The sequence below is a fragment of the Fredinandcohnia onubensis genome (assembly GCF_002734215.1).
Lineage (GTDB): Bacteria > Bacillota > Bacilli > Bacillales > Bacillaceae_L > Ferdinandcohnia > Ferdinandcohnia onubensis.
Genome location: NZ_NSEB01000002.1, coordinates 115,343 through 298,416, shown reverse-complemented (window position 1 = coordinate 298,416; position 183,074 = coordinate 115,343). Strand labels below are relative to the sequence as shown.

At 40.4% G+C, this 183,074-nt stretch carries 167 protein-coding genes, 1 pseudogene and 3 riboswitches (1 of these 171 cut by a window edge); of the genes and pseudogenes, 34 read left to right on the top strand and 134 right to left on the bottom strand.

The window, feature by feature from the left end; translation table 11 throughout:
* Positions 1 to 78 precede the first annotated feature (78 nt).
* The gene (locus CKK03_RS01870) at positions 79 to 510 is read right to left on the bottom strand and encodes a DMP19 family protein (RefSeq protein WP_099360927.1); all 432 of its coding nucleotides are present in this window, start codon (positions 508 to 510) and stop codon (positions 79 to 81) included.
* Positions 511 to 689: 179 nt separating this feature from the next.
* Positions 690 to 1,607: a stage II sporulation protein SpoIIQ gene (gene spoIIQ, locus CKK03_RS01865; protein ID WP_099360926.1), complete on the bottom strand. Its 918-nt coding sequence runs from the start codon at positions 1,605 to 1,607 to the stop codon at positions 690 to 692.
* A gap of 770 nt (positions 1,608 to 2,377) precedes the next feature.
* On the opposite strand from spoIIQ, the gene CKK03_RS01855 reads away from it, so the two are divergent.
* A complete protein-coding gene (locus CKK03_RS01855; protein ID WP_099360924.1) occupies positions 2,378 to 2,824 on the top strand; it encodes a VanZ family protein in 447 nt (148 codons plus the stop codon).
* Positions 2,825 to 2,835: 11 nt separating this feature from the next.
* On the opposite strand, the gene spoIID is transcribed toward CKK03_RS01855, so the two are convergent.
* From spoIID to spoIIR, 39 genes are all read right to left on the bottom strand, one after another.
* Positions 2,836 to 3,855 (bottom strand): stage II sporulation protein D, encoded by a 1,020-nt coding sequence (spoIID, locus tag CKK03_RS01850; protein WP_099360923.1) that lies wholly within the window; start codon positions 3,853 to 3,855, stop codon positions 2,836 to 2,838.
* Between the two features lie 419 nt (positions 3,856 to 4,274).
* Positions 4,275 to 5,573 (bottom strand): UDP-N-acetylglucosamine 1-carboxyvinyltransferase, encoded by a 1,299-nt coding sequence (gene murA / locus CKK03_RS01845; RefSeq protein ID WP_099354563.1) that lies wholly within the window; start codon positions 5,571 to 5,573, stop codon positions 4,275 to 4,277.
* 829 nt (positions 5,574 to 6,402) lie between these two features.
* Entirely contained in the window at positions 6,403 to 6,639 is a 237-nt protein-coding gene (locus tag CKK03_RS01840) for a DUF1146 family protein (protein ID WP_099354564.1), read from the bottom strand.
* A gap of 328 nt (positions 6,640 to 6,967) precedes the next feature.
* Positions 6,968 to 8,479 (bottom strand): NADH-quinone oxidoreductase subunit NuoN, encoded by a 1,512-nt coding sequence (gene nuoN, locus CKK03_RS01830; protein ID WP_099360921.1) that lies wholly within the window; start codon positions 8,477 to 8,479, stop codon positions 6,968 to 6,970.
* 4 nt (positions 8,480 to 8,483) lie between these two features.
* Complete coding sequence (locus CKK03_RS01825) at positions 8,484 to 9,995, bottom strand: NADH-quinone oxidoreductase subunit M (RefSeq protein WP_099360920.1); 1,512 nt, start codon at positions 9,993 to 9,995, stop codon at positions 8,484 to 8,486.
* Positions 9,992 to 11,860, bottom strand: coding sequence for an NADH-quinone oxidoreductase subunit L (gene nuoL, locus CKK03_RS01820; RefSeq protein ID WP_099360919.1), 1,869 nt, complete (start codon positions 11,858 to 11,860; stop codon positions 9,992 to 9,994). The genes CKK03_RS01825 and nuoL overlap by 4 nt, the downstream gene beginning before the upstream one ends.
* Before the next feature lie 118 nt (positions 11,861 to 11,978).
* The gene (gene nuoK, locus CKK03_RS01815) at positions 11,979 to 12,293 is read right to left on the bottom strand and encodes an NADH-quinone oxidoreductase subunit NuoK (RefSeq protein WP_099354568.1); all 315 of its coding nucleotides are present in this window, start codon (positions 12,291 to 12,293) and stop codon (positions 11,979 to 11,981) included.
* Positions 12,290 to 12,805 (bottom strand): NADH-quinone oxidoreductase subunit J, encoded by a 516-nt coding sequence (locus CKK03_RS01810; protein ID WP_099360918.1) that lies wholly within the window; start codon positions 12,803 to 12,805, stop codon positions 12,290 to 12,292. The genes nuoK and CKK03_RS01810 overlap by 4 nt, the downstream gene beginning before the upstream one ends.
* Positions 12,802 to 13,221: an NADH-quinone oxidoreductase subunit NuoI gene (nuoI, locus tag CKK03_RS01805; RefSeq protein WP_010677182.1), complete on the bottom strand. Its 420-nt coding sequence runs from the start codon at positions 13,219 to 13,221 to the stop codon at positions 12,802 to 12,804. Before nuoI ends, CKK03_RS01810 begins: the two co-directional genes overlap by 4 nt.
* Positions 13,222 to 13,266: 45 nt before the next feature.
* Positions 13,267 to 14,268 carry an NADH-quinone oxidoreductase subunit NuoH gene (gene nuoH / locus CKK03_RS01800; RefSeq protein ID WP_099360917.1) on the bottom strand — a complete coding sequence of 334 codons (1,002 nt, stop codon included), beginning with the start codon at positions 14,266 to 14,268 and terminating at the stop codon, positions 13,267 to 13,269.
* Positions 14,268 to 15,368: an NADH-quinone oxidoreductase subunit D gene (locus CKK03_RS01795; protein ID WP_099360916.1), complete on the bottom strand. Its 1,101-nt coding sequence runs from the start codon at positions 15,366 to 15,368 to the stop codon at positions 14,268 to 14,270. Before CKK03_RS01795 ends, nuoH begins: the two co-directional genes overlap by 1 nt.
* Positions 15,369 to 15,371: 3 nt before the next feature.
* Positions 15,372 to 16,871 (bottom strand): NADH-quinone oxidoreductase subunit C, encoded by a 1,500-nt coding sequence (locus CKK03_RS01790; RefSeq protein WP_099360915.1) that lies wholly within the window; start codon positions 16,869 to 16,871, stop codon positions 15,372 to 15,374.
* Position 16,872: 1 nt separating this feature from the next.
* On the bottom strand, positions 16,873 to 17,385 hold the full coding sequence (locus CKK03_RS01785; protein ID WP_099354573.1) for a NuoB/complex I 20 kDa subunit family protein: 513 nt from the start codon (positions 17,383 to 17,385) through the stop codon (positions 16,873 to 16,875).
* Entirely contained in the window at positions 17,376 to 17,753 is a 378-nt protein-coding gene (locus CKK03_RS01780; RefSeq protein ID WP_099360914.1) for an NADH-quinone oxidoreductase subunit A, read from the bottom strand. The genes CKK03_RS01785 and CKK03_RS01780 overlap by 10 nt, the downstream gene beginning before the upstream one ends.
* Positions 17,754 to 18,426: 673 nt before the next feature.
* On the bottom strand, positions 18,427 to 19,731 hold the full coding sequence (locus CKK03_RS01775; protein WP_180271117.1) for a DUF4179 domain-containing protein: 1,305 nt from the start codon (positions 19,729 to 19,731) through the stop codon (positions 18,427 to 18,429).
* Positions 19,707 to 20,246 carry an RNA polymerase sigma factor gene (locus tag CKK03_RS01770; protein ID WP_099360912.1) on the bottom strand — a complete coding sequence of 180 codons (540 nt, stop codon included), beginning with the start codon at positions 20,244 to 20,246 and terminating at the stop codon, positions 19,707 to 19,709. Before CKK03_RS01770 ends, CKK03_RS01775 begins: the two co-directional genes overlap by 25 nt.
* Positions 20,247 to 20,567: 321 nt before the next feature.
* Complete coding sequence (locus tag CKK03_RS01765) at positions 20,568 to 20,972, bottom strand: F0F1 ATP synthase subunit epsilon (protein ID WP_099360911.1); 405 nt, start codon at positions 20,970 to 20,972, stop codon at positions 20,568 to 20,570.
* Positions 20,973 to 20,997: 25 nt separating this feature from the next.
* Entirely contained in the window at positions 20,998 to 22,419 is a 1,422-nt protein-coding gene (gene atpD, locus CKK03_RS01760; protein ID WP_099360910.1) for a F0F1 ATP synthase subunit beta, read from the bottom strand.
* A gap of 93 nt (positions 22,420 to 22,512) precedes the next feature.
* Positions 22,513 to 23,370: a F0F1 ATP synthase subunit gamma gene (locus CKK03_RS01755; protein WP_099360909.1), complete on the bottom strand. Its 858-nt coding sequence runs from the start codon at positions 23,368 to 23,370 to the stop codon at positions 22,513 to 22,515.
* Positions 23,371 to 23,637: 267 nt separating this feature from the next.
* Positions 23,638 to 25,149, bottom strand: a complete 1,512-nt coding sequence (atpA, locus tag CKK03_RS01750) for a F0F1 ATP synthase subunit alpha (protein ID WP_099354578.1) — start codon at positions 25,147 to 25,149, stop codon at positions 23,638 to 23,640.
* An 18-nt stretch (positions 25,150 to 25,167) separates the two neighbouring features.
* Entirely contained in the window at positions 25,168 to 25,704 is a 537-nt protein-coding gene (locus CKK03_RS01745; protein WP_099360908.1) for a F0F1 ATP synthase subunit delta, read from the bottom strand.
* Positions 25,701 to 26,225 (bottom strand): F0F1 ATP synthase subunit B, encoded by a 525-nt coding sequence (atpF, locus tag CKK03_RS01740; protein WP_099360907.1) that lies wholly within the window; start codon positions 26,223 to 26,225, stop codon positions 25,701 to 25,703. The genes CKK03_RS01745 and atpF overlap by 4 nt, the downstream gene beginning before the upstream one ends.
* A 196-nt stretch (positions 26,226 to 26,421) precedes the next feature.
* Positions 26,422 to 26,637 carry a F0F1 ATP synthase subunit C gene (gene atpE, locus CKK03_RS01735; RefSeq protein ID WP_099360906.1) on the bottom strand — a complete coding sequence of 72 codons (216 nt, stop codon included), beginning with the start codon at positions 26,635 to 26,637 and terminating at the stop codon, positions 26,422 to 26,424.
* Positions 26,638 to 26,721: 84 nt separating this feature from the next.
* The gene (gene atpB, locus CKK03_RS01730) at positions 26,722 to 27,456 is read right to left on the bottom strand and encodes a F0F1 ATP synthase subunit A (protein WP_099360905.1); all 735 of its coding nucleotides are present in this window, start codon (positions 27,454 to 27,456) and stop codon (positions 26,722 to 26,724) included.
* 57 nt (positions 27,457 to 27,513) lie between these two features.
* Entirely contained in the window at positions 27,514 to 27,882 is a 369-nt protein-coding gene (locus tag CKK03_RS01725) for an ATP synthase subunit I (RefSeq protein WP_099360904.1), read from the bottom strand.
* A gap of 6 nt (positions 27,883 to 27,888) precedes the next feature.
* Complete coding sequence (locus tag CKK03_RS01720; protein WP_099360903.1) at positions 27,889 to 28,110, bottom strand: AtpZ/AtpI family protein; 222 nt, start codon at positions 28,108 to 28,110, stop codon at positions 27,889 to 27,891.
* Between the two features lie 422 nt (positions 28,111 to 28,532).
* Positions 28,533 to 30,764, bottom strand: coding sequence for a S8 family serine peptidase (locus tag CKK03_RS01715; RefSeq protein ID WP_245863952.1), 2,232 nt, complete (start codon positions 30,762 to 30,764; stop codon positions 28,533 to 28,535).
* Positions 30,765 to 31,006: 242 nt separating this feature from the next.
* On the bottom strand, positions 31,007 to 31,636 hold the full coding sequence (upp, locus tag CKK03_RS01710; RefSeq protein WP_099354585.1) for a uracil phosphoribosyltransferase: 630 nt from the start codon (positions 31,634 to 31,636) through the stop codon (positions 31,007 to 31,009).
* 575 nt (positions 31,637 to 32,211) lie between these two features.
* Positions 32,212 to 33,453, bottom strand: a complete 1,242-nt coding sequence (gene glyA, locus CKK03_RS01705; protein ID WP_099360902.1) for a serine hydroxymethyltransferase — start codon at positions 33,451 to 33,453, stop codon at positions 32,212 to 32,214.
* A 686-nt stretch (positions 33,454 to 34,139) separates the two neighbouring features.
* Positions 34,140 to 35,153, bottom strand: a complete 1,014-nt coding sequence (locus CKK03_RS01700) for an anti-sigma factor (RefSeq protein ID WP_180271116.1) — start codon at positions 35,151 to 35,153, stop codon at positions 34,140 to 34,142.
* Positions 35,154 to 35,226: 73 nt separating this feature from the next.
* Positions 35,227 to 35,751: a sigma-70 family RNA polymerase sigma factor gene (locus tag CKK03_RS01695; protein ID WP_099360900.1), complete on the bottom strand. Its 525-nt coding sequence runs from the start codon at positions 35,749 to 35,751 to the stop codon at positions 35,227 to 35,229.
* A gap of 140 nt (positions 35,752 to 35,891) precedes the next feature.
* Entirely contained in the window at positions 35,892 to 36,464 is a 573-nt protein-coding gene (locus CKK03_RS01690; protein ID WP_099360899.1) for a TIGR01440 family protein, read from the bottom strand.
* Between the two features lie 90 nt (positions 36,465 to 36,554).
* On the bottom strand, positions 36,555 to 37,007 hold the full coding sequence (gene rpiB / locus CKK03_RS01685; RefSeq protein WP_099360898.1) for a ribose 5-phosphate isomerase B: 453 nt from the start codon (positions 37,005 to 37,007) through the stop codon (positions 36,555 to 36,557).
* A 122-nt stretch (positions 37,008 to 37,129) separates the two neighbouring features.
* Entirely contained in the window at positions 37,130 to 38,416 is a 1,287-nt protein-coding gene (locus tag CKK03_RS01680; protein ID WP_099360897.1) for a methyl-accepting chemotaxis protein, read from the bottom strand.
* Between the two features lie 27 nt (positions 38,417 to 38,443).
* Positions 38,444 to 38,875, bottom strand: coding sequence for a low molecular weight protein arginine phosphatase (locus CKK03_RS01675; RefSeq protein ID WP_099360896.1), 432 nt, complete (start codon positions 38,873 to 38,875; stop codon positions 38,444 to 38,446).
* A 210-nt stretch (positions 38,876 to 39,085) separates the two neighbouring features.
* Positions 39,086 to 39,652, bottom strand: coding sequence for a manganese efflux pump MntP (locus tag CKK03_RS01670; RefSeq protein ID WP_099360895.1), 567 nt, complete (start codon positions 39,650 to 39,652; stop codon positions 39,086 to 39,088).
* A 74-nt stretch (positions 39,653 to 39,726) separates the two neighbouring features.
* Complete coding sequence (locus tag CKK03_RS01665; RefSeq protein ID WP_099360894.1) at positions 39,727 to 40,770, bottom strand: L-threonylcarbamoyladenylate synthase; 1,044 nt, start codon at positions 40,768 to 40,770, stop codon at positions 39,727 to 39,729.
* 351 nt (positions 40,771 to 41,121) lie between these two features.
* A complete protein-coding gene (locus CKK03_RS01660) occupies positions 41,122 to 41,568 on the bottom strand; it encodes a GNAT family N-acetyltransferase (protein WP_099360893.1) in 447 nt (148 codons plus the stop codon).
* Positions 41,569 to 41,645: 77 nt separating this feature from the next.
* Complete coding sequence (spoIIR, locus tag CKK03_RS01655; RefSeq protein WP_099360892.1) at positions 41,646 to 42,329, bottom strand: stage II sporulation protein R; 684 nt, start codon at positions 42,327 to 42,329, stop codon at positions 41,646 to 41,648.
* A 394-nt stretch (positions 42,330 to 42,723) separates the two neighbouring features.
* Between spoIIR and CKK03_RS01650 the strand changes: the two genes are divergently transcribed.
* On the top strand, positions 42,724 to 42,927 hold the full coding sequence (locus CKK03_RS01650; protein WP_099360891.1) for a helix-turn-helix transcriptional regulator: 204 nt from the start codon (positions 42,724 to 42,726) through the stop codon (positions 42,925 to 42,927).
* Positions 42,928 to 42,929: 2 nt separating this feature from the next.
* Positions 42,930 to 43,403 (top strand): hypothetical protein, encoded by a 474-nt coding sequence (locus CKK03_RS01645; RefSeq protein WP_099360890.1) that lies wholly within the window; start codon positions 42,930 to 42,932, stop codon positions 43,401 to 43,403.
* Positions 43,404 to 43,503: 100 nt separating this feature from the next.
* Here the strand turns inward: CKK03_RS01645 and prmC are convergent, their stop codons facing one another.
* Both prmC and prfA read right to left on the bottom strand, forming a co-directional pair.
* Positions 43,504 to 44,373, bottom strand: coding sequence for a peptide chain release factor N(5)-glutamine methyltransferase (prmC, locus tag CKK03_RS01640; RefSeq protein ID WP_099360889.1), 870 nt, complete (start codon positions 44,371 to 44,373; stop codon positions 43,504 to 43,506).
* Entirely contained in the window at positions 44,373 to 45,449 is a 1,077-nt protein-coding gene (gene prfA, locus CKK03_RS01635; protein WP_099360888.1) for a peptide chain release factor 1, read from the bottom strand. Before prfA ends, prmC begins: the two co-directional genes overlap by 1 nt.
* Positions 45,450 to 45,841: 392 nt before the next feature.
* Between prfA and CKK03_RS01630 the strand changes: the two genes are divergently transcribed.
* Entirely contained in the window at positions 45,842 to 46,357 is a 516-nt protein-coding gene (locus tag CKK03_RS01630; protein ID WP_180271114.1) for a MerR family transcriptional regulator, read from the top strand.
* A 67-nt stretch (positions 46,358 to 46,424) separates the two neighbouring features.
* Here CKK03_RS01630 and CKK03_RS01625 read toward each other — a convergent pair whose 3' ends face one another.
* The 7 genes from CKK03_RS01625 to CKK03_RS01595 all read right to left on the bottom strand — a co-directional run bounded on the left by CKK03_RS01625 (position 46,425) and on the right by CKK03_RS01595 (position 54,143).
* Positions 46,425 to 47,045 (bottom strand): thymidine kinase, encoded by a 621-nt coding sequence (locus CKK03_RS01625; protein ID WP_099354604.1) that lies wholly within the window; start codon positions 47,043 to 47,045, stop codon positions 46,425 to 46,427.
* A gap of 173 nt (positions 47,046 to 47,218) precedes the next feature.
* Positions 47,219 to 47,419 carry a 50S ribosomal protein L31 gene (rpmE, locus tag CKK03_RS01620; protein WP_099354605.1) on the bottom strand — a complete coding sequence of 67 codons (201 nt, stop codon included), beginning with the start codon at positions 47,417 to 47,419 and terminating at the stop codon, positions 47,219 to 47,221.
* Positions 47,420 to 47,624: 205 nt separating this feature from the next.
* Positions 47,625 to 48,917 carry a transcription termination factor Rho gene (rho, locus tag CKK03_RS01615; protein WP_099354606.1) on the bottom strand — a complete coding sequence of 431 codons (1,293 nt, stop codon included), beginning with the start codon at positions 48,915 to 48,917 and terminating at the stop codon, positions 47,625 to 47,627.
* 449 nt (positions 48,918 to 49,366) lie between these two features.
* Positions 49,367 to 50,329: a class II fructose-bisphosphatase gene (gene glpX / locus CKK03_RS01610; RefSeq protein ID WP_099354607.1), complete on the bottom strand. Its 963-nt coding sequence runs from the start codon at positions 50,327 to 50,329 to the stop codon at positions 49,367 to 49,369.
* A 143-nt stretch (positions 50,330 to 50,472) separates the two neighbouring features.
* A complete protein-coding gene (gene murA, locus CKK03_RS01605; protein WP_099360886.1) occupies positions 50,473 to 51,759 on the bottom strand; it encodes a UDP-N-acetylglucosamine 1-carboxyvinyltransferase in 1,287 nt (428 codons plus the stop codon).
* Positions 51,760 to 52,569: 810 nt separating this feature from the next.
* Positions 52,570 to 53,433 (bottom strand): class II fructose-bisphosphate aldolase, encoded by an 864-nt coding sequence (locus CKK03_RS01600; protein WP_099360885.1) that lies wholly within the window; start codon positions 53,431 to 53,433, stop codon positions 52,570 to 52,572.
* Positions 53,434 to 53,771: 338 nt separating this feature from the next.
* Positions 53,772 to 54,143 carry a response regulator gene (locus CKK03_RS01595; protein WP_010677224.1) on the bottom strand — a complete coding sequence of 124 codons (372 nt, stop codon included), beginning with the start codon at positions 54,141 to 54,143 and terminating at the stop codon, positions 53,772 to 53,774.
* Positions 54,144 to 54,427: 284 nt separating this feature from the next.
* On the opposite strand from CKK03_RS01595, the gene CKK03_RS01590 reads away from it, so the two are divergent.
* On the top strand, positions 54,428 to 54,961 hold the full coding sequence (locus tag CKK03_RS01590) for a DUF2529 domain-containing protein (RefSeq protein ID WP_099360884.1): 534 nt from the start codon (positions 54,428 to 54,430) through the stop codon (positions 54,959 to 54,961).
* 504 nt (positions 54,962 to 55,465) lie between these two features.
* Here the strand turns inward: CKK03_RS01590 and pyrG are convergent.
* The 9 genes from pyrG to CKK03_RS01545 all read right to left on the bottom strand — a co-directional run bounded on the left by pyrG (position 55,466) and on the right by CKK03_RS01545 (position 68,959).
* Positions 55,466 to 57,073 carry a CTP synthase gene (pyrG, locus tag CKK03_RS01585; RefSeq protein WP_099360883.1) on the bottom strand — a complete coding sequence of 536 codons (1,608 nt, stop codon included), beginning with the start codon at positions 57,071 to 57,073 and terminating at the stop codon, positions 55,466 to 55,468.
* 277 nt (positions 57,074 to 57,350) lie between these two features.
* A complete protein-coding gene (gene rpoE / locus CKK03_RS01580) occupies positions 57,351 to 57,926 on the bottom strand; it encodes a DNA-directed RNA polymerase subunit delta (protein WP_099360882.1) in 576 nt (191 codons plus the stop codon).
* A gap of 191 nt (positions 57,927 to 58,117) precedes the next feature.
* Complete coding sequence (icmF, locus tag CKK03_RS01575; RefSeq protein ID WP_099360881.1) at positions 58,118 to 61,378, bottom strand: fused isobutyryl-CoA mutase/GTPase IcmF; 3,261 nt, start codon at positions 61,376 to 61,378, stop codon at positions 58,118 to 58,120.
* Between the two features lie 20 nt (positions 61,379 to 61,398).
* Positions 61,399 to 62,022 carry a TetR/AcrR family transcriptional regulator gene (locus CKK03_RS01570; protein ID WP_099360880.1) on the bottom strand — a complete coding sequence of 208 codons (624 nt, stop codon included), beginning with the start codon at positions 62,020 to 62,022 and terminating at the stop codon, positions 61,399 to 61,401.
* Between the two features lie 79 nt (positions 62,023 to 62,101).
* Positions 62,102 to 63,241 (bottom strand): acyl-CoA dehydrogenase, encoded by a 1,140-nt coding sequence (locus tag CKK03_RS01565; RefSeq protein WP_099360879.1) that lies wholly within the window; start codon positions 63,239 to 63,241, stop codon positions 62,102 to 62,104.
* A gap of 88 nt (positions 63,242 to 63,329) precedes the next feature.
* Positions 63,330 to 64,463, bottom strand: a complete 1,134-nt coding sequence (locus CKK03_RS01560; RefSeq protein WP_099360878.1) for an acyl-CoA dehydrogenase — start codon at positions 64,461 to 64,463, stop codon at positions 63,330 to 63,332.
* 70 nt (positions 64,464 to 64,533) lie between these two features.
* Positions 64,534 to 65,388, bottom strand: coding sequence for a 3-hydroxybutyryl-CoA dehydrogenase (locus CKK03_RS01555; protein WP_099360877.1), 855 nt, complete (start codon positions 65,386 to 65,388; stop codon positions 64,534 to 64,536).
* Positions 65,389 to 65,446: 58 nt separating this feature from the next.
* Positions 65,447 to 66,628: an acetyl-CoA C-acetyltransferase gene (locus CKK03_RS01550; RefSeq protein WP_099360876.1), complete on the bottom strand. Its 1,182-nt coding sequence runs from the start codon at positions 66,626 to 66,628 to the stop codon at positions 65,447 to 65,449.
* Between the two features lie 210 nt (positions 66,629 to 66,838).
* Positions 66,839 to 68,959 (bottom strand): (Fe-S)-binding protein, encoded by a 2,121-nt coding sequence (locus CKK03_RS01545; RefSeq protein ID WP_099360875.1) that lies wholly within the window; start codon positions 68,957 to 68,959, stop codon positions 66,839 to 66,841.
* A 186-nt stretch (positions 68,960 to 69,145) separates the two neighbouring features.
* On the opposite strand from CKK03_RS01545, the gene cls reads away from it, so the two are divergent.
* Entirely contained in the window at positions 69,146 to 70,348 is a 1,203-nt protein-coding gene (gene cls, locus CKK03_RS01540) for a cardiolipin synthase (protein ID WP_099360874.1), read from the top strand.
* A gap of 234 nt (positions 70,349 to 70,582) precedes the next feature.
* On the opposite strand, the gene CKK03_RS01535 is transcribed toward cls, so the two are convergent.
* From CKK03_RS01535 to speE, 6 genes are all read right to left on the bottom strand, one after another.
* The gene (locus CKK03_RS01535) at positions 70,583 to 70,762 is read right to left on the bottom strand and encodes a XapX domain-containing protein (protein ID WP_099360873.1); all 180 of its coding nucleotides are present in this window, start codon (positions 70,760 to 70,762) and stop codon (positions 70,583 to 70,585) included.
* Positions 70,763 to 70,842: 80 nt separating this feature from the next.
* A complete protein-coding gene (gene argS / locus CKK03_RS01530) occupies positions 70,843 to 72,513 on the bottom strand; it encodes an arginine--tRNA ligase (RefSeq protein ID WP_099360872.1) in 1,671 nt (556 codons plus the stop codon).
* The gene (locus CKK03_RS01525; RefSeq protein WP_099360871.1) at positions 72,514 to 72,945 is read right to left on the bottom strand and encodes a YwiB family protein; all 432 of its coding nucleotides are present in this window, start codon (positions 72,943 to 72,945) and stop codon (positions 72,514 to 72,516) included.
* A gap of 117 nt (positions 72,946 to 73,062) precedes the next feature.
* Complete coding sequence (locus tag CKK03_RS01520) at positions 73,063 to 73,440, bottom strand: cytochrome-c oxidase (protein WP_099360870.1); 378 nt, start codon at positions 73,438 to 73,440, stop codon at positions 73,063 to 73,065.
* 161 nt (positions 73,441 to 73,601) lie between these two features.
* Positions 73,602 to 74,480: an agmatinase gene (gene speB / locus CKK03_RS01515; RefSeq protein WP_099360869.1), complete on the bottom strand. Its 879-nt coding sequence runs from the start codon at positions 74,478 to 74,480 to the stop codon at positions 73,602 to 73,604.
* Between the two features lie 201 nt (positions 74,481 to 74,681).
* Positions 74,682 to 75,506 carry a spermidine synthase gene (speE, locus tag CKK03_RS01510; protein WP_099360868.1) on the bottom strand — a complete coding sequence of 275 codons (825 nt, stop codon included), beginning with the start codon at positions 75,504 to 75,506 and terminating at the stop codon, positions 74,682 to 74,684.
* Between the two features lie 243 nt (positions 75,507 to 75,749).
* Between speE and CKK03_RS01505 the strand changes: the two genes are divergently transcribed.
* Positions 75,750 to 77,819, top strand: coding sequence for a transglycosylase domain-containing protein (locus tag CKK03_RS01505; protein ID WP_099360867.1), 2,070 nt, complete (start codon positions 75,750 to 75,752; stop codon positions 77,817 to 77,819).
* 195 nt (positions 77,820 to 78,014) lie between these two features.
* On the opposite strand, the gene CKK03_RS01495 is transcribed toward CKK03_RS01505, so the two are convergent.
* Both CKK03_RS01495 and CKK03_RS01490 read right to left on the bottom strand, forming a co-directional pair.
* Complete coding sequence (locus CKK03_RS01495) at positions 78,015 to 78,524, bottom strand: YwhD family protein (RefSeq protein WP_099360865.1); 510 nt, start codon at positions 78,522 to 78,524, stop codon at positions 78,015 to 78,017.
* Positions 78,525 to 78,585: 61 nt separating this feature from the next.
* Positions 78,586 to 79,266 (bottom strand): site-2 protease family protein, encoded by a 681-nt coding sequence (locus CKK03_RS01490; protein ID WP_099360864.1) that lies wholly within the window; start codon positions 79,264 to 79,266, stop codon positions 78,586 to 78,588.
* 87 nt (positions 79,267 to 79,353) lie between these two features.
* On the opposite strand from CKK03_RS01490, the gene thmT reads away from it, so the two are divergent.
* Positions 79,354 to 79,542 carry a 2-hydroxymuconate tautomerase gene (gene thmT, locus CKK03_RS01485; protein ID WP_099360863.1) on the top strand — a complete coding sequence of 63 codons (189 nt, stop codon included), beginning with the start codon at positions 79,354 to 79,356 and terminating at the stop codon, positions 79,540 to 79,542.
* A gap of 58 nt (positions 79,543 to 79,600) precedes the next feature.
* Here the strand turns inward: thmT and CKK03_RS01480 are convergent, their stop codons facing one another.
* A complete protein-coding gene (locus tag CKK03_RS01480) occupies positions 79,601 to 80,161 on the bottom strand; it encodes a DUF4256 domain-containing protein (protein WP_099360862.1) in 561 nt (186 codons plus the stop codon).
* 252 nt (positions 80,162 to 80,413) lie between these two features.
* On the opposite strand from CKK03_RS01480, the gene CKK03_RS01475 reads away from it, so the two are divergent.
* Entirely contained in the window at positions 80,414 to 81,715 is a 1,302-nt protein-coding gene (locus tag CKK03_RS01475; protein ID WP_099360861.1) for an NCS2 family permease, read from the top strand.
* 40 nt (positions 81,716 to 81,755) lie between these two features.
* Here CKK03_RS01475 and CKK03_RS01470 read toward each other — a convergent pair whose 3' ends face one another.
* From CKK03_RS01470 to CKK03_RS01460, 3 genes are all read right to left on the bottom strand, one after another.
* On the bottom strand, positions 81,756 to 82,262 hold the full coding sequence (locus CKK03_RS01470) for a YwgA family protein (protein WP_099360860.1): 507 nt from the start codon (positions 82,260 to 82,262) through the stop codon (positions 81,756 to 81,758).
* Between the two features lie 44 nt (positions 82,263 to 82,306).
* A complete protein-coding gene (locus CKK03_RS01465) occupies positions 82,307 to 83,605 on the bottom strand; it encodes an HD domain-containing protein (protein WP_099360859.1) in 1,299 nt (432 codons plus the stop codon).
* A gap of 209 nt (positions 83,606 to 83,814) precedes the next feature.
* Positions 83,815 to 84,042: a YuzB family protein gene (locus tag CKK03_RS01460; protein WP_099354657.1), complete on the bottom strand. Its 228-nt coding sequence runs from the start codon at positions 84,040 to 84,042 to the stop codon at positions 83,815 to 83,817.
* Between the two features lie 298 nt (positions 84,043 to 84,340).
* Between CKK03_RS01460 and CKK03_RS01455 the strand changes: the two genes are divergently transcribed.
* On the top strand, positions 84,341 to 85,033 hold the full coding sequence (locus CKK03_RS01455) for an RsfA family transcriptional regulator (protein ID WP_099360858.1): 693 nt from the start codon (positions 84,341 to 84,343) through the stop codon (positions 85,031 to 85,033).
* Here CKK03_RS01455 and CKK03_RS01450 read toward each other — a convergent pair.
* The 8 genes from CKK03_RS01450 to CKK03_RS01415 form a co-directional block, all read right to left on the bottom strand.
* Entirely contained in the window at positions 84,956 to 86,644 is a 1,689-nt protein-coding gene (locus CKK03_RS01450) for an ABC transporter permease subunit (protein ID WP_099360857.1), read from the bottom strand. The genes CKK03_RS01455 and CKK03_RS01450 overlap by 78 nt on opposite strands.
* 15 nt (positions 86,645 to 86,659) lie before the next feature.
* Positions 86,660 to 87,679 (bottom strand): ABC transporter permease subunit, encoded by a 1,020-nt coding sequence (locus CKK03_RS01445; RefSeq protein ID WP_099360856.1) that lies wholly within the window; start codon positions 87,677 to 87,679, stop codon positions 86,660 to 86,662.
* A 289-nt stretch (positions 87,680 to 87,968) separates the two neighbouring features.
* On the bottom strand, positions 87,969 to 88,352 hold the full coding sequence (locus CKK03_RS01440) for a VOC family protein (RefSeq protein ID WP_099360855.1): 384 nt from the start codon (positions 88,350 to 88,352) through the stop codon (positions 87,969 to 87,971).
* Positions 88,342 to 89,364 carry an ABC transporter permease gene (locus CKK03_RS01435; protein WP_180271113.1) on the bottom strand — a complete coding sequence of 341 codons (1,023 nt, stop codon included), beginning with the start codon at positions 89,362 to 89,364 and terminating at the stop codon, positions 88,342 to 88,344. Before CKK03_RS01435 ends, CKK03_RS01440 begins: the two co-directional genes overlap by 11 nt.
* Positions 89,333 to 90,865, bottom strand: coding sequence for a sugar ABC transporter ATP-binding protein (locus CKK03_RS01430; protein WP_099360853.1), 1,533 nt, complete (start codon positions 90,863 to 90,865; stop codon positions 89,333 to 89,335). The genes CKK03_RS01435 and CKK03_RS01430 overlap by 32 nt, the downstream gene beginning before the upstream one ends.
* A 43-nt stretch (positions 90,866 to 90,908) precedes the next feature.
* The gene (locus tag CKK03_RS01425) at positions 90,909 to 91,985 is read right to left on the bottom strand and encodes a sugar ABC transporter substrate-binding protein (protein ID WP_099360852.1); all 1,077 of its coding nucleotides are present in this window, start codon (positions 91,983 to 91,985) and stop codon (positions 90,909 to 90,911) included.
* Positions 91,986 to 92,144: 159 nt separating this feature from the next.
* Positions 92,145 to 92,300, bottom strand: a riboswitch (SAM riboswitch).
* A 210-nt stretch (positions 92,301 to 92,510) separates the two neighbouring features.
* Complete coding sequence (gene lipL, locus CKK03_RS01420; protein WP_099360851.1) at positions 92,511 to 93,338, bottom strand: octanoyl-[GcvH]:protein N-octanoyltransferase; 828 nt, start codon at positions 93,336 to 93,338, stop codon at positions 92,511 to 92,513.
* A gap of 300 nt (positions 93,339 to 93,638) precedes the next feature.
* Positions 93,639 to 94,178 (bottom strand): CarD family transcriptional regulator, encoded by a 540-nt coding sequence (locus tag CKK03_RS01415; RefSeq protein ID WP_099360850.1) that lies wholly within the window; start codon positions 94,176 to 94,178, stop codon positions 93,639 to 93,641.
* A 181-nt stretch (positions 94,179 to 94,359) separates the two neighbouring features.
* Here CKK03_RS01415 and CKK03_RS01410 point away from each other — a divergent pair, with 181 nt between their 5' ends.
* A complete protein-coding gene (locus CKK03_RS01410) occupies positions 94,360 to 94,788 on the top strand; it encodes a MarR family winged helix-turn-helix transcriptional regulator (protein WP_099360849.1) in 429 nt (142 codons plus the stop codon).
* A 180-nt stretch (positions 94,789 to 94,968) separates the two neighbouring features.
* Here the strand turns inward: CKK03_RS01410 and pta are convergent, their stop codons facing one another.
* A complete protein-coding gene (pta, locus tag CKK03_RS01405) occupies positions 94,969 to 95,940 on the bottom strand; it encodes a phosphate acetyltransferase (RefSeq protein ID WP_099360848.1) in 972 nt (323 codons plus the stop codon).
* A gap of 296 nt (positions 95,941 to 96,236) precedes the next feature.
* On the opposite strand from pta, the gene hemQ reads away from it, so the two are divergent.
* The 3 genes from hemQ to gerQ all read left to right on the top strand — a co-directional run bounded on the left by hemQ (position 96,237) and on the right by gerQ (position 98,303).
* A complete protein-coding gene (gene hemQ, locus CKK03_RS01400; RefSeq protein WP_099360847.1) occupies positions 96,237 to 96,989 on the top strand; it encodes a hydrogen peroxide-dependent heme synthase in 753 nt (250 codons plus the stop codon).
* A gap of 346 nt (positions 96,990 to 97,335) precedes the next feature.
* Positions 97,336 to 97,758, top strand: coding sequence for a cell wall hydrolase (locus CKK03_RS01395; RefSeq protein ID WP_099360846.1), 423 nt, complete (start codon positions 97,336 to 97,338; stop codon positions 97,756 to 97,758).
* A 77-nt stretch (positions 97,759 to 97,835) separates the two neighbouring features.
* The gene (gene gerQ, locus CKK03_RS01390) at positions 97,836 to 98,303 is read left to right on the top strand and encodes a spore coat protein GerQ (protein WP_099360936.1); all 468 of its coding nucleotides are present in this window, start codon (positions 97,836 to 97,838) and stop codon (positions 98,301 to 98,303) included.
* A gap of 59 nt (positions 98,304 to 98,362) precedes the next feature.
* Here the strand turns inward: gerQ and CKK03_RS01385 are convergent, their stop codons facing one another.
* On the bottom strand, positions 98,363 to 98,734 hold the full coding sequence (locus tag CKK03_RS01385; RefSeq protein WP_099354649.1) for a DUF423 domain-containing protein: 372 nt from the start codon (positions 98,732 to 98,734) through the stop codon (positions 98,363 to 98,365).
* Positions 98,735 to 98,830: 96 nt separating this feature from the next.
* On the opposite strand from CKK03_RS01385, the gene pxpB reads away from it, so the two are divergent.
* Genes pxpB through CKK03_RS01370 form a run of 3 tightly spaced genes read left to right on the top strand, consistent with a single transcriptional unit; the run spans position 98,831 to position 101,229 of the window.
* Positions 98,831 to 99,553, top strand: a complete 723-nt coding sequence (pxpB, locus tag CKK03_RS01380; RefSeq protein ID WP_099360845.1) for a 5-oxoprolinase subunit PxpB — start codon at positions 98,831 to 98,833, stop codon at positions 99,551 to 99,553.
* The gene (locus CKK03_RS01375; protein WP_099360844.1) at positions 99,540 to 100,298 is read left to right on the top strand and encodes a 5-oxoprolinase subunit PxpA; all 759 of its coding nucleotides are present in this window, start codon (positions 99,540 to 99,542) and stop codon (positions 100,296 to 100,298) included. The genes pxpB and CKK03_RS01375 overlap by 14 nt, the downstream gene beginning before the upstream one ends.
* Positions 100,267 to 101,229: a 5-oxoprolinase subunit C family protein gene (locus CKK03_RS01370; protein WP_245863944.1), complete on the top strand. Its 963-nt coding sequence runs from the start codon at positions 100,267 to 100,269 to the stop codon at positions 101,227 to 101,229. The genes CKK03_RS01375 and CKK03_RS01370 overlap by 32 nt, the downstream gene beginning before the upstream one ends.
* A gap of 165 nt (positions 101,230 to 101,394) precedes the next feature.
* Here CKK03_RS01370 and CKK03_RS01365 read toward each other — a convergent pair whose 3' ends face one another.
* Complete coding sequence (locus CKK03_RS01365; protein ID WP_099360842.1) at positions 101,395 to 101,685, bottom strand: YwdI family protein; 291 nt, start codon at positions 101,683 to 101,685, stop codon at positions 101,395 to 101,397.
* A 418-nt stretch (positions 101,686 to 102,103) separates the two neighbouring features.
* The gene (gene hbs / locus CKK03_RS01355; protein WP_010677267.1) at positions 102,104 to 102,382 is read right to left on the bottom strand and encodes a non-specific DNA-binding protein Hbs; all 279 of its coding nucleotides are present in this window, start codon (positions 102,380 to 102,382) and stop codon (positions 102,104 to 102,106) included.
* 258 nt (positions 102,383 to 102,640) lie between these two features.
* Here hbs and CKK03_RS01350 point away from each other — a divergent pair, with 258 nt between their 5' ends.
* Together CKK03_RS01350 and CKK03_RS23540 are read left to right on the top strand one after the other, a co-directional pair.
* The gene (locus CKK03_RS01350) at positions 102,641 to 102,919 is read left to right on the top strand and encodes an alpha/beta-type small acid-soluble spore protein (RefSeq protein WP_099360840.1); all 279 of its coding nucleotides are present in this window, start codon (positions 102,641 to 102,643) and stop codon (positions 102,917 to 102,919) included.
* Between the two features lie 12 nt (positions 102,920 to 102,931).
* On the top strand, positions 102,932 to 103,075 hold the full coding sequence (locus tag CKK03_RS23540; protein ID WP_180271112.1) for a hypothetical protein: 144 nt from the start codon (positions 102,932 to 102,934) through the stop codon (positions 103,073 to 103,075).
* A gap of 43 nt (positions 103,076 to 103,118) precedes the next feature.
* Here CKK03_RS23540 and CKK03_RS01345 read toward each other — a convergent pair whose 3' ends face one another.
* The 6 genes from CKK03_RS01345 to CKK03_RS01320 all read right to left on the bottom strand — a co-directional run bounded on the left by CKK03_RS01345 (position 103,119) and on the right by CKK03_RS01320 (position 110,741).
* Positions 103,119 to 104,780 carry a glycoside hydrolase family 13 protein gene (locus tag CKK03_RS01345; RefSeq protein ID WP_099360839.1) on the bottom strand — a complete coding sequence of 554 codons (1,662 nt, stop codon included), beginning with the start codon at positions 104,778 to 104,780 and terminating at the stop codon, positions 103,119 to 103,121.
* Positions 104,781 to 104,828: 48 nt separating this feature from the next.
* Entirely contained in the window at positions 104,829 to 106,514 is a 1,686-nt protein-coding gene (locus CKK03_RS01340; RefSeq protein ID WP_099360838.1) for a glycoside hydrolase family 13 protein, read from the bottom strand.
* A gap of 18 nt (positions 106,515 to 106,532) precedes the next feature.
* The gene (locus CKK03_RS01335; protein ID WP_099360837.1) at positions 106,533 to 107,552 is read right to left on the bottom strand and encodes a LacI family DNA-binding transcriptional regulator; all 1,020 of its coding nucleotides are present in this window, start codon (positions 107,550 to 107,552) and stop codon (positions 106,533 to 106,535) included.
* A 59-nt stretch (positions 107,553 to 107,611) separates the two neighbouring features.
* Complete coding sequence (locus tag CKK03_RS01330; RefSeq protein ID WP_099360836.1) at positions 107,612 to 108,433, bottom strand: carbohydrate ABC transporter permease; 822 nt, start codon at positions 108,431 to 108,433, stop codon at positions 107,612 to 107,614.
* On the bottom strand, positions 108,433 to 109,293 hold the full coding sequence (locus CKK03_RS01325) for a carbohydrate ABC transporter permease (protein WP_099360835.1): 861 nt from the start codon (positions 109,291 to 109,293) through the stop codon (positions 108,433 to 108,435). Before CKK03_RS01325 ends, CKK03_RS01330 begins: the two co-directional genes overlap by 1 nt.
* A 140-nt stretch (positions 109,294 to 109,433) precedes the next feature.
* The gene (locus CKK03_RS01320; protein WP_099360834.1) at positions 109,434 to 110,741 is read right to left on the bottom strand and encodes an ABC transporter substrate-binding protein; all 1,308 of its coding nucleotides are present in this window, start codon (positions 110,739 to 110,741) and stop codon (positions 109,434 to 109,436) included.
* A 429-nt stretch (positions 110,742 to 111,170) separates the two neighbouring features.
* Between CKK03_RS01320 and CKK03_RS01315 the strand changes: the two genes are divergently transcribed.
* From CKK03_RS01315 to CKK03_RS01305, 4 genes are all read left to right on the top strand, one after another.
* A complete protein-coding gene (locus CKK03_RS01315) occupies positions 111,171 to 111,743 on the top strand; it encodes a TetR/AcrR family transcriptional regulator (protein ID WP_099360833.1) in 573 nt (190 codons plus the stop codon).
* A gap of 94 nt (positions 111,744 to 111,837) precedes the next feature.
* Entirely contained in the window at positions 111,838 to 114,066 is a 2,229-nt protein-coding gene (locus tag CKK03_RS01310) for a YhgE/Pip domain-containing protein (RefSeq protein WP_099360832.1), read from the top strand.
* 128 nt (positions 114,067 to 114,194) lie between these two features.
* A complete protein-coding gene (locus tag CKK03_RS23535; protein WP_180271111.1) occupies positions 114,195 to 114,341 on the top strand; it encodes a hypothetical protein in 147 nt (48 codons plus the stop codon).
* Positions 114,342 to 114,472: 131 nt separating this feature from the next.
* Positions 114,473 to 114,667, top strand: a complete 195-nt coding sequence (locus CKK03_RS01305; RefSeq protein ID WP_099360831.1) for a hypothetical protein — start codon at positions 114,473 to 114,475, stop codon at positions 114,665 to 114,667.
* Positions 114,668 to 114,718: 51 nt separating this feature from the next.
* On the opposite strand, the gene CKK03_RS01300 is transcribed toward CKK03_RS01305, so the two are convergent.
* From CKK03_RS01300 to CKK03_RS01225, 16 genes are all read right to left on the bottom strand, one after another.
* Positions 114,719 to 115,678, bottom strand: coding sequence for an L-threonine 3-dehydrogenase (locus CKK03_RS01300; RefSeq protein ID WP_099360830.1), 960 nt, complete (start codon positions 115,676 to 115,678; stop codon positions 114,719 to 114,721).
* Between the two features lie 35 nt (positions 115,679 to 115,713).
* The gene (locus CKK03_RS01295) at positions 115,714 to 116,901 is read right to left on the bottom strand and encodes a glycine C-acetyltransferase (protein WP_099351499.1); all 1,188 of its coding nucleotides are present in this window, start codon (positions 116,899 to 116,901) and stop codon (positions 115,714 to 115,716) included.
* 818 nt (positions 116,902 to 117,719) lie between these two features.
* Entirely contained in the window at positions 117,720 to 118,556 is an 837-nt protein-coding gene (locus CKK03_RS01290; RefSeq protein WP_099360829.1) for a MurR/RpiR family transcriptional regulator, read from the bottom strand.
* A 61-nt stretch (positions 118,557 to 118,617) separates the two neighbouring features.
* Complete coding sequence (locus tag CKK03_RS01285; protein ID WP_099360828.1) at positions 118,618 to 119,565, bottom strand: GNAT family N-acetyltransferase; 948 nt, start codon at positions 119,563 to 119,565, stop codon at positions 118,618 to 118,620.
* 17 nt (positions 119,566 to 119,582) lie between these two features.
* Entirely contained in the window at positions 119,583 to 120,734 is a 1,152-nt protein-coding gene (locus CKK03_RS01280) for an exo-beta-N-acetylmuramidase NamZ family protein (RefSeq protein WP_099360827.1), read from the bottom strand.
* Between the two features lie 49 nt (positions 120,735 to 120,783).
* On the bottom strand, positions 120,784 to 121,752 hold the full coding sequence (locus tag CKK03_RS01275) for a carbohydrate ABC transporter permease (RefSeq protein ID WP_099360826.1): 969 nt from the start codon (positions 121,750 to 121,752) through the stop codon (positions 120,784 to 120,786).
* 12 nt (positions 121,753 to 121,764) lie between these two features.
* Complete coding sequence (locus CKK03_RS01270; protein ID WP_099351494.1) at positions 121,765 to 122,685, bottom strand: carbohydrate ABC transporter permease; 921 nt, start codon at positions 122,683 to 122,685, stop codon at positions 121,765 to 121,767.
* Between the two features lie 69 nt (positions 122,686 to 122,754).
* The gene (locus CKK03_RS01265) at positions 122,755 to 124,092 is read right to left on the bottom strand and encodes an ABC transporter substrate-binding protein (protein WP_099360825.1); all 1,338 of its coding nucleotides are present in this window, start codon (positions 124,090 to 124,092) and stop codon (positions 122,755 to 122,757) included.
* A 102-nt stretch (positions 124,093 to 124,194) separates the two neighbouring features.
* Entirely contained in the window at positions 124,195 to 125,358 is a 1,164-nt protein-coding gene (locus CKK03_RS01260; RefSeq protein ID WP_099360824.1) for an anhydro-N-acetylmuramic acid kinase, read from the bottom strand.
* Positions 125,355 to 126,950 carry a beta-N-acetylhexosaminidase gene (gene nagZ / locus CKK03_RS01255; RefSeq protein ID WP_099360823.1) on the bottom strand — a complete coding sequence of 532 codons (1,596 nt, stop codon included), beginning with the start codon at positions 126,948 to 126,950 and terminating at the stop codon, positions 125,355 to 125,357. Before nagZ ends, CKK03_RS01260 begins: the two co-directional genes overlap by 4 nt.
* Positions 126,951 to 126,967: 17 nt before the next feature.
* Positions 126,968 to 127,684, bottom strand: coding sequence for a PIG-L deacetylase family protein (locus CKK03_RS01250; RefSeq protein ID WP_099360822.1), 717 nt, complete (start codon positions 127,682 to 127,684; stop codon positions 126,968 to 126,970).
* Between the two features lie 4 nt (positions 127,685 to 127,688).
* Positions 127,689 to 128,744, bottom strand: a complete 1,056-nt coding sequence (locus CKK03_RS01245) for a serine hydrolase domain-containing protein (protein WP_099360821.1) — start codon at positions 128,742 to 128,744, stop codon at positions 127,689 to 127,691.
* A gap of 6 nt (positions 128,745 to 128,750) precedes the next feature.
* Positions 128,751 to 129,674 (bottom strand): N-acetylmuramic acid 6-phosphate etherase, encoded by a 924-nt coding sequence (gene murQ / locus CKK03_RS01240; protein WP_099360820.1) that lies wholly within the window; start codon positions 129,672 to 129,674, stop codon positions 128,751 to 128,753.
* 44 nt (positions 129,675 to 129,718) lie between these two features.
* The gene (locus CKK03_RS01235; protein ID WP_099360819.1) at positions 129,719 to 130,666 is read right to left on the bottom strand and encodes a GNAT family N-acetyltransferase; all 948 of its coding nucleotides are present in this window, start codon (positions 130,664 to 130,666) and stop codon (positions 129,719 to 129,721) included.
* Between the two features lie 99 nt (positions 130,667 to 130,765).
* Complete coding sequence (locus tag CKK03_RS01230; RefSeq protein WP_099360818.1) at positions 130,766 to 131,740, bottom strand: N-acetylglucosamine kinase; 975 nt, start codon at positions 131,738 to 131,740, stop codon at positions 130,766 to 130,768.
* A 143-nt stretch (positions 131,741 to 131,883) separates the two neighbouring features.
* Positions 131,884 to 133,656 (bottom strand): SpoIID/LytB domain-containing protein, encoded by a 1,773-nt coding sequence (locus CKK03_RS01225; RefSeq protein WP_099360817.1) that lies wholly within the window; start codon positions 133,654 to 133,656, stop codon positions 131,884 to 131,886.
* Positions 133,657 to 133,903: 247 nt separating this feature from the next.
* On the opposite strand from CKK03_RS01225, the gene CKK03_RS01220 reads away from it, so the two are divergent.
* A complete protein-coding gene (locus tag CKK03_RS01220) occupies positions 133,904 to 135,277 on the top strand; it encodes a dipeptidase (protein ID WP_099360816.1) in 1,374 nt (457 codons plus the stop codon).
* Positions 135,278 to 135,421: 144 nt separating this feature from the next.
* Here CKK03_RS01220 and CKK03_RS01215 read toward each other — a convergent pair whose 3' ends face one another.
* The 4 genes from CKK03_RS01215 to CKK03_RS01200 form a co-directional block, all read right to left on the bottom strand.
* Entirely contained in the window at positions 135,422 to 136,372 is a 951-nt protein-coding gene (locus CKK03_RS01215) for a carbohydrate kinase family protein (protein WP_099360815.1), read from the bottom strand.
* Positions 136,373 to 136,611: 239 nt separating this feature from the next.
* Entirely contained in the window at positions 136,612 to 138,051 is a 1,440-nt protein-coding gene (locus tag CKK03_RS01210; protein ID WP_099360814.1) for a glycoside hydrolase family 32 protein, read from the bottom strand.
* A gap of 31 nt (positions 138,052 to 138,082) precedes the next feature.
* Positions 138,083 to 139,480, bottom strand: a complete 1,398-nt coding sequence (locus tag CKK03_RS01205; RefSeq protein WP_099360813.1) for a sucrose-specific PTS transporter subunit IIBC — start codon at positions 139,478 to 139,480, stop codon at positions 138,083 to 138,085.
* Positions 139,481 to 139,616: 136 nt separating this feature from the next.
* Entirely contained in the window at positions 139,617 to 140,603 is a 987-nt protein-coding gene (locus CKK03_RS01200; protein ID WP_099360812.1) for a LacI family DNA-binding transcriptional regulator, read from the bottom strand.
* 140 nt (positions 140,604 to 140,743) lie between these two features.
* On the opposite strand from CKK03_RS01200, the gene CKK03_RS01195 reads away from it, so the two are divergent.
* Positions 140,744 to 141,580: a GNAT family N-acetyltransferase gene (locus CKK03_RS01195; protein WP_099360811.1), complete on the top strand. Its 837-nt coding sequence runs from the start codon at positions 140,744 to 140,746 to the stop codon at positions 141,578 to 141,580.
* 5 nt (positions 141,581 to 141,585) lie between these two features.
* Here the strand turns inward: CKK03_RS01195 and CKK03_RS01190 are convergent, their stop codons facing one another.
* From CKK03_RS01190 to CKK03_RS01175, 4 genes are all read right to left on the bottom strand, one after another.
* Positions 141,586 to 142,089, bottom strand: coding sequence for a GNAT family N-acetyltransferase (locus CKK03_RS01190; protein ID WP_180271110.1), 504 nt, complete (start codon positions 142,087 to 142,089; stop codon positions 141,586 to 141,588).
* Between the two features lie 17 nt (positions 142,090 to 142,106).
* Positions 142,107 to 142,928 (bottom strand): tryptophan 2,3-dioxygenase, encoded by an 822-nt coding sequence (kynA, locus tag CKK03_RS01185; protein WP_099360809.1) that lies wholly within the window; start codon positions 142,926 to 142,928, stop codon positions 142,107 to 142,109.
* Between the two features lie 195 nt (positions 142,929 to 143,123).
* On the bottom strand, positions 143,124 to 143,555 hold the full coding sequence (locus tag CKK03_RS01180; RefSeq protein WP_099360808.1) for a threonine/serine exporter family protein: 432 nt from the start codon (positions 143,553 to 143,555) through the stop codon (positions 143,124 to 143,126).
* A 17-nt stretch (positions 143,556 to 143,572) separates the two neighbouring features.
* On the bottom strand, positions 143,573 to 144,316 hold the full coding sequence (locus CKK03_RS01175) for a threonine/serine exporter family protein (RefSeq protein ID WP_099360807.1): 744 nt from the start codon (positions 144,314 to 144,316) through the stop codon (positions 143,573 to 143,575).
* Between the two features lie 346 nt (positions 144,317 to 144,662).
* On the opposite strand from CKK03_RS01175, the gene CKK03_RS01170 reads away from it, so the two are divergent.
* Positions 144,663 to 146,327, top strand: coding sequence for a glutamine--tRNA ligase/YqeY domain fusion protein (locus CKK03_RS01170; RefSeq protein ID WP_245863949.1), 1,665 nt, complete (start codon positions 144,663 to 144,665; stop codon positions 146,325 to 146,327).
* A 35-nt stretch (positions 146,328 to 146,362) separates the two neighbouring features.
* Here the strand turns inward: CKK03_RS01170 and CKK03_RS01165 are convergent, their stop codons facing one another.
* Together CKK03_RS01165 and CKK03_RS01160 are read right to left on the bottom strand one after the other, a co-directional pair.
* Positions 146,363 to 147,940, bottom strand: coding sequence for a SpoIID/LytB domain-containing protein (locus tag CKK03_RS01165; RefSeq protein ID WP_180271109.1), 1,578 nt, complete (start codon positions 147,938 to 147,940; stop codon positions 146,363 to 146,365).
* A gap of 256 nt (positions 147,941 to 148,196) precedes the next feature.
* On the bottom strand, positions 148,197 to 149,915 hold the full coding sequence (locus CKK03_RS01160; RefSeq protein ID WP_099360804.1) for an ABC transporter ATP-binding protein: 1,719 nt from the start codon (positions 149,913 to 149,915) through the stop codon (positions 148,197 to 148,199).
* 240 nt (positions 149,916 to 150,155) lie between these two features.
* Here CKK03_RS01160 and CKK03_RS01155 point away from each other — a divergent pair, with 240 nt between their 5' ends.
* On the top strand, positions 150,156 to 152,240 hold the full coding sequence (locus tag CKK03_RS01155; RefSeq protein WP_099360803.1) for a metallophosphoesterase family protein: 2,085 nt from the start codon (positions 150,156 to 150,158) through the stop codon (positions 152,238 to 152,240).
* Between the two features lie 37 nt (positions 152,241 to 152,277).
* Here the strand turns inward: CKK03_RS01155 and CKK03_RS01150 are convergent, their stop codons facing one another.
* Genes CKK03_RS01150 through CKK03_RS01140 form a run of 3 tightly spaced genes read right to left on the bottom strand, consistent with a single transcriptional unit; the run spans position 152,278 to position 155,819 of the window.
* On the bottom strand, positions 152,278 to 154,140 hold the full coding sequence (locus CKK03_RS01150) for a PTS fructose transporter subunit IIABC (protein ID WP_099360802.1): 1,863 nt from the start codon (positions 154,138 to 154,140) through the stop codon (positions 152,278 to 152,280).
* A 15-nt stretch (positions 154,141 to 154,155) separates the two neighbouring features.
* Positions 154,156 to 155,067 carry a 1-phosphofructokinase gene (gene pfkB, locus CKK03_RS01145; RefSeq protein WP_099360801.1) on the bottom strand — a complete coding sequence of 304 codons (912 nt, stop codon included), beginning with the start codon at positions 155,065 to 155,067 and terminating at the stop codon, positions 154,156 to 154,158.
* Positions 155,064 to 155,819, bottom strand: coding sequence for a DeoR/GlpR family DNA-binding transcription regulator (locus tag CKK03_RS01140; protein ID WP_099360800.1), 756 nt, complete (start codon positions 155,817 to 155,819; stop codon positions 155,064 to 155,066). The genes pfkB and CKK03_RS01140 overlap by 4 nt, the downstream gene beginning before the upstream one ends.
* A gap of 152 nt (positions 155,820 to 155,971) precedes the next feature.
* Positions 155,972 to 156,070: riboswitch (guanidine-I (ykkC/yxkD leader) on the top strand.
* 63 nt (positions 156,071 to 156,133) lie between these two features.
* Here CKK03_RS01140 and CKK03_RS01135 point away from each other — a divergent pair.
* Both CKK03_RS01135 and CKK03_RS01130 read left to right on the top strand, forming a co-directional pair.
* Positions 156,134 to 156,475, top strand: a complete 342-nt coding sequence (locus CKK03_RS01135; protein ID WP_099360799.1) for a DMT family transporter — start codon at positions 156,134 to 156,136, stop codon at positions 156,473 to 156,475.
* Complete coding sequence (locus CKK03_RS01130; RefSeq protein WP_099360798.1) at positions 156,475 to 156,789, top strand: DMT family transporter; 315 nt, start codon at positions 156,475 to 156,477, stop codon at positions 156,787 to 156,789. Before CKK03_RS01135 ends, CKK03_RS01130 begins: the two co-directional genes overlap by 1 nt.
* A 74-nt stretch (positions 156,790 to 156,863) precedes the next feature.
* Here CKK03_RS01130 and gltC read toward each other — a convergent pair whose 3' ends face one another.
* Positions 156,864 to 157,769: a glutamate biosynthesis transcriptional regulator GltC gene (gene gltC, locus CKK03_RS01125; RefSeq protein WP_099360797.1), complete on the bottom strand. Its 906-nt coding sequence runs from the start codon at positions 157,767 to 157,769 to the stop codon at positions 156,864 to 156,866.
* Between the two features lie 176 nt (positions 157,770 to 157,945).
* Between gltC and gdhA the strand changes: the two genes are divergently transcribed.
* Positions 157,946 to 159,325 carry an NADP-specific glutamate dehydrogenase gene (gene gdhA, locus CKK03_RS01120; protein WP_099360935.1) on the top strand — a complete coding sequence of 460 codons (1,380 nt, stop codon included), beginning with the start codon at positions 157,946 to 157,948 and terminating at the stop codon, positions 159,323 to 159,325.
* A 241-nt stretch (positions 159,326 to 159,566) separates the two neighbouring features.
* On the opposite strand, the gene odhB is transcribed toward gdhA, so the two are convergent.
* A complete protein-coding gene (odhB, locus tag CKK03_RS01115) occupies positions 159,567 to 160,817 on the bottom strand; it encodes a 2-oxoglutarate dehydrogenase complex dihydrolipoyllysine-residue succinyltransferase (protein WP_099360796.1) in 1,251 nt (416 codons plus the stop codon).
* Positions 160,814 to 163,654, bottom strand: coding sequence for a 2-oxoglutarate dehydrogenase E1 component (locus CKK03_RS01110; RefSeq protein WP_099360795.1), 2,841 nt, complete (start codon positions 163,652 to 163,654; stop codon positions 160,814 to 160,816). Before CKK03_RS01110 ends, odhB begins: the two co-directional genes overlap by 4 nt.
* Positions 163,655 to 164,130: 476 nt before the next feature.
* On the opposite strand from CKK03_RS01110, the gene CKK03_RS01105 reads away from it, so the two are divergent.
* Positions 164,131 to 164,823 (top strand): Crp/Fnr family transcriptional regulator, encoded by a 693-nt coding sequence (locus CKK03_RS01105; protein WP_099360794.1) that lies wholly within the window; start codon positions 164,131 to 164,133, stop codon positions 164,821 to 164,823.
* A 107-nt stretch (positions 164,824 to 164,930) separates the two neighbouring features.
* Here the strand turns inward: CKK03_RS01105 and CKK03_RS01100 are convergent, their stop codons facing one another.
* From CKK03_RS01100 to CKK03_RS01050, 11 genes are all read right to left on the bottom strand, one after another.
* Positions 164,931 to 166,268: a murein hydrolase activator EnvC family protein gene (locus CKK03_RS01100; RefSeq protein WP_099360793.1), complete on the bottom strand. Its 1,338-nt coding sequence runs from the start codon at positions 166,266 to 166,268 to the stop codon at positions 164,931 to 164,933.
* A 332-nt stretch (positions 166,269 to 166,600) separates the two neighbouring features.
* Positions 166,601 to 167,308, bottom strand: coding sequence for a cysteate racemase (cuyB, locus tag CKK03_RS01095; protein ID WP_099360792.1), 708 nt, complete (start codon positions 167,306 to 167,308; stop codon positions 166,601 to 166,603).
* 20 nt (positions 167,309 to 167,328) lie between these two features.
* The gene (locus CKK03_RS01090; protein WP_180271107.1) at positions 167,329 to 168,114 is read right to left on the bottom strand and encodes a C39 family peptidase; all 786 of its coding nucleotides are present in this window, start codon (positions 168,112 to 168,114) and stop codon (positions 167,329 to 167,331) included.
* 77 nt (positions 168,115 to 168,191) lie between these two features.
* Positions 168,192 to 170,039 carry an asparagine synthase (glutamine-hydrolyzing) gene (gene asnB, locus CKK03_RS01085; RefSeq protein ID WP_099360790.1) on the bottom strand — a complete coding sequence of 616 codons (1,848 nt, stop codon included), beginning with the start codon at positions 170,037 to 170,039 and terminating at the stop codon, positions 168,192 to 168,194.
* A 55-nt stretch (positions 170,040 to 170,094) separates the two neighbouring features.
* Positions 170,095 to 171,675 carry a Mur ligase family protein gene (locus CKK03_RS01080; protein WP_099360789.1) on the bottom strand — a complete coding sequence of 527 codons (1,581 nt, stop codon included), beginning with the start codon at positions 171,673 to 171,675 and terminating at the stop codon, positions 170,095 to 170,097.
* Between the two features lie 16 nt (positions 171,676 to 171,691).
* Positions 171,692 to 172,867, bottom strand: coding sequence for a carboxylate--amine ligase (locus tag CKK03_RS01075; RefSeq protein WP_099360788.1), 1,176 nt, complete (start codon positions 172,865 to 172,867; stop codon positions 171,692 to 171,694).
* A gap of 307 nt (positions 172,868 to 173,174) precedes the next feature.
* The gene (locus tag CKK03_RS01070; protein ID WP_099360787.1) at positions 173,175 to 173,930 is read right to left on the bottom strand and encodes an NRDE family protein; all 756 of its coding nucleotides are present in this window, start codon (positions 173,928 to 173,930) and stop codon (positions 173,175 to 173,177) included.
* Between the two features lie 978 nt (positions 173,931 to 174,908).
* Positions 174,909 to 176,618, bottom strand: coding sequence for an acetate--CoA ligase (gene acsA, locus CKK03_RS01065; RefSeq protein ID WP_099360786.1), 1,710 nt, complete (start codon positions 176,616 to 176,618; stop codon positions 174,909 to 174,911).
* Between the two features lie 18 nt (positions 176,619 to 176,636).
* A complete protein-coding gene (locus tag CKK03_RS01060; protein ID WP_099360785.1) occupies positions 176,637 to 177,350 on the bottom strand; it encodes an ABC transporter ATP-binding protein in 714 nt (237 codons plus the stop codon).
* Positions 177,351 to 177,370: 20 nt separating this feature from the next.
* Positions 177,371 to 178,201: an ABC transporter permease gene (locus CKK03_RS01055; protein WP_099360784.1), complete on the bottom strand. Its 831-nt coding sequence runs from the start codon at positions 178,199 to 178,201 to the stop codon at positions 177,371 to 177,373.
* A gap of 51 nt (positions 178,202 to 178,252) precedes the next feature.
* Positions 178,253 to 179,248: an aliphatic sulfonate ABC transporter substrate-binding protein gene (locus CKK03_RS01050; RefSeq protein WP_099360783.1), complete on the bottom strand. Its 996-nt coding sequence runs from the start codon at positions 179,246 to 179,248 to the stop codon at positions 178,253 to 178,255.
* A 115-nt stretch (positions 179,249 to 179,363) separates the two neighbouring features.
* A riboswitch (SAM riboswitch) is annotated at positions 179,364 to 179,473 on the bottom strand.
* 339 nt (positions 179,474 to 179,812) lie between these two features.
* On the opposite strand from CKK03_RS01050, the gene CKK03_RS01045 reads away from it, so the two are divergent.
* Entirely contained in the window at positions 179,813 to 180,316 is a 504-nt protein-coding gene (locus CKK03_RS01045) for a DoxX family membrane protein (protein WP_099360782.1), read from the top strand.
* A 48-nt stretch (positions 180,317 to 180,364) separates the two neighbouring features.
* Here CKK03_RS01045 and CKK03_RS23530 read toward each other — a convergent pair whose 3' ends face one another.
* Positions 180,365 to 180,523, bottom strand: coding sequence for a hypothetical protein (locus tag CKK03_RS23530; protein ID WP_180271102.1), 159 nt, complete (start codon positions 180,521 to 180,523; stop codon positions 180,365 to 180,367).
* Between the two features lie 108 nt (positions 180,524 to 180,631).
* Here CKK03_RS23530 and CKK03_RS01040 point away from each other — a divergent pair, with 108 nt between their 5' ends.
* Positions 180,632 to 181,549 (top strand): aldo/keto reductase, encoded by a 918-nt coding sequence (locus CKK03_RS01040; RefSeq protein WP_099360781.1) that lies wholly within the window; start codon positions 180,632 to 180,634, stop codon positions 181,547 to 181,549.
* A gap of 42 nt (positions 181,550 to 181,591) precedes the next feature.
* On the opposite strand, the pseudogene ftsZ reads toward CKK03_RS01040, so the two are convergent.
* Positions 181,592 to 182,545: pseudogene (gene ftsZ / locus CKK03_RS01035) on the bottom strand (cell division protein FtsZ); the annotation flags it as partial.
* Positions 182,546 to 182,740: 195 nt separating this feature from the next.
* Here ftsZ and CKK03_RS01030 point away from each other — a divergent pair.
* Positions 182,741 to 183,074 carry the start of a LysM peptidoglycan-binding domain-containing protein gene (locus CKK03_RS01030; RefSeq protein ID WP_099360780.1) on the top strand. Its footprint extends 659 nt past the window's final position, so the window shows 334 of its 993 coding nt (coding positions 1-334); it begins with the start codon at positions 182,741 to 182,743; its stop codon lies beyond the right edge, outside the window.

The following is a 183,074-nucleotide window of genomic DNA, read 5'->3' as shown; positions in this document are numbered from 1 at the left end:
TAAAATTGGGGGCACAGTTCACTGTCCCTCCGTCCCATAAAAAAGCAACCATTTCTATCATGGTCGCTGTTTGGTTATTTATTCTAATATGTCGGTATGGATGCTCACAAAATAAGATTCTAGTAGCTGTTGAAGCTTATCTTCCAGACTATAATAATCTCCGTCGGCTTTTTCGATTACCTGATAAAATGGGACCTCGTCGATTTCTCCATTTTCCAAGGCAACAAAGTTTTTCCACATTTCTTCGCCGTACTTTTGTAAAATGACGGCATAGTCCTGTGCACTAATTTTTTCGAGAATTTGGGTAAGTTCTTTTATGTATGTCGTTATGCCCACTTTTGAAATATACTCATTCCACCAATTGAGCAAAGCCTCGTGCCCACCACTTTCAAGTTCTGAGTAGTACTGAAAAACAAGAAACGCCTCGTTTAGCGTTTGATCTTCTGATGGAAAATCAATACTACAAATCTTGTGGATGACTTCATTCCAGATATCTTCTGAATTTTTCATTTCACTGCCCTCTATCTTTTTACCTGATTATACCATGGGACACGGGGACAGGTCCCTCGTCCCACCATATTTTTACAGCACACGGAACCTTCCACAAAAAAACCGACTACCCTATTGGGTAATCGGTTGGATTATTAGCTAAAGTTGCCACCACAGGCTAGACTACTATTTCTCCTGGCTTATGCTTTTGCCATTCCGATTGAAGCATCAGTTGAGTGTGCATTTTCCTCTTCTTTTGAGTTTGCATCGTCCTCATCTTTTGATCCTTCATCGTCAGCAGGCGTGCCTTCTTCATCTGCAGGCTTTTTACTATCTTCTGGTTTCTCTTCTTCTTTTGGTTGCTTATCTTCTGCAGGCTGCTTGTCTTCTTCCTTCGTAGCAGCTTCTTTGTCTTCTGTCCCTTGCTCACTTTCTTCAAGTGCAGTTAGGGATTGTCCAAAGAACTCAATTGGATTAACAGCAACACCGTTGTTACGGATTTCAAAGTGAACGTGAATTGCGGCTTCTTCGTCATACTGATTTTCGCCAGCCATTCCAAGGACTTCACCTTGTTCTACTACGTCACCTTTTGCTACTTTTAAGTCTGCAAGAGATTGATACATTGTTACAACACCGTCAGAATGCTCGACTTCGACAACATTTCCGTGTAATGGATCTTTTTCTGCACGTGTTACAGTTCCAGCTAATGATGCAACAACTTCAAATGTCTCACCATTTTTCGCGACGATATCAATTCCTTTGTTAGGGGAATAAATATTGTTATAGACTACAAGAGCTGCTTCTTGCTTTTCTGCTGAAGCTTCTGCATCGTAGAATTCCCTAAAGACTTGGATTGCATCTTCGTCAATGACAGGCATCTTAAAGTTTTCTGCACCTTGGTTTACCGGTAGACTTGGCTCTTCACCTGTAGCAGTTCCTGGTTGATTCTCACCATTCTTTACATCATCTGCTACATCGTTATTGCCTGTGAACCATAAAACCGCGGTTAAAATAAGTGCTGCACTTACTAGATAGATTGCTGGAAACACCCAACGCTTTCTAAATAAACGTTGTAAACTTGATTTTTGAGAAGTACGTTTCTTTTCTTCCTCTCTCATGTTTATCACCTCAGCAACCATTCTGAACACATTCGCGGAATTATATACATTTTCAAAAAATTTTTTTCGATTATTTTTCGACAAAGCCTAAAATATTATTCATAGAATCGAAATTTTTTTCGAAAAGGGGTCCAGTTGGACGTTGTTTTTTTAAGTTTAGTGTGATTTGTTAGGTTCGGGAGTTGGTGGAGACCTTTTGATTGAGGGGCGGGGTTGGGGGATGTACTTTATATAACTTTGATGAAGGACTTTACACGAGACTCGCATGTTCGTTCGGGACTTCATAACGTCGATGAAGGACTTTATAGGAGGCTTGCTTGCTCGTTCGAGACTTCATAACGCCGATGAAGGACTTTACACGAGACTCGCCTGCTCGTTCGGGTCTTCATAACCTCGATGAAGAGGATTTGGAGCGCCACCCTCCTTACGTTTTCCTCTTCATAAACACAATGAAGGGGATCCGTGCGACACCTTCCTTCCGTTTTCCTCTTCATAAACACGATGAAGGGGATTCGACCGCCAACTTCCTTCCGTTTTCCCTTTCATAAACACAATGAAGGGGATTCGTGCTCAACCATCCTTCCGTTTTCCTCTTCATAAACACGATGAAGAGGATTTCGATGATAGCCCCGTTGCGTTTTCCCTTTCATAACCCTAATAAAAGAACATTGTCAGCATACCATCCCAAGAAAGTACAAAAACTCATCCCCCCTCACACCCCCAATGAATGCTATACTATGTAGGTACATTTTCTATAAGGAGAATCTTTCATGAAAGCTTTATTACGACTACTTCTGTTAATAGCACCCTTTTTATATATGATCTTAATTTTTATTTTGTCGAGTCTTCCGTCGGATGCGATTGTAAACACTCCGTTTTCGTGGGACCGGGCGTTTAAAGAATCGCTGCACCTCATCGAATTTGGAATTCTGTACGGGCTGTGGGTATTGTTTTTCCTTGTGCAAGGAAAGTTCAGCCCCAAAACCAATCTCCTTTCTGCAGTAATCGCCATCGCCTATGGTTTTTCCGACGAGCTGCACCAGTACTTTGTCCCATACCGATCTGCGACTGTAATCGATCTTGTTAAAGACACAATTGGCGTGCTTGCGCTTTATACGATTGTAAAAGTTAGTTATTTTGGAGAAAAACTGCCGGGGATTAAAAAGCTCCTCAACTGGGTGGAAGGCTTAAACAGCAAAAATGCAGAGGGCAAGTAGCCCCTCTGCATTTATTTTTTCACTGTTAATTTATTTACAAAGTTCTCTGTGGACGAGATTTCTACGCCTTGATAGTAATGTGTCACAATGTCCTTGTAGCTTTTACCTTCCTTCGCCATTCCGTCGGCGCCATATTGACTCATGCCAACCCCGTGTCCGTAGCCCTTCGTTTGAATGACGATGTGGCTGCCTTTACGCTCCCAACTAAAATCACTAGATCGAAGCCCTAATGCATCACGCACTTGCACCCCTGTAAATGTCTTGCCCCCAACTTCAACAGATGCTACACGATTTGATTTCGTTCTGGAAGTAATCTTGCCAACATCGTTACCATTGCCAAGCTTAATCCCTAACTTATTCTCAAATTCGGATACAGGCATGTTTACTTGAGAATGAAATTTTTCTGTATTAACATCCCATGGGCTCTCAACACTTTTTAGGTATGGTACTGCGTTTTTCCAAACGTTCTCCGAGTCTTCTGTATAGCCATTACTTGTCGAGTAAAATACGGCATCAATTGGTTCACCATTAAAGGTTATAATTTGCCCTTGTGTTTTCTTGACGGCTTGCCTGATTTTTTCGATTTTCCAATCATAGTCGCCTTTCCATTGGGCTTTTAGTTCCTCGTTGTTTTTATAAACCTGATGACTGACCGTATCTGAAACATCAGCACCATTTGGCACCTTTAATTTTTGTTCACTCAGCATTTGTCTAACCACATATGTTCTTGCTGCTAGTGCTTGTGCTTTTAATGCCTCTAACTCAAAATCTGCAGGCATTTCCATTGCGAGCACTCCTACCACATATTCCTCCAGTGGAACATTTTCGATTCTTTGAGCACTTACGCGGTGAACGGCAACCTCCACTGTTGGCCCTGAAGCGATTTGAGGCGGTTCCGGATTTGATTGTCGCTCTTCAGCTAGCTTTCCCGCACCTTTATCAGAGAACGGAATGACAAGCATTGATGGAATCAATAAAATTAAGACAAAAAGGACAGAAACTAGTACAATGATTGGTTTAATCTGTTTCATGAATGCAAGCCTCCACTTTGAAATTAATGCACGAACGTAAACATGCACCTATATATCAATATCTATGGTAGTGGACAAGCTTTTATGACATTTAATAGCAGAAAAATATTTGTATTCTATTATCTACCACTCATAGTACAATTTTCCTAGTATTACCATTATAAAATAAAAGGGGAAACGAGTAAGATGAGTAAAAACTTGATAAGTAGTATATGTCTTGCACTCGCTTTGTTAATTACCGTTTATAATTTTTTCATCACAGAAAATCCAAACTCTCGCGCGACAGGCGTTATATTCCTACTTCTTATCATTGCAAATATCATTCCTATTATAAAAAAAGATTAATAATATGAATAAAAATAAAAAAGCTAGAGATATTACCTTGTATGGGTAATGTCCCTAGCTTTTTACGTGGTTAGTTAAAAGTTTACTTTTGCTTCTTCCACTAGGCTATCTGTTGCTTCATTTATACGTTCGATATCAGCACCTATTGCCGCAAGCTTTTGGTGGAAGTCCACATAACCACGGTCTAAGTGCTTAAGTTCTGTAACACGTGTGTATCCATCTGCAACCAATCCGGAAAGAATAAGTGCAGCAGCAGCACGTAAATCAGTTGCAGCTACTTCAGCTCCTTGAAGCTGGGATTCTCCGTTGATGATAACAGAACGGCCTTCAATTTTGATGTCACCGTTCATGCGTCGGAATTCCTCGACATGCATAAAGCGATTTTCAAATACAGTTTCCGTGATCATACTAGTGCCTTTTGCACGAAGTAATAATGCCATCATTTGTGATTGCATATCTGTTGGGAAACCAGGATGTGGCATGGTTTTAATATCCACAGCCTTTAATTGATCTGGACCAATGACACGTAAACCATCTTGTTCTTCAATGATGGTAACGCCCATTTCTTCCATTTTTGCAATTAATGAGCTTAGGTGTTCTGGTACTGCACCTTGAACAAGAACATTACCGCCTGTGATTGCAGCTGCCACCATGAATGTGCCTGCTTCAATACGATCAGGGATAATATTGTGAGTTGCCCCATGCAATTCTTTTACACCTTCAATACGAATTGTGCCAGTACCTGCGCCTCTAACGTTTGCTCCCATTGCATTAAGGAAGTTGGCTAGATCCACAATTTCCGGTTCTTTCGCACAGTTTTCAATAGTCGTCATGCCGTCTGCTAATGTAGCAGCCATCATGATGTTTTCAGTAGCTCCAACGCTTGGGAAATCCATATATACTTTTGCACCACGAAGTCTACCATTGACCTCGGCATCGATATATCCATTTCCAACTTTCACAACTGCACCCATTGCTTCGAATCCTTTTAGATGCTGGTCAATCGGTCTTGAGCCAATTGCACAGCCGCCAGGAAGAGCAACTCTCGCATGGCCATTGCGTGCAAGCAATGATCCCATGACTAGTACAGATGCGCGCATTTTTCGAACATATTCAAAAGGTGCTTCCGTTTTTAGCTCTCTTGATGCATCAACAACGATTTGATTGTTTGCAAACGTAACATCTGCATTTAAATAGCGTAATACCTCATTAATCGTATACACATCTGAGAGCGTGGGTACTTCATTTATTACACTTTTTCCATTACTTGCTAATAAGGATGCAGCGATAACTGGCAAAACGGCGTTCTTTGCGCCTTCTACTTTGACTGTGCCGTTTAGCTTACGACCGCCGCGGACGATGATTTTTTCCAAGGTATTCCCCTCCGCGTCCCATTTTCTATATATTCATATTCATTCATGACAATTGGTGTTCCATCTCGAATGCGTTAAAAGAACCCAATCTTATTACATTCATACCTTTTTTTGTGAGAAAGTACATTCACACTGCTGTAGTATATGCAAACCACCGGGCAAGTGTCTCTATTTTGATGTGATTGTACCCAATCACGCTTGTTTTTAAATAATAGGCTAGCTCGTTGCTAAACGGGCATATCCTCATTGTTTTGAAAGGTTCATTTTTTACACAAAACCAAGTTACATCATATCACTTAAGCATTCACTGGCACAAGTGAAAATTGTGGTATTTTCGCAATAATTGTCGAAAAAATTCAGGTCATTTGTAGGAATGTTTTTACATGAAAATTTTACATAACTCACATAGTACATGTTATACGTAAGGAACTTTGTTTTTTTGAGGGTTTGTCTTCTTTTTTAGACAGTTTTACTTATGCGGATAACTATCTTGAAAAAGTAAGTATATTTGATGACATTTCAAGAAGGGACTAACTTGCGGGCCACCACGTGGGGCGATTCTTCCGTGAAAATCATCAACCTATTGTTCCTTCGTATTCTATTTCCAGCAAAAACCAATGTATTTTTCTATGCCATTGGTATACTAAGGAATGTTTTAAAAAAAGGCATTATTACTCGTGCTCTTATTTAATTTCCTCTCCTTACTTACATTTTTTCCAGATGTATCACTGAAATACGTGGAAAGTAGTGGAGAGAACAGATGAAAACGAGCATTTTTTACCTTAAACTTCTTGCATATATTATTCATTCAAAAAGGATATAGTAACAGTTAATTTAAGATTGTTGGTAATTGTTGTGACCAAAGAAGATAATCTAAGAAAAAGTTGCTGACGGTAGATCCAATCGCAATTGTCACAAGAACGAGAAGAACGCGCACCTGAAATATATGATTCGGCTTCACCAAATGCTCATACCGAATGCTTTGCAGCGCCCACCAGGTGACTGCAATAAAAATTAAATGTGAAATAATACTTATAAGTGCTTGATACCCAAATCCAGCTAACATAAACCCACTCCTTTCTATATAAGAAGGAAATATGTATGAAACACACACCACTACATTTTAGCATTTTCTATGACAGAAGTCCTCAAAAACAAGCCTACAAAAAGCTACAATAAGAACCATAGGGACGGTTCTACTGGTCACAGGTAAAAAACGCACAAGCAGGGAAGATTTTAAAATTTTCCATTATATGGAGAACCACAAGAACCGTCCCCTTGGTCCCAGTCCCACACTCCAAAACAAAAGAAGAGGCATCCCCATACCTCTTCTTCTCATACACCCCTATTTGTTTGAAAAGGGAATGGCAACACTTCATGCTGCCACCCAAATTTTAACCTATAAAATCCGCAAAGCTTTCGAATTGCTGGATGAATTCGAAGGCGACACCCGGGAAGATTCCAAAGCCAATTGTTCCAACGACTGCAACAATCACGACAATCAACACACCTGTAGGTAATTTAATTTTCGCATCGTTTGCAGCAGGTCTAAAGAACATCTGCGTTAAAATTCCGAAGTAATAGAAATAGGATACAACGGTTGTTGCAATCATAATCGATGCCAGCACATAATGGGATGGACTCGTTACAAAAGCTCCAATGAAAATCTCTAGTTTTCCGATAAAGCCTGCTGTTCCCGGGATACCCGCTAATGAAAGGATAAACACGCCAAGCGCAACGGCTAACACGGGTGAGCGCTTATATAAACCAGCAAATTGACTAATATCCTCTGAGTCAGATTTCTGCGTGATCACCTGAAGAATCGCGAAGAATCCAAGACTCATGAAAAGATAAGCAACTAAATAGAACCAAATCGCATCCATCATAAAATAAGAGAAAGCGACAAATGCTACTAATAGATATCCTGCGTGGGCAATACTTGAGTAAGCCATCATCCGCTTTATATTTCGTTGTCTAAGTGCTATCGTATTACCAATAATCATCGTTGCACCTGCGATTATAGCTAATAGGTCTTGTAGGTGGAACAATAAATATTCTGCTTCAGCGTTTCCAGATGGTGCTTGGACGAACCCTGTCACGACAATTCTTAATAGAATAACAAAGCCTGCTGTCTTTGAAATAACACTTAAAAATGCCGTAACAGGAGTTGGTGCTCCTTGATATACATCAGGTGCCCACATATGGAATGGAGCAGCCGCGATTTTAAAGGAAAGTCCAACTACGATCATAAACAAAGCAAGTGCAACAAGATAAATATGCTGCGGGTCCTGAAGGTTTCCGAACGCTCCGAAAATCTCTCTTAAATTCGAGGTGCCAGTGAGTCCATAGACATAGCTGACACCGAATAAAAAGATGGCTGTAGAAACCGTTCCGTTTATTACATATTTCATTGCGGACTCATTTGATAGTCGATTGCGCTTTCGAAGTCCAGCTAATATATATGAAGAAATCGAGAGCAATTCTAACCCGACAAATAATGTAATCAAGTCAGCACTAGATGTCATAACCATCGTACCTAAGAGTGCGGCTAAAAGTAGGTAGTAAAACTCACCACGATACTCAACCATCCCCTCTTCAGGTTCATAGCTCATTGCCAGCAAGAGAACAAGTCCTGTTCCCACTAATAAAATCAATTTAAAAGCAATCGCAAACGAATCCAGTCTAAATGTATCGTACAAAATCGATGTGACATCATTTCCGATTAAGGAAACCGTAAACCCGATTGCAACAAGGATTCCTACAATTCCAATCCAACCGAGTGGCCGTCGGTCCTTGTCTTTTCCCATAAATAAATCCAGTAACGATAGAAGGGTTGCAACACCGAGGATAATAAATTCAGGTGCCATAACTCCCCAATCAAAGCTTAGTAAAGTTTCTGTATCCATCGGCTCACCCTCCTAACCCTAGCATGATCGTTTCAAGTGCAACCTGAAGTGGCTGTGTAAGCACGTTAGGATAAACACCAATCAATACGATAAACGCAAGTAACACCAATACCGGTACCATTTCAATTGGACGTAAATCAACTGCTCCCTCATAGGATTGAATGGTCTTACCATATGTCACATTTAACACAGCACGGAGTAAATACACAGCAGTCATAATGATGCCTATTGCCCCCACCGCAGCGAGAACTGGCATTTCCTTAAACAGCCCAAGGAACGCCATGAATTCACTAACGAATCCGGACATCCCTGGTAAACCAAGTGAAGCCATTGCTGCTGCTAATAAGAATCCAGCCGTTAGTGGCATTACTTTTGCAAGCCCACCAAGCTTATCAATATACGATGTTCCTGCACGCTCGTACATGACCCCAATTAAGAAGAACAATAATGCAGAAATCAAGCCATGTGACACGACTTGGAATACGGCTCCTTGCACTCCTGCTTCATTCATCGCACCAAGCCCTATCAACACAATTCCCATATGCGAAATACTTGAGTACGCTAGAACCATTTTGAAGTCTTTTTGGACGAATGCTAAAAATGCTCCATACAGCAGATTGATTACTCCAAGCACCGCAACAATCGGTGCCAATGTGCTGAACTCAGCTGGGAAGAAGCCCATTCCGAAGCGGATGATCCCGTATGCTCCAATTTTTAAAAGGATTCCTGAGTGAATCATGACAATGGATGGCGGTGCTTGTACGTGAACACGAAGCATCCATGTATGAAGTGGAAAAATCGGTAATTTAATCCCAAATCCGATAATGATCGCAATCAATAAGCCAAGTTTTAAGTCCTCAGAAAATGTACCCGGAATCGGCAAGCTATCAGCCGGGCTAGCAAAAATCGCCGTCAGTGCTGAAATATTCGTCGTTCCAGCCTTTGCGAAAATGATCATAATTACAATCAGCAAGATCGCGGAACCTAATCCGTTATAGATTAAAAAGCTAAATGCCGCTTTTTCTTTTTCAAAATATCCCCACTTCCCAATGAGGAAAAAAGTAGAGATTAACGTCATTTCAAAAAAGACGAAGAACAATAGTAGGTTCCCTGCTGTAAATACGCCAAGCATTCCAAGTTCAAGTAAAAGGAAGAGCATGAAATAGCCTTTCCATTCCTTTTTAATATGAACGGATGCAATTGCAGCGAGTGTTGAGATCACGGTTGTTAAAAGAACGAGTACTAAGGATAGACCGTTTAGGCCCATCTCATAATTGACTTCCCACGGATTCCCTTTTGGTAGAAAGCCAAACCAATAGACTGATTCCTTAAGCGTTGAAAGGTCTCCGCCACCTGTATAAAACCCGTACACATAAAGAGCCAATACGAGTGAAGGAATGGTAGCTAAAACACCAACTAATTTAATCGTTTTTTCCTCAGTTTTTGGTACAAAAGCAAGTAGTGCAATACCTAAAATCGGGAAGAATACTAAAAGCGAAAGAATAAATGAGCTCATCTTAAGTACCCCCCTGTCAGTGCCACAACCAGTAGTAAAATCGCTAATCCAACAAAGGCAACGGAAGTGTACATTTGAACTTGCCCATTTTGAAGCTTAGCTCCAAGCTTTCCGATTCCTTGTGTTGCCATTGCCACGCCTTTTACAATGCCACCTACTAAAAATTCATCGATATAACGAAGGAATAAACTAAATACCTTTGTCGCGTACACAACGGTCATGTTGTAAAATTCATCAATAAAATATTTGTTATAGACGATGCTATACATAATTGGTGCGCGAGAGCTGAAAAAGTCTCTTGAAATGGACTTCCGTTGATACATTGCATAGGCAAGCAGTAGTCCTAATAGGGATGCAAATGTTGCAACAGCCATAATCCAGCCTGGCCCTTCGTGATGACCTGGTCCATATAGGTTTGTACCTTCAGTTAACCAATCCCCTAAAAAGGTCCCAAACCAAGGTGTGTTCACATATCCAGCTACAACCGCTAAAACACCGAGAACAATCATCGGAATCGTCATCACATTTGGTGATTCTTTGACATTCGTTTGTTTTCCTCTTGGCTTACCAGTGAACACCATGAAGAACAAGCGGAACATATAAAATGCAGTAAAGAATGCCGCTATCACTGCTAACCAGAACAGAACGTAATTCCCTTGTGCCCAGGTCGCAATTAAGATTTCATCCTTACTGAAAAATCCTGAGAAAAGTGGAACACCACTAATGGCTAAGGTTCCAACTAAGAATAACGGACCTGTAATGCGAAGTTTTTTCCACAAACCGCCCATTTCATCAATGTTCTGTGTATGAACAGCATGGATGACGCTACCCGCTGCCAAGAACAACAACGCTTTAAAGAAAGCATGTGTCATTAAATGGAAAACACCTGCAACATACCCAGCAGATCCTAATGCAAGCATCATATAGCCGAGCTGACTCACCGTAGAGTATGCCAGGACACGTTTTATATCCTTTTGTGCTAAACCTATTGATGCTGCAAAAATGGCGGTAATTCCTCCGATAATTGCAACTGTCATCAACGCGGCATCACTAGCAGCAAATAAAGGATAAGTCGTTGCCACTAAATAAACCCCTGCCGCAACCATTGTAGCTGCGTGAATTAAAGCTGATACAGGTGTCGGACCTTCCATCGCATCCGGTAACCATGTGTGAAGTGGGAATTGACCGGATTTACCAACAGCACCCACAAAAATTAAAATCGCAGTTAAGGTGATCATGGTTGGTGAAATATCTCCAGCACCAACAGCGCTAAAAATTTCATCATATTCAAAGCTGTTAACTTGCCAGAATAATAGAATCATCCCAATTAATAAGCCAACATCCCCGATACGCGTCATAATAAACGCTTTTTTTGCTGCAGCTTTTGCTTCTTCCTTATAGAAATAGAAACCAATTAATAGGAATGAACCAAGTCCAACAAGTTCCCAGAAAATATACGTTTGAAGAAGGTTTGGAGAAATGACCAAGCCTAACATCGCAAAGGTAAATAACCCAAGGTACGCATAAAAGACAGGAAAGCGCTCATCACCATGCATATACCCTTTTGAATACATATGTACTAAAAAACTGACAAGCGATACTACCACTAACATAAGTGCATTTAATTGATTGACTTCAAACCCCGCTGTTAAGTGAACATCCCCAATTGATAACCACGTGCTCTCATATTTGTATGTTGGGTTCCCAAGTCTCGAAATGAGAACCAACACCGAGTAGACGAATGAAATAAATGTTAGCAGAATGCCAAGATACGCACTCGACTCCTTCAATCGTTTACCGAATATAAGAAGGAACAAAAAAGAGATAAGCGGGAAAAGCGGTATGATCCATGCATTTTCCATCATCGTATCACAATCCCCTTCTTTGGCTTGCGGCTAAGGTGAGCAGAACATTTGGTTCCACAACCTTTACCGGTACTTTATCGCATACGACTTAGCGTTTTGTTCTCCACCAAAGGCTAAATTAATGCTTCATCGTATTCATTTCATCAATATTAACTGTGCGTTTATTTCGGTACAATGCCATCAGAATAGCTAGACCAACAGCAAATTCAGCTGCCGCAATGGCGATCGTAAACAGTGAGAAAATTTGCCCCGTAATTCCAGGGACCATTCCGTATTTACTAAAAGCCACGAAATTGATATTTACTGCATTTAGCATCAATTCAACTGAAATTAACACAATAACTGTATTTCTTTTTGTGAATGCCCCGTAAAGACCAATACAAAATAAAATTAATGCGAGGATAAGGTAGGCTGCTAATGGAACAGAACTCATTCCTCATTCGCCTCCTCTTCATTGTCTTTTTTCGCTAAAATGATTGCCCCTACTAACGCCACAAGTAAAACAACTGATGTTAATTCAAATGGAATCACGTATTTTGCATAAAGCTCCATTCCAATCTTCTCTGTATTGTTCACATGTAGGTCTGTTGCTTGCCCCCCAAAATCCAAATCGTAAATGCCAAGGTAAACAGCAATACCAAATGCAAGGATTCCAAAAATAACAAGAAAGGTTCGACCACGACTTACTTTTGGTTCATTTGTGTCATTATGTTTCGTCAGCATAATACCGAAGAGCATTAAAATCGTAATGGCCCCTGAGTAAATTAAGACTTGCACAGCTGCAACGAATTCCGCGTGAAGCATCACATACAAACCTGCGATACTAATGAAGGTGAATACAAGTGCGATTACCATGTGGATGACCTTTTGGAGGTTCAGCATTAATATACCGCCGCCAATCGCACTAATTGCTAGGACTATGAATGCTAAAAATTCTCCAGTCACGCTTTATTCTCCTTTCGCACGTTCGTATCATTTTCATCTAACCACTCAAGGTTTTTAAATAAGTCATCACGACTGTATTCCGCTAGTTCGAAGTTGTTTGTCATAACGATTGCTTCCGTCGGGCAAACCTCTGTACAAAGGTCACATAGAATACAAATTTCAAAGTTAATATCATAGGTATCAATAATCTTCCCTTTTTTAGTCGGGTCAGGGTGTTTTTTCCCGGTTAGCTGGATACAATCGGTTGGACAAATGTTGGCACATTGATTACATACGATACATTTTTCCGGATAAAATTTTTGAATACCACGAAAGCGATCTGGTAGTGGTAGTGGTTCATTCGGATAATCATATGTGACTTTTTTATAGGTTAATTGATTAAGGGTATATTTCATCCCTTTCAGCAAGCCAAACATAGTTTGTCACCCCTTTATAAGGTAGTTTCGATTCACGAATCCTTTTTAGAAAAATAATTCCTTAATTAAAGCTGATAAGAAAATGTTTGCTAATGCGATTGGAAGGAGTACTTTCCAACCGAATTCCATCAGTCTGTCCGCACGTAAACGTGGGAAGGTGGAACGGAACCAGATTAAGACAAAGATTACCAAGCTAAACTTTAAGGAGAACCATACGGCACCTGGAATAAAGTCTAAGAATAATACTGGTTTCCAGCCTCCTAAGAAAAGAACTGTCGTTAAGGCTGCCATCGCAAACATATACACATATTCGGCAAGCATAAAGAAGGCCCATCTAAATCCTGAATACTCAACATGGAAACCAGCAACAATCTCTGATTCTGCTTCGGGTAAGTCAAATGGCACACGGTTTAGCTCGGCAACAGACGCGATAAAAAACACAATAAAGGCAATCGGCTGTGCAAAAATAAACCAAACCTTATCCTGAGCTTCCACAATATCAGAAAGATTCAAGCTTCCAGATAATAAGATAACCCCAATCACTGACATCACCAGTGGAATTTCATAGGAAATCATCTGTGCCGCTGCACGCATTCCTCCCATGAGGGCATATTTGTTATTCGATGCCCAACCACCGGCGACAATTCCAATCGTTGTAAGTCCAGATACGGCGATGTAATAGAGCAAACCCACTCCAATATCAGCAAATCTATAACTATCCGTAAACGGAAGTGCTGCTACAACCATGAAGGCTGGAGCAAACGCAAGCACTGGTGCAAGAATAAACAAGGGACGGTCCGCAACTTTCGGAATCACGTCTTCTTTTAAAAGAAGCTTTAATACGTCAGCCACTGTTTGTAAAAGTCCCCAGCGTCCCCCTACTTGATTCGGACCCTGACGAGCTTGCATAAACCCCATCACCTTACGCTCAGCAAGGATTCCATAAGTAACGAATCCTAGGATGACTAATAATAAGACGGTAGCAAGTAAAAAGAAAATACCAAAATTCAGCCAACTCGGAGGTGAATTCAGTAGGTTTTCTATCATTAGCCGTCAACCTCCCCGAGGACAATGTCTATTGCACCTAAAATGGTGATCAGGTTTGCCATATTCTCACCCTTTAAAAGCTTCGGGAGGATTTGGAGATTGTAGAATGACGGACGTCTGAATTTCAATCGATACGGTTCTTTTTTACCATCACTCGAAATATAGCAGCCAATTTCTCCACGTGGTGATTCTATTCGTACGTATGCTTCACCTTTTGGTGCTTTAATGATTTTCGGAACCTTTGCCATAATCGGACCTTCTTCAGGAAATTGTTCCACAGCCTGTTCTACTATTTTAAGAGATTCCTCAATCTCTTCCATACGGCAGTGATAACGTGCCCATGCATCTCCACCGTCTCTCGTTGGTACGTCAAAATCAAAACGGTCATAGATTGAATATGGCTCATCTTTTCTAAGATCCCATTTGACACCTGTACAACGAAGATTCGTACCACTTAGAGAGTAATTTAATGCATCTTCCCTCGTGTACTTTCCAACTCCAATGACACGGTCCCGGAAAATTTCATTTCCTGTTACGAGCTGGTGATACCCCGGAAGTTGTGACCTCATATATGGAACAAATTCCTTAACCTTTTCAATCCAACCTTCAGGCGCATCCCATTTAACCCCACCTACACGCATGTAGTTAAACGTCAGCCTTGCCCCGGAAAGTTCATTTAATAGATTAATAATCATTTCTCTTTCTCTAAACGCATAAAGGAACGGTGTTGTTGCCCCGATATCAAGTAAATACGTACCCCACCATACAAGGTGACTTGCAATTCTTCCCAATTCCATAGCGAGGATGCGTAAATACTCAGCCCGCTCAGGAACCTCAATGTCCATCATTGTTTCAACCGCATGACAAAGTACATAGTTATTCGTCATCGCTGACAAATAGTCCATTCTGTCTGTGTACGGAATGATTTGTGTGTATTGCAAGTCCTCTGCAAGTTTTTCTGTTCCACGGTGTAGGTATCCAATTACGGGTGTAGCTTCTGTGATGATTTCTCCGTCAATTTTAACAACAAGACGGAATACGCCGTGCGTACTTGGATGCTGCGGCCCTACATTTAGGAGCATTTCTTCTGTACGAATCATATGCTACACCTCCACGTCAAACGGTTCATAGTCTTTTCTAAGCGGATGTCCCACCCAGTCGTCTGGCATTAGGATTCGAGTTAAATTTGGATGTCCTTCAAATTTAATCCCGAGCAAATCAAATGCTTCCCGCTCTGGCCAATTTGCGCCTTCCCATAACGGCTGTAGGGATGCAGTCGTTGGCTCATCACGGTCAAGTTTCACTTTTAAAGCAACAGGTTGACGGTTTTTATAAGAGAATAAATGAACATATATTTCCATATGTGTTTGGAAGTCTGTACCATGGAGTTCCGATAGATAATCGAATCCAAGCTGTTCATTGAACTTTAAAAACTGTGCAACCTTATAATATGTATCCGGTTTTGCAACAAGTGTTGGCACATCTTTTGATAGTGTATTAATATATGAATCTTCTAAAACGTCCCCACCTATGTGATCCGTGATTACTTTCACGTACTTATCCAAATACTTTTGGTTAGGAGATGGTGCCGCCTCTTCTACTTCTCCTTCAGGCGCTCCCCCTGCTGCAGCTTTCGCTTTTGCTGCTGCCGCAGCCTTTGCCTTGGCTGCTGCGATTGCTTTCGCTTTTTCCTTCGCAAGATCGTCGCCACCACCGCCAGCTGCCGCTTTAGCTTTCGCTGCTGCCGCCGCTTTTGCCTTGGCTGCTGCTACAGCTTTCGCCTTCGCTTTTGCTAGCTCATCATCTGTTGATCCTTCGCCCGCTTTTTCAGCCGCTTTCTGCTTCGCTAGTGCTGCAGCCTTCGCTTTCGCTGCCGCAACTGCCTTTGCCTTAGCCTTTGCTAAGTCGTCATCACCCGCTGCTCCACCAGCCGCTTTTTGCTTCGCTAATGCCGCGGCCTTCGCCTTTGCTGCCGCTGCTGCTTTCGCTTTCGCCGTTGCCTTGTCATCTGCATCTGGCGTGTCCGCTTGTGCGGCTTCTGCTGCTTTTTGCTTCGCTAATGCTGCGGCCTTCGCCTTCGCTGCCGCCGCTGCTTTTGCTTTCGCCGTTGCCTTGTCATCTGCATCTGGCGTGTCCGCTTGTGCGGCTTCTGCTGCTTTTTGCTTCGCTAGTGCTGCGGCCTTCGCCTTCGCTGCCGCTGCTGCTTTCGCTTTTGCCGTTGCCTTGTCATCCGCTTCCGACGTGTCCGCTGATGCGGCTTCCGCTGCTTTTTGCTTCGCTAGTGCTGCGGCCTTCGCCTTCGCTGCCGCTGCTGCTTTTGCTTTCGCAAGGTCCATATCTACCTCTTCAGATGATTCTGAATCTTCATTAGAAACTGTTGCCTCTTCAGCTTGTTGTTTGGCCTTTTGCTTCGCTAACGCCGCGGCCTTCGCCTTTGCCGCCGCAGCAGCTTTTGCCTTCGCAATATCTATATTTTCTTCCTTGGATTCCTCTTTATTTTTCGCTTCAGCTGCCTGTTTTTCGGCTAGTCGCTTTTTTGCAGCTTCCTTCGCCTTCTCTGCAGCCTCTCGCTTAAGTTGTTCCAGGTCTTTTTCTTCGCTCACGCTAAATCACCTTCTTCCCCGTTTTAGCCTCATAGCGAATCTTCTCTTTTAATTTATTAATCCCGTAAATAAGTGCAGCCGGATTCGGTGGACAACCTGGGATGTACACATCAACAGGGACAATCTGGTCTACCCCTTTCACAACCGCATACGACTTCACATAAGGACCCCCCGCCGTTGCACAAGACCCCATTGCAATGACCCATTTTGGTTCTGGCATCTGGTCATACAATCTCTTTAAAACCGGTGCCATCTTCTTAGTCACTGTACCCGATACAATCATGCAATCGGACTGACGTGGAGACGTACGGAAAAAGGAACCAAAACGATCTAAATCATAGTGGGAAGAACCTGTCCCCATCATTTCAATTGCACAACAAGCTAGACCAAATGTAAGTGGCCACAACGAATTACTTCGCGCCCAACCTTTCACCTGCTCTAGCGTCGTCATAAATACACTTCTCTTTAATTCTTCCATCTCTAAATCTGAAATTCCATCCATTTTTAAATCCATTTTAACACGCCCTTCTTCCAAGCATATACTAAGCCGATAACGAGCATAACGACGAAAATCAACATCTCAACTAATGCGAAAATCCCGAGTTTTTCGTAGGCAACTGCCCATGGATATAAAAATACAGTCTCAACATCAAAAATAACAAACAATAACGCAAAAATATAATAGCGTACATTAAACTGTACACGAGAATCATGGAATGGCTCAATCCCACTCTCATATGTAGTAGCCTTCTCCTCACTCGGTGCATGTGGCCGCAGCAACTTCCCCAAAAACAACGCCACAATCGGGAGTAGAATCCCCAACAACAAGAAGACAACCACAATCAAGTAATTATTCAAATACTGATTCAACAGATCCTCCATGTAGTCCCCTCCGATATCCCCCAATATTTTATTGCCAAAATATTATAAATGTAACCGAATACATTATAGCACTTTTCCCAGCCTAGTGTCGACCAAACCTGGCACTTATTCTACGAAATTACCATTTAAGACAAATAAAGTAAAAGTACGCAGAAAAGGCTTGCATTTCCAAGCTATTTTTCTTTATTTTACGATTTCAGCAAGCCCTGAAATGATGAAACTTTTTGTTCATCAAAACTGTAATTTCTATTTTCATAGAACAATAGTACGGATCTACATTTTTTATAATGTGATTATATTTTTTCATACCCTCAACCAAGCAATCCATTTACTCCGAGGGTATGATTACATGGTTTTCGTACCCTCACTCAAACAACTACTCGTTCATGAGGGTAAGAATAACCCCTTTTCATACCATCACACAAGCATTTTCACCCACATGAGGGTACGAATACATATTATCCATATCCTCACTACATACATTTATTCCATTTGACGGTAAGATTAACACTCCAACTCCATTCAATCCCCCCAAAAACCCTATTGTCCATAAATTTTAAGTATCGTCCTATACTAATAGGGTATTGTCCAAAGACTAAAATTATCAGCCATAAATCAAAATTATTGTCCAAAAACGAAAAAAGGACTACTTAAAAGTAGCCCTAACCCACATTTATTCTCCAAACTCAATCGTCACCTCTAGCTCCTCCAAATAATTCGGTACTTCTTGTTTATAGGTAACCACCTTGATATTCTCTACAGATAGATTAGCTTCACACTCTATCACATATTGATTTGTTGTGCCTTCCACTCTTATTGGAGCATTCTCTGAAAAATAGGCTGTTCCGTTTTGGTCCTCAAGCCATATACTATTCGCCTGTAAATAAGCGTTATCTCCAGTTGTCTCTACCGTAAGCTTCACTATACCATTTTCACTGTTTATATCTAATACCGTGGTTTCTCCAATTCCACCTTGAGGTAGTGTCAGCATTTCTCCTTCCCACTTCACTCTAACTTCTTCCGCTTTTTTCTCACTAGTATTTATTAAATATGGTTTAAGTGTTAAAGACTTTGGAGTATTCTCTAGAGGTTCAAAATAATGATTCAAAGTCTCCATAAATGTCCCCTTTGACAGACTTCCACTTCCACCCCCACTTAAAGGCTGAAGTACTCGCCCTTGGTCATCAACAACTTGGTAATCAATCCATTCATACTTTTTATTATTGTAAGTTTTCTCGTCCATAATCTGACGCATTGATATTTCTGTGCTCGTTGGGAAAAATGTAACCTTATCAACCTGAATCGTTAAATCCTTCGATTCCACCAACTCATTGACTAAAAGCGCTCGATTATTTCCTTGTTTTTTGATTGGAAAACTCACATCCAACGACTTCTCTATATTAGACTGAATTCCTAAAGTAAAATTCTCAGGAAGCTCCTCTTGAATTTTTATACTTATTACCCCAGCGTAATCTCCATTTTCTAATACTTCACCGCGTTCTCCCATACCATAACTAACACCCTTCCCATCAATCATAAAATGCAAATCAGACAAAAAGTCAGTTTGATATGTGTTCTTTCCTTGTGTATAAGATTCTATCAGATACCCAATGTGAATCTGGGATCCATCGTAAAGACTCTCCGTAAAAGTAATCAGCTGCCCATTGATTTCCACCTGTTGTCCCAATAAAGTCGTTAACCCTTCTTCTTCCCCCTTCTTTGTTCCAACATCCCCAACCATCTTAAAAATAGATCCGATTACTGGTACAGACCTCATTGTCTCAGCTAAAGTTGGTGACATAAAAGAGACCCCGAATAAAAGGAAGCCCAACAAAAACACTGCCGCAACTGTATAATAAAAGCGTGGGAATCGCTTCTTTTTCGGGAGTGAATGGAGTGTTTTGTTCATACGCTGCTCCACACTTTTAGGAATTTGTGGGTTTACTTTCTGGCTTAATTGTTTTTCCCATTTTTCCATAATGAACCCTCCTCTTTTCCATCCCATAACTCACGCATTTTTTCACGTGCACGACGTAATCTTGTCTTTATTGTATTTTCCGGTACCCCATAGATTTGTGACAACTCCAATATCGACATACCCTCAATATGAAAGAGCTTCAACAATTGTGATTGATCTTCTGAAAGTTTACAGAGCATCTGTTCAACTTCAAATTCCTCATATCCAGATTCCATTATTTGTGGTTCTAGCCATTCCTCCATATTTACGACATTCTTTTTCTGCCTTAACAGCTGGTAGCATTCATTCAAAACAATTCGGCATAGCCAGCTTTTAAAAAATGCAGGTTCTCTCAATGTATCGATTTTTTGATATGCCTTTATGATCGCTTCCTGCATCGCATCTGCACAATCTTCATCATTCATTAAAATTGTCTTCGCAACACGATACATCAAAAGCTTATGTCCCATAATCAATTTCTCAAAGGAAGACTTGCTCCCACGCCTTGCCTTTTTCACCTCTTTTGAGATATCCAAAGTATGCTCTCCTTTCCGAATCAACCTAATCCTTAGATACAAGAAAAAGGCAAAAGGTTTCAACAAACATAAAAAAATCTCCTATGTAATGCCCAAGTTCGTTTTAATAACTACATCCAGCTCCTGATTTTTAAACTAAGTAAAACATATGTTTTTTTCACATCTATTGATTTTCTCCAGGAACCAGAAATATTCCTTTCTTCGGTGTAAATTCGATTCTATCAACGATTGCTATATTCCGCGCGGTATCACTTGAATTGACCACCCACAACGAGAAAAACCCCCAGAAGCCAAAGGCATCTGGGGGTTCCCTATACTAAATTAGTATTTGTTTTGTGTTACGTTTAATCGATTGATGGCACGTTTTAAAGCGAGCTCAGCTCGTTTAAAATCTACATTATCTTGTTTCGCCTGCAAGCGTTGTTCAGCGCGCTTTTTTGCTTCGCTAGCACGCTCAACGTCAATCGCTTCAGCTGTTTCGGCAGCTTGAGCAAGGATTGTTACTTGGTCAGGACGAACCTCGAGAAAGCCTCCACTTACAGCCACAAGTTCAGTGTTGCCTTCCTTCTTAAGTCTAACTGCCCCTACTTGGAGAGGAGCAACCATAGGAATATGTCCTGGTAGGATACCAAGCTCACCGCTTTGAGCTTTGGCACTTACCATTTCCACATCAGCTTCATAAACTGGGCCATCAGGAGTCACGACATTGACTTTTACTGTCTTCATTTTATACCCTCCTAGGTCCCGTTAATTAGGCTTCAACACCCATGCGCTTTCCAGCTTCTACTGCTTCTTCAATTCGACCAACTAGACGGAACGCATCTTCTGGAAGATAATCGTATTTCCCTTCTAGGATTTCCTTGAATCCACGAACAGTTTCTTTAACTGGTACGTATGAACCTGGTTGTCCAGTGAACTGCTCCGCAACGTGGAAGTTTTGAGATAAGAAGAATTGGACACGACGTGCACGGTGCACGATTAACTTATCCTCATCACCTAACTCATCCATACCTAGGATTGCGATGATATCTTGTAGTTCACGGTAACGTTGTAATGTTTGTTGTACTTGACGTGCAACATTGTAGTGCTCTTCGCCAACAACCTCAGGAGATAAGGCACGAGAAGTAGATGCTAATGGATCCACCGCTGGGTAAATACCCATCTCAGAAAGCTTACGCTCAAGGTTTGTTGTTGCATCTAAGTGAGCAAACGTTGTAGCTGGAGCCGGGTCAGTATAGTCATCGGCAGGAACGTAAATCGCTTGGATTGACGTTACAGATCCAACGTTTGTTGATGTAATACGTTCTTGTAATTTACCCATCTCAGTTGCTAGAGTTGGTTGGTAACCAACGGCAGATGGCATACGACCAAGTAGGGCTGATACTTCAGAACCTGCTTGAGTGAAACGGAAAATGTTATCAATAAAGAATAACACGTCTTGGCCTTGCTCATCACGGAAGTATTCCGCCATTGTAAGACCTGTTAAGGCTACACGCATACGTGCACCTGGTGGTTCGTTCATTTGTCCGAATACCATCGCTGTTTTTGTGATAACTCCAGAGTCTTTCATTTCGTAGTATAAGTCGTTTCCTTCACGAGTACGCTCACCTACACCAGCGAATACGGAAATACCACCGTGTTCTTGTGCGATGTTGTTGATAAGCTCTTGGATAAGAACTGTTTTACCAACTCCGGCACCACCGAATAGACCGATTTTTCCACCTTTAATATATGGAGCAAGAAGGTCTACTACCTTAATACCAGTTTCAAGAATCTCAACCTCAGTTGAAAGTTGTTCAAATGTTGGTGCTTCTCTATGAATTGCATCACGACGTGCATCAGCAGGTACTGGTGCATCAAGGTCAATGCTTTCACCTAGAACGTTAAATACACGTCCTAGTGTTACATCACCTACTGGTACTGAAATCGGTTTACCAGTATCAGTAACCTCTAATCCACGAACTACACCGTCAGTAGATGACATCGCAACTGTACGTACAGTATCATCACCTAGGTGAAGCGCAACTTCTAATGTTAATTCGATGTTAACTTCATTTTCGTCACGCGCACTATGTTTAATAGTAAGGGCGTTATATATCTCAGGAAGATGGCCGCTGTCAAACTGTACGTCTACAACAGGACCCATAACTTGGGTAACGCGTCCTTTTGTCATCGTTTTCCCTCCTAACTTACTTTTCGAGGTCATTCAAATTTTTATCGCTCATTTTGAATGCCATACTAAATCTATCTAATGTTGTAAATGTTCCTATTCGAGTGCTGCTGCTCCACCGACAATTTCCGTAATTTCTTGCGTAATTGCCGCTTGACGTGCACGGTTGTATGAAAGAGTAAGTGAATCGATAAGCTCTTTTGCATTGTCTGTCGCATTTTTCATCGCAGTCATACGAGCTGAGTGTTCACTTGCTTTTCCATCTAAAAGTGCTCCGTAGATGAGACTTTCAGCATACTGAGGTAGCAATACCTCTAAGATATCTTCTTGTGAAGGTTCAAATTCATAAGAAGTTTTTTTGTTGTTTGCAGCTAAATCCGTTAATGGAAGTAGCTTTTTCTCCGTTACATCGTGTTGAATCGCACTTACAAAGTGGTTATACCACATGTAAAGCTCATCATACGTACCATCCGCAAACATGTTCACAGTCGCATTAGCAATATCTTTAATTTCAGCAAAAGATGGCTGATCAGATAAACCAGCGATTTCTAAGCTAACCGAAATGCCTCTTTTTACAAAGAAGTCTCGGCCAACACGACCGATAGCGATTACTGTGAACTCGTCTGTGCTTTTATGACGTTTTTGCATCGCTTGGTATGCACCACGAATCACGTTACTGTTATATGCGCCAGCTAATCCACGGTCGGACGTAATGACGATATAAGCAGTCTTTTTAATGGGTCTGTGAGTTAGCATTGGATGACTCGCATCCGAGCTGCCTACTGCGATATTCGCAACGACCTCTTGAATTTTTTCCATATAAGGAACAAACGATTTTGCATTTGCTTCAGCACGGCTAAACTTAGATGCTGAAACCATCTGCATCGCTTTAGTAATTTGACTTGTTTTCTTTGTTGAAGTGATTCTTGTTTTTATATCACGTAAGGATGCCAAAGGTTCTCACCACCTTTTCCTCGATTATTCGTAAACGCTTTGGAACCGAGTCTTCCTAGCTTTATTCAGATAAGCGACGCACGCATTGCGCGTCGCTTAAGCATTGTCTTTATATGTCCAGCTTCAGCTCCCAGCGACTAGCGATACTTCCCTCACCCTCCGTACGATAAGCTCAACATCGAATCGCTTTGCTCTTCGTGTTTCCTTTATCTCCTACAGGCTCAGTCCAGTACGTACGTCGCTAAACGGTCGCTTCCGCAATTCGTTTTATTCAGAAACTGCAAATGTCTTTTTGAAATCATTGATTGCAGAAGTAAATACTTCATCATCTGGAAGCTTACCAGTTGACTTAATGTGATCAAAGATTTCTGCTTTACGGTTATGCTCTAACCATACGAAGTATTCTGCTTCGAAACGAGAGATATCTTCTACTGGAATATCATCTAAGAATCCACGAGTTAATGCATATAGAATCGCAACTTGCTTTTCTACTGCTTGTGGCTTGTTTAGACCTTGTTTTAATACTTCTACTGTACGAGCACCACGGTTAAGTTTCGCTTGAGTTGCTTTATCAAGATCTGAACCGAACTGAGCGAATGCTTCAAGTTCACGGTAAGAAGCAAGGTCAAGACGTAATGTACCTGATACCTTCTTCATCGCATTAATTTGCGCAGACCCACCAACACGTGACACGGATAAACCTGCGTTAACGGCAGGACGTACACCTGAGAAGAATAAGTCAGATTGTAAGAAAATTTGTCCGTCAGTAATCGAGATAACGTTTGTTGGAATGTACGCAGATACGTCACCAGCTTGTGTTTCAATGAACGGTAAAGCTGTGATAGATCCGCCACCTTTTTCGTCAGAAAGCTTTGCAGCACGTTCTAATAGACGAGAGTGTAGGTAGAATACATCCCCTGGATATGCTTCACGACCTGGAGGACGACGTAGTAATAGTGAAAGTTCACGGTATGCAGAAGCTTGTTTTGTTAAGTCATCATAAATAACTAAAACGTGCTTGCCATTGTACATGAACTCTTCGCCCATTGTTACACCCGCATATGGAGCTAAGAATAACATTGGAGCTGGTTGAGATGCAGAAGCAGTTACAACGATTGTGTAATCTAATGCACCGTTTTTACGTAAAGTTTCAACAACACCACGTACTGTTGATTCTTTTTGACCAATTGCAACGTAAATACAGATCATATTTTCGTTCTTTTGGTTAAGGATTGTGTCGATTGCAACAGATGTTTTACCTGTTTGACGGTCACCGATGATTAACTCACGCTGACCACGACCGATCGGAATTAATGCGTCAATCGCTTTAATACCAGTTTGTAATGGTTCATGAACAGATTTACGGTCCATGATACCAGGAGCTGGACTTTCGATTGGACGAGTTTTAGTAGTTTCGATTGGACCAAGACCATCAACTGGTTGTCCTAGAGAGTTTACAACACGGCCGATCAATGCTTCACCAACTGGAACCTCCATGATACGTCCTGTACGACGTACTTCGTCACCTTCACGGATGTCTGTGAAAGGACCGAGGATGATAATACCAACGTTGTTTTCTTCAAGGTTTTGTGCCATACCCATGACACCGTTTGAAAATTCAACGAGTTCTCCAGCCATGACATTGTCGAGGCCATGAGCACGTGCGATACCGTCACCGACACTGATAACTGTACCAACTTCGCTCACTTGTATTTCAGACTGATAGTTTTCAATTTGCTTTTTTATCAGCGCACTAATTTCTTCAGCTTTGATGCTCATGAATTTCACCCCTATCTTTTAGCGGATAAGTTCACGCTCTAAGCGTTCTAACTTACCTTTTACACTTCCATCAAATATACGATTTCCGATTCGAAGCTTCACGCCACCAATCAGACTAGGATCTACAATATTTTGAATACGTAATGATGTCTTTCCAACTTTACTAGCAAATACGCTTGAGATTCCTGATTCCTCTGAGTCTGTTAAAGGACGTACAGAGTATACTGTTGCATCAGCAACACCGCGTTTGTCATTCGCTAATGTGATAAATTCATCCGCAACGTCTGCGATGATATCCTCACGATGACGGTCTATAAGTAAATGTAGAGTGTTTAATGTCATCTGAGAAAAACCTTGAAAGGATTGCGTTACAATCGCTTTTTTCTTATCGACTGAAAGTTTTGGATTTCTTAACACAGTTTGGAATTCATCACTGTTTGAAAACACTTGTTTAACCGTGCGAATTTCTTCTTCGTACTGGTCAAGTGCATTTTGTTCACTTGCTAATTGAAAAAGAGCTACTGCATATCGCTTTGCTACGATTCCTCTGCTCATCGCCCTTCTCCTACCTCTTGAATATATTCGTTAATTAACTTCTCTTGATCTTCAAGGCTAAGTTCCTTTTCGATAACCTTAGAAGCAACTAACACTGAAAGTGACGCAACCTGTTCGCGTAAAGCTGTAACAGCTTGTTCTTTTTCTTGAACGATTTCCTGTTTTGCAGCTTCCTTTAAACGGTTTGCTTCCTCACGAGCAGCTTGGATAATTCCATCTTTCTGCTCTTCACCTAATTTACGTGCATTTTCGATTAGCTCAGCAGCCTCAGTACGTGATTTCTTAAGTAACTCACGTTGTTCTTCTGCTAATTTTTTCGCTTCTTGGTGATTTTGTTCTGCAGTATCAATTTCATTCGCGATATGTTGTTCACGTTGTTTCATCATATTCATGATTGGACCGAACGCAAATTTACGAAGTAACGCTAATAAAATGATGAATACAACCAATTGGAAGATGATATCACCAAGGTTGACTGGTATTCCGCCAGCGGCAGCGCCTAAGACAAAAAGATCTAACACCTATATTCCCTCCTTTTGCGAGTTCCAGGTCGAATGGAAGTCCTTATTTTCATCAAACGTGCGCCAATACGCACAATTATTTAAAAAAAGTTTGGTTTATACAAAGGAATGGCGAAGGTTCTCTTGGAATGATCTTCGCCATTTTGTTAATGTTGCCTTCACTTTTATAAAGGATGGCTCCGAGAAATGTTACTAATTAGTTAGCACCGAATACCATAAACGCGATAACAACCGCGATGATAGGAATCGCCTCAACTAACGCAACCCCGATGAACATAGTAGTTTGAAGTTTCGTTTGTGCTTCTGGTTGACGAGCAATCCCCTCAACTGTACGAGATACGATAAGACCGTTACCGATACCAGCACCTAGTGCCGCTAAACCAATTGCAATTGCTGCTGCTAATAAACCCATTGAAATAGTCCTCCTTTAATTGTATAAAAAAATAATAGTAGTTTATTTTTGTTGTCCAAAAAGTCTCATTTTGGACAAGTCTTCCTAGTGATCTGTACTCACTTTGTGAGAAATATAAACCATAGTTAACATTGTAAAGATGTATGCCTGAATGGCACCAACAAAGATACTGAATCCTTGCCATGCAATCATCGGAATAAAGGCTCCGATTGTACCTAAGATACCACCAAAGATACTTTCGCCATAACCACTTACTGCCATACCTGCAATTAATCCAAGTAGGATTTCACCGGCATAGATGTTACCAAATAGACGCAGTCCGAGAGTTAATGTGTTTGCGAATTCTTCGATGATTTTTAGTGGGAACATAAATGACATAGGTTTAAAGAAATCCTTACCGTATTCTCTAGCACCTTTCATCTTAATTCCATAGTAATGCGATAGACCAACAACCATAACAGCTAATGTTAATGTAATCGTTGGATCTGCAGTTGGAGACTTCCACCATAACTCATGGCCAAAAATGACCGCAAATGGTAACCCTAGAAAGTTTGATACAAGGATATACATGAGTAAAGTAATCCCTAATATTTGGAAGCGTCCGCCAGTTTGCCAGTCCATCGAACTTTTAATAATTCCTCGAACAAAGTCCATAACCCATTCCATAAAGTTCTGAGCACCAGTTGGCTTCATTGCAAGGGTACGAGTTCCAAGAACCGCAATAATGAATACAATCACACTCGCAATTGTGATCATTAGCATGTTAGATTTACTAAACCAAAGTCCAAACAATTCAAACGTAGGAGCTTCGTGACCCAACAGTATTCACCTCTCTTCCCATATTGTCCAGCACAAAGCTTTGCCTCGCGCTTTAGTCTATTTATGAAGTTTTTGAAAAAAGAAATCTATCATAATGACAAAATAAGCTGTCATTAATCCAATAATCATACTACCTAAATGAAACTCTTGTGGATACTCCATTACGACCAATACTGCCAAACCAGCAATTGCCATACGAGACATTGTTCCAAGCGAACGTACCGCTCGTCCCTCTTCATAAGCTTTTGTAAATTGCTTATTTTTCCGAGCTAACGAAAAGAGGAAATATAAGCTTCCTACTGTCCCTAGTATTAGCCCTAAGAAGACGGCTTTGTATGCAGTAAATCCCCAACCTAGTACATAGATTGCAAGTAAGTAGAATATGTATTTACGATACCTCGTAAATGCTGTGGTTAAATCCTGCATATCAAGTTAATCTCCTGAGAAAAAATGATTGACTAGTCGAAGTGTTGCATATACTCCTGCTGCTAGTCCTAATAGAAGGCCAATAATTAAAAAAAGTGGTTCGGTGTCAAGCATTCGATCAATCCATCTACCGAGGAAAATGCCTACTAGAATTGATCCTACTAATTGAGATAGAATACCAGACATGAGCGCATAGGCTCGTAAAGGGTGCTTGTCATTTTTACGCATCAGCATTCCTCACTTCAGCGTTCGAGGTAGGTTTTTTACATGTCAGAAAATACTTAATTTTTCAAGAGTTTAAACGATGTAAACCTTCTCATTAATACCCTTTGTAAGCATACAATAGGCACCCATTAATGTCAATTGTTTGCAGGGAAAAAGTTCAGCTTCTCACAAGCGTTTTTGGGGGTTCCATTTTTGCTTACAAAAAGCGATTTAACAGCGATTTTATAAGTCCTATTATGGTAGTGTAAATCCTAATATTCAAACATCGTTCACAAATTGTTCATAAATAGGCAGCCACTAAATCAAATAAGCCCTAGCTTATTTGCGCCCGATTTTTTTCGAGTTCGCTCGAAAAATATCCTTTGAAAAATCGTGGCATCCGCCGGAGGCTTTAAAATAGATTCAGCAAAAGTGCTGAATCTATTTTAATGGCCGCCTATCATAGTATCCTCAAACGAAATCTCTGTTTCAAGTATATCCTCTTTGCCTGCTTTTTTTACATAAATGACAGTCTTGAATATCCCTCTTAAATTTCGTTCTTTTCGATTTACTTTTCTCTCTACTAATCCTCTCGCAACATTTCGGTCCCAGTCTAAAAATGTGACGAACCTCAAAGTATCTGGATCATAGAGAACAATTCCATACTCTTCCGCTCCACCCGGTAAGTATAATTCATACCGGAATAAATCCTCCTTGTCGTCCTTTCCAAATTGAAAACCCATAATTCGAGGATAATCAGGTTCTTCAATCACGTACATATATGGAATATGGTAACGGTTCTTTTCTTCTTTTAAATATAGATTCCCGTGATGTAACCCGGAGCCAATTATACTAGGTGTAATATCCAATCCAATTGTAATCACCTTTTTCTGTTTTGGTTTTACCGAAAAAGGCAATGGCAGATCCCATTGGACGCCTTTCATATTATCAGGGATTTCAAATGAGTATCTCTTTTCTTCATCGGATTGGTTATCTACCGTTACTCTTATTCTTTTCTTCGTTCTCCTATCCTGGTGGTGAAGCATTCCAGCGGAAAATGACCCTGGATAGATTAAAGTTTCCGAGTGAATCGCTTCATGGAGTTGAATTCGACCTGCCCCTTGTTCATATGGCTTGTACAAGTTCCCCTCTTCGTTATCTAAAAGTCGTGCCGTATTCATTAGAGCTGCTTTTATTTGTTCTGGTGTCCAATCAGGATGCGCCTGTTTTAAGATGGCACTAGCCCCCGCTACATGGGGTGCAGCCATACTTGTACCTTGCATTTCCTGATAGCCATTTGGAATAGTACTGTCTATAGCAACACCTGGCGCAACGACGTCAGGCTTAATTGCCCAAGTATGTGTAACCGGTCCACGCGAACTAAATTCAGCAATCGTGTCCTTTATTTGTTGGTATGAGGTACTTACTACATTGTTTTTCGTTTTGATTTGTTTTTTAAGCCATTCTCCGTCTGCTTTTGAAAGGGAAGCAACCGGTATCGGAAGTTCCTTATCAAGGGTTCCTGAAAAATTCCCATCTGTATTGTTGTAGATGAGAACAGCAACTGCGCCAGCTTCATACGCACGCACTGCTTTTTGGGTAAAGGTAATCTCTCCTCGCTCCATTAATACAATTTTATTTTTTACTTTTGGAAATTTAGTTTCTGTCCCGATTCCGGCTTTTGCAATTTGATATTTCTTTTGTAGTTTCCAGGGAATTGACCCTTGGAGAGGCTGAAGCTGAATTTTTCGATCAGCAAATCCCACTGTTAGATAAGGCAAGGTCATCGGCGGTGTAGATGCACCTACAGAAATTGCCTTTGAAGAAGTTCCTGGAGACCCAACCGTCCAAACCATCGGCCCCGAATTCCCGTTAGAAGTGACAGCGACTATCCCCTCTTCCGTTGCTTTATCTAAAGCGAGGCTAGTCGGCCAGTCTGGCCCATTGATGGTGTTTCCGAGAGACAGGTTGATGATGTCCACTTTATCTTCAATTGCTTTATCAATAGCGGCAATGACCTGCTCAGACGTCCCCATTCCACCAGGTCCAAGTGCGCGGTAGCCAATAATATCAGCCTCAGGCGCAACGCCTTTTATTTTGCCATTTGCAGCAATTATTCCTGCAACATGTGTTCCATGTGAGGTATTTCGACCTGTTATTCCTTTCGTTTCCATCGGGTCATCGTCACCGTCAACAAGGTCGTAGCCACCCTTGTAATTCATTCTTAGGTCCGGGTGTGTGTAATCAACACCTGTATCAATCACTCCGACTTTTACACCCTTACCGGTTAAACGATGATCGGTTTTATCAAAATGACTGCGAATCTCTTTGCCGCCAATAAAAGGAACACTCTCCTCAACAGACACCTGGTATGTAGCAACAGGGGAACTGTGTTGAATGCCTGCTTCGGCCTTTAATTTCTGTATATCACTTCTCTTTCCCGTCACAGAAAAGCCTGGGAATACATGTTTGTAAATGTGGTTAATGTTAATGGAGGAATAGTTTCTTTTTATTTTTTCTACTACTAACTCGAATTGGTTATCATCTGTGATGATTATTTCATGCACCATTTCATCCATATCCAACTCAGGCAATGGAGGCCTATCCGGAAAACGGTGGGCATGGGCTGGTACTGATGAAAATAGGAGGATCAAACACATGCAGATTGCCAGTAACATTCTCACAAAAAAACCACCTCTTTGAGATAGCTTTTCTCAAAAGGTGGTCAAATATGTGGATGTTGTCTAGTTGCAGCGCCTAGAAACTCAAGAAACTTCAACTCCTCTGAGCAGAGGCAAAAAGCGCCTCTGAGTCAGAGTCTCCGACGACAGGACGTGCTAGTGCCGACAAGGCATAAGGCCGTGGCGCTTTTAGTCGGCCAGTTTTTTCGTTTCTGGGCAAGGCGCCTCCACTTTTCTAATTATTTCGTACCGAATAAACGGTCTCCGGCATCTCCAAGGCCTGGAACAATGTAGCCATGGTCGTTTAATTGCTCATCAAGTGCTGCGATGAAAATATCGATATCAGGATGAGCTTCTTTAATTGCTTCTACACCCTCTGGCGCTGCAATTAAGCACATAAATTTTATATTAGTAGCACCGCGCTTCTTTAATGCGTTGATTGCTTCAACTGCTGATCCACCTGTTGCAAGCATTGGGTCAACCACGATGAATTCACGCTCTTCAATGTCAGAAGGCATTTTAAAATAATACTCAACTGGCTGCAATGTTTCAGGGTCACGATAGAGTCCGATATGCCCTACTTTTGCTGCTGGGATTAAACGTAGAATTCCATCCACCATACCTAAACCAGCACGAAGAATTGGCACAATCCCAATCTTTTTCCCAGATAAAACCATTGATTTCGCTTTGCGTACAGGAGTTTCAACTTCAACTTCCTCAAGCGGCATATCACGTGTAATTTCAAATGCCATTAAGCTTGCGACTTCGTCTACCAATTCACGAAATTCCTTTGTACCTGTGTTCTTATCACGTATGTATGTAAGCTTATGTTGAATTAGTGGGTGATCAAAAACGTACACTTTCCCCATCGTTCATCTCTCCTTTTTTTGAGTATCGCTGTTCTTAGAATGACCATCAGCAGAAAAATTAACACCACGAACTATATTTTTCACACTTCAATAAATTCTACAGAAAAAATAAAACATGTTCAAGACGAAATTTAAAAATACACAGAATGGATACGTTTTAGGGAATCTGAAAAATAGAGTGTGAGTTGAGGTTGCGCTTAGATTTTGGTCCAAGTTCTTTTGTTTTGGGGTGATCGGAGATATGGCTACGAATTTTTGCTATATCGGCCACAATTTCTTATATATCGGACAAACTTTTAAATATATCGGACATTCATTTGATTTTATCGGACATAGTTGCTGATATTTCGGACATTCAGCTAAATATATCGGACATAAGCAGATGGAGTGGAAAATCGCAGAATAGAATTGTACCCCAAGCCCATGGATTTTCGCCCTAACTCTGAAGAATTGTTCCCTTTCTTCGACTAATTGTACCCTAACCTCCGAGAATTGTGCCCTATCTCCAAACAATTGTGCCCTACACCAAAAAAGGCAGGACGCCCAAACACACGGGAGTCCTGCCTTCAATTATTTTAATACTCTTTATAAAGGACAAACTTGCTAGTTAATTCTTCTACACGCGCGCTCGCTTCTGCTAACTTCGCTTCGTCTTCTGAATTTTTCAATGCAAATGCGATGATCGATGCAATTTCATCCATATCCTCTAATCCAAAGCCTCTGCTTGTAACAGCAGCTGTTCCGATACGGATACCACTTGTTACAAATGGACTTTCTGGATCGAATGGAATCGTATTTTTGTTAACTGTAATGCCGATATCATCAAGAACCTTTTCAGCCACTTTACCAGTTAAACCTAATGAACGAACATCAAGTAGTAGTAAGTGATTGTCAGTTCCACCTGATACGAGGTCTAAGCCTTCTTTTTGTAAAGAAGCCGCTAGTCTCGCAGCATTGTCAACGATATTTTTTGTATACTGTTTGAATTCATCTGTTAATGCTTCTCCGAATGCAACTGCTTTAGCAGCAATAACGTGCATTAATGGACCACCTTGGATCCCAGGGAAGATGGACTTATCGATTTTCTTCGCGAATTCTTCTTTACAAAGAATCATACCACCACGTGGACCACGTAATGTCTTGTGAGTAGTAGTTGTTACGAAATCTGCATATGGAACAGGGTTCTCGTGAAGACCTGTTGCCACAAGACCTGCGATGTGAGCCATGTCTACCATTAAGTATGCGCCCACTTCGTCCGCGATTTCTCTAAACTTTTTAAAGTCAATTGCACGTGGATATGCACTTGCACCTGCAACGATAAGCTTTGGCTTATTTTCTACTGCTTTAGCACGTACATCGTCGTAATTGATTTGATGTGTTTCGGGATCTACTCCGTACTCCACGAAATTGTATTGAATTCCACTGAAGTTTACCGGACTACCATGTGTTAAATGTCCACCATGGGAAAGATTCATCCCTAGTACAGTGTCACCTTGCTCTAGGATTGTAAAGTATACAGCCATATTTGCTTGAGCCCCAGAGTGCGGCTGCACGTTTACATGCTCTGCGCCAAAGATTTCCTTCGCACGGTCTCTAGCAATGTTCTCTGCTACATCCACATGCTCACAGCCACCATAGTAGCGACGGCCAGGATAGCCTTCTGCATATTTGTTTGTTAATACGGAACCTTGGGCCTCCATGACTGCTTCACTTACAAAGTTTTCAGATGCAATCAGCTCAATTTTAGTACGTTGTCGTTTTAGTTCATCTTGTATTGCCTGAAATACTTGTTGATCTTGCTCCGATAAATGTTTCATTTGGAATCCTCCTTTTAATCTATTATGAATTATTCCGCTAATTTGAAAAATACTTTTCCATTGTAACACTTTTATTCGGCAGTAGGAAGATTAACTTTTAGATTCATTTTTCGTTGAAATCGCTTTAAAACAGGGTTGAAGGCTGCTAATATGCGATTACCATTACCTTTTCTGGTAATTAAAAAAATTTAATGTTTTTTCTAAAACACGAACGTTTTCCTATTATTTGTAAAGTATCGTTCACTTATTTGTTTTTTTGAAATAGGTTGTAATAATGGGGAGGGAATGTTGGTTTTATGTGAGATGGGATAAACAGAGAAATATGAGGAATGAAAAATACATACTTAATTCACTTTAAGTTGCTTTTTAAATCATTCCAATAAATGAATTCTCCTTCCTGTATTTCTTTCTCAGCCTTTTCGACCTTTTTCTTTTCCTCTTCAGTGAGGGGGGAATCATCATATTCAACACCTAAGCCATCAGCGAAATTTATCTTTTTGTCGATAACTTTTTGAAGGAGATCATAGACTGGTTCGTTATCATTTTCATCAATTAAATCGATAAGCCTATGAAGATCTTCTTTTTTTTACTTTTCTAATCGCCATTACTTTCACTCCTTTATCTTAATACCTTAATTTTACATTGAAATTAAAATAGAGACAAGGCTCCCCCTGTCTCTACCTTCTTCACTCCGACGCCCAGTTCCAATATTCGAATTTGCCAACCTGGATATTTCTGAAGTCTTGCTCTTCTTTTAACTTTAAAAGTTCCTTCACTGGACCCGTAACAACCGCACCATATACTAAAAACTCGTTTTCTTGCAAATATTCGTAGCGTTCCTCTAGGTACCGTAAGCCAAGCACATTTTGACGATAGGTTTTGCTTTCATCATCAATAAGTTTCTTCATGTTCTTAAGCATCACCTTCTGATTTTCTTCAATGGCCTTACTTGTTAAAAGCCATTCAGCCCAGCCATTATAATCTTCATCCATATCGACGGCCCTTGATAAACCAAGTGTATCAACTGACAAATGCTCACCTCCACCTGTCCGTCCCCAAGACGGCTCGAAGTCTTTCAATTCCCCTGCATATAAAGGCATCCAATAAACGTCCACATCATATTTTTCTAGCTTCTTTAACAACTCTTTAGGATTATAAAATTGAGACGTTGAAAATGCTAGATTTGCCACTGTGCCCTCGTGAACCATCTCGAGCTTCTGCCACTCTTGTTGATCTGCCCTATTCGTTACACCAGCCAACTTCTTTCCTGTACGTGGGTCCTCAGGCAAAATAAAGCCGAATTGCTTATTATCTGAGCTTTGAAAATAAGTCGTCTCTTTTGTTGAAAATAGATTGAGCAAGCGCTTCGTTACATTCCATTCACCAACGACCTGTTCTTCCTTTCCTATTGTCTGTGAAATAGGAATGGTCATTCTTTGACTTAAAAAGGGCGTAATTTTGGCATTGATCGGCCTACCGTACTCACCATGTATGCCCGGTTGCGTCCAGTCAATTGCTAGATTCAAATGAAATGAATTCTTATCATCAAGCTTTGTAAAACTGTAACCAATCGAAAGTAAAGCCATATAGATGCCATACAAAAATAGGAGAATGAGCACAACACGTATGATTCTCATCGTCAGCGTAAATCGATACTTCCACAAAACCCGCTTTTCCTTATCCTTCGTCCACTCTGTCATCTTCATCACTCCTTTTATAGAACCATAGTAGAACCATAGGGACGGTTCTCCTGGATCAACTTTTAACTCGAAATTATTCAAAACGTCTATCTATATTGCCTCTCCCCGCTAATATTTGAAGCCTTTTTCGTGCGCGATGAAGTGTCACTTTTACCTGCGATTCAGTCAATTCCATCGCTTCCTGAATTTCTTCATAAGAGAATTCTGCAATTTCCCGGAAATAAATAATCGTACGGTAGTTTTCCGGAAGCAGTTCGAGTAAATCCGCTAACTCCCCGATATTCTCTCTCGTAACGACTTCTTCCTCGGGGATCCCATATGGACTCATCATATCCCCTTTATCGTAGAAAGGGACCCATTTCCACCGCTGTCGCTTTCGCCATTCATCCAGGTATGTGTTACGAGCAACCTTAAACAGCCATGGTTTGACATCCTCATATTTGTAAAAGGACAAGGATACCGTTGCCCGGAAAAATGTTTCCTGAACAAGCTCCTCAGCTAAAGTAGAGGATCCTGACATTCGTAACAGATAATAAAAAAGGGGTTCCGCATAACGACGATAGATATCATCTAATTTCTCATTCCGTTCCTTACTCATCGCCGCCCCCCTTTCTCACTTTCCTCCATCATACCTCACTTACAAAACGATCAAACCCCCAAATAGTTACACATGTAATTATAAATATTTTACTAAAATGAAAAGAACCACAGGAACCGTCCCCGTGGTCCCTGTGGTCATTAACATTTCTTATTTTCCTTTTTATCCGGATAAACCGCCCGTTCGCCACCAATGAGTTTTGGTCTTGCCTTGGCCATTGTGACATGTGCTCCACCTAGCTCTTTAACCGAACTTCGAATCGGAACTGCAACATGTTTTAGGTGCATGCCAATGAAGGTGTCACCAATATCAATACCTGCTTCGGCTTTAATAAATTCAACAACTACAGGATCATTAAAATGCCCAAAAGCATAGGTGGCCATTGCACCACCCGCTGTTCGAACCGGAACAACCGTTACTTGTTCGTAATTTTTATGTACGGCTGTTTCCCGTTCCACAACCAGTGCACGGTTTAAATGCTCACAGCACTGAAACGCGAGCTCAACACCGACATTTTCACGAAGCTTAGTCAGTTCGCTAAAAACCATTTCCGCCACTTCTTCTGATCCTGCTGTTCCGATTCGTTCACCAATGACCTCACTCGTACTGCAGCCTATAACAAGGAGCTCTCCTTTTTTCAACGAAGCTGTTTCCGCAAACTCCGAAAGAAGCGTCTGAAGCTGCCCTCTCCACACCTCTAGATCCGCAACCATCTCTCATTCCCTCCTTTGGGACAGGTCCCTCGTCCCACAATTAAATATACGCCTGATACATCAAGTCCTCAGGCGCTGTCATTTCATATGTTATTCCCCAGATGGGTTGTTTTCATATTCGGTGATTTTATTGATTCTGTTTTCATGACGCCCACCTAAGAATTCTGTAGTAAGCCATGTTTTTGCAATTTCAACCGCTAGCCCAGGGCCAATGACACGTTCACCCATCGCTAAGATATTGCTGTTGTTATGCTCACGAGTAGCCTTTGCACTAAATACATCATGACAAAGTGCACAACGGATTCCTTGTACCTTATTCGCAGCAATACTCATTCCAATCCCTGTTCCGCAAATTAAAATACCGCGGTCATATTCCCCGTTCGCTACTTTTTTCGCTACAGGTAGGGCATAATCCGGATAATCAACGGATGTTGAACACTCACACCCGAAATCATCATACTCAATTTCAAGTTCATCCAATATTTTTTTAATTTCTTCACGTAATACTAAACCGCCATGGTCTGAAGCAATTGCAACTTTCATTGTAAATCCCCCTATAATGAATTGAGACTTGGCTGGATATTTCGCCAAAAGACATTCCTTTTCCTCTTATTATACCTAAAAAAGAACTCCCGAACCAAAATAGGAGTTCCATTATTAAAAATTTACATTGTAAACCGTTGAATTGTCTGCTTTAACTGACCTGCTTGCGTAGCAAGCTCCTGCGCCAACGCATCCACTTCACAAATCACACTTGTCTGATGCTGTGTTGCCGCACTTACTTCCTGAGCACCAGCTGAAGTTTCTTCTGCAATCGCTGCAACCTCTTGAGACTGCAGGGATGTCGCTTGAATCCGATCCATTTGTTTTTCAACCAAGGTAACAATTTGTTTTACTGCATCTGCCACCTCATGAACGGACGTTGTCATTTCAGCAATAGCCTCATTTGTGATGGTTCCCTTTTTCGCTTCCTCATTTGCAACCGCGACCTGTTCAGAAATTTGAACAACTACATTTCGAACCTCTTGCTGGATATTTTGAATAAGCTCCGTAATCCCTTGAACAGCCTTAGAGCTTTCGTCCGCAAGCTTTCTTACTTCTTCAGCAACAACCGCAAAGCCTTTTCCATGCTCACCAGCACGAGCCGCTTCAATTGAGGCATTCAACGCAAGTAAATTCGTTTGGCGGGCAATATCGCCAACAAGAGAAATAATATGTTCCACTTCCTTCGCATTCGTCTCAAGACGATTTACGGCTTGAAGTGATATTTGATTGTTATTAACAAGCTTATTAATGCCCGAAATTAACGAATGAACAACCTCTTTGCTATCATTCAATGTATCGACCATTTCAACAGACAAGTTTTGTGAAGTTTTCGCATTTTCTTGGACCTCTTCAGCAATTTGAATCACATCCTCGACAGATTCAGCTGTTTCTTGAATCGATACAGCCGAGCTGTCCGCCCCTTTGGAAATCTCAGAAATCGTCCGATTAATATTTTCCGCCTGTTCGGAGGCAAGACTAGATGCTTTCGTAATTTCAATTACCTTTTCATTCGTATTTTCAAAGTTTCCTTCAATGTTTTGAACCATTTCACGTAGATTGTGAAGCATTTTGTTAAAAGCGAGACTCAAGCTTCGAATCTCGTCATCTGATTTCGAAACGGGTACATCCTCACGAATATCACCATTTGCCGCATGAATCGCTACCTGCTCAAGTTTTTGGAGTGGCTTCGTAATAAAGGATGCCGCAAAATAAGCGAGAATCCCAGACCAGACAATCCCTAATACCAACGTGCCAATAATAAAAATTTGTTGATTGATCAACTCATCTACGAAAGGATACACAAAATAAATGAATAACGCAGATGTTGAGTAAGTCACAATCGCTAAAATAGTCGTTAATAAAACTAATTTCAGCTTTATACCAAATTTATAGCGCCTCTTTTTCAACCGATTCTCCCCCTGAATCTAGCTATGCTATTTAAGTTTTGAAAGTACTTCATCAATTAATGGTTCAAGCTCTGCATAGGTTTCTCTATAAATCTCTACCGGTCCTCCAAATGGATCCGAAACATCTCCACTACCATTTGTAAATTCCTTTAACGTATGTACCTTGCCCCGAGCTTGCGGAAAGCTTTGAAGAATTGCTTGCTTATGGTGGTTGGTCATCGTTAACACACAAGTGGCCCAATCAATATGCTCTTGTGTTAAAAAGGAAGAAGAGTGCTGACACTCCATCCCATTTTCCTTCAAGACTTGCGTCGTATTTGCCGAAGCAGGGCTGCCATCACCAGCAAATATCCCCGCTGATTTCACTTCGATTTCTTCACCCGCTTTATTTCGTAAAATCGCCTCAGCCATCGGACTTCGACATGTATTTCCTGTACAAACAAATAAAACACGAATCATTTCATCACCCTTTTCTACCTGTCTTTATGCTACTAACGACCTGCATAAAAAGACAAAATTCGATATAGTCCTATTATAAATGAGATGAACCCAAAACACATAGTCAATATATGAAAAAAAGAGCACGAGTTTTTCCACTCATACTCTTTCACAAGGCACACAGGTTTCTCATCCCACATCTGGGTCACAGGGACAGGTCCCTCGTCCCACTTATAATGGAAATAGCAATTTCACTCCGAAGACTAGGAGGATACAACCACCTAGTACCTCACTATATGTACCGAGCCAATGTTGAACCTTTCGACCTAGCAAAAGACCAACCCATGACAGCACCATGCTAACTACACCAAACATCAGAATAACCATAATCGTCTTCGCTCCATAAATCCCTAATGAAAGCCCAACAGAAAAACTATCGAGGCTCACACTTAAGGCAAAAATAAACAAACCAAAGCCAACAGGTGTAATCATCCGATTGTCACCGTCATCGTCCTTGAAGGAAGAAATGATCATTTGCAATCCTAAAAATAAGAGCAATCCTGCACCTACATAGGTTGCAATTGCCCCAAATGTATCTGATAAAAAATGGCCGATCATCATTCCAGCCAAAGGCATCCACATATGAAACAGACCGATGGTTATCCCGATTGTTAAGATCTGCTTAAGTCTCAACCGGATTAATCCCATTCCAAGTCCTACGGAAAATGCGTCCATTCCTAAAGCAAATGCCATAATAAATAAGGTTATAATTTCACCGAGAAATGCTGTTATATCCATCTTCTACCTCCTTGGACGTGCCTATTTCAACATATGCATGTACAAAACGAAATAGAAGAAGGTTTTTCCCATTTTTATTCAGTTATCAATTTATGTCCCGCCGCTTTGGTCAACCGGTTCATGATGGCTTGCCCAATGCCTTCACTTGGAAAACTCTCACTAAAAATAACATCGACATTACTTTCATCAAAGAGGCGAAGGACATCATAAAGCCTGTTTGCCACCGTTTCTAAATCTTCACGCGATCCACAAGCAATAATCTTATCTGCACTGTAATTCTTTTCACGTTCCGTTGTTGTCAGAACGCCAACCTTTAATCCTTCAGCTTGCTTTTCTTTTACAAGGGACTGAATAAATTCCATTGAACCATTTACGATTGTAAGTGGTGCCGTTGGTGCATAATGTTTATATTTCATTCCCGGTGATTTTGGCGCTTCATCTTCTTTTAAAATCGCCTGGTCAACTTCGACCACACCACATACTTCCTCAAGCTGCTCTTTCGTTACACCGCCTGGACGTAATATGATAGGCACCTCACCTGAACAATCCAAAACCGTTGACTCAAGACCAACACCTGTTGCTCCGCCGTCAAGAACGCCAGCGATTTTTCCTGTCAGATCATCCGCTACATGCTTAGCAAGTGTCGGGCTTGGTTTTCCCGAAAGATTCGCACTTGGCGCAGCAAGCGGAAGCCCTGTTGCCGCTATTAATGCCAATGCAACTGGATGGCTTGGCATTCGAACTGCCACCGTTTCTAGACCTGCAGTTACTTTACTTGCAACAGCATTTTCCTTCTTTTTTAAAACGAGTGTTAACGGACCCGGCCAGAATTCTTCAATCAAACGCTCCGCCTGCCCCGAAATATCCTGAGCGATTATATGAAGCTGTTCCATTGTGGAGATGTGGACAATCAGTGGATTATCACTCGGGCGCCCCTTTGCTGCGTAAATTTTTGCAACCGCCTCGTCAGATAAAGCATTCGCTCCAAGGCCGTAGACCGTTTCAGTAGGGAATGCAACCACTTCATTTTCCTGTAAAAGCTCTGCAGCCTCTTTTATTTGTGGATAAGATTCTAAATTTTGTTCATGTTTATCCACAACCCATTGTTTTGTTTCCATGTAACGCAACTCCTATATAAAATTCCTTTAGTTATGTAGTTTATTTATTATTATAGTATAAAAAAGTATAGGTATATAATGGGCATAAAACAAGTGTTATCCACATTTTGTGGATAATTTAACCGAAAATGTGGATAGTTTTGTGGATATACCCAACTTTTCCATAAATCACATCGACAGGAAAAAATGTATCCACAGCCCATATTTTTCATCACGTTCCATAGACTATCATATTTTTTACCTTTTTTACAACAAAACTTATCCACAATATCCACAAATTAGGTGTATAAACACAAATAAAACCCCCACCTGCGAACATTCTATTCACAAACAAGGGTTTGAAAACTATTTTTATTTTTCAATTTGCGAAACCATGAACATCGGATCGGCTTTTTCAAGCAGTTGTGAGATATGATCGGACCCTTTGATATGTTCAGGAAGCTCACTCGTTTCAACTTGCACAAAACCAAGCATGGCGAAAAATTGAATTGATGCTTGCTTATTTGTCGCTAAATACAAACCGCGTATTTCCTTATGCTTTGCTAGTGAAATTGCACTCTTAAACAGGGTTAATAAATTTGTTTGGTCCACACCCGGCGAGATTACGAGCGACCGAAGTAAGCCATCCTTTTCAATTCTCTCAATTCCTAAGGTCGCGATGATTTTTTGCTCAGCGTCCTCCAGTAATATAAAATGGTCAATTATCGATTCAATACCATCCGCACTTACTTCAGCTTGTCCTAAAAATTCTCTTACTTTTCCAATATCCTGTTCTGTAGCCGTTCTAATTTGTTTCATAGTCTCCACCCCATCTTTCGTTATCTAGTAACTACTCTATGAGGGCTTCTAAACAAATAGAACTGATTGCTAGACTTTTAGCTAAAAAGTGATGTGAAAAATTCAACCAAGAAGAATTTAACCTCTACTTCTTCTCCTTCACTTTCCTGTTCCTTTGCATTTTCTTTCTTGTCTTTTTTGCCTTGCTTGTCATCCTTCTCAACTTCTTGCTCTTCTTGCTCCATCGCTACATCTGTTCCCTCTTCATCCGACGCTTCAATTGCATCACCAGTTGAAAAGTCTAGGAAACATAATGGCGGGAATAACACGCACCACCAGTTTGCTCCTTCAGCCTCACCAATCGAAATCAGAATTGCTTCATACTCACCCGCTGGGTATAAGAATTGACCATAAAGCTTTGTTGGAAATTGAACATTGCGTCCGTAATCGACTGAATAACTTTGATTGCTCTTTTCCTCTTCTAATACTCTAGCAACGATTTTCTCGATTTCTGGTAGTCTCTCTTGAATCAATTCTCTTGCTGCTTCAATGGATGTTAACTCCGCTACCCATACCGTGATTTCTGCATTCACTGCATCGCGCACCTTGCGCTTTAAAGCTTGATCCTCTTCGGAATCACTGTTTGCTAAGATTCGAAGTCGAATCGCCTCATCTGGAATCACCTGATACGCTTCCGCACTTGTTTCTTTTATCAATAAATGGCTATTCGCCCCAATTAACATTAAAAATATAAATGAAATAATCGCAATTTGTTTACTCACTCTCTAGCACCATCCCTTCACAAACCATTCTCGCCAAAAAAATAGAATCCTAAACTACCAAATTTGAAAAATCTATTAAACTATTTTTTCGTTTGCATGATTTGGATTGGCCGAGCCATTAAAGCCCGCTGTGTGTCTGAATACTAGGCAAATTCGGACTGGTCGAGCTGAAATAGCGAACTGTAAGTCTGATTACGTAGCTGATTCTGACAGTACTTTTAGGATTCGCAAGCAGCGAGTCCAAATACATACCTGATTCCGACAGTACGAAAAGGATTTGGACCGAGCGACTAGGAAAAGTTTTTAATCATTTTTAAAAATAAATGTAAAGTTAACTTTACAAAATGTATAGTTTACCATACAATATAAGCAGAACATTTGGAGGATATTGCCAATGGAAATTAAAAATCGTGTGAAGGAGCTCCGTGCAAAGCACAGTCTTACACAGGGTGCTCTTGCTGAAAAAGTGAACGTGACGCGGCAAACCATTGTGGCATTGGAAAAAGGAAGCTATGTACCCTCACTATTGCTCGCAATGAATATTGCACGAACGTTTGATTTGCCAATCGAAAAAATTTTTTATTTGGAGGATGAGTAAAGATGAGTATTGTTCGTAATGTTGTGTTCTCGATTGTTTCACTGGCACTATTTGGATGGGGATTATCATCACTGTACTTTACTCAAATTGATTTTGCCGATATCGTAAAAAACAACACTGAACCACCTTGGTCTATTGAAATTAACATGATACCCATTTTTGCCACCATTTTAATTGGGACTATTTTTGCGGCTCTCACCTTACCAAAATTAAAACGCAAGCGAAAGTCATGGAAACGTGTATTTTTGTTGCCGACCGAATTTGAAGAAGGAGACGAACGCGAAAAGGAACTCACCGGAAAAGCATGTCGCTCTTCTTATATCAGTATGTGGTACGCATTCCCAATCATCAGCGCCCTATTTTTACTCTACCCATTCATCTCAGACATTGTACCCTACTATCCGATTATCTTATTTTTGCTGTATCCATTGATACAGATCATCGCTTATTTTATTTCTTGGAAGAAGAACTACTAGACTAGCCATTGGATTAGGTCGGAACGCGCAATTATTGAAGCATATCACGCAATCCAGACTATACCACAGAAAATAGGCTTGGCACCTTCGCCAAGCCTTTTTAAAACCCTATTTCAGCAAAAACCATTCGGTCTTTTCCATTTATATCGTTAACCACTTCTACTGTCGCTGCTGGAAAAGTATCACGTAGCATTTGCGCAACGTCTTCGCCTTGACCAACACCTACTTCAAAGGCCACTACCCCTCTTTCTTTTAAAACGAGAGGTATCTCCTTCATAAATCGGCGATAGAAATCCAAGCCATCATGGCCACCCACTAAAGCCCGGAGAGGTTCATGATCCTTCACAACCGTTGACAACGTCGCGATATCATCTTCTGGAATATACGGTGGATTGGATACAACCACATCAACCTTTTGTCCTTCTTCTATTAAAGGTCCTAATAAGTCACCTTCAACAAACCTTACCTTCGCGCCTAACCGATCTGCATTTTCCTGCGCCACATCAATAGAAGCCTTCGCAATATCCACGGTCATTACATCTAATCGATTGTTTTCAAGAGCAAGCGTAATCGATATTGCTCCACTCCCGGTGCCAACATCCACGACCTTAATCACGTCTGTTGCAGGATATAACCGTCCAATCCTTGCAAGTAACCCTTGAACCAATTCTTCCGTCTCAGGTCTCGGAATTAAGACTTCCTCATTCACTAAAAATTTACGCCCGTAAAACTCCTCATAGCCCATGATGTGTTGGACCGGAACTCCACTCACGACTTTCTCGATAGCCGCTACAAACTTCTCCTTCACCTCTGGAGAAAGCACTTCTCTAACTTCTGCAAGGAGTTGAGCCCGACTTAACTCTAGATAATGACATAACAGCATTTCCCCGATATTCTCTTCCCGACCATGTTCCCGTAAAAAAGAAGAAGCCCATTTGAGGGCTTCGAATATTTTATGAAATTCTGCCATTATTCGGCTTGCTCCATTTTTCTTGCTTGGTCTTCCATGATGAGAGCATCAATGACTTCATCAAGTTTCCCTGTTAGGATTTGATCAAGCTTTTGAATCGTTAACCCGATACGGTGGTCAGTTACACGGTTTTGTGGGAAATTGTACGTACGGATACGCTCTGAACGGTCACCTGTACCTACGGCTTGTTTACGGTTTTGGTCATATTCCGCTTGTACTTCCCGTTGGAATTTATCATAAACACGGGCACGCAATACTTTCATTGCTTTTTCCTTGTTTTTGATTTGCGATTTCTCATCCTGACAGGAAACTACAGTTCCAGTTGGCAAATGCGTTAAACGAACTGCTGACATTGTGGTGTTAACACTTTGTCCTCCAGGTCCACTGGATGCAAACGTATCGACGCGAATATCCTTTTCATGAATTTCGACTTCAACCTCTTCTGCTTCAGGTAATACCGCAACAGTTGCAGTTGATGTATGGATACGTCCACCAGACTCCGTTTCAGGTACACGTTGCACACGGTGTGCCCCATTTTCAAATTTCAATTTCGAATAAGCACCTTTTCCGGAAATCATAAAAATAATCTCTTTATATCCGCCAACACCAGTTGAGTTTGTATCCATAACTTCAGTCTTCCAGCCTTGGTGCTCAGCAAAGCGGCTGTACATGCGGTATAGGTCACCAGCAAATAGCGCAGCCTCGTCTCCACCTGCAGCACCACGGATTTCCATGATAACGTTTTTGTCATCGTTTGGATCCTTCGGCAATAGTAACACGTGCAGGCGCTCTTCAAGGTCTTCCATCTGGTCCTCGAGCTCGTTGATTTCTTCCTTCACCATTTCACGCATCTCTGCATCAAGCTTCTCTTCAAGCATTGCTTTCGCATCGGTTAACTGTTCCTTAACCTCTTTGTACTCTCTATACTTTTCTACCGTTTCTTGTATATCAGATTGTTCTTTTGAATATTCACGTAGTTTGTTTGTATCACTAACGATATCTGGATCACTTAATAATTCATTTAGTTTTTCATATCGAGCTTCAACAGCCGCTAAACGATCGAACACGTTCTTCACCTCAAAATTTAGTCCATAACAGTATAATTATAGTATAGGGTACCCACATCGTCAAAGCAAATTACAAACGAAAAGCGCAGGCGCCTTGCTCAGCCCTGACAAGCATAAGAAAAGCTGGCGAGAAGGATGCCTTTTATCCTTCTTGACTGATTGGCTTATGACCTCGAGGGGCTAGGCGCTGGAGCTAGACACTAACCTTATATTCATTCTCTCCCAAATTTCGCTGTCGAATTACAGATATTATGTTGGATTGGTTCTTTCTTTGGCGAAAAGGTTCTAGTTTTGTCTAGACGGAAGGATTTTATCGATAAAAGGAGAATCGTAGTAGTAGATAAAGAATCGGAAAAAAGTCATTCAAGATAAAAAAGGGATAATAGGGGGATTGGTTGGGTGTGAATACTGCGCAGTTCGCAAAAAAATTGGGGGTATCAACAAAAACGGTTCGCAAGTGGATCAAAATCTTTCATCTTCAGTGTTCCAAAAACGAATATGGACACTATGTATTTGAGGAAACAGATTTTCCCTTATTCGAAGGAATACGGAATCAAGTGAAATCCGGAGTCCCTTCTGATAAAATCGAATTATCGACACCAGCGCCTAGGAAGGGGACCGCACGGAAAATGGTTCAAGCATCAGATAAAACACTCTCAGAAAAGCTAAACGCCATCATGGATCGGATTAAAGAAAACGAAAGACAAATTCAAGAAAAAGCGAGTGACGTTGTTTCCTATCAGCTTCTTCAACATCGCAAGGAAATTGATGAACTACAGAAGAGGATGCAAAAGATGGAGGACTATATCGAACAGCTTGAAAGAGAAAAGGAAGAGCTACAAAAACATACCGCCATTACACTCGAAAAAGTAGAAGGTTCAAGAAAACGTAAAAGAGTCCTCGGATTCCTCTTTTAAGATCAGGACAATCAAACCTGGTCTTTTTTTATGCCCGAAAAGAAAAAGCACCCCCATCAGGAGCGCCTTATAATTTCAATGTATCCTTTTGAACAGCAGCTTGTAATAATGGTTTTCCTGGTACTTCATGATGGTGACGGCAACGAGGCTCATATGACTCCGAAGCACCTACTAAAATAATTGGATCATCATAGGATGCAGGTTGTCCATTAATTAAGCGTTGTGTTCTGCTTGATGGTGAACCACAAACTGAACAGACCGCCTGTAATTTAGTAACAAGCTCAGCTAGCGAGAGTAGCTCAGGCACTTTTCCAAACGGTTCTCCTCGGAAATCTTGATCCAAGCCAGCAACAATTACACGATGACCACGATTTGCTAGTGTTTGAACCACTTCTACAATCTCATCATCAAAAAATTGAACTTCATCAATTGCAACTACATCTGTATCCGCAGAGACCTCTTTTAAAAGATCAGCTGAGGTTGCAACTGGTTTTGCTATAAACGATGAACCATTATGTGACACAACGGAATTTTCACTATATCGATTATCTATTTGAGGCTTAAACACCTGAACGGATTGTCTTGCGAATTCAGTACGACGTACACGTCGAATCAGTTCTTCGGATTTTCCTGAAAACATGCTTCCACAAATTACTTCAAGCCAGCCACTTTGCTTCATAATATACATGAAACGAAAGTCTCCTTTCCTCGGGTTGTTTCTACCGAGCCAACTAATTGACTATGGGTTTGAGGATTTTTTTTAAGAGGTAAGTATCTATAATTGCGAGAAAAAATAGGTTTAGTAGCAAAAAAAACAGGCAAGAAGAAAAAACTTGCCTGTTTTTGGCTTTCAAACCGATATTATTTAATACCGTATTTTTTGTTGAATTTATCTACACGTCCACCTGCATCAGCGAACTTCTGACGGCCTGTATAGAATGGGTGACACTCTGAGCATACCTCAACGCGGATCCCTTCTTTTACAGAACCAGTTTCAAATTCGTTTCCACAAGCACATTTCACCATAACTTTTTTGTAGTTTGGATGAATTCCTGATTTCATTCGTCTCATCTCCTTCCGCCCTGAATCATTGATCGAAACAGAGTTACGTTTTAGCTATCATTTTAAATACCTAAAACGCACATGTTGAAATTATAACAAGTGAAGCACTGAATTGCAACTTAATCCTGCTGTTAAAAATCGCTAATTTGCAATATTTTTTCCAACACAAATTTGAAGCAGTCACAAGCTTCAGTGTGTATTTACCTTACGAATCAGAACGATTGCCGCTTCTTCTAGCAGCTGCCGCTTTCTTTTCTGCCTCAAGCATTTCAAAGAACTCTGCATTTGTTTTAGTTTGCTTAAGTCGACGTAAAAATTTCTCAGCAAAATCTGGAGAATCTGACATTGCTTTTCGAATTGCCCAAATTTTATCCAGCTTGTCTTTTTCGATAAGTAGTTCTTCTTTTCTTGTACCAGAACGACGAATATCGATCGCAGGGAAAATACGTCTTTCTGCGAGTGAACGATCAAGGTGAAGCTCCATGTTACCAGTACCTTTGAATTCCTCATAGATTACGTCATCCATACGTGAGCCTGTGTCAACAAGTGCAGTCGCTAAGATGGTTAAGCTTCCGCCCTCTTCAATATTTCTCGCTGCCCCAAAGAAACGCTTTGGACGGTGGAATGCAGCAGGGTCAATACCCCCTGATAATGTACGTCCACTTGGTGGGATGACAAGGTTATATGCTCTTGCTAGACGAGTAATACTATCCATTAAGATAATGACATCGCGTTTGTGCTCAACAAGACGCATAGCCCTTTCTAATACAAGTTCAGCAACCTTAATATGGTTTTCAGGAACCTCATCAAAAGTAGAACTTACAACATCCCCTGCTACTGAGCGTTCGATGTCTGTAACTTCTTCCGGGCGCTCGTCGATTAATAATACGATCAGCTCAGCCTCTGGATGGTTCGTTGTAATGCTGTTTGCAATTTCCTTAATCAGCATCGTTTTACCAGCCTTTGGAGGCGCCACAATTAATCCACGTTGTCCGAAACCAACCGGTGCTAAAATGTCCATAATTCGAGTTGAAATATGATTTGGCTTGGTTTCTAAGATAACTTGACGATCAGGATATAAAGGTGTTAGACCTGGGAAGTGAACACGTTCCTTTGCTGATTCTGGATCATCGCCGTTAACAGCCTCCACGTGAAGTAGTCCATAATAACGTTCATTTTCCTTTGGAGGACGCACTTTACCTGATACCTTATCCCCGTTTCTTAAGTCAAAACGACGGATTTGGGATGCAGAAATATAGATATCCTCAGACGATGGAGAATAGTTGATTGGACGAAGGAATCCGAATCCTTCTGATTGGATAATTTCTAGAACACCTTCCATAAATAAAAGGCCGTCCTGCTCTGCCCGTGCTTTTAAGATTGCAAAAATCAATTCTTTCTTCGTTAACTTGCTATAATAAGAAACCTTAAATTCACGTGCTAATTCGTATAATTCTTTTAGCTTCATGTTTTCTAGGCTTGAAATTGTAATACTCATTCGTACACCACTCTTTTTCTAGTTTAAAATTATTTCTACTTACTCGTAAATGCTCTCCAATTGATTTGGTTATGACGCCCGCCAAAGCGCATTTGATGATTGGTTCATTCGTCCATTATATAAAAGCGTTTTCGCACTTTTCTCTTACGCAACAAGAGATAGATGAAACATTTTATATGTAACGGTATGGATGAAATGATAAAGAAGCATTATGAGGATTGCATAGAAGTTTTACCGCGGTACTCATTTTTGTTTAGGAAATTGGAATCCCTATACATGAATTAATTGAAGTTTAAATAGTCTTCTTTATTTTACCCTATTCTTGTATTTTTAATCAATACCATTATTTTAATAGAGTTACGAAGTTTCGGTGTCAAAAAGCTGTTTAGCTAATACACGTACGGGTAAAAGTAAACAAGAGAAGCGAGTACTAAAGACTCGCCTCTACTTTATTTCATTACTAGATTGGGCTTTTTCTTTAAGCTGTGTCTACCATCTATGAATCTAACAGTTCCTGATTTCGCACGCATAACAAGTGAATGAGTGGTTCCGATTGATCCCTTAAACTGCACTCCACGTAATAGCTCACCATCTGTGACACCTGTTGCTGCAAAAATCGCGTCATCTCCACTAACTAAATCTTCCATTTTAAGAATTTTTGAAACATCCAGTCCCATTTTGATGCAACGAGCAATCTCTTCATCGTTTTGAGGTAGAAGCTTACCTTGAATTTCGCCACCTAGACATTTCAATGCAACTGCTGAAAGAACACCTTCCGGGGCACCGCCTGAACCGAACAAAATGTCTACACCCGTATGGTCAAACGCTGTATTAATGGCACCCGCAACGTCACCATCATCGATTAACTTGATTCGAGCCCCTGCTTCACGAAGCTGTGAAATGATGTGCTCATGTCTTGGACGGTTTAAAACCGTTGCTACGACATCTTCAATGTCCTTATTTTTCGCTCTTGCCACTGCTTTAAGGTTATCGATTATCGGTGCGTTAATATCGATTAATCCAACCGCTTCAGGGCCGACTGCGATTTTTTCCATATACATATCTGGGGCATGAAGTAAGTTGCCATGGTCTGCAACTGCTAGAACAGAAAGTGCGTTCCATCCTCCTGAAGCTACGATATTGGTTCCTTCAACTGGATCCACTGCTACGTCAACTCTTGGACCATAGCCGTTTCCAAGCTTTTCGCCAATATATAGCATTGGAGCCTCGTCCATTTCTCCTTCTCCAATGACAACTTGTCCCTTCATTGGAATCGTGTCAAACACATCTCGCATCGCAGAAGTTGCTGCTCCATCTGCTTCATCCTTTTTACCGCGTCCCATCCAACGAGCTGATGCTAATGCCGCTGCCTCTGTTACACGTACAAGCTCCATCGATAAGCTTCTTTCCACACTCTCTTCCCCCTAGCTAATAATTTGATTCTATTTTTTCACATAACCTTTACATAACAAAAACGTCTTCTCTCTACTTTTCTTTATAAGGATACATGAAAACTCCCACTTTTTGTAGTGGGAGTTTGAATTTTCTATTCAAATTACGAATTTTGGAGTTGTTCAATTTCTTCTTCTGTTAGGCTTTCTCTCCAAATAGTAGCGCCTAAGCCTGTTAGTTTTTCTTCTAAATGACTATAGCCACGGTCGATATGCTCAAGGCCAGTAATTTCAGTTACACCTTCCGCCATTAAACCAGCAACAACAAGTGCAGCCCCTGCACGTAAATCACTTGCTTTGACTTTTGCACCTTGAAGCTGTACAGGTCCGGTGACGATCGCTGAACGGCCTTCAACTTTAATTTGGGCATTCATACGACGAAGCTCATCGATATGCTTAAATCTCGCACCATAAATCGTATCTGTTACAACGCCTGTTCCACTTGCTTTTGTTAGCAAGGACGTAAAAGGTTGCTGTAGGTCAGTTGGAAAACCTGGATACACAAGTGTCTTGATATCAACAGACTTTATGTCCTTATTACCGGCAATCCAAATTTGGTCGTCACTTGTTTCAACAGTTACACCCATCTCACGGAATTTTGCAATCAGTGATTCCAAGTGAAGTGGAATGACATTATCAATTAATACACCTTCACCCATTGCGGCACCGATAATCATATATGTACCAGCTTCAATGCGGTCAGGAATAATGGTATGGCGGCAGCCTTGTAGAGAATCTACGCCATCAATACGGATGACATCTGTTCCGGCTCCCTTAATTTTTGCCCCCATGCTTGTTAATAATGTTGCAACATCAATAATTTCAGGTTCTTTTGCCGCATTTTCAATGACTGTACGACCTTTAGCACGCACTGCAGCTAACATGATATTAATAGTTGCACCGACACTCACAACATCAAGGTAAATGCGGGCACCTCTTAACTCATCAGCACGAAGGTAGATTGCACCTTGTTCATTGGTCACCTTAGCCCCAAGTGCTTCGAAGCCTTTAATATGCTGGTCAATTGGTCGTGGACCTAGGTGACATCCACCTGGTAGGCCGATAACTGCCTTTTTAAAACGACCAAGCATGGCTCCCATTAAATAATAGGAGGCACGAAGCTTTTTGACTTTACCATTTGGTAGTGGCATTGAAACAATATTTGTCGGGTCAACATAAATTTCTTCTTTACTTATCGATACGTGACCACCGATTTCTTCAAGCAAATCACCTAAAATTTGCACGTCCGAAATATCTGGTAGTCCCTCAATTGTTACTGGCGTTTCTGCTAGGATTGTTGCTGGAATGAGGGCTACTGCACTATTCTTTGCCCCACTGATTTTTACAGATCCTTTTAGTGGATAACCGCCTGCTATTTTTAGTTTTTCCATATGTGGCTCCCTTCTAGCGAAGATAACGGTTTTGTAAGGGAATCCTCGAATTGCCACGGATACAACCTGTCCGGAATATTTTCCGGAAGAAAACTAGCTTTAGGCCGTTCTTTTCCCTTGTTTACGTTACACAATCATAACGACACTTCACTCGAATTGGTATATTTTAACATAGATTGAATACAGAACTATACGAGTATTAACTCTTAGTTTACATGAAAATCGGAAAATCATGTATCATTTTATCCTTTTTCATTAAAACAAGCAAATTCACCTATAGAAGATAAAATCAATAGGTCTAAGTTCGTACTACAAAAGCAGCGTTCTTTCTTATTTCATATTGAGAATCATTTAACGTGGCATTTAGTGTGTTTGAAGTGATTCTTGTTGAAGGTCTAAGTTCTATACGTTATAGCGTTCGTCTAAGTTTCAATTTTTATGGGTAAGTTACACAAATCAGCTCCTTCCACTTTTTTAAAAAAGCTTTCAGTGTCTAGCTACAGTCGCCATCGGTTCGAGGTCATAAGCCAATCGCTTCTGAAGGTAAAATGCACCTTCTGTCAGCGCTTTTCTTATGCTTGTCACCTAAAGCCGTGCGCCTTGCGCTTTTCTTATTGTAATTACCCCTAGACTCCCATCTAAATCGGCAAGGTTTTTCCAAAAAACGCCTTGCGCATTTCTTATTATAACGCAAGAAAACCGCTATCTCCAAATCATGTTGTCAATAACAGGAAATAAGCGGCTTTTTTTTGGGTTGGAGACCTTTCTCCAATCTATTTAATTAGACGTTTTTTACATCCAAAAGGTTACTTACGCGTTAGCTTTTTCAGAGGAACCAAATTCACGCATTTTGCCTTTTACAGTTTCACGAATTGCATCACGAGCAGGTCCTAAGTATTTACGTGGATCGTACTCTTCTGTTTTAGCAGCTAATGTTTCACGAACTGCTTTCGCTGAAGCAATTTGGTTTTCTGTGTTCACGTTGATTTTAGCTGTTCCAAGAGAAATTGATTTTTGAATATCTTTTGTTGGAATACCTGTTCCACCGTGAAGTACAAGCGGCAAACCAGTTTTGTTACCAATTTCTTCCATCTCTTTGAAACCAAGGTTTGGTTCACCTTTGTAAGGACCGTGAACAGAACCTAATGCTGGAGCTAAGCAATCGATACCAGTGCGGTTAACAAGCTCAACACACTCATTAACATCCGCATAGATAACACCTTCAGCTATTACGTCATCTTCTTGTCCACCAACAGTACCAAGCTCAGCTTCTACAGAAACCCCGTGGAAATGTGCAAGCTCAACTACTTTAGAAGTAATCTCAATGTTCTCTTCAAATGGATGATGAGAAGCATCAATCATAACAGATGTGAATCCAGCATGAATTGCTTTCGCACAATTCTCGAATGAAGAACCATGATCAAGATGAATGGCAACCGGAACTGTGATATTGGATTCTTCCATAATCGCTTTAACCATTGCAACTACAACTTTGAATCCACCCATATATCGGCCAGCACCTTCAGAAACACCTAGAATAACTGGTGAATTTTCTTCCTGAGCAGCTTGTAAAATAGCTTGTGTAAATTCAAGGTTATTAATGTTAAATTGACCTACTGCATACCCTTCTGCTTTTGCTTTTTCAAGCATTTCTTTCATTGAAACCAAAGGCATGTGAATTTCCTCCTTTTGTACCGTTTTATTGTGTAAATTAAGGCATTATCCCTATACACGATAGAACCACGGCAAAGTCTCACCGGGTTATTGTATATCTATTCCATAGAATTCGTATCACCTAATAGAATGACCGAAATAAAATCATAATATGTAAGCTCAAGTTAGAAATCAACAGACAAAAAGCACACAAAAATGCCCTTTGTGTTAAGGAATAGCAACAATACAGTACTAAGCATATCACAAGATTTTGATTTCGCAATACAGGAATGTTACGCATTATTTTTGTAAAGCGTTTCCAATTTGTTCATACCGCTAATTTGTATTTTTTATGTTTTTTATTCGGATTTTAATGGGATATTTGCTCTTACTGCTTCACGAAGCTCGTCAATGTCAAACGGCTTTGCAAAATGGGTAATTGCTCCCAAATCCTTCGCTTCCTGGATCATATCGAGTTCACCATAAGCTGTCATAATGATTACCCGAATATCCTGGTTTATTTTTTTCAGTCTTTTTAAAATTTCAATCCCATCCATACCAGGGATTTTCATATCTAGTAAGACCAAATCTGGAGAGTGCTTTTGAACGATATCGATTGCTTGTACCCCATTAGCTGCTTGGAATGTCTTATAACCTTCTTTTTGAAAAACTTCGTTTAATAGAATCCGTATTCCGTATTGATCATCCACAATTAAGATTTTTTCTGACATACTTGAAAAACCCCCCTTAAATAGATAAAAATAGTTGGATAAATTACTTTGTCTTCCACGATCGTTTTAGTTACGTTCGTTTTTTCGAATATTATTATATCGTTATTCATTTTTAATTCTATCATACATTCTAAATTTCCTGCTTTTTACTTGAAAAACTTTTACTTCCAAGACCGAAACAATTAATTCAACATATTTCGACATCATTTCTTATTTTTTTTGTATAACGTTATTATGATAATATATGGAAATAAGTATATCGACAAGAAGGGAATTTTACATTTATGTTGAAAATTTTTACTACACAGCTTCAAGGTCAGTTTAAGAGAATTATGGAGCATGAAGAAATGAATATGGAGGATGGGGCTAGAATTCTTGCTCAGTCTGTCATTAGTGATGGTACAGTATTCGTACATGGTTTTGGCGAAATGGTAGCAGTTGCTACCGAGGCTTTGGCTGGGGCTGAACCATTAAAGTCTGCAAAGCCTTTATTTACTGATGGAAAAATGAACGAGATTGAGGATGTTGACTCCGTTCTATTAATCACAAGATTTTCTACCGATGAAGAAGCCATTAAGCTTGCTGAAGTACTGCGCGGCAATGGAATCCAAACCGTAGCGATTTCGGCAATTGTAAAAATAGAAGCTGAACGCACTCTTGAGAAAAGCGTCGATATTCATATCGACAGCAAGCTCCAAAAGCCACTTATCCCCGATGATGATGGGACCCGTTTTGGCTTCCCAAGCGTGATGACTGCTCTATATGCCTATTACGGTCTAAAATTTACAATCAAAGAAATGGTCGAGGAATTTGAATAGGGATAAAATGAGTTGAATTTTGGTGAAGGACAAAACCAGGGATTAGTTTATGAAGAGGAAATGCTCGCGGTTTCTCCTTTTCATAGGCATGATTAAGAGGATTCAGATTCAAGTTCTTATGCTATTTCCTCTTCATAAGCCCGATGAAGAGGATTCAGACTCAAATTCTTATGCTATTTCCTCTTCATAAGCACAATGAAGAGGATTCAGACTCAAATTCTTATGTTATTTCCTCTTCATAAGCACAATGAAGAGGATTCAGATTCAAATTCTTATGCTATTTCCTCTTCATAAGCATGATGAAGTACATAACCATACTTTTTCTCGAGAGTTATGTTCTTCATAAGCCTGATGAAGTTTCCTTTTGTTCAAGCGTTATGTTCTTCATAAGCCCGATGAAGTACATAACCAACCATTATTTGAACAAAAACGTCCTCCACCATCCATTTTTCACCACATTACCTCATAATAAAAAGCGAGTGAATTCACACTCGCTTTTTTTATTTACATTTTTTCAGATTGAGTTAGTGATGCTTTAATAAATTCTCTGAACAATGGCTGTGGGCGGTTTGGTCTTGATTTAAATTCTGGGTGGAATTGAGAAGCTACAAACCAAGGGTGGTCTTTCAGCTCAATGATTTCCACAAGACGTCCGTCTGGGCTTGTCCCTGAGAAGACAAAGCCTGCTGCTTCCATTGCTTGACGATAATGGTTATTGAATTCATAACGGTGGCGGTGGCGCTCATATACCACTTCATCATTGTATGCTTCATACGCCTTTGTACCTTCCTCAATTTTACATGGGAAGATGCCAAGACGAAGCGTACCACCTAAGTCCTCAACATCCTTTTGCTCTGGTAAAAGGTCAATAATTGGATGAGGAGTATCCGGATTAAGTTCCGCAGAATGTGCTCCTTCTAAACCTAGTACATTTCGCGCAAACTCTACAGATGCTAGCTGCATGCCAAGACAAATGCCGAGTAATGGTGTCTTTGTCTCTCTCGCATATTTTAAAGCTACAATTTTCCCTTCCACTCCGCGGTCACCGAAACCGCCTGGAACTAGAATTCCATCTGAGCCAGCAAGTAATTCTGCAACATTTTCATCTGTTACTTCTTCAGAGTTCACCCAGTTGATATTGATATCAGCGTCAAATGCATAGCCAGCATGCTTTAATGCTTCTGCAACAGAAAGATACGCATCCTGAAGCTCCACATATTTTCCGACTAACGCAATATTTGTTGTTTTTGTAAGGTGTGTTACTTTCTCAACAAGCTTGATCCAATCTGTCATGTCTGCTTCTTTGCAATCGAGTTGAAGATGCTCGCACGCAATTTGGTCAATGCCTTGCTCCTGAAGGGATAACGGAATTGAATATAATGTTTCCGCGTCACGACTCTCAATAACAGCTTTTGGATCAATGTCACAGAATAGCGCAATTTTCTCTTTCATATCTTCAGAAATTGGCATTTCTGTACGTACAACAATGATATTTGGCTGAATTCCAAGGCTACGAAGTTCTTTAACACTGTGCTGGGTTGGCTTTGTCTTCATTTCTCCAGCAGCTTTAATGTAAGGAACAAGCGTACAATGTACATACATTACATTGCGGGCGCCAACATCACTTTTAATTTGACGAACAGCTTCTAAGAAAGGTAATGACTCGATGTCTCCAACCGTACCACCGATTTCAGTGATCACGACGTCAGCATTTGTTTCACGTCCAGAACGGAAAACTCTTTCCTTGATTTCGTTTGTGATGTGTGGAATAACCTGAACCGTTGCCCCTAAATAATCACCGCGACGCTCTTTCTTTAGTACAGTTGAATAGATTTTACCTGTAGTTACGTTGCTGTATTTGTTTAGGTTAATGTCGATAAAACGTTCATAGTGGCCTAAGTCAAGGTCTGTTTCAGCGCCGTCATCGGTAACGAAAACTTCACCATGCTGATACGGACTCATTGTTCCTGGGTCCACATTTATGTATGGATCGAATTTTTGAATCGTTACATTCATTCCTCGGTTTTTCAATAAACGGCCTAAAGATGCGGCAACTATCCCTTTTCCTAGGGATGATACAACCCCACCTGTTACGAAAATATATTTAGTCATCTTTCTCTTTTCCCCCAATCATGTAATTAGTTAAAGTTTGCTCAAAAAATCAAAATGTATAAAGAAATTATTCTTGGTGCGGGGGTAAATTGTTTAACTCACCGAACCTTGCACTCCTATAAAATAAAAAAGCTCCACTTACAATATGTAAGGGAGCGAAACTTTAATATGGTTTCGTAGATACTCTTTTTTTAGAGCCCAAAAAGTATTCTACCGAGATAAGATTAAAAAGTCAATATGAGTTTGAGTTTAATTTAACTTGATAAATACTTGAGGATTAGTCTTCTTCCTCTTCTTCAAACTCTTCATCTTCTTCTTCCTCGTCTAACTCATATTCTTCATCATCGATAAGCTCTTCATCTTCTTCTTCATCTTCGAAGTCCTCTTCGTCGTCGATGTCATCAAAGTCCTCGTCATCTTCTTCTTCGTCATCCTCGACGTCATCCACATCTTCGTCTTCTTCATCAAAGTCTTCATCAAAATCAAGATCATCTTCATCAAGATCGTCGAAGCCAATGAGATCGTCGTCCTCATCCTTCTTCTTGCTCTTTTTCTTCTTCTTCGGCTTTTCAGTATGAGTAACCTCTTCATCGATTTGCTCGTATGGATACCAAGTACGAAGTCCCCAACGATTATCACCTAATGTAATAAAACGACCATCGATATTGAGATCTGTATAAAATTGAGAAATTCTTGTACGAACCTCTTCTTCTGAAAGCTCTAAAGTTTTTGTTACTTCGTCAACTAGCTCGTTAAATGTAATCGCATCTTTTCTCCCTAGGAAAATCTCATACGCTACCTCAAGCATTGACATTTCTTTTATTTGCTCTGGTGAGTATTGATCGAGACTCATCAAGGCACTCCCTTTCTATGTATGTAACTGGAATTCTGGTAAAAACATGTTGTCAGGATTCTTCTTATAAAAAATAAAAAAGAGTTCTGTAAAATACATATCATTCATTATAAACAAAATCAACCACTTTATGCCAGACATATCATAAATTAAGGCTGAACTATGCAAAAATAGTCAGCCTCGATCTTTTTCTACATATTTCTTCGGTATTGTCCGCCTACTTCATAGAGCGCCTGCGTGATTTGGCCAAGACTTGCGACCTGAACCGTTTCCATCAATTCTTCAAAAATGTTTCCATTGTTCACAGCAACCTGTTTTAGCTTTTTTAATGCTTCTTCTACTTTATCCTTATTTCGTTCCTGGAATTCTTTTAAATTTTTAATTTGAAGTTCTTTTTCTTCTTTCGTTGCACGTGCGAGCTCGATATTGTTTAAATCCTCCTCTGATGGCGGATTAGGATTTAAGTACGTATTTACGCCAATGATCGGAAGCTCTCCCGTATGTTTTTTCATCTCATAATACATGGACTCATCTTGGATTTTTCCGCGCTGATACTGTGTTTCCATCGCGCCAAGAACACCACCACGGTCATTTAGACGGTCGAATTCCTGAAGCACTGCTTCTTCCACTAAATCAGTGAGTTCCTCAACAATAAAAGAACCTTGAATCGGATTTTCATTCTTCGTTAAACCATGTTCTTTCGTAATAATCATCTGAATTGCCATCGCACGGCGAACCGATTCCTCTGTTGGTGTTGTAATGGCCTCATCGTATGCATTCGTATGAAGCGAGTTACAATTATCTTGAAGAGCCATTAGTGCCTGCAGGGTCGTACGAATGTCATTAAAATCAATTTCCTGTGCATGGAGGGAACGTCCAGATGTTTGTACATGGTACTTTAATTTTTGACTGCGCTCATTTGCTCCATATTTTTCTCTCATGACCGTTGCCCAAATGCGGCGTGCCACCCGACCAATTACCGTATATTCTGGGTCTAGCCCATTACTAAAGAAGAAGGATAGATTTGGTGCAAAATCATCAATATTCATTCCACGGCTGAGGTAATATTCCACATACGTGAACCCGTTTGATAAGGTAAAAGCGAGTTGAGAAATCGGATTAGCACCCGCTTCTGCAATATGATAACCAGAAATGGATACCGAATAATAATTTCTTACTTTATGATCAATGAAATATTTTTGGATATCTCCCATCATACGTAACGCAAATTCCGTTGAGAAAATACACGTATTTTGACCTTGATCTTCTTTTAAAATATCTGCCTGGACGGTTCCACGAACTGTCTGTAATGTTTTCGCTCGTACCTCTTGGAATTCCTCCACCGTTAAGATGCGGCCAAGCTCTTGTTCACGCTTTTCAACCTGTTGGTGAATCGCAGTATTCATGAACATCGCAAGGATGATTGGTGCTGGTCCATTGATTGTCATTGAAACCGAAGTAGACGGTGCACAAAGGTCAAACCCCTTATAGAGCTTTTTCATATCATCAAGGGTACATACGCTGACGCCACTTTCCCCAACTTTTCCATAAATATCAGGGCGATAGGCAGGGTCTTCACCATATAAGGTTACAGAGTCAAATGCTGTACTTAAGCGTTTTGCATCATCATCCTTCGATAAATAATGAAAACGGCGATTCGTTCGATCTGGAGTCCCTTCTCCGGCAAACTGACGCTTCGGATCTTCCCCTTCACGTTTGAATGGAAACACACCTGCTGTATAAGGGAATGCACCTGGAACATTCTCTTTATAGACCCAGCGGAGAATTTCCCCAAAATCTTTAAAGCCTGGGAGTGAAATCTTCGGAATCGATAGACCCGACAGACTTTTTGTTTTTAAAATCGTCACGATTTCCTTGTCACGAATTTTCGTAATAAATTTTTCACCCTTGTATGTTTCCTTGAGAGATTCCCAGTTTGCTAGGATTTTCTTCGACTCATCCGAAAGCTTCGCTTCATATTGGGATTGAAGTGTTTCAAGAGCTTTGAGGACATCCTCATTGCCAATCTCCTTTACGCTCTCAATCGTACCGCTAATTTGGAATAGCTTTCTTGCGATTTCTACCTGTTCGGCTGCTTTTTTATGATAGTTTCGAACCGTATCTGAAATCTCACGCAGATAATAACGGCGGTCATTCGGGATAATGACATTTTGTTTTTGGACATCTGCTGTCTTTTCAAAAGATGTTTCCCAGTCTGTCGCCATTTTTTCATTGATTTTATCCACTAAATTCGCAAAAAGGGCGTTCGTTCCTGGATCATTAAACTGACTTGCAATCGTACCGAATACCGGCATGTCTTCATAGTCTTTTTCAAATAAAAGGTGGCTACGCTGATACTGCTTTTGTACTTGACGCTTCGCATCTTCTGAACCTTTGCGTTCGAATTTGTTAATTACAATTAGGTCAGCATAGTCAATCATGTCGATTTTTTCAAGCTGTGAAGGCGCACCAAATTCACTTGTCATGACATACATGGAGATGTCACAGACCTCTGTAATTTCAGCATCCCCTTGCCCAATCCCGCTTGTTTCAACAATGATTAAGTCAAAGCCTGCTGCTTTAACGACTGCAATTGCATCTTTAATTGCCAGCGATAATTCTGATTTCGACCCTCTTGTAGCAAGGCTTCGCATATACACCCTTGGAGAGAAAATTGCATTCATGCGAATTCGGTCCCCAAGTAAAGCACCACCGGTTTTTTGTTTTGTAGGATCAACAGATAAAATCGCAACTTTCTTATCGTCGAATTCATTGATAAAGCGGCGAATCAGTTCGTCCGTGAGGGAGCTTTTTCCTGCTCCACCTGTACCTGTAATCCCCACAACTGGAACCGTTTTTTCAAGGTCTTTTATTTTTTGAATGATTGTTTCAGTCGCTGCAGCCGTTTCATCGTTGGTTCCAATTTGATTTTCCGCAATCGTGATGAGCTTAGCGACCGTATTGTAGTCCCCACTTTGAAGGAGCTCAAGCTCATCGGTTAGCTCCGTGCTTGTTGGGTAATCGCACTCTTGTAGCATCTTGTTGATCATTCCTTGTAGACCCAGATTGCGACCATCATCTGGAGAAAAAATCCCAGCAATTCCGTATTCATGAAGCTCCTTGATTTCACGAGGGATGATGACTCCACCACCACCGCCATAGATGCGAATATGGGAAGCTCCCCGCTCTTTCAAAAGATCAAACATATATTTAAAATATTCCACATGGCCACCCTGATACGAGGAAATCGCGATACCTTGCGCATCCTCTTGGATGGCCGCATTCACTACTTCCTCTACAGAACGGTTATGCCCAAGATGGATGACCTCTGCCCCACTCGCCTGTAGGATGCGACGCATGATATTAATCGAGGCATCATGCCCATCAAATAAGCTTGAAGCCGTCACAAACCGAACATGATGCTTTGGACGATATACCTCTACCGTACTCATTTCCATTCCCCCAGTCTCACCTATTTTGAAACGATTCCTCTTAACAAAAGCTCTGTTTGCATTTCAATATATTCCTCAAGTGTGAAAAGCCTGCGCATCGCCCAGCGGCGAAAACCCCACATCTGGCCTTGAACAAAAATATTATGAGCCACAAGTTCAACCTGTTTTTTCGGCAATTGAAGCTCCCCATTGGCAATACAATCTTCAATTGCTTTTTCAAACATACCCACCATTTCTACTTCTTTGTTCAATACATATGGAAGAGCATCTTTTGAAAGAGATTTCGCCTCCTGATAAAGGACAAGAACCTCATCCTGCATCTCATCCATCACAAGAAAGTAATTGCGAATCGCAAGCTTTAGACTCTCAATACTACCTTCCTTTGTGTTGATTGCTTCCTCCATTCGCTCTTTAACCTGATCGTAAATACTGTCCACGACCAAATAAAGAACATCCTCTTTCTTACGGATATACTCATAAAGTGTGCCAATGCTAAAACCAGCAGCTTTTGCAATCTCTCGCGTTGTTGAGCGATGAAACCCTTTTTCCTTAAAAAGCGTCACCGCGCCCTTAATCATCTGATCCCGTCGTTTCTTAACCAACCTCTCATCCTTCACCGAAGCCGGAACATCATTCCTCCGCATTTCTTTTCACCTCCAACTGGGACAGCTGTCCATCGTCCCACCGTTTTTCCAGGGACAAGGGACCTGTCCCCTTATCCCACTATTTTGTTAACATTCTAGATATGACGAGGCGTTGAATTTCTTGTGTGCCTTCATAGATTTGGGTTATTTTTGCGTCACGCATATAGCGCTCGACTGGATAGTCCTTTGTATAGCCGTAACCACCAAAGACTTGAACGGCTTCTGTTGTTACTTTCATCGCAGTATCACCAGCAAAAAGTTTTGACATGGCAGATTCTTTTCCATATGGAAGTCCTTCAGATTCTAGCCACGCAGCTTGATAGGTTAAGAGACGAGATGCCTCGACACTTGTTGCCATATCCGCAAGCTTGAAGCCTACTCCCTGTTGAGCGGCAATCGGTTTACCGAACTGGACACGTTCTTTCGCATATTCGGTAGCTGCATCAAGAGCTCCCTGAGCAATACCAACCGCCTGGGCCGCAATTCCGTTACGTCCTCCATCAAGCGTCATCATAGCAATCTTAAAGCCTTCACCCTCTTCGCCAAGTAAGTTTTCCTTAGGGACACGGCACTCTTCAAACATAATTTCAGTAGTAGGTGATGAACGAATGCCCATCTTCTGTTCCTTTTTCCCTACAGAGAAACCTTGGAAGTCGCTTTCAATAATAAACGCACTTGTACCTTTATGTTTTGAAGTTGGGTCGGTTAACGCAAACACCACATAAATATCAGCAATTCCACCGTTTGTGATGAAGATTTTAGACCCGTTTAACACATAATGGTCGCCTTCTACTCTAGCAGTTGTTCTCATTCCACCTGCATCTGAGCCAGACCCAGGCTCTGTTAATCCATAAGCACCAATTTTTTCTCCCTGTGCCATTGGACGTAAGTATTTTTGTTTCTGTTCTTCACTACCAAACTTGTAAATCGGCCAACCTGCAAGAGATGTATGAGCGGAAAGAGTTACACCTGTTGATGCACATACTCTTGAAAGCTCTTCAACTGCGATACAATATGCTAAATAGTCACTGCCGATACCACCATACTCCTCTGGCCATGGAATCCCGGTTAAGCCAAGCTCTGCCATTTTGTCGAAAATTTCACGATCAAAGCGTTCTTCTTCATCACGCTCCGCCGCTGTCGGTGCAACCTCATTCTTTGCAAAATCACGAACCATCTTACGAATCATTTCATGCTCTTCAGACAACTTAAAATACATCTCCATTACCTCCATTGGGACAGAGGGACAGGTCCCTCGTCCTACCATTTTTTTCCTAGGACAAGGGACCTGTCCCCTTGACCCACTTTTATAGATGTTTGCTGATGACGATTTTTTGAATTTCGCTGGTGCCTTCGTATATTTCAGTTATTTTGGCATCACGGAAGTATCGTTCTACCGGATAATCTTTTGTATAGCCATAGCCCCCGTAAACCTGAATGGCTTCGGTTGTGACCTCCACTGCTGTTCTTGAGGCAAATAGCTTTGCCATCGAGGATTCTTTACCACACGGTAAGCCCTGGTCGCGTAGAAAGGCAGCCCGATAGACTAGTAGTCTTGCAGCCTCAACATTTGTCGCCATATCTGCAAGCTTAAAGCCAACTCCCTGCAAGGAGGCGATCGGTTTGCCGAATTGGTAACGATTCTTCGCATACTCCACTGCATGCTCAAGTGCTGCCTCCGCAATCCCAAGCGCTTGAGCAGCAATGCCGATTCGACCCATACTTAGATTCGCCATCGCGACTTTAAAGCCCTCACCTTCAACGCCTAAAATATTCTCAACTGGCACCTTCACATCCTCTAGCGTGATTTGAAGCGTACGTGAACCGAGAAGTCCCATTTTATGCTCATCTTTTCCGAACACAAAGCCCGGTGTATCTTTTTCAACAATAAAAGCTGTAATGCCCTTGCTTCCCGTTTCGTTCGGGTTTGTGCGGGCAAACACAATATATACATCCGCTTCGCCACCATTTGTGACAAACACCTTTGAACCATTTAACACATAATGGTCATCCTTTTTAACAGCTCTTGTTTTTAAACTTGCTGCATCTGAGCCAGCGCTCGGTTCAGTGAGACAAAAAGCCCCCAGATACTGTCCGCTTGCAAGTTTTGGAATATACTTTTGCTTTTGCTCTTCCGTTCCGAAATATAAGATGGGATGCGTACCAACTGAGGTATGAACGGATAAAATAACCCCGATGGTCGCGCTCACCTTAGAGAGCTCGTTGATCGCAATAATATAGGACGTAAAATCCATCCCGGCTCCACCATATTTTTCAGGGGTTGTAATTCCCATTAACCCAAGGGACCCCATTTTCGAAAGAACTTCTCGTGGAAATTCTCCCTTTTCCATACGCTCCACAAACGGTGCGATTTCCTCTTTTGCAAAATCACGTACCATTTTTCGCATCATTTCTTGTTCTTCTGTAAAATGAAAATTCATGCTGTTTCCCTCCAATGTGGGATCTTGATGAGTTGGGCTATGTTTAAGAGTTGTCACTTAGTGCTCACCCCTATCCTTCGTACGTGTAGAAACCTCGACCAGATTTTTTCCCTAACCAACCAGCTTTTACATATTTACGAAGCAATGGACATGGTCTGTATTTGTCGTCCCCAAAGCCTTCATGTAGGGTCTCCATAATGTAAAGACATGTATCAAGCCCGATAAAATCAGCGAGAGTTAGTGGCCCCATCGGATGATTCATGCCAAGCTTCATCACTTCGTCAATTGCTTCTTTTGTAGCAACACCTTCATAGAGAGTGTAAATGGCTTCATTTATCATCGGCATTAAAATACGATTTGACACAAATCCTGGGAAGTCATTGACTTCGACCGGTACTTTATTCAACGTTTTAGTCATATCTTCAATCACTTGATAGACTTCATCAGTTGTGGCTAAGCCACGAATAATTTCAACTAATTTCATGACTGGAACTGGATTCATAAAATGCATGCCAATTACCTTTTCCGGGCGCTTCGTGGCCGCGGCAATTTCTGTAATTGGAAGAGAGGAAGTATTTGTTGCTAAAATAGCATTCTGAGGTGCAATTTCATCTAGTTGTGAGAAAAGTTTTGTCTTGATGTCCATATTTTCAACCGCCGCCTCAATCACAAGGTCGACATCACTTGCATTTTGCAAATCAAGAGAGGGAGTAAGTCTTCCCAAGGTCGCTTTCTTCTCTTCTTCACTCATGCGACCTTTATCAACTTGGCGTGTAAGGTTTTTCGTAATCGTCCCAAACCCCCGATCCAAGTATTCTTGTTTTAAATCATGGAGTTTCACATCATAGCCTGCCATCGCACAAACCTGTGCAATCCCAGATCCCATCTGTCCTGCACCTATGACCATCACCTTTTGAACCTTCATCAAACATACCTCCTATCGGTGGTGAAACAAGTGTCACCACCTGTCTATTTTTTGAGATTTAGTTTACTTCGACCATAATTGCATCGCCTTGGCCGCCACCACTACAGATCGCTGCAATACCGATGCCACCACCACGGCGTTTTAGTTCATGAATAAGGGTAATAATAATTCTTGCCCCACTAGCCCCGATTGGGTGACCAAGTGCTACTGCCCCACCATTGACATTGACTTTCTCAGGGTCAAGATTAGCAATTTTGCCACTTGTTAAAGCAACTGCCGCAAAGGCTTCGTTAATTTCAAACAAATCGATTTCATCGACTGATTTGCCCGCTTTCTTTAACAATTCATTGATGACCAAGCCCGGAGTTTTCGGGAAATCCTTTGCTTCAACGGAAATTGCTGCATGGGCTAGTATCGTTGCAAGAGGCTCTTTTCCTTCTTGCTGTGCTCGCTCCTCACTCATAAGAACAAGTGCAGCTGCTCCATCATTCACCCCAGGCGCATTCCCAGCCGTAATCGTGCCATCTGCGCTAAACACGGACTTCAGCTTTGCCAGTTTTTCAATGGTTGTGTCTGCTCGTGGAGCTTCGTCTTGATCAATTACTGTGGTTGCACCTTTACGGCCTTTTACCTCTACTGCAACGATTTCCTCTGCAAACTTGCCAGATTCAATTGCCGCAATCGCACGTTGGTGACTGCGGAGAGCCCACTCGTCTTGTTCTTCACGGGAAATATTATACTCTAACGCTACCTCATTGCCATAGGTCCCCATATGAACACCCTGGAAGCTACAGGTTAAGCCATCATGAACCATTAAGTCTTTTAGGTTTGCATCTCCCATTCGTAGTCCAAAGCGTGCTTTAGGTAAAAAATAAGGCGCATTGCTCATCGATTCCATACCACCAGCTACAATTACCTCTTCGTCACCTGCTCGAATAATTTGATCAGCAAGTGTGACACTGCGAAGTCCTGATGCGCACACTTTATTGATGGTTTCTGTTTTTACTTCCCACGGAATTCCTGCGTTTCTTGCAGCCTGTCGGGATGGAATTTGCCCTTGGCCACCCTGTAGAACATTTCCAAAGATCACTTCATCAATTTTTTCACCATCAATGCCTGCCCGTTTTAATGCTTCCTTGATGGCGATTCCACCAAGTTCAGACGCTGTTAATGAACTAAGACTTCCCCCTAATTTCCCAAACGGAGTACGAACACCACTGACAATCACTGTTTTCACCATGCTCCAACCTCCTTGTTTTTGGCCTCGAATAAAACAACCTCCGAAACCGCTTACATTTTTTCGACTGAACGCTCGCTCAACCTTGTCTGAAAGAAGGAGGCGTACCAATGTACACCTCTCTTTATCTGTTAATCTATTACGAATAAATAAAATGTTTCCTATATTGCTATTTTACAACATTACAGATGGAAGATAAATCATATATTACCATTAAGATGCAATTTCTTTCTGATCACCAACAACGGATCTTTCAAGGATTTCAGCGATATCATATGTGCCGATTTGCTCCTCCACTTCCTTCGCCTTTGTACCATCGCTTAGCATTGTTAAGCAGTACGGGCAACCAGAACCAATCGTGGTAGGACTTACCGCAATCGCTTGCTCTGTTCTTGCTACGTTAATACGAGTTCCTATATCCTCTTCCATCCACATGAGACCACCGCCAGCTCCACAGCACATTCCCTTTTCACGGTTACGTTCCATTTCAACCAGCTGAACACCTGGAATTTGTTTTAAAATTTCGCGAGGTGGGTCATATACATCATTGTATCGGCCTAAATAACAGGAATCATGCCATGTAATCACTTCATTTACAGCATGCTTTGGAACCAATCGTCCCTCTTTTACAAGGTCATACAATAGCTCAGTATGGTGCACAACCTCGACATCTTCAAGCCCCATATCTGGATACTCATTTTTGAAGATATTGTAGGCATGTGGGTCGATTGTGACAATCTTCTTCACTTCTGCCTTTTCAAATTCAGCAATATTGTTTGTCGCAAGCTCTTGGAATAGGAATTCATTTCCGAGACGACGAGGTGTGTCTCCAGAGTTTTTCTCTTTGTTTCCTAATATCGCAAACTTCACGCCAGCCTCATTCATAAGCTTCGCAAAAGAAAGAGCTATTTTTTGGCTTCGGTTATCGAATGCACCCATCGAGCCAACCCAGAATAAATATTCGAACTCTTCACCGGCTTTTTTCATTTCTTTTACAGTTGGTACATGAACATCTTCACGAACTTCACGCCAGTTTTCTTTTTCCTTACGATTGAGTCCCCATGGATTTCCTTGACGCTCAATATTCGTCATCGCACGTTGAGCATCCGCATCCATTTTACCTTCTGTAAGAACAAGATAACGGCGTAAATCAATAATTTTATCAACATGCTCGTTCATTACTGGACATTGGTCTTCACAGTTACGGCAAGTTGTACAAGCCCAAATCTCTTCTTCAGTAATGACATCCCCAATTAAGCTTGGGTTGTATGCCAATTCTGACGTTGCAGCCGATTCATTCGCACCTTGGCTAGCTGAAGATAGTGCCAACTGATTTGCTTTTGTATGATTGAATGCCACAGCTGGAACCCACGGAACCTGTGATGTTACAACAGCACCTGTTTCCGTTAAGTGATCACGCAATTTCACAATTAAATCCATTGGCGAAAGCATTTTTCCAGTACCTGTTGCCGGACACATATTGGTACAGCGCCCACATTCCACACATGCATAAAGATCGACTAGCTGCGTTTGCTTGAAGTCTTCAATTTTCCCAACACCAAATGTTTCTTGCGTTTCATCCTCAAAATCAATTTTTTCAAGCTTCCCTGGGCTTGTTTGTCTGCTTAAATACACATTCGCAGGACCCGCAATTAAATGCGCGTGCTTTGATTGCGGCACATAGACTAAGAAGCTTAACAGGAAGATTAAATGAATCCACCACGCGACGTAAAAAATTACAATTGCGGCTGTTTCATTAAGACCACCTAACGCAAGTGAGATTACGGATGCAATAGGCTCGGTCCAAGTTGCTTCATGGCCATGCCATACGATTCCAGCCCCGTTTCCTACTAAAACAGATAACATTAAACCACCAATAAATAATAAAACAAGTCCTGATTTAAAGCCCCTTTTCAATCGAACAAGCTTTTCCACATAACGGCGATGAAAAGCCCAAACGACCGCAACTAAAATCATAAAGGTGACAATCTCTTGGAAAAAAGTAAAGCCTGGATACAAAGGTCCAAGTGGAAGATGTGAGCCTGGTTTTAGGCCCTTCCAAATAAAATCAATCGCTCCAAATTGGACAAGAATAAACCCATAAAAGAACATCACATGGATGATTCCACTCTTTTTATCTTTTAAAAGTTTTTTCTGCCCAAACACGTTGACCCAAATCCGCTGAAGGCGCTCCTTTACTTCTCCATCAAATTCGACCTTTTTGCCAAGCTTGATATAGGCAATCCTTGTCTTGATTAGATAAACGAAAAGATAAATGGCGTAAGCGGTTACAGATAAGAATGCAAGAAGATTAATGACTAAGAGGATATTCACTTTTTAACCCCTTTCTAAAATTTTTAATGGAATTAATTTTCTGACTATATGGTTTATATCTCCATTATATAATGAATGAGCATTCAGTCAACAACTTTTTCTTTAAAAACCTTAAATAATCATTCCAACTTTCGTATAAACTAAGTGAACGCCATAAAGCACAACCTCATCATAGGAGGGGTATATTTGCGAGCAATCTTCTGGATTGTCCTTATTATCATTATTCTATTACTGTTACTCCGTCTTGATTACAGTCTCGGTAGAAAAAGTCACCTAAAGAAACAAGTTGATGAGGAGTTCCCTCTACGCGAGAGTAACATATCCCTTTATTCAACAGGGGAAACACTCTTCAACGATTTATTTACAGACATTCAAAACGCAACTGACCATGTCCATGTCCAATTTTACATTTTGAAGGACGACAACTTCAGCAAGGAATTTGTCTCTCTTGTAAAGCAAAAAGCTGAACAAGGTGTCAAAGTACGTTTGTTAGTTGATTGGGCAGGTGGTTACCATGTCACAAAGGAAATGGAAAAAGACTTGGCTCGATCAGGAGTTTCATTTGCCTATAGCAATAAGCCAAACTTCCCTTACTTTTTTTATAAACTCAATGCACGTAATCACCGAAAGATTACCGTCATTGATGGAAAAACGGGCTATATTGGCGGATTCAATATTGGAAAAGAATATCTTGGGGAAGATCCTAAATTCGGGTTCTGGCGGGATTATCATTTGAAGTTGACTGGTGAAGGAGTCACAGACTTACAATCGCAGTTTTTGGAGGACTGGTATGACTCCACTAAGGAAGCCGTTGCAAATCGTGAAGCGTATTTCCCACCACTTCCTAAAGGAAAGTCACAAGCGAGGTTCATTTCTACTGATGGGGCCCATCTTGAAGACGATTTTATCAGTATGATTAAACAAGCTGAACGAGATATTATCATTGGTTCTCCTTATTTTGTGCCAAGCGACCAACTCAAAAAAGAACTAATTGATGCCGCAAAACGAAATATTAGGATTCATGTCCTTTTACCGAAAAAACCGGATCACCCTTTAGTCAAAGAGGCCGCCATTCCATATATGGACGAGCTCTCAAAACTTGGTATTCAGTTTCATATGTACACCAGGGGATTTTACCACGCAAAGGTCATTTGCATTGATGACAAGCTTTGCGATATCGGAACGGCCAATTTTGATAAAAGAAGTCTTTACTCCAACTATGAAATTAATTGCTATATCCATGACAAAGAAGTGATTCAAGCGATCAAAAAGATAGTGGAAGAGGATTTTAAAACATCAAATGAGCTCACCCGTGACCGAATCGAAGAACTAAAGGCGGAAAATAAGTTTAAGATTAAAATCGCCACGTGGTTTTCGCACTTTTTATAGGGGGATAAGTGCGGAAAACCTGTTTTTTTGTAAGGGAATAGCTACCTAGGCGCTGAATACTGTCACTATTTCGTAAAATACTGTCACTAGCCGATTTCTGCCAGTATCCCAAAATACTGCCACTATTTCAGATTTACTATCGCTAATCAAAAGATACTGCCACTATTCGAGATTTACTGCCACTATCTAAAAAATACTGCCACTAACAAATCAGGCACCCGTGATGGGTGCCTGTTATTTTGGTCCAAATTGAATCATTGGCGCTAACCATTGGAATAGTTTAAATCCTAAATAAACCCCAACGATTCCAGTCACCCCTGCAAGTGCCGGTGGGGCCGGGATTGGCAGTTTTAATAAAGCAAAAATAAATCCGACAACTACACCCGTCAAGAGTGCTAAGATAACCTCTTTCATGTATGTATCCTCCCTTTTCCCTTCATTATTCCCGTTAAAAAGGCCCTCTACTCAACGTAAGGGCCTCTTGTATATATAGATTACATTTTTTCAGGTGCAGATACACCGATTAGCTTTAATGAATTTTGCAATGTGATTTGAACAGCTTTCATTAACGCAAGACGTGCTTTCGTTTTTTCAAGATTGTCTTGATCAAGCACCTTCTCAGCATTGTAAAAGCTATGAAGGGCTGCTGCTAGTTCATTAATATAGTTTGTGATGCGATGTGGAATTCGTTTTTCTGCTGCTTCTGTTACCGCTGCAGGGAATTCACCAAGCTTTTTCAGTAGGTCAACTTCTTTTTCAGAATTGATATAGTCAAGCGCATAATCACCATCTAAAGCAATATTCATCTCATCGCCAGAGCGTAGCATACTGCAAATACGTGCATGTGCATATTGCGCATAGTACACAGGGTTCTCGTTAGATTGAGACACTGCTAAATCAAGGTCGAAATCAAGATGAGTGTCTGAGCTTCTCATTGCAAAGAAGTATCGAACGGCATCTAAGCCAACCTCTTCTGTCAGTTCACGCATTGTAACAGCTTTTCCGGTACGCTTACTCATCTTCATTTTTTCACCATCTTTAAATAGGTGAACAAGCTGAATGATTTCAACCTCAAGTGTGTCCTTATCATAGCCTAGTGCTTGAATCGCAGCCTTCATCCGAGGGATATAGCCGTGATGGTCTGCTCCCCACACATTAATAAGCTTTTCAAAGCCACGCTCGAGCTTGTCCTGATGGTACGCGATGTCAGGAGTTAAATACGTATAAGAACCGTCATTTTTAATTAAAACGCGGTCTTTGTCATCGCCGAATGTTGTTGAACGGAACCAAGTTGCACCGTCTTCCTCATAAATATGACCTGCATTACGAATCGCTTCAAGTGCACGGTCAATTTTTCCGTTATTATATAGAGACGTCTCTGAATACCAAACATCAAAACGAACGCGATATTCCTCTAGATCCTTTTGAAGCTTTTCCATCTCGTATTTCAAACCATATTCACGGAAAAAGGCAAACCGTTCTTTTTCATCCATCGCGACATATTTATCGCCAAATTCTTCTGCAAGTCGCTTTCCAATGCCCACGATATCTTGGCCATGATAGCCATCCTCTGGCATTTCCGCCTCTTGGCCTAGCGCTTGAAGATAGCGTGCCTCAACAGATTTTGCAAGGTTATTAATTTGGTTCCCAGCATCATTGATATAGTACTCACGGGACACTTCATAACCCGCTTTTTGTAAAATATTACTTAAAGAATCACCCACCGCTGCACCACGAGCATGTCCAAGGTGAAGGTCACCTGTTGGGTTTGCTGAAACAAACTCCACCTGAACCTTTTGATTGTTGCCAACAGTTGTTTCACCGTAGGCCTCACCCGCTGTTAAAATGGTCGGGATAAGATCTGTTAAGTATGAATTATTCATATAAAAATTGATGAACCCAGGTCCTGCGATTTCAATTTTTTCGATTGATGCTTTTGATTTATCAAAGTTAGCTACGATCTCTTCTGCAATCATACGAGGTGCCTTTTTTGCCACACGTGCAAGTTGCATTGCCATGTTTGTCGCATAGTCCCCGTGCGCTTTATCCTTTGGAAGCTCCAACACAACTTCCGGAATTTGTTCTTCTGTTGCTAGCCCAGCTTTTACAACTGAGTCCTTAATTTCCGCTTTCAAGCGTTCTTTTACTTGATCAACAACATTCATCTAGTTTCGCTCCTCAAATGTAATGGTTATTTTATGTAATCCAGACTTTTCACCATGTAGTGAAAGCTCATATGCTAAAAATAACGTCCCTTTACGAGAGTTTTTGTACCATTTGTATTCTATATTATTTGTTTTTGCAGTGAGGTCAAAGGTTCCATGCTGGTTTTGGAATGAACCATTGGTGGTTGCATTTTTTCGGTAAACCTGACGCATTTTCACCTGTCCCGAACGAAGGATGAGAACCTCTTTTTCTGAGATTTTAATAACGGTTTTAACCGTACCTGTTTCTTGCTTTTCGTCAAATTGCAAATATGTATTGTCGCCTTTTATGTAGTATAGACCATTTGCGTTAAAAGCAACATTTTCTTTTCGCTTTCCATCCTTAATTTCCGTTACAAATTTGAGGTCAATAGGTACTCCTGCTTGACTCATTTCCACACATCCCTATAGGTCATTAACTTTACTAGTATACGGTATTTTGTAATAGGATTTCAAATTAAAAAAGAAAACTCGGCCTAAGCCGAGTAAGCAGTGTGTATTATTAAGATATTATTGCTTTGTGACTTTAACGTTCAAGAAAATATTGATTGCAAACAGGATAATCGCGAGGGTTGTTACAGTACCACCGACCGCAATTGCTGGTTCAACTGCTGCATTTCCGAGCATTAACATCGTGAGTCCAATCATCATAACCGGTAAACCAATATTATGAAGCCAAAAATGAATCTTTCCAAGCTTGGATTCTCCTGCCTGCGGGAACAAATAATAGACAATGCCCGCAAGCCCCATAGATGCCCAGCCTAATAAGTTAATATGAACATGGACCCCTGTTAATGTGTAATTATGTGACATAGACATGCCCATCCCAATGAGAACACCAATCACAAAATACAATGCGGCCATTTTCAAAAAGCGAACCCCGACCATCGAACTCCCCCTTTAATAGGTAAAATGTAGTTCAAATGTAGTATATTCATCTGGTTAGAAAGAATTGTCATAATAGTAAAAATTTATTTTAACAGGACTATGGTTTGGCAAAAAGCAAAAAAAGCCTGAGCCACAAGGCCCAAGCTTTCTAACAGAAGTATTTACTTTTTCTGTATCCATCCTAAAATCATTTCACGAATGAGTTTACTTGCGGTATTCGCCGTTTGTTCAGACGGATCATAGATCGGTGCAACCTCGACCAAATCTGAGCCAACTACACGCACATCGGATTTTGCAATCTCATGAATCGCGCCTAACAACTCTTTAGATGTAATACCCCCTGCATCAACTGTACCTGTACCTGGTGCATGTGCTGGATCCAATACATCAATGTCAATGGTCACATACACAGGACGACCCGCTAATTTCGGAAGAATCTTTTTAAGTGGCTCAAGCACTTCAAATTTTGAAATGTGCATGCCGTTTTCCTTTGCCCATTGAAACTCTTCCTTCATCCCTGAACGAATTCCAAATGAATAAACATTCTCTGGTCCGATTAATTCTGCAATTTTACGAATGGGTGTGGAGTGGGAAAGTGCCTCTCCCTCGTAATTCTCACGTAAATCAGTATGGGCATCCATATGAATAATCGCAAGATCTGGATACTTTTTATGAACAGCCTTCATGACCGGCCAAGAAACGAGATGCTCACCGCCCATACCAAGTGGATATTTTCCAGCTGCAAGTACCTGATCAACAAAGTCTTCAATCATTTCAATACTGCGCTGCGGATTTCCGAAAGGCAATGGAATATCACCGGCATCATAATATTTCACTTCTTCTAGTTCTTTATCGAGATAAGGACTGTATTCCTCAAGTCCAATCGACACCTCACGAATTCGGCTCGGTCCAAAACGTGAGCCTGGACGGTAGCTGACTGTCCAGTCCATTGGCATTCCGTAAATAACCGCTTCGCTCTCTTCAAAATTCGGATGGCTTTTGATAAATACATTTCCTGAATAAGCTTCATCAAATCTCATCGAAAATCCCCCAATTATTATAAAATCAAATACGCCTTGGCGTATTTGCGCCCAGATTTTTTCGAGCATGCTCGAAAAACTACCTTTGAAAATCTGTGGCATCCGCCGGAGGCTTTTAATTTAATTCAGTAGGTTATTATCTTTTTTGCAGATTGCAGTTCTCCACAAAAATCGGTGTGTTAATTAACACCTTATACTGAATTAAATTAGATCCGCAACAAATTTAGGCAATACAAATGCTGCTTTGTGGAGTTCTTTAGTGTAGTATTTTGTTTCAATTTCATGGAATCGGTCTTCACTTACTTCTAATGGATCATATTTTTTCGAACCGATTGTGAATGTCCATAGACCACTTGGATAAGTTGGGATGTTCGCAATATAAAGACGTGTGATTGGGAAGATTTCCTTCACATCACGCTGCACGTTGCGGATTAAGTCTGGAGTAAACCAAGGGTTGTCCGTTTGCGCGACAAATACACCGTCTTCTTTTAACGCTTTTGAAATCCCTGCATAAAAGCCTTTTGTGAACAGATTTACCGCTGGACCTACAGGCTCAGTAGAGTCAACCAAAATGACATCATACTCATTTTCACTGTTCGCAATATGCAAGAAACCATCATCAACCTTCACATCGACACGTGGGTCTTCAAGCTTCCCTGCGATTTCAGGAAGGTATTTCTTTGAGTACTCAATTACTTTTCCATCAATATCAACTAAAGTTGCTTTTTTCACACTTGGGTGCTTTAACACTTCACGGATTACACCGCCATCACCGCCACCTACAACAAGGACGTTTTCAGGATTTGGGTGAGTGAACAACGGCACGTGTGCCACCATTTCGTGATAGACGAATTCATCCACTTGAGTCGTCATAACCATCCCATCAAGAACGAGCATGTTGCCGAATTCCTCAGTTTCTATCATATCGAGCTTTTGAAACTCTGTTTGTTCTGTATGTAAGGTTTGTTTAATTTTTGCTGTGATACCAAAGCTTTTTGTTTGTTTCTCCGTAAACCATAATTCCATTTTCATAACATCCTTTCATTGAATAACTTAGGGATTTATTCCCTTATCGTTCCCTATTCCCTTAAAAAAATCGATGTCAACTTCAAAAAGTATAAGGCAACTACCCGAAAATGCAAGAAAATTTTTCTTGTTTTAGCAAATAAATGTTTAAAAAGGCAGAAAACTTTTCATACTGATTGATATATGCCTACGAAAATGGCTCTATATGAAGCTTTCAAATAGAAAAAGAGAGAGGTGAACTCTGTGGAGCTTATTACAAATGATCGGATAAAAACAGCTATTAAAATCATGCGGGCCCTTTTATTCATTGGCTTAATTTGCTGTACCCTAGTTGCTGTCGGGATATTGGGTGTGCTTGCCTATGCAAAAACACAGGGGGCACCTCCTCTTGCAGTTCCTTTATCCACCTTATTCTACGCAGAGGACGGAACCTTGATCGGGGAGGAACGTCATCAAGGTGAGACTCGCTATTGGGTGTCTCTCGACGATATGTCTGAATCCATTGTTGATGCCACCGTATCGATTGAGGATCGGAACTTTTTTGACCATCATGGGTTTGACTATAAGCGAATTGGCGGAGCGATTATTGCCGACATTAAAGCGATGGCAAAGGTTCAAGGGGCGAGTACGATTACCCAGCAATATGCCAGAAACCTATTTTTAGAGCATGAAAAGACATGGAATCGTAAACTCACTGAGGCTCTGTACACCATTCGGCTAGAACTTAATTATTCGAAAAAAGAAATTCTTGAAGGTTATTTAAATACAATCTATTACGGACATGGCGTCTATGGAATTGAAGCGGCTGCTAATTATTATTATGGAAAAAGAGCAGGCGAGCTGTCGCTAGCGGAAGCCTCCATGCTTGCAGGAGTGCCAAAGGGTCCAACCCATTACTCCCCATTAGTAAACGAGGAAAAAGCAAAACAGCGTCAAAAAGTCATCCTCCTTTCAATGGTTGAGAATGGCTTTATTTCAAAGAAAACCGCTGAACAAGCACATGCTGAGGAACTAACCTTTACAGGCAACAAAATGGTCGGGCGTGAAGACATTGCCCCCTATTTCCAGGATGTTGTAAAAAAGGAGCTCCAAACAAAACTAAAGCTTGACCAAAAAACGATTGAAACAGAGGGTTTACGTGTCTACACCACACTTAACCCAAAGCTTCAAGAAATTGCAGAGGAAAAAGCCAAGAACTTTATAAAAGAAGAATCTAAAATTCAGCTTGGATTTGTCGCGATGGAACCGAAAAATGGTGAAGTTCGTGCACTCATTGGCGGACGAGACTACGAGGAAAGCCCTTTTAATCGGGCAACTCAGGCAAAACGCCAGCCTGGTTCGACCTTTAAACCATTTTTATACTATGCAGCCCTTGAAAAAGGCTACACACCATCGACCCAAATTCGAAGTGAGCTGACGACATTCTCATATGACGACAATCGCTCAACATACACACCAAGGAATTATAAAAATTATTATGCGAATGACTCGATTACGTTAGCTCAGGCAATTGCCCTATCAGACAATGTGTACGCTGTAAAAACCCATCTCTTTCTGGATGATGGAGAACTCATCGACACTGCGAAAAAACTTGGAATCACAAGTAAACTCAAGGATGTTCCTTCCCTTGCTTTAGGGACGTCTGGCGTTAGTGTAATCGAAATGGTCAACGCCTACGCAACCATTAATAATGGTGGAAAACAACATAAGCCTGTTTTTATTACTAGAGTTGAAAATTACAAGGGTGAAGTCATTTATGAAAATACCTCAAAGCCAAAACAAGTACTTGATGAGGATCTCGCCTTTGTCACAACACAGCTAATGACTGGCATGTTTGATGAAAAACTAAATGATTACACAGCCGTTACAGGCTCTACGATTAGCGATAAGTTGAGCAGGTTTTACGCTGGTAAATCAGGATCCACTGACGCGGATAACTGGATGATTGGATACTCACCACAGCTTGTCGCTGGAATTTGGACCGGCTATGACAATAATGAGCCATTGACAATCGTTGCAGAAAAACAGTATGCAAAGAATATTTGGGCGGGGTTCATGGAAGAAGCGCATCAGGATATTGCGCCAACACCATTTAAACCGACTGAGGGCGTTGTTGGAGTGTATATAAATCCAGAAACAGGTTTGCTTCCGACAAAGGATTGCCCTGTTTCAAGGCTTACTTACTATAAAGCAGGAACCGAGCCAACCGAATATTGTTCGAAAAATACGGATGACGTAAAGAAAGAGAATCCAAAGAAGGACGAAGAAAAAGAAGACAAAGGCTTCTTTAAGCGAATCTTTGATTGGTTTTAAATGCATGCATGAAGTTCATGCTCCTGGATGGCTAGAAAAGTATATAAAAAAGAAACCCCCAGGCTGTGTAGGTCCTGGGGATTTCTATGTCCTAGTTTCAATGTGTGTACATTGTAAATTTAGTGTACTTTATTTTATTAAAAAAGCTCAAGCTTTAGTCCGTTTGTTCACTAAAATGTCACAATTAGAAGAACCTTAATCAACCTTCAATCCCTCTTTTAACTCATCACTTGAGTTATCCCAAATCTCTTTATTGTGGTTAATTAAGAAATCTGAAAGTAGCTTCTTTGATTTGTCATCCATAAAATCGACCATGATATGGCGTTTTAATGACTTATCCATTCTGTTTACGTGCTCTGGTAAGGATTTATAGCCACGACGAATCGAGCGGTCAACGGTCATTTCACAAGCTGTCACGCCCGCATAATATGGACCCTCTTCCCTACGATCAATCGTTACCCACACAAGCCAGTAAGGCTTACCATTAGGGACATCCTCTTTATTCGGCAGAAACTTAATCCCTTTTTCAACCACACTTCGCGCATGCATTGCACCGACATCAACGAATACATCTTCAGCGTCTATATCAACAAATACGGGTGAGATATTTTCGAGGCTAAGCGCCCCAATTCCATATCCTTTATGCCCGTCAGTTGGATCATTTTTAATGATATTAAAAGCTACCTTTTTCTTATTTTGATCCACAGAACATCCACCTTTCCACTTCTATTCATTACCAACTATTTTACCATACGAGTGTCTGATTTTATAATTGAAGAATCGGTCTGAAGATCATGACCAGTATATCCCTGATGGCATATACCCCATTCGTAAGTAACGGGTATAAAAACCGATCCCCAACTGGTGTAATGACCAAAACTAAAAAGAGTACAATCCCAAGGCTCTCATACTGCGTCAATTTTGGACGAATACGAGCTGGCACAAGGTCTTCAATGATGCGATATCCATCAAGCGGAGGAAACGGTAATAAGTTAAAAATAAACAGTACAATGTTCAACCGTACAAACAGGTTAATGAACGTTTCAAACCCCTCTCCAACTGCTTCTGGAATAGCTGCAAATACACCAACACGAATAAAGATGATGTAAATGAGTAAAGCAAGTGCCGCTACAAGCAGGTTACTCAGTGGTCCAGCGACGGAAACAAGAATCCCAGCAAGCCTTGGCCTTTTAAAATGAAATCGATTGACAGGTACGGGTCGTGCCCACCCAAACCCTGCTAGGAAAATCAGAATCGTACCAAAAGGATCTAAATGAGCAATTGGGTTTAAGGTTAATCTCCCCTGCCGCTTGGCTGTGTCATCACCAAACTTATAGGCCACATACGCATGAGCAAACTCATGCACCGTAAAGGCCACCAGTAATGTAATCACTACATATGGAATCAAAGATAAATCAAATGCTAAAAAACCACTTAATTGTTCCACCAAATTTCTCCTTTTTATAGAAAAGTTGTTATTTTCAGTATACAATACTCTTATGATGATATAAAAGAATGATTGGAGAGATTCATTGTGCCATACGTAACAGTAAAAATGCTAGAAGGACGCACTGAAGAACAAAAAAAGGCGCTCGTTGAAAAAGTAATAGCAGCGGTATCTGAAACAACTGGAGCTCCAGATGATAAAATCGTTGTTTTCATTGAGGAAATGACGAAAAATCATTATGCGGTAGGCGGCAAACGTTTAAGCGATCAAGAATAGAAATTAATGAAACCCGTGGTGAATAAGCCACGGGTTTCTATTTTGCGTTATGTAAAGATTAAACCCTTAATGAGCCACGGAAGCCCCTTGCACCATAGTAGGAATCTGCTCCATTGTGGTACGTAAAAACAGTGTCATAGCGACAATCACAAAAAATAGCCCCACCGAGTTTTCGAATAGCAGCAGGCGTCTGCACCCAACTCGACGTCTTCAAGTCAAAATTGCCAAGCTCCTGCAATGCGCGATATTGTTCTTCCGTTAAAAGTTCAATGCCCATTTCCATTGCCATATCCATAGCGCTATTTTCAGGTTTATGTTTTTTTCTGGCTTCCAGTGCTTGACGGTCGTAACAAACACTTCTACGGCCTTTTGGGCTTTCTGCTGAACAATCATAAAAAATATACTCATCGGTGTCCTTATCATATCCAACAACATCTGGTTCACCGCCAGTTGCTTCCATTTCGTTTAACGACCACAGTTTTGATGGGTTAGCTTCCAGCTTTGCTTGAACCTTTGCCCATTCAAGATCACTATGGCGGTTCCTATTTTTCTCAAATCGCTCTTTTAGTGTGTTAAGCAATTCTTCAACTTGTTCTAGTGACAATTCCTTTTTTGCCATGTTGATTTCCTCCTTATAACTCGTCCTTTGTAAGCCTATCTTAATTTTACCCCAAGTTCGCTATTATTTGCAGTGCGAAAAACCATTCATATTTTCGCCACAGGCAAAATCCACGATTTTCCACCTTATCAAATGGCTATTCTGGGAAAACTAACCTAAGATAATTTCAATTTTCTCTTGCAGTCTATTTATAAAACGAATATTATAGAAAAGGATTTTTAAATCGTTCGTCTTTTGGAGGTACATTTTACTATGTTTAAATTATCAGAGTTGAATACAACGGTTAAAAAAGAAGTTTTAGCTGGGATTACGACCTTTTTAACAATGGTGTATGTGGTCGTTGTGAACCCTGTTATTTTATCAGATGCAGGCGTTCCCTTTGAGCAGGTATTTTTAGCCACGATTATCGCAACAGTTGTTGGAACACTATGGATGGCACTCTTTGCAAATTATCCAATTGCGATAGCTCCTGGAATGGGATTAAATGCTTTCTTTGCTTATTCAGTTGTTGGCGCAAATGAAAACATCACGTATCAAACAGCATTTGCCGCTGTATTTGTGGCTGGTATCATTTTTGTGATTTTGTCATTAACCCCGTTTCGCGAAAAATTAATTGAGGCGATTCCACCAAACTTAAAGCATGGGATTACAGCAGGAATTGGTTTATTTATTGCCTTTATTGGTCTTCGTCTTACAGGGATTATCACCGCACACCCAACAAATTTAGTAACACTAGGTGATTTACACTCGCCATCGGTTCTTTTAGCACTAGCTGGATTAGCAATCACCCTTATTTTGATGGCACGTAAAGTAAATGGAGCTTTATTTTTCGGAATGATTATCACGGCATTTATCGCTTATTTTACTGGACAACTTGAGTTTAAAGAAGGATTCGTGAATGCTCCGTCTCTACCTGAAGGTTTAATTATCGCAAATCCATTTGCTGCGCTTGGCGATGTCATTCAGTACGGACTGTATGCTGTTGTCTTTTCATTTTTACTCGTAACAATCTTTGATACAACAGGTACGATGATTGGGGTTGCTGAACAGGCAGGGTTAATGAAAGGAAATGTCATGCCACGTGCTAGACAAGCTCTTCTTGCTGATTCGGTTGGTACAACAGTTGGAGCCATGTTTGGAACAAGTCCTACAAGTGCTTATATTGAATCGTCAACTGGGGTAGCTGCAGGCGGTCGAACTGGTCTCACTACAGTAACAGTTTCCATCTTGTTTATCGTTGCTGCCTTCTTCGGACCATTGGTGAGTGCCGTTTCTGGAATTGCTGCGATTACAGCACCGACCTTAATTATTGTTGGGTCACTCATGATGGGAAGCATTGCACAAATCAAATGGAATGAGATAGACGAAGCCTTTCCGGCATTCTTGATTATTCTGAGCATGCCACTCACATCGAGCATTGCAACAGGGATTGCGTTAGGCTTTATCTCCTACCCACTTATGAAGGTGGTTATGGGTAAATGGAGAGAAGTGCACCCACTTGTTTATCTATTTGCCGTATTGTTTTTCTACCAACTTGCATTTTTACCTCACTGATACAAAAAAACTCGGCAGGTTTTACCTGCCGAGTTTTCTATTAATGTTTTACAAGATTGCGAAGAGATTCGATATATTGATAAGCTTCTTCGACTTCTTCGTCTGTATAACGTTGCTTCGCTTTTAATGTAAATACCTTCTCTTTGACTTCTTCCTTTTCAAGTCCCTCAAAGTATAAAACAGTAGACACAAGCTCTAAAAAGCGCGCACTTTGTTCATTTAAGACTTGCATGCAGTCATCAAGTGGAGGCATGTCCAATTGGTAATGTCCCAAAAACTGCTCGCCTTTTTCAGTCAATCCGTAGCGATACTGATAATAGCCACCTTTTTTCTCTTTGACCTCATCTAAAAATCCAAGATTGCAGAGCTCCTCCACACGCAGTGTGAGTTCCTCTGAGTATGGCCCGTAAAAATGGAAGTTGTACTTTTCGTAAAATGGATAATCAATTTTTTTGGCGATATAAATCATTTTTTGAAGCTTTTTTCGACCCGTGATTTCCCCTGCAGCAGCGAATGCCTTCATTACTTTTGCATGTTCTGTTAACAAAACCCCTTCATCTCCTCATCCGAAATTAGCCAATTTTATTACGTCTATATATCTAAAACATCTTTTATTTTCTGTTTTACTGTATAGTCATTTGGTAATTTTTCAATCATGTCTTGTGGAAAATATAGCTTGTGATCTGTTCGCCTTTTTCCAGAAATGGCATCCACAATTTCGGACTGCCTTGATAATTCACGAATCTCACCATTTGGCATTAGTAAGTTGATTGGAAGTCTTTCCTCTTCCTCACCCGGCCGGTAAAAATCATACGGCAAATCTGATGATGAATCGACCACTAAATAATAATTCGGATCAATCCCTGCTTCCTCAAAAAGAGTTCTTAGTTCCATCATCTTCATCATTTGTGCACTAGGGTCAAACTCTGCATATTTAAACAGATTACGATCGAGAAAACGACGGCATAGATCACTTAAAATTTCGTCATCCTCATCCTGCCATACCTGAAAATAGAAGGTAAAAATAGCTTCATCTAGTTTCACATAATCCTGTAATGTCAATTTTTCTTCAAAAATGGATATCAAATGGACAGGGGCTGTTTTAAATTCGTAGTGTTCCTTGTACAGATGTTTTGCACGATGGAGGATTTTTGTTAAAATGACCTCTGCGCTTCGTGTAACCGGATGGAAATACACTTGCCAATACATTTGATATCGGCTCATAATGTAATCTTCAACCGCATGCATCCCACTGCTTTTAAAAACAACTTGGTCTTCCTGCGGTCTCATGACGCGCAAAATCCGCTCCATGTCAAAGTTTCCGTAGCTAACACCCGTATAATAGGCATCTCGCAATAAATAATCCATACGGTCAGCGTCAATTTGACTGGAGATGAGACTCACGACTAATTTATTTTTATATGTTTTTGCAATCACTTCGGCGACCTTTTTCGGAAAATCATCCCCGACTTGTTTCAGTACACGATTTACTTCTGTGTCCCCAACAATGATTGCTTGTGTAAATTCTTCATGATCATAATGAAATACTTTTTCAAATGAATGTGAGAATGGTCCGTGACCCAGATCGTGAAGTAGCGCTGCACATAAGCATAATAAGCGCTCCTCGTCATTTAACAAGGGGCGTTCACGAAATACATCATCGATAATTCTTCGGACAATTTCATACACACCTAATGAATGGTTAAAACGGCTATGTTCCGCCCCGTGGAAGGTAAAATAGGTTGTCCCTAATTGGCGGATGCGGCGCAATCTTTGAAACTCCGATGTTGCGACGAGTTCCCAAATCACTTTATCCTGAACATGAACATACCTATGTACAGGGTCCTTAAACACCTTTTCTTCACTTAATTTCCCATTGGAATTTGTCATGTATTCAACCTCTTCCATACTGGCATGCTATTATTATATATTTTTATCACTGACAAAAAAACCTAAAATTCTCCATAAGTCGCCTCTAACCAAGTCATATCAATGGTTGGAAAATTTTTCGACATGCATTAGGACTTCTAGGTAGATTTTAGGAATCCCTGCATAAAAGCATAAAAAAACACCTTTTCTCTTAGGAGAGAAAGGCGATGTTAGTCCATTTTCAGTTTCTTCATGACTTTTTCAATCAACTCGTCTTCAGTTGGAGCTGATACCGGACGGTTGTTAACGAATGCGAATGATTTCTTTCTACCAGGGCCACAGTATGATTGGCAGCGGATATCAATTGTTGCCTCACCATCTACTTCCTTTAGGCGTGGCACTAAGGTTTTAATATTGGTTGCCTGGCAATCATCACAGATGCGAAATTCGTTTGCCATATTACGTACAATCCCTTCATTTTGTAAATTCCTAGTCGTTCATCTATTTGATCAATCATGCTTAGCATGACGATTCCCTTTAAAAACACTACATGGTATTTTAACCCTTTCAACATAGCCATTGCAAGGGACCGAGATAATTTTCAAAAATTCTCCACAAGTACGAGTTGGAATATTTAAATATAAATAAATAAGTCTACTATCCTTTTACAAATAGGGTATAAAGTTCGAATCTATTGACCAATATAAGTAATAACCTAACGCAACTATATACATTTATATTGGGAGATGAATAAATATGAAAGAAAGACAAGATGCTTGGACAGAAGAAAATGATCTATTATTAGCTGAAACTGTTCTAAAACACGTAAGAGAGGGTAGTACACAATTAAATGCATTCGAAGAGGTTGGAGACAAATTAAACCGTACTTCAGCTGCTTGTGGTTTCCGTTGGAATGCGGTTGTCCGTCATAGCTACGAGAAAGACTTACAGCTTGCGAAAAAACACCGTAAACAACGCCAGCGTGCACTTGGTAAAAACCAACCTGTGAAAAAGCAACTTTTGTATACACCACCAACTCCAAGTCTAGAAGAATTTGCGGACGAGTTACCACTCTTTCCATCTGAATCTACAAGTATTCGTCAGGAAACACGAGTACCGCAGTATTCGACTTCTAGGCCACAATTGACGATTGATTCCGTGATTTCTTATCTTCAATCTATGGGCAGCACAAGTCTCGGGATTGAGGCACTGAAATCTGAGAATGAGAGATTGAAAAAAGAAAAGAATGAGATACTTCGCAAAAATGAAGAGCTCGAAAAGAAAATTGCCCAGTTGGAGCAAAGCTCAGCCAATATTCAAGAAGACTACGAAACATTAATGAAGATTATGAACCGTGCAAGAAAACTAGTCTTATTCGAAGAAGAAGAACGTCCGGCCACATCCTTCAAAATGGACCGCAACGGAAATTTGGAGAAAATGGCGGAATAGAGTAGATAAACCCCCTGGCTGTTTGTTTTTTACAAACGGCGCAGGGGGTTTTTTTAAAAAATGGCCTATTGTGTCTGGAAATTCGACTGTTTCAATCATTTTTTCTGGTGTAAAATAAAAGATAACTGTCATCCCATGTTGTATACCGTAGAAATAACTTTGGTCCAATAGAGTACTTTGTAGATTGTATATATATCTGTCATTATCTTGATACTCATTTTCTATCACCGCATCCGACGGCAAATGATTTGCCAATAGCTGATAAGCTTCCTCAACTGTGGCAACAGGCTTTTTCAATGTAATCATTGGTTTTTCACAACGCCCCGCTCCGATTGTTCTACATTTTAGCATTAAGGTATCGGTCTCATAATCCCGATCTGATGTCTTTTCCATATGGAGTTCAAGGTGTTCTAGTTTATCATAAAACCCACCTTTTGCAGTGGTTGCAACCGTTGTCGGAACCATTTGGCCATTTTCAAGCGCATATTTATCTTCATCAAACTGTACTCCTTCATGGACTTCCTCAACCACTTCCTCAACTGGTGCAACCACTTCGGTTGCCTCTTTGTCAACACCCGTCACAATAACTGTTCCAACTATAACCCCAAACCCAACCAGGGTCACTGATCCCGCCATTTTACTAGTCACAAATGCTTCCCCTGCTCGTTCAACCAAACGTCTTACTACACTTTGTTTCCCACTCGATGTCTGTCTTTCAAACAACTTTCTGAACCCTTCGCTTAACAACTGAAATGTTAACAGAAGCAAGGTTAACGCAACCGCTGGCGCTAACGGAATCCACACAGCCTTCATCACTTCATACCTAGCCGCCGACAATAATCCAGGCCAATCAAAAAAGCCTGTTATAGAAAAGTAACCGGATTCATCTAGGAATGTCCCACCACCGGGAATGTAGATAATGGTATGTTCAATGAAGTATTGGAATAACGCAAGCTGCCCCAATAGTAAGGTTACACGTGCCAAATCATTAAAAAAGTTCACGACTAAGCTTTGAATAACAGATGGGAAATAGTGCATCACCGATAGTTGAAATGGTGTACTGCCTACTGTCACACTCGCTTGTACAAACTCTTTTTGAGACACCTCATAGATTTCATTTGCAAAAATATAGCTGACCCGTCCGACTTCAATAAGTGCAATTAAAAGGACTTTCCAATACACGCCGTTATCCAAGCCATCAGCAGGAATGATCTCCAACAGCAAAATTGCTGCAAATATTGTTGGAATACTCCCAAACAGAGAATACCAACCATTTGACACCATATAAGCAATTCCTTTTTTCGTCGAAGCCAAAAAGGCCATCGGAATCGCAATCATGTATCGTATCAATGTAATCAACAGGATTATTTTTAACGTATCCTTTGCACCGTTTACTAGCATACTCAATATGTCTCCTGCTTCACGGTCTGTTCCTAGTGGGTCTTCCAGGGAAGGTGGAAACGGCGCTCTTCCAATTTCGCCGCCTTCGTAAAATCTCATTCGGTGTTCGGGAAGAGTATCATCAATAAATGGCAAATGTGGTCCAATAAAGCTAATAAATAGCATAAATGCAAACATGGCTAAACCTGTCCAAAGCGACCAATTTTTCATGAGTTCCCCTCCTCCCTAAGATCCTGGCTTTAAGTACGAAATAATAAATAGAACAAATAACCAAATAAATGCATATTGAAAAAACACCTTTGTAATCTGGGTCCAAATATTTCGCTTCTCCACACCGTATTTATTTTGCCAAATCACCGACACGATTTGAGTGATTAATAGGAGAACGACAAAACAGAAAGAAATTTCTACGATTAGTCCCGTTTCCGGAAAGTCGATAAATGGTAGATTCTCGTTTTTACTTGAATCCAACCGTTTAATCGATACCATCATTCGCCAAGCCGCACCCTTATACTCCATCAACCACTCAACAATGAATAGATTTGAAACCACATATGTCATAACAACGCCAAGATGCTGTAAAATCGAGCGTATGCACTTTTTCAAGATATGCTTATGTATGACAAATCTTTGTGCCAGACCCTTTGCCCGAGCATATTGGATGTACATCTCCCCATCCTCGTTAGTGAGGGCAGTAAAGGTGATTCTAGCAAAATACATCATTGGGTAAAGTGACACAAAAATTCCCGGTAAAAAGAAGTTAAACCACTGGTCATGTCCAAAAAAGTCAATAAAATTAAAGTGGATCAAAATGACCCATTGCAGCACGATAATCATAAAAAAATCTGGTAAAGAATTGAGGAAAGAGGTTACCCCTGTTCCTAAAAAGTTCAAGTATGTATACCGATTGCGATAATCAAAAATTCCTTTTGCCATCCCTAAAGTAATCGCTAACAAAAAGGCCGTCGCAATCACCGATAAACTTCTAGGAAAATATTCAAGGACGATTTCTTCAAATGGCTCCTTATTTTTAGTTGCCCCAAGACTGCCCTCAGTCTGGAAATTACTGATAAATTGCTTGATTGTTTCCCAGCTATCGGAAACAGGTAGCATTGTTCTTAAGGTAGAAAAAAATGTTGAAACATCCCCATTGCCTAAAAAATAAGCAATCCCTAGGACAACAAATCCAAAATAGAGAATCGAAATTAAATCTCTTCCACTAAACACTCTTAATCTATTGAGCAACCAAATCCCTCCCTTACCAGATTACTAATTGTAAAAAATAGGAATATATACCACTAGCCTACCATAATTATTATTTTCGGAAAATACCCATAATATAAAACATAGGGAACTAACGAGTCGTTTCAAAAATTTATAAACGGTTGTGCGGAATGATTGGCCCCATTTTTCACGAGACTTGTTCTCGTGGACAAACACTGACAAATTCATTTGCTAAATGTCTCTGAGAACGCATCTCTGGCCTAAAAACCAAAAAACCAGAGGAATCCCTCTGGTCGCCAATTACTCTCTATTATTTTTGAAACAATTCAATCCATTCCCCGTCTGGCCCGGTGAAGAAAACGTATTTAGCCCCGCTTGGGAGCGTCGTAATGTTTTCATCAACAAACGTAACACCGTGCTCTTTGACTCTCGCAATTTCTTCTTCAATATTCTCAACGGTAAATGCGATATGATGAACCTTTCCTTCTGTTGGAAGGTTTGGATTATAACCAGAGATTAGCTCAATGACCGTTTCGTCTGAATTACTAAAGCCTAGGAAGGCTAGTTTCAAGTTTGGGTCAACGTGGTCCTGTTTTTCTAGCAACTCTAACCCCAATACTCTTGTATAAAACTCAATGGTTGTGTCTAAATCCTTTACTTGGATTCCAACATGTTCTAGTTTTTTAAGCGGCATTTTTTTGCTCTCTCCTTTTACGAATGACCTTTGGTCGATATTTAACGCCGATGTAGGTCACAGCAAGTGCCAAGACCAGCACCCCACCTTTTACAATTTCAAATGCATAGTATGGTAGATTTAGCATGGTTAGTCCATTTAAAAGAACACCGATTAGCGCTGCTCCAAAAAAGGTTCCAAGTGCATTTGGTTTTCCAGCACCAAGCACGGAAAATCCAACAAACACCGCAGCAACAGATTCCATTAACAACGAAGCGCCAGAATCAATTTGTCCCGAACCGACACGCGCTGTAAACAAAATTCCCGCCATTGACGCAAACACACCAGAAACGGTATAAGCAATCAACTTTACCTTGTTTGTGTTAATACCTGACAATCTAGCAGCTTCTGCATTTCCACCTGTCATATATAAAATTCGGCCCCATCTTGTATGGTTAAGAATCACATAAGCAAGAAGCACGAAAACGAGCATAATCCAGACCGGAACCGGTAATCCAAGCATCTTCCCTTGCCCAATCCATAAAAATGCTTGGCTGAACTCACCAGGCGCAGTCCCGCCACTCGTCAATGGCATATGGTTGTAGATGGAATACCCTTCCGTATAGGTCCGATGAAGACCTGATACGATATACATCATTCCGAGTGTCGCGAGTAAATCCGGTATCCCTATTTTTACAATCAAAAACGTGTTTACAAGACCAACCGCAACCCCAACTAATAGCGGTAAAAGCAGTACCACCCATAGCGGTAACTCATACCACACCATCAAGGACGCCGTAATCACGACTGACAATGACATCGTTGACCCTACTGATAAGTCAAATCCGTCAACAACAAGCGTAAATGTAACCCCTAACGCAAGAAGTGTTACAATTGAGATAGATCGTAAAATATCTGATAGATTTCCATATGAAAAAAATGCACTGTTCACAGTACTAAAATAGATTAAGATAAAGCCCATTAATAAAATTGCCCCGTATTTAAACAGGAAGCTGATGATATTCCCTTTCATGTACGTCATCCTTTCCACCACTAGCATACAAAAGGATTTGATCCTGTGTTGCCTCTTCTCCTGAAAGTTCCTTTACGATTTCTCCGTCATACATGACAAGAATCCGGTCTGAAATTCTTATAATCTCATCCATTTCAGAAGAAAAATAAAGAATCCCTTTCCCCTCATCGGCGAGGGAATAAATAAGCTTGAAAATATCCTGCTTCGCACCTACATCAACCCCTTTTGTCGGCTCATCAAACAAATAGAGGCCCGCATTCCGAGAAACCCATTTTCCTATCGCAACCTTTTGCTGGTTTCCTCCACTTAAATGCTCAGCCAGAGTTTCCGTATCGTTTGTTTTAATTCCCAGCAATTCAATAATGGAGCTTGCATAGCTTTTTTCAGCCTTCCGGTTCATAACTAAATACGGTGAGAATTTTTTCAGATTGGCAAAGGATAGATTCGTAGAGATGGACTCATGAATAAACAATCCTTCCTTACGGCGCTCCTCTGAAATAAGCGCAAAACCCGCCTCAATTGCTTGTTGTGAATGAGTAAAATGATGCGATTTTCCCTTCACGATCACATCACCCTGTTCGTAAGGACGAAGGCCAAACAATGTTTTCGCAAGCTCTGTTTTTCCAGCGCCAACTAACCCAACAACCCCAACGATTTCCCCTTCAGAAACCGTAAACGAAACATCGGTAAGCTTTTCCCCATCATCAAGCCCGTTTACCTCTAAAAGAAGATCTCCCTTCACGGCCTTTCGTTTCGAAGTTTGTTCTGTATAGGTACTTCCAAGCATCGTTTCAACAACCGTTTTTGGAGTCACCTCTTTTGTTGAAAAAGTGGTAATCGTCCTGCCATCACGCATAATCGTTAACCTGTCGCAGATTTCAAACACCTCTGGCAATCGGTGCGAGATAAAAACACAACCGACTCCTTTTTCCTTCAGTGTTTTTACAATATCGAAAAGGTACTTTGTTTCCTCAATCGATAATGGTGCAGTTGGCTCGTCAAAAATGATAACCTTCGCTTCATGTGCGAGGGCTCTCGCGATCAACACCAACTGCTTTTCAGCAAGCGATAACTCTAATGCCTGTTTTGTCATGGGTATATCCGTGACATTCAAGAGCTTTAGAATCGAGGCTGCTTTTTCATGAAGCTTTCTTTTATTGATGAACAAGCTTTTTTCAGTTGAAAAGGTATCGAGTAAAATATTTTCAGCAACTGTTAACTGCGGTACAATCGCCGTGTCGACCTCTTGATAGACAATGTGAATGCCAGTTGATTTTGCATCCTTCGGAGAACGAATCTCAATTGTTTTGTCTTCAAGAGTAATCACCCCTGTATCTAGCTCATACGCTCCTGATAGAATTTTCATCAGCGTGCTTTTTCCAGCACCATTTGCCCCTAGCAACGCGTGAACCTCGCCCCTTTGTAGCTCAAAAGAAGCATTCTCTAGTGCAATCACGTTACCAAAACTTTTTGTAATTTCCTTCATTTCGAGTAAAGGCATCTACATATCCTCCTTTACAGAGGACCTCAGGAGGCCCTCTTTTTTACTCTCCAGCTTCAAGCTTTTTCAACTCATCTGTGTAACCTTGCTCGCTTTTACCCCAGCCCTCAATGTATTGGTCAAGCTCTGCAGTTGTAATTTTTTCTTCAGGCAGTGCATCCTTTGTTACAAAAACGGGCTCTAGTTTTACTCGTTCTGGTGTTTCATCACCATTTAGTTTTTGGTAGGCAAAACGAACTTGAATACGTCCGATATCTTTTGGATCAACCGCTGCAGATGCAACCCATGGGCTGTTTTCTGCCTGAATCATTTGTAAATCTTCATCACTCATGTCAATTCCATACACTTTAATATCTGTACGGCCTGCTTGTTCAATTGCACGAACAGCACCTTTTGCAAATTCATCCCACGCTGCCCACACTGCTGTAATTTGGCCTTCTTCTGGATATTGCTTTAATAGAGCTTCCATCTGTGCTTGTGTATCAAGTGCAGTGTTAGCAGTTGCTGCACCAAATGTTGCGATTTCCTTTATGCCAGTATTGTTGTCAAGAAACTCTTGATAGGCGATTTGGCGTCTTTCCATTGGAGCAAAGCCAGCCACCCAAATTTTCACGATATTTGCTTCACCGCCAGCATCTTCCGCTAATTTCTCTAGTGTCATTTGCGCCATTTGCTGGTCGCCTTGTTCAAGAACAGTAACTCCATCAACTTCTACTTCCGCATCAAACACTACAACTGGAATACCTTTTTCAACTGCTTTTTGTATAGAGCTTTGTAGGGCTTCTTTTGTCCCATGGTCAACTAAAATGGCATCAAAGCCTTGGTTTACCGCTGCATCGACGTTTGACGCCATTTTTGCTAGGTCTCCCTCAGATGTAAAAACAGTTGTTTCACCCGCGAATTTTTTCACTTGCTCTTCAACGCCTTCAATATATTGAGCAGAAAAAGTTCCTAAGTTTTGTTGCATAATTAAAGCGATTTTTTTGTTTGCTAATGGATGATCAGAGTTTTTTACTTCTGTACTATCTGTTTTCGTCGTTTCCTCTGCTACTTTTGGTTGGCAACCAACCAATACTGCGATAATTAGTAACGCTGTGAATAATAATTTTGTTAATTTCATTGTTTTTCTCCCCTTTTTTGTGTTTGTAATTCTATTTTTAAAATCTACTTTTACGGATTAAAAGCCATCACTCTCCTGTTTTAATGAGGCCATTTTTAACAAAAATAAAAGCCTCTTTCTCATCAGAAAGAGGCTTGAAGCATACAAAAGTCTTCGCACCTCTTATCTACCAGAAAGAAAAATCCTTCTGTTGGAATTAGCACCGTGCCTTACGGGTTATACCCGGCGAAAAAAAATCGCCCCATCTCACAATGGTATTACGGTCGGTTGCTGGGCGTCATAGGGCCAAATCCCTCCGCCTACTCTTGATAAGAGAAAATACAGCAATCATATTCGATTATCTTACTTGACGAGAATCATATCACGCCCAAAAACAAATTTCAATATTTTTATTATAAAAAATATTTTAATAGTGAAAATGTTTTGTGGCTAAAAAATTATGGTGAAACGCAATTGAACGCGCACACCTACACTTATCGACAAAAAAGGACCAGGAGAACCGTCCCCCTGGTCCTACCCCTGGTCCTATAATGCTTTTTCGTTCCGATCAAGCACACGCACATAATTTTGCTCAAATAACGGCATTTCTTCCCCCGTTAGTTGTGACGCGAAAATGTGCTCACTTTCTTTTTTTAGTGTTTGAAGCAGCAATAGCATAACAGTTTGTACTGTAAGGTTTGGGTCAACTAACTCCGCCAAGGAAGCCATTGTTTCAGGCTTTACATCTGGGTAAACAAATTTCGTCTCCGCACCTTGCAGGCCTATATCATAAAATCGACGAATGATGTCTGCTCGTTCTGACCCACTTCCAGTCACACCTAAATAAATTTGCACAGCCACTCCATTACGCAAGCGGCGCTGAGATATCCCCGCAAACTTTTTCCCATCTATACTTAAATCATAGCTTCCTGGGCAATACGAACCAACGATTTCTCGTGCAACGATATCGACTTCGTAGCCCTCAAGCATTTTTCGAATGAGTTCAAGCATTGTATCATAGCCGCGGTTGATATCAATCCCTTTTTCAGTCTCAGGAAAAATGAGTGAAATGTTCAACACTCCCTCATCTAATACCACTGCTAGTCCCCCTGAATTCCTGACAATCGCGCGGTAGCCCAATGATTCAAGGAACTTAACCCCTTCATCCAAAAAAGGCAATTTTGTATCCTGAATACCAAGAACGATGGTTTGATGATGAACCCAGGTCCGTGCTGTAGCTGGTGATTCCCCTTTACCCACAAACGCACAAAGAGTGTCATCTATCGCAAACGATTGTAATGCATCAAATTGATAGCCTAGACTAGATTGATCAATAATCCGCCAACTAGGCTGATATAAAAGACTTTCGGTCATATGGCATACTCCTATAATATCAAATGCGCCATGGCGTATTTGCGCCCAGATTTTTTCGAGCTTGCTCGAAAAGTTTCCATTGAAAATCTGTGGCATCCGCCGGAGGCTTTAACTTTATTCAGTCAGAGTTTGAACGCCGACTGAATTGTATACTCTGTTTGCATTCATCCCCACACTTATAGAAGTAGGAGACTACTGAATGAATAAAGTTAAAATACTAGATTAACGATGAGGGCATTAAAAGAAATAAACCCCAAAAAACCAGGCTATGCCTGGTTCCTATACCGTCCTATTTTACCCTTAATTTACGTATTTAGCTACCTCATGTCGTGAGGTTTTATTCATTTTAAAGGCAATCATTTGATTGATTTTTTTCGTTACGGCCTCAACTGTTGTATCTAACGTAATGGCGAATTCTTTAAATAATATTTTTTGAATATAAAGAAGTAGTCGGCGGTCATGTTCCGACAATTTTTTATCGTTCATTTCGAGTTCATGCTTTTTACATAGCAATGTATTAAGTACTCTTGAAATTTCTTGTCTATCTCCAGACGAAGCGATCCCAGAATAAGCCTTTTGACGTTCCGAACTATTATCAATCCACTGAATTCCTGGTAGCTTAAAGGATTCTAAGAGTTCCTCTGATTCACTTTTTTCAATGATTCCTTGCATTAAAATCCGGTCATTATCCACTGGGTTTTGGATTATCAACGAGTTATCTTCAATTGGGTGCATTATATAATAAGTCCGAGTCATACCACCATATGTTTTTTCACATATATCATCTATTTGGCAAATACCCACGTTCGAATAAATCACTAGATCACCTATGTTAAACATGTATCATGCTCCTATCCAATGGATTGTCAACTTAGTTGACTTTATTTAATCATACACCAAAATTAAAAAAATATCAACTTGGTTGACAAAATAAACCCTCAGTCTAATTTCGTCAACTTAGTTGACAGTATCTATTAATTTTTGTATAGTAATGGCGATTATAAAATCGGGAGTGGAATTTATGGACCCTGTACTTCAACATTTAGATTTAATCGACCTCTTAAGTGAGAGACATGGTCAACTTCGAGGGATTGCAGAAAAATTATGGAACGAGACTAGCGACATCGCGATTTCAAATTCAGAATGGTATATCATGTCGCGTATCTATAAAAGACAAACAACGATTGCGAATGTTTCTAAAAATGTCGATATAACGAGGCAAGCTACTCATAAATTTATTAAAAACTTAAAAGCAAAAGGGCTAGTCAACGTAATGGATGGTGAAAACAATAAAAAGGAAAAACGAATCGAATTAACACCCCTTGGTGAAGAATGCTATGAGAAAAATGAGGAACTAAAAGCAACAATTGAAAAGCAAATCCTAGAAAAAATCGGGGAAGAACAAGTAGAGCTGCTTAAAAGAGTATTAAAAATGGATTGGAAAATTTGAAATTTAGTCATTAGAGTGCGTGGCTGACGATTTACTGCCACTGTTTCAGAAATACTGCCGTTAATCTTAATTTACTGCCACTATTTTGAAATTACTGCCACTAATCGTAATTTACTGCCACTAGCAAAAATACACCCACCCATAAAAAATGGCCATGTCCTAAAGACATGGCCATTATTCTTACAACGCTTGAGCTGCTGTGATTAAAGCAAGTTTATAAACATCCTCAGAGTTACATCCGCGTGATAGGTCGTTTACTGGCTGATTTAAGCCCTGTAAAATTGGACCAACCGCTTCAAAGTTTCCTAGTCGCTGTGCGATTTTATACCCAATATTACCCGATTCAAGACTCGGGAAAACAAATACATTCGCGTCACCCTTGATGATGGAATCCGGTGCTTTTTTCTTTGCAACAGATGGAACAAATGCTGCATCAAATTGGAATTCTCCGTCCAATACTAAGGCAGGATTCATTTCCTTTGCAATTTTGACAGCTTCTACTACCTTTTCTGTTTCAGGTGATTTGGCAGAACCTTTTGTTGAAAAGCTCAACAATGCCACTCTTGGTTCAATATCGAACATATCCGCAGTATTAGCACTCTCAATAGCGATCTCCGCTAAGTCCTGGCTATCTGGTGCAATATTAATCGCACAATCGGCAAATACATACTTCTCATCGTCACGAACCATGATAAACACACCAGACGTCTTTTTCACACCTTGCTTGGTTTTAATGATTTGAAGGGCAGGGCGAACCGTGTCTGCAGTCGAATGTGCTGCACCACTTACAAGCCCGTGTGCTTTACCGGTATACACGAGCATAGTTCCGAAGTAGTTTTCATCCTTAAGGATCTTACGAGCGTCCTCCTCGGTTGCTTTGCCCTTACGTCGTTCAACAAATGAAGCGACTAGCTGATCGAACTCGGGGTATGAATTCGCATCGTAGATTTCCACGCCTTCAAGGGAAACACCAAGTTCCTTCGCTTTGCTTTCAACCGCTGCTTTTTCACCAACTACGATTGGTACAAGCACCTTTTCACTTGCCAAACGGCTTACTGCTGTTAAAATACGCTCATCTAATCCTTCTGGAAAAACAATTTTCATGTCCTTCCCAGATACCTTTTCTTTTAATTGAGTAAATAAATCGCTCACCCTTATTCCTCCTAGCACGTTATTAATGCATTTTATGTAAGACGGGCTCATCGATCGCCCTGAAAAACTGCCAACCATTAGAATACGGCTTTTTTCACAAATTGAAAACCAAAAAGCCTTAAAAATCATGTGACAGTATTATGTCACTATCTTCAATTTTCCCAACAACCTGACAAATTACTCACACTCACTTTTGTTCACAAAATCTCCTAAGGTTTAATCACTTTGCTATAGGGGAAACTGTGATATAGTAGTGTTGAATACATAACCATGTGAAAAAATAAGGAGTGATTGTAATGGCTGAAGCAGCACAAACGCTTGATGGCTGGTATTGCCTTCATGATTTTCGTTCAATCGATTGGACGTCTTGGAAAACCCTTTCTAGTGACGAGCGACAAGCAGCAATTCATGAATTTCTTGGTTTAGTAGAAAAGTGGAATAAAACTCAAGCAGAGAACCAAGGAAGCCATGCATTATATACAGTTGTCGGCCAAAAAGCTGATTTCATGATGATGATTCTTCGCCCAACAATGGAAGAATTAAATGAAATCGAAAATGAATTCAATAAAACAAAGCTTGCTGAATACACAATTCCTACATATTCGTATGTTTCTGTTGTTGAATTAAGTAACTATGTAGCAGGCGAAAGCAATGAGGATCCATACCAAAATCCTTACGTACGCGGACGTTTATACCCAACCTTACCGAAGAACAAATATGTTTGCTTCTATCCAATGGATAAGCGCCGTGATGGCAATGACAACTGGTACATGCTTTCAATGGAAGAACGCAAAGAGCTTATGCGCAGCCACGGTATGATTGGCCGCCAATATGCAGGAATCGTAAAACAAATCATCACAGGCTCTGTCGGCTTTGATGATTACGAATGGGGCGTAACCCTATTCTCAGACGATGTGCTTCAATTCAAGAAGCTTGTCTATGAAATGCGCTTTGACGAAGTAAGTGCTCGATACGGCGAATTCGGAGCATTCTTCGTTGGAAACATTTTAACTGAAGAAAAAGTACCACAATTCCTACACATTAATTAAGAAAAGTGACATGCGCCCGCTTATCGGCGACAAGCATAAGACAAGCGCTGACAGAAGGTGCTTTCTACCTTCCGAAGCGCTTGACTTATGACCTCGAGCCGATGGCGCATGAAACTAGACAATAAAAAAAAGAGAGGGGCTTCCTCTCTTTTTTTTATCGATATTCATAATCCTTTTTCCTCGCTCATACAATGCAATGATGAATCCACTAAACAACCCACCAAAAAGTTCTAGTCAAAATCCCAAAAAATAATCAAAAAGTAGGAACCCATCTTTCACCGAAACAATAAGTTAGTAAAGAGGCTTTTTCATTATCCTTGTCTTCTTTTGTAAGTGAGGTGAAAAGATGGCAGTAGTTGCGCACACGGAGCCAGATGTAAAACTGTTAGCAAGGCTGTTACGTGCTGAGGCTGAAGGCGAAGGCAAACAAGGCATGCTATTAGTAGGGAATGTTGGGGTAAATCGCGCAAGATCACGTTGTCTGGATTTCAAAGATATTAACACCATTCGAAAAATGGTCTTTCAAAGTCCTGGCGGCTTTGAAGCTACCCAAAAGGGCTATTTCTACCAGGCCGCTCGACCGACCGAGATTGCACTTGCACGAAGAGTACAAAAAGGAGAAAGATTTCACCCAGCCAGGTTTTCTTTATGGTTTTTTGAACCATCAGGAAACTGTCCGGCACAATGGTATAACCAGTGGAACGTAGGAAGGTTTAAAGTACACTGCTTCTACCAACCAACACAGGAGGATTGTCCAGACGTTTACTAAGGCATTTGCCTTTATTTAAAAAAGAGAAAAACATAACAATCTGAGGAGGGCTTACATTGAGTAAAGATAATCAATCAATGCAAAATCCGTATGCTGCTTACGGGTATAACCCACAAAACATGGGCCAGTATGGAGGTTACATGGATCCAAACCAATTCGCATATGGGGGATATCCATACCAACAGCAACAACAAGGAGGCTTTCAAGCACCACAAACGCCAACTTTCGTTCCAACGGGTGGGGTTGCGCAAAATGTACCGGGTATGCTTCCAATCGAAGAATCGTATATTGAAAACATTCTTCGCTTGAACAAAGGAAAGCTAGCGACTGTCTATATGGGCTTTGATAACACAAACCAACAAAAGGTCTTCAAAGGTGTGATTGAAGCTGCAGGACGTGATCACATCATTTTAAGTGATCCGCAAACAGGCATGCGCTACTTATTATTAATGGTATACTTACAATACATTACATTCGACGAAGAAATTGAGTATGAATATCCATTTGGAGCTAATGCTGGTCTAGTCAATTATCCACCACGCTAAAAAGCAAGGAGTGTCCACGGACACTCCTTTTACATTTGTCCTGCATTGCTCTTTTCTTTTTACATATGTTTTACAGCAGCCACCATTAATAATACCCAGCCTAGTAAAAAGGCAACGCCACCAAGCGGTGTGATGGCACCAAGGATTTTAATTCCAGTCACACTTAAAACGTACAAGCTTCCAGAAAATAAAATGATCCCCACAAGCAAACTCCAACCTGCCGTTGTAATTAAACTAACTTGTGAAAACTTGTCCGCTAAAAAGGCAACAATAAACAATCCGATTGCATGAAACATTTGATATTGAACGGCTGTATTCCAAGTTTTTAAGTATTTTTCGGTGATTTTTCCTTCTAAACCATGGGCACCAAATGCACCAAGCGCAACTGCTAAAAATGCATTAATCGCTCCCAATATTAAGAACAATTTCATTTTCGTTCTCCATCCTTTTTTTGAAATTCGTATTTTTATTCTACCATATTCATTATAAGATAGGAGTAGGACTCAAGACCACAAAGGAGTTTTAACATGAACTACGAGATTATTCCTGTTGGAGACATGGCCTTGCAGATTCTATACAAGAAGCCAGCTTCAGACAGCTTGCAGCGTCAAATCCAGCAAACGACGAAACAAATTGAAAAACTGAATATATTAGAGGTTGTTGAACTCGTTCCAGCCTTTCAATCAATTACAGTTTACTATAATCCGATTCTCACTACCTATAAAAGTCTTTTTGCGCAGGTTGCTGAGATTTGTGAGGCTCATTCCACAGAACAAAGCACCTCTTTAAAAGAGATTATTGTGATTCCAACCTGTTATGATGGCGAGGACATCGAGAGTGTTGCACGCAGGCACGGGCTCTCAATCGAAGATGTGATTTCCATCCATAGTAACGTCGATTATCTCGTGTATATGATTGGCTTTTTACCAGGCTTCCCGTATTTAAAAGGGCTTCCACCTACGCTTAGCACACCACGCCTTGCAAACCCCCGGTTAAGAGTTCCAAAAGGGGCAGTCGGCATCGGCGGTGACCAAACAGGGGTGTATCCACTCGAATCACCAGGAGGGTGGAATCTCATCGGACGAACGCCGGTACCTTTATTTGACCCGGAGAGGCATAATCCGTTTTTGCTAAAAGCAGGGGATTACCTCCGCTTCACCCCCATTTCAGCCGAGGAATATCAGGAAATTGAAAATCTAGTAAAAGAAAACCAATACAAGGTAGAGGTGAAAAAAATTGAAAATGATTGATCTAAATTGTGACTTAGGCGAGAGCTTTGGCACCTATAAAATCGGGAAAGACGAGGAGGTCCTCTCCTTTATTTCCAGTGCAAACGTCGCTTGTGGGTTTCACGCAGGCGACCCGCATGTAATCAACCAAACGGTACAACTGGCAAAAAAATATGGCGTCGCGATCGGTGCCCATCCAGGCTTTCAGGACCTTGTCGGATTCGGCAGGAGAGCCATGGCGGTTTCACCAAAAGACGTCTATGATCTCGTTCTCTATCAAATCGGTGCTCTCTCTGCATTTTGTAAGGCACATGAAGTGAAACTCTCTCACGTAAAACCACATGGTGCTCTTTATAATATGGCTGCAGTTGACACTACCCTTGCCGAGGCAATTGCTGAGGCTGTCCGTATATTTGATCCAACTCTTTCACTCTATGGACTTGCTGGTAGCAGGTTAGTTGCAGCTGGGGAAGAATACGGCTTACATACGGTGTCTGAAGTGTTCGCTGACCGAACCTATCAACCTAACGGAACATTAACACCAAGGACGCAAGAGGGTGCAGTCATTCATGACAGCAATGTTGCAATCAAACAAGTCCTGCAAATGGTGAAAGAACAAACCGTTCAAACGATAACTGGCGAAATCATCCCAATTAAAGCCGACTCCATCTGCGTTCATGGCGATAATGACCATGCCCTCCAATTTGTACAAGAATTACGACAGGCACTAACCAATGAAGGCATTACAATTAAGGCAATTAGGTGATCATATGGGACAACCACTATTAACCGTCCTTAAAAAAGGGCTCTTAACCACATTTCAGGACCAAGGCCGCTATGGCTACCAACAATTTGGAGTCGTCACAAGTGGAGCAATGGATACTTATTCAAGCCAGATTGCCAATATTCTTGTCGGTAATTCTAGAGGAGAGGCCGTACTTGAAATTACCATGCTTGGCCCGACATTACGGGTAGAAGCAGATTCAATTACACTTGCCGTTTGCGGGGCAGACTTAAGCATGACCGTGAACGGAAACAAAGCCCCATTGTGGAAGTCTTTTGTCGTGACAAAAGGGGACATTATTAAGTTTGGCAAACCCGTATCGGGAACTCGCGCATACGTAGCAGTGGCGGGCGGATTCGAAGCTCAAGAAGTCCTCGGGAGTAAATCCTATTACGCAAAGGCAAAGCTTGGAACAGAGATCAATGATGGCGATCTTATTTACGGTTCTGTTCTTACCCTTCGAAAAAATACAGGGCTCTCGCACCACCTTATTCCAACGTTTGATAAAGAGGTAACCGTTCGAGCAATCCTAGGGCCACATCAGGATTATTTTACCGAGAGCGCCATCGAACATTTTTTTAGCGACACCTTTCAGGCACTTCAAGGGGACCGGATGGGGTTTAGATTAAAGGGAACAAAACCCTTGCAGCATAAAGAAAAAGCAGAAATTGCATCTGACGCGATCCCACTTGGTGGCATCCAAGTTCCAAGTAGTGGCGAGCCAATCATTCTCTTAGCAGACAGGCAAACGACAGGGGGCTATCCTCGAATCGCAACGATCATCTCCGTCGATATTTATAAAATCGCCCAACTACCGCCTGGTGGAACGATTCGATTTGAGCGCTGCAGCATTGAAACTGCCCATAAACTCTATAAAAAAAGAGAGAATTTTCTCCAGAACCTCCATGGGTGACGCACCTTTGGGGGTATTTTTTTGCCCGCTACTTAGATATCGGACACAATTTTACAGATATCGGACAATGATTTAATTTTATCGGACACAAACTTCAATATATCGGAAATTTCCAGCCAGATATCGGACAAAACCCAAAATCAGATAAAAAAAGAGACTCTCTGTTTAGAAATCAAACAGGGAATCCCCATTAGCATCGTCTTCTTCTAATTTCTTTGTGTTTTGGATCGTCGTTGTTTGCGGCATCGTCGGAATGGACTGTACAACCTGTCTCACCGGTTGCACAGGCACTGCTTCAACCCGCTTTACCTCAGCTGGAGCTTCGTCCAACACAAGGTCGCATAAGGTTCGAATAGCCATCAAACGCTCTCTTACCTTTTGTTCACTCTCTTCACTCTTTGCCCTCAACAATTCCTGTTGCATTTTATCTAAAATCTTATTCAAAGATATATTCAAAAAAGTTCACTCCTCTATGCCCGAATATCTACGTTGTAGGAAGGTGTTTGCTGTTGCTTTTTATGCTTTTCTTCATACTTCATACAATGAACCCCAGAAGATTTAAAAACCGTTATAGAGGGCATTGCCTGCGTCTTAAAATTGAAGGCGCGACAGCCACGAGGAAATTTAGGTTCCCATGTCGTATAAAAATGCTTGCATTTTAAGCAATTGACTCGTTCTTGCATCCCTTCACTACCTTTTGTATAATCGATACTCCTATTTTCCCATGAGCAATAGGGGTGCGTCAAACTCACATTTTGACAATCTAGCAATTCGTTTAAAGGCTTTTACAACCGGTTGCACACATTTAGTCTAAGCGTATGAAAAAACCCCTCAGATCGTCTCTGAGGGGTATTTACGCAGGGATTATGTAATATTATTTACCAGCAACTGCGTCTTTAAGAGCTTTACCTGGTTTGAAAGCAGGTACTTTGCTAGCTGCGATTTCGATTTCTTCACCAGTTTGTGGGTTACGGCCTTTACGAGCAGCACGCTCACGAACTTCGAAGTTACCGAATCCGATTAATTGTACCTTATCTCCGCTACTTAATGCATTTTGAACTGCTTCAAATACTGCGTCAACAGCTTTTGTTGCATCTTTTTTAGATAGTTCTGCACTTTCAGCAACTGCACTGATTAGTTCTGTTTTGTTCATAATAAAATTCTCCTCTCCAAATAAGCACATATTCTTTTTACCACTTTTTTCATAGGTTCGCAAGATTTTAGGCTAAAATATCCTATTAAACTGGTGGTATAAGCTATTACATCACTAGATTAGCCAAAAAACAAGCGTTTCAAACCAAAATTATATGAAATTCTTTAAAAAATGTTGTTACTACCAAGTTTTACCGAAATTCTAGATTTTATACAAGGGAATGCTATAAAAAATCGCATGATGAAAGGAGTGTCTCCCATGGCTCGTAGAAAACGTCGCCCCCTCATTCCAGAAGCTAGAGAAGGGCTTGACCAACTCAAAGCAAATGTAATGCGAAAACAAGGCTATCAAACAGATCCCTCTAACCCTGACAACGTAAAATATGAAGTTGCAAAGGAATTAGGGATTCCTTTAAAGGAAGACTACAACGGAAACCTCACGTCCAAGCAAGCAGGCAAAGTCGGTGGCAACATCGGTGGCAATATGGTGAAAGAAATGATCCGCATGGCACAAGAAAACTTGAATAAACGCGGGTAAAGGGGTGTTCGTATGGATAAAAAGAAAAACCGTGTTGGTCAATCTAATCATAGCCAATACAAAGTTGCCAAAGGCCCGAAAGCAAAAGAGTCTGGCTATGAGGCAAGCTATGAATACACAACTGGGAATGAAGTAGGAGAGCCAGATCATAAATAACTCAAAATCCCCTATGCCTTACTTAAGCATAGGGGTCTTCAAATCAAGCTAACCGATATACTCGTGCTTCATACGGCCTTAATTCAATTGACTCTGTAGCCTCGTGTCCATCAATATGATAATTTGCCAACATCAGGCCATCATGCCTAAATTCACCTTCAGGCACACGACAAACGGCATTCTCTCGAGATAGATTCGTTACAACAACCACTTTCTCGTCGCCTAGCGTGCGTGTGTACACATATAGTTGTGGGTCTTCCGCAAGCAGTAAGTCATACACGCCATACGTAAATACTTTATTTGCCTTTTTCAAATCAATCATTTTTTTATAAAAATGCAGCACAGAATCATCATCAGCCTGCTGTTTTTCAACATTGATTTCCATGAAATTTGGATTTACACCCATCCACGGTTCTCCTGCTGTAAATCCAGCATTTTCTGCACTCGACCACTGCATTGGAGTTCGTGAGTTATCCCGGCTTGTCGCCCAGATGATCTCCATAATCTCCTCATGCGGGATACCTTCAGAGCTCTTTTCATGATACAGGTTTTTTGTTGCCACATCATCATATTCTTCGATGGATTGGAATTGAACATTTGTCATTCCAATTTCTTGCCCCTGGTAAATAAAAGGAGTTCCTTGCATGAAAAAGTACATAGCACCTAGCGCTGTAGCACTTTCCTTCCAATAGTCCTTATCATTTCCCCAATTAGATACGACACGTGTTTGGTCATGGTTCTCAATAAACAACGCATTCCAACCCATATTTTCTAGTCCTTTTTGCCATCTCGTAAGGACATGTTTGAGGCCGATTACATCAAGTTCTTGTTTCTCTTCATCCCAAAGCCCCAAATGTTCGAACTGGAACACCATATTGAATTTTCCTTGTTCCTCGCCAACCCATTCGTCCGCATCTTCCACACTTACACCATTTGCTTCACCAACGGTCATAATGTCGTATTTGGCGAAGGTTTCTTTCTTTAATTCTTGTAAGAACTCTTGAATCCCAGGTCGATTCATATGACCGTCAAAAGAAGAAACATATTTTAGACCATGCGGATTGGGCAGATCAGGGAAACCTGGAACTTTTTTAATATGACTAATCGCATCTACCCGGAAACCATCAATGCCTTTATCGAGCCACCAATTAATCGTGGAATATAATTCTGTGCGAACCTCTTTGTTCTCCCAATTGAGGTCAGGCTGCTTTGTTGAGAATATATGCATGTAATATTGACCAGTCGCTTCATCAAATTGCCATGCTGGCCCACCAAAAATACTTTCCCAGTTATTTGGCTCTTTTCCATCTTTTCCATCACGCCAAATATACCAATCCCGTTTTGGGTTATCCGTTGAAGAACGAGATTCGATAAACCATGGGTGTTCATCACTTGTATGGTTAATAACCAAATCAATAATGAGTTTCATGCCACGCTTGTGGGTTTCCTCTAAAAGTTCATCAAAATCAGCCATCGTTCCAAAGTCAGCCATGATGTCTTGATAATCGCTAATATCATAGCCGTTATCATCATTGGGTGATTTGTAAACAGGACAAATCCAAATTACATCGATACCTAGATCTTTTACATAATCTAATTTAGAAATAATCCCCTGTAGATCACCGATACCATCACCATTTGAATCCATAAAGCTTCTTGGATAGATCTGATAGGCAACTGCTTCCTTCCACCATGCTTGCTTCATTTTTGTATCCTCTCTTCCTATTTCTACAGATGGTACTTAGGTCCACCTTCAAATCGTTAACCGATACACTCTTGCCTCATATGGCTTTAATTCCATTTTTTCAATCAATTCATTTTGATCTACATCATAATTGCCAATCAATAATTCATGTGTTTTGTAGCTACATTCTTCTGGCAACTCAAATAATGTATGTTCACTTGAAAAATTCAGTACAACCAATAACTTTTCATCAGCTAATATTCTAGTATACGCGTAAATCGTTGGATGCTCCGGCAACAGCAGGTCATAAGCGCCATACACAATAATCTCATGCTGTTTTCGCAACTCAATCAATTTTTTATAATAATGAAAAATAGAATTTGGATCGTCCACTTGTTTAGCCGCATTAATGTCCCGATAATTCGGATTCAACGAAATCCATGGAGTGCCTGTAGTAAAACCGGCATTCTCACTGTCGTCCCATTGCATCGGGGTACGCGCATTGTCTCTTCCTTTTGCATAGATCGACTGCATAATTTGCTCAGGATCCACACCAGCTTCGACTTTTTCCTTATACATATTTAGGGTTTCGATGTCCTTGTAATCCTCAATGGAATCAAACTGAACATTGGTCATCCCAAGTTCTTCACCTTGATATATATATGGAGTTCCTTGCAACATATGCAAAAACGTTCCGAGCATCTTTGCTGACTCTAGCCAATACTCACCGTCATCACCGAATCTAGACACCATTCTTGGCTGATCGTGATTATTTAAATACAAACTGTTCCAGCCAGAGCCTTCGAGACCTTTTTGCCATTTTGTAAAAGTTTGTTTCAAATCTAATAAATTCAACGGGCGTAAATCCCATTTTCCTGTTGGACCTGAATCTAAATCCATATGCTCAAATTGGAAGACCATGTTTAGCTCATTGCGGTCAGCACCTGTATATTTTTGCGCTTCTTCCGTATCGACACCCGGCATTTCGCCAACGGTCATAATGTCATATTTCGATAACACCTGTTGGTTCATTTCCTGTAAAAATTCATGGATTCGAGGTCCATTCATATAATAAGGTGCACCTGAAGCATATTTTTTTCCTTCCTGCTGCTCACCATTTGGTAATCCCGGAACCTTAGAAATTAAATTAATGACATCCATTCGGAATCCATCTATTCCTTTTTCAAGCCAAAAAGTCATAAGGTCATAGACTTCCTCGCGAACTTTTGGATTCTCCCAATTGAGATCTGGCTGTTTTTTACTAAATAAATGTAGATAGTGTTCATCTGTTTGCTCATCATATTGCCACGCTGAACCGCTAAAAAAGGACTCCCAATTGTTCGGTTCCTTTCCATCTTTAGAAGGGCGCCAAATATAGTAGTCACGGTATAGGTTATCCTTTGATTTTCTGGATTCTTGGAACCACTTATGCTCATCGGATGAGTGGTTCACGACCAAATCCATCATTAGCTTCATTCCGCGCTTATGCATTTGCGAAAGTAGCTCTTCCCAATCAGCCATCGTGCCAAATTCATCCATGATTTCACGGTAGTTGCTGATATCGTAGCCATTATCATCATTTGGGGATTCATAGACAGGGGAGAGCCAAATTACGTCAACACCAAGGTCTTTTAGATAATCAAGCTTTTCCGTGATCCCCTTAAGATCCCCAATTCCATCTCCATTTGTATCCTTAAAGCTTCTTGGGTAAATTTGATACACAACACTTTCTTTCCACCATGTTTTGTTTTCCATTTCCCTCATGCTCTCTTTCTATTTAATCCGTGCGCACGACTTCCGTTCAATTAGTTTTGCCGGTATCGTAATCCGCTTTGGTAAGACATCCGGATTTTTTATTTTTTCAATCAAGCAGCTTGCACCTTCAACCCCAAGCTGAAAAATATCAATATCCACTGAAGTGAGGGGAGGCTTCGAATATTCAGCAAGTAGTACGTTGTTGAAACTTGCAATGGAAACGTCCTCTGGGACTCGAATAGTCAATTCTTCAAAATGACTCATCAGTTCGATTGCGATAAAGTCATCTGTACAAACTAATGCTGTCGGTGTGTCAACCGAACTTAGAAACGATATAATGGCTTCTTTCCCTTTATTCAACGTACTCTTTTGAACGATATAATCCTCATTAAAAGAGATTCCAGCCTCACTTAGCGCTTGTTTGTATCCCTCAAGGCGGTCAAGCATAAACACAAAGTCACCATCATAACCGACAAACGCAATTTTCGTATGACCTAACCCGAGCAAATAGTCCGTTACGACCTTCGTAATGTAGATATTGTCATTGTCGACATACGTGACTCGTTCTGCACCTATCACAGGGCGACCAATCACGGTAAATGGAAAGTCGATCTTTTGTAAATATTTGATGATACGATCATCTGTCCGAGAATAGAGGAGAATCAAGCCATCTACACGACGCCCTTGGACCATTCCAACAACTTCTTCATAGATTTCGTCCTCTGTTCCAGCTGTCGAAAGGTACAATCCATATTTATGTTCACGTGCTTGTACGCTGATCCCTCTAATCACTTCCGGGAAAAACGGATCTTGAAGCACATGGGATGCAGAAAATGGCATCACAACCCCAATGGTTGCTGTGCTATTCACTGCTAAGCTTCGTGCTGTAAAATTAGGATGATACCCGAGCTTATCCATTGCTTCTCGTACTCGTTTTTTCGTTTCTTCACTAATTCGAGGGTTATTTGCTATGACCCTTGAGACAGTGGAAGGCGAGACATTTGCCTCTTTTGCAACATCTTTAATTGTAATAGCCATACATACCCTCACACTCCATTTATGTTAAACGAGTCCAATTGACCCTTCGTTCTCAATGTTTATTTTACAGAGCCCTCTGCAATTCCCTTGATAATGTGTTTTTGCATGAAGAAGTACACAAGTATCACCGGAATGATCGCAAGCGTTAATCCTGCTAGAGCTAAATGCCATTGTTTCGTATATTGGCCAAAGAAGAAGAACATCTTCAATGGAATCGTATGCATTCCTTCTTGGTTAATAACTAGAGATGGTAATAGATAGTCATTCCAAATCCAAATAATATTCAAAATAGCTACTGTTACTGAAATTGGCTTTAACATCGGGAAAATGATGTGCCAGAAAATTTGCCATCTGTTTGCACCATCAATGGTGGCTGCTTCATCTAATGATTTTGAGATTCCTTGTAAGGATCCGTGATATAAGAAAATCGATAAACTACTACCAAAGCCAAGATACATAAAAACGATTCCAAAACGGTTTAATAGTTCCATTTTACCAAACAGGGATACTAATGGAATCATGACTGATTGGAATGGAATCAGCATAGCCGCGATAAAAAGGAAGAAAACGAAACCACTCACTTTTCCTTTGCGACGATTTAATGCGTATGCTGCCATCGATGAAAAAAGAATAATCACCGCAACACCTAAAACCGTAATTAGAACAGAGTTAAAGAATGTGCGGATAAAATCGAGCTCTTCAAATGCTTGAACATAGTTATCAAATGTAAATACATCCGGAAGTTTTAGCGTATCTGTAAAAATTTCACGTTTTGTTTTAAAAGAGTTGACGACCATCAAATAGAAAGGGGAGAGCCAAATTAGGCCAAGGACAATGCCTAGAATTTCAAGCAAATACAATTTTCTTTTTTTACTTTTCATTACATCTCGACCTCCCGTTTCTTATTGATGTACACCTGCGTTAAGGATATGGCCGCCACGATTAAGAAGAAAATAATTGCTTTTGCCTGTCCATACGCATAATTGTTTTCTGAGAATGCGGTTTTGAAAATTTCCATTGCTACCATTTGTGTTGAATTATAAGGGCCGCCACCTGTTAAACTTAGGTTTTGGTCATATAGCTTAAACGTATTAGATAGAGTCAAAAACAAACTTACTGTAAATGCCGGTGCGACAAGTGGGAATGTCACATTTTTAAAACGCTGGAAGCTGCTTGCTCCGTCAATTTCCGCCGCTTCTAATAACTCCTGCGGAACACTTTCCAAATAGGAAATATAAATAATCATGATATATCCAGCCATTTGCCAACTCATGAGAATAACCAATGCCCAAAAACCAGTTGTATCTGTCGATAACCAGCCTTTAAAAGCTGCAATCCCCGTTAAATCTCCAATACTCGCAAATACCTTCATGAAAATAAATTGCCAAATGAACCCGAGGATGAGTCCTCCAATTAAGTTCGGCATGAAAAAGATTGTACGTAAAATATTGTTTGTTTTAAGCTTTTGCGTAACAAGTAATGCTAATGAAAGTCCAAAAAAGTTAATGAGGAAAATCGACACGACTGAGAATTTCACTGTAAACCATAGGGAGTTCATGAATTCCTTATCCTCAAGTAGCTTTTGATAGTTCTCAAGTCCAACAAACTCGGTGATCTTAATTCCGTTCCAGTCTGTAAAAGAATAATAGGTTCCAAAAATTAATGGCACGATTATGACAATTCCAAGTGCAACAAGCGTTGGGGCTAAAAATAACCAATACCATAGATTCCGGTTTCGCATAGTAAATTCCTCCAATTGATCGAAATCTGAAAAATATTTCAATCATATTTGGGGGAGCACGAGCTCCCGTTCATTTTTGTATAAAAGGAGAAAACAAAGCAACCATACGCTGCCTTGTTTTCTATTGTAAGGTCAATCGATTATTTTCTTGTGTCTTCCCAAGCCTTTTGAGATTCCTTCACAAGATCTTCCCAGCTCATCTCATCGCTGATGTATTTTTGAATATTAACACCAAGCTGTTGCTCGCCCCAACCAGTTGGGTAGCCCATGAATACCCAAGGAATTGTTTTTCCTTCTGTTGCGTACTCATACACTGATTTCCCTAGTGGATCAGAAACTTTTGAAGCGTCAAATCCTTCGTATGCAGGGATAAATTTAAAGTCTTCTAGTACCGCTGTTTTTCCTTCTTCAGAAGTATATAACCAGTCTAAGAAGTCTTTTGCAGCTTTTACTTCTGCCTCGTCTTTATTGCTATTTACTGCCCAGTACATTGGAATTCCAACTGGAATTGAATCTTCTTTATAGCCTTCGACAGGAATTGGTAGAATGCTTACTCCGTTATTTGCAAGCTCTTCATCAATACCTGCGATTGAACCATATACCCAGTTACCTTGTTGAATCATTGCCACTCGGCCAGTAGAGAATAATTCTTCTACTTGCATTGCATAATCTAAACTTACAGTTGGTTGAACAGAATACTCATTTTGTAAATCTAGAACCTTCTTAAATGCATCACCATATTTAAAATCTACAGATGCAGAATCGAATGTTCCTAATACATTCCCTTCAAATTCAGGGGATAGGAAAGCATTTGATAAGTGTAAGCCAGTTACCCATTTTTCTTTACCTGGTAGAGCGAACACAGCATCTAAACCTAATTCATCTTTCTTGCTGTCTAATGTTTTTACCGCTTCTTCTAAAGCAGCGAAAGTTGTAATTTCATCTGGATTGATTCCAGCTTTTTCAAATACTGCTGTATTGTAAATTAAGCCATATCCTTCTTGGTTAAAAGGTAGTCCTAACACTTTGTCATCTTGTGTAACTCCTTCAAGAGTTCCTTCTAATGCAGCACCAGCTGCTGCTGTGTCAGAAAGGTCTGCTAAGCTATCTACCCAGTCTGCAACATCTTGAGGTCCACCAATATTATAAATTGTTGGCTCTTCACCTGAAGCAAATTTTGAACGAAGTGCTGCACCGTAATCTTCTCCACCACCGACAGTTGTGATGTTGATTTTTACACCGTCGTGTGACTCTTCATATTGCTTTGCAACAGCTTCAAATTGATCCTTAAATTCCACTTTAAATTGGAAGATATCTACTGTTGTTGTTTTTGAATCGCCTTTAGTTCCACTTGAGCTTTCTCCATCATCCGAAGAACATCCTACAAGAGCCACACTTAATAGGAATAAGAGTGCCATTACTGCAGGAAAAAGTTTCTTTGCTTTCATGATAAAACCCCCAGTTTACATTTTTGAAAGGAAGGAACCGTTGCACAGGTTTAGGAAACCGATTGCATTAATTTGGACTTTTTTGTAGAAATTAGTCATTTTTCTATTCCGTTAATTAAACGCTTTCATTGCGTTTAAAAAATATATACCATTGATATTACTGTGTTCTTTTGATTTCACTGCTATGCGCAATTTGTTGCGCAAACGGTTGCATTCCTTTTACAAGATTTATATTAGCACGGGCAAAAATTAATTACAACAAAAAAGTTTGTGTTTTCATGAAATCGTTAAAACTCACTATTAAGTCCGCCATTACATGAATTGATAAATGGGACTTGCAATGTAACGTTTGGTGTGATATATTTCTCACTGTGAATTAAATGACCACATTTCTCATTTGGTCAATCCACCTAAAGTGAGGTGATCAAGGTGGCGATTGATAGAAAACAGTTAATAATTGAAGCTGCGACTAAATCGTTCTCTTTATTCGGGTACAAGGCCACAACAATGGACCAGGTTGCGAAGCTCGCGAGCGTTGGTAAAGGTACAATTTATACCTTTTTCAAAAACAAAGAGGAGTTATTCGATGAGATCATCAGTACTCTCATTCGGGACATGAAAGTGGTAGCCGAAGAAGCAATGGATGAAAACAGCACTTTTTATGAAAATGCACACCGGATCCTTTTTCGATTACTAGAATTCCGTAAGTCCCACCAGCTAACGATTAAGCTTTTTCAAGAGGAAAGAGATATCGGAACACAGGCAGTTGTTGAGGTTGTACAGCGTGTTGAACAGGCGATTATCAACTATATGAAAGACATGATTCAAGAAGCAATCGATCGCGATGAAATTAAGCCCTGTAACCCAGAGATCACAGCCTTTGTCATGTTAAAGCTTTATGTTTCCTTAATCTTTGATTGGGAACGAAACCACGAACCACTTGAAAAAGAAGAAATTTCAAATTTATTTCAGCTGTATTTCTTTAAAGGGTTAGAGAAATAGTCATGCCATGGGTCCTCAAGTTGAGTACCCATCTTATTTGGCCAAAAATGACCATTTGAATAAAACGGTCATATTTTTATTAGGAGGTTTTTATATGAAGGGATCATCCTTTATTGCTGAATTAAAACATATCCTTTCAAATCGAAAGGTCCTCATTCCAATTTTAGCCGTAGCTTTTGTTCCTGTTCTTTATGCAGGCATGTTTCTCTGGGCGTTTTGGGATCCATACGACCAGATGGAAAATTTACCAGTCGCGATTGTGAATGAGGATGCTGGGGCTGAATTTGAAGGGGAACAGTTACAGCTAGGAAATGAGTTAACGGACAAGCTTTCCAAAAACGACACTTTCGATTTTCACATTGTCTCAATGGAAGAAGGTTATAAAGGTCTTGAAAACAGGGATTATTATATAGTAGTTGAAATTCCTGAAAATTTTTCAAAAAACGCGACTTCTTTATTAGATCGTCAACCACAAAAATTGGAACTTAAATATGTGCCAAACGAAAGCACAAACTTTCTGTCTTCTCAAATTGGGGAAACCGCACTTGAAAAAATAAAGGCAGAAGTATCAAAGAATGTTACAGCCACCTACGCTGAAACCATGTTTGGCAAGGTTCAAAACCTAGCAGACGGTTTAACCCAAGCAAGTGAAGGTTCTGAACAACTTGCGGAAGGTGTAGCAAAAGTAAATGACGGATCAAAAACACTAGAGGAAAACCTAGCTACTCTAGCCTCAAAATCAATTGAATTTACAAATGGAGTTAAAAAAGCAGAATCCGGAGCAACTGGGATTGCTTCTGGAACAAACCAGGTAAAAGCAGGTCTTAACGAAGTGAATGAAAAAATTCCTTCTTTAGTGGATGGGACAAATCAAATCCAAGATGGGGTTGCCCTCATGAAGGAAGAACTGCCAAAGCAAATCGCTGAGGAAGTTACAACGCAGCTTAACAGTAATGTTAGCAAAATTGATGAAGGTATAGATGAACTTGAGATGAAACTTAGCACAGGGCTTTCAATCCAACTAACAAATGGGATTGCAGCCAACCTTTCTGAACAACTAGCAGACCAAATGCTCGCATCTCAAACACAACAAATGGAGCAGCTTAAATCGACCTTAATTGAAAATCAAATTATGGACGAAACGCATGCCTCTGCTTTTATTGCGCAAATGGCTCAAAAACAGCCAACAAAAGAACAGTTACAACAACAATTAGAACAGCAATTGAAACAAAATCTCGAACCAGGAATATCAGCAGGCGTTGAAAATGGACTTAACCAAGGATTCACCCAATTTAAAACTGGGTTACATCAACAGTTTGGTTCCGCAACATCTGGTTTAGAGGAACAACTAATAGCTCAAACAAGCCCTACCTTTAACCAATTATTAGCTGGGCTTCAACAGATTAACGAAGGTCAGAAAAGTCTCCAACAAGGAGTTAGCCAATTATACAACGGTTCTGTAGAACTTAATAACGGCGCTCACGATTTAACTAATGGGATGAACCAATTAACAGATGGTGCCGGTCAAATACAAAATGGCGCAGGACAGCTTGCGGATGGGTCAAAAGAGTTAGAAGAGGGTACTGTTCAACTTGCTGACGGTTCGAATGAACTTGCTGAGAAACTTGAGCAAGGTGCCGAACAAGCAAATTCTGTGGAAGCATCTAACGAGACCTACGACATGATGGGCGAACCTGTCACCGTTAAAAAGCAAGAAATGAACACCGTTCCTAACTATGGAACAGGATTTGCACCCTATTTTATCTCACTTGGTCTATTTGTCGGTGCATTACTAATGTCAATTGTATTTAAACTTAAAGAACCTGTAGTACAACCAACTAATGCATTCCGCTGGTTCTTTAGCAAATTTGGTGTATTAGCCATCGTCGGTGTGTTCCAGGCGGCTCTTGTCGACATCATCCTATTAGAAGGTCTAAAAATTGAAGTCGCAAGTATTCCATTATTCTTTGTCACATCTTTAATCACAAGCTTTACTTTCTTAACTTTAATTCAAATGCTTGTGACTATGATGGGGGATCCTGGTCGTTTCATTGCGATCATCGTCTTAATTTTACAATTAACAACGAGTGCTGGAACGTTCCCACTTGAACTAATTCCAAATGCCTTACAGCCAATTAACGCACTCTTACCAATGACATATTCCGTACAGTCATTTAAAGCTGTCATTTCAAGCGGTGACTTCGGTTATATGTGGCATAACAACTTCATTCTTTTAACCTATATGGTAGCCTTCATAGCGATTACGATCGGGTATTTTGCAGTGAAATTGAAAAAGCAAAAAGTACAGGTTGAAATGAATTAAGATATTTGAGAAAAGCTAGGGATTTTTTCCCTAGCTTTTTTCATGTCTTAAAAAAATGAAAGTGGCGGATGTAATAAGACGTATTGCTAATACTATGGTTGTAGAATAAAAATGCAGGAGGTATCACTATGCCACAAAAACAACCTAAACAGCATACGATGCAAACAGATGTCGCAGGAACAGATCCACAAAAAGTAAAACAAGAAATTGCAAAGGATGTAAGCCAAGGCCAGGGTGCCATGACTTCTAGGGAAGCAGGAGCAATGCGGGACTAAAAAACCACTGTTTAGTGGTTTTTCTTCTTTTCAGCTAGCCTTTTATCGTTTTCGCTATCATGGACCTTTCCCATTTGAATCAAAATAGATTATACTAGACTGACTATCGTATCCACTAAGGAGGAATTTCTATGACCGAGAACAATCAACCCGAAGCACCAAAAAAGAAGATTAGCCTGCAAGAGGCTATGAAGCAGCAGCTTGAAAACAAAAAGGCTCAATCTTCCAATACAAAAGGTAAAATGAGTGCCGACCTTTCATCAAAAAAAATGAAAAGCCAGCAAACAAAAAAACCGAGTAATACTCGCAGGAAAATGGGCGTCTAAGATGAACAAAAAGGAGTATGAATCCCGTAAGATTCATACTCCTCATTTTATTTATCCAGCATTTTTCACTAGCTTGACACTCAATTTTTCTAGCATATCTTTCGTCATTGATTCGAGATCATATTTTGCTTTAAAGCCCCACTCTTCTTTCGCTGCAGTTGCATCAATTGAATTTGGCCAACTTTCAGCGATCGCTTGGCGGACTGGGTCAACATCATAATTCATCGCAAACTCTGGAATATGCTTTTTAATAACTGCTGCAATTTCTTCTGGCGCAAAGCTCATAGCCGTCACATTGAAAGCATTTCGATGTTTCAGCTTGCACTCCTCTGCCTCCATTAGATCTACAATCGCTTGTAGCGCATCTGGCATATACATCATATCCATATACGTACCTTTATCAATATACGATGTATAGCTTTTATTTTTAAGAGCTTCATAATAAATTTCAACTGCATAATCTGTCGTCCCACCACCAGGTGGGGTCACATACGAAATAAGCCCTGGGAAACGCAGTCCCCTTGTATCAACACCAAATTTGTGATTGTAATAATCACAAAGTAATTCGCCAGAAACCTTGTTCACACCATACATAGTAGTAGGGCGCTGAATGGTGTCCTGTGGGGTACCATCCTTTGGTGTGGACGGTCCAAATGCCCCAATTGAGCTTGGGGTGAAAAATTGACAACGCAATTCACGAGCAACTTCTAATGCATTGACAAGTCCACCCATATTTAAATTCCAAGCTAAAAGTGGCTTTGCTTCTGCAGTTGCGGATAGCAATGCTGCCAAATGAATCAATGTGTCTGCATCATATTTTTTCGTAATATCGTACATTGCTTTTCCGTCTGTTACATCTAAAATCTCAAACGGACCAGAGTGAACAACTTCGCAATCCGTTTTTCGAATATCTGTCGCAACAACATTTTGAGCACCGTAAACCTTACGAAGTTTTGTAACTAGCTCTGAACCGATTTGGCCCAGGGCTCCGGTAATTATAATTTTCTCCATTATTCATTCCCCCAAGATGATCGTCTGATCAGCTTTTAGATAATGTTCATTTCCTTGCCTACTTTTTCATAAATCGCAACTGCTTCGTCTAGCATTTCTTTTGTATGTGCGGCTGTTGGCATATTGCGGACCCTTCCTGTTCCTTTTGGTACAGTTGGGAATACGATGGATTTTGCATAGACACCTTCTTCAATCAATCTCTTACTGAACTCTTGTGTTTTTACTTCTTCCCCAACAATCACGGGTGTTATTGGAGTTTCGCTGTGGCCAATATCAAAGCCACGCTCTTTTAACTGTTGCTTGAAGTAGTTGGCATTATCCCATAGCTTGTCGTGGAGTTCTGTGCTGCTCATTAGAATTTCAATTGCTTTTGTAGCAGCAGTAACATCGGCTGGCGTAACAGCAGTTGAGAAAAGGAACGGTCTGCTTCGTACTTTTAGCCAGTCAATTAACGCCTTTTTACCCGCTACATAACCACCGACAACGCCAATCGCTTTTGAAAGAGTTCCTATTTGGAAATCTACCTTATCAGAAAGACCAAAGTGCTTTACCGTACCAGCACCTTTTCCTAAAACACCTGAACCGTGGGCATCATCTACATATGTAATGAGATCGAATTCCTCTGCAATTTGTACGATTTCAGGTAGTTTCGCAATGTCACCATCCATGGAAAAAACTCCGTCAGTGATTACCATGACTTTGTTATATAAACCAGATTCAGTTGCTTCTTTTGCCTTTTTTCGTAAATCATCCATGTCAGAGTGGTTGACACGTATAATTTTCGCCTTTGAAAGACGGCATCCATCAATAATGGAAGCATGATTTAGCTCATCAGAAAGAATCGCATCGTTTTTATCCATAACAGCTGAAATGGCTGCCATATTACAATTAAAGCCAGATTGATATGAAATCGCCGCTTCTGTGTGTTTAAACTCCGCAAGCTTTTCTTCTAGTTTTATATGAAGATCAAGTGTCCCGTTGATGGTACGAACCGCACCTGCCCCAACTCCGTACGTATCAATTGCTTCCTTAGCAACCTCTTTTAGACGCTCATCAGTCGCTAATCCTAAGTAGTTGTTAGAAGATAGGTTAATAAGCTCTTTTCCATTGATTTTAATAATAGGTCCGTTTGCACCTTGTAGAGGGTCGATTACATTATAAAGACCTTTCGTCTTTAAATCCTCCAGATTTTCATGCAAAAATGAGTCCAACACCTTCGACATTAGAATCCTCCTTTGTATGTTTACAAAACACAAGTGTATTTCTGGTAAATACATTTTAATTTTTATAAACCCTTTTATATCAACATTTATACTTCCTACTTTACCACATTATTCATCAAATGTTTATACCCAGTGGACACTTTTTCTTATTATTATTATATTATTTGTTAGTTTTGGATTTGTGATACAAAGAGTGAAATTTTATCGGTATCGTGTTGAGTTTTGAAGGACTGAGGTCTGATTCGACAGCGCTTTTGAGTAATTATGGTAAAACCTAAAGTGTAAAAGAGGGGTATGATTGGACTTTCGGGAAATCATGGTAATACCCAGATCATAAACGAGCGATATGACTGGACTTTTGGATATATTTAGGAGAAAGGTATGTTATAAAAGAAGGATACGAGGGGACTACTGGATAATTAAGGAAAAACCCATAGCATAAGAGCCTGATAAGTTAGGACTTTTGGAAATTATTCCAAAAACCATCAACTTAAGCGCAAGTTATGGCATACCTTTTGTATAAAAAAGGGAAAACAGATAGTAAAAATCTTTTTAAAAAGGAACCATTTAGCTTTTTCTAGGAGATTAAGTATCTCTCAAGCCTGCTGGAGTATTGCCAATTGGTAAGTTCTAGGAAGTTGATTGCACTCCAAGCCCTCTGGAGTATCATCGCTTGGAAATTTATAGGTGGTTGGTTGCACTCAAGCCCTCTGATGCACAGCCACTTAGGCTTCTTCAAGAAACTGTTCACCCCCCAAACCCCATTAGTAGTAAACAGCTTTCCCCCACACTACACAAAAAAGAGACCATCTCTGGTCTCATTTTATTGGGTCGTGCAAAATATTAATCATTTCCCTTGTTTCATCAAGATGTTGGACGGTTTGGTCATATGCCTGTGAGGCGACACTCATAAAAAGAATGTCCATTACATGAAGCTGGGCGATTCTTGATGAAGTTGCACCGCTTCGGAAAGTCGGCTCTCTGGTAGCAGATGTATATAGGCGAATGCCTGCCTGCTCTGTCACAATCGATGAGCCATATTTCGTTAAGCTAATCGTATGGGCTCCTTTTTTATTCGCGAGCTCCAAAATTTTCGCCACTTCAAACGTTGCCCCTGAAAATGAAATCCCAACAACGACATCATTTTCATCCGCATTCGCAACCAAGGTTGCGGCCATATGTAGGTCCGGAAATGCTGTTGCTTTTTTATTAATTCTTAAAAATTTCTGCTGAGCATCTTGAGCGATGATGCTTGATGCGCCCACACCAAAAAAGTGTATCGTCCCGGCATTTTTTAAGACTTCTACCGCTCTTTCAAGCTCTTCATTGTTTAGCAATTCAGCTGTTTCCCTTAAGGTTTGAACACTGTTGTCTGTCATTTTTTCAATAATAGACAAAGTAGACTCATTTGGTTCAATGTCACGGAATCCAGTTGCCTTCTTCTTTTGCAGGTCTCCTGCGATACGAAGCTTTAAATCCTGAAACCCTTTTAAATCAAGTGATTTACAGAGTCGAATAACCGCCGCACTGCTTGTTGAACTTCTTTTACCAAGCTCACTAGCCGTTAGTGTAATCGTCTCCTGCGGGTTTTCTAATATATATAAAGCAATTTTCTTTTCAGACGGTGGGAGGTTATCATGCATCTCCTGAAGCATTACGAGTCCTCCGGTCATAAAGGACATTGTCATCAACTCTCTTTATTCAATCTACTTTTTATTATAACGTTTTTTTCATAACATGGAACTTTCGTGTGATCTCAAATCCTGTTTTCTTATAGAGGTGTCCCGCTGAACTCTTCTCTCCCGTCCAGAGAAACCATGCACCATGCAATCCTTCTGCACGCATATTTTTCAAGCATTCATTTAATAATATCTTGCCTAACCCCTTACCTTGTTGATTGGGGTCAACCCCAAATGGTCCGAAGCGATTTGGAATGCCTTCATAGCCACCATAAATGCAAAAGCCCACTAAATTTTCACTATCTCTTGCGATTAAAATGCGGTGGAGTGGCAGCCCTTGTAGAATTCCTTCTCGAATCGCACGTCCCCAATCCGGGTTAAACACATTGTTAGCAAATTGGATGACCTCGTATAAATCCTTATCTTCTGCGGTTAAAAATGTGTACCCTTCCTGTTCCCGTTGTCCCTTTAGTTCGAGCACCTCAGAAGGTGGCGTGAAGCCTACTAAACTTCGATCCATCGCGACGGGTGAATATTGTTTTTCAAAGCCTTGCTTGAGGAGAAAGGAATAGCCTTCTAGATATGCTTCTTCATCGATTCCAGGCAGAATATAATTCGGCGCATACGAAGCAAAGAAAACATTCTTCCGACCTTCAGATGCTAGAAATTCCATGCCATCTTTCATTAACTTTTCTCCGATACCAGACCGCAAGAACTCCGGATGAACGAAAAAGAAAGGAATCCAACCATTTTCCGACTCTAATTCTGTACCTGCCATTGGTAGCAATCTTCGTATCGCATACAAACAACCAATTATTTGATCTCCGTCAACCGCAACTCGTAATCCCTTTGGGTCGAAGTTTGCGTCTAAAAGAACGAGATTTCGAAATCTAAGCTGTGTGATTGGATCCTTCAGCAAGCACTCATTCCAGAGGCGAACAATTCCTTTTTCATCGCCTGATTGATAATATCGAAATGAAACCACGCAGTCCATCCCCTTCCCTAATTGTAAAGTAGATAAGGTTCTCTTTTCTTTTTAAAGGCTTCTGTTTCCGCTTCACATGATTCTATAAAACGATTAATTCCACCATTCAAAACTAGATTCTTAAGATCCTTTGTCCCCGCTAAAAGGTCAAACATATAGGTTTTCTTTTCACCAAATTGAAGAAACTCAAAATCATGAGGGTACATTTCCGCGATCGCCGCCAACAACGTCAGTCCCGATTTCAACGAATGAATCTTCCATCGATCGGTTACGTGAAGCTGAACACCTTCACAGACCTGTTCCTTATGTTTTTGGTAAGTTGGAACAAAGGAAATCGGTCGAGCTAACACCCCAGGAAGTTTTTTCTCATTAAAATATTTAGCCAACCGGTATCCCTCAATAAAGGGACTTCCCACGTATTCAAAAGGTCGTGTTGTGCCTCTTCCCTCCGATAGATTCGTTCCTTCAACCAAACATGTCCCAGGGTATAACGTGCACATATCCATTCCTGTCGTATTAGGCGATGGTGGAATCCAAAACAGGCCGGTTTCGTCATAGAACATATCACGACTCCAGCCCTCCATCGGAATGACCGTTAATTCACAATCGATTCCGAATTCATGCTTATACATGAGCGCAATTTCCCCGACGGTCATACCGTGACGATTTGGAATTGGATAGAGGCCAACGAAGGAACGAACCTCCTCATCCACTAGATTCCCTTCCATCACGGTTCCTGTGATTGGATTTGGTCGGTCAAGAACGACGAATTCCTTTCCGAACTCTGCACATGCTTCCATCACATATGCCATCGTATAAATAAATGTATAGTACCTTGCCCCAATATCCTGAAGATCAAAGAAAATCATGTCTACATTCTCAAGCATTTCTTTCGTTGGCTTTTTTGTTGCTCCGTAAAGACTATACACAGGTAAACTTGTATAAGGATCGACAAAGAAATCAATCTTTTCCCCTTCCTTTGCACTTCCTCTAATTCCATGTTCAGGTCCATATAGTGCAGTAACATGAATATCTGGATGCTCATGGAACAGATCGATTGTTGGTGTAAGTCGTTGGTTAACACCAGTCATATTGGTAACCACCCCGACTCTTTTACCCTTACATAAATCCACAGATTTCGTTAAAAAGCAGTCAAGACCTATCTCCATTCTCTGCCCCTCCCCTCAAAAAAAGAGAGATCGCTCTCTCCATCAGTCATTATTCTTTAACTCCACCCAGGGTTAATCCTTTTACAAAGTGGCGTTGGAACATCATGAATACAATAATCATTGGGATTGATGCGATGGCTGCTCCACTCATTAGAAGCTTGAAGCTTGCAAGGTTTGCATCCTGTAATGTTTTTAACCCTACAGGTAATGTATATAGATTTGAATCGTTTAGCACGATAATTGGCCACAGGAATGAATTCCAGACGTTCATAAATGTAAAGATTCCTAGAGCTGCTAGACCTGGTTTCGCCAATGGCAGAATGATTTTCCAATACGTTTTCCATTCGCTTGCACCATCGATTTTCGCTGCATCTATTAGTTCATCCGGGATTGAGTGCATAAATTGCCTCATTAAAAATACCCCAAATACCATTGCTAAGTCTGGGAATATAAGCGCCCAGTGCGTATCCATAATTCCAAAATTCCGAACCATGATAAACAACGGCACTAACGTTACTTGGCCGGGAATCATCATCGTGGCAATAATCGACCAGAAAATGAGATTTCGTCCCGGGAACCGCTTTTTCGCGAGGACATACCCGGCCATCGAGTCAAAGAGGAGTATCCCAATTGTCACCACTACTGCTATATAAAAACTATTAAAAAACCAGATTCCTACGTTATTTTTATTAAACAAGGTCGTAAATCCTGAAAACGTATCTTCTATGATGTAGTCCATAACATCACGATGATAGGCTGCTGCTTCAGCATCACCAGCGCTTTCCGCGTCCCTAGCCTTCCCCCAGTGTTCAAAGTACTCCGTAATCCCAACTGGGTACATTTTCGGAGGATTTGAATCTACATAAGATACTTGACGTTCTAGTTCTTCATCCTGGTAGCTGCTTAGCTGCAAGGAGGTACTGAACACCCAATACAACGGTAAAAGGGAAACAATGGCGAAAACCGATAGTAGTACATATATAATAAGCTTGTTTACTTTTTGAATACCTGATGTCATTATGCTTCCCTCCTAGTCATCGTACCGAAGTAAACGGAATTGGATAATTGAAAATAAAAGAATGATAAAGAATAAAACAACGGATTGTGCTGCTGCAAAGCCAAACTCGAAATCTCTAAAGCCTGTCTTATAGATTAAGTGAACAAGAGTTTCTGTGGCCGTGCCTGGTCCTCCGCCCGTCATCATAATAATTTGTGTGAAGACCTGAAACGAACCGATTGTACTTAGTAAAACTAAATATAAGGTAGATGGTTTTAATAATGGCAATGTAATGCGATACCATTTTTGAAAACTATTTGCCCCGTCAATGGTAGCCGCTTCATATAGTGAATGTGAAATTGAACCCATTGAAGCAAGATAGAGAATGATTCCAACTCCAAATGGAATTAAACATTGCATGATGATTAAGGCCCAAAGTGCGGATGAAGATTGTCCCAACCAGTTAAGTGGTTCCATTCCAAACCACCCTAACACATAGTTAAACAATCCGAAGTCATAGTTGTACATCCAGCGCCAGACCATCGCAACAATTACCATGGATGTAACTGTTGGCAAATAAAAGGCTCCTCGGAAGAAGCTTTGAGACAGTTTACCAAGAGGATGGATGAGAGAAGCAATGATAAGTGCACTTATTACGTTAAAAGGTACCGTTACAACCGTAAAAAGGAATGTATTTCCTAGCGCGTCGTAAAAGGCATCGCTTTTAAACACCTTTATATAGTTGTCTAAACCTGCCCATTCACTTCCAAAAATTTTGTATTCCTGGAAGGAGATGATAAACGCCCACACAACCGGGATCGCAATAAATGCTATAAACAGGATAAGTTTTGGAAGTAAAAATAAATATGCGGAATAGTTCTTTTTCATTTGTAGCCAGATAGTTGGTTTTTTTGTCTGTACTACTGCATTTGCAGTTTGATGAACGGGTTTCAACGCAATTCCCCCAATCTTTCATTTGGCAGCAGGCAGCCCAGTTAAGGGCTACCTACCTTATGCCTATTACTACTCACCTAACAATTCATTGACCTTCTTCTCAGCAGCTTTCATCGCTTCTTCTGCTGTCTTTTCACCATTGAATACTAACTGAAGTTCTGTTTGAATAGCTTCATCAATTTTCTTCCACTCAGGGTGACGTGGAAGCATAACAACTTGTGAAGACATTTCTTGTGCACGCTTCATTTCTGGATTGTCCTTATAAGGGTCCATGTCTGCAGCGCTCTTACGTGCAGGGAAAATACCATATTCAGTTGCCATCGTAAATTGCTCATCTGTTGTTGAGATGAACTTAATAAACTCGCCAACCATTTCTTTTTTCCCTTCTTCTTCTTGGTGGAACATTGTCCAACCACCTACACCACCGATTGTTACAGGCTCACCTGATTTACCGGTTGGGTAGTTTGCAACTGCAAAGTTTGTAGGGTATTTTGTTTGAGCTGAGCTAATCGCCCATGTAGCCCATGGCTGCATTGCAACAGTACGTTGCTCTTCGTTTGCCCACGCTTGGAATGTACCACCAACGTCCTGACCACCTAATGTTTCTGGAGCTACGTTATGCTCTAATTTCAAATCAGCAAGTTGTTGAATCGCTTCTACTGCTTCTGGCTCTGTGAACGTGAATTTTGACATATCTTCATTTAATGGGCTTCCACCATTGATATAGAAGAACGGCCATGCCTCATAGTAACCAGGAAGGATATATGTTGAGAATCCGTATACATCTGTTTTACCATCATTATCACGGTCAAATGTTAGCTTTTCAGCTGCTGCAAAGAATTCATCCCATGTCCATTCACCGTTTGCTGGAGGCTCCACTCCACGCTCTTCAAAAAGATCTAAGTTTAAAAGCATTGCGTGTACAGTTAAAGAGTTTGGAACTCCATATAATTTCCCGTCAAATGTGTACGCATCTAATGCATTTTCATAAAAGTCCTTAAGTTCATCCTCTGTAAATAACTCATCAACTGATTCAATTACACCTTGTTCAATGTGATCAATACTTACTGCACTACCACTAATATCTACTGGTGCAACATCAGGCCAAGATTGCCCTGCGATCGAAACGCCTAATTTATCAGGAAGCTCTGCCCATGGAACTTGAACTAGTTCAACTTTAACTCCTTCATGTGCTGCTTCGAATTCTTTAATTTTACTTTCCATCCAGTGGAATTTATTGTCTTTATCATCTGGCCAACGTGGTCCATCCCATACGGTGATTGTACCGGTCCATCCCTTTCCACTGTCTTCGCCGCCATCTTTTGTTGTGTTCTCTTTCTTGCTACATGCCGCTAACAATCCAATTACTAAAATACTTATAAGAAAAAGACTAAGCCATTTTTTCATTCTACTTTTCCCCCTTACGTATCTTTCATCATTGTTTTTTCCAGTACCAACAGAACACTATATTTGTAGCTCTTGCCCTCGCCCCCCTTCAAATTCTATTTTTTATACCAGAGCAATTTTCCCCATAATAACCGGGGCGCTTGCTCCTGTTGCCGATGGAAGATTATTTGGTCGTTTGTTGATGCATTGGTAGCCTAGTAATGCGAATACAATGGCTTCCTTAGCATCAGCCTGTATGCCCAGCTCATCTGTACTTCCTAATTTGATTGACGGAGGCAGATTAGCTTGCAATCTCTTTCGTAGTGTTTGATTGTACCAACCCCCACCGCTTATAAAAATCTCTTGGATATTATAAGAATCTATAAATCTCTTACACTCTTCAACAATTGTTCGTGCTGTCAGCTCGGTAATAGTAGCTACCTTATCCTCTGATCCTAAATCGGCTTTTGCATTCCAAAGTTCTTTTGCATAATCGAATCCAAATAGCTCTCGACCTGTACTCTTTGGTGCCGGTAAACGGTAGTAGTCATGATCTAAAAGCTCCTTAAGCCATTGTTCATCTACCTTACCAGCTGCTGCTATTTCTCCATTTTTATCATAGGTTTGTTTTCCATTCGTTGCCCACATTGTAAAGGCATCAATCAGCATGTTTCCTGGGCCAGTATCAAATGCAAGCACTTGTTCATGACTCTCTGTTGGGGGTAAAACGGTTACATTTGCGATTCCGCCAATATTGGCTAAGATTCTACCATTCGAATCCGCTCTAAATAATAGGTCATCAGCATATGGAACTAATGGCGCACCTTGGCCACCCACTGCCATATCACGAGTCCGGAAATCCCCAACCGTCTTAACACCAGTTCGTTCTGCAATTACAGCAATATCCCCAATTTGTAAGGTTGAAGTAATCGTATAGTCTTCTATCTGCTTACCTTCAGGCTGATGAAAAATCGTCTGACCATGGGAGCTAATCAGGTCCACATCTTTCATCTCAAGACCCGCTTGAGCTACAACCTTTTTCGCTGCTTCAGCAAACAACTCACCTAGTAGCATATTTGTTATAGAAATATCCTCAAGCCGAGCTTTACTCGGGTCACATAATGTCAAGATTCTTTCACGCATGGTTTCTGAATAAGAAAGTGTTGAAAAATGAATCAGTTTCACCTGGATTTTTTGATGTTCATCTTCAGAAATAGTAACTAAAGCTGCATCAATACCATCTAAAGATGTACCCGACATTAAACCCACAACTACCTTTTGACTCATTTCAACCGCTCCCTTACCTGAGGAATAGTAACCGGCAATATCCCTGTTACCTGTTCACGTCCATAAATGGCTTTTGCCGCCATATTCAAAGCTGGGTAAGGAAATTCATATGTGCAAAGGTAGGCTTGAATCTCTGGTAAGTATGCCAAATCATACGGACTTCTTGTCGCAATGACGATGACCGGTACCCCCGTATCTGACAATGCCTTCACTAGCTTTGTTTGTGCGTCACCTTCTTGAACAGTCAGGGTTCCCACAATAACCGCTTCAAATTGTTGAGCTTTTGCGGCTACTCTTTGGATTTCTTCATCTGTTGCCGGGTTTGATAGTTCAACTATTTCCGCAGTATCATCAATCTCTTTGATTGTTTCACCAAGATACATCGAGGAATAGCGTCTATCCTCAACCTGCATCGTATATTTATTTTCCGAGTAAACCACTAGCACACGTTTATTCTTTAATGGCAAAATACCATTGTTTTTTACAATCGTTATTCCTTGCTTATAAATGTCATGCGCAAGCTGTTGATGCTCTTTCCCACCAACAAATGATGGTACCTCGTCTGAGCCGATTTCTTTCCAACTACAATACTTTTCTTTTAATCTCGTTACTCTTGCTACTGCTTCTTCAATCTGGGCTTCATCGATTTCTCCAGATTCCACTGCAGCCACAATTGCATCAATCGTTTCCTTTTGAAGATGGTGAAGATGAGAAACCATAATGAGGTCAACACCTGCTTTTATCGCTTCTACCCCACCTTTTGCGGTGCCGATGGTATTGGCAATTGCATTCATTTCCATACAATCTGTTGTTACTACTCCATCAAAGCCAAGCTTTTCTCGGAGAAGGCCCGTGATGACTTTACGCGACAATGTCGCAGGGACACCTGGGGTATCTTCAATTGCTGGAAAATAGACATGGGCCGACATAACCGTATCCGCACCAGCCTCTATGCTGTCAACAAAAGGTTTTAACTCAATCTCTTCCAAACGTTCGATATCGTGTGTAATCACAGGTAGGTCTAAGTGGGAATCGACATTTGTATCTCCATGACCTGGGAAATGTTTTAACGTTGTGATGACGCCAGCTTCCTGCATCCCCTTCATTGCCATTCTTCCAAACTCAGAAACTTTTTCGGCTGACTCACCAAAGGACCTTACGCCAATGACTGGATTTTCAGGGTTATTGTTCACATCCAGTACTGGTGCTAGATTCCAGTTGATTCCTAGTGCCTTGAGCTCATTACCTGTCGCAACACCTACCTCATAGGCGTTGTCTGGATTGCCTGTTGCCCCTAAAAGCATGGCCCCAGGAAATATTGTTGTACCTTCTCCTAATCTACGAACAACCCCATTTTCTTGATCAATACAGATTAAGAGTGGGTGCTCATGCCCAGCATCCTCCGCCACTTGTTGAAGCTCCGTCGTTAACGAAAGAATTTCTTCTGGTGTGCCAATATTTCGGCCAAAGAGAATGACTCCACCGACATGATGCTCGCGAATTAACTCTTTTATTTCATCGGAGGCTGTTATTCCTTTAAAGCCCACAACCATTAGTTGGCCAACTTTCCTTCTTAGTTCTGCTTGATTCATAAGGCTCACCTCCACATCTATAATTCAAAGCCAGGTATACTTGACCCTTTTCGAACATTAGCGCCAACCGGAAACTTAAGAGTTTGAGCGTACGTCGTACGGTTTAAGCATCCTCTCATTGTTCCAAGTGCTTTATAATAGTCGTAATACCTGAAATCAGCAGAATTCATAATAAACCAGTATTGTGATAATGCCTCTAAATACGTGTCAAATTCATCTGTTACATCTACATAAATATCCGGAACATACTCCTCCATGTCCTCCCAATTCTCACTATGAAGCATTCTTCGAAGCGAGTGAGGCGGAAGCCCATCTAAATCAAAGCCCGGCAATGCTGCCTTTAGCCATGCCGCCTGAACAAGTCGTGGACAAAGGGCATGATCGGGATGCATGCTTTTTTCCCAATGGGTAATAACCAGCGTTGGTTTTAGTCTTCTAAAAATCGTGGCAATTTCGGTTATTGTTTCCTCATCCTCTTTCAGTTCCGCATCCTTATAGGAAAGAGTAATGCTTTTTGCACCCAATATTTCAGCTGCTTTTTCGGCTTCGTTTATTTTTTGAATACGATACTCCTCTACGCTTAGATGGGGCGGTGTGCCTTTTTCTCCTGCTGTTAGATGAAGAAAGGTAACCTCATGTCCTGCTTTTGCATATTTATGGGCGATGGCTCCTGCTTGAATTTCTCCGTCTCCACAGTGAGCGCCAACAATCATTAAATGGATTTTTTCAGACACCTCATTACCCCCTCGGAAAATGTGCTGCAATCAAATTATGTAACCTCGGCCTTAGCCTCAGAATTGGATCCTTCCTTCCAAAGTGAACACGATTCGTCAGCAGGATGACATGTAACTGAACATCGGGGTCAAACCAGATGCTTGTTCCTGTAAACCCAGTGTGACCGTAGGCAGAACTAGAAAATAGGTCGCCGCAGCTCGAGAACACAGGGCTTTTCAAGATCCAGCCTAACCCTCTATATTCATTGCTGTAAGGGGTAAAATTTTGCTTTGTGATGTGTATTGACTGCTCTGATAGAATTCTTTTTCCTTGAAATACCCCATTATTTTCAATCATGGAAGCATAATTTGCGAGATCAGAGATGGTGGAAAACAAACCCGCATGACCACTTATGCCACCCATGATTTCCGTGTTGTCATCATGAACAATCCCATGCTTATAATCTTGTAAAGTTTCACTGTATTCCGTTGCTGCAAATCTTTCCCTCTCAACGTTTGGAAGAAAGCTAGTTTCGCTCATCTCCAATTTTTCAAATAACGCTCGATGTACAAAGCTCTGAAAATCTTCTTCTGTTACTATTTTAATAATCTTATAGATAAGGATGAAACCTAAGTCACTATAGATGACTTTTTCACCCGAATTCGCAACTAATTTTTCTTCAAAAATTCGTTCAATAATCTGATCTGTATTTAAAGACTCTTTAAAATACTCACGATGTGCCGGTAAACCGGAACTGTGTGTGAGTAAATCTTTAAGTGTAATATTCGACTTTCCGTGCCGTGCAAACTCCGGTAGAAAATAGGAAACCTTATCATCAAGGTGCAGTTTCCCTGCCTCTACAAGTAATAAAATAGAGGGCAGGGTGGCAACCACCTTTGTCAAAGAAGCAAGATCAAAAATGGTTGTAAGCTTCATCGGTTCCTTTTTCGGATATACGACTCGATTTCCAATTGCCTCTTGGAGGATCGTTTGTTTTTGAAATGAGATGTGAATGACAGCACCTGGGATATGCTGTTGGTCAATTTCCTGCTGTAGGAAAGCTAATACCTTCTCCCTCATCTCAAGTCACTTCCCTTCGTTCGCTAACTCAATCGCCTTTCTTGTAAATCCATTCGCCCTATCAATTACTTCGCTCGCCTTTTCCAATGAGACACCTGCTAATGCCATCACAATTGCGGGTTTTACTTTTTGATTTGTTTGATTGAGTATGACTTCGGCTTCCTGATACGTAATTCCTGTCACATCCATGACAATTCTTCTCGCTCGCTCAATGAGCTTTAAATTGCTAGCATGAAGATCGACCATTAAGTTTCCATATACTTTACCAAGCTTAATCATCGCGGTTGTTGACAACATATTTAAGATCATTTTTTGAGCGGTTGCAGACTTTAACCGAGTTGACCCTGATAAAATTTCAGGTCCCACAATTACCTCAATACTATGATGCGCATATTTACTGATTTCTGCATTCTCGTTGCAGGCTAACGAAACCGTAATGGCTCCGAGATTTTGAGCATATTTTAAGGCACCAATCACATAAGGAGTACGGCCACTTGCCGCAATGCCTACTAAAATATCATTCTTCGTAAAGCCTCTTTTTTCTAAATCCTTCGCACCACCATCAAGGTCATCCTCAGCGCCTTCAACAGCTGTAAACATCGCTGATTCGCCACCAGCCATGATGGCCTGAACCATTTCCGGAGGTGTACAAAATGTAGGAGGACATTCAGCTGCATCTAAAACGCCAAGTCTGCCACTCGTTCCGGCACCTATATAAAAAAGTCTTCCATTTTGTTTTAAAGTTGCATAGATTGCCTCAATTGCTTTATCAATTTGAGGAAGAACTTTTCGAACAGCCTTTGAAACTGTTTCATCTTCCTCATTCATCAGCCCAATAATTTGGGATGTCGTAAGTTGATCGATATTTAAGGAGCGTTGATTTCGTTGCTCTGTTGTTAATGATGTTATATTAACCTTCAATTTCGCCACGCCTTTCCAACCTATCTGGTTTCTTTTTCTTTCATTAGAAAGGACTAAATATGTTTACTATATTGCTGATATTGTTTCCAAACCTTGAAATCTATCTTTTTATAAAAGTCTAGTAATCCTGTCCAATCAATAATGATGTTATCTATATGCCTTTCTCTTAGAAAAGAGATACCCGCCTCTACAATCGCTAGCCCATACCCATTTTTTCTTTCATTCTTATCAATCCCAAGTGGCCCAACACCACCCACTTCATCTTCGAACAAAGGCGCCCAATATACATTCGGGCCGATAATTGGTGACTTGGAATCGTTAATCCGGCAGAAGCCAATAATCCTTTTTTCTTTTCGAAATACAACAAATTCCCTTCCCGTTCCACCGTTATTGAAATATTGCTTTGCTTCATATTCCCATCTACCAGGGAAACAACAATGTAGGAAGGAAAGAAGTTCATCCTTATCCTCTGCTAGGGACACCTCGATATCCATAGGTTTACGAAACCCAAATTGTTCATCAGGTGTACAGGTCCTATTCAAGTCCGAGACAATCCCAGAAGCTTGGTACCCTCTTTTTTCAAACCATTTTTTTGTATTCTCAAATCTGAGTGGAACTCCAGGAAAATAATGTGCGGGGTCACACCCAAGGTAAATTGTTTTACAGCCTTGTTTTTGTAGCGCTTTTTCAGCGTTCTCTACTAAAACGCTTCCAATTCCTTTTTCACGAAACGCTGAGTCAACAAGCAACACTTGAATCCACCCGACATCTTGATTAAGAAGTGTCTCCTTTTTATCCTGGATACATTTTGTGATAACAAAACCAATGAGTTTATTCTGTTCGGTTACTGCAAGATACGAACCTGATAGAAGTACATGAGGATCTTGAGTGCTATTTTGTTTAAAAAGCTCTTCCCTCATCGGAAAATCAGAACCAAGCTCACGATTCCAAAGATTGACGATTTGTGATTCCCATTCCTCATCCAACTGTATATATTTCATTACGGTTCCCCCGTCAGTCGCATTACTATTTTTTCCATTTGAACATATTATAGCAAATATTTTAAATTTTTAAAATAAAAATTCAACTAAAATATCAAACTATTGTACTATTGTTTCATTTATTTTTTCTACAAATTTCTTATCAGGTTTCCCTCCCGCGTGATAAAGTGCCGCAGCCACCGCTCCACCTACAGGTTCAATAAGAGGTTTGACAAGTGTGATTGGGAGTTGAATATGTTTCAAAAACCCTTCAATAATAGGGACAAACAAATCACTTCGTGTAAATAAGCCACCTACAAGCACCACTGGAACTTCCCTTTCATTCGATGGAAAAAGCTGATTGTACAAATGATGGATCGAGCTTGCAATTTTAGCTCCCGATTCTCGGATTAGTTCCTTTGCCACTTCATCATCTTGGTCAGCAGCCTCTGTAACATACTTACTTAATGGTGCAATTATCTCTCGTGGATGCTTAGCCCCATATACTACGGAAATTAAATCTGAAGGATCAGTTATATGAAAATGCTGGACGATCGTTTCCGTTAATACCGTCTTAGGACCTCGATTGTCATAGGACTTAAAAATGGAATGTAATGCTTCCCTGCCAAGTTCGTAGCTACTGCCTTCATCATCAATTAAATACCCCCAACCGCCAACACGTTTTCGCTCACCTTTATCGTTCACTCCAAAAGTGATTGAACCAGTTCCGCAAATCTGGACAATTCCCGGCGCCCCGAGTGTTCCAGAATACAGAGCATTCACCCCGTCATTGTCAATGATGACCCTGGCCTGTGATGGAGCGAGTTTTACTAGAATACCCTCCATAATCTTCTTTGCCTCTGGGCGGTCAACGCCTGCTACCCCAGCAAAGATCGTATGAAGATTTTCAAATGCTTCTTTATGTTGACTTTTTAAGGAAGAAAACAAGGTCTCTAACTCTTTTTCAATGCTATGATGGTCAGCCCCATTTTGATTAGTCGCCCCAACCAATGCCTCTGCAAAGACATTCCCAAATTCATCGGCAATGACCCCTTTTGTTTTCGTCCCGCCTCCATCAATCCCCATAACATACATGATTCATATCCCCCAATTTTCAATTGGTCGTTACTTTAATTATACGTATTAGAAATAATATTTCAATATATTTTATGTTTAATTAAAATATTATTTTAACGACAAAAACTGCCACCCTTTTTTGGATAGCAGTTTCATGCATTTTATTCTTGAGTTAATACAGATGTATTCTGGAGAGACATGTTTGGATAATAGGATGTTAGGATTCTATCAAAGTCATATCCTAAAGTAGTTCCAAGATAGTATGCGCCATATTGACTCATACCAACTCCATGCCCATTTCCACCTCCATAAAAAGTTACACCCTTTTCTTCATCCAGTTCAAAACCAAAGAATGCTGATGGAAGGATTGTGTAGTTGTCAAGTGTGCCCGTGTAATCTGAGTTACCTGCAACAGCACGATGCAACACAACTGTATCTCCTTTTGTAAATGCATTAGATGGTCTGATTGTGAAACGAATATTGTACTCTTTTATGATTTTGTACGTTCCTGTTGTACCTTCGATGACTAATTCCATGATATTTCCACCGTCACCACGCTTCGCAACGTACATATTAACGAACTCTCCAATTCCTTCTGCAGGGATTGGCTGGCTTACAAACTCACCCGCTTCATTTTGAGTTAACACAAATTTAGGGTCTGCTGCTTGTCTACTCACAATGTTAGCGTTAATTGTATTCTCTAACTCTTCCTTAGATAGACTCGTCTTCCATCTAAACCATGGTGAATTTCCATCGTACCCCGTATGGGATAATGTTTTATAGAATGCGAGAATCTCTTCTTCACTTTGCGTATCAATTTCTAGTATTTTACTAGGATCATTTGGATCAAATGTATGACTCTGAGCAATTAAGTAAGGTAAAACCTTACTCGGGAATGTGCCATCCGCTTCAGCCCATACCTGATGTTTAGAAGCACCATAGCCCCCTGAGGTTGAATAGTATCGTGCATCTACTAAACTTCCATCTTCACCTAACATAATAATTCCCTTTGTTTCATTTACAGCCTGTGTGGTTGCATCATTTTCAGCAATATTGTTATATACCTGGCTCATGACACTGTCTAATACAAAAAATCCGTCCTTTGCAAAACGGTCACTTAAGTAATCGCCTATAGCATAGGTTCTAGCCGCTACTGCCTGTGCCTTTAGTGCATTTACGCCAAAATAGGCAGGCATTTCACTCGGAACCACTTGATATAAGTATTGCTCAAAATCAACTTCATTGATTAAATTCAATTGATCTCCTGCATTAGATGTCGTTACTTCAAAGAACCCACGGTAGGACTGGTCTCCACCTGCTCGTGTAATATTTTCAACTTTAATTTTACTTCCCTCTTCAGTAAAAGCATAAAGTCTGTTCGGAGTTGTATATAAAACCTCTCCAGTCGCACTCGTTAATGTGATTTCGTTTTCAGAAGGTGTGAAGGTTACTTTCTCATTTGCTGGAATTGTGAAGGCTTCCTCTCCAACTTTATCCACAATTTCTAGTCCCGCTTGAGAACTTAACACAATTGTATCGTGGTCAACAGATGCGAACCCTGATGTCATAATCCCAACCCTCATTGTTTCAATTGGAGTCGGTCCATCGATAAAAATTTTCGTAATTTCATTTTTGTGATTCACTCGAACGGTTACATTTTCCGCACCAACTCTTACATCCGCAAGAGCTTTTTGGTACACTCTGTTTTCCCCTTTTAGAGTAACATCATAATTTTTCGCAAGCTTAAAGGTACCCTGAAGCTCTAGTTCTAAGGTTCCATTCTCTTTATCCTTCGCCATAATTTTTTCTGTGTAATCTTTCCATGATCTTTCTTCTTCAGCTGCTGAAGCTTGTCCAACCTGTGAAAAAAGACTTGTTACAAGAACAATCATGACCATAACTCCTAAAAACTTACGTGCCTTTCTAATCAGCATATACTTCCCCACTCCCCTATTGTTTTTAAATCTGCCCCTTTGTGTATTGAAAAGAAATTTTAGTTATAGACTCTATTTCTTTACATTATTGAAATTTACCTTCAGACTTTTGTATCATTTTATGAAATAGAATTTTAGTTCTTTTGTTTTAGTTAATAAAATTCTAAATTATTTCCCTACTCATTTAATTGATGTAAAATAATGTAATAGAGTTGTCTATTACACATCAAAAGAGGAGGAAACAACTTTGAACAAGAACATCCAAACCTATCTAAAAAAAAACCGGGACTCCCATTTAGAGGAACTTTCCAAATTCCTTTCAATCCCTAGCATCAGTGCATTACCTGATCACAAAGAAGATGTAAACGCGACTGCAGAATGGGTTGCTCAGAGCCTACGAAACATTGGCATGAATAATGTCAGCGTTCACCCTACTGAAGGACATCCAGTTGTATATGGGGACTGGCTTCATGCGGAAGGAAAGCCAACTGTTTTGATTTACGGACACTATGATGTTCAGCCAGTTGACCCACTTCATTTATGGGACAGCCCTCCATTTGAGCCAGAAATTCGCGATGATAAAATCTATGCACGTGGAGCAAGCGATGACAAAGGTCAAACATTTATTCATCTCAAGGCATTGGAAACTATTTTAAAAACGGAAGGAAAACTGCCACTCAACTTCAAATTTTGTATTGAAGGTGAAGAGGAAATCGGAAGTCCGAATCTTCCTGCATTTGTTGAAGAAAACAAAGAGCTTCTTGCTGCAGATGTTATTGTAGTCTCTGATACTAGTATGAATGAACGCGGAAAACCGACAATTAGCTATGGAGTACGAGGACTTGCTGGCCTTCAAATTGATGTAAAAGGTGCAAAAAGCGACCTACATTCTGGCCTCTATGGTGGTGGCGTACATAATCCTATTAATGCTCTTGTTCAATTACTAGATTCTTTCCATAACGAAGACGGAAAAATTACTGTTGAAGGGTTCTACGATGACGTTCTACCGATAACAGAGGAAGAAAAACAAGCATTTGAGGATTTAAATTTTGATGAGGAAAAACAACGTCAAGAGCTTGGTGTCCCTGCTCTTTTTGGAGAGAAGGGCCATAGCTATCTTGAGAGAACATGGGTCCGCCCTACTCTTGATATAAACGGAATCTACGGCGGGTTCCAGGGTGAAGGTATCAAAACCGTTATCCCTTCAGAGGCACATGCAAAAATCACATGTCGACTTGTCCCAAATCAAGATCCTGATGTGATTGTCGAACAACTTAAACAACATATTGAAAAAAATAAACCGGTTGGAATTGAAGTGAGCTTGCAGCTTTTTGACAAAGGTGCACCATATGTGACACCATTTGACCACCCTGCGATTCAAGCAGCAAGTCGTGCTTATGAGCAAGTATATAAGGTGCCAACCTCATTTACACGCGGCGGCGGTACATTGCCGATTATCTCAACCCTAGATAAAGTCTTACACGCACCAATTGTGTTAATGGGATTCGGACTTCCAACTGAAAACTTCCATGCACCAAATGAGCACTTCCACCTCGAGAACTTTGACAAAGGGCTGGAAACGCTATGTATATACTGGTTTGAATTAGAGAAATCATTGTAAGAGAAAAGGTGGATTCCCAGGTTGGGATCCACCTTTTTTGAGTTTGAGTACGGCTATAAACGCAATTACCACAAATAAAACGTATATCCAAAAAATAAAACGCAATTATCGTTGATTAAAACGCAATTAAAAAGTGGATCCACCTCATTTTTTAGCTAAAAATGATTGTACCTGCTCAAGTGTCGGCAATGCGGTCATTGCTCCTTTTTGCGAGACAGCAAGCGCACCGGATACACTAGCAAAAATAGCCATTTCCTTGATTTCGTCTAGCGTATATTCCGTTATCTTTTTATCCCTGTGGCTGAACTGGTACAGTAATCCCGACACAAACGCATCTCCTGCACCTGTTGTATCCACGCTTTTTACCTTTCTTGCTTCCACAAAAATGGACTCACCCTTAAAAAAAGCATGCACTCCATCCTTACCAAGTGTGATGAACAAAAGTGGAATATTGTATTGTGCTAGTTTTGTAACACCACGTTCAATATCCGTCTCACCGGTAATAAACTCTAATTCAACCTCTGATAATTTCACGACATCCGCCTCACTGAGCATTGAAGTGATTTTCTGTTTCGCTGTGTCTAAATCCTTCCATAGCATTGGCCTGAAGTTTGGATCGTAAGAAACGACTAAATCTTTTTCCTTCGCCAGTTGGAGTGCCCTCTTCGTCGCCGACTCCGCTGGGTCATCAATGAGAGAAATTGAACCAAAGTGGAACACATTATGCTCGTCAAAAAGAGACGCTGGTATCTCTTCAGGAGTTAAAAAGCGGTCTGCACTTTTTTCAATATAAAACGAAAACTCTCGCTCACCGTCTTCTCCCAATGTAACAAACGTAATGGCTGTACGAACTTCATTTGAAAGGTACATCGTTTCCGTTTGAACATTATAGTTCTCCAAGGTTTCTTTTAAAAAATTGCCAAGAACATCATCCCCAACTTTCCCAATGAAGGACGACTTTGCACCTAGTCTTGCTGTACCTACCGCAACATTCGCCGGCGCACCTCCAGGACTCTTGAGAAACTGCATATTGTCTTGGTCAAGTGGAATGAAATCGATTAATGCTTCACCTAAACAAATAACACCCTGTTTCATTGCTTCACTTTCTTTCGTTTAGACTTATTTTTAGTAGCTAAAAGTACACGCTTGAGTCTTTTGGCGTCGAGCATGTACCGTGAACTCATTCTTGCGGGACACGCTTGAGCCTTTTGACGTTGAGCATGTACCGCGAAACCATTCTTGCGGGACACGCTTGAGCTTTTTAGCGCCTAGCATGTACTACAAGACCTCTCTCTCAGGACACGCTTCCACCCTTTTCCCACCGATCATGTACCTCAGCCCAAATCCCATTTCTTCAAATCAAACTGTACCATCCCATCTGCTGAAAATGTTATCGAATGATCCGCAGCGTCGGGATAATATCTTGCGGTAAACACTTCTTCCCCATCATTCACAAAAATCTCAATCGAAGAAGTATCTATAAACACATGTAGTTTCTTCACCGCATCAATCATACAATGGCGTGATTCGATACTTCCATCCTTAAAGTTTTCGCGGTGTAGGCTCATTTTTCCTACTTTCAGAGAATATACGAACCTTGCTCCACCTCGAAAGTTAATTTCAAAGGTATCCCCTTCGTAATTCATTTCATCAAGAAGGAGCTCAACCGCTTCACCTTTTATCCCTTCGAGGGTAACATTTGATGTTGTGAGTTGAATCTCATTATAAGTCACTTCATTTTTACGTAACTGCTGCAACTCTTCCACAGGCTGCTGAATAACTTTTTCTCCTTTACGCATAAGAACACGTGGCAGGGTCATCGCATGGATCCAACCTTTTTCAATGGTCGGTTGATATTTTTCATAATCATCCGTAATACCCATCCATGCAAAAAGGAGTCTTCTTCCTTTTTCATCAACGGTTGTTTGCGGGGCATAGAAATCAAAGCCGCGATCTAATTCAGTAAAAGAGCTATGCTGGTAAGAAGCTTTTTCATAATCTAACTCACCAACAAAAAAACCCGCTTGGAATAAGTTCTGATATAAGTCTCCCTCTGGGTCAAGCCCTTGAGGTGAAACAAGCAGAACATCCTTCCCGTCTAACTCGAACAAATCTGGGCATTCCCACATATAACCGAATGGTCCTAACTGATTCATAAACGAACCCGTTATTGGACCAAGTAACTCCCAATTCTTTAGGTCTGCAGAAGAATAAAGAACAACCTTCCCTTGCTCGTCAACGTCTTGTGCTCCAAGCACCATATACCACGTATTATCCTTGTTCCATACCTTTGGGTCACGAAAATGGGCGGTGTAGCCTTCTGGGAGATGAATGACTGGACCCTTTTTCTCAAACGTAATCCCGTCCTGTGAAACCGCCATACATTGATAGGTCTCACGGTCCCCATTTTCATCTTTCACATTCCCTGTATAAAATAACACCATTTTTCCTTCATGCTCAATGGCACTTCCTGAATAACAGCCATTTTTCTCATACCATTCGCTTGGAGCTAGAGCAATTGGCTGATGCTCCCAGTTTATGAAATCCTTCGAGGTAAAATGTCCCCAAAATTTCGCACCGTGGGACGTTTCAAAAGGGTTCCACTGATAAAATAAGTGGTAAATTCCCTTAAATTGAATAAACCCATTTGGATCATTTAACAAACCAACCGGAGGCATTAAATGAAATCGTAAACGATATGGATCACTTTCTACCATTTCTCTGTTTCGCTCAACTTCTTGATTGGCCTTGTTTATTAATTCTTGTTGATTCATGATGAACTCCTTACGTAAAGAAGGCAAGTCATTACTTGCCTTCTTGCATTTTATCTGAATACCCGAACATCCAAGTAAGAATGAATGCTACCGCTATTGCGATTACGTTCACGAGAATATAGAGCAAAATTTGTCCATTTAGATAAAGCAGTGTTCCAGGAATTACAGTGATTGCCATCCCTGTTGCTTTTAGTCCAAAGATTGAGGCAAAGAAACCACCTACTCCACCACCGATAATTCCCATAATAAACGGTTTTCCATATCGAAGGTTAATCCCGAAAATAGCTGGTTCTGTGATTCCTAAAAATGCCGATAATGATGATGGTAGTGCTAAAGCTTTTAATTTTTTTGATTTTGTTTTTAATCCTACAGCTAAAGCCGCTCCACCTTGTGCCGCAGTTGCACAAGTAACAATCGCGTTATAAGGATTATTTCCGAAGTTTTCAAGTAGTTGTATTTCTAATAAGTTAAAGACGTGATGGACACCTGTAATAACGATGATTTGGTTTAAAGCTCCAATAACAATACCCGCTAATCCAAATGGCCACTCAAGTACCGCTACCGTTGCGTCTAAAATCAGGTTTTCAACTGTGTGGAATACAGGTCCAATTGCAAAGAGTGCTAAAGCAATCATGATTAGTAATGTTAAAAACGGCGTTACAATTAGATCCAATGCTTCTGGTACACGTTTACGAATCCATTTTTCAAGCTTTGCACCAACAATACCTGTGATAAATGCTGGGATCACGGAACCTTGATAACCAACCACTGGGATAAATCCAAAGAATTTCAGTGGTTCAACTTCACCACCTGCAACTCCCCATGCGTTTGGCAATGATGGACTAACTAACATTAATCCAAGTATGAGTCCGATAGTTGGGTTTCCACCAAACACGCGGAAGGTTGACCATGCTACTAGGGCAGGTAAGAAAATAAAGGCAGTATCCGTTAAAATTTGTGTAAATAAAATGAAGTTTTCTGGGATACTTGTAGTTGTTAAACCAAACCATGCAAGGATTTGTTCCTGCATCACTAAGCCTCGTACACCCATGAAAAGACCTGTTGCAACTAATGCTGGAATGATTGGAACGAACACGTCACCGAATGCTCTTATAGCTCGTTGAAAGGCATTTCCACTTTTCGCTGCCTCTTTTGATTGGTCAGCTTTCGTTGATGTTTCAATTCCAAGTTTCTCGACTTCTTCATAAATACGATTTACTGTTCCTGTACCCAAGATGACTTGGAATTGACCGGAGTTAAAAAACGCCCCTTTTACCTTTTCTACATTTTCAACCTTTTCTTGGTCGATTTTTTCCTTATCTTGAACCATAATTCGTAATCTTGTCGCACAGTGTGCGGCAGAAAGGATGTTTTCTTTACCACCAACTGCTTCAATGATTTCTTCAGCAATTCGACGATTTTCTGACATTACTTTCACCTCTATTAAATAGTGTTTTGGTGTAATCGATTACATATACATCACAAATATAGGTAATCGATTACACATCACTCAAAAAAATATAATGGTTCATGTGTAATCGATTACACAATCATTACAAAACCGATTATATACTATCTCTAATTATTAGTCTATAGTCGATTTGTTTTTTTTCTAAGGAAATCCCTTCCTGCAATATCTGTAGTAATGTCTTCGCTGCTTCTGCTCCCGTATGCTCACTTAATAGGTCAACCGTTGTTAATTTAGGGGTGATATATTTTGATAAATCGGACGCACCCATACCTGTTAGAGCCACATCCTTTGGAACCTGTAAACCTTGTTCTTTCAGGTATTCCATAGCTCCAATGGCTAATCGATCCGTAACAGCGACAATTGCAGTTGGTTTCTCAGTAGAAGATTCAATAATCTCTTTTGCCATCAAATAGCCTGACTCAATCGTAAACTCCCCTTTTTGAATCCACTGGTCTAAAACAGGTAATTGGTTTTCCTCTAACGCATCCAAATATCCCGCTTTACGCTTGTATCCTACCTCATAATCTGACTCGTCTACACCGATAAAGGCAATTTTAGTGTGCCCCTTATTAATCAAGAGGTTGGTGATATCTTTTGCAGCACCGTGATTATTGTTAATAACGGATGGTATCCCCTCGAATTCCTGTCCAGTCGCCACAAAGGGAATCCGAAATTTTTCAATTTCCTTAAGGAGCGCCTCACTTCGGTTTGTCGCAAGAAGAATGATGCCATCAACCTGTTTGCTTTTTAAAAGTTTCACATACTCGATTTCTTTTTTCGGATCCAGATTTGTATTGGTTAATAGAATTTGATATCCATGTTTAGCTAGTTCTTCGCTGATTCCACTCACAATTCTACTAGCTGTCTCCGTGCTTAATTTTGGTAAAATGACACCTATGACATTGGATTGCTTTGTCCGTAATGCCTTTGCATGCTCACTGGGAATATAACCTGTTTCATCTATAATTTTTAAGATTCGTTTGCGAACATCATCACTCACATATCCTGAGTTGTTCAGCACGCGTGAAACAGTTGCACTAGACACATTAGCCAGCTTCGCAATTTCCTTCATCGTAATCATGTCATTTCCTCCATTACATTTCATCCTCTTTATTGTACACAAAACTTTCAGAGACAAAAGGAAATTTTAATTGAATTGGTGAATATTTGTATTAACAGGATCCAAATAGACACCTGAATCGATAAAAGGTCGTGAAGAAAATGATTATTAAGCTCGATGCCGTTACCTTTAATAATGTGAAACCACTCCTCACTGGATTAGAAAACCACCCCGTCATGAATGGAGTGATTGATGGTAATAATCCTGGTGAGATTTACGTAGACAACCTGAGAAATCCTAATACTGCCTTTATTTGGGCGAAAAATGAGATGTTCTATCTTTGCGGAAGACTTGATAATCAAGAGTTTAATTCAGAACTTGAAAAATATATTGCATCTGTGATCCGCCTAGAGGCACTCCCAGAAGAAGATACTTTAAATCTTGAAATTTACCCAAACCATGAATGGGATGGATCTATTGAATCTATTTTTACGAGAGTTTCCCTTCTGAAAGGTGAGCGTGTGCCGTTTGTTTTTCATAAAGAATGGTTTAATGCTAGTGATTCTAGAGGTGTGCCTGAAGGTTATGAGGTAAAACCAATTAGTCCGGAGCTAATTGAAGGAGATAGAGACCAACTTGTTAAAAATGAAATTATAAAATTTTGGGGAGAATCCCTTGATTCATTTTTTCAAAAAGGATTTGGCTATGCCGTTGTTCAAGGATCAACTGTGATCGGAACTTGTCTCTCTGTTTTTGTATATGAGAATGAATACGAAATTGGAATTAACACATATGACACAAACCACCGGGGCAAAGGACTTGCAACCGCAATGGCAAGGGCCTTTATCGAAGAATGTATAAGTCGGGATGTAACCCCTCACTGGACAACGGAGTCGTTTCGCAAAGACTCGATTGCAATTGCAAAGAAACTCGGCTTTGAACAGCTAGAACATTACCCCGTTTATTACTTGCCGTTTGAGAAATTTTTGATCAAATAAGGAGTTCACCGTTTGGTGAACTCCTTATTTTTTTCTTCTAGAGTAAACTCCTGAATCGAACAGTTTCTTTCATCAAATCGTTCCTCGAAGTTTCCCTTCGTACATTTTGAAATGATAGTTCTCCAAAATGCCCGGGCACGCTCATTCTTTTCCGACTGTTGCACATACCACCTTCCAGGAAACATTGAAAAGATTTGCTCGGCAACATTGGAGCCAATACCTTTTCCCTCATAACCTCTCATGATAAAAAATTCTTCTATCGAATTGGGTTCTTTCTCTGATTGACTTTGCAGTAAAACAAATCCTGCAAGTAAACCATCCACTTTTACAAAATAAGCATGATGGTTACGGTCGGTCCAATAGACATCCAGATTAAATCTACCAAAACGGCCATTATCTTTTATCCTTATAGCACTCATATACTTCGTAAATTCATATATATAAAATTGCATAAGATTATGTAAAACATCTTCTTCCTCTTTTAAAACGGCTTGTATTTGTATGTCCATTTTTACGTTAAGCCCCTTTATAATTTTGTCCGCATATTCCATAACTCTGGGAAAAACCGATGATTGATCACCTGCTTTAAGTACTCAACCCCTGCCGAGCCTCCAGTTCCTCTTTTATATCCGATAATTCGTTCAACCGTAATCATGTGATTATAGCGCCATTTCTGTTGGTGGGATTCAATATCAACTAACTTCTCAGCCAGCTCGTAAAAATCCCAATACTTTTCAACATTTTTATAGACTTGCAGCCATGCCTGTTCAACACTTTCGTTTGCTTTGTAATCCTCCGTCCAATCCCTTTTGAGGCATGTTTTATCAATTTTAAAGCCCCTCTTTGAAAGAGCTAAAATCGCTGCATCATAGATACTTTTCTCTTGAAGCGCACTTTCAACCATTTTGTAAATTTCAGGTTGATGCTTATATACCCCAAGTACATTCGGCTTTTTATGACCAAGTGCAAACTCGATTAACCGATTTTGATAGGATTGGAACCCCGACGACTTTCCGAGCTCTCCCCTAAATTCCATATATTCAGAGGGAGTTAATGTGGAGAGAACGTCCCAGGATTGAATCAATTGCTGCTGAATTTTTGAGACCCTTGATAGCATCTTAAAAGCCGGTTCGAGGTCGTTTTTTAAAATAGACGCTTTTGCTCCATTCATTTCATGTAAGATAAGCTTCATCCAAAGCTCACTCGTTTGATGAATGATGATAAAAAGCATTTCATCATGATGCTCGGAAAGACGGCGCTGGCTTGAGAGTAATGTATCTAGCTGAAGATAGTCACCATATGTCATGTCTTTCGATAAATCATTATAAATGCCATCGTTTTTGCTCATAGGCGTCTCCCTTCGATTTGAGGATGTTGTTTGTATGACCGAAACGATTATACACCCTTACTTTCTATGAATATGCTGAAATCCCTTTATATTTCATGAACTTTTTGATGGGGCTCAAGGCTATCGATATTAGCCAAAAAGCCAACACCTATCCAAAATAAAAAGCCTCCTGGAATTTAATCCGGAAGGCCTCTACTAAGCTCTCTTCTTTCTCCTTATAATCAACTGATTCATCACCTCGGATAAGACAAGTCCGAAGGCAATTGCGCCTGAGATCATGAATGCCCTTGCCGCTAGTGGTAGTGCTGTTGAATAGTCATTTTCAACAAAATTCCTCATTGCGTCGTATGAGATTCCACCAGGTACTAAGGGGATGATTCCAACGATGCTGTAGATAATCACTGGGTTTTTATAGACTTTTGCAAAGATATGGCTGATGACAGCAACCAAAAAAGAGGCAGCAAGCGTCGCATACACCGCATCAATCCCTTGTAGAAATAAATAGATATATAACATCCAACCAATCATTCCGACAAATCCACATTTAATAAGCGACTTTTTCGGAACATTGAAGATGATTCCAAATGTACTTGAAGCAATAAAGCTTGTAATCAAATGGGAAAGCATTTTAAACTCCTTTCAACTTAGAAAATAGCGAGAACCACCGCTACTCCCGTTCCAATGGCAAAGGCGGTTAGAAATGCTTCTGCCCCCTTTGAAATCCCCGAAACAAGGTGTCCTGCAATTAAATCACGAACAGCATTTGTAATCAATAAACCAGGAACAAGTGGCATCACAGAACCGATAATAATTTTATCGAGCTCAACCCCGAGTCCAGTTACGATAAACAGATAAGCAATCATTCCAATTAAAAATGACGCCATAAATTCTGCGAAGAACTTAATTCGAATCAGCTGATGAAGGTAGATAAAAAAGGCAAAGCCCACTCCTCCCGCGATACAAGCTGGTAAAAAATCGGTCCAGCTCCCAAGGAACATAATCGTAAAGCAGCCGCTAGCTATGGCTGCTGAAAGAATCTGAATCCAAATCGGGTAAGACAGATTTTTTGTTGAAAGCTCCTCTAACTCACGCTTTGCTTCTTGAAGCGTTAATTCCCCGCTGCTAATTTTACGCGAAATGTTATTTACTAGGGTTACCTTTTCTAAATCGGTAGACCTTTCATTAATTCGTATTATATTAGTAGGTTCTGTACCGCTTGTCGAGAACATAATCCCTGTTGGTGTTACGTAACTTTGAGACGTTACATTCCCAAAAGCTGCTGCCATACGATTCATCGTGTCCTCTACTCGATACGTTTCTGCCCCACTCTCGAGCATGATTTTTCCCGCTAACAGGCAGATCTCCATAATTTCATTTTTATTTTCCATAAAACCTCGCTCCAATAAATTCAAATGCGCCTTGGCGTATTTGCGCCCAGATTTATTCGAGCTCGCTCGAAAAACTTCCTTTAAAAATCTGTGGCATCCGCCGGAGGCTTCAACTTTATTCAATGGGGTTCAAACCCCAGTGAATAAAGTTGATAATTTCAGATACAGTAAAGCTTATATGAAAGACATCCTAATAATCAACTTAAACTTTGGTAAACATGAGAATAATGGAAATTATTCTGGTTTTATGATATATTCATCAATTATAGTACCGTTCAAAAGGAAAGGAAGCAATTAGTTGTACCTAGACTTTTTGAACGCCCAGTATAGGATAACGAAAGAGGTTATGGCCGTGGAAAATAATAACGTTTCAAATTTTATTAGAAATATCATAATCGACGATTTAGAAACTGGAAAGCGCGACCATGTTGTGACCCGCTTCCCACCTGAACCTAATGGGTATTTACATATCGGGCACGCTAAATCAATCATCCTAAATTTTGACCTTGCGGATGAATTTAAAGGTAGAACAAACCTACGATTTGATGATACAAACCCTTTAAAAGAGGACATTGAGTTTGTGAACTCGATTAAAGAAGATGTAAAATGGCTTGGATATGATTGGGACGGTTTATTTTTTGCATCGAATTACTTTGAGGAAATGTACGACCGGGCTGTTTTACTCATTAAAAAGGGCCTTGCCTATGTCGACGATTTAAGCGCAGATGAAATCCGTGAGTATCGTGGAACCTTAACAGAGCCTGGAAAAGAAAGCCCATATCGCAATCGCACAATCGAAGAAAACCTTGAGCTCTTTGATAACATGCGCGCTGGCAAGTATGAAAATGGTGAAAAAGTGCTTCGTGCAAAAATTGATATGAAGTCACCAAACATTAATCTACGTGACCCAGTTATTTACCGAATTTCTCATACAACTCATCATAATACTGGTGATAAATGGTGCATCTATCCATTGTATGCTTTTGCTCATCCGATTGAGGATGCAATTGAAGGTGTAACTCACTCCATTTGTACAATTGAGTTTGAGGATCAACGTCCTTTTTATAATTGGGTTGTTGAGCAATGTGAAATGGAAAGTACACCTCAACAAATTGAATTTGGCCGTATCAATTTAACAAATACGGTGATGAGTAAGCGTAAGCTAAAGCTTCTTGTAGATGAAGGCTATGTGGATGGATGGGACGACCCACGCATGCCAACCATTTCTGGGCTTAGAAGAAAAGGATATACACCTGAAGCAATCCGTACATTCTTGCGTGAGCTAGGCGTTGCGAAAAACAACGGAACGGTTGATACACAAATGCTTGAGCATTTCGTTCGTGAAGATTTAAAGCTTAAAGCACCTCGTACAATGGGGGTTATCAATCCGCTGAAGGTAGTTATCACCAACTATCCAGAAGGACAAGTGGAAATGCTGGATGCAGAAATTAACCCTGAAAATCCGGAAATGGGAACAAGACAAATCCCATTCTCTCGGGAAATCTATATCGAGCAAGAGGATTTCATGGAAAATCCGCCGAAAAAGTATTTCCGTCTCTTCCCTGGCAATGAGGTTCGTCTAAAGCACGCGTATTTCATTAAATGTGAAGAAGTCATTAAGGATGAGGAAGGAAATGTGGTGGAGCTTCATTGTACGTATGATCCTGAAACAAAGAGTGGTACAGGCTTTACAGGTCGTAAGGTAAAAGGTACCATTCACTGGGTTGAGGCAACACAAGCGATTCCTGCTGAATTCCGCTTGTATGAACCACTTATTTTAGATGAAGACGAAAAAGAGGAAGATGAGGATAAAACATTCCTCGATTACGTCAATCCAAACTCTCTTGAAATTTTAAATGGTTTTGTTGAGCCGAACATGAAAGATGTGAAGCCACATGACAAGTTCCAATTCTTTAGACATGGTTACTTTAACGTCGATCCGACGCACTCTACAGATAACCATCCAGTCTTTAACCGAACTGTTTCATTGAAAAGTTCATTTAAATTATAAAAAAAAGACTCGTGCCCATGCACGAGTCTTCTTTCTTAGTATCTATCCTCTATATCGATTCCTTGGTAGTAATGCTTGAGGATTTCCTCAAAGGTTGCCCCTTTTTCAGCCATTCCGACTGCACCAGTTTGCGACAGGCCAACACCATGGCCCCAGCCGCCACCGTATACTTTAAAACCAGTTACTTCTTTTGATTTATTGTCTTTAACTGGCTCAATGTGGAACAGCGTGCTTAAAAGTGAAGCTTGGTTGCCGCTTGCATTAATATATTTTAAAGTTGTTCGAATGCGATCTTTGGTTTCATTAAATGTACCATTCTCCGTAACAAACTCAATATTGAGCACACGACCTGAACTTGAGCGCTCTAAAACGTTAATTTCATATACCTTACCAACCTCAGTATTAAAGGATGTACTCAATACATCGCTCATTTCTTCTGCTGTCCATTCAAAATTCCAACGGTGGTATTTAGACCAATCTGCTTCAAAATCTCCTTCACTTGCTGCACGTAATGACTTGGAGTTGCTATTATTTTTGAAGACCTCAAGGGTAGGTACGTGCTCGAATGCCTTACCTCTTTGTGCATCTGGAACACCTCTTAAGTATGGAACAGGGTCTGAACTCCATACATCTTCGTTATTGGCTGAAAAACCTCCACTAGTAGAGTTAAAGACAGCCGTAATTAATTTCCCTTCGTAAGTTGCAACAATCCCACGTGTACCATCAACTGCATCATTTGAGATTGGATGTTCATCCTCAAAACCGCCATACACTTGGTCAGACGTTGTTGGAAGAAGATCATACCCGTCCTTACCTCTTTTACCCATGTTTGATAAGGCATATGTTCTAGCAGCAATGGCTTGTGATTTTTGCGCCTCTAATTCACCATATGGTACAGGTGGCAGTTCACGTGGAACTACACCATATAAATACTCCTCTATTGGAAGTTCATTGATTCCCGCAAGTGCCCCTGAACTATTAAAACCAACCTCAGCAATTCCGCGATATTTTTTTCCGTTAATCGTCACTAAATCCTCTGAAACAACTTGAATCGGATTTGTTGTTGTAATGGCTGTTTCTCCTTTTGAGACTTTGATTGTTGATTCGCCTTCAACAGTCGTGATTAATCTCCAATAGGCATCACTACCCCCTAAACCTTTTGCCACAATTTCATTTTTAAAAGCAGCTCTTACTGCAAATGATGCATCTGAGGGAAATTCTCCAATCAATAAACGCCAACCATTATTATAATCTTCAACATAAGTTGGATAACCATTTGATTCTGCAAGGTGTAACCAATCCGCAACAGCCGCATTGCTTGTTGTATAGGAAACCTGTAATCGATAGTTTGTTTTTACAACAGATGAGCCTGCAAGCTCGACCTTAACTTTCTCATTATTATCTCCTCTTAAAAGGATCTCGCCTGTAACTTTATCAATAACATCAAACTTATCTACCGAACCGACTACCAAAGACTCTGATGAAGGCACAACTCCAATCCGGATATCTGGTTCCTCTCCTTCGCTTGCTTCTGCTGGGTTGCCCCAGATTCCCTGAAGTGAAAAAATACTAACAAAGGTAAAAACAAATAATAGCTTCAACACTTTTTTCACGCACAATTCCCCCTACAATTTTTCGTCATACTCTTAAGTTCGTTAAGGGGTGTAAAACATCCTTTCATACAAATTTACTATTTTTTAAAATAAAATTTTAATAACAGATTTTACGTGTTCCCTACCATCCGATTGAAACTGACAAGATTCATTTTTCTTCTACCCTTTTTCATGCTAATGGCCGCCAATTGACTGAAATTTTCATATGACCTTTGACCCATTTAGGCATAAAAAAATAACCAGGATTTCCTGGTTATTATGATTGATATTGAACCTGATGTAGATTTGCGAAGATCCCGCCTTTTTCTAGCAATTCATCATGTCCGCCTTGTTCCGCGATACCATCTTCTGTCACCACGATAATGCGATCTGCATTTCGGATTGTAGCCAAACGGTGGGCGATAACAAGTGTTGTACGATTTTTTGAAAGCTCTGTTAATGCTTTTTGGATAATCTGCTCTGTTTCTGTATCTAAAGCAGAAGTAGCTTCATCCAATATTAAGATTGGTGGATTCTTTAAAAACATGCGGGCAATAGCAATCCGTTGTTTTTGACCACCTGAAAGCTTAAGGCCACGTTCCCCAACCTGTGTTTCGTAGCCATCTGGTAGTCCAGCAATAAACTCTTCTAGGTGAGCCCGTCTTGCTGCTTCTTCAATTTGTTCATCCGATGCCCCAAGCATTCCGTATGCAATATTTTCTCGTAGAGTACCTGTAAAAAGGAAAACATCCTGCTGAACAATTCCAATTTGGGAACGCAATGATTCCTTTGTCATTTTTCGAATATCCATTCCGTCAATCGAAATGGAACCTCCATCCACATCGTAGAAACGTGGAATTAATGAACAAATCGTCGTTTTCCCGGCTCCTGATGGACCGACAAATGCCACTGTCTCCCCAGCATGAACCTTTAGATTTATATTTTTTAAGACTGGTCCCTGTTTTTCGTCATAGCCAAAGGTGACTTGATCAAACACAATATCTCCTCGAAGAGATGGAACAGCAACTGCATCCTTCGCATTTTTCACTTCTGGCTCCATATCGAGTAGCTCTGTAAAACGTTTGAAACCAGCCATCCCTTTTGGGTACAGTTCCAGGAGGGCATTAATTTTGTCAATCGGTTTAAACAGGACATTGGCATATAAGACGAATCCAACTAATTCCCCGTAAGTAAGCTCCCCGCTAAAGCTTAACCATGCACCGACTACTAACACGATAAGGACAAACAAGCGTGTCATGAGGTAGATACCAGCAGATGCTGACCCCATTACTTTATAAGCACTAAGCTTTGAACGACGAAACTTACCGTTATCAACTGTAAATCTAGAAATTTCAAATTCTTCATTTGTGAAGGATTGGACAACGCGTGCCCCTGCCACACTGTCCTCGACCCTGGCATTTACATCCGCAATATTGCTATACATCGCCTTCCACGCACGATTCATGCGAACATTTGAAAAAGCAATCAACCATACTAAAAATGGCACAACAATAATCGCAATTAAGGCAAGCTTCACATTGATCGTTAACATGATCCAAAATGCACCAACAAAGGTCATAATGGCAATGAACAAATCCTCTGGACCATGATGAGCAAGCTCGCCAATATCAAACAAGTCATTCGTAATACGGCTCATAATATGACCTGTTTTTGTATTATCAAAGAAGCGAAATGATTGCCGCTGCACATGTTGAAACAACTGCTGCCTCATATCCGTTTCAATGTTAATCCCTAGCTTATGACCCCAATAGCCTACAATAAATTGAAGACCTGAGCTAACTAAATATAATACTAACAATCCAATGCCCACCCATACGATTGCAGACCAGTTACTAGTTGGCAAAAGTTTATCAATAAACCACTGCACCGCAAGCGGAAAGGCCAGCTCTAGAATCGCAACAATCACCGCACAACTAAAATCAATTAAAAACAGTGTGCGGTGGGGCTTATAATATGTAAAAAAACGTCGAATCATTTTGCTCTCTCCTTGTGATTTCCTACTGCTATAACGAATTATAAGCTGTTTCACCTAAATTTGACAAACTATTTTGTCACCCGAAACTTTTGAGGTTTGTCTTTCCTCGCTTCGCTTATGCTCCTTTTCCGCCGGCGCGAACCCTCACTCTCCTATTCCAACACAACTCTGTTACATACCTGAAATGAACGGTCGCCTAGATCCCTGAATAGAATATAAAAAAATGGGATGGTGAACAAAATGGATATACCGACAATTTTATCGGGGCCAATCCTGCGACGAGTTGAGCCTTCTCACATTTATATTTGGATTGCGTTAAGAAAAAGATTCAGACTTGGTGCAAAGCTGTACCACATTGAAAAAATAGATGGTACCAATTATGCGTACCATGAAATAGATTGTGATTCTGAAACAACGACCTTTCGTGCTGGGAAACAACTCTATATTAGCCTCATCAAACTGACATCACCAAATCAAACCCAATTCCCTGTCAACACACTCTTAGGCTATAATCTCCTTTTCCAAAAAAATTCTGAGATTCATGACTTACATGATTTCAAACTTCTAGGAAACAAGCAACCAAACTCAATCACATATGGAGACCTCGATTATCCTAGTTTTTTTATTCCGGATCCAACTCCACAAAAAACGAATCTCCTATATGGGTCATGTCGAAAGCTTCATGGAAAAGGTGAGGATACTCTTAGCCAAGGAGACGAAACAATCGAAATGAACTATCTAGACCTCGAAAAGCGCCCAGACGCTTTATTTTTATTAGGTGACCAAATTTATGCAGATGATGTACCAGATCCGATATTTCAGATCATGGTGAAAGCCGGTAAAAAACTCATTGGAAACGGAGAAAAACTTACTGAAATGGAGCCTCGCCTCAACGAAAAACCATTCAAAAAATCAATAAACCAGGCTCGAGGAAGACAATTTATCATGGAGCATTTTTGCAAATTCACCTCCTCACATGCCCGGAACCATGCGATGACATTTGGCGAATATGCCGCTCTCTATTTACTATCATGGTCACCTGAGCTTTGGGATGCTTACACAGATGATGGTAATTTCCCAACATTTAAAGACAAAGTTAAGAAGGATCAAATTTATTTTATTTCCAAAAAAGACAAGCGAAAAAAGGAAAAGAAAGCATACGAGAAAGAGTATAACGAACAAGTGGCAGGTGTGAAGGTAACCTATCAAACTCTTACTAAGGTAAGAAGATTACTTGCCAACATTCCAACCTATATGATCTTTGATGACCATGATATAACAGATGATTGGAACATCAGTCACAATTGGAAAAATAACGTCTACTCATCAAAACTTGGAAGACATGTGGTTGCCAATGGACTTATGGCGTATTGGCTATTTCAAGGATGGGGTAATGACCCAGACCGATTTGACCCTGCATTTCTCCGTAATATGTGGAGATATAGTAAAACTTATGATACTCGTTCACAGTCACATGACGCATGGGAAGAAATACTTTGGAAGTTTGATCAGTGGAATTTTGTTGCACCGACAAATCCAACATCCATTTTCCTTGATACAAGAACACAAAGAAAGTACGACCACACCCCTCTCCCTGTTTCTCTTGGGCGTACGATCGAAGAAAAGGACCGACCTCCTCAGCTTATTGGCAAACGAGGTTGGCAGACGGTAACAGACTGTTTATACGCAAGTGGATGGAAAAGTGGTGAACCACTCCTTGTTATTTCACCTGCACCTGTTTACGGAATTGGCTTAATCGAGTCCTTCATCAATCAATATATTTATCCATTAAAAACAATGGGTATTCCAGCAACAACAGCATTCGATTTTGAGTCTTGGAAGTATAATGGAGAGGGCTTTAGTGAACTCCTGTACCAACTCAAGGAGTGGAACCCGAGTCACTGTTTTATCTTATCGGGAGATGTGCATTACGCTTCTACTGTTACGACCAATATCGAATTTCCCGATGGTGATCATCTATGTATTTACCAATTTACAAGCAGTCCGATGAACAATATGAGTTTTTCAGGAATACAAGGAGGTTTGATGAAGGCAATCGTTACATTAAATGCAGCTAAACGAAGGAACAAAGAAATTAACAGATATTGTGATGCGACCTACGATATCGTTAAACAAAAGAGAAATACCCCTTGTCCTACCAATTTTACTTGGAAAGAAAAAATTCGCTACCTTTCTACAAATCAAGGTCCCATCATTGAAACCGGAAATAATATTGGACACCTCGTCCTCACCCCGACCTCCGCTAACAATGCGTTACATCAAAACAATCATACGATCACCTATAAACCAATCACACTATCGTAAAAAATACCCCGTGCCTAAGTAGCACGGGGTAACTCCCTTATTTTATGGGCTTTTTCAAGAATCCAACTAATAGCGCCGTTATAATTGTACCGATAATTATCGCAAGTACGTATAACGCCCAGCTACCATTTACAAAAGGAATGACAAAAATTCCTCCATGTGGAGCAGGTAGGCCAATACCAAACAACATGGTTAGTGCACCCGTAACTGCAGAACCAATGACCGCAGAAGGAATAACACGCCCAGGATCAGCAGCAGCAAATGGAATCGCACCTTCTGTAATAAACGATGCACCCATGAAGTAAGCTGTTTTACCAGCTTCGCGTTCTTGCTTTGTAAATTTATTTTTAAAGAGGGTTGTCGCTAAAGCTAATCCAAGCGGTGGTGTCATTCCACCCGCCATAATAGCTGCATGTGGTGCATAATTTCCAGCATCAATCATGGCTATTCCAAAGGTAAATGCCGCCTTATTAATTGGGCCACCCATATCAATTGACATCATTCCACCTAGAATTAAACCAAGTACAATCAAGTTCCCTGTACCTAGTCCTTCAAGCCAACCGGTCAACCCATCCATTACAAATTTTAACGGACCAACAAGTACATACATTATCGCACCTGTAATCAAGATCCCAAAGAACGGATATATCAACACTGGTTTTAGACCCTCAAATGATGATGGTAAACCCGAGAAGACTTTCTTCAGTAATAAGACTACATATCCTGCAAGAAAACCAGCTATTAATCCACCTAAAAATCCAGCTCCTCCAGTTGTCGCCATTAGACCGCCAATCATACCTGGTGCTAATCCAGGACGGTCAGCAATACTCATGGCGATAAATCCTGCTAAAACAGGAATCATTAATTGAAACGCATTGGCACTTCCGATTGTCATCAACGCGCCTGCAATCGGATTATAAGATGGATCATTCGGGTCAGAAGCGTTGATTCCAAAGATAAATGAAATGGCAATTAATAGCCCGCCACCTACAACAAACGGAAGCATATTAGAAACACCATTCATTAAATGCTTATAAAAACCACTTCTTTCTCCGCCTTCTGTTTTTTTCTTTTCGGTTTGTTCAGCTTGGTAGATTGGAGCATCCTGATTAACCGCTCTTGTTAATAATTCCTCCGGTATGCGGATACCTTGAGCTACCGGTACCTGAATTACCTTTTTACCATTAAAACGAGCCATCTCTACTTGCTTGTCTGCAGCTACAATGATTGCTACTGCCTCATCAATATCTTCTTGAGTGAGTTCATTTTTCACACCTGTTGAACCATTTGTTTCAACTTTTATATCGATGTTCATTTCTTTTGCTTTTGCCTTTAATGAGTCTGCTGCCATATACGTATGCGCAATTCCGGTTGGACATGCCGTTACCGCAAGAACTTTTTGCTGTCCTTCTTTTTTCTCAACCGGCGCTTCCACTTCCTCTGACTCATTTTCTTTTTCATTAATCACATCGATTAACTCGTCTGGAGTTTGAACCTGCATAATCTTTTCACGAAAACCAACGTCCATTAATAACGAAGATAATCTTGAGAGTGTTTCAAGATGTGCATTATTTGCCCCTTCACTTGCAGCAATCATGAAAAATAAATGGCTTGGTTGTCCATCCAATGATTCATAATCTACTCCCTTTATGGAGCGTCCAAATGCAATCGCTGGCGTCTTCACAGCAGCAGTCTTCGCATGTGGTATCGCTATTCCTTCACCAATTCCTGTTGTACTTTGGCTTTCCCTTGTTAAGATTGCCTGTTTGTATTGTTCTTTATCCTGTAGGCGGCCAGCTTCATCAAGTTTTGAGACCAATTCCTCAATGACCTCAAGTTTTGATGAAGAAACAAGGTCAATAATGACCGTATCTTTCTTCAACAGATCTGTAATTCTCATCCTGCATGTTCCTTTCTATATCTTTTTCACTTGTACTTGTGAAATCAATTCAGTTATTTTCTCTTCCGTTGCTAATCCTTCAGAATAGGCTGTGGCACTGCCGGCTGTTGCTCCAAAACGAAATGCATTTGTCGCAACCTGTTCTTTGGAATAAGATGCAATAAAACCTGCTACGACAGAGTCCCCTGCACCTACAGAATTAACAAGCGTACCTTCAGGAATGTTCGCAAAAAAGACTTCATCATTCACAAATAGCAAACTACCTTTGTCCGCCATCGAAACGATGACATGTTGCGCCCCCATTTCAACGAGCTTTTTCCCATAAGGAATGGCTTGTTCGGCATTCTTAATCTCAACACCAAAAATTTCACCTAACTCATGATGGTTTGGTTTAATTAAAAACGGCTGATATGGAAGTACTTCGACTAATAAGTCTCTTGTGGCATCAACTACCACTTTAACTCCCTTGTCTTGCAATTTCTCTGCGACTTGTTGATACAGTGTCGACGGTAGCGATGCCGGGATACTCCCTGCAAGTACCACTACATCTCCTTTTTGCATTTGATCAAACTTCTCTAATAGCTGTTCAAGTTCATTAGATTTTATTTGCGGACCGGCCCCATTTATCTCAGTCTCCACATCAGAATGAAGTTTCACATTGATTCTTGTGTCCCCTTCAACAGTGACAAAGTCTGTCTTGATATTCTTTGCTGTTAAGGTATCAATAAGGAATTTGCCAGTAAAACCACCTATAAACCCTAAGGCAACACTCTCTACCCCGACATTTTGTAAAACAGTAGAAACATTGACCCCTTTTCCACCCGGGCTTTTTCGATCCGTTTTAATACGATTCAGTTCACCCACCAAAAATTCATCCAACTCGATAAAATAATCAATGGAGGGATTTAACGTAACTGTGTAAATCATGTTGTCACGACCTTTATGTTGATATGTTCTTGATAAGACGTAAGCTCACTCTTTGTTAATCCATTATCTGTTATTAAATTGGCATCCTTTAAGGAGGAAATTTTCGAAAAAGAAACCTCATTAAATTTCGTGTGATCAGCCAATATATAATTTTCCTTCGCTAAGCCCATTGCTGTTTGTTTAATAAGTGCTTCTTCAGGATCTGGGGTTGTATAGCCATACTTCAAATCAATCCCATTCACTCCTAAAAAGCACTTATCAAACCGATAAAGGTTCAAGCTTGATAATGCTCGACTCCCAATCAAGGCCTTTGTACTCGGTTTCAAAACACCACCTATTAGATAGGTAGTAATCCCCTTTTCAAGTAAGGGTTCAATCAAGTTTACTCCATTTGTCACCACAGTAAGTCCCTTGTGGTCAAGAAATGGGATTAGTTCTTGTGTCGTTGTCCCTGCATCCAAATAAATGGAGTCGCCATCTTGAATAAGCTCTGATGCATATTTAGCAATTGCTTGTTTCTCTTTTACATTTTTTGCTGTTTTTTCTATATAACTCGGTTCCAATTGATTTCCGTGAACGAATGAAGCCCCACCATGGACCCTTCTTAATTTGTTTTCATTTTCAAGCTGTACTAAATCACGACGAATCGTTGATTCCGACGAATTTGTTCTCTCAATCAGCTCTTGAAGTTTCACAACCCCATGTTCTTTTAGTAACGATAAAATAAGCAGATGTCTTTCTGGAGTTAACATCATGTCACATCCTTCATGGATTGTACTCTCATTATATTGAAACCTTTTTTATAAATCAATCATAAACATCCATTTCCATTCAAAACCGCCCACAAGCAATTTTTCCCTCTTTCTACAAAAAGGTTTCTATTATATAATGAAAACAGTTGAATAAAAAGGTTTTCTAGGGTTCCGTAGCTATCGCTAGTCTGGTCCGAGAGAAAACTCATAGCAAATATGCTATGCCACGGAGGGACAAAAGCCTGGGAGATTATACATTTGTTATAATCTCTTGGGCTTTTTCTTTTTAACCGCAACTATAAGGGGGAAATATAATGAACTTAGAATGGATAAAAGTCTTTTTTGCGGCATTTTTTGAAGTGTTTTGGGTGATTGGATTAAAGCATGCAGATAGTTTTTGGACATGGACTGGAACTGTCATTGCGATCTATATCAGCTTTCATGCCCTTATTGCAGCAGGAAAAAAGTTACCGGTTGGTACGGCTTATGCGGTCTTTGTTGGACTAGGTACTGCCGGAACCGTCATATCAGAGATTCTGTTTTTTAATGAACCAGTCAAACTGGCGAAGCTTCTATTAATAGGAGTGCTTCTAGTTGGAGTAATTGGTCTGAAGCTTGTTACAAAAGAGAAGGACTCGGAAGGAGCTGAAGGTTAATGGCATGGTTCTCACTCATTATTGCAGGTGTTTTTGAAATGTTAGGGGTTGTGCTGATTAATCGACTTCATCAAAAGAAAAATTGGCAATCACTAGTCTTACTGCTTGCCTCTTTTGGAGGTAGCTTCCTATTCCTGAGCATAGCGATGGAAACTTTGCCAATGGGCACGGCATATGCCGTATGGACAGGAATTGGAGCATCTGGTGGAGCCATTTTAGGAATGATCCTATATGGCGAACCGAAAGACTGGAAACGATTCTTATTTATTGGACTCATTATTAGTGCAGCGGTAGGCTTGAAACTGGTAGGATAACCTAAAGGGGAGCCTTCACAGGGCTCCCCTTTAATCGACATAATCCGTCTATTTCCACGGAAATAGACCAACCCTCAGTATTGAAATTTGTCTAAAAATGAGAAATAATCCTTTAAAAAGTCATAAAAGAGCTGTTCAGTAGGGAGCAATTTTCGCTCTTTGGGAATAATAACACCTACCGAACGGGTCACCTCAGGTTGTAGAACCGAAACCTTCACAGTAGAACGTGGTATATTTTCAACTAAGGTCACCTCAGGAATAATTGTTATTCCTAGTCCTGCTGAAACAAGACCTTTAATGGCATCGATATCTTCTCCTTCAAAGGAGACTGTCGGCTGAAAGCCCAGCTGGTTACATGCTTTTACAATGATATCTCGTAAGATAAATCCATTCGGAAATAATACGAACTGTTCTTCTTTTAGTTGGCTAAGACTTAATGACTTATTCTCAGCAAGTGGATGCGCGCGTGGTAAAAGTGCCACCATCTTATCCGTAAATAAAGTAGTGCCTGTAATCTTTTTTTCCTGATTTGGCACGGGTCCTAACAGAGCCATGTCGATTTCGCCTGTTCTCACTCGTTCAATTAATGAATAATAATTTCCTTGTGACAATGAAAACTTTACCTGTGGGTGACGTTCACGAAATGCAGATATCATTGTTGGTAAGGTATAAGCTGCTAGACTACTAGGAAATCCGATTCGAATTGTTCCTCGTTCCGGATCTAAATATTCTTCAATCTCACGTTTTGCATTATCTAATACATTTAATGCCTGCTCGACATGATCTAAAAAAACTCTTCCGATCGGCGTTAATTTCACATTTCGTCCATCTCGAATAAACAAGTCTACACCTAATTCGGATTCAAGGTTGAACAATTGCCTGCTTACTGCCGATTGTGCAATATGCATTGAATTCGCCGCTTCCGTAACATGTTCTCGTTTTGCAACTTCAATAAAATAAGTTAATTGTCTAAGTTCCACAAGGTGTCCTCCTTAATCCATCTCATTACGGCATTGTTTATATCTTTTATTAATATTGTTTAGATTAATTATTCATTATAAAATAGTAAATATCAAGAATTTACAGATAAAACGTCCGTTTATTTTTTTTGTACTTAAAATATATAGCAAAGAAAGGGTGATTGTACACGATGGCTATGATCGAAAAGTCTATTCCTGTACCAGAGTTAAAACAAGCAACCGATTATATGAACAAAGTATATGAGGAGGTTAAGAAGAGAAATCCTCATGAACCAGAGTTCCACCAAGCAGTAAAAGAAATTTTCCTTTCTCTTGTACCTGTGTTTGCTAAAAATCCAAAATACATGAAACACGCGATTTTGGAAAGACTCGTTGAACCGGAAAGAATGATTACATTCCGAGTACCTTGGGTTGATGACCAAGGCGAAATCCATGTAAATCGTGGCTATCGTGTTCAGTTTAACAGTGCACTTGGCCCTTATAAAGGTGGTTTGCGTTTCCACCCTTCCGTTAACGCAAGTATCATTAAGTTCCTCGGCTTTGAACAAATCCTTAAAAACTCTTTAACTGGCCTTCCGATTGGTGGAGGTAAGGGCGGATCTGACTTTGATCCGAAAGGAAAATCAGATAACGAAATTATGCGATTTACACAAAGCTTTATGACTGAATTAGCTAGACATATTGGTCCTGATATCGATGTACCAGCTGGAGATATCGGCGTAGGAGCAAGAGAAGTCGGCTACATGTTTGGTCAATACAAAAGACTTCAAGGTAGCTTTGAAGCAGGCGTTCTTACTGGCAAAGGCCTTGGCTATGGCGGAAGCTTAGTTCGTACAGAAGCAACAGGCTATGGTACTGTCTACTTTGTTGAGGAAATGCTGAAAGAACAAGGTCTTTCTTTTGAAGGAAGCACAGTTGTCGTTTCAGGTTCTGGGAATGTTTCTATTTATGCGATTGAAAAAGCTCAACAACTTGGTGCAAAAGTGGTTGCATGTAGTGATTCTAACGGCTATATCTATGATGAAAATGGGTTAGACCTTGAAACCATCAAACGTATCAAAGAAGTTGAACGTAAACGTATTAGTGAATATGTATTAGAACACCCAGCAGCAGAATATATTGAAGGCTGCTCCGGTATCTGGTCAATCCCTTGTGATATTGCATTACCTTGTGCAACTCAAAATGAAATTGACAGTGAATCAGCTCAAACACTCATTTCAAATGGTGTAAAGGCAATTGGTGAGGGTGCAAACATGCCTTCTACTTTAGAAGCAATTGATTTATTCATTGAAAGCAATGTCCTATTCGGACCAGCGAAAGCAGTTAATGCAGGTGGCGTTGCCGTTTCTGCACTTGAAATGTCACAAAACAGCATGAGACTTTCTTGTTCATTTGAAGAAGTCGACAGCAAGCTTCAGGACATCATGGCTTCGATTTACCGCAATAGCATGGATGCAGCTGAAGAGTATGGCCATCCTGGAAACCTTGTATATGGAGCTAACATCGCCGGCTTCCTAAAAGTAGCTGACGCAATGATCGCTCACGGTGTCATTTAATAAGTCATTCAAAAGCTGTTTCCTCTTTAGGAAACAGCTTTTTTTCACTACACATAAACATCAACAAAAAAGGCACATGCTCTCTCATTCGGAGCATGTGCCTTCTCATTCTATGTCTAGCTCCAGCGCCTAGCCCCTCGAGGTCATAAGCCAATCCGTCAAGAAGGATAAAAGGCATCCTTCTCGCCGGCTTTTCTTATGCTTGTCGGGGCTGAGCAAGGCGCTTGCGCTTTTCTTACAATCAACCTTCTAATAATAGATCTTCTGGATCTTCTAATAGTTCTTTTACTTTTACTAGGAATCCTACAGCGTCTCTGCCATCAATGATTCTATGGTCATAAGATAATGCCACGTACATCATTGGACGTACTTCAACCGTATCATTTTTATCAACTACTACAGGACGTCTTTGGATCTTGTGCATTCCTAAAATACCAACCTGTGGTGCGTTAATAATAGGTGTTGAGTTTAGAGAACCGAATGTTCCACCATTAGTAATGGTGAAAGTTCCACCTTGAAGGTCGCCTAAACCTAATTGATTATTTCTTGCTTTTTCAGCTAAGCGGCCGATTTCAGATTCAATTCCTGCAAAGCTTAATGTATCTGCATTACGTACAACTGGTACAACTAAGCCTTCATCTGTAGATACGGCAACACCGATGTCATAGAAATTCTTTAGAAGGATTTCATTTCCTTGAATTTCAGCATTTACATATGGATATGCCTTTAATGCTCCAATAACCGCCTTTGTGAAGAATGACATGAAACCAAGTTTTACGCCATGTTTTTTGAAGAAAGCGTCTTTACGACGATTTCTTACGTCCATAACAGCAGTCATATCAACTTCATTAAATGTTGTTAGCATTGCTGCTGTGTGTTGTGCTTCAACAAGACGTTTTGCGATTGTTTGACGACGTCTAGACATTTTAATGCGTTCTACACGTGGATCATCATTTACCACTGGTGCTGCTGCAGGTTGTTTTGCAGCTGGTGCTGGAGTTGCTGGTGCTGTTTGAGCTTGCTTATAAGCCTCAACACCTTCAACACGAACGCGTCCTAGTGGATCTTTATATGGTACTTCATTTAAGTCAATGCCAAGTTCTCTTGCTCTTTTTCTCGCTGCAGGTGAAGCAATTGCTGGCTTGCCTTTTTCTTCTGTAGATGCTTCTGCAACTGGTTCTGATTTTGCTGCTTCAGCTTGTGGTGCTGCCTCAGCTTTAGGTTCTTCAGCAGGTGCTGGTGCACTTGATTCTGAACCATTTTCATCAAGCTTTGCAATCACTTGACCAACTTCAACATTATCACCTGGTTGGAATAAGAATTCCTTAATAACACCAGTATGTTCACTGTTAATTTCAACGTTTACTTTATCTGTTTCAAGTTCAGCGATTGACTCACCTTTATTCACGAGTTCGCCTTCTTTTTTTAACCATTCAACAATTGTTCCTTCTGTAATGGACTCAGCTAATTCCGGTACTTTAATTTCGATCATTGCTGATTCCCTCCTTTGTCTGTAAGCAATGCATCTTGCATAATCCATGCTTGTTCTTGTTTGTGAATATCCGGGTCACCCGTAGCAGGACTTGAACGCTTCGGTCTACCAATATAATCTAGTTTAATTTCATCAGATAAAATTTCCATTAATACCGATTGTAGAGCTGGCCATGCACCCATGTTTTTCGGCTCTTCTTGAACCCAAACAACCTCTTGTAGGTTTGGATATTGGCTTACTAGTTCTTCTAGTTCTTTCTTAGGGAATGGATACATTTGCTCCACTCTCGCAATATGCAGAGTATCCGCCTTTTCTGCCGGTAAATTCGCAGCTTCTGTTGCTAAATCAATAGCTACTTTACCTGTACATAAGATTAGGCGAGTTACTTTGTCTTTATTCGTTCCCATTCCTGGTTGCTCAAGCAGTGGCTTAAAGCTTCCATTTGTTAAATCAGCTAATGATGACGCTGTTTGTGGGTGACGAAGTAGACTCTTAGGAGTCATCACAATTAATGGTCTTGCTTCATCAGTTGAAGTAAGCAACGATTGTCTTCTTAATAAGTGGAAATATTGAGAAGCGCTTGTTACGTTCGCAACAATCCAGTTATATTCCCCAGCAGCATTTAAGAAACGTTCCACTCTTCCACTTGAGTGCTCTGGACCTTGTCCTTCATATCCATGTGGTAAAAGCATAACAAGACCTGATTTTTGGCCCCATTTTGCGTGACCTGAAGATATGAATTGGTCAATAATTGGCTGTGCCACGTTCACAAAGTCCCCAAATTGCGCTTCCCAAAGGACAAGTGCATTTTCATCTTGAACACTATAACCATATTCAAATCCTAAAACAGCCGTCTCAGACAATGGACTGTTATAGATTGAGAATGATGCCTTCGCCTCTGGAATATTGTGTAATGGGATATATTTTTCATTATTTTCATAGTCATTTAAAGCAACATGACGATGAGCAAATGTTCCTCTTTCACTATCCTGACCAGTTAAACGAACCGTTTTTCCTTCTGCAAGAACTGATCCGAAAGCGAGTGTTTCAGCTAATGCCCAATCTACTTTGTTTTCTTCATCTAAAGCCGTTTCACGACGTTTTAAAATACGTTCAAGCTTCGGATAAACCGTTAGTGATTGTGGCCACTGTAATAGTCCTCTGTTGATACTACTTAATAGGTCAGCAGGTACTGTTGTATCGAATTCTGGAATAGAAGACAATGCTTTTGGCTTCTTCGGCTTCACGCGCTCTTCATTTTCCACAAAGTCATCAAAAATAGATTGAAGACTTTGCATGAATTCCTCACGTTTTTTGGTTAGTTCTTCTGTTGTTATTACATTTTCAGCAACAAGCTGATTTCCGTACTTATCTGCAATAACAGGATGATTTGCAACCTTTTTGTACAATAATGGTTGTGTTACGCTTGGGTCATCCATTTCATTGTGACCAAATCGTCTGTATCCAACTAAATCAATTAAGATATCTTTTTCAAAACGCTTACGATACTCATACGAAAAATGAATTGCTGCAAGACAAGCCTCAGGGTCATCTGCATTTACACGTAAGATTGGAATTTCATAACCCTTCGCAAGGTCACTCGCGAAACGAGTGGAACGAGAGTCTGTATTATTTGTTGTAAAACCAACCATATTGTTTGCGATAATATGAACGGTTCCCCCAGTTTCGTAGCCTCTCAATCTACTTAAGTTTAAGGTTTCAGCTACTACTCCTTCACCAGGGAATGCTGCGTCACCATGGATTAGTACACTTATTGCACTTTGCTTATCCTGAACTGGATAACCGGCTTTACTTGTGTTGTCCTGAGCTGCTCTAGTAAGCCCTAGCACTACAGGGTTTACAAACTCCAAGTGACTTGGATTGTTTGCAAGATTAATACGAGTTACATGCTCTTTAGGGCCTTTAACAGCACGGTCAGCACCTAAGTGATACTTCACATCTCCAGACCAACCATAGTTAATCCCTCTAGAACCTTCTGATGGGATTAAATCTTTGTTTGGTGCATGGTGGAATTCAGAGAAAATGAGTTCATATGGCTTATGCAAAACATGTGCAAGCACATTCAAACGGCCACGGTGAGCCATACCGATCATGATATTGTCGGTACCGTCACTATTTCCTTCTTGAATTAAGCGCTCAAGCATTGGAACGAGCATATCTAATCCTTCGATTGAGAAACGCTTTTGGCCAACGAATGTTTTGTGTAAGAATTTTTCAAAGCCATCAACATTCATTAGACGCTCAGCTAATTGTTTCTTTTCATCTGCAGTTAGCTTTAAGTTAATTCCATTGATTTCGACTTGTTGTCTTAACCATTGTCTTTCATCTTCGGAATCAACATGTCCAAATTCATAAGCAATTGATTGTGTATAAACAGATTTTAAATGCTTATAAGCATCCCAACCAGTTTGAACTGACGGAGGTGCTTCTTCCCAAATATATGTTGCCGGGATATCCATTAAATCTTCTTTTGTAAGATTATAGTAACCAGGCTCTAAAAAGCTGGTGTCTGGCATTGGTCTAGTGCGGATTGGATAAATATCAGCCGCTATATGGCCATACGCACGAATGCTCTTAATTAATTTAACTCCAGATGTGATCGTCTTGATGGTCTTCGGTGAGATACCCCCACTTACTAGCTCTGCTGTTGCTGCTTGCTCATCTGCTGGTGGTGGCCCAAGTTCTTCGAAAAGCGCTTTCACGGAAGGGTCTACTGAACTTGGATCATTCTTGTAATTTTCATACATGTCAAAGACATAACCCATGTTCGGGCCATAGAATGACTCCCACACATTTTTCCTTTGTTGATTATCCATTTGTGTTTAGCCTCCATATTACATTTCATACTTGTAATACTTAATAGACAAAATTTGTATTTTATAGAAATATGACGTCTACACCTACTATACCTCATTTTCCACTGATTTCTAGTAAAATGCTTACATTGGAAAATTCCTGAAAAAAGCCGAAAAAATAGGCAAAATAAGTGTCATTATATAGTCATAATTCTTAATAAATATGTTATTCTTATCTTATAGTCGGAAACAGAAAGTTTCCTTGATGTAAATCAAGTTTTACAAGTAATTTTTTTAAATAAAAAGTTTTGGAATAACATAAAGTGAAACTCTATTGTAGTACATCAATCCTCTTGAAGTAAAGGAACCGAAAAAAGTAAGTCATGCTCTTACACTTTCGAAACGATAAGTCGTTTAGACTTCCGCAAGGTAGGTAAACTATAGTACAACAAGAGTCCGCATTTTATGGGCATTTGAAAGGAGAAAAAGTGTTCTGTATGATTAGCAGTCCACATGATCCAAGCTCTATTCGACAGGTACCTATTTTTCATGGTTTAAATGAGAAGGAAATGAACCTATTACAAAAGGTCACGCAAGTTCGCGATTACCGAAAAGGGGAAATTGTATTTAGAGAAGGTGATCCTTCCGATACCCTTTATATTATCGGTGAGGGGATCATTAAAATTACAAAAGTGGCAGAGGACGGAAAAGAACAAATCGTTCGTCTCTTATTCCCTGATGATTTTTTCGGCCAGTCCGCGATGCTCCAATCAGAAAATCATTATGCGAACGCAGTAGCAATTAACGATACTTTGATTTATACGATTCAAAAACAGGATTTTTTTAATACGTTAGAGCGAAATCACAAAATGGCCCTCCGCTTCATGCGGGCATTAAATGAGCGGATTTATCAAGCCGACGAGTGGATGAGCTTACTTAGCCTAATGGAGGTTGAACAACGATTAGCAAGTGTGCTGCTCTTGTTCAATGACAGAGTTCGCTCCAAGGATGGCCGCTTTAAGCTCCCTATTACTAAAAAGGTTCTAGCGTCTCTCATTGGTACGACACCTGAAACCATTAGCCGGAAGTTTGTTAAATTTATCTCAGAAAACCTAGTTGAGGTAAATGGACAACGGGATATTCATATCCTCGATTTTGAGGGCTTAAAAAAGAAGGCAAAAACATTATAAGTTGCTAAACCCACATCTGATGTGGGTTTTTTGTTTTGTTGGAAAACGGTGACGCCTTACTTCTCATACAAAAACGCCCGACCATCTTCGGTTGGGCGCGTAAATCCTTAAAAGGAAACATATTGACGGGGGTTCACTGCGTTTGAGTGTCCGCCACTGTATTGAGTTGGACTATATGGTCCGTTATAGATTTCAAAATGGAGATGTGGTCCGGTTGAGTCACCAGTGTTCCCCATGTAACCGATCAATTGACCTTGCTCCACTCGGTCATACTGGCCAACGAAACGTTGATCTAAGTGCGCATAAACAGTTGTCATTTGACGTCCGTTGATATAGTGGGTGATCATGATGACATTACCGTAGCTACTTTCAAGTCGTGAGCGTGTAACCGTACCGCCTGCTGACGCATAAATCGGAATGTTTCCTGGTCTTCCACCCTTTCCGATATCAATTCCAAAATGCATTTTTCCCCAACGCATCCCAAATTCAGATGTAACTCGGCCTGTTGTTGGATTAATAAATCCGCTATTGTTCACAGCAGCTGGAGGTGCAGGAGGTAGTGGTGGCGGTGTAGTACCAGCCTCTTCGGCCTTTTTTCGTTCCTCTTCGGCTTTTTTCCGTTCCTCTTCAGCTTTTCTTCGTTGCTCTTCAAGCTCCTTCTGCCTTTGATTCCATGCATTGATTTCCATTTGGATTGCCTTTTCCTGCGCAGCTAATAATTCTCCAACATCCTCTAACGCATGGAGCTCTTCATGCATTTTCTGCTCCTGGGCCTCTAATTGCTTCATCACTTTATTTTGTTCTTGAATTTGTGATTGGAGCTGAACTTCTAACCGATCAAGTTCTTTTAATTGGTCTTCCTGCTGCGCAAGTAAGGCCTTTACCTCTGCTTTATTTTCCTCAAGTAATTTAATATCTGCTTCGTGTTCTTTCATAATCTCGCGGTCAGCTTGTACAAATGTAGATACCGCACTAACTCGGTTGATAAAATCATTAAAACTTTTTGCACCAAGTAACACATCTACATAACTAACCACTCCACCACTTTGCTGAAGACTGCGCATCCGTTCCTTGATAAGCTCGTCCCGTTTTTGAATCCGTTCCTCGAGCACTTTCATTTCCGCCTCAAGACGCTCAATTTCTTCTTTCGTTTCTTGAATCTTTGCTTTTATACTCTCAACTTTACCTCGCGTTTCACTCACTGCAAAATCAAGTCTTTTAATTTCCTGCTCAACACTAACCTGTTGTTGTTTGACTTCATTAAGAGCCCCCTCCTTTTGGGAGATTTCAGACTCTACCTCTGTCTTTTTTTCCTGAACTTCTTGCTTTTCATTTTCTAGCTCTTCATTCTTTTGAACCGCTAATACAGTATTAGGCATAGATGTCAATAAACTTCCAAGTCCTATTGATATACCCATTCCAATCATAAGAAGTTTTCTTTTCAACCTGCCACATCTCCTTCTACCAAACTAGCAACCTATAAAAAGATGAAAAATATTCATTTTTCACCAAAAGTATCATATTTTGCTATATATTCTCACGTTTTGTATTATATCATAAAAAATTGTCTTAAAACGTCAAAGTAATATTACAATTATATTTCATAAACACTTGAAAATACTAGATTTGCTTAAGATTTTTCGACAAGCTCTAGGAACGCTAAATCCCCCAAAAATTCGACAAGCATCTTGAATTATACTATAAAAAAACTCACCGTATGAAGGTGAGTTTAGTTTCCAGTTCGAACTGGTTATTTTTCATTTGTTGGTGTTGCAATTTATTTTACATGCTTACCTGAACGTAAAATCGATCTTTCAACAAGTACATTCATTGCATCAATACTGCTCTTAACAGCCTCATCACTTAATTTAATACAGGACAATTCCGTACAAGCCAATATTACAATTTTACAATGCTCTTGTTCAATAAGATGCTGGATTAGCTGCTCAAGTTCACTAGAATCAACATCAAGATCACTTTTTACATTGTTATAAATAATATCCATGACCTTTTCTTGTAAGCTATCATTTGGAGCCAAGAGCTCAAGATTATATTTCTTACAAACATCTGCATAGATTCCACTGCGAATCGTACCGTTTGTTGCAAGAATTCCGACCTTCGTACCTTCACCATGCCGATTATGAATTTCTTTAATTGTTTCTTCGACCATGTTGATGATAGGGATATGCGTCAGCTTCTGAAGCTCATCGTAAAAATAATGAGATGTGTTACAAGGAATTGCAATATTAGCGACACCCGCTGCTTCTAGCAACTTGAAATCATTTTTTATAGCATTTAAGAACGTCTCGCCTGTGTTTGTAAGGATTGTATTTGTCCGGTCTGGAAGGGTAGCATGATTAAGAATTACCATATTCAGATGGTCCTGGTCCTTATGTGCTTCTGTTTGATTGACAATTTTATCAAAAAATACAGAAGTAGCCTTCGGACCCATGCCACCGATAACGCCTAATGTTTTTTGTTCCATGTTAACACCTAGTTTCGTTTTTACTTAACAGTCATTGCATGACTCCCTAAGTCAACATAGCTCGCAAAAAACGCATCTGCATCGTATGTGACTTGACCTTGCAACGGATTCATGACATGCACCTTATCACCTACATAACCATTAAGAACCACAGCATGCAAGTTTGTAGGAGCATTAAACTCTGTTTTTGAGTCACGAATATTCCAAGAATAATTAACCTTTTTCTTACTTAAGTCTAGAGTTACCCAAACAACCACAGGGTTCCCTTCTTCAAGCTCCATTATGATTTCCTCACGAGTGCTTCCACTTAGGTCAACAGGTTCTATTTGAGCCCCTTCTTTTCCTAAATACGCATTTGCTGCTTGTACAATTGGAGGGGCATAAGAGAAGAATCCGCTCCATTCTCTTGGGTTTCCTGCATATGCCTTATTAGGATCGGGTCCATATAGAACATTGTTGATCGTTGTAAAAGGCTCCTTCGGTAAATAATGATCAGCCATATCTACTTTTGAAACTCTATAACCGTGAAAATTCAACACGGAAGTAAGTGACGTAATTTCACAGCCGTTTGGAAGCTCCGGTAATTGTAGAATCTTTTCAACTGGTATGAATACCTCTACTTTACCGTTTGACACCTCTCGATACGGGTTCTTTTCCTGGGCATACACATGCTGCAACCCAGTTGAGAACCCGTCTGTTCCTTCAATCAAACTTCTAGCAATGCCTTTAACCGTTTCGACATTCAGCAATAAATAAACGACACAAACGAAATTCAAAAATAATAGTCCTCTTACTATTTTTTTCACTTCTATCTGCCCCTTTACTCTGTAAGACAATCATTAGACAATTACTAGAAACCATGTATATGTGAAGAGAACAGACTTTATAACTCAACAAAAAATTTCTTGTACCATACAAGGAACACATAGACCGTATAGATGTATCTTGCGTAGTTATGTCTTCCGTGGAAATGGTCATCAAGATATTTAACGAGCTCTTCTGTATGGAAGAATTCTTTCGCAATATCGGATTCAAACATTTCTTTTACAATGTTGTAGTATTTCTCTTCGCGGAGCCAGTGTCTCATTGGAACTGGGAATCCAACCTTTTCACGATTTGACCATTCCTCTGGTAGCACTTTTTTCGATGCTGCACGAAGAGCATACTTTGTATCTATTTGATTCACACGCAAATTACTTGGGATGTGTGATGCCATGGACATCACTTCTTTATCTAAGAACGGAACCCGTAATTCAATGGAGTGAGCCATACTCATTTTGTCTGCCTTTAAAAGGATATCCCCTGGCAACCAAAGTTTGAGGTCAAGATACTGCATTTTAGTAACGTCGTCTTTTCCCTTTACATCATCATACACTTTTTTCGTAATACTTTGAATAGAAGGGCCTGTTTGATATTCCTCTTTTAAGACTTTACGAGCATCTTCTTCCTCGAATACTTTGGCTTGACCGATGAACTTTTCCTCTACCGGTTGGCCACCTTTTACAAGGAAGTTTGTGATTGTATTTTTCGGAAGAGCACCACTTACAGCGGCTATCGCACGACGAATCCCAAATGGGATCTTTTCGTATTTTTCTAGCTTCGCAGACTTCTGGTACCAGACATAGCCTCCGAAAATCTCATCTGCCCCTTCACCAGAAAGGACAACTGTTACATGCTCACTTGCTAATTTTGATAAAAAGTATAACGGAACAGAGGATAAATTTGATTGCGGTTCATCCATGTGATATTGGATTGTTGGTAGCATTTCAAATGCCTGATCTGCCGTCATCAGTTCTTTATAGTTCTCTATTTCAAGTATGTCGGATAAGTCTTTAGCCAAATTGGTTTCATTGAAAATTCCTTCATAATCCTGGAATCCAACAGAAAACGTTTTGTTTGGCATTAATAAGGCCGTGATATAACTAGAATCAACCCCACCGGATAAGAAAGAACCAACTTTAACATCACTGATTTTGTGATAGTTAACCGATTCTTTTAATGTATTATTAATTTCTTCAATATAGTGGTCAAGTCCTTTATTATCTGCATCAAAATTAACATCCCAATATGGCTTAATTTCAAGATTTCCTTTTTTATAAATCATGTAATGACCAGGCTTTAATTTATAGACACCCTTGAAGAAAGTCTCATCAAGCACTGAATATTGGAAGGTTAAATATGGTTTTATCGCGTCTTTATTTAACTCCTTCTTAAATGCTGGCTGCTTTAAAAATGCTTTGATTTCAGAGCCGAAAATAAGTGAGTTGTCTGTTGTATTTTGTGAATAGTATAATGGCTTAATTCCAAAGAAATCACGCGCTAAAAACATGGATTCGTTGTTTTTATCCCAAATTGCAAATGCAAACATCCCGCGTACCTTTTGTAAAAGGTCTACTCCATATTCTTCATAAGCATGGATGACGACTTCGCTGTCTGCATCACTTTTGAAAATATGACCTTTTTGAATGAGATCCTCGCGAAGTTCTTGATAGTTGTAGATTTCGCCATTGAAAACTAATACACAGCTTCCGTCTTCATTGAACATTGGCTGACTTCCTTCTTCAGATAAGTCAATGATACTTAGGCGACGAAAACCTAATGTTGCATGTTCGTCCGAATAGTGATTACCACTATCTGGACCTCTATGAATTATTGTATCCATCATTTCATTTATTACTTTTACTTTATCTATTTCAAGCTTTGAATCAGCAAAACCAACGAAGCCACACATAGTTTTAATCACCTTTACATCTTAGATTTTTACAGATCGCTTTTGCCTTTTTATTTTACCCATCACTGCGTCCTAACATTTGGCGTTGTTCTTTTGTTAGTCCGGCTACACGGTTCCGTAATGGGAAGAATAATTTTTCACGTGACAAATTAGGTCTCATTTTTGCAATTTGTTGTAGGGCAACACCTGCACCGTAGTCCATGCCTTGTGCACCCGCAAGGATTACAACATCCCCCGGCTCGGCATGGGTTAAGGCTTGTTCAATGGCGTCATCAAGCTCATCGTAAAGAGCAACCTGAATTCCTGCCTCTGCCATAACTTCCTCGAACACGGCTGTTTCTTCATCAGTTACGTAGTCCTTTGAAGTGACATGGGACACGCTCTTTGTCGCAATGATTTCGTTGAACCCTAACGTTTTTGCCCACTTGACGATAGCCTCTGCATTTTCACGATTAACCGTCGGGCCTCGCTCTCCACGAATCGCATAGACTAAATGGAGATCCTTATATTCCATATATTTTAATGTTTGAAGGGTCACATCAATATTCCCTGCATTTGCAAAGTGGTCATCAACGATTTTAATGTCCTCTTCAAAAATGAACTCAAAGCGACGTTCCACTCCACCGAAGTTTTTTAATCCTTTTTGAATGGAGGATACCGGCACTCCGCAAAGAAGTCCAATTGTAATAGCCACCATCGCATTATACACAGAGTGCAAACCAGGAACAGATAGTTCGATCTCGAATTCGCCTGGTTCGATCTTGGTTTCATAGCGTGAAAAAGGCTTTAAAATCTCAATTGTAAACTTCGCTCTACCTGTGGTCAAATCCAAATTTTTGCAGGCAATATGACCATCTTTGCTGTCTAAACCAAATGTGATAACCTGTGCCTTCGTTTGATCAATTAAGGAAGTAGAATACTCATCATCTAGATTTAAAATAGCAAAGCTTTTTTCACTTGCATGGCGGATTAAACCTGATTTCACTTCAAAATACTTTTCAAAAGAGCCGTGGGAGTCAATGTGCTCACGACTAATATTATTTAGAGTGACAATATCATAATCTACCGCTTCAACACGATGTGTTTCTAGTGCATTGGATGAAACCTCCATTGTCACGTGGGATACATCTTTATCTACCATTTGACCCAAGTAGAACTGTAGATCAAGGGATTCAGGAGTTGTTAGTTCAGAAGGAATCGCAAAATCGTCAATCTTAATGGATACTGTACCAATAAGACCTGTTCTGTAACCTTCTTCCTCTAAAATTGCATTCGTCATAAACGAAGTTGTAGTTTTCCCGTTCGTTGCTGTAATCCCAATCATATTCATCTTTTCAGATGGCTTTCCATAAAACTCAGCTGCAAGTCGAGCTAATGCAATACGGCTGTTTTTTACAACGATTTGAGGAATCTCTAATCCTTCTTGCACATCCTCAACAACACAAGCTACCGCACCATTTGAAATCGCCTGCGAGAGGTATTTATGGCCATCTGTTTTATAGCCTTTTATACATACAAAAAGATGTCCGTCCTTTACCTTTCCAGAATGGTATGATAGTCCACTAATTTCTATATCCTGATCATCAATGGTTTTTTGAACCTCAATTGCTGTTAGAAGCTCATGTAATTTAACCATTTTGTTCCCTCTTTTCTTAACGTTTCTTTGATTTCTTTCCTGATATCATTTTTACAAACGAGATGAACGGTTTTGGATCGTTCCAGTCCCAAATTGCGTAGGCCTTTGGTTTAAAATAAGAACGAATAACTTCGCCAAGTGAAAGCTGACCTGTTTTTAGATAGCCCTTCACGGCATAAAAATCCTCATAGGCATACCAAAATACTTGATTCGTATCATGCTTAAGGCCTTTTGGAGGAAGTGGATTACCCGTAAGTTCTCGATATGTAATGTAAGGGAAGTTAAAACCTACCTTATTTAATAACACATTAAAATTGGTAATCCTCACATTTAATTCAATTAAATAATATTGCCCAGTTTCGGCATCCTTTTTGAACTCAATTTCTACAAATCCTTTAAAGCCAATCGCCTCTAAAAAGCGTGAACCTATTTCATATAACTCAGGAACATAGCGTTGACCAGTATACACAGAAGCCCCAAAATTGATCGGATATTGGCGGAATTTTTGAGCAGTCACCCAATGAGTAACCTTTGCATCCTGATTTAAATATGCATCAAAGGTATACATATGATCATCAAAGCCAGGAATGATTCGCTGAACAATTACCTCTTGTTTCGCTTCCTTTGCCTTTTGGAGAGCTTCGTCTAACTCCTCGCGATTGTTAACGATAAATAACTTTTTACGAAAAATCGAAACAAAGGTTGGTGAATCAGTTGGCTTTACAACGCATGGATATTTGATCGTTTCCTCGATCTTTTCATAAAAATTTTCTTCATTTAAACGAACCGTTTCTGGAACAAGCATTCCATGTTCAGTTGCTAACTGATGAAGGAGCTGTTTATCCATTGTTTTCGTATAAAGACCCTGCTCCGTTTGCGGGATTAGATAGTACTCTTTTAATTCATTTAAATATTGGTCAATGATTTCCACATAGTTGTCATGACAAGGGATAAGAACAGGCTTTGCTGTTTGCTTTCTTGCATATTCTTTTAAAAAAGCAATAAAGCCTTCTGTATCTTTTCTGTAATGTGGTGCAATAATATGCTCCGTACAGTATTTTGAATCTGCACCATACGTATTTTCATATGAATAATCCACTGCAACCGTATGTATGCCTTGTCTCCCTAAACACCTTATCGTGCTTAACCCTATATAGTAATTGCAACCTAAAATGACTGCTTTGTTATTCATTTTTTATCGATCTCCCTAGTATCTATATCAAAATTACGCCCTACTGAATAAGTAGACTTGAATTGCTAAATACGTTTTTTCGACAATTATCACATTCTCCATATTGACACAGAATAATGGGTCTTTCAAGATGAAATACACCTTAATCCCGCTTGTTATCAAGCTGTAACATAAATGAAAAATAGAAACAAAAAATAGAGTACAGTATATATACGTTCGTACTCCATACCCCATTTTCGACTAGCTTCCCCATTTTAGTAGATTTATCATCTTTGTTCTATTATATACCATCGGCTAAACGATCTCTTTACGACTTAATCGGAAAGCGAAACTCTTTGTTGCTCTGTCCCGTACTAGCGTGCACCCGCTCAACATATTGGATTTCTGTATCTGACATTAATAATACGGTTGAGCTTCTTGTCCCATACCCATTTGTTTGTATAAATAATGAAGAAAGAATCCGTTCCCATTCGAGAGACACGCCCGTTTTGGGTAGAAGGTTGTCGTTCGGGCGGTCTGTGTTTTGGAGTAGCTCGAACAGGTTTTCTATCAAATCTTCTCCTTTAATGATCTTTGAAAGTTCCTCTTTACCTTTTTGAACTTTCGGCCAACCTGTATCAAGTAAATGGTTGCTTAGCCCGTGGATACCTGGCTGGACCTTTTCCAAACTTTTTCCGACATTCGAATAATAATAGAGATGTTCTGGGTCACCTACTAAGAGATTGTAGCCAGGATACTGGGAGTTCGTCCCTTTTAGCTGCCTCATATATTCAGCAATATCACCTTTATAGATGAGAGCCTCTTTTACGATTGCTCCTCTAGATTGTTTTCCTACTGAGACTTCACTTGGATCTCGATAATTCGTTATGGCTGCAAAACGCCCGGCTTTGGTGACACCCATCCAGGTTCCCATTTTTTCAAGATCTCTTCCAGCCAAAAGAGTAGGCTCATCCTCCCAAAAATGAATCGGAGCCGTTGGCCGTTGAAGAAACTCATCCCGGTTGGCCGCAACAATTAATTTATATACCGGATGTGCCTGATAGGCAAACAAAATTAAACACAATCTACCCACCGCCCTTTTTCACAAATTATAACATTTATACTGTCCTCTTGTGAGACATTAGGCTTTTATTCAAAATAATGAATCTAAATTTATTTGACCGTTATCGTATAGGAAAGCCTAAGATATGGAGTGTAAACTGACATTGTCTTTAATTAGAGAAAAAATGTGATTCGGACTTATAGCACAAACAAACGCACTCCGTGTGTTCGAATGATTGGGTGATTCGGACTCGGATGACCTCTTCAACCTGTCGGCGTGTCGCAATCAACCGGGATTTCGGACTTCGATGACTGCTGCAACCTGTCAGCGTGTCGCAGTCCACTGGGGTTTCTGACTCGGATGACCGATACATACCTGTCGGATGTCGCAATCAACTGCGGTTTCTGACTCAGATGACCGATACATACCTGTCGCGTGTCGCAATCAACTGGGAATTCTGACTTGGATGACCGATACAACCTGCCGCGTGTCGCAATCAACTAGGGTTTCTGACTCAGATGACCGATACAACCTGCCGCGTGTCGCAATCAACTAGGGTTTCTGACTCAGCCTGACCGATACAACCTGTCGTGTGTCGCAATCAACTGGGGTTTCTGACTCAGATGACCGATACATACCTGTCGCATGTCGCAATCAACTGCGGTTTCTGACTCAGATGACCGATACATACCTGTCACGTGTCGCAATCAACTGAGAATTCCGACTCGGATGACCGATACAACCTGCCGCGTGTCGCAATCTGCAGGTATTCGAACTCCGTTTCCTGAATCAGCCGCAATGTGTCAGAATGTGAGTAGAAAATAGTACTGGCCATATTGGAGTTTGTTACAACCCGTATGAGACTTTCTTTGTCGTTTATCACTGTACAATTCACAGTTGTATCCTTTCCTCTGGATAAATAAAACAGCGTGAATACGATCTCACGCTGTTTTTTCATATACCTATTTAATTTCATCGTTTAATCAATACGCAAATGCCTTAACTTACGACCTCTTTTTCTAGTTCTCGTGCTTTTAGCTCTCTTCTTAAAATTTTTCCGCTGATCTTTGTTTTCGGCAGTTCATCCAATACTTCAATTTCCCTTGGAGCAGAATGTGCTGCAAGATGTTGTTTTACAAACACGCGGATATCCTCTAGTAACTCTTTCGATGGAGTATAACCATTCTTTAGAACGATAAAGGCCTTTACGATTTCCCCTCTTATTGGGTCTGGCTTTCCGATGACACCAGCTTCAGCAACCGCTTGATGCTCAATTAGCTTACTTTCAACTTCAAATGGACCTATTCGCTCTCCAGAAGAATTAATCATATCATCGCTTCGCCCTTGGAAAAACACATAACCATCCTCATCTAAAATCGCCAAGTCACCTGATACATACCAACCATTTACAAAGTATGAATGATATTTCTCTTCATTTTTCCAAACTTCTCTCATGATTGATGGCCAAGATGCCTTAATGCCAAGATGACCAACCTGACCATTAGGAAGCGGATTTCCGTCATCGTCGATTATTGCAACTTCAATACCTGGAAAAGGTCTCCCCATTGAGCCTGGTTTAATGACCTCAGATGGAAGATTAACGATCAATTGTCCGCCCGTTTCTGTCATCCACCATGTATCGTGGATTCTTTTCCCTAAAGTTTCAATCCCCCAGGTAATAACCTCAGGGTTTAACGGCTCTCCCACACTTAAAATATGCCGTAATGAACGTAAATCGTATTTGTTTAACACTTCATTCCCCTCTGCCTTTAGCATTCTGAAAGCTGTAGGTGCACTATACCAAACCGTTACCCCTGTTTTTTCAATTGTTGAATACCAGGAATCTGCATTAAATCTCCCGCCGTTAACGACAATTGTGGCACGATTTAGCCAAGGAGCAAAGATTCCGTACACCGTTCCTGTCACCCAGCCGGGATGTGCTGTACACCAATAAATATCATCCTCTTTTAAATCAAGGACCCACTTTCCGGTTTGGTACTGCTGAATCATCGCGCGATGTGCATGCACAATTCCCTTTGGTTTCCCGGTTGATCCACTTGTATAGTGAATATTAAGGCGATCCTCAAGCTCCAACCATTCAACGACACTGTTCTCACTTTTCGTTTCTGCTAATGCCTCTACAAGTGAGATTTCATTTTCCTGACACTTTTCAGGTCCTTCCGTAATAAACACTGTTTCGAGTGAAGGCAATTCTTGTTTTGGGACTCTTTTTACCAACTCTGAATCTGTGATTAGATAACGACCCTCACAGTCCGAAATCCGATCCCTTACCGCATCCTCCATAAATGCTTCAAAAAGCGGTCCTGCAACGGCACCTATTTTAACCGCTGCAATCATCGCAATATACATTTCCGGATTTTTTGGCAAAAAGATAAACACAATATCTCCCTTATTCACGCCATACTTTTTTAACACCGATGCTAAATGGTCCGACTTATCTTTGATATCTTTAAAGGTAAAAATCTGTTCCTCATCTTCATTTATGTAGTGAAGGGCGACTTTGTCTCCATACCCATCTTCTACATGCCGGTCAATACATTCATAAGCCATATTGACTTGCCCTGTTTGATACCAACTAAAGTCTTTTTCAACTTCTTCCCACGAAAAGTCCTTATACACCTGATCATAGTCTTTTAGATTATAGGCCTCATCAAAAGGTCTTATCGTACCTAATTGTGTTGTTGTCAATTCAACTCTCCCCTTTCTTTAGCTTAATAGAGATAATATTTCTGCCTTCAATTGTGCCAACTTTATATCCCCACGGGACCTGGGTTTTGGATAATCAATTTGTATCGTTTGATAGATTTCACCCGGCTGCCCCTTTAAAATAACAATCCTGTCACATAAATAAAGTGCTTCATCGATATCATGAGTAACGACGATCATCGTTGATTTGTATTTCTCCCAAATCGTCAGCAGCAAATCCTGCAACTGCATTTTTGTAAATGCATCAAGTGCACTAAATGGCTCATCTAATAGTAAAACTTGAGGTGCTGTGATAAGTGCACGAGCAATCGATACTCGTTGTGCCATCCCACCGGAGATATCCTTTGGATAATGATTTTCAAATCCTTGCAATCCTACTAGTTTTACATATTCCTGAGCTTTTCCACTTTTCTTACTATCATTCTTTAAACCAAATGAGATATTCTCTAATACTGTCAACCATGGCATTAAACGTGATTCTTGAAAAATAACGCCAACTTTCTCATGAACGGACTTAATGATGTCACCACTTATTTTCACCGTACCTGTATAATCGGAATCTAATCCAGCTAGGACACGCAATAAGGTGCTTTTTCCACACCCACTCGTACCTAATACACCCACAATTTCACCTTGTTTTGTTTCAAGATTAATATTTTTAAACCCTGTCGCACCGTTCGAAAAGGTTCTAGAGACATTTTGAACTGCCAGCATCTTTATTCATCCTTTCGGGTCTACTTCACAAAGCTGTCCTGCCAATGAAGTGTTTTTTCCTCTGTTTTCTTCAAAATTGAGTCTGATATTTTACCTAAAATCGCAAATAGGACGATGCTTGCGATAACCGTTTCAGGAGAATAGGAGTTTTGGCCAACAACAAGCAAATATCCAATCCCCTGACTAGCACCCATTAATTCAGCTGCAACAACAAACATCCACCCTAGCCCTAACCCACTTCGGATTCCAACTAGAAAAGAAGGAAGGGATGCAGGCAATATGACCTTTCTAATTAACTCAAACGTTGAAAAATTATAGATTTTCCCTACCTCGATCAACTTTCGGTCAACACCCTGAATACCTGACACGATATTTAAATAAACTGGAAAAAATACTCCAACAGCGATTAATGTAATTTTTGACGGTTCTGCAATCCCCATCCACAAGATAAAAAGGGGCACCCAAGCAAGGGACGGGATAGAACGGAAAGCCTGAATCATCGGATCGAGTAACTGCTCAGCAATTCTGAAATAGCCGACCAATGAACCAAAGATAACAGCAGCAACAACCCCGATTAGAAAACCAAAAAAGATTCGATATAAAGTAATGCCGATATGGCCCCAAAGACTTCCATCTCCAGCAAATTCAATGATTTTCGCAAGGATAACCGTTGGTGCTGGCATAAGATGCCCTTCAAGGACACCAATATGGCTTAAATATTGCCAAACCACGATTAAAATAGCTGGGATGATACTCCCAAGTAGAATTACTTTTACACTTCCTGATAAAACAAACTCACGCTTCGGTTTCACCTTAATTTGTCTAGTCAACGCTCCGCCTTTTGTGCTCATTTTACCCTCTCCTATCACGAGGGAGTGCCGTTACGAAAGAGGCACTAACCTCTATTGTTTAATTACGTTTTCCGCAAACGTAGGATTAATTAATTCTTCAACTAGTTGATCCAATTCAACATCTTTTCCGATGATGTCCTGCGCTTGAAGCACCTTACCCGCTTCTGTTAATGCCTCAATTTGTATTTCACCAGGAACAGGATTAGAAAAATCATTTCGTTCATTTAATTGTTTATTTGCAACTTCAATATCAATATTTGCCGATTTTGCCAAGATTTCTGCTGTTTCTTCTGGATTTTCTAGGACCCATTTACGAGCCTTTTCATAGACCTCAATGACTTTTTCAACGTACTTAGGATATTTTTCCGCAAACTCAGAATGCACATTTAAGGTTCCATACGTATTAAAATCTGCATTGCGGTAAAAAAGGTTCGCATCCGTTTCTAATTCAACTCTTGCCATATGAGGATCCAACCCTGACCATGCATCTACCTGACCAGAAGATAACGCTGCCGCTCCATCTCCATGCTGTAAATTAACGATTTCAACATCTGATGGGCTTAACCCTTCCTCATTTAAGGCACGTAATAGGAAAATATATGGATCTGTCCCGATGGTTGCCGCAACCTTTTTCCCCTTTAAATCACTTATGCTTTGGATCTTTGAATCTTTATTTGCCACCAATGCTGTCCACTCTGGCTTTGAGTAAATATACACGGATTCAATTGGAGCTCCCTTTGCTTTAGCCATAAGAGCTGCTGCCCCTGCAGATGAACCGAAGTCCGCACTTCCACTATTTAAAAATTCTAGTGCTTTATTACTTCCTTGACTTAAAACAAATTCAACCTTAATTCCCTCTTCTTTGAATGCTTCCTCAGCCCACCCAAACTCTTTTAACACGAGACTTGTAGGCGAGTAAAAGGCATAATCTAATGTAATTTTTTCTGGTTTATCATTTCCTTGGCTAGCTTTACTTGAGCTGTTTGAACAGCCTACAATTCCGATCAACAGTAATACAGCAGTTAAAATCACGCTTATTTTTTTCATATATATACCTCCAGTATTTTTATAGGAAAACTAGGGTTAGTACTAATACAACATCTAACTTTCATACCCAAACGATGAAAAAAGCCCTCTTCAGTAAGAAGAGGGCTTTTTCCTCCTCTTATCTTTCAGGTAATTTTACCTGATGGAATTAGCACCTTTTCAAGAATAATCTTGAAGGTTGCCGGGTTTCGTAGGGCCATGTCCCTCCACCGCTCTGGATAAGAGTCCTTTATTAAATTAATACGTTCTAGTTTTACTTTATAAATGGATTATAGAATGTAAAATACCCAAAGTCAAACACTTTTTGAAAAATTTTCCCTTATTTAAATTTTCGGTGATTGTTATAATTCCCTATAATTTGGCCTAAATATAGAACCTAAAAAACAATTGTGTCATATTTGTGAAGCCTATTGCTTTAATTGAAAATCCGCTGTATATTAAGAGTGTAGAAAGTTAGTGAAAAACTTCACAAACTAACTACACAAGCTGGCAGCTAAAGCAATCATATTTTTTTAAAACACCTTGTGAATAATTTCACAATATAAAATAAAAGGGGAGATTAAGATGAGAACATTCTTAAAAGGACCTAAAATGGCAGTTATTTGGACAGTATTACGTGTATGGTTAGGTATTCAATGGCTAGAAGCTGGTTTTCATAAATTAACTGGAGGATTTGACGCAGGCGGATTCCTACAAGGAGCACTTGCAAAAGCTGGTGGCGAACACCCAGCAGTAGCAGGTTGGTACGCAACATTCTTAGAAGGCTTTGCCGCTCCAAACGTTGAAATCATTAACGTACTTATTCCATGGGGCGAAGTTCTAGTTGGACTTGGATTAATCTTAGGTGCTGCAACAATCCCAGCATTAATTGCAGGTGCATTCATGAACCTGAACTTCTTACTTGCTGGAACAGTTAGCACAAACCCAGTACTTTACACATTAGCAGTTATTCTCTTATTCGCAGGCGCTGCAACATACTACTACGGTGTAGATAGATTTGCAATACCCTTCCTAGCAAAACGAATCAATGCGAAAAAAGATACTAAAACAGCAACAACAACTGCATAACTAAAAAAAGGAGTTCCTCCCAAGTTAGGGGGAGCTCCTTTTTACTTTCTACTCATCATCTATTTCGCCGTCACCGATTTCATCTTCCTCTTCGATCTCTTCGATGTCCTCGCCTTCCTCAGGTCTTTCGTCATCTCCACAACCCATTAAGAAAAACATCGGAAATGCTAATAATAACAGCATGAATAAACGTTTTATTCGATTCATCACAAAACCTCCCTTTTTTCTATACTTTCCAATCCATATCGAAATATGTAGACTAGAAATGGGCAACAGTAATAACAGTCCTATATTATAACTTGGAGGTTTAACACAATGCGAAAAATAAAACTAGGCACCAGTTCACTAGAGGTTCCAGTTGTGGCGGTAGGGTGTATGAGAATAAACTCATTAAAGAAGCCTGAGGCAGAAGCGTTTGTGCAAACGGCATTAGAAAACGGAGCAAACTTTTTTGACCATGCTGATATTTACGGTAGTGGCACTTGTGAAGAAATCTTCGCAGATGCAATACATATGAACGATGATGTGAGGGAGAAAATTATTCTTCAATCTAAATGTGGCATTCGAAAAGGAATGTTTGATTTTTCAAAAGAACATATCCTTAATTCCGTTGACGGAATCTTAAAACGGCTTAAAACGGACTATCTTGATGTTCTCCTTTTACATCGTCCGGATGCCCTCGTTGAGCCTGAAGAGGTTGCAGAAGCATTCGATGTGTTGGAATCCTCAGGTAAGGTTCGTCATTTTGGAGTATCTAACCAAAAGCCGATGCAAATACAGTTATTAAAAAAATATGTGAAGCAGCCAATTGTCGCAAATCAGCTGCAATTAAGCATCCCAAATGCCCACATGATTGCAAGTGGGGTTACCGCTAATATGCAAATTGATCAATCCATTAACCGTGATGGAGATGTCCTTGATTTTTGCCGATTGAATGACATTACCATTCAACCATGGTCACCTTTTCAATATGGTTATTTTGAAGGACCTTTTCTCGGCAATGAAAAATGTCCAGAATTAAATCAAAAAATTGATGAAATTGCAGAAAAATACGGTGTATCGAATACGACCATTGCAATTGCTTGGCTATTACGTCATCCCGCTAACATGCAGCCTGTAATTGGAACCATGAATATAGAGCGATTAAAGGATTCCGTTAAGGCAAGTGAAGTTCAGTTATCCCGTGAAGATTGGTACAGTATTTTTCTAGCTGCTGGCTATTTACTTCCGTAATAGACAAAGAGGCACCTCCTAAAGGGGTGCCTCTTCTCTTTAATTTTCAGTAAATCCTGTCGCAATGACCGTCACGATAATTTCATCTTTCAAATTGTCATTAATGACTGATCCAAAGATCATGTTTAAATCTTCATGTGTTGCTGATGAAATCACGTCGGCCGCTTCTTGTATTTCGAATAGGCTTAAATTTCTTCCGCCTGTAATATTTAAAATGACACCACGTGCTCCGCTTATAGATGTCTCAAGAAGTGGACTATTGATTGCTTTATTAGCCGCTTCAACTGCACGTCCGTCCCCTTTTGCCATACCGATTCCCATCAAAGCTGTTCCTCTGTGTGACATGACTGTTTTTACATCCGCGAAATCCAGATTAATTAAACCTGGGACCGCAATTAAATCGGAAATCCCTTGTACCCCTCGAAGTAGAACATTGTCTGCTTCGCGGAAGGCTTCAATCATCGGTGTACGCTTATCGACAATCTCCAATAATTTCTCATTGGGAATGATAATTAAGGTGTCAACCGCTTCCTTCATTGCATCGATTCCTGCATCTGCATTAACAGCACGCTTACGACCTTCAAATCGGAATGGTCTTGTTACAACACCTATTGTTAATGAGCCTAGCTTCTTAGCAATTCTTGCAATTTCTGGTGCTGCTCCAGTACCAGTACCACCGCCCATTCCAGCGGTGACAAAGACCATGTCCGCTCCTCTTAAAGCGTCCTCAATCTCTTTCTTGCTTTCTTCAACGGCTCTCATCCCTATTTCGGGATTGGCACCCGCACCAAGCCCCCGCGTTAAAGACGCACCAATTTGAATGGTGATTTCTGCTTTTGATTGATTAAGTGCTTGTCCATCTGTGTTTACTGCTATGAATTCAACACCTTCTACCCCTGCTTCAATCATTCGATTCACGGCATTATTTCCACCACCGCCAACACCTATTACTTTTATTCTTGCAAATTGATCTATGTATGGTTCAAACTCTAGCATGACTTTTTCCTCCTTGCCGCCCGTTGCCTTCTTCCTAAGTGAAGACGGTTTTATACTATATACTTCGTAGTACTACTTCGCTTTCTGTCACTAATTTCCTCTAAAATTGAAAAGAACCTACACTAAATACCTAAAAAGCATAATATTAGATTTCTTTTACAAACTAATACTAACATGTTATGAAAGGAACGAGCCATGATAAACAGGATAGCATTTGTAATTGGAGTTTTTTTCTTAATCTTTATCGCTTTCCTCCCTACAGATGTAGGAGCAAATAGTACTGAAAATATATATGTCGTCCAAGCTGGTGATACTTTACCTGGGATTGCAAAAAAATTTGAAATCTCTGTAGAAGAATTAAAAATCACCAATGGGATTCAATCAGATTTATTTGTTGTCGGACAGAAGCTATGGGTACCCATTTCCTATGAGGTTGTAGCTGGAGATTCCTTGCAGAAGCTTTCTTCAAAATTTCATACATCCCCTGAGCAGATTAAAACGACAAACAAGCTTACAACTGAAAAAGTCG

What these genes read in the sequence shown, in the direction of transcription:
- CKK03_RS01870 (WP_099360927.1), bottom strand. Translation starts at nt 510, where the DNA reads ATGAAAAATTCAGAAGATATCTGGAATGAAGTCATCCACAAGATTTGT.
- spoIIQ (WP_099360926.1), bottom strand. Translation starts at nt 1,607, where the DNA reads ATGAGAGAGGAAGAAAAGAAACGTACTTCTCAAAAATCAAGTTTACAA.
- CKK03_RS01855 (WP_099360924.1), top strand. Translation starts at nt 2,378, where the DNA reads ATGAAAGCTTTATTACGACTACTTCTGTTAATAGCACCCTTTTTATAT.
- spoIID (WP_099360923.1), bottom strand. Translation starts at nt 3,855, where the DNA reads ATGAAACAGATTAAACCAATCATTGTACTAGTTTCTGTCCTTTTTGTC.
- CKK03_RS01840 (WP_099354564.1), bottom strand. Translation starts at nt 6,639, where the DNA reads ATGTTAGCTGGATTTGGGTATCAAGCACTTATAAGTATTATTTCACAT.
- nuoN (WP_099360921.1), bottom strand. Translation starts at nt 8,479, where the DNA reads ATGGATACAGAAACTTTACTAAGCTTTGATTGGGGAGTTATGGCACCT.
- CKK03_RS01825 (WP_099360920.1), bottom strand. Translation starts at nt 9,995, where the DNA reads ATGAGCTCATTTATTCTTTCGCTTTTAGTATTCTTCCCGATTTTAGGT.
- nuoL (WP_099360919.1), bottom strand. Translation starts at nt 11,860, where the DNA reads ATGATGGAAAATGCATGGATCATACCGCTTTTCCCGCTTATCTCTTTT.
- nuoK (WP_099354568.1), bottom strand. Translation starts at nt 12,293, where the DNA reads ATGAGTTCTGTTCCATTAGCAGCCTACCTTATCCTCGCATTAATTTTA.
- nuoI (WP_010677182.1), bottom strand. Translation starts at nt 13,221, where the DNA reads ATGTTTGGCTTGCTGAAAGGGATGAAATATACCCTTAATCAATTAACC.
- nuoH (WP_099360917.1), bottom strand. Translation starts at nt 14,268, where the DNA reads ATGATAGAAAACCTACTGAATTCACCTCCGAGTTGGCTGAATTTTGGT.
- CKK03_RS01795 (WP_099360916.1), bottom strand. Translation starts at nt 15,368, where the DNA reads ATGATTCGTACAGAAGAAATGCTCCTAAATGTAGGGCCGCAGCATCCA.
- CKK03_RS01785 (WP_099354573.1), bottom strand. Translation starts at nt 17,385, where the DNA reads ATGGATTTAAAAATGGATGGAATTTCAGATTTAGAGATGGAAGAATTA.
- CKK03_RS01780 (WP_099360914.1), bottom strand. Translation starts at nt 17,753, where the DNA reads ATGGAGGATCTGTTGAATCAGTATTTGAATAATTACTTGATTGTGGTT.
- CKK03_RS01775 (WP_180271117.1), bottom strand. Translation starts at nt 19,731, where the DNA reads ATGGAAAAATGGGAAAAACAATTAAGCCAGAAAGTAAACCCACAAATT.
- CKK03_RS01765 (WP_099360911.1), bottom strand. Translation starts at nt 20,972, where the DNA reads ATGAAGACAGTAAAAGTCAATGTCGTGACTCCTGATGGCCCAGTTTAT.
- atpD (WP_099360910.1), bottom strand. Translation starts at nt 22,419, where the DNA reads ATGACAAAAGGACGCGTTACCCAAGTTATGGGTCCTGTTGTAGACGTA.
- atpA (WP_099354578.1), bottom strand. Translation starts at nt 25,149, where the DNA reads ATGAGCATCAAAGCTGAAGAAATTAGTGCGCTGATAAAAAAGCAAATT.
- CKK03_RS01745 (WP_099360908.1), bottom strand. Translation starts at nt 25,704, where the DNA reads ATGAGCAGAGGAATCGTAGCAAAGCGATATGCAGTAGCTCTTTTTCAA.
- atpE (WP_099360906.1), bottom strand. Translation starts at nt 26,637, where the DNA reads ATGGGTTTATTAGCAGCAGCAATTGCAATTGGTTTAGCGGCACTAGGT.
- CKK03_RS01725 (WP_099360904.1), bottom strand. Translation starts at nt 27,882, where the DNA reads ATGCAGGATTTAACCACAGCATTTACGAGGTATCGTAAATACATATTC.
- CKK03_RS01720 (WP_099360903.1), bottom strand. Translation starts at nt 28,110, where the DNA reads ATGCGTAAAAATGACAAGCACCCTTTACGAGCCTATGCGCTCATGTCT.
- CKK03_RS01715 (WP_245863952.1), bottom strand. Translation starts at nt 30,764, where the DNA reads ATGTTACTGGCAATCTGCATGTGTTTGATCCTCCTATTTTCATCAGTA.
- upp (WP_099354585.1), bottom strand. Translation starts at nt 31,636, where the DNA reads ATGGGGAAAGTGTACGTTTTTGATCACCCACTAATTCAACATAAGCTT.
- glyA (WP_099360902.1), bottom strand. Translation starts at nt 33,453, where the DNA reads ATGAAACATTTATCGGAGCAAGATCAACAAGTATTTCAGGCAATACAA.
- CKK03_RS01700 (WP_180271116.1), bottom strand. Translation starts at nt 35,153, where the DNA reads ATGACAGAGTGGACGAAGGATAAGGAAAAGCGGGTTTTGTGGAAGTAT.
- CKK03_RS01695 (WP_099360900.1), bottom strand. Translation starts at nt 35,751, where the DNA reads ATGAGTAAGGAACGGAATGAGAAATTAGATGATATCTATCGTCGTTAT.
- CKK03_RS01690 (WP_099360899.1), bottom strand. Translation starts at nt 36,464, where the DNA reads ATGGTTGCGGATCTAGAGGTGTGGAGAGGGCAGCTTCAGACGCTTCTT.
- rpiB (WP_099360898.1), bottom strand. Translation starts at nt 37,007, where the DNA reads ATGAAAGTTGCAATTGCTTCAGACCATGGCGGTTTAGTATTACGTGAA.
- CKK03_RS01675 (WP_099360896.1), bottom strand. Translation starts at nt 38,875, where the DNA reads ATGATTCGTGTTTTATTTGTTTGTACAGGAAATACATGTCGAAGTCCG.
- CKK03_RS01670 (WP_099360895.1), bottom strand. Translation starts at nt 39,652, where the DNA reads ATGGATATAACAGCATTTCTCGGTGAAATTATAACCTTATTTATTATG.
- CKK03_RS01665 (WP_099360894.1), bottom strand. Translation starts at nt 40,770, where the DNA reads ATGGAAACAAAACAATGGGTTGTGGATAAACATGAACAAAATTTAGAA.
- CKK03_RS01660 (WP_099360893.1), bottom strand. Translation starts at nt 41,568, where the DNA reads ATGAAACAAATTAGAACGGCTACAGAACAGGATATTGGAAAAGTAAGA.
- CKK03_RS01650 (WP_099360891.1), top strand. Translation starts at nt 42,724, where the DNA reads ATGGAAATTAAAAATCGTGTGAAGGAGCTCCGTGCAAAGCACAGTCTT.
- CKK03_RS01645 (WP_099360890.1), top strand. Translation starts at nt 42,930, where the DNA reads ATGAGTATTGTTCGTAATGTTGTGTTCTCGATTGTTTCACTGGCACTA.
- prmC (WP_099360889.1), bottom strand. Translation starts at nt 44,373, where the DNA reads ATGGCAGAATTTCATAAAATATTCGAAGCCCTCAAATGGGCTTCTTCT.
- CKK03_RS01625 (WP_099354604.1), bottom strand. Translation starts at nt 47,045, where the DNA reads ATGTATATTATGAAGCAAAGTGGCTGGCTTGAAGTAATTTGTGGAAGC.
- rpmE (WP_099354605.1), bottom strand. Translation starts at nt 47,419, where the DNA reads ATGAAATCAGGAATTCATCCAAACTACAAAAAAGTTATGGTGAAATGT.
- rho (WP_099354606.1), bottom strand. Translation starts at nt 48,917, where the DNA reads ATGAGTATTACAATTTCAAGCCTAGAAAACATGAAGCTAAAAGAATTA.
- murA (WP_099360886.1), bottom strand. Translation starts at nt 51,759, where the DNA reads ATGGAAAAACTAAAAATAGCAGGCGGTTATCCACTAAAAGGATCTGTA.
- CKK03_RS01600 (WP_099360885.1), bottom strand. Translation starts at nt 53,433, where the DNA reads ATGCCTTTGGTTTCAATGAAAGAAATGCTTGAAAAAGCAAAAGCAGAA.
- CKK03_RS01595 (WP_010677224.1), bottom strand. Translation starts at nt 54,143, where the DNA reads ATGTCAGAAAAAATCTTAATTGTGGATGATCAATACGGAATACGGATT.
- CKK03_RS01590 (WP_099360884.1), top strand. Translation starts at nt 54,428, where the DNA reads ATGTTGAAAATTTTTACTACACAGCTTCAAGGTCAGTTTAAGAGAATT.
- pyrG (WP_099360883.1), bottom strand. Translation starts at nt 57,073, where the DNA reads ATGACTAAATATATTTTCGTAACAGGTGGGGTTGTATCATCCCTAGGA.
- rpoE (WP_099360882.1), bottom strand. Translation starts at nt 57,926, where the DNA reads ATGAGTCTCGATCAATACTCACCAGAGCAAATAAAAGAAATGTCAATG.
- icmF (WP_099360881.1), bottom strand. Translation starts at nt 61,378, where the DNA reads ATGAGTACGGTAGAGGTATATCGTCCAAAGCATCATGTTCGGTTTGTG.
- CKK03_RS01570 (WP_099360880.1), bottom strand. Translation starts at nt 62,022, where the DNA reads ATGCGGAGGAATGATGTTCCGGCTTCGGTGAAGGATGAGAGGTTGGTT.
- CKK03_RS01565 (WP_099360879.1), bottom strand. Translation starts at nt 63,241, where the DNA reads ATGTATTTTAAGTTGTCTGAAGAGCATGAAATGATTCGTAAGATGGTT.
- CKK03_RS01560 (WP_099360878.1), bottom strand. Translation starts at nt 64,463, where the DNA reads ATGAATTTTCATTTTACAGAAGAACAAGAAATGATGCGAAAAATGGTA.
- CKK03_RS01555 (WP_099360877.1), bottom strand. Translation starts at nt 65,388, where the DNA reads ATGAAGGTTCAAAAGGTGATGGTCATAGGTGCAGGACAGATGGGATCT.
- CKK03_RS01550 (WP_099360876.1), bottom strand. Translation starts at nt 66,628, where the DNA reads ATGGTGAAAACAGTGATTGTCAGTGGTGTTCGTACTCCGTTTGGGAAA.
- CKK03_RS01535 (WP_099360873.1), bottom strand. Translation starts at nt 70,762, where the DNA reads ATGAAAGAGGTTATCTTAGCACTCTTGACGGGTGTAGTTGTCGGATTT.
- argS (WP_099360872.1), bottom strand. Translation starts at nt 72,513, where the DNA reads ATGAATGTTGTTGATCAAGTAAAAGAACGCTTGAAAGCGGAAATTAAG.
- CKK03_RS01525 (WP_099360871.1), bottom strand. Translation starts at nt 72,945, where the DNA reads ATGAGTCAAGCAGGAGTACCTATTGACCTCAAATTTGTAACGGAAATT.
- CKK03_RS01520 (WP_099360870.1), bottom strand. Translation starts at nt 73,440, where the DNA reads ATGGTCGGGGTTCGCTTTTTGAAAATGGCCGCATTGTATTTTGTGATT.
- speB (WP_099360869.1), bottom strand. Translation starts at nt 74,480, where the DNA reads ATGAGATTTGATGAAGCTTATTCAGGAAATGTATTTATCAAAAGCCAT.
- speE (WP_099360868.1), bottom strand. Translation starts at nt 75,506, where the DNA reads ATGGAATTATGGTTTACGGAGAAACAAACAAAAAGCTTTGGTATCACA.
- CKK03_RS01480 (WP_099360862.1), bottom strand. Translation starts at nt 80,161, where the DNA reads ATGGCAAAAAAGGAATTGTCACTAGAACAAGTTGAAGAATTGCTTAAC.
- CKK03_RS01475 (WP_099360861.1), top strand. Translation starts at nt 80,414, where the DNA reads ATGTTTAAATTATCAGAGTTGAATACAACGGTTAAAAAAGAAGTTTTA.
- CKK03_RS01465 (WP_099360859.1), bottom strand. Translation starts at nt 83,605, where the DNA reads ATGACAAATTCCAATGGGAAATTAAGTGAAGAAAAGGTGTTTAAGGAC.
- CKK03_RS01460 (WP_099354657.1), bottom strand. Translation starts at nt 84,042, where the DNA reads ATGGCAAACGAATTTCGCATCTGTGATGATTGCCAGGCAACCAATATT.
- CKK03_RS01455 (WP_099360858.1), top strand. Translation starts at nt 84,341, where the DNA reads ATGAAAGAAAGACAAGATGCTTGGACAGAAGAAAATGATCTATTATTA.
- CKK03_RS01450 (WP_099360857.1), bottom strand. Translation starts at nt 86,644, where the DNA reads ATGAAAAATTGGTCGCTTTGGACAGGTTTAGCCATGTTTGCATTTATG.
- CKK03_RS01440 (WP_099360855.1), bottom strand. Translation starts at nt 88,352, where the DNA reads ATGCCGCTTAAAAAACTAGAACATGTTGGAATCCAAGTAAAGGATTTA.
- CKK03_RS01435 (WP_180271113.1), bottom strand. Translation starts at nt 89,364, where the DNA reads ATGAAAGGGAATATCATCAGCTTCCTGTTTAAATACGGGGCAATTTTA.
- CKK03_RS01430 (WP_099360853.1), bottom strand. Translation starts at nt 90,865, where the DNA reads ATGCCTTTACTCGAAATGAAGGAAATTACAAAAAGTTTTGGTAACGTG.
- CKK03_RS01425 (WP_099360852.1), bottom strand. Translation starts at nt 91,985, where the DNA reads ATGAAATTAACAAAATTATTATTCACAGCGTTACTAATTATCGCAGTA.
- lipL (WP_099360851.1), bottom strand. Translation starts at nt 93,338, where the DNA reads ATGACCGAAAGTCTTTTATATCAGCCTAGTTGGCGGATTATTGATCAA.
- CKK03_RS01415 (WP_099360850.1), bottom strand. Translation starts at nt 94,178, where the DNA reads ATGTTTAACATAGGTGATCTAGTGATTTATTCGAACGTGGGTATTTGC.
- CKK03_RS01410 (WP_099360849.1), top strand. Translation starts at nt 94,360, where the DNA reads ATGGACCCTGTACTTCAACATTTAGATTTAATCGACCTCTTAAGTGAG.
- hemQ (WP_099360847.1), top strand. Translation starts at nt 96,237, where the DNA reads ATGGCTGAAGCAGCACAAACGCTTGATGGCTGGTATTGCCTTCATGAT.
- CKK03_RS01395 (WP_099360846.1), top strand. Translation starts at nt 97,336, where the DNA reads ATGGCAGTAGTTGCGCACACGGAGCCAGATGTAAAACTGTTAGCAAGG.
- gerQ (WP_099360936.1), top strand. Translation starts at nt 97,836, where the DNA reads ATGCAAAATCCGTATGCTGCTTACGGGTATAACCCACAAAACATGGGC.
- CKK03_RS01385 (WP_099354649.1), bottom strand. Translation starts at nt 98,734, where the DNA reads ATGAAATTGTTCTTAATATTGGGAGCGATTAATGCATTTTTAGCAGTT.
- pxpB (WP_099360845.1), top strand. Translation starts at nt 98,831, where the DNA reads ATGAACTACGAGATTATTCCTGTTGGAGACATGGCCTTGCAGATTCTA.
- CKK03_RS01370 (WP_245863944.1), top strand. Translation starts at nt 100,267, where the DNA reads ATGAAGGCATTACAATTAAGGCAATTAGGTGATCATATGGGACAACCA.
- hbs (WP_010677267.1), bottom strand. Translation starts at nt 102,382, where the DNA reads ATGAACAAAACAGAACTAATCAGTGCAGTTGCTGAAAGTGCAGAACTA.
- CKK03_RS01350 (WP_099360840.1), top strand. Translation starts at nt 102,641, where the DNA reads ATGGCTCGTAGAAAACGTCGCCCCCTCATTCCAGAAGCTAGAGAAGGG.
- CKK03_RS23540 (WP_180271112.1), top strand. Translation starts at nt 102,932, where the DNA reads ATGGATAAAAAGAAAAACCGTGTTGGTCAATCTAATCATAGCCAATAC.
- CKK03_RS01345 (WP_099360839.1), bottom strand. Translation starts at nt 104,780, where the DNA reads ATGAAGCAAGCATGGTGGAAGGAAGCAGTTGCCTATCAGATCTATCCA.
- CKK03_RS01340 (WP_099360838.1), bottom strand. Translation starts at nt 106,514, where the DNA reads ATGGAAAACAAAACATGGTGGAAAGAAAGTGTTGTGTATCAAATTTAC.
- CKK03_RS01335 (WP_099360837.1), bottom strand. Translation starts at nt 107,552, where the DNA reads ATGGCTATTACAATTAAAGATGTTGCAAAAGAGGCAAATGTCTCGCCT.
- CKK03_RS01330 (WP_099360836.1), bottom strand. Translation starts at nt 108,433, where the DNA reads ATGAAAAGTAAAAAAAGAAAATTGTATTTGCTTGAAATTCTAGGCATT.
- CKK03_RS01325 (WP_099360835.1), bottom strand. Translation starts at nt 109,293, where the DNA reads ATGCGAAACCGGAATCTATGGTATTGGTTATTTTTAGCCCCAACGCTT.
- CKK03_RS01320 (WP_099360834.1), bottom strand. Translation starts at nt 110,741, where the DNA reads ATGAAAGCAAAGAAACTTTTTCCTGCAGTAATGGCACTCTTATTCCTA.
- CKK03_RS01310 (WP_099360832.1), top strand. Translation starts at nt 111,838, where the DNA reads ATGAAGGGATCATCCTTTATTGCTGAATTAAAACATATCCTTTCAAAT.
- CKK03_RS23535 (WP_180271111.1), top strand. Translation starts at nt 114,195, where the DNA reads ATGCCACAAAAACAACCTAAACAGCATACGATGCAAACAGATGTCGCA.
- CKK03_RS01305 (WP_099360831.1), top strand. Translation starts at nt 114,473, where the DNA reads ATGACCGAGAACAATCAACCCGAAGCACCAAAAAAGAAGATTAGCCTG.
- CKK03_RS01300 (WP_099360830.1), bottom strand. Translation starts at nt 115,678, where the DNA reads ATGGAGAAAATTATAATTACCGGAGCCCTGGGCCAAATCGGTTCAGAG.
- CKK03_RS01295 (WP_099351499.1), bottom strand. Translation starts at nt 116,901, where the DNA reads ATGTCGAAGGTGTTGGACTCATTTTTGCATGAAAATCTGGAGGATTTA.
- CKK03_RS01290 (WP_099360829.1), bottom strand. Translation starts at nt 118,556, where the DNA reads ATGCTTCAGGAGATGCATGATAACCTCCCACCGTCTGAAAAGAAAATT.
- CKK03_RS01280 (WP_099360827.1), bottom strand. Translation starts at nt 120,734, where the DNA reads ATGGAGATAGGTCTTGACTGCTTTTTAACGAAATCTGTGGATTTATGT.
- CKK03_RS01275 (WP_099360826.1), bottom strand. Translation starts at nt 121,752, where the DNA reads ATGACATCAGGTATTCAAAAAGTAAACAAGCTTATTATATATGTACTA.
- CKK03_RS01265 (WP_099360825.1), bottom strand. Translation starts at nt 124,092, where the DNA reads ATGAAAAAATGGCTTAGTCTTTTTCTTATAAGTATTTTAGTAATTGGA.
- CKK03_RS01260 (WP_099360824.1), bottom strand. Translation starts at nt 125,358, where the DNA reads ATGAGTCAAAAGGTAGTTGTGGGTTTAATGTCGGGTACATCTTTAGAT.
- nagZ (WP_099360823.1), bottom strand. Translation starts at nt 126,950, where the DNA reads ATGAATCAAGCAGAACTAAGAAGGAAAGTTGGCCAACTAATGGTTGTG.
- CKK03_RS01245 (WP_099360821.1), bottom strand. Translation starts at nt 128,744, where the DNA reads ATGAGGGAGAAGGTATTAGCTTTCCTACAGCAGGAAATTGACCAACAG.
- CKK03_RS01235 (WP_099360819.1), bottom strand. Translation starts at nt 130,666, where the DNA reads ATGAAATATATACAGTTGGATGAGGAATGGGAATCACAAATCGTCAAT.
- CKK03_RS01230 (WP_099360818.1), bottom strand. Translation starts at nt 131,740, where the DNA reads ATGTATGTTATGGGGATTGATGGAGGCGGGACGAAAACAAAAGGGGTC.
- CKK03_RS01225 (WP_099360817.1), bottom strand. Translation starts at nt 133,656, where the DNA reads ATGCTGATTAGAAAGGCACGTAAGTTTTTAGGAGTTATGGTCATGATT.
- CKK03_RS01215 (WP_099360815.1), bottom strand. Translation starts at nt 136,372, where the DNA reads ATGAAACAGGGTGTTATTTGTTTAGGTGAAGCATTAATCGATTTCATT.
- CKK03_RS01210 (WP_099360814.1), bottom strand. Translation starts at nt 138,051, where the DNA reads ATGAATCAACAAGAATTAATAAACAAGGCCAATCAAGAAGTTGAGCGA.
- CKK03_RS01205 (WP_099360813.1), bottom strand. Translation starts at nt 139,480, where the DNA reads ATGTCAGAAAATCGTCGAATTGCTGAAGAAATCATTGAAGCAGTTGGT.
- CKK03_RS01200 (WP_099360812.1), bottom strand. Translation starts at nt 140,603, where the DNA reads ATGATTACGATGAAGGAAATTGCGAAGCTGGCTAATGTGTCTAGTGCA.
- CKK03_RS01195 (WP_099360811.1), top strand. Translation starts at nt 140,744, where the DNA reads ATGATTATTAAGCTCGATGCCGTTACCTTTAATAATGTGAAACCACTC.
- CKK03_RS01190 (WP_180271110.1), bottom strand. Translation starts at nt 142,089, where the DNA reads ATGGACATACAAATACAAGCCGTTTTAAAAGAGGAAGAAGATGTTTTA.
- kynA (WP_099360809.1), bottom strand. Translation starts at nt 142,928, where the DNA reads ATGAGCAAAAACGATGGCATTTATAATGATTTATCGAAAGACATGACA.
- CKK03_RS01180 (WP_099360808.1), bottom strand. Translation starts at nt 143,555, where the DNA reads ATGCTTTCCCATTTGATTACAAGCTTTATTGCTTCAAGTACATTTGGA.
- CKK03_RS01175 (WP_099360807.1), bottom strand. Translation starts at nt 144,316, where the DNA reads ATGGAAAATAAAAATGAAATTATGGAGATCTGCCTGTTAGCGGGAAAA.
- CKK03_RS01170 (WP_245863949.1), top strand. Translation starts at nt 144,663, where the DNA reads ATGGCCGTGGAAAATAATAACGTTTCAAATTTTATTAGAAATATCATA.
- CKK03_RS01160 (WP_099360804.1), bottom strand. Translation starts at nt 149,915, where the DNA reads ATGATTCGACGTTTTTTTACATATTATAAGCCCCACCGCACACTGTTT.
- CKK03_RS01155 (WP_099360803.1), top strand. Translation starts at nt 150,156, where the DNA reads ATGGATATACCGACAATTTTATCGGGGCCAATCCTGCGACGAGTTGAG.
- CKK03_RS01150 (WP_099360802.1), bottom strand. Translation starts at nt 154,140, where the DNA reads ATGAGAATTACAGATCTGTTGAAGAAAGATACGGTCATTATTGACCTT.
- pfkB (WP_099360801.1), bottom strand. Translation starts at nt 155,067, where the DNA reads ATGATTTACACAGTTACGTTAAATCCCTCCATTGATTATTTTATCGAG.
- CKK03_RS01140 (WP_099360800.1), bottom strand. Translation starts at nt 155,819, where the DNA reads ATGTTAACTCCAGAAAGACATCTGCTTATTTTATCGTTACTAAAAGAA.
- CKK03_RS01135 (WP_099360799.1), top strand. Translation starts at nt 156,134, where the DNA reads ATGAACTTAGAATGGATAAAAGTCTTTTTTGCGGCATTTTTTGAAGTG.
- CKK03_RS01130 (WP_099360798.1), top strand. Translation starts at nt 156,475, where the DNA reads ATGGCATGGTTCTCACTCATTATTGCAGGTGTTTTTGAAATGTTAGGG.
- gdhA (WP_099360935.1), top strand. Translation starts at nt 157,946, where the DNA reads ATGATCGAAAAGTCTATTCCTGTACCAGAGTTAAAACAAGCAACCGAT.
- odhB (WP_099360796.1), bottom strand. Translation starts at nt 160,817, where the DNA reads ATGATCGAAATTAAAGTACCGGAATTAGCTGAGTCCATTACAGAAGGA.
- CKK03_RS01110 (WP_099360795.1), bottom strand. Translation starts at nt 163,654, where the DNA reads ATGGATAATCAACAAAGGAAAAATGTGTGGGAGTCATTCTATGGCCCG.
- CKK03_RS01105 (WP_099360794.1), top strand. Translation starts at nt 164,131, where the DNA reads ATGATTAGCAGTCCACATGATCCAAGCTCTATTCGACAGGTACCTATT.
- cuyB (WP_099360792.1), bottom strand. Translation starts at nt 167,308, where the DNA reads ATGGAACAAAAAACATTAGGCGTTATCGGTGGCATGGGTCCGAAGGCT.
- asnB (WP_099360790.1), bottom strand. Translation starts at nt 170,039, where the DNA reads ATGTGTGGCTTCGTTGGTTTTGCTGATTCAAAGCTTGAAATAGATAAA.
- CKK03_RS01080 (WP_099360789.1), bottom strand. Translation starts at nt 171,675, where the DNA reads ATGGTTAAATTACATGAGCTTCTAACAGCAATTGAGGTTCAAAAAACC.
- CKK03_RS01075 (WP_099360788.1), bottom strand. Translation starts at nt 172,867, where the DNA reads ATGAATAACAAAGCAGTCATTTTAGGTTGCAATTACTATATAGGGTTA.
- CKK03_RS01060 (WP_099360785.1), bottom strand. Translation starts at nt 177,350, where the DNA reads ATGCTGGCAGTTCAAAATGTCTCTAGAACCTTTTCGAACGGTGCGACA.
- CKK03_RS01055 (WP_099360784.1), bottom strand. Translation starts at nt 178,201, where the DNA reads ATGAGCACAAAAGGCGGAGCGTTGACTAGACAAATTAAGGTGAAACCG.
- CKK03_RS01050 (WP_099360783.1), bottom strand. Translation starts at nt 179,248, where the DNA reads ATGAAAAAAATAAGCGTGATTTTAACTGCTGTATTACTGTTGATCGGA.
- CKK03_RS01045 (WP_099360782.1), top strand. Translation starts at nt 179,813, where the DNA reads ATGAGAACATTCTTAAAAGGACCTAAAATGGCAGTTATTTGGACAGTA.
- CKK03_RS23530 (WP_180271102.1), bottom strand. Translation starts at nt 180,523, where the DNA reads ATGAATCGAATAAAACGTTTATTCATGCTGTTATTATTAGCATTTCCG.
- CKK03_RS01040 (WP_099360781.1), top strand. Translation starts at nt 180,632, where the DNA reads ATGCGAAAAATAAAACTAGGCACCAGTTCACTAGAGGTTCCAGTTGTG.